Below are 230,686 nucleotides of genomic sequence, written 5' to 3' on the forward strand. Positions count from 1 at the left end.
GACGGTTGCGGTCCTCGGCCGCCATCCGGGGTTCCCAGCGCTTGTCCTCGGCCCAGTTCGCGCGGATCTCGTCCTCGGATTCCCAGTAGCCGACGGCCAGACCTGCCGCGTAGGCGGCGCCGAGTGCCGTGGTCTCGTTGACCACCGGTCGCACCACCGGCACGTCGAGGATGTCGGCCTGGAACTGCATGAGCAGGTCGTTGACGACCATACCGCCGTCCACCTTGAGTGTGGACAGCTCGACGCCCGAGTCTGCTTGCATCGCCTCGATCACCTCGCGGGTCTGAAAGGCGCTGGCCTCCAGGGCGGCTCGCGCGAGGTGCCCTTTGTTGACGAAGCGCGTCAGGCCGACGATGACCCCTCGGGCATCGGGTCGCCACCGTGGCGCGAACAGTCCGGAGAACGCCGGGACGAAGTAGGCGCCACCGTTGTCCTCCACCGACGCGGCCAACGATTCGATCTCGCGGGCATTGTCGAAGAGGCCGAGGTTGTCGCGCAACCACTGCACCAGTGATCCCGTGACAGCGATCGAACCCTCGAGTGCATAGCGCGCGTCCTGATCACCGATTCGGTAGCAGACCGTGGTGAGCAGGCCGTGGTCACTGAACACCGGCTCGGTCCCGGTGTTGAGGAGGAGGAAATTGCCGGTGCCGTAGGTGTTCTTGGCCTCGCCCGGATTCAGGCATGCCTGCCCGAACGTGGCGGCCTGTTGATCGCCCAGGATGCCGGCCAACGGTACGCCGGGTAGTGAACCGTGCTCGCGCAGCGGCCCGTAGACCTCGGATGAGCTGCGGATCTCGGGAAGCAAAGACATCGGCACGCCCATCTCGGCGCAGATCTCCTCGTCCCAGGCCAGGGTGCGCAGGTCCATCAGCATCGTCCGCGATGCGTTGGTGACGTCGGTGATGTGCAACCCGCCGTCGCGCCCACCGGTCATGTTCCACGTGATCCACGAATCCATTGTGCCGAAACACAGTTCGCCTGCCTCGGCGCGTTGTCGAGCGCCGTCGACGTGGTCGAGCAGCCATCGCACCTTGGGGCCGGCGAAGTACGTCGACAGTGGCAGACCCGTGCGGTCCCGGTATCGATCGACCCCGACGTCACCGGCGAGCATGCCGCAGAGGTCGTTGGTGCGGGTGTCCTGCCAAACGATCGCGTGGTGGATCGGCTCACCGGTCTCGCGGTCCCAGATGAGAGTTGTCTCACGTTGGTTCGTGAGGCCACAGGCGGCGATGTCGCCATGTTTCAGATCGGCGGACGCCAGTGCGGCGGCCGCCACCCGACGGGTGTTGCGCCAGATCTCCGATGCGTCGTGCTCCACCCAGCCTGCCTGCGGGAACACCTGCTCATGTTCGATCTGCTCGGAACTGACGACGCGGCCGTGCCGGTCGAAGATCATCGCCCGTGTGGACGTGGTGCCCTGGTCGATCGCGGCGACATATGTGCTTGCACTACCCACGACCGACAGTGTCGCACGCGGTGGCATCGGAGGAGATCAATTAGGCTCGGCAAGCATGAACACCGAGTTCAACCCAGACCGACCAGCGGATATGGGTCCGCTCTACCGAGCCGAGGCATGGCGCCGGCTGGGTAGTGAGCAGTTCGATCTCGTCGTCATCGGGGGCGGGGTCGTCGGTGTGGGAGCCGCTCTCGACGCCGCCACCCGCGGTCTGCGAGTCGCCCTGGTCGAGGCTCGCGACATCGCCTCGGGTACGTCGAGCCGGTCGTCGAAGATGTTCCACGGCGGACTCCGTTATCTCGAGCAACTCGAGTTCGGCCTTGTGCGTGAAGCACTTCGGGAACGGGAACTCTCCCTGCGTTTCCTCGCGCCCCATCTGGTCAAACCCCTGCCGTTCCTCTACCCGCTGACCCGCCGGGTGTGGGAACGCCCGTATGTGGGCGCCGGGCTGTTCCTCTACGACCAGATGGGCGGATCGAAATCTGTTCCCGGACAGAGTCATGTCACTCGGTCCGGCGCGTTGCGCGTCGCGCCTGCGCTGAAGAGGAACTCGTTGATCGGTGGGATCCGCTACTACGACACGGTGGTCGACGACGCCCGGCACAGCCTCACGGTCGCACGTACCGCGGCGAACTACGGCGCCGTGATCCGGACGTCCACCCAGGTGGTCGGATTCCTGCGGGAGGCCGATCGGGTCCTCGGCGTTCGGGTGCGTGATTCGGAGACCGGCGAGATCGGGGAGGTGCGCGCCCATTGCGTGATCAACGCCGCAGGGGTGTGGACCGACGAGGTCCAGGCACTCTCGAAACAGCGGGGCCACTTCAAGGTTCGTGCCTCCAAGGGCGTGCACATCGTGGTTCCCCGGGATCGCATCGTGAGCGAGACCGCGATCATCCTCCGTGCAGCCAACTCGGTGCTGTTCGTGATCCCGTGGGAGACACACTGGATCATCGGAACCACCGACACCGACTGGAATCTCGATCTCGCCCATCCGGCCGCCACCCGTGCCGACATCGACTACATCCTCGAGCGCGTCAACGAGGTGCTGGTCACCAAGCTCACCCATGGTGACATCGAGGGCGTGTACGCCGGGCTGCGACCGTTGCTCGCCGGTGAGGACGACGAGACCTCCAAGCTCTCGCGCGAACATGCTGTGGCGACGGTCGCGCCCGGGCTGGTGTCGATCGCGGGCGGAAAGTACACCACGTATCGGGTGATGGCCTCCGATGCCGTGGACGCGTGTACCGACTTCATCCCCACGCGGGTCGCGCCGTCCATCACCGAGCGGGTTCCGCTTCTCGGCGCCGACGGCTACTTCGCGCTCATCAATCAATGCGAGCATCTCGGTCGTCGATTCGGATTGCATCCCTATCGGATTCGACGTCTCCTCAACCGCTATGGATCGTTGATCGACGACGTCCTCTACTACGCCGACGCCGAACCGTCTTTGTTGCAGCCGCTCGCCGCGGCACCTCAGTACCTGCGCGTGGAGGTCGTCTACGCGGCGATCGACGAGGCGGCGCTGCACCTGGAGGACGTCTTGGCGCGGCGCACGCGGATCGCGATCGAATATCCGCACCGCGGAGTCGATTGCGCGCAGGAGGTCGCCGATCTGCTCGCACCGATCCTCGGGTGGTCGGAGGAGGAGACGGCTTTCGAGGTCGCCACCTACATCGCCCGGGTGGAGGCGGAGGTCGCATCGCAGCGACAACCTGACGACGATTCGGCCGACGCCCTGCGGGCCGCGGCGCCGGAAGCGCGGCCGGAGATCCTGGAGCCGGTCCCGGTACCAGACTGAATCCGTGATGTGTGATCGCCGAAGTCGGGACCTTTGGCACTGTCGGCCCACCTGTTCCGGAGGAACAATGGATTATGACAGAAGGACGGATCATGGTCGACAACGTCGTGCAGGTGCTCACCGACGACGAGGCCTGGGAACTTCTCGCAACCGTCGCGCTCGGACGAATCGCGTTGAGCGTCAACGGTCAGCCGGACATCTTCCCGGTCAATTTCCACGCCGGTGAGGGACGGATCGTCTTCCGCACGGGTGAGGGCACCAAGCTCTCCGAGATCGCGGTCAACGAGAACGTCGCCTTCGAAGCCGACGACCACACCGCACTGAGGGGTTGGAGCATCGTCGCAAAAGGTGCTGCACGCGTGTTGGTGTCGACCCATGACATCGCCGCCGCCGACGAATTGCCCTTGCGTCCGTGGACTCCCACGATCAAGTACAACTACGTCGAGATCTCGGTCGACGAGATCAGCGGCCGGCGCTTTCTGTTCGGTCCTGAGCCGGAACGGTATCCGGTCTGAATCGGGGGCGGGTACCGCACGTCACAGGACCGCCGTCGCGATCTCGTCAGGTCTGACAGCCTGGGCAGAAGTAGATCACGCGATCATCGCCGATCGAGCCGAGTTGACCTCGCTCGATCGGCGTTCTGCATCGTCGGCACAGTTGCCCTCGTCGGCCGTAGACCCACAGCCGCGCATTCGCCGCCGTCTGTCCGGTGGTGGTGCGGGCGGTGCGTGATCGGTTGGCCCACAACAAGCGTCTGCTCAGATCGACCGTCGCGGGCACATCGACATCTCGCACAGCCCGCGCGGGCAACATCCCGCGCAGGAAACAGATCTCGCTGCGGTAGACGTTGCCGATACCGGCCAGGAGACGTTGGTTCAGCAGTGCGGTGCCGATCGGATCGTCGGGACATCCTTCGATGCGGCGGACAGCTTCGTCGCGATCCCAGTCGACGGCGAGCAGATCTGGACCGAGGTGGCCGAGCGCCGCTTCCGGATCGTCGGACACCTCGAGGATGCCGAGGTCGAATCCCACGGCCTCGGCATCCTCGGTTCGCAGGACGACGCGCGCCTGGAAACCCGGTCGTCGCCAGCGGCGGCCGACCGGGTGCACGTGCCAAGCGCCCTCCATCTTCAGGTGTGAATGGATGCTCATCGCGCCGACATCCGGTCGGCTCTCGTCGGGGCCCGCGACATCGATCAGCAGATGCTTTCCCCTCGATCGCACCGCGACGACGATGCGGCCGGACAGATCGGTGGTCGCGAGCCGAGGAACACGGAACTGCGTATACGACAACCGCTTGCCCGCCAGCGCCGTTCGAAGCCGAGCGGCGGTCGCGAAGACGGTGTCACCCTCAGGCATGCTGCCCGTAGCGCATCCGGAGACCGCGTGGCGCCGTCGCGAAACCTGCGGCCACCAGGATGCGCGCGAAGTCGGACCGTAACGCCGGCTGCGAATCGACCTGGTCGATCATCAAGCGGGACACGCGCCCTGATCGTACGAGGGCGGCCAGGGCGCCTGCGGCCGACTCCAGGGCGGACGTCGATTCGCTGAAGGTCAGGAGGGTCTTGCCGCCGCGCTCGACGAACACGACGAGCGCGCCGTCGACCAGCACCACGAGGGCGCCGGGCTTGCGACCAGGTCGGTGGCCGACGTCCTCGGAGGTCGACGTCGGCCATTCCAGCGCGGCGCCGAACGGATTCGCCGGGTCGTTCGACGCCAGCACGATGGCGGAGTTCTCGTTGCCACGGTCGACGAGTGCGTGCCGTCGCAGGTCGTCGACCGTGGCGGGCGATGCGAACTGTGCCCCACCGAGGCCGTCGACGTAGTAACCGCGCCGGACCTGACCGTTGTCCTCGAACACGGTGAGAGCCTTGTAGATCCGGGCGAATCCTCCGGTGACACCCTCACTCGCGACACTGCCCCGGGTGATGACGCCGTACCGGGCCAGGAGCTGCTCGCACGTGGCCTGAGTGGCCACGGTGGGGTCGGGCTCGTGCCGTTCGAGTGCGAACCACCGCCCACTCGCCGTCGGGGGAACCGCGCGTCCGGTCGAATGCTCCGCGAGATAGCGCGTGGACAGGCGCTGGGCCCGTAGGCGTGGGGCGCGACCGCGTGAGCGGTGTGCAGGTGTCGATCTCGACGCCGACGCGGTGCGTCTCGGTTGGATCAATGCACGAACCGGCGCGAACGAGTCGTTGCTGATCCGGCCTGACCAGACGAGGTCCCACAGCACGGTCTCCACCTCGGCAGCGGGTACGGGTGAGGTGGATTCGGTGGTGCTCACGGTGTCGGCCACCTGAGCGAACCGGAGGGCACCGCCGGGCTCGAGAGCGTGGGCGACCCGGGCCATCAGTGCGGTGGTGTCGATCTCGTCGGGCGGTGGCAACGTCAGCGGCGCCACGTCGGCGGGGTGCAGTGCGACCCAACCGTCCGAATTGCCGATGCGGCCATGCCCGGACCAGATCACCTCACCCGCGCTGAGCAGCTCGTCGAGCATTGCGGGCTGGTAGTCCCGGATCCGCGCCGGCAGGACCAGGGATTCCCATGCAGACGCCGGGAGTGGAAAGCCGGCCAGCTGGTCGATGACCGTCGCCACGCCGTCGACACCGCCGAGCTGATCGTCGGCTGTGGCGTGCTGCCAGGACGCCAGGAACCGTGCCAGGACCTCGGTGTCGACGGGGGCCACCTCGGCCCGGCTCGCCGCCAGGGAACCACGCCGGATCTGACCGAGTACGTCGGCGTGGCACCACTGCGTGACCCGCTGACCGCCCGACGGTTCGCCGTCCGGGAGGAAGTCCCCCTCGACGACCCGCCGGTCGGCGGCCAGCCGGATCAGCGTGTCCCGGACCACTCCGATAGCCATACCCAACGTCTGCGCGGCCTCGGCGACGGTGAACGGTCCGTGGGTGCGGGCGTATCGGCCGACCAGGTCGCCGACGGGGTCCGGCACGGGCTCGAGGTAGGCGGCCGGGATGCCCATCGGTGCCGGTACGCCGAGGGCGTCGCGAAGTCGTGCGGTGTCGTCTATCGCCGCCCACAATGGCCGGCCACCGTGATTGACGGAGATGATCTGCCCGGTCCGATGCAGGTCGGTGAGATGGTCGAGGGCCGGATCCTCGCCCCGGTAGCGGTCGGTGACCTCCTCTGTGCTCAGCGGGCCGAGCCAGCGCAGGAGGTCGACGATGTCCTCGGCGTCGCGGGCCTGCCGGTCGGGGGACAGGCGCTGCAGCCGCGCGGTGACCTCGGCGATGACCGCGGGGTCGAGGAGTTCACGGAGATCGACCCGCCCGAGCAGTTGCGCCAGCAGGCTGGTGTCCAGCGAGAGGGCTGCCGCGCGCCGCTCGGCCAGCGGGGCATCGTCGGCGTACATGAACGCACCCACGTAGCCGAACAGCATCGAGGCGGCGAAGGGCGACGGACTGGCGGTCTCCGTCTCGACGATCCGGATCCGACGCTGTCGGATCCGCGTGAGCAGGTCGACGAGGGCTGGGAGGTCGTAGACGTCCTGGAGGCATTCGCGCACCGCTTCCAGGACAATCGGGAAGTCAGGGAACTTTGATGCGACGGAGAGCAATTGGGCGCTGCGCTGACGTTGCTGCCACAGCGGGGCGCGCCGTCCGGGGTCTCGCCGAGGGAGTAGCAGCGCCCGCGCCGCGCATTCGCGGAAGCGGGAGGCGAACATCGACGAGTCGGCGAGGGCATCGGTGACGAGCTGCTCGATGTCGTCCGGGTCGACGACGAAGACACCGGTCCCTGGCGGGTCGTCGTCGGTGTCGGGCAGGCGCACGATGATGCCGTCGTCGGATGCCGTCGTCGCACCTTCGATACCGAGCGTGTTCTGCAGGCGTGCGGAGATCGCGCTCGCCCACGGTGCGTGGACGCGTAACCCGTAGGGGGAGTGCAGGATCAGGCGCCAGTCGCCGAGCTCGTCGCGGAATCGCTCGACGACCAGGGTGCGATCGGTGGGCAGGTGGCCGGTGGCTTCTTTCTGTTCGCCGATCAGCGCGGCGAGGTTGTCGCGTGCGAAGTCGGTGAGCCCGAGGCGTGCGGCATGCTCGGCGAGGGTGTCGGGATCGGCCACGGCTCCGGTGAACTTGCCGATGGCGGCACCGAGTTCGGCAGGCCGGCCGACGGTGTCGCCGATCCAGAACGGGAGACGGCCCGGCTGACCGTAGGCCGGGGAGACGAGAACGCGATCGTGGGTGATGTCCTCGATCCGCCAACTCGTCGCACCGAGTGCGAAGACGTCGCCGACGCGCGACTCATAGACCATCTCCTCGTCGAGTTCGCCCACGCGGGTGGATTTCTCGCCAACCATGAACACACCGAACAGCCCCCGGTCCGGGATCGAACCACCGGAGGTCACGGCGAGTCGCTGAGCGCCTCGCCGTCCCACCAGGGTGCCGGCCTCACGATCCCATGTGACGCGGGGCCGCAGCTCGGCGAACTCGTCCGACGGGAACCTCCCGGCGATGAGGTCGAGCGTGGCGTCGAAGACCTGGCGACCGAGTTCGCGATAGGGCGCAGCGCGGCGGACCACCTCGAACCAATGGTCGACGTCGAGATCGTCGATCGCCGCGGCCGCGGCCGCAATCGTCTGCTGCGCCAGGATGTCGAGCGGATTCTGCGGGACCCTGAGTTCTTCGATCGCACCGTCGAGCATCCGCTCCACGGTGACGGTGCAGTGGATGAGATCGGTGCGGTGCTTGGGAAACAGAACCCCCTGCGAGATCTCACCGACCTGATGCCCCGCGCGGCCGATGCGCTGCAGCCCGTTGGCGACCGACGGTGGCGCCTCGACCTGGATGACGAGATCGACGGCGCCCATGTCGATACCGAGTTCGAGCGAACTGGTGGCCACCACGCACGCGAGTCGCCCGGCTTTGAGGTCGTCCTCGATCAGCGCTCGCTGTTCCTTGCTGACGGAACCGTGATGTGCCCGGGCGAGCGTCGGCTCGGATCCGGCGCTCGCGCCGCTGGCCATGATGAACGCCGGGGCACCGCCCGCGACGCGCGCATTCGGGGGTGGTGGACCGTCGGTGGTGCCGGTGCGCTCGGCGTGGATCTCGTTGAGGCGGGCGGTGAGGCGTTCGGCGAGTCGTCGCGAGTTGGCGAACACGATCGTGGCCCGATTCTTCTCGATCAGATCGACGATCGACGTCTCCACATAGGGCCACAGCGAACCGGCCGTGGGTGAGAACGCGTCGTCGAGCTCGTCTGCGGTCTCGGGTGCGGGGATGTTCGCCATGTCCTCGACCGGGACGTCGACACGCAGGTCGAAGGTCTTGGTGGCGGCGGGCTTGACCACTCGGCACGGTGCCGCACCACTGAGGAATCCGGCGACCACCTCGGGCGGACGGACCGTCGCCGACAGCCCGATGCGCTGCGCGGGTTTCTCGAGGAGCTCGTCGAGACGCTCGAGGGTCAGTGCGAGGTGGGTGCCGCGTTTGGTTGCCGCGACGGCATGGATCTCGTCGACGATCACCGCGTCGACATCCGTCAATGTCTCGCGAGCGGCCGACGTCAGCATCAGGTAGAGCGATTCGGGCGTGGTGATCAGGATGTCCGGCGGCGTCTTGACCAGCGAGCGGCGTTGGGCGGGAGAGGTGTCACCCGAGCGCACCCCGACGGTGATGGCGGGTTCGGGCAGATCGAGTTCCTGGGCGGCTCGGGTCATCCCGGTGAGCGGTGCCCGCAGATTGCGCTCGACGTCGACCGCGAGCGCCTTGAGCGGCGAGATGTACACGACCCGCGTGCCGTGTCGGCGGTCCGGGTCCGCGGCCAGCCGATCGAGAGCCCAGAGGAAGGCGGAAAGCGTCTTGCCGGACCCGGTCGGTGCGATGACCAGTGTGTTGTCGCCGTCGGCGATGGACGACCACGCACCCGACTGGGCCGCCGTCGGCGCGTCGAAGGCGCCCGTGAACCACCGCCGGGTCGGGGCGGTGAAGCGATCGAGGACGGGGGCCTTGCGGGGCACAATGCCATCATCCCTCACGGCACCGACAGGACCGGGTATACAGTCTTCTCACACCAGTGCGTGGGGAATCCGGTGGGAATCCGGAGCGGTCGCGCCGCTGTGATCCCGGCTCGCCAGACGTGCCGGGAGAGCCAGAATGCCGGGCATCGGTGGAGTTCGTTTCGACAACCCGATCGGGACAACCCGTTTGGGACAGTACCGTTTGGGACAACACGAAGTGGGACGCGAAATCCCCGGGAAAGGACCACCCGTATGACTGCCTCGACGCAGACGACAACGAAGGCCCGGTCGCTGGCCGTTCCGGATCTCTCGGTGGCGAGCGCCGCGATGTGGCTCAGCCTGACCGTGCTGCTCGCCGGTCTCGCCTATTACTTCTTGGGTTACGACCAGGGCGCGGTGTCGGTGTTCGGGTCCGACACCCACGTCCACGAGTTCGTGCACGACGCCCGGCACTTCCTCGGCTTCCCCTGCCACTGAGCGACACCGGACAGGGGAGACAACCACACATGGAGAAGAAGTTCATCGGCGCGGGCCTGCTGTCGGGCCTGATCGCCGGAATCGTCGCGTATGTGTTCGCCCGGCTGTTCATCGAGCCGCAGGTTGCCGCGGCGATCGACTACGAAGAAGGGCGCTCGCACGCCGAGGAGATGCTCGCGGGTGATCACGGTGCACACGAGCACGGAGAGGTCTTCACCCGTTCGATCCAGGAGAACATCGGTGCCGGGGTCGGCACAGTGGTCTTCGCGGTCTGCATGGGTGCGTTCTTCGCGGTCGCGTTCACGATCCTGTGGGCCTACATAGGACGCCACTTCCCGGCGACCGATCCTCGGATGGTGGCGGCCGCGCTCGGCGTGATCGGGTTCGTCGCCGTATTCGGGGTGCCGTTCTTCGCCTACCCGGCCAATCCGCCGGCCGTCGGCAACGACGACACGATCGGCGCGCGCAGCGGTGCGTTCCTCACGATCACCCTGCTGTCACTGGCGTTCGCGATCGCCGCGGTGGTGCTCGCGTTGTGGCTGCGTCCGCGACTGGGCGGGCTCCTGTCGGGAGTCGCCGCCACCGTCGGCTATCTCGTGGCGGTCACGATCACCGTCGCCGTGCTGCCCGAGTTCGACGAGGTGCCGGGCCCGGTCGCCAACGATTCGGGACAGATCATGTTCCCCGGCTTCCCGGGCGACGTGATCGGCGATTTCCGGGTCTACACGATCGCCAACCAGGTCGTCCTCTGGACCGTGCTGACGGTTGTGTTCGCGGTGATCCTCGGACGTCTCGCTCGCCCCGCAGTGACCCCGGATGCGACGACCGGCGACAAGATCGTCGCCGAGCAGGGCTGACACCGGACATTGCTCGTCATCACCGCCGGCCGCACCGGTCCCAACCGATCGGTGCGGTTCGGCGGCGATCTGTCTCTGGACGAGCGGGGTCGCAGCGATGTGACCGCGCTCGCCGCCTCGGCCCGCGCCGACGACGTGGTGATCGGCGGCCCGGAGCGGGCGACGCGTGAATCGTGTGAGCTGCTGGCCGCCGCCCACGCCGTCGACCGCAGACTGGCGACGCTGGACGTCTGTGATTGGTCGGGGCTGACCCCCGAAGAGATCGATCCCGCCGACCTGCGAGCGTGGTTCACCGACCCGTCGGCACGTCCCCACGGTGGCGAGGCGATCACCGAGTTCGTCGAACGTATCCACCGATGGCGCTCCGACGCCGACCCGACGCCTGGACTGTGCGTGGTCGCGATGCCGGTGGCCCAGGCGTTGCTGGCCCCTGATGCCGCCCATTACTTCGCGGTCGAGGTCCGCCCGTCGACGATCTACGAGGTCTCCCTCGACCGATGAAACAGGATCGTCAGAGTGTCCCTTTACTTCCGCAATGACTCCTGACACAGTGTTCAGAAAGTAACTGAAACATGTTCTGATCTTGGGGAGTGTGCGGCGATGTTCGAGTGGTCCGAAGAAGACCTGATGGTCCGAGATGCGTTGCGTGCGTTCATCGACAAGGAGATCCGTCCGAACGTTGAGGAGTTGGAGACCGGCGCGCTGCCGCCCTATGACATCACCCGAAAGCTGCTCTCCGCCTTCGGCGTGGACGCCATGGCAAAAGAAGGACTGGAGAAGGAACTCGCCGCCGAGGCCGCCGGCGAGAAGAGTTCCGGTGGGGGCGGCGGGATGGCCAACTCCATGTTCCTCATCCTCAACATGGAGTTGGCCGGCGTCAGTCTGGGCCTCGTCGCGTCGATGGGTGTCAGCATGGGCCTCACCGTCTCGACCATCCGGGGCAAGGGCACGCTGGCCCAGAAGAAACGTTGGCTGCCCGAGCTCGTGACCATGGAGAAGGTGGGCGCCTGGGCGATCACCGAGCCCGATTCCGGCTCGGATGCCCTCGGCGGCATGAAGACCACCGTGAAGCGTGACGGCGACGACTACATCCTCAAGGGACAGAAGACCTTCATCACCAACGGTCCGTACGCCGACACGATCGTCGTCTTCGCCAAACTCGACGAGGGCGACGACACCCCGATCCGGGATCGCAAGGTCCTGTCCTTCGTACTGGACAAGGGTATGCCGGGTCTCACGCAGGGCAAGTCGTTCAAGAAGATGGGTATGATGAGTTCGCCGACCGGTGAACTGTTCTTCGACGACGTCCGGGTCGGCAAGGACCGTCTGCTCGGGGAAACCGAGGACACCGGCTCGGACAGCCGGGGCTCCGAGGGTGCGAAGGCCGGTTTCACCGCCGAGCGGGTCGGCATCGCAGCGTTGTCGCTGGGCATCATCAACGAAGCGCAGCGGTTGTCGATCGACTACGCCAGGTCCCGCACGTTGTGGGGCCAGGAGATCGGGCAGTTCCAGCTCATCCAGCTCAAGCTGGCCGAGATGGAGATCGCCCGGATCAATGTGCAGAACATGCTCTTCAGCGCCATCGAACGGACCAAGGCCGGAAAGCCGCTGTCGTTGCCCGAGGCGTCGGCGATGAAGCTCTATTCCTCGCGTGCGGCCACCGAGGTGGCGATGGAGGCGGTGCAGCTGTTCGGCGGCAACGGCTACATGGCCGAATATCGGGTGGAACAGCTTGCGCGCGATGCCAAGTCGCTGATGATCTACGCCGGCAGCAACGAGATCCAGGTGACTCACGTCGCCAAGGGGTTGTTGCGCGCCTGACCGCGTCGGGACGGTGGCTCGGCGCTCAGTCCTGCAGCAGTCGCCACACGCGATCGCGTGACATCGGCAACTCGTGCGGGCGGACGCCGATCGCCCGTCGGACCGCGTTCGCCAGTGCCGGTGCCACCGGGTTGTAGGGGGATTCGCTCATCGACTTCGCGCCGAAAGGCCCGAGGTCGTCGGAGGTCTCGGCGAAATAGACTTCCGTGGTGGGGATGTCGGCCATCTGCGGAACGCGATAGTTCCGAAAGACCGGGGTCAGCGGAACGCCGTGACCGTCGAGCATGATCTCCTCGTACAGCGACGACCCGATGGCCTGCGCGACACCGCCTTCCACCTGGCCGATGCACTGCTGAGGATTCATCACGGTGCCCGCATCGGCGGACTGTATCGACTGCAGGATCACGACGGCGCCGGTCTCGGTGTTCACCGCGACCCGAAAGGCGTGCACGTTGAACGCGATCGAGCGGAGGTCGCCGTTCTCCACCCCGGTCGCGACGATCCGGTCGGCGACGCGTGACTCGCCGTCGACGGCGTCGAACATCTCATGGAAAGAGATCAGGCGTTCGCCGACCATTGCCCCGTCGGGGGTCAGGACCACGCGGTCCGGTTCACTGGCGGCGACCTCGGCGGCTGCACCGATCAGCTTCTCGCGCAGCGAGATGCACGCTGCGTGGAGTGCCTTTCCCGCGACGGTGATGCCGGCCGAGGCGAACGCACCAGTGTCGTATTCGGCGGCGTCGGTGTCACCGTGGCTCAACCGGATCCGGTCGGGCGTGGTGTTCAGCGCGGTCGCCGCGATCTGGGTGTGCACGGTGGTGGTGCCGTTGCCGAACTCGGATGTACCGATCCCGACGTGGTAATCGCCCTCGGCGTCCACGCCGATCCGCACCCGCGAGATGTGGCCGCGCGGGGCCATGGTGGCGATGGCGGCCAACGCCATCCCTTCTCCGACACGCCAGTGCGGTCCCGGCGGTGGTGCGATGCCGTTGCCACGGTCCAACGCCGACTGCGCGAGGTCGAGACACTGGTCGAGACCGTAACTGCCGTACACCAGGTCGGGTTCGGGCTCGGGATGGGTGATGAGGAGCGGATCGCCGTCGGCCACGGCGTTGCGGCGGCGCAGCTCGAAGGGGTCGATGTCGAGGGAGATCGCGAGTTCGTCGAGCGCGCTCTCCACCGCGAAGTTCACCTGCCCGAGCCCGTAGCCGCGGAAGGCTCCCGACGGTGGGTTGTTGGTGTACACCACCTCTGCGTCGACCCGCTTGACCGGGCAGTTGTAGACCGAGATCGACTCGGCGCATGCATGGAACATGACTCCGACCGCATGATTGCCGTAGGCGCCGGTGTCGGAGAGGACATCGATCTTCAGCGCGGTCAGTCGGCCGTCGGTGTCGGCCCCCAGGTCGACCGCGACGCGGAACGGGTGTCGGTAGGTGGTACGAGTCATCTCGTCGGTGCGGCTCATCTCGTAGCCGCAGGGTCGGCCGGTGCGCAGCACGGCGAGCGCGACCAGGTCCTCGGTGAGCAGTTCCTGTTTGCCGCCGAACCCGCCCCCGACACGGGCCGTGAAGACCCGGATCCGGTCGACGTCGAGATCGAGGAGGTGGGCCAGTTCGTCGCGCACGAGGAACGGGACCTGGCTACTGGTGCGGATCACCAGACGTCCGTCGTTGTCGAGCCGGCCGATGCTGCCGTGTGTCTCCAGTTGCGCATGTGAGACCCGGGCCGTCGACCAGCTGCCGGAGACGGTCACTGCCGACCGGGCAAGGGCCGCATCGATATCGCCGCCGAAGCCGTGATGGAAATCGGCGATGGTGTTTCGATCGGCATGGTTGACGCGATCGAGTGCGGTGCGATCGGGATGGATGCGCGGCGCACCCGGTCGTCGGGCTTCTTCTGGGTCGAAGACGGCGGGCAGTTCCTCGTAGGTCACATCGATCAGTCGGCAGGCCTGCTCGGCGGCGGCCGCGGAGTCGGCGACGACCGCGGCGACCCGCTGACCGACGAACCGGACCACCGGATCGAGGATCAGTGTGTCGTCGGGGTCGTCCTCACGGTGCTCGTGTCGGGCCGTGGAGAACCGCCTGCCGGGTACGTTCTCGTGGGTGAGGATGAGTGCGACACCCTCCACTCGCTCGGCTGCCGAGATGTCGATCGACACGATGCGGGCATGGGGGACAGGCGATCCGAGCACGCGAAGGTAGGTCATCCCGGGAACCGCGACGTCGAAGGTGTAGGGCTCGGTACCGGTGACCACGCGGCGGGCGGCCGGCGGGTTGACGGACCGGCCGATGCTGCCGGTCGCGGATATCGGAGTGCTGTCGGCGGGATTCGTGTTGCTGTCGGCGGGGGTTCGGTTGCCGTCGGCAAGGCCTTCGGTGATGGCGTCGCGGATGGCGCGGTAGCCGGTACAGCGGCACAGGTTGCCCTTCATCTTCCGGGGCAGGTCGGCGAGGTCGTCGGGGCGCAGTGTGGATGCCGTGACGACCATTCCCGCCGTGCAGAAGCCGCATTGGAAGCCGAAGTTGTCGATGAAGGACTGCTGCATCGGATGCAGATCGTCGGGTGTGCCGAGGCCGGAAGCCGTGGTGACCGAACAGTTCTCGACCCGCTGCGCCGGATAGATGCAGGAATGGACCGGGGTGTCGTCGACGAGCACCGAGCAGGCTCCGCAGTCGCCTGCGTCGCAGCCCTTCTTCACCTCGAAATGCGCGGTGTCACGCAGTAGGGTGCGCAGACACTGGCCCGGACGCGGCTGCGCCTGGTGCTCGGCCCCGTTCACCGAGAACCTCATCGGGTGACCCCGTCCGCGAGTTCGGCCCGGATCTCCTCTGCCAGAACAACGGACACGGCTCGTCGCCAGTCGGCCGCGCCGAGCGGATCGGTGTAGTAGCCGTCGACGGCGGAGACGTCGCGACGTAACCGGGCCGCCGACGGTGGTGACGGATAGCGCAGGATCACCGGCCGAGTGGTGGCCGCGGTGATCCCGATGACCACCGAGTCGTCTTGGTCGAGGCGACCGGTGACCACCGCGCCCGACCGTCCGAGTTCGGCCAGGGCGATCTTGCGGAATGCGGTGGTCGCGCACATCGAGGATCCCGGGATGTCGACGGCGCGAAGTACCTCACCGTCGGCGAGCAGGGTGGTGCCGTTGCCGGTGACGAACTCGGCCACCGGGATTCGGCGATCGGCGCGGTCGGGACACCAGATCTCGGCGACGCCGTCGAGTCCGGCGGTGAGCGAGACCATCGCAGCCGCGGCATAGGCGCGGCAGATGTTGCCTCCGACGGTGGCCACGTTCCAGATCTTGAACGACGCCAGCAGTGCGTTCGCGCATGCGCCGAACAGCGGTTGCGCCCGCCATCCCGAACGTGCGGGCAGTGCGGCCAGTTCGGCGATCGTGCAGGTGGCTCCGATCCGGAGTCCACCGTCGGGAAGGTCTTCCAGCGCGGGCCATTCCATCTCCGACAGGTCCACGATGCCCGAGGCGTCCGTCTGTGGTTCGGAGAAGAACCAGGTACCACCGGCCACCAGTCTCTCGCCGGGGGCGAGGTTCAGGTCGTCGCGTGAACGGGCGTGGCGATAACCGGTGATCGTGTTGAGATCCATCAGGACGCCTTGTCGATCAGGCGACGATGCTCCCTGGCCACCTCGGCGGCGACGGTGTCGGTGTCGACGGTGAGCATGGTGCCGTCGCCGACGATCCGTCGTCCGTTCACCCAGGTCCCGACGATCGGCGGGATTGCGCCGAGGACCAGCGCGGCCACCGGGTCGTCGATGCCGCTGTGCGCCACCGACGACAGATCCCACAGCACGACATCTGCCAGCTTGCCGACCTCGATCGAGCCGGTGTCGGCGGCCCGGCCGAGCACCCGTGCACCTCCGATGGTCGCCAGCTCGATGGCGGTCCGGGTGGTGAGTGCGGTGGGGCCGCCCCGCGCCCGTGCCATGAGGACGGCCTGGTGGGCCTCTTCGAGGAGTCGGCAGGACTCGTTGGACGCCGCTCCGTCGACGCCGAGGCCGACCGGGACGCCGGCATCGACGAGGTCGCGCGTGCGACAGATGCGATTGCCCAGACGGGCATTGGAGGTGGGGCAGTGGGCGACTCCGGTGGACGTCGCGGCCAGACGCCCTATCTCGTCGTCGTCGAATTCGACACCGTGCGCGAACCACACATCGTTCCCCACCCAGCCCACCGACTCCATGTATTGCAAAGGAGTGCAACCGAAGTGATCGTCGCAGTAGGTGTTCTCGTCCAGCGACTCGGCGAGATGGGTGTGCATCCGGACGCCGAGTTCGCGGGCCAGCACCGCCGATTCGCGCAGCAGGTCCGTGGTCACCGAGAACGGCGAACACGGCGCGAGCGCGATACGCAGCATGGCATCGGGGGACGGGTCATGCCACCGGGACACCGCATCGGCGCTGTCCGAAAGGATGTCGTCGAGGCCCTGCACCACCGAATCCGGCGGCAGTCCGCCGTCCTTCTCCGACAGGTCCATCGACCCACGGGTGGGATGGAACCGCAGCCCGATGGTCTGCGCCGCGTCGATCTCGGCGCCCAGCAGATCACCGCCTTCGGCGGGGAACACGTAGTGGTGGTCGGTCGTGGTCGTGCAGCCGGACAGCGCGAGCGAGGTGAGGCCCCCGAGGGCCGCGGTGCGCACCGCGTTCTCGTCGATACCGGCCCAGATCGGGTACAGCGTGGTCAGCCACTCGAACAGGGTGTGGTCGGCGGCGAGACCGCGGGTGATCCATTGATAGAGATGGTGATGTGTGTTGACCAGCCCCGGCGTGAGAACGTGTCCGCGCCCGTCGATCCGGACGGTGTCGTCGGGCAGCGACGGCGGAGGCTCGCCGACCGAGACGATGCGCTCGCCGTCGATCAGCACCGACGCCTGCGGCAGTTCACGCCGTGCGCCGTCGACGGTGATGACATGCGCGTTCTCGATCAGGGTCATCGGCTGCCGGGAACGAGGTGCGCGGGGCGAGCCGCTGCTGGGGGACACTCGCGACACGCTACGACGCTTGTGTCACAGGCGCATGTCGAGTGAACCCCACGGTCAGACCTCCTCGACGAACAGCGGGCGGCTGGGCGGGATGGCCAGTGCCAGTGCGGTGGCCAGCCCGCAGGCGCCGAGCGAGATAGCCGACGCCCAGAGATAGCCGCCCTCTGCGGGCACGGTGACGGAGCCGCCGTCCGGACCGGCCACGGTGACCATCGACCACGTCAGGATCATGCCGACCACGGCTGCCGAGGTCGAGGTCCCGACCACGCGCATGAGTGCGTTCACCCCGTTCGCCTCGCCGGTCTGTTCGACGCGGACGGCGCGCATGATCAGGGCGGGCATCGCCGAGTACGCGATTCCGAGACCCGCGCCGATCAGGCAGGCGACGATCAGCATGACCCACCACGCCAGCGTCCACGAACCGGCGATGGCGACGATGAACACCACATAACCGACCCCGATGACCGCTCCGCCGGTTGCCAGTGAGACCCGTGGGCCGAACGCGCGGGTGAGGTGGGCGCTGACGTGTGAGAACACGAACATCAGCAGGCCGCTGGGCGCCAGCACCAGACTCGCCGTGAGCATGTCGAGCCCCAGGCCATTCGGGCTCGACGACGGCGCCATCAACAACTGGATGGGGATCAGCTGCATCGAATAGAACGCGAACCCGGTCGCCACCGAAGCGATGTTGGTCAGCAGCACGGGTCGTTCGATGGCGAGGGACAGGTCGATGAGCGGATTCGCACGGCGGCGTTCGACGAACCACCATCCGATGGCCACCACGACGAACGCGGCGAAGAGCCCGACGGTGAGCGGATCGGCCCATCCCCACACCGAACCCTTCGACAACGGGAGGAGTAGACAGCTGAGTATCGTGGCGAGGCCGAGAGCGCCGAAGAGATCGAAGCGTCCGCCGGTGCGCGAGCGGGATTGTGGGACGGTGAACGCGATACCCACCCCGCCGGCGACAGCGGCGGCGGCGCACGCCCAGAACAGTGCGTGCCAGCTGACGTGCTGGGCGATGGCCGCAGCGAACGGCAGGCCGAGGGCGCCCCCGACACCGAGTGAGGCGCTCATGGTGCCGACCGACGATCCGAGATGTCGTGGCGGCACGATGTCGCGCATGACGCTGATGCCCAGGGCGATGGTGCCGAAGCCCAGGCCCTGCAACGCGCGTCCGACGAGGAAGGGGAGCAGGGAGGCCGACAGCGCGCACACGACCGATCCGAGCGCCACACAGCCCATGCTTGCCAGGAGCATGAGGCGTTTTCCGTACATGTCGCCGAGCCGGCCACCGATCGGCGTGATCACCGCGCCGACGAGCAGTGTGATGGTCAGTGCCCACGAGGTGTCGGACGGGGCGGCGTCCAGCAGGACCGGCAGTTGCGGGATCAACGGCACGATGATCGTCTGCATCAGGGCGACCACGATCCCGGCGGCACACAGGACGGTCACGGCGAGCCGCGGATGGGCCTCCGGGACGGCGGGCGGCGAGCCGGTCTGTTCATCCACCGGTCTGCTCATCGCACTCACGCTTCACGCACCTCCGATGGCTACGCTATCGACCCGCACCCAATCGGAGAAATCGGATATGTCACCCAGTGACAGCGTGGCCGAGGTGGCCGTGGTCGGCGCGTCGCGTCGCAGAACGGGGTGGGTGTCGAGCGGACACCGACGTCCGCGGCTCTCCGTGCGGTCGATGACCGAGCGATTACTCGGTGATGTTTCCGGGAACGCACAGGTCAACGCCACTATTGTGAGAAGGTCTCGCGGTGCGCGAATTCGGCGCTGTTTCTGTCTCCCGATGCTTCGGGGCGGACGTCGGCCCAGTACTCTGGGCCACCCCAGCGTGTAATGGATGCGGTCAGCGAGTGCGTTCGACAGCGACATCAACGGACGTACTCCCTCGCACTGACGAGAGAGAGCCAAGTGTTCGACAAAGTCCTGGTGGCCAACCGCGGTGAGATCGCGATCCGAGCCTTCCGAGCCTCCTACGAACTCGGGGCGAGAACGGTCGCGATCTTTCCTTATGAGGACCGGAATTCGGTTCACCGGCTGAAGGCCGACGAGTCCTATCAGATCGGCGTTCCCGGCCATCCTGTTCGGGCCTACCTGTCGGTCGATGAGGTCGTCGGTGCGGCCGTTCGGTGCGGCGCCGACGCCATCTACCCGGGTTATGGGTTCCTCTCCGAGAACCAGGGACTCGCGGCGGCGTGTGCTGAGGCGGGCATCACGTTCGTCGGGCCGTCTGCCGATGTGTTGGAGCTGACGGGCAACAAGGCGACGGCGGTGGCCGCGGCGAAGGCCGCCGGCCTGCCGGTGCTCGCGTCGTCGGAGCCGTCGGCCGATGTCGACGAGTTGGTGCGTGCTGCGGCGGACATGCAGTTCCCGGTGTTCGTCAAGGCGGTGGCCGGTGGCGGTGGCCGCGGGATGCGTCGGGTGGCCGAGCCCGACGACCTCGCCGATGCGATCGCGGCGGCCTCACGGGAGGCGGACGCGGCGTTCGGGGACCCGACGGTGTTCCTGGAGCAGGCAGTGGTCAATCCTCGCCACATCGAGGTGCAGATCCTGGCCGACACCCACGGCAACGTGATCCATCTGTTCGAGCGGGACTGCAGCGTGCAGCGTCGCCATCAGAAGGTGGTGGAGTTGGCTCCGGCGCCGAACCTCGATCCGGCGTTGCGCGAGAAGATCTGTGCGGATGCGGTCGCGTTCGCCCGCCATATCGGCTACACCTGCGCCGGGACGGTCGAGTTCCTGCTCGACGAACAGGGTCGGCATGTGTTCATCGAGATGAATCCGCGGATTCAGGTCGAGCACACGGTCACCGAGGAGATCACCGACGTCGATCTGGTCGGTTCGCAATTGCGGATCGCGGCGGGGGAGTCGTTGCCCGATCTGGGGCTGACCCAGGATCAGATCAGCATCCGCGGTGCGGCGATGCAGTGTCGTATCACCACCGAGGACCCGGCCAACGGATTCCGGCCCGACGTCGGCCGCATCACCGCCTACCGCAGTCCCGGCGGTGCCGGGGTGCGATTGGACGGTGGCGCGGTCCTGGGTGCCGAGGTGAGTGGCCATTTCGACTCGATGCTGGTCAAACTGACTTGCCGCGGAAGGGATTTCGCGACGGCGGCACGCCGGGCGCGGCGGGCGGTCGCGGAGTTCCGCATTCGCGGTGTGGCGACCAACATCCCGTTCCTGCAGGCGGTCCTCGACGATCCGGACTTCCGGGAAGGCCGGGTCACGACGTCGTTCATCGAGGAGCGGCCGTCGTTGCTGACGTCGCGGTCCTCGGCTGATCGTGGCACCAAGATCTTGTCCTATCTGGCGGATGTGACCGTCAACAAGCCGCACGGCGAGCGGCCGACGAAGGCGTACCCGCGAGACAAGCTGCCCACCTTGGATCGGACCACGCTCACCTCGCCGCCGGACGGGTCCCGTCAGCGTCTGCTGGCGCTCGGTCCCGACGGGTTCGCCGCGGATCTGCGTGATTCGAAGCGGTTGGGTGTCACCGACACCACGTTCCGCGACGCTCATCAGTCGCTCTTGGCCACCCGGGTGCGCACCAGCGGACTCATGATGGTGGCGCCGTATGTGGCGGCGTTGACGCCGCAGCTGCTGTCGGTCGAATGCTGGGGCGGGGCGACCTATGACGTCGCGTTGCGGTTCCTCAAGGAGGATCCCTGGGATCGGCTGGCGCAGCTTCGTGAGGCCATCCCCAACATCTGTCTGCAGATGCTGCTGCGCGGGGCCAACACGGTCGGTTACACGCCGTACCCGACGAAGGTGACGACGGCATTCGTCGCCGAGGCGACCGAGGTCGGGATCGACATCTTCCGGATCTTCGACGCGCTCAACAATGTCGACCAGATGCGTCCGGCGATCGATGCGGTCCGGGAGACCGGGACCGCGGTGGCCGAGGTGGCGATGAGCTACACCGGCGACCTCGCCAACCCGGACGAGGACCTCTACACCCTCGACTACTACCTGCGCCTGGCGGAGCGGATCGTGGAGGCCGGTGCCCACGTGATCGCGATCAAGGACATGGCCGGCCTGCTCCGGGCGCCGGCCGCGACCACGCTGGTCTCGGCGCTGCGTAGCAATTTCGATCTCCCCGTGCACGTGCACACCCACGACACCCCCGGTGGCCAGCTCGCGACCTACCTCGCGGCGTGGCAGGCGGGTGCGAGCGCGGTCGATGGTGCGAGCGCGGCGCTGGCAGGCACGACCAGCCAGCCGGCGTTGTCGGCGATCGTCGCGGCGGCAGCACACACCGACCGGGACACCGGGCTCGATCTCAAGGCGGTGTGCGATCTGGAACCGTACTGGGAGGCGCTGCGAAAGGTGTACGCGCCCTTCGAGTCCGGGATTCCGGCGCCGACCGGTCGGGTGTACACCCACGAGATCCCCGGCGGGCAGTTGTCGAATCTGCGTCAGCAGGCGATCGCGTTGGGGCTGGGCAACCGGTTCGAGGCGGTCGAGGAGGCCTACGCTGCCGCCGACCGGATGCTCGGCAGGCTGATCAAGGTGACCCCGTCGTCGAAGGTGGTCGGCGACCTCGCCCTGGCGCTGGTCGGACGTGGCATCACCGCCACCGAGTTCGCGTCCGATCCGTCGGCCTACGACATCCCGGATTCGGTGATCGGTTTCCTGCGTGGCGAACTCGGTGACCCGGCAGGCGGATGGCCCGAGCCGCTGCGCAGCATCGCGCTCAAGGGACGTGGTGAGGCCCCGCCGCCGGAGACGCTCACCGACGACGATTCCGGCGCGCTCGACGTGCCAGGGCGCAAGCGGCAGGAGACGTTGAACCGCTTGCTGTTCCCGGGGCCCACGAAGGAGTTCGAGAAGCACTACGAGGAGTACGGCGACACGTCGCGGCTCTCGGCGAATCAGTTCTTCTACGGTCTGCGCTACGGCGAGGAACACCGCGTCGAACTCGAACCCGGCGTCGAGCTGCTGATCGGGCTCGAAGCGATCAGCGAGCCCGACGAGCGTGGTATGCGCACCGTGATGTGCGTGCTCAACGGTCAGCTGCGTCCGGTGTCGGTGCGCGACGGTTCGGTCGACTCCGCGGTCGAGGCGGCCGAACGGGCCGATCGCTCCAACCCGCACCACATCGGCGCCCCGTTCGCCGGAGTGGTGTCGCTGAGCGTGGACGTCGGCGACGAGATCGCCGCCGGTGCCGCGATCGGCACCATCGAGGCGATGAAGATGGAGGCCACCATCACCGCACCGCTCGGGGGCAAGGTCGCCCGCGTCGCCGTCGGCGCGGTGACCCAGGTCGCGCCGGGGGATCTACTGATCGAGATCGGGTAGACGCACCACGCAACAACAACCAGAACTCCCGGATACACCCGAAGTCCCGTGTGTATCCGGGAGTTCTGCGTGTGCGGGCGGTCAGGCGAACGTGACAGTGCCGTCGATGACGAGGTCCGCGCGATCCCGGGTGCCTGCGACGAGTGCGGCATTCGGCTCGTCCACGTTCTCGACCCATGCCCGCGCGGCTTGCGGTGACTTGCCCGCGGCGACATGGCGGGGGAGCAGCCGATCGCGGCGTAGGTCCGCGGGGGCATCCACGTAGTACAGCCGGGTGAGCATTCCGGCGACCGGCGACCAGCTCCCGTCGTCGAGGGCGAGGTAGTTCCCCTCGGTGATGATCAGAGCCGACGTCGCCGGGAGTACGAGCGCCGCGGCGATCGGCTCGCCCGCGGTGTGGTCGAAGTCGGGGGCGTAGACGTCGCGGTCGGCGCCGATCGCTCGGCCCAGCAACGCGACGTAGCCGTCGACGTCGAAGGTGTCGGGTGCACCCTTGCGATCCGATCTGTTCAGTTGCGCCAGAACGGTGTTCGCGAGATGAAAACCGTCCATGGGCAGGTACCCGACGAAACTGTCACCGCGCAGCCGGCGGTAGTGCTCGGTGAGTGTTCGTGCGAGCGTGGTCTTTCCCGAACCCGGAGGTCCGGTCACCCCGACGACGATGCGCTCGCCGGTATGGGCGGCGAGCGCATCGTCGAGATCGGTCAGGACGGACACAGGGGAACCCTAGACGGTTCCCTCAGTTCCCCGCACCGAAGTAGCTGACGTCGTCGTTGCCAATGAGGTCAGGTACGGTCCACCCGTCGAGGTCGTACTCGGCCAGGCATTGTTCGGCGAGGCCCTTCATTGACTCGACGCCACCACGGTTCTGCGCGGCGAACAGCAGCTCGGCCTTGACGTTCTCGTGATTGCCTGAGTAGTTGCGCTCATAGAGCTCGTGCCGGCCACCGAACTCGGAGCCGACCGCGTCCCACAGTGCCTTCATCACCTTCACTCGATCGACGGCGGTGATGCCGTCGGAGCCGCGGACGTACTTGTCCAGATAGGGCCGGACATCGGGGCTCTTGAAATCGGCGGCACTCGACGGCAGATAGATGAGGCCCGAAGCGACGTCCTGCTCGATGATCTCCTTGATGCGGGGGTAGCCCTGCATCATGAACATGCGGTAGGTCAGGCCGTACTCGAGTCGCGGGATCACAGTGTCGCCGATCCACGGTTCGGGATTGTGGGCCATCGCATCACTCAGCGTCCAGAACAGATTGCGCCAGCCGATCACCTCTCCGACACGGGTCTGCACACCGCGGAATCCGCCGGATCCAGTGCAGTCCAACGCCTTCATCAACAAGCCGGCGATGAAATCGAGCTTGACGGCCAGTCGGGTGCAGCCCTGGAAGGTGAAGCGAGGGAGGAAGCCGGACTGCGGGAAGAAGGAATTGATCCGATCCACGTCGCCGTACATGAAGATGTTCTCCCACGGAACGAGCACCTTGTCGAAGACGAAGATGGTGTCGTTCTCGTCCATCCGGCTCGACAGCGGATAGTCGAACGGGCTGCCCATCACCGCGGCCTGCTCGGTGTAGGACGTGCGGCAGATCAGCTTGATACCCGGCGAGTCCATCGGCACCGTGCAGATCAGCGCGAACTGCTTCTTCTTGATCGGCAGGCCGTAGTGGGCGATGAAGTTGTAGTTGGTGATCGCCGAGCCGGTCGCGACGACCTTCGCGCCGGAGACGATCAGGCCCGCATCGGTTTCCTTCTCGACCTTCATGAACACGTCGCCGACCTCGTCGGGAGGTAGCTGGCGGTCCACCGGCGGGTTGATGATCGCGTGGTTCCAGTAGAGGACTTTTTCCTGTGATTCGCGATACCAGCGTTCGGCATTGGCCTCGAAGGGTGCGTAAAGGTCCTTGTTGGCGTGGAGTGTGCCGAGGAAACTCGCCTTGTAGTCGGGCGAGCGGCCCATCCAGCCGTAGGTCATCCGCGCCCACTCGGCGATCGCATCACGCTCCTTGAGCAGATCTGCAGAGCTGGTGGGAGCCTTGAAGAACGGCATCGTGACGCCGCCGTTGCCGGTGTCGGTCGGCGTGGTGACCTTGTCCTTGCTGTCGGGATCGTGCATCGAGTCGTACAGGCGGGCGGTCATCCGGATCGGGTTGCGGAACGCCGGGTGGGTGGTGACATCCTCGACGCGGTCACCGTGCAGCCAGATCTCGCGACCGTCTCGCAACGATTCGATGTACTCGTCGCCGGTCATGGGGCGCGACGCGAAATTACGAGTCTGGTTGGCCGCACTGTCGGCAGCCGGATTCACCTGCGGCGCATCGGTCTCCGGGCGTTCGACGGTCGTCATGATTGATACCTCTTTCTGATGGTTTGATCGATGATGTTGATGAACGGCGTGAGCGGACGTGGCGGTATCGTCACGCCGGCCGCGCGGAACTCGTGAGATGGAACGGTGTGAACGTGGTGGTCGAGTCGAACCATCCGGAATGCGGATCGTCGGCCGACAGCGTCCACAGCGAATCGACACTGGGATCCCCGAGATCGTGAAAGGTGCTGCGATAGTAGAGAAGTGGCGGCTTTCCGCTGGCCTGTGCATCGACGATCTCGCCGATGAAGATGATGTGGTCGCCGCCGTCGTAGCTGCGCCACGGGGTGCAGCTGAGCGTCGCCGCCGAACCGCACAGGACCGGTGCCGTCGGACCGTCAGCCCAGACCGGACCGGGCTGCGCGGGCCGGCCTGCGAAATGCATTGCGATGTCGAGCTGGTCGGCGGCCAGGATGTTGACCGCGAAGGGCGCCTGGTCGAGGTATCCACACGCCTTGGATTTCCGGGTCATCGTCACCTGACACAGTCGCGGTTCCAGTGACACGGCGGTGAACGCGGTGACCGTCGCGCCGTGGGGTTCACCGTCGGCGTTCGCGCAGGTGATCACCGTGACACCGCTCGCGAACTGACCGAACACGTTCTGCAAGGCCTTTCGTTCCATCTCGTCCTCCTTTCTCCTGGGGCAGAATGTGATGTAGAACATAAATCGACTGCAGCCACCTGACGATCCGTCGAACGCGACGGTGAGCCGGATAGCGCGGCGAACTCCTGCGGAGTCACCGGCGGTCGTGAGGAGACACTGATGAGCCAGCTCGAACGGCTGCGAATCCCGGGTGATCCCGACTGGGATGCGGCCTCGGAAGCAGTGTCGGACGCCTACTTTCCACACGACTTGAGCCCGCGGGAGTCGGGGAGTACCGCGGCTGATGTCGACGTCGCGGTGACCGTGGTCGGCGCCCTGCGTATCGCGCGGATCGGCTGGGGCGCGGAGGTCGCGGTCCACTCCGATCACCCGGGCGCATACGGCATCAACGTCCCGCTCGGTGGTGTGCTGGAGACGCGTGTCGGTGGTCATTCGGTGGTGTCGACCAACGGCCTGGCGACGGTGAATCCGCCGGATACGCCAGCCGACATCATTCGCTGGTCGAGCACGTGCACCATCGTCGGGGTGAAGATCGACCGCGACTTCCTGCACCACGAAGTCGGCCGGGTGACCGGGCTACCGGATGCACACATCCCGGACCAGCTCGATCTACGGTCACCGGCGGGTGCGAGCTGGTTCCGGCTGGTGCGATCGATCGCCGCGCAGCCGGCCGACGATCCATTGCTGGCCAACCCGCTGGTTTCCGAGCATTTGGCGGCCTCGCTGACCGACGCGTTTCTTCTTGCCGCGTTACCGGACGATCCAGCTGATCACCTAGCGCCGCGCCCCCGGATAGTCACCCGCGTGCTCGACGCATTGCGCGCCGATCCGGCACGTCCCTGGACGGCGTCGGACATGGCGCAGGCGGCCGGGGTGAGTGTGCGCCGACTTCAGGAAGGCTTCCGCGAGTACGTCGGCAAGACCCCCCGCGAGTGCCTCACCGAGATCCGGCTCGCGGCCGTGCATGATGAACTGACGAGGGATCGCGCGATCAGCGTCACCGATTCGGCGATGAAGTGGGGATTCACCCATACCGGGCGGTTCGCTGCTGCGTTCCGCCAGCGCTATGGCGTGTCGCCGTCGCAGGTGGTACGGGGCTGAGAAGTATTGCGGGGTGAGCGGTCTCGATTTCGTCACGCTCGATCCGGCGGATACGCCGGATCGCTACGCTCGCGCGGCGTGGTCCGCCGCCCTGCAGGGCAGTCAAGCGAGCGGGCATCGATGATCCGGATCCCCCGACATCGCAACCTCACCGGTTCGACCTGCGCCCAGTCCACGAGGCGGCGAGCCATCGGACGCGGCGCGTCCGGTACACCTGGCAGGTCTTCGGGCTCGTCGGCGTGCCTGCCCAGCGAGTGCTGGGCGGGGCATTCCTACTGACCGTCGCTTCTCGGACCACGGGTCCAGTGCATCTGACGGCGGTCGTTCCGACATACCGCTGCGGGACAGCTCCGGATTTTCACCGGATTCCCTGTTCATCGGTGTCCCTCCGGGACGCCGATGTCGACGCCACCGAGGGAGGTTGGGGACCCACATGTCCCTCGAATGGCGAACCAACTGCGTGATCCACCGCGGCGAGGATGGCCGTGGAGACGACACATGGGAGGCCGTCAAACGGGTTCACCTTCGCCACGGTTATCTCAAAAGTCACAAAGTGTGCGATGATGGTGTCGCGAGTGCCACATGGCTCTCGTGTGCAAAATAGAGAGAAGTACCAGCATCATGGCTCAAGGAACCGTCAAGTGGTTCAACAGCGAAAAAGGCTTCGGCTTCATCGCTCCCGACGACAGCACCGATGGTGACGTTTTCGTTCACTACTCGGCCATTCAGGGCGGCGGATACCGCAGCCTCGAAGAGCAGCAGCGCGTCCAGTTCGAGGTCGAGCAGGGCCCCAAGGGCCCGCAGGCGACCACTGTGACCGCTATCTGACCACAGTCTTCACCAACGAACGCCGCTCGGGTTTTCCCGGGCGGCGTTTGTGGTTGTCTCACAAGTTGTTGTGTCACAAGGTATCTGGCTCGCCTTGAGAGCGGGGACGGTCAGCCGACCGGATTCGAGTCGGTGGCGCCGCACTGCAGCGCGGCGCGGCGGAGGATTCGCTGGGCGTCCCGGTACAGGTGGCTGTGCTCCGAGCCCGGCGAGCTCGTGCATTGACCCGCCTGCCGCAACAGCGTGGCGGCAAGCGCCGACTGCGTCCTGGGCGGAATGACGAGCAAGGTCACCTCGGCGCGATCCGCGGTGATCGACATCAGCGGCAGCATGTCGGGCGAATTCTCGGAGTCGAATCCGGGATAGCGCGCGAAATTGCGCCAATTCACGTCGATGCGGGTGATGGTCCCGAGCCTGCTACGGCCGGCCGCCTGCAGGGCGGGAAGTTCCTGCGAGATCTGCGATGTGTAGGGCAGCCATGCCCCGGCGATCGGGAGTGTGAGGTCGGGTGCGAGTTGGAGACGGGTCGGACCGAGTGCGAGTGGCACGGTCTCGCCGCCGCTCAGTCTCGCCCGGCGGAGTAGGGGTTGTCCTGTGCGTCGGAGAACTGGAGCTCCGAGGTGGCCGTGGTCGCCTGCACGGCCGCATGAGTGGTGTCGGTGCAGTGCGAAAAAAGGTTGGAATCGTTGGACATCGGATATCCGTTCGGAGAGGTGATCGGTGGAGTCCGGCCCAAGAGCGTCGATCCACCGCCGACTCGGTCCGCGCGATTGCGTAGACGCGACATGACGTCGGCTTCATTTCGACTCTACCCCCTGCCCTGTGGTGTCCGTCGCATTCGGGGCACCGATGGCCGGGTCGGCAGGGAGCGGGTGCGCCACCGATCCGCTCGGTCAGCTACCCCGGTAGGTCGTGTAGGAATACGGACTGAGCAGCACCGGGACGTGGTAATGGCGAGCGGGGTCGTCGACCGCGAAACAGATGTCGATCTCCGGATAGAAGCCGGCGATCCCGTGCGTGTCGAACCACTGTCCCGTATCGAACACGAGGTGATAAGTGCCAGGAATGAGGGGTGCGATGTTGACCTGTCCGATCCGGCCGTCATCGTCGGTGAGGCCCGCGGCCAGTTCGGTTCCGGTCGAGTCCCTCAAAGCGATCGAGACACCCCGGGCCGGGGAGCCGGACACCGCATCTAGCACGTGGGTGGACAGGCCCGTCATGTCGTCGCTCCGTCGTCGAGGTAGATGCTCGCGGGGGTCAGCATCCTGGTCAGCCTACTGCGATTGATCTTCGCCAATTCCATTCGCATCACACGTCGTTCGGTGTCGGCGTCGTTGTACATCCGTTGCTTGAGGATGTCGAGGAGCTCATCGGCCGGCCGGCCGTTGGCGAACACGAGATACACGTGGCCGAACTTCTCCTCGTAGGCGGCGTTGAGCTTCTTGAGGTCGGTCAGCACCGCTGAGTCGGCATCGGCCAGGCCCGATTGCTCACGCTCCGACGACGGGTTGTCGGGTCGGTCCCCGATCCGGGGGTGTCCGGCCAGCGCCTCGTCGAGATCGGTGTCGGTGAGTTCGGCCAGGATGAGATCCGCATACTCGAGCAACGCCTCGTCGTCGGAGAAGGGGCGGGCCTTGGCGACCCGCAGAGCCCAGATCGACGAGCTGCAGCATTCATAGAGCTGATGGATGGCCTGGCGTTCGGAGAGTTCGTTGAAACTCGACAATCCGCGCCAATCGACACGCCTCATACGGCCAGCCTAGGAGAGTTCGGGCTGTCGGCTGAACCGGGCCGACGTGATCGGATTGGCATCGGCGACCAGATCGTCGAACCGGTAGTTGGCGATCTTTGCGATCTCGATGAGGGCAAAGGACTTCTCACTGGTGTCGGCGTTGTCCATCCGCGCCCAGCCGCTGCGCAACACCCGGTCGTATCGTTCGGTCTCCCGGGCACAGATGACGAGCGGGAAGCCGAAATGCTCCCGGTACGCCGACGCCAGGTTGACCACGTTCTCGTGTTCGGTCTCCTCCAGATGCGACAGGCCCTTGTGATCGACGGCGATCAGTTCGCCGGTGTCCTCGTCCTCGGCGCCGAGGTCGGGAAAGGCGCGGATCAGGTCCAGCTGCTCGGTGTCGCTACCGGTGAGCATCGCCTCCTGGAACGCGCTGCGGAGATCGTGGACGTCCTCGAAGGGTTTCTGATCCCACGCGCGGTCGAGGACCCAGTCCACGTTCTGCACAACGCCACCGAACGTCGCGCGGAACTGCTCCTTGGACATGGTGTTGACCTCGTCGAGGGTGATCGCGCCACCGCCCGCGACGGCGGGGCCGCGGCTGCCGAGGTGGAAGAACAGCAGGTTGAGCAGGATCGCGGTGATCGCACCCATCGTGATGCCGGTCGAGAAGGGGATCTGCAGGAAGATGTTGGGCATCGCCTGATCGACGCCCGGGAGGGCGGGCACCTCGACCTGCTGACCGGACTTCTCGATGACGGTGGTCGGTGTCGCCGACTGCGAGAACTGCACATACAGCGCGACGGCGAGCGAGGTCGCCGAGATGATCAGGTTGCGGTGATCGGTGAAGTCGACGGACGTCAGGGTCTGGATGCCGACGATGGCCACCGTGGCGAACATGATCAGGGCCGCGCCGCCGAGCACGGGTGCGGGGATGCACTCGACGACCTTGGCCAGCTTCGGGAACAGCCCGAGGACGATCATGATGCCGCCGGCGGCGGCGACCACCCATCGGCTCTTGACGCCGGTGAGTCGGACCAGGCCGACGTTCTCCGAGAAGGCCGTGTAGGGGAAGGAGTTGAACGAGCCGCCGATGACGGTGGCCAGACCGTCGGCTCGGACCGTCGCGGCGACGTCCTCCTTCTTGATGCGCTTGCCGACGATCTCGCCGGTCGCGAACACCGATCCGGTCGATTCGACGGCGACCACCAGCAGCACCACGATCAGCGAGACGATCGCGACGATGTCGAAACGCGGCCAGCCGAAGGCGAACGGCGGGGTGAAGCCGAGCCAGTCGGCCTGACCCACGGCTGCAAAGTTCGCGTCTCCGCACAGCCAGGCCACGAACGTTCCGACGACGAGGCCGAGCAGCACCGCGATCGTGGCCATGAAGCCGCGGAAGAAGCGTTGCATCAGCACGATCAGCAGGATCGTGCCCAGTACGTAGAGAACCCACCGCCAGTTGGCCGAATCGTGCAGATGGGTCGCCGGGTCGCTGACCGCATCGCCTGCGCCGACCGGGATCAGGCAGATGCCGATGATCGTGATCAGCGTGCCGGTGACCACCGGTGGCAGGAAGCGGATCAACCTGGCGAAGAACGGTGCGATCAAGAAGGTGAACACGCCTGCCGCGATGACCGCGCCGTACACGGTCTGCAGGCCGACACGCCCACCGCCGTGGTTGTTCGCGATCTGGATCACCGGCGCCAGCGTGGCGAACGTGATGCCCTGCAGCAGTGGCAGGCGGACGCCGATTTTCCAGATGCCGACCGCCTGGAGCAGGGAGGCAATGCCGCACGTGAACAGATCCGCGGTGATGAGCATGGTCAGGGCCTCGGAGTCGAGGTTGATCGACCGTGCGATCAGGAGCGGGACGAGCACCGCTCCGGCGTAGAACGCGACGACATGCTGTGCACCCAGGGTGAGCAGTTTGCCTGCGGGTGGCACCTGATCGACAGGGGCAACCCTCTTCTTGCGCTTGGCTCCGTCGATGGGAGTGGTGGAATCCGTGGTCATGCTCGCTCACCTCTATGTCGGCCGTTGACCGCTACATCTTGGACCCGGGTGACCGTTCCTGCTCGGCGGGCGATCGTATATTTCCTTCTGGTAAATCGGACAAAGGGCTTGTGCCGCACTAGTATCGACCGTCGTCATGGGTATCGAGCCGAGTGTTCCGGATCGGCGGCGCGAACCGGGCCGCCTGGTCGGGGTGGTGCTGGCGGCGGGCGCCGGGAGTCGCTTCGGTGCGCCCAAAATCGTTGCTGACGACGGTGATTGGCTTCGTCGATCGGTCGATGCGCTGGCCCGCGGCGGCTGCTCCGAGGTGTTCGTCGCGATGGGCGCCCGGATCGTCGACCCACCGGACGGGGCATCGGCGATCATCGTGCCCGGCTGGCGGAGCGGCCTCGGGGACACCGTCCGGGTGGCGGCGACATCGGCGCGGGATGCCGATGCGGACGGCATGGTTTTACATGTTGTTGACACACCGGACGTCGGTCCGGATGTGACCATCCGACTTCTCGCCGCGGTCGGTCGCAGGCGAGATGGCATCGCCCGGGCGGTCTTCGACGGTCGACCAGGACATCCGGTGTACTTCGGGGCCGATCACCTCGACGGCGTGATCGCGACGGTCACCGGTGATGTGGGTGCACAGCCGTACCTCGCCGCTCACCGCGCCGACCTGCTCCTGGTCGAATGTGGCGATCTGGCCACCGGCCGGGATCGGGACACCCCTGGCTGAGTGCGGGGCTCAGCGGTGCAGGGTCGCGACGATCGATTCGAGGGTCTGGTCGCGTGAGGGCAGGCCGAGGGAATGGCCGACCAGCATCGGCTGCGCGTGCCGGAGGAAGACCGACGCGATCAGGAGATGGGCGGTCACATCTGCGTCCACCGCCGGATCGACCACGCCGGCGTCTTGCGCGGATCTCAGGTACCCGCTGATCGCGGTCACCCCACGCTGAGGTCCGTAATCGTTCTCCAGGATCACGCCACCCCAATTCCGCACGGAGTTCGCTGTCGGCCTGGGCGGCCATCAGGACGTCGAGTCCGGCCTCGAGGAATTCTTCGAGGCGTGCGATGAAGACGGTGAGGACCTCGCGCAGCTCGGCGACGTCGTGCGGCGCAGGCGGCATCGTCGGCCCGAACTCCCACAGCGGTCGTAGCGACTCGGTGAAAACGGCACCCACCAGGCCTTTTCGGTCTCCGAAATGGTAAAAAATGCTGCCCTCGGAGATGTCGAGCCGATCGGCGATCTCGCGGGTGGTCAGACGGGCGATGCCCCGGTCGCGCAGGACCGCCAGGGTGGCCGTGACGATCTCGTCTCGCCCGGTCTTCGGTGGCCGTCCACGTCGCGTCACGTCTGGCACTCTACGCGGGAACAGAAACTTATTGAGTAACCGCTCAGAATGTGTGACGATTAACTGAGTCAAAACTCAAATAAGGAGGGGCGCGATGCCTCGGAAATGGTTGACCCTGGCTGCGGTGTGCACCGGGGTGTTCATGTTGCTGCTCGACGTGACGATCGTGAACGTCGCGCTACCCGACATCCAGCGGGACCTGGGATCGTCGTTGGCCGGTCTCCAATGGGTGATCGACGCGTACGCGCTGACCCTCGCGGCGCTGCTGCTGACGGCGGGGACCATCGCCGACATCATCGGCCGCAAGCTGGTGTTCGCGTCCGGCATCGTCGTGTTCACGATCGGTTCGCTGGCGTGCGGTCTGGCGCCCACCATCGAATTCCTGGTCGCCGCCAGGGCTTTGCAGGGTGTCGGTGGGGCGATCATGTTCGCCACGTCGCTCGCGCTGTTGGCGCAGGCGTTTGCGCCCAAGGAGAGAGGCGTCGCGTTCGGCGTGTTCGGCGCGGTGACGGGCGTCTCGGTGGCTGTTGGGCCGGTTCTCGGTGGGGTGCTCACGACAGGACTGTCGTGGCACTGGATCTTCTACGTCAACATCCCGGTGGGCATCGCGGCCCTGGCGGTCACCTACGTCGGAGTCGACGAGTCGAAGGCCCCCGGGTCACGGCGCATCGACTGGCTGGGTTGTGTGAGTTTCAGTGCGGCCCTGGCGTTCCTGGTCTTCGGTCTCATCCGCAGCCACGCCGACGGATGGGGGTCGTCGACGGTCGCCGGTTCGCTCATCGCCGCCGCGGTGCTCCTGGTGGCCTTCGTCGTCGTGGAAAGGATGGTCGCGGACCCGATGATCGACGGCGCACTGCTCCGGGTGCCGACCTTCAACGGTGGTCTGATCGCGGCGTGGGCGGTGTCGGCGTCGATCTTCTCGGCACTGACCTACCTGGTCATCTACCTGCAGACCATCATGGGGTACTCGGCGCTGGAGGCCGGATTGCGCTTCCTGCCGTTCTCTGCGGTCGTGTTCGTCGCGGCCGCCGTCGCAGGCCGGCTCTCGGATCTGGTGCCGGTGAGATGGCTCATCGGTCCCGGATTCGTGTTCGTGGCGGCGGGACTCTGGCTGATGCGCGGCACGGACCCGACGGGCAGCTGGACTCAGCTGGTGCCGGGGTTCGTCGTCGCCGGCGTCGGGACCGGTCTGATCAATCCGCCGCTGGCATCGACGGCCGTCGGTGTGGTCGAGCAGGAGCGGGCGGGGATGGCGTCGGGGATCAACTCCACCTTCCGGCAGATCGGCATCGCCACCGGGGTGGCGGTGCTCGGCAGTGTGCTCGCATCGCATTTCGCCGACACGGTGGCGTCGGCGTTGACCGGCGGGCCGCTGTCGGCACGCGCACAGGAGATCGGCGATGCGGTGGCCGACGGCAACATGGCAGGCGTTCTGGGGACGGTGCCCGGCCCGCTCCGCGCCGGGGTCGCCCGGGTGGCGGCGCAGGGTTATGCCGACGCGCTGGATCGGGTCCTCCTCATCGCCGCGGTGGTGGCGCTGGTTGCCGGCCTGATCGCGGCGGCACTGATCCGTAGTCGTGACTTCCATGACCCAGACGCTTCGCCGGATACGGACATCGCCGCGGACGCGGACGCGGCGCGCGCGGGGCAGGACGCCGGAGCTGCCCTGGACGTGCCGATCGTGAGGACGGTGAAGTGAGGCGGCGATCGGCCGATTCGGTGACCGCCATCTGGTGAAACATCCACGCCGCTGCGGTTTCGTTGCCTTCTCGTCGCCATTCCGATGCACGCGGACGCCTCGCCGCCGTGGCCGACCTGCCTAGTGTGCAGGTGAGCCGACAGCCCGGGAACCAATGGGTGAAGAGGTGATCGTCGTGAAGCGAGCACATCGCGGACCTGTTGCGGCGCTGGCGGCGGCCGGCATCGCCATGGTGGTGATATGTGGCTGCGGCGGGAGCCCCGCGGTGACCGGCGAGGCGGCGCCCCGCGTGAACGAACACGTACCGGCCGACCTCGACATCACTTTCCGCTGGCTGCCCGGTCCGGTTCTCGATCTGTTCGGTCCCGAGGGCACCTTTGTCCGGGCCTACATCGAATCGTTCGAACTGGCCGACGCCGGCCGGTCGACGACGTGGGGTTACCACGGCTTCGTCGCGGCGTCGCCGTCGAACATCGACAGCATGATCGCCGCCTACCCGCCCGACGTGTCGCCGGATCAGCCCGGCGTCGGCACCGCGATCTTCACCGGTCTGCGGCGTGTCGACGACGGGGACTGGACACGGATCGTGCTGTGTCGCCACGGGTTTCGATCCGTTCGTGATGATGCGGGAAATGGGTCGTCATGGACGTCGCGCACCGACGCGCCGCGGCCCGTCGAGGTCGACTTCCGCAGAGTCGGCGCCGGACCGCCCAACGTCAAGAGCGGCACGCAGCGCACACCCGACGGGGCGGTGTTCGGCGACTGGCGTGCCACCAGGGTCGATTTCGCCGCCATCTACCCGACGCCGACCGCCGATCAGAACGCGTGCGCGGCGATGGTGTCGTCGGGCGTCCCGCAGCGCGCACCCACCCATGGCGGCCAGCCGTGGCCGAGCCTGGCACCCAGCCCGGGGTGGTCGGCGACCTCGCTGCTCTGAGTGCGCGGATCAGCCGCCCGGGGTCGAGTCGATCGGGCCGACCGCGAGTCCGAGAGCGCCTTCGGCAAAACGTGTCACGGGCGCCACCGCAGCCTCCAGGGCCTCGTCGTGGCCGACGCGGGCACGCCCCCAGAGATGACCGTCGTCGCCGTCGCGCCGGACACCGATCAGCGCGATGAGTTCGCCGGTGGTGGGTATGCAGACGGCCCAGACGTAGCCCGTCTCGTCCGACCACGCGGCGTTCGCGGCAGCGACGTATGCGCCCGGATCGTCGATGCCCAGATCCGACAACGCCGGGACGTCGGTCATCCGCTCGTCAGCGCGCAGCGCTCGCAGATACCACGTCCCGGCGTTGATCTCGACCGGATTCATGAATGCGGTTGGAGTCCTACTTCAACTCGAGGAGCATGGTGCCCTGGGTGACCGCGGCGCCCGCCTCGACGGCCAGGCCGGTGACCACGCCGTCCTTGTGCGCGGTGACCGGGTTCTCCATCTTCATCGCCTCGAGCACCACCACGAGCTCGCCTGCGGAGACCTCCTGGCCCTCCTCGACGGCGACCTTGACGACGGTGCCCTGCATCGGGGCCTGCACGGCGTCGCCGGACGCGGCCGCGCCGCCACCCTTCTTGCGTGCACGCGCCTTCGGCTTCTTGCGGACCACGCCGTTGGCGCTGCCGCCACCGCCGCCGAGCGCGAGGTCGCCGGGCAGGGAGACCTCGACGCGACGGCCGCCGACCTCGACCACCACGTTCTGGCGCGGCAGCGAGTCGTCTTCTTCGATGGGCTCACCGCCGGTGAACGGCTCGATCGGGTTCTCCCAATCGGTCTCGATCCACTTGGTGTAGATGTCGAACTTCTCGTCGCCGTTCTCGTCCACGTGACCGTGGAAGGCCGGGTTCTCGACGATGTGTCGGTGGAACGGGATGACCGTCGCCAGGCCCTCGACCTGGAACTCGGCGAGAGCACGACGTGAACGCTCCAGCGCCTGCTCGCGGTTCTCGCCGGTGACGATCAGCTTGGCGAGCATCGAGTCGAACTGGCCACCGATGACGTCGCCTGCGACGACGCCCGAGTCGACGCGCACGCCGGGGCCGGTCGGCTCCTTGTAGACCGTGACCGGGCCCGGTGCGGGCAGGAAGTTGCGGCCGGCGTCCTCACCGTTGATACGGAACTCGAAGGAGTGTCCGCGCGGTGTCGGATCCTCGGAGATCTCCAGCTTGTCGCCGTTGGCGATCCGGAACTGCTGGCGGACGAGGTCGATGCCCGCGGTTTCCTCGGTGACCGGGTGCTCGACCTGAAGCCGGGTGTTGACCTCGAGGAAGGAGACCAGCCCGTCGGCGCCCACGAGGAACTCGACCGTGCCGGCGCCGTAGTACCCGGCCTCCCGGCAGATGGCCTTGGCGGACGAGTGGATGCGCTCGCGCTGCTCGGTGGTCAGGAAGGGGGCGGGAGCCTCCTCGACCAGCTTCTGGAACCGACGCTGCAGCGAGCAGTCGCGGGTGCCCGCGACGATGACGTTGCCGTGCTGGTCGGCGATGACCTGCGCCTCGACGTGGCGGGCCTTGTCGAGGTAACGCTCGACGAAGCACTCGCCGCGGCCGAAGGCGGAGACCGCCTCGCGGGTGGCCGACTCGAACAGGTGGGGGATCTCGTCGATGGTGTAAGCGACCTTCATGCCGCGACCACCGCCGCCGAACGCCGCCTTGATCGCGACCGGCACACCGTGCTCCTCGGCGAAGGCGACGACCTCGTCGGCGTCCTTCACCGGGTCCTTGGTGCCCGGGGCCATCGGGGCGTTGGCCTTGAGGGCGATGTGGCGAGCGGTGACCTTGTCACCGAGGTCGCGGATCGACTGCGGGGACGGTCCGATCCAGATCAGACCCGCGTCGATGACGGCCTGGGCGAAGTCGCCGTTCTCGGAGAGGAATCCGTACCCGGGGTGGATGGCGTTCGCGCCCGACTTCGCGGCGGCGTCGAGGATCTTGTCGAACACCAGGTACGACTCTGCGGAGGTCTGACCACCCAGCGCGAACGCCTCGTCGGCGAGCTTCACGAACAATGCGTCGGCGTCCGGCTCGGCGTACACGGCGACGCTGGGGAGGCCGGCGTCGCGGGCTGCGCGGATCACGCGGACGGCGATCTCACCGCGATTGGCGATGAGCACCTTGGAAATGGTCGAGCTGTTCGCAGAGGGACTAGGCACTTGTTCTCCTGGGCGTCGTGTCGTCGTCGTTGGGCGACACCGGCTGGTGGTCGGGCATCACACTCGTTCTGAGTTCACCCCGTGACGGACATGGTGGTGGCCGACCAGGGTGACGCATGACACTTGGAGTCTAGGTGCCACGCGCTCAGGGCAACACACTAGCTCACCGATCAATTGCTCGGTTGGGCACCGGGTGGGTTCGTGACGCCGAAGGTGCTGCTGTCGCCGATGGCCTGGACGAGCTCGGTGAAACGGCCCAGGTAGGCGCGTACGGCATCGGGCGTGTCGAGGTCGGTGGCGTCGTCGATCCCGGCCGAGGTGAGATTGTTCACTTCTGTCGTCGAGTCAACAGTGGGGCCGACGGTGACGGCCGCCCTGGCGGGGAATCGGGCGGAAACGCGCATTCCGGACGGCGTCCGGTTGATCCAGATGAAGACCTCGTCGGTGGCGTAGCTGTGACTGCGGAGCACCTTGGCGCGGCCTTCGTCGGCCGCCGCGGCGCCGGGCGCGTACCTGGTGTCGATGAACGAGATGACGAAGTGGGGCTCGCCCTCGTACCCGATGAGTTCGGCGACGCGCAGGAACGGCAGAGATGCGCCCTGCCGGGACCGTTTCAGCTCGGCGGTGGCGCGCGTGACCGCCTGATCGAAGGTGGGGGAGTCGGAGACGTCGAGGCAGAACGGCGCGACGGCGACGAACCAGCCGAGCGCAGTGAGCCACCGCGTGTGGTCGCGGGTGTGGCGGGGCAGGACGCAGCGGAACTCGGGGTCGCCGGTCCGTTCGTGATAGACGATGGCGAACGCCGCGAGCACCCCGGCGGTCAGTGTCCCGCCTGCCTGCGAGCACACCGCCGTGAACCGGTTGGCCGCGTCGTCGTCGAGGACGACGCCGGTGATGGAATTCTGCGGACCGGGACCGTCGTCGGTCTCGGCCGACGCCGTGTCCTCGGCGGTTGGGTTGTCGGCGGTTGGGTCGGTGGCGGAATCCGGGTCGCCGTCGGTGCCTGCGGGTCGGTAGTCGAAGCCGGGCAGGCTGCCGCGGCCGCTGCGCAGGAACGACGACCACGTCGACACCGCGGGATGGTCGGCACCGGTCTGATCGGCCTGCCGACGCTCCTCGGCACTGAAATCGACGTAACTGCCGACCGCCGGCAGATCGGGCTCGGTGTGATCACGTGCCGACCGGTAGAGCGTCACCAGTTCCTGCTGGGCCATGATCAGCGAGTATCCGTCCACCAGCGAGTGGTCGGCGGCGAACAGCAACGTGAAGGAGTCCTCGCGGCCGACCGTGGCGAACATGTACGCGGGCCAGTGCAGGGGCGCGGTTGCCCGGTCGAACGCGCCGGCGATCTGCTCGACGAGGGGGCCCGACTGGGTGTACCAGCCGATCCGGCCCATCTTGAGCTTGACCGTGCCCACGTCCGTGCTGAGTCGTTGCAGGCCGTCGCCCTTGATGACGACATGGCTGCGGAGGACCTCGTGCCGATCGATCCATGTCATCAGGGTGCTGCGGATCGCCGGGATCGACAGGGGCTCGTCGAACTCGATGGAGAGCCCGAGCCACGATTCCCGGCCACCTTCCCGGCGGGTGCGCAGGCGATATTCGAAGGCCGAGCGCAGATGCTGTTCGTGATTGTGGGAGGTCAACCGTGAGTCGTGACTCCAGTTGCCGAGCCCACCCGGGACGTAGGGCATCCACTCGACGAGTCCGCCTGGCTCGATCGGCTCCTCGAGGATCTGGATGAATTTCATGGCGCGGTCGGCGGCCCGCCGGACCCGGCCGTCTGCGCACGGACCTGACCCTTGATCCGGGCGAGCATGCCCGCCATGCCGCGCAGGCGCAGCGGGCTCACCGCGGAACCGAGACCGAGATCGTGATAGAAATCGGCAGGCACCGCGAGGATGTCGTCGGCGGATGCGCCGTCGAGGCCCTGGTGCAGGATCGACGCGAATCCACGGGTGGTCGGTGCCTCGGGCGGGGCGCTGAAATGCAGTCGCACCGACGTCGGGTCAGACGCGTCCACCGCGAGGAACACCGGGGACTGGCATTCCGGCACCGGCTCCATCGCGTCCTCGAGCAAGTGCTCGGGAAGGTCCGGAAGCTCCCGCGAGAACTCCAGCAGCAGCGTCACCTTGTCGGAATCGCCCAGTGCACCGAAATCGTCGACGATCTCGGCCATGGCGTCCGGGAGGCTCATGTCGAGGCGGGCGCCGAGCCGGGTTCGGTGCCGACGGCGATCGGTACCCGCACCGCGTTGCCCCACTCGGTCCACGAGCCGTCGTAGTTGCGCACGTTGCCGAAGCCCAGCAGGTGGGTCAGCACGAACCAGGTGTGGCTCGAGCGCTCGCCGATCCGGCAGTACGCGATGGTCGGTGTCGACGCATCGAGGTCGCCGTAGATCTCGTCGAGTTCGGCCTTGGCCCGGAACCGGCCGTCGGGAGCGGCCGCCTTCGCCCACGGGATTGAGATGGCGGTGGGGATGTGTCCACCCCGCAGCGCGCCCTCCTCCGGGTAGTCGGGCATGTGAGTGCGTTCGCCGCTGTACTCCTGCGGCGAGCGGACGTCGACGAGCGGCTCGGAGCCGAGCGCACCGAGCACCTCGGGTGCGAACGCACGGATCACCGTGTCGTCGCGCTCGACGACCGGGTAGTCCGAGCGGGGATACTCGGGGACGTCGAAGGAGGTCTCCCGGTCTTCGGACATCCAGGCATCCCGGCCGCCGTCGAGCAGTCGGACGTCCTCGTGACCGAAGAGGGTGAACACCCAGAGTGCGTACGCCGCCCACCAGTTGCTCTTGTCGCCGTAGACGACGATGGTGTCGTCGCGCTCGATGCCCTTGCTGCGCATCAGTTCGGCGAACTGTTCGCCGTCGATGTAGTCGCGGGTCACCGGGTCGTTCAGGTGCAGATGCCAATCCACCTTCTGGGCGGTCGGGATGTGACCGATGTCGAAGAGGAGGACGTCCTCGTCGGACTCGATGATCTTGAGTCCCTTGGCGCCGAGGTGCGCCGAGAGCCACTGCGTCGTGACGAGGCGCTCCGGGTGGGCGTAGTCGGCGAACGCCGGATTCGGATCGGTCTCAACGCTCAACTGCGGTCCCTTCGTGATTGTCGTCGGTCCGCGACGGGCTGGCTGACACACGGACCCGCCGACGTGCGGTATCTCGCACTGAGCCTACCCATTGTTCACGCCGCACGGTCGGCGGCGTACCGCAGCGTGGATCCGGTTGCCCGGCGTGCGCGCTTCGCCGACGTCGCGGGTCACCCGGCACGTCGCTCACCCGGCACGGTGGCGCAGCCCGCCCGACCAGACATCGCGCAGCCGGTCGTCCACCGCGTCGAGCACGCCGGTCATCGTGCGGTGGGCGAGTGCGGTCTCCGGGTACCGGGCGCGCAGGTGGACACCGTCGGCGTCCCGCCAGAACCAGAACTGCGCGGTGTCGGTCCGGCGTGAGCTCGAGATCTGCCGGGTGGTCACCGACGCAGGCAGGCCGAGCTTGCGGTAGTCGACATAGGACACCATGAAGACGTCGCTGCGGTTGGTCCGGATCAGGTCGCCGAAGGTCAGGTACACCGGGGTGAGACCGATCCGCGCCAGCGGAAGTGCCTCCCCGAGCCGCGCGGTGTTGGCGCGCAGGGTGGTTCCGCGATCTCCTCCGGCGCTCAACCGGATGGGTGCGTTGCCGACCAGCCATCCGACCGCCTTGCGATCGGTGGCGTCGTAGCGGGTGTGGACCGGCAGGATGGCGGGCAGCTCAGCGGGCCCGCCGACATCGTGAACCGCATCCGCAAGCGCCGTCAGCAGTGCCGGGTACGTGCGCGCGTCGAGTGCGTGGACGTTCTTCTCGAAGCGGTGCGCGGACTCGGCGCACATCAGTGTGCGCACCTCGGTACACACCGGGGCGGTGTCGTCGCGTGCCAGACCGAGGTCGAGAGGGAATTCGGGGACCGTCCAGTCGTTGGCGGCGAGGAACTCCCCCCAGCCGCGCAGACGCGGGTCGTCGGGGGCCACCGTCGGAGCGGCGTCCTCGATCATCCGGATGTCCAGAAAGCTCACCGGCTGTGTGACTTTCGTGCCGGAGAGGTCGTCCACGAGGTCGGATGCGATCACCGCGAGCGAATAGGCGTCGACGTAGCAGTGGTCGAACGCGAGGATCACGGTCGTCGACGACGGCCGCCGTACGGCGGCGAGGTAGTGCCGTAGCGGCGCGAACGGCGAACAGACCGTTGCGATGTCGTCGACCAGGCGGTCGGCGAGTGGGGGATCCCCGATGCCCGCGACGGCCGGATCCGTGGTACCCGCCGGACCCGGGTGGGCCGGGAGAACGGTTCCGGTGACGGGTCGCACACGCAGGCCGCCGACCGGCAGTCGGTGGCGGACATGCTCGTCGTCGGAGGAGACGAAATGACACCGCAGCACCTCGTGCCGGTCCACCAGCCCCCGAAGGCTGCGGGTGATGTCGTCGACCGCCACGGCCTCCGCGAACTCGACGGTCAGCGCGAGCCAACCGGCGGTGCCGTTGCGGCGAACCGCATCGAGGTGGAACTTCTCGTTCTCCGACGGCGGCACATCGACAGGGAGGGAGTCGGCGGTCGCGGCCAACTCCCAGCGGATGACTGCGCCGGGCTCGATCTCGACCGAATCGTCGCCACAGAGCTTCACGACCGGACCTCCGTTGCGGAATGCGCGCCGACGACGGGATCGGCACCTGCTGCGTAGTCGGTGAGCCATCGACCGACGGCGATGGCGTAGGTGTCGAAAGCGCTTTGCGCCGTGGGATTGTCGGGAATGTGGGCGAGGAGCGTCAGCGCATGCTCATAGCGGGTGAACCACATGTTCGCATTCCGGGTGCGGCCCACCGCGGGAAAACAGGTCGCCGGCGCCACGGCAGGATCGTCACTGCCGGGAATCCTGCGGAAGTCGATGTAGGACACCATCTGTGGCGAACCGGAGTCTGGGAGGTAGGTGCCCTCGGCGGCCAGAACCGCGAGAGCGGCATGGACGGGCAGGGTGGCGAGGTCGCGCGCCACGGCCACCGCGTCGGTGGCGATGTGTACCAGGTCGGTGAAGTTCGTTCCCGGCGACACCGGAAACGCGACCGGTGCGAAGTTGCACAACCAGCCCTGGGTGGTGGCGTGGTCGGCGGTGCGGGTCGAGAGCACCGTGGACGTGAAATAGCTTTCGGTTCCCAGCAATTCGTGTTGCGCCGCGGCGAGCCCTGCGTAGATCAGCCCGACGAGAGAACTGGCGTCGTCGCGCCGCTGTTCGCAGGAGTCGAGTTGTCCGGCGGTCAGCAGGGTGCGCTGGACGGGAAGTGCCGGACCGAGCTCTCCGTCGGCGAGGCCGAGGTCGAACGGGAAGCGGGGAACCCGACCATCGTTCGCGGACAAGATCTCTCGCCAGGTCGCGATCCGGGGGTCGTCGGGATCCGCGGACGCGGCGAGCGACTTCTCGGAGGATATGTAATCGGTGAACCGTCCCGCGCGCTCCGGCTGCGGGATCTCACCGTCGCGGTGGGCCCGGTAGAGACGGGCGATCTCGTGGAGACCGATGTACTGCGAGAACCCGTCCGTGTGCGAGTGATCCGATCCGATGTAGAAGGTGAATCCGTCGCCGTGGTCGAACGCCCCGTAGACGAGGCCGGGCATGCGGTCGTAGACCGCTTCGGATTCGATGCGGTCGACGATGTGACCGATCACGTCGTCGGCGGCGACGTCGGCCCCGGATCCGCCGGGGCGGAACTCGATGCTCTCCGCCGGTGCCACCAGGCGGATCGGGCCGGCGTCGTCGAGTCGGTAGACGGCACGCAGTTCGTCGTGCCGGCGGACGAAGGTCGTCAGCGCGGCAGCCATGGCCGCGCGGTCGAGGGGACCGTCGAGGACGGTGATGGTGCCCGCCGTCCCGGTGTGCGGCCCGCCGTCGGCCCGTTTGGCCGCCGCGGCGGACACATGATCGGTCTGCAGGAAGGTCAGGCCGTCGGCTGTCGGTTCGGCAGCGGCGAGTGCGCGGTCCGGATCGGCCAGCCGCCACTCGACGCTCGCGCCACCGGCGGGGCGCGAGCGTAGGGGAGGAGTGTGGCTCATCAGGTCCTAGGACGCCTTCGTCGCGTCGAGCACGCCGTGGTCATAGGCGAGGTCGCCCTCGGCGATCACGGTCGTCAGGATCTGATGGAATGTCGAGATGAACCGATGGACCATGTCGGCCCGCGGACCCGTCGGGAACCTCGACGAGATGTTGGTCCCGGTGGGTACCCGGTTGATCCAGAAGTAGACCTCGTCGGCGTTGCGCGTGGAGCTGCGCAGCACGCGGGCGCGCCGCGCATCCCACAGATCGGCACCGTCAGCGTGCCGCAGGTCGATGTAGGAGACCACGAGCCCGGGTGGCGTCGTGTCGCCGCCGATCAGGTCGGCGATCGGGGCGAAGGGAGCGGCGCCGACCCCCTTGTAGTCCGAGGCGCTCACTGCGACCGACGTGATCGCCTCGCGGAAGGTCGTGGCGTCCTGCGGACGCAGGTGCACCGGGATGATGCCGACGAACCATCCGGCGGCCTCGCCCCATTTCATCTCGCTGCGGGTGTGAATCGGATTGATGAATCGCAACTCGCCGGACCCGCTCAGCTTGGCCGCCGCCATCGACAGCGCCGTGTAGATGCCCGCCTGCATGTTGGCGCCTGCGTCTTTGCACAGCGCGTTGAAGGCCGCGGTCTGATCGGCGTCGAGGAGCCAGGACGACAGGGTCGCCTGGAATCCGCGGTCGGGTGTGCGTTCGGCGATGATCGTCGGTGCCTCGTCGGACTCCGACGGCCGCACGACCGGGAAGGTGGGCATCGGCGCCGGCTGCGGCGAATCGGGGTCGGCAGCGGCGAAGAATCGGCTCCAGCCCGCGACGGCGTCGTCCGTGTCGCGGATCTGGTCGCCGATCGCCCGCTCCGCATCGGAGAAGTCGACGTAGCTCCCGAATTCGGCGAGGCCGTCGGGGGTTCCGGTGACCACGGATTCGTAGAGGGCGGTCAGTTCCTTGATCGCGAACACCTGCGTATACGCATCCATCACCGTGTGGTCGGCGGCGAAGACGACGAGAAACGCGTCGTCGCGGTCGTCGAGCTCGACGGTCACCGCGACGCAGTGCGGCCAGCTCAACGGGCTGACGGCGGTGTTGAAGTACTCGTTGATCCGCTCGAAGACCTCGGTGCTGCTGAGGTGATCACCCATCGGGCGTCGACTGATCGAGATCGACTCGGTCGGCAACGTGATGCGCTGGGGGGCCTCGGTGTCACCGCCGGTCACCGAGGTCCGGAACGCCTCGTGACGGGCGTACCAGCGGTTCATGGTCTCGCCCATGACGTCACCGTCGAGAGGGCGCTCGATGAGGAATGCGGTCCCGATCCATTGGCTGTACCAGTCGTCACCCTCGGCCGCTGCGCGATTGGCATGCTCGACGTGCATGTACGACAGCCGACGTGGATCGAGGGACCACGCATCCGGCGCGGCCTCGGGAACCCACGCTGTCAGCGAGCCTCCCGGCAACGGATAGTCGGCCAACTCGGTGTATTCCATGAAACCTCCTTCGTCGGTACTGCGGTCTCTTCTATTGGGGTCTTCTGCTGGGTTCCTGCGTGGATCTCCGCCGGCCGTCAGGCCGTGTGCAGATGCGGCGTCAGACGCCGAGTCCGGCGGCGATGAACGGCCAGCTCCGGTGCAGCTGATCGACCCAGTACGGCCACGAGTGGGTGCCGGGGTCGACGTAGTGGAAGGACGCGGGGATGTGTTGTGCGGCCAACTGGGCCTGCAGATTTCGGGTGCACCACATCGAGCCCATCTCGATCGCCCCGCCGACGATCTGACGGTTCGCCGGATCGTCGTTGCCCGGGTATCCCGGCGCGTCGTAGCGGCCCGCGCGGCCGGTCCCGGTGGACACGTAGATCGCGCTGCCGCGCAGCCCCGCCGAATGGCGAAGGACGTCGTGGGCCGACCAGGCGGGATCACCCGGCGGACCCCACATGTTGTCGGCGTTGCCGCCGAACGCGGACACGATGCCGCGCGGATATGCCTCACCGGCGGGACCGGTGGTGGTGTAGCAACCGCTGTAGGCGGCGACGGCGCGGTAGAAGCCGGGATTGCGGGCGGCCAGCATGAGGCTCGATCCGGCTCCCATCGAGAGGCCGCCGATCCCGCGGCGTCCGTTGCCGTCGAACCGGGCGTCGAGCAGCGGTGGGAGCTCCTTCTTGAGGAAGGTCTCCCACTTGTAGCGGCCCAATGTGGGATCGTCGCGCTGCCAGTCGGTGTAGAAGCTGCCGTTGCCCGCCAGCGGCAGCGCGACGGTGACGTTCTTGTCGGCGAAGAACTTCACCGCGTCGGACTTGATCAGCCAGATGCTCTTGTGCGGGTCCTCTTCGCCGAGACCGCTCAGCATGTAGAGCGTCGGGCGTGGACCGCTCTGGGTCCGGGGGACGAGCACCTGGACCTTGATGGTCTTGCGCATGGCCGCGGAGTGGACGTACACGCCGTACTGGGTCGGTCCTTCGCGCACCACACGTTCGATCGACGGTGCAGACGGTGCCGCGGTCGCCACCGAGACGGTGCCGGCCAAGGAGGCCACCGCGGCGCACACGATGGCCGCGATTGCTGCCGTGCGCGCCAGACGGTGTCGGGCGCGCACGGCGCCGGGAGGTCGGGCGGTCCGCGTCCGCAAGGTCGTCATCGAGCGTGGTTCTCCTCGTCGTGGGCAGCCCGCGACGGGCTGTTGCTGCTGGAGGTCAGGTAAACCAAAACAAAGAACATTTGCAAGCGAAACTAATGATTTGGGGCTCAGATTGCCCCGAGGGTGACAAGTGTCACCATGGAATGGTGGTCAACCCCCAACGGGCACATTCTTTTTGAACACTCGCGCACAGCTCGGCAGAGGTCGGGAAAGCGGCCGGATCGAGCCCGGAGACGGCGAGCGTGGTGGTCTCGCCGGTGTCATGAAACCATGCCGCGAGCCCTCCACGAAGTCGGACAAGTCGCTCACGGCTGACGCCCTGAGTGGTCGCGCGCGAGGCGAAGGTGCCGATCCGGGACGGATCACCGAGTCCGGCGAACAGGGGATCGACCACACCGCCGTTTGAGGCGAGGGCGAGTGGCGTGGCGGCGTTCTTGCTGAGAGTGGCCACCGCAGCGTCCGGTAGTGCCTGGATGAGCGGCTGCAGTCGCGGAGGCCGACCCGCGCCGGTGCCGGCGCGCCGATAGGTCTCCTTGGCCGCCTGCCGGATCGCCGAGAGGTCTCGTGAGCGACTCCACTCGGCGGGGATGTCCAGCGTGAGCCCGGTGGTCGAGTTCGCGCGGGTGTCCTCCTCCGGGCGCACCGACATCGGGATCGACAATCTGACCGTGTCCTCCCAGGACGCGCGGCCTGCGCCGACGATGAGCCCGGTGACGATCGCGAGGAAGAGCGCGTTGCTGGTGCCGCCTGATGCCGAGAAGGTGGATCGCCAGTCGTCGCCCGGGATGGAGACGATGGCGAGCGGGGTCCGGATCGTCGTCTCGCGGGCCACCTCGTCGTCGGTCGGTGCGGGTGGCGGGGGAGTCGACTGCGACGTCACCGGTCGCTTCTCGGACGACTGCCCCGTCGCACCGGCGTCGCCCCGTGTCGACCACGAGTCCCGCAGGAGACCGACGAGACCGGCGCCGACCGTTCCCAGCTGGGTGGCGGACTCGCGGATCTGATCGGGCAACGACGGCGTGGCCGGTGCGTAATGCGCGTCCACTGAGTCGTCGTCGCCGGTCGCGTGCAGGATTGCCCGCCCGCCCAGCCAGCCGTCACCGACGGCATGCGACGAGCACAGGGTGACGATGCCCCCGCCCGATGCCAGGGGGGCTGCCCGCAGATCCCAGACGGGACCGAGCGCGAGGTCGAAACGGACGTCGGCGGCACGTTCGATCCAGTCGAGGACCTCGTCGTCGGCGAGCTCCGGATCGAGGTGGGTCCGACCGGCGGTGGCGGCCGCGGCGGTCCAGTGATCGCGGACGAAGGGAATCCGGCTGCGGCGCAGCCGGCGGCTGATCGGGGTGTCGAGCAGCCGCCTGCCGATCCGGTCGAGTTCCTCGGCCGCCAGGGGTTCGGTGAGGCGCCAGATCGCCTGACTCAGCACCGGGACACCGAATGCACGGTCCATGCGGACGAACAGATCGTCGTCGTGTGTGGTGCGCTCGACGTGGGAAGTCATTACGCCGACCCTAGACATCTCGTTTGGATCTCGCTTGTGCAACAGGTTAATAGCTGATGAAGGGGCGTGGCGCAGCGTCAGCGCAGTCCGGTCAGCGATCTGGGGTCATCGCCACAGGCTCGTGACGTCGACTCCGACTTCGGCGAGGAGTCGGCGAACGGTCGGCAGACCGATTCCGATCACCGAGGACGGATCGCCGTCGATGGCCTCGACGAACCAGCCGCCGAGGCCATCGAGAGTGAACGCACCGGCGACCGCGAGGGGCTCGCCGGTGGTGGCATAGGCGTCCACGGTCGCGTCGTCGATATCGGCGAAGCGGATCGTCGTGGCCGCGGACGCCTGAGCCGTCCCGACGAGCCGGGAATCCCGGATGCGTGAGACCCGGTGCCCGGTCAGCAGTTCCGCCGACCGTCCGCGCATCCTGCGCCACTGGGCACGCGCGACGTCGACGGTGTGCGGCTTCCCGCTGAGCTCGCCGTCGAAGAGCAGCATCGAGTCGCAGGTCAGCACCACGGTGTCGGTTGCGTGATCGTCGTCGGCGAGGATCGTGGCGACCACGGCGTCGGCCTTCGCGCCGGCGAGGGCCACCACCACCTCCGCCGGAGGTGCACCGGGGAGCGCGTTGAGCACGGCGTCCTCGTCGACGTCGGAGACGATCACCCGGGGGTTGAGCCCGGCGGCCCGCAGAACCCGCAGCCGGGCGGGCGATGCGGATCCGAGGACCACCGAGACCGTCGTCACGCCCTCAGGTTGGTGAAGCTTGTCGGCGCTCCCCAGATGGGACGGAGCCGGTCCTCGGGTCGACCCCAGTCGTCGCGGGGACCGGTCTCGACCGGGCCGCTGTTCGACGAACCGGCGGCCGCGGCGACCAGCGACGTGAGGACCGCGACCTCTTCGTCACTGGGGTTGCCGCGGACGATGCGCAGCAATGGCTCGGCGGCCGGGGTGTCGGCGGTGTCGCTCATAGCGGGATGTTCCCATGCTTCTTCGGCGGCAGGGTGACCATCTTGCGCTCGAGCAGTCGCAAGGCGGTGGCGACCTGTCCGCGGGTGTGGCTGGGCGGGATGACGGCGTCGACATAACCGCGCTCGGCGGCCACGTACGGGTTCACCAGAGTGTCCTCGTACTCCTGCTGCAGCTGGAGCCGCAGCGCGTCGACGTCGTCGCCGTTGGCCTGGGCCTCCTTGAGCTGGCCGCGGTAGACGAAGCCCACCGCGCCCGACGCTCCCATGACCGCGATCTGGGCGGTGGGCCATGCGAGGTTCACGTCGGCACCCATGTGCTTGGAACCCATGACGTCGTACGCGCCGCCGTAGGCCTTGCGGGTGATGATCGTGATCTTGCCGACCGTGGCCTCGCCGTACGCGTAGAGCAGCTTGGCGCCGCGTCGGATGATGCCGTTGTATTCCTGGTCGGTGCCGGGCAGGAAGCCGGGGACGTCGACCAGGGTGACGATCGGGATGTTGAAGGCATCGCAGGTGCGGACGAACCGGGCGGCCTTCTCCGAGCCCTTGATGTCGAGGCAGCCGGCGAACTGCGTCGGCTGGTTGGCGACGATGCCGACGCTGCGGCCGTCGACGCGACCGAAGCCGACGACCACGTTGGTGGCGTACTCGGCCTGGACCTCGAGGAACTCGTCGTCGTCGAGGATGCGGCGGATCACCTCGTGCATGTCGTACGGCTGGTTCGGCGAATCTGGGATCAGGGTGTCGAGTTCGAGGTCCTCGTCGGTGAGGGTGTCCTCGATCGATCCGGCGGCCGGGTCGGCGACCGGCAGTCGGGGCGCCTCGGCGCGGTTGTTGCTGGGGAGGTAGCCCAGCAGATCCTTGACGTACTCGAGCGCGTCCTCTTCGTCCTGCGCGACGTAGTGCGCGGTGCCCGACTTCGACATGTGGGTGTGGGCGCCGCCGAGGTCCTCCATCGTGACGTCCTCGCCCGTGACCGTCTTGATCACGTCGGGGCCGGTGATGAACATCTGGCTGGTCTGGTCGACCATCACCACGAAGTCGGTGAGTGCGGGCGAGTAGACGTGTCCGCCTGCGGCCGCACCCATGATCAGCGAGATCTGCGGGATCACGCCGGAAGCGCGGACGTTGCGGTGGAAGATCTCGCCGTACAGGCCGAGCGAGACGACGCCTTCCTGGATGCGGGCGCCTGCGCCGTCGTTGATGCCGATCAACGGGCGGCCGGTCTTGATGGCCAGGTCCATCACCTTGACGATCTTCTCGCCGTAGACCTCGCCGAGGCTGCCGCCGAACACGGTGGCGTCCTGGGAGAAGATGCACACCTCGCGACCGTCGATGGTGCCGTAGCCGGTGACCACGCCGTCGCCGAGCGGGCGACGCTCGGCGAGTCCGAAGTTGGTGCTGCGGTGACGGGCGAGAGCGTCGAGTTCGACGAACGACCCCTCGTCGAGCAGGTGCGTGATGCGCTCGCGCGCGGTCAGCTTGCCCTTGTCGTGGATCTTGTCGACCGCGGCCTCGCCCACCGGGTGCTTGGTCTCTTCGAGGCGATTACGCAGATCGGCGAGCTTTCCCGCCGTCGTGTGGATGTCGGGAGCGGCGCCGTCATCGCGCGAAGCAGTCGTCATGAACAACGATGCTAACTACCCGACTGTGAGCCACGTCAACCGGATCAACGTGAGATTCACCTCATGTTCCCGAGTGTTCGGTCGGCGCTGCCGCGAGTGCGTGGGCCGCAGCGGCCCCGGCCCACATCTGTGCCTGCCCCCATGCCCGTGAGCGGCGCAGTAGCGTCTGGGTATGACCCTGGATGGCGCTGCGCTCCTCGAGACTCTCGCTGACACCTGCTGGCACACGATCGAGGTCGTGGAGTCGACGGGTTCGACCAATGCCGACCTGATCGCCCGGGCGGCGACCGAGGAGGTCGGCGGGACGGTTCGCATCACGACCGACCAGACGACCGGTCGGGGTCGTCATACCCGCGTCTGGTCGGCTCCGGCGGGTGGACAACTCGCCATGTCATCGGCGGTGGCGGTCGGCGACGACCCAGAGCACCTCGGGTGGTTGTCGCTGATCGCGGGTCTGGCGGTCACCCGGGCCGTGGAGGAAGTCGTGGGTGAACGGCCCACTCTCAAGTGGCCCAACGACGTGCTGATCGACGACCTGAAGGTCGCAGGCATCCTGTCCGAGTACACGCACGTGCCCACCGGCGGGGTGGCCGTCATCGGGGTCGGGCTCAACACGGCCATGACCGAACAGCAGCTGCCCGTACCCACTGCGACCTCATTGCTGATCGTCACCGGGGACGAGGTTCCGCCGGAAGATCTCGCACGACAGTTCCTACGTGCGCTGTCCGAGTTGCTCACGTTGTGGCCGACCGACATCGACCAGCTGGCCGCAATGTATCGCGAGCGCAGCGACACGCTGGGCCGACGCGTCCGATTGGTGTTGCCCGGTGACAAGGAGCTGGTTGGTACGGCGGTCGGGATCGATCGGACCGGCCGGATCGTCATCGACGTCGACGGCCGCGAAGTGGTGGCGGCCGCCGGCGATGTCACCCACCTGCGGCCGGTCGACTGATCCGGCCGCCCCGGACGCGGGCTCGGCCGTCTGGTGGTCTAGCCCTGCTGGATGCTTTTGTGCCCCATGGCGGGGACCAGGGCCAGGATCGGTAGTCCGATGATCAGATGGAGTACCGCCGTGGCGATCCCCACGGACACCTCGGACGACAGGACCAGCGGGATGATCACGGCGCCTGCGATGAGCAGCCCCACGATCCAGCGGAAGAACTGATTGGGCGAGGGCGTGACCATCTGGAGGACGTACCACAGTGCGCCGGCCGCCAAGGCGCAGAGGAAGCCGACCACGGCGAACCAGATCTCGTCGCGGGCCAAGGGATTCCACACGCCGAACTTGCCTGCCTCGTTGACCCTCTCGACGATTGCGCGGATCACCCAGGCCGCCAGCCATGCGGCGAGTCCGGTGACGACGCCGGTCATCACGACGCCGCCGACGAACATGGTCGGGTTCACGTTGGGGCCCAGGCGGGGTTTCTGGCGTGGTGTCGGCTGCGGGTAGGCCTCGGAGTACTCGGCCGGACCGGGCTGTGCGTGCGGGTCCGACCGGCTGTACGCCTGCGACTCGGGCGGATATCCGCTCTCGTACCTGGCGGTTCGTGGGTCGTACGGGTCACGTGGGTCGCGATAACTCATGGTTTCTCCTTGACCTTCTCGGCGGTCGGACCGGTACGCGTCTGTTCGCAGTGTACTTGTGTGCACCAGCGGTCTCCGGCGGCATGCTGGTGCCACGATCGCTATGTGGTCGTGGTCGCGGTGGGTCGAGCCGCGCCGTTGTGGGCGAGCCGCGGATTAAGCTGGCTGCCATGTCCTACCCACGCGAGAACCTCGCCCCCGGCGAGGAGATCGTCCTGCACCGGCATCCGCATTGGAAATGCCTGCTCGGGCCGTTCCTGGTGTTCCTTCTGGTGACTGCTGTCGCGGGGGTGCTCGCGGGGATGGTCAGCGGGTCGACCCTGGACTCGACGGTCTCGACCGTGCTGCTGATCATCATCGGTGTGCTGTGGCTGCTCGGATTCGTGTGGTACTTCGTCCGGCCGTTGGTCTCGTGGAAGACAACGCATTTCGTCCTCACCGATCGCCGGGTGATCTACCGCAACGGTGTGCTGACGCGATCCGGGATCGACATCCCGATCCGTCGGATCAACACCGTCGAGTTCCGGCACGGGCCGATCGACCGGATGCTCCGGACGGGCACGCTGATCATCGAGTCGGCGTCCGACGAGCCGTTGTCGTTCGACGACATCCCCCACGTGGAACGGGTGCACGCGATGCTTTATCACGAGGTCCTCGACACGCATGAGGACGCCGCGCCCGACGAGTTCGGGCTGACGGACGACGATCGGTCCGATCGTCGTCACGACGAGGGGGTCGGACGGTGACCGATGTACTGCTGGCCGAGGACGATATCGCCATCGCCGAGCCGCTGGCGCGCGCCCTGACCCGCGAGGGGTACGGCTGCGAGGTGGTCACCGACGGCGCCGAGGCGCTCGACCAGGCGCTCGACACCCGCTTCGAACTGCTCATCCTCGATCTCGGGCTGCCCGAGATCGACGGCCTGGAGGTGTGCCGCCGAATCCGGACGGCGCGACCACAGCTCGCCGTGCTGATGCTCACCGCGCGCACCGACGAGGTGGACTTCGTGGTGGGTCTCGACGCGGGCGCCGACGATTACGTGGGCAAGCCGTTCCGGCTGGCCGAGCTGCTGGCCCGGGTCCGGGCGTTGCTCCGCCGCCAGCAGAGCGCCGACGTGGTCCTCGACGGCGGCGACATCCAGCTCGACACCCGCGGCCGCCGCGTGCTCGTGGACGGTGCCGATCTGGTGCTGGCCAACCGGGAGTTCGATCTGCTGCGATTCCTGATGGAACGCCCGGGGCAGGTGGTGAGCCGGGACGAGATCCTCACCGAGGTGTGGGGATCGGCAGACCTGCGCTCGTCGAAGACGCTCGACATGCACATCTCGTGGCTGCGCCGGAAGATCGGCGACGATCAGCACGACCGTCCCCGGCACATCGTCACCGTGCGTGGCGTCGGATTCCGATTCGACCCCTGATCGACTGGTCGGGGACACCGCATGCGGCGCCGGATCCTGAACACGATGATCGCCATGATCGTGGCGGTCGGTCTTCTGCTGGGCATCCCGTTGAGCGTGATCGCCTGGTGGTGGGTGTCGGACAACGCTCACCAGAACCTGGACTCGCGGCTCAAGCTGATCTCGGCGCAGCTGATCCGTCAGGAGGGTGCCGAAGGGCGGGTGTCCGCGGGCTCTCTCGACACCGAGGCATTCCGGCTGCTGTTGCCCGAGGACGGCAGGTTGACCGTCCGCTACCCGGTGGGCTCCGACGCCGAGGCCGAGACGGTGATCGGCGAGCCGATCGACGGCGCCACCATGACCGATTCCATCGCTCTGGGCAACGCCGGGTCGATACTCCTGGAGATCCCCCTCAGCCAGGTGCGCGACGACCAGCTCGCGGCCATCGGGATCGTGGCGCTCGTGGTCGCGAGTTCGATCGCCGCGGGCACGACCGTGGCCGCGGTGACCGCTGGTCGCGTCGCCGATCCGCTGATCGACCTGGCAGGCCGGGCCGCCGCGATGGCGAAGGGGGACTTCCGTTCCGAGTGGAGGTCGTACGGGATCAGCGAGCTGGACCGGGTGTCCCGGGCGCTCGGGGACGCGAACTCGGAGATCGCCCTGCGACTCGAGCGGGAGGGCGAGATCGTCGGCGACGTGTCACATCAGCTGCGCAGCCGGTTGACGGCGATCCAACTGCGCCTCGACGAACTGTCGCTGCACGAGGATCCGGCCGTCGTCGGGGAGGCCGAGGCGGCACTCGAACAGGTGGAACGACTCTCTCGCGAGCTCGACGAGATGGTGGCGGCATCACGGAACGATCCCGCGGTGCCGAACCAGATCGACGTCGAGGAGATGGTCCGAACGCTGATCGGCGACTTCCGCGCGGCATTCGGCGCGGCGGGGCGATCGATCGCGGCGACGTTCAACGGCCAGACCACGGCGGTCAGTGCCCGGCCGGGACGGTTGCGTGAGGCGTTGAGTGTGCTCGTCGACAACGCGCTCCAGCACGGTGCGGGGACGTGCCGGATCCATGTCGACGATCTGCCGTCGGCCGACATGCTCCGGATCACCGTCGCCGACGAGGGGACCGGCATCGACGACGATCTGGTCGGGTTGATCTTCCGCCGGGGATTCTCGGCCGGGCGGGGCAACGGGGTCGGTCTGTCGCTGGCACGCGCGCTCGTCGAGGCCGACGGCGGACGTCTCGAACTGACGATGCGCCGACCGGCGGTGTTCTCGATCGTGGTGCCCTCGGCGCACACCGGCGATCCCGACGACGGGGACGACACGGACGGCGACCGCCCTGATGGCGATGACCGCGGCGGTGATTCCGTCCGGGGCCGGCCGTCACCGGTCACGCGTGACCGAGTTCCTCATCGTTGAGTTCCTCGGCGGTCGGGTGCAGGTCGGTGGAGCCGGCGTCGCCGCCGCGGAGGAGTTCATCGGGGAACGCGAACTTGCGCAGCGCCCAGAACCGGAAGGCCATCTGCAGCAGATTGCCGATGAGGAACCCGAGGACGAAGTCGACGATGACCAACTCGGTGACACTCAGATTGCTGCGGAGGTCGAAGACGTTGTTGGCGACCCACAGTGGCGCGGCGGCCAGGATCACGCCGACACCGCTGATCACGAAGAAGATCAACGCCTCGTGATGGCGTTCGCGGCCGCCACGGTTCTTGAACGCCCACTCCCGGTTGAGGATGTAGTTGAGGATCGTCGCCAACGTGCCGGAGATGATGCGCGCGACGACGGGTTTCGGTTCCAGGACGGTAAACGTCAGCAGATAGAAGATGGCCAGGTCGAAGACGAATGTGGTGCCGCCGACGAGGGCGAACTTGATGAGTTCGTGATGGCGCATCGCGACCTGTCGAACCGGCGCGGGTAGTCGAGCGACCAGCTCGTCGATAAAGGGCACAAGATCCGAGTGTACGAAATGGAATCGAACAGTGACTTCGCCGGGCAATCATGCGCATGTCGTCGCCCTCGTGCCACGATGTTTCGCGTGACTTCCAGTGCCGGTGATCCCGCGAGGCCCGAGAGCTCCACGACCAGGTCGGAGACCGGCGTGCCGACCCGGTCGGAGACCGGCGTGCCGACCCGGTCGGAGACCGGCGTGCCGACCCGGTCGGAGACCGGCATGCCAACCGTGACGATGATCGGCGGCGGGCAGCTGGCGCGGATGACTCATCAGGCGGCGATCGCGCTCGGTCAGTGCCTCCGCGTGCTGGCTGTGAGCAGCAGCGATCCGGCCGCTCAGGTCAGTGCGGATGTGGTGCTCGGTTCCCACGACGATCTGGCGGACCTCCGGGAGGCCGCACGGGGTGCGGTTGCGCTGACGTTCGATCACGAGGGCGTGCCGTTGACGCACCTACAGGCATTGGAGGCCGACGGTGTCGCGGTGCGCCCGCCGTCGACGGCATTGCACTTCGCCCAGGACAAGCTCGCGATGCGGGTCCGGCTCGGCGAGCTCGGACTCCCGATTCCCGACTTCGCCGACCTGACCGGCGACCGCGACGCGGCGCGCGCCCGGTTCGTGGATTTCGGTGACCGCCACGCTTGGTCGGTGGTCCTCAAGGCGATCCGCGGCGGTTACGACGGCCGCGGGGTGTGGCTGGTCGACGATCGCGACGAGGCCCTCACGTTGTTCGACGAACAGTTCGACGCGGGGGTCGACCTCATCGCCGAGCAGAAGGTGTCGATGCGTCGTGAGCTCTCCGCGATGGTCGCGCGTTCGCCGTTCGGACAGGGTGGGGTCTGGCCCGTGGTGGAGACCGTCCAGCGCAAGGGACAGTGCGCCGTGGTCCTCGCTCCGGCGCCGGAGCTGGCGGAGGACGTTGCGGCCCGGGCACAGCAGATGTCGTTGCGGCTTGCCGCGGAGCTCGGTGTGGTCGGTGTGATGGCCATGGAGCTGTTCGAGACCACCGACGGCGAACTGCTGGTGAACGAGCTGGCGATGCGGCCGCACAACAGCGGGCACTGGACCATGGACGGCGCGGTGACCTCGCAATTCGAGCAGCATCTACGGGCGGTCCTCGACTATCCCCTCGGCGATACCGCCCCTCGGGCGCCGATCACGGTGATGGCGAACATCCTGGGCGCCGAGGAGGCGCCGTCGATGTCGATGGACGAACGCCTGCATCACCTGATGGCCCGTATGCCCGATGCCAAGGTGCATCTGTACGGTAAGGGCGAGCGTCCCGATCGAAAGATCGGTCACGTCAACATTGTTGGTACCGACAGCGATTCGGTTGCCGAGGTCCGGGAGCGCGCCGAGCGTGCCGCGCACTGGATGTCGACTGCCGAATGGACCGATGGATGGGATGTGCACTCATGACCGACCACACCGGGACGGACGACACCGAGGCGAGTACCAGCGAGGCGAGTAACAGCGAGACGGCCGGTACCGAGACCGACACCGTCGAGGCGGAGACCGCCGACACGGAACTCGCCGGAACTGACCCTGCCGACGCCGACACAGCCGACCCCGACGATGACGTCGTCGCCGAGGCCACCGCCGTCGATCCGACCCGTCCGCGCGTCGGGCTGATCATGGGTAGCGATTCCGACTGGCCGACGATGGAGGCGGCCGCCGAGGCGTTGGCGGAGTTCGGTGTCCCGTTCGAGGTCGGTGTCGTCTCGGCGCACCGCACTCCCCAGCGCATGCTCGACTACGCGGCCGGCGCTGCGGCGCGCGGTATCTCGGTCATCATCGCGGGCGCCGGAGGAGCCGCCCACCTGCCCGGCATGGTCGCTTCGGCGACGCCGCTGCCGGTGATCGGGGTCCCCGTCCAGCTGCGCACCCTCGACGGACTGGACTCGTTGCTGTCGATCGTGCAGATGCCCGCGGGTGTCCCGGTGGCGACGGTGTCGATCGGTGGGGCTCGCAATGCGGGTCTCCTGGCGATCCGGATCCTCGGGTCTGCGGATGCCGGGTTGCGTTCTCGCATGGAGGATTTCCAGAAGGGTCTGGAAGCCATGGTGCTCGAGAAGGATCAGGCGTTGCGCGACAAACTCCTCGGGGAGGGCTGAGTCCTCTCCTCCCGCTACCGATTCGACGCTGACTGCTACCGACCTGACGGAGATTGCGGCCAGTCGTCGGGGTAATGGTGTGCCCCTTCGTCGAACATGCGCTGGAGTCGCTTGCGCGCTCGTGTGGCGAGTCGATCGCCGAACACCATGCCGTTGATGTGATCGGTTTCGTGCTGGAGGCAGCGGCCGAGCGTTCCACCCGCGGTGACGACGATCGGCTCGCCGTATTGGTCGCGGCCCTCGCAGGTGGCGACGTCGGGTCGGTCGACGTCGGTGTAAGCACCCGGGAGCGACAGACACCCCTCGCCGTAGGACACGAGTCGGCGGGCACCCCCTTCGGGAAGCGTGATCGCCGGATTGCACACGACACCTGTGCGCCGAGCACCGGTGTCGTCGGTGCAGTCGTAGATGAAGACGGCGAGGTCGACGCCGATCTGCTGTGCGGCCAGGCCGGCGCCGTGCGCGGCGTCGTTGGTGGCGAACATGTCGGCGAGGAGCTGTTGTAGTTCCGTCCCGAAATCCGTGACCGGCCGTGCGGGAGTGTGCAGCACCGGATCACCCCACCGGACGATGGTCCGGGGTGTTCCCAGTCTCAGCAGTTCGGCGACGGGCATCTCGGTGGGCCTTTCTGTGTGGGTGGGTCATGTCTGTACGGGTGGCGTCATGTCGATGTCGTCACCAGCTTCTCGACAAAGAAATCGAGCACCTTCTCGCGGGTGTCGTAGGTGGGCTGTCCCGGTTCGTCGATCAGATCTTCGGTCAGCACCGAATGTGGTTTCGGCAGCATCGAATCGGGATTCGCCGCCGAATCGGGCAGTTCGACGGCGAGGAAGGCGTTGCCGAGTTGCTCTCGGAGGAAATCGAATCGGCCGCGCGGGGACAGCGGGTCACCGTCGAAACGCAGGCCCATCACCTGGAGTCCGGCGGCGCAGCGGGATTTCACCCGGGCGAGGTCGGCGTCGCTGATGTCGATCGACCGGTTGCGCGCGGGGATGACGCCGAAGGGGAGCGACGGCTGGGACAGCACCGGCGCGAGCAATCGGTCGTCGGTGGCCATGGCGAGAGCGAAACCGCCGGTGAAGCACATCCCGACGGCACCCACGCCGGGTCCGCCGCAGCGTTCGTGTTCCTCGGCTGCGAGGCCGCGCAGCCAATCGGTGATCGGCGAGGACTTACCCGTTGCCAGCACGGTGAATTCACGACTGATGCAGGCGCGCACCATCGTCCCGACCATGTTCCGGGCGGCGCCGACGGCACCGAGATTCGATGGTTGCGGGTCGCGGCCGTCCACCCCGAACAGCGACGGCATCACCGCGGTCAGCCCTCGGCTCGCGACCTTTCGGGCGAAATCGGCAACCTTGGGGCTGATCCCGGGCATCTCGGCGATCACGATCACCGCCGGTCCCGAACCCTGTGTGTACACGCGATGGGTCGTGCTCCCGACGGTGACGTCGCGAGCGGTGAAATCGTCGAGCGAATCGTCGGCCATGTGTCTCAGCCGTCGACGATCGTCCCGGTCAGGACGGAATCGAAAAACCGGGCGAACAGACGTGCGCCGCGCGCGACGTCGGGGGAGTCCGACGGGATGATCCGCGGCCTGACGACCTTGTGGTGCTGCGACTTCCGGGTGATCCCGAACCCACCCGCGGCCTGTACGTTGCGAACCCAATCGGTGTGGCGGCCGTAGGTCAGCACGATGGACACCCGGTCGTCATCGACCCATGCCAGCACCGGAATCGTGTATTCGGTACCGGACTTGCGTCCGACATGCTCGATCATGGCCCACGGCGCGAGGCGTGGCGCCCATTGACGCTGGATCGGATTGGTGACCACCTTGTTGAAACGGGCTACCGCACTGGGGATCTTCATGGCTACGAGCATGCCGCAACCGACGACGATTCGGAAAGACCGCGTCCGGATCAGCTCGATCCGAAGGACCCGCTGCCGGAGCCGACGGGGGGAGCGCCGTTGGTGTATCCCGAGATCACCCCGGCAACCGGGATCGACCCGTTGACCGCCGTCCGGAAATTCAGCATCGCGCGCTTCACATGGGTCGGGCTGCTGACCACCACCGCACCCGTTGCCCGACCGGCGGCGAGGATCCGAGCGGTGTACCTGGCATTCTCCACCGTTGTCCGCGATTGGTTCTCGGTGGCGATCCGGGCGGCCGGTACGCCATGGGCGATCAACCACGCCCGCATCGCCTGGGCCTCGGTCCGCCCACCCCGCGGCAGACCGCCCGTGGTGATGATGCCCGCAGGCGGGAAACCCCGCGCCAGTGACAGTCCCGCCTGCAGGCGGGTGACCAGCACGGGTTTCATCGACCCGTCCCGGTTCAGGCCCGCGCCGAGGATCACGATGCGTGTCCCGAACGGGTTGAGCTGGAGCATCATGGGCACCTCGGGCGTCAGGCGCTCGGTGTCGGTGCACCATTTGATCAGGTCTGGAATCGGCGTCTGGCAGCCACCGACGGTCGACATGATCCCGTTGAACATCGTGGTCGGTGACGCCGCCGCGGGGGCGGCGGCCATGGGCGCGGTCCCGACAATCGCGACACTCAGGACACTTGCGCCCAGCAAGTGAGCAACCCTCCCTTTGATACGCATGGGTAACACGGTAATTCTCTGATGTGCATTTCCGTTGCGATTCTGGATATCCCGCACACTCTGTCGGCGCGGGCGGGTCTCAGCGGAGGGTGAGTCCGGCTCGCTCGGTGTCGGCGAGCCCGGCGAGGCGTGCCTCGTCGGCATGGGAGACCGCGATCAGCGAGGCGCCGACGACCAGGGGCGCCAGCAGATTTCCGACGACCTGGTCGCGGGTGTGCCAGGGCCGCACGGTGAGGACCCGCGCCCCCGCGACGATTCCGTCGGCATCCGCCGCCGCCCGTGCCGCGGCGAGCACATCGTCGGCGGGTTCGCCGTCGAGTGCTGGCCCGGTGACCCGGCGGGACATGGAGTACTGGTCACCGTGCACGCGAACGGCGCTCGCGAAATCGGTGACCCCGACCGGGAGGTCGCGCACACCCATCGCGAACGGATCCAGCGAGGCGACGAGGACCTCTTCGGCGTCGTCGTATCCGCCGAGCCGGTCGGCTGATGTCACCACCGCACCGGACGTCGACCCGTCGACGTCGCTGCCGGGCAGCCGGACATGCGTGCCCGCCCACCAGGCGCCGAGCAGGATGGCCGCGGTCTGCCAATGCTCCGGAAGATCCACGAGGACCTCGTCGTCGGGCCCGAGACCCAGTTCGTCGACGAAGAAGTTGGCCGACTTGGCGGCCCAGTTGCCCAGGGTCGCCCCGGACAACTCGGTTCGTTCACCGCTCGCATGGTCGTAGTAGGTGAGCAGCGGCTGCGACCAGTCGGCGACCGCGTCGAAGACGGCGGAGGTGATCGTCGGTGCGCTCATCAGTTCACACACGTGGGGCCGTCGGAACCGGCCGTGATCGGCGGACGGTTGTTGCCGACCCGCTCGCTGGCCGGCACGTTGTCGGTCTGGGCGCCGGTGTCGCCGATGGACCCCGGGCCCCCGTAGGTGTTGGTCAAGACCGCCTTCATCCGCTTGTCGGGCATCGAGGAGTCGACGCGGACCTGGGCACCACCGAGATCCTTGGCGAGCTGCCGGGCACCCGCGTCGTCGGAGTGCGCGTACACCACCGAGTCCTTGTCGTTCGACGCGCCGGTACCGGTCTTGCCTGCCTGGAATCCCTTGGTCGTCAGGATGTTCGACACGTTGGAGGCCAGGCCGTCGATGGTTCCCGCATTGACCACGTCGACGGTGTAGTCGGCCCGGTCGGGCGCGTCCTCGTTCTTCTTGCTGCTGAGCAGATTGTCCGTGAAGCTGTGGACCTGCTTCGGGTCCACCTGCACCACACTCTGCTGTCCGTCGTCGCTCCAGCCCTGTTCGGTGACGACGGGGATGGTCGCGAACTTGACCCGGCCGCCGGTGAGATCCTTCAACTGCTCCGCGAACTTCAGGATGTCCCAGTTGTTGTCGATCACCACCGATCGCGACACCGCCCGCTGGAGTTCGTCCAGCTTGCCGGGATCGGTGAGCAGGTGGGCGGAGAGCATCTTCTGGGTCAGCGACGCCATGAAGACCTGCTGACGAGTGATCCGATCGAGGTCGCCGCGGGGCAGGCCGTGGCGCTGTCGGACGAAACTCAGTGCCTTGGGTCCGTTCAGGGTCTGCTTGCCCGCCGAGAAACGAGCCCCCGAGAACGGCTCGCGGACGGCATCGTTCAGGCAGACATCGACCCCGCCGACCGCATTCGTCAGCAGGACGAAGCCGAGCAGCCCGACCTCTGCATAGTGATCGACCTTGACGCCGGTGAGATTCGCGACCGTGTCGATCAAGGCCTTGCGACCGGCCTGGGTGCCTTCCTTCTCGGCTGCCGCCTCGCTGTCGCCTGCCTCGACCGCACGTCCCCGGACCCCCTCCTTGGTGGTGCCGTACGCCGCGTTGATCTTGGACATGCCGATACCGGGCACGTCGACGTAGGAGTCGCGCGGGATCGAGATCGCCGTCGCGGAGGATCCGTCGTTGGGGATCCTGATGAGCAGGATCGTGTCGGTGTTGGTGGCGACCTCCTCGCCGGAGCGCAGCATCTTGAGCTCCGACGGTGACAGCGGGTTGCCCTTGGCATCGGTCCGCGAGTCGGTGCCCACCAGCAGGATGTCGACCGCCCCGTCGTCGGCGCCGCCGAGTCCGAGGCCGGCCAGCTGGGTGATGTTCGAGTTCAGGTTGCTGACGCTGTTCCACGCGTAGCCGGTGCACAACAGCACCGCCACCGACAGCAAGGCAACCAGCCCGCGGCCGAGACCTGTGCGGGTGGTGCGGGATCGCCACGAGAACTGCTGTTTGACGCGCGCGGCCGCCGGTGTCCCCGCGGATTCGGACGCCGGCTCGGGGCGAGGCTTCGGGCCCGCGGGGCGGCGTCGCTCGGCGGCGGCCGCTCGGGAGGCCTCGACGGCCCACCGATCATCGCCGGGAGCGGCCGCGGGACGGCGACGTCGGGGTTGTCCGGGGGCGCCGGCGCGTTCGTCGGCGCGGGGCGGACGCGGCCTGCCTTCTGCGCGATCCCGTCGGGCCGAGGGAGCCGGTGCGTCGGCCGGACGAGGACGACGTCGGGGAGCGGCGTCGTCGGGCCGTCGCGGGCGTCGCGCCCCATCGGTCGCGACATCCTCGCGGGTGTGGATCTCGCCCGACCTACGACGGACCTGCTCGTTCACCGCACCGGGCGGCCGTCGTCGGCGAGGCTGATCCGGGCGGGCCTGGTCGGTCGGTGTGCGGCGCTCGGTCGGCGTCCGGCCGTCAGTGGGTGTGCGGTGCTCGGCGCGCGGGTCGCCGGGGTCGGGCCTGCGCCGCCGACGCGGCGGCGGATCGGACGGTTGGCCCTGCGCCGGATGCTGAGTGCGTCGTGCGCGTCCCTCGGCGGGGCCGCGGGACGCGACGGTGGGCTCGTCGGGACGTGCGCGACCGCCAGAACGTCGGCGTGCGCCATCGGGTCGAGAGTCCACGGGCGGGTCAGTCCCTTTCGTCGTCGGCGAACCCGGCGACGTCCGCTCGGGACGTGTTACGCAAGTGCGTGCCGTTGTTCGTGATGTTGACGTTTCGGATGGTGCTGTGCTGACGTCAGGCTACTGAAGTGAAGTAAGAATTCGAGGGTGCAACGCCGAGCGCTCGCGTCGAGACCCACATCACCGATCGGCGTCTGCGTGCTCGCGATCTCCGTACGGCACCATGTGTTCCATGAGTGCGACCACCTACATCGTCGGCGCCGGCGGGCAGCTCGGCAAGGCGCTGCGAGCGTCTGACAAGGCTTCCGGGCGGGTGCGTGCGCTCACCTCCGCCGACATCGACATCACCGACGAGGCGTCGGTGGCGAACGCCCTCGCGGAGCTCGCCGCCGGGGACGTGATCCTCAACTGCGCCGCCTACACCGACGTCGACGGTGCGGAGTCCGACGCCGGGCGTGCCTTCGCGATCAATCGCGACGGGCCGGGCCACCTCGCGCGGGTGTCCGCCGGGGCAGGCGCCCGGCTCGTCCACGTCTCCACCGACTACGTCTTCGCCGGGGCGGCGGCCACCGACGACGGGCCGCGCCGCCGAATCCCGTACGAACCCGGCGACGTGACGAGTGAGCCGGACACCGTCTACGGCGCGTCGAAGCTGGCCGGTGAGCGGACCGTGTTCGACACCGACCCGACGGCCATCGTCGTCCGGACCGCGTGGGTGTACACCGGCGGTCCGAACAGCTCCGACTTCGTCGGCACGATGCGGCGTCTGGAGTCCATCCGTCCCGACATCACCGTCGTCGACGATCAGACCGGTTCACCGACATATGCCGCCGATCTCGCCGATGGCCTGTGGGAACTGGTCTCGACCGAGCCGGACGGATCGACCGCAGGCGTCGTGTTGCACGCCACAAATGCGGGCAGCGTCAGCTGGTATCAGGTGGCGCGTGCCGTCTTCGAGGAGGTGGGTGCCGACCCTGAGCGGGTGCGGCCCTGCACCACCGACGAGTTCCCGCGTCCGGCGCCCAGACCTGCCTATTCGGTGCTGTCGGGGGCATCGTGGAGCGCAGCGGGCCTGACCCCGCTGCGGGACTGGCGGGCGGCTCTGCACGCCGCGGTGACCGGCGACCACACCGGGCGCGGCTGATCACATGGAGCCGAAGGGTGATCGTGGCTCGCACGAGGTTGGTTACCCTGACCCGGTGACTGCTGAGCTTGCCGTCGTGACGGTGACGTATTCGTCGGGGGATTACCTCGCGGCATTCCTGCGAAGCCTCGAGAAGGCCACCGCATCGTCGGTGCCCCGGGTCGTCATCGCCGACAACGGGTCGACCGACGGTGCACCCGAGGCCGCGGAGCAGGAGTTCGACAACGTGACGCTCGTGCGGACCGGCGGCAACATCGGCTACGGCGGCGGCATCAACCGTGCGGTCGCCGAGGTGGACCCCGCGGTCGAGTTCATCGCGGTGGCCAACCCGGATGTCGAGTGGGCGCCGGGTTCGCTCGACGAACTCCTCGCCGCGGCCCGACGCTGGCCGCGCGCCGGATCGCTGGGGCCGTTGATCCATGAGCCGGACGGCTCGATCTACCCGTCGGCGCGGCGCGTCCCGGATCTGGTCTCCGGCGCCGGACACGCGTTGTTCGGGTCGATCTGGAAGACCAACCCCTGGACGGCCGCCTACCGGGCCGACGACGCCGCGCCCAGCGAACGTCCGGTCGGATGGTTGTCGGGATCGTGTCTGCTCGTGCGCCGTGCCGCATTCGACTCCATCGACGGTTTCGACTCGCGGTACTTCATGTACATGGAAGACGTCGATCTCGGCGATCGGCTGGGCAAGGCCGGCTGGCTCAACGTCTACGTACCGGACGCGGAGATCGTCCACACCAAAGGCCATGCGGCCGGGCGCAATCCGGAGAAGATGTTGCCTGCCCATCACCGCAGCGCCTACCGGTTCCAGGCCGACCGCCATCCGGGCGTGTGGCAGGCGCCGCTGCGCCTGGCGCTCCGGATCGGCCTGGCCGTGCGTTCTCGGGTCGCGGTGCTCGCGGCCGGCCGGACCGTCGAACGAAACAGAGGAGGAACCGGTGACCAGTGAGAGCCACGTCGAGGCGGCGTCCGATCCGGACGTGACATCGTCGGTGCAGGCCGTGGTGCTCGTGGGCGGAAAGGGCACCCGGCTGCGGCCGCTGACCCTGTCGGCCCCCAAGCCGATGCTGCCCACCGCCGGTGTCCCGTTCCTCACCCATCTGTTGTCCCGCATCCAGGCAGCGGGGATCACCGACGTGGTGCTCGGCACCTCGTTCCAGGCCCACGTCTTCTCCGAGTACTACGGCGACGGTTCCAAACTGGGTGTGCGCCTGCAGTACGTCACCGAGACCGAACCACTCGGAACCGGCGGCGGCATCCGCAACGTGCTCGACGACCTCACGGCCGACAACATCCTCGTGTTCAACGGCGATGTGCTCGGTGGCACGGACGTCCGCGAGATCCTGACCACGCATCGGAACAGTGGTGCCGACGTCACGATGCACCTCGTGCCGGTCAGTGATCCGCGAGCCTTCGGCTGCGTGCCGACCGACGAGACCGGCCGGGTCACCGACTTCCTGGAGAAGACCCAGGATCCGCCGACCGACCAGATCAACGCAGGCACCTATGTCTTCCGGCGCTCGGTGATCGAGGAGATCCCACCCGGTCGGCCGGTCTCGGTCGAGCGTGAGGTCTTCCCCAAACTGCTCTCCGAGGGCCGGCACATCCAGGCCCACGTCGACCACGCCTACTGGCGGGACATGGGTACGCCGGAGGACTTCGTGCGCGGGTCGGCGGATCTGGTCCGCGGTATCGCGCCATCGCCCGCGCTCGGCGACCGGCGCGGCGAATCGATGGTCCACGACGGTGCAGGCGTGGCGCCGGGGGCGGTGCTCATCGGCGGGACCGTGGTGGGTCGCGGCGCCGAGATCGGGCCGCGGGCACGGCTCGACGGTGCCGTCGTCTTCGACGGTGCGGTCATCGAGGCCGGTGCCGTGGTGGAGCGGAGCATCGTCGGATTCGGCGCCCGAATCGGACCTCGGGCCCTGATCCGCGACACCGTGATCGGTGACGGGGCCGATGTCGGCGCGCGCTGTGAACTCCTGCGCGGTGCGCGGGTGTGGCCGGGCGTCCAGATCCCCGACGGCGGACTCCGCTTCTCCACGGACGTCTGAGCGGGGGAGCGGCTCAGCGGGCCTTGGCGGCCGCGAGCACTCCTGCGCCCAGCGGGATCACCACCGGCAGCAGCCGCTCGTCGTCGGCGATCAGCATCGCCGCCTCCCGGGCGGCCGCGGCGGGTGGGTCGGTGCGCGTCGGGTCGGCGACCGCGCCGTCGGCGGTGGCGTTGTGGACCACCACCACGCCGCCCGGGCGCAGGATCCGCACGGCCTCCACGACATGGCGTGGGTGATCGATGAGCGGACCGTCGACGAACACCAGGTCGTAGGTCTCGTCGGCGAGGCGGGGCAACACCTCGGTCGGTGTGCCGTTGATCAGGCGGGTCCGCCCCGGCACGATGTCGGCGCCCGCGAACGACTGCCGTGCGGCGCGATGATGTTCTGGTTCGGGATCGATGGTGGTGAGCACACCGTCGGCGGCCATTCCGTTGAGCAGCCAGAGACCGCTGACACCGGCACCGGTGCCGATCTCGACGACGGCGTGGGCGTCACACGAGCGGGCCAGCAGGGCCAGCAATGCGCCGACGGCGGGCGCGACCGCGGATGCGCCGAGTTCGTCGGCCCGGGTGCGGGCCGACGCCAGGGCGTCGTCTTCGACGATCGCCGATTCCGCGTAGTCGATGAGGGCGCTCGTGGACACCGAGCCCGCCTGTTCGGAGCCCCCAGATGAATCGGTCACCCCCTGAGGTTATGTCGCGTCGTCACGATTGCGTCGGCGGCGCGCCAACCTCGGTCGAAGTCGGAGGTCAGAGGATTTTCGGGCGGCCGCCGAAACCGCCGCCCACTTCCTCAGCGAAACCTCAGCACTCTCATACGGCGACCACACCACGATGGGAGAGGGTTCTACTAGCGCAGCCGATGCGCTCGCAGCCGACGATCCACCGAGGTTCCGACCGAGGAATAGATCGCAGGCAGACGTGGTTTACCATCGTGAACATCCGTCATCCGACGTGATGTCCGGGGAAGGGAACTGGCCACCAAACATGACTGATCCCCTGGGGTCTGCAGACGTCGTCCCGACCGGGACCGCTGGATTCGACGCCACCGGCGACGACACCTTGATGCCGTCCTGGGACGAGCTTGTCCGCGAGCATGCGGATCGGGTGTATCGCCTGGCCTACCGCTTGTCCGGCAACCAGCACGACGCCGAGGACCTCACGCAGGAGACATTCATCCGGGTCTTCCGTTCGCTGTCGAACTATCGGCCCGGCACCTTCGAGGGGTGGCTGCACCGCATCACCACCAATCTGTTCCTGGACATGGTCCGGCGTCGGAGCAAGATCCGCATGGAGGCATTGCCGGACGAATACGATCGGGTGCCCTCGGACACCCCCGATCCCGAGCAGATCTTCCACGACGCGAACCTCGACCCGGATCTGCAGGATGCGCTCGACGCACTGCCGCCGGACTTCCGTGCCGCGGTCGTCCTGTGTGACATCGAGGGCCTGTCCTACGAAGAGATCTCGGCGACCCTCGGCGTCAAGCTCGGCACCGTGCGCAGTCGCATTCATCGCGGTCGTCAGACGATCCGCGATCACCTGACCGCCCGAGGACACACCGGCAGCAGGTCGGTGGCAATCGGCGCGGTGCACTGACATCCACTCCACAGGCGCGATCTGCCGTCACCCGAATCGGATCGAGATTCCGGGAACCACGGTCGGTCCGTCACCGTTGTCCTCTTCGGATAGGGTGGGTTGCCGCGCCCGCAGGGCGGTGTGGCGGCACACTCGCCGACAGCGCAGTAGCGTGGAACGAACTGGACACGACGGCGGACTGGCCCGCAGCGGTGGAAGAGGTGAACGTCAGATGGAGATGAACCGAGGTCGATCCACCTCGGGGCAGCAGGGCGACAGCCAGCTACCCATGCCGAATCTCCGTCGTCGGCGGTCCGCGTGGAACCCGTCGACCTGGTCGCCCGTCACCGCGTCGTTCGCCCCCAATCGCACCTACCGCGCGCCCGGTACACCCGGTGGACGCCGGTTCGCCCCGACCGAACATCTCGCCGCGGAGGCGGTTGCCGCCTACGTCGACGGTGAGTTGGGGATGACCGCCCACCTTCGGGCCACCCAGCACGTCGCGCAATGTTCGGAGTGCATGTCGGCCGTCGATGCACAGGTCTCCGCCCGCTCTCGACTGCGGTCGGCCGGGGACGTGTCACTGCCCGCCGGGCTCCTCGGTCAGCTCAGTCAGATCCCCACCCGCGAGATCGACGTCACCGGCGTCTCCGGCGACGCCCGGACCGACCGCCACAGCCCGTTGTCCCCGTGGGGGCAGGATCGGCCTGCGAGCCCGATGGCCGCCCCGGGATTCCCGGTCACCGAGGCACCGCGCGACCCGATGCCCACCTCTGCCTCCGCGGACCGCCGCGGACGACCCGGCCAGGGCACCCGTGCCCGGATGAGCCGCTGGCGAGGCCGCTGACACGTGGACACCAGAGGGGAAAGCGAGCTCGACGGGTCGACCGAGTCCGCCGGGGAGGCAGCGGGCCCGGACACCGTGGGCTCCGACGACGTCCGTTCGGACGTGGACGGTTCGGAAGCAGTAGACGGTTCGGAATCAGCGGCCGCGGAGACGACGTCAGGCCACCGCACCGACGACAGGTCACGGCACGGCGCCGTGTCCCCACAGACCGCCGCGGTGTTCGGACGTCCGGCCGGTGTGCAGGGGTCCTTCGCGCAGTCCGAGGACACCACTGACAACCCTGATCCACAGATCGCCCCGCCGGATCCGGTGCTCGCCGAGGCGTTCGGCCGCCCGGCGGGCGTGATCGACACCCTTCAGCGGGACCCGTTGGCCACCTACGGGGCACCCGACGCACCGCCCGCCCAGGCCGATCCCTGGCGCGACCCGGAGAGCGTGGCCGGCCTGGATCGGCCGGCGCTCGGTGTCCCTACCGCCCCCGAGCCCACCGACCCGGGCCCGAAGCTGGGCATCCAGGACGTCTTGTTCGGCAAGCGGATCAGCTGGCACGCGCTGGCGACCCTCGCCGTGCTCGCGGTGGTGGTCGGACTCGTCGGCGGGCTGATCGGCCGATGGACCGCTGAGGTGGTCTCGCCGCTCAACTCCGATTCGGTCCAGCTGTCCACCGACGATGCCGACAACGGCGCCACTCCTCGTTCCCCGGTCGCCAATGTGGCTCGCGCGGTGGAGAAATCGGTGGTCGCGCTCGATGTGCGGACCAGCAGCGCAGTGGGCACCGGGTCGGGCTTCATCATCGACAAGAGCGGTTACATCGTCACCAACAACCATGTCATCGCGATGGCGGCGAACGACCGCAATGCCAAGCTCGAGGCCGTCTTCTTCGACCGCAAGCGCGTGCCCGCGCGGATCGTCGGTCGCGACACCAAGACCGACCTCGCGGTCGTCAAGGTCGACAACGTCGACAATCTCACCGTCTCGAAGCTCGGCAACTCCGACGATCTCCAGATCGGTGAAGAGGTCATCGCCTTCGGGTCGCCGCTCGGCCTGGACCGGACCGTCACCAGTGGCATCGTCAGTGCCCTGCATCGTCCGGTGCCGTTGCGACCCGACGCCGAATCCGACACCGACGCGGTGATCGACGCGATCCAGACCGACGCGGCGATCAACCCCGGCAACTCGGGTGGGCCGCTGGTCAGCGACAAGGCCGAGGTGGTCGGCATCAACACCGCAGGTCTCGTCCCCGGCGGCGGTTCGATCGGACTGGGATTCGCGATCCCGATCGATCAGGTCGTCCCGATCGCCCAGACGCTCATCCGTCAGGGTTCGGTCGATCACCCGCAGATCGGGGTCAACGCGAGTTCGGTCCGCAACGACCGGGTGCTCGGCGCGCAGGTCCGCAATGTGGTCGCCGGCGGCCCGGCAGACCAGGCCGGAGTGCGCGAGAACGACGTGATCACCTCGTTCAACGGTCGTACCATCGAGAGCGCCGACGAATTGACGGTCGCGGTACGGACGGCGAAGATCGATCAGAAGGTCCCGTTCAGCTACTGGCGCGACGGCCGGACCTTCAACGGCACGATCACGCCGGCCGGCGACTGATCGCAGACCGGGCTCGAGCAAATGGGGATGACGGATGTTCAGCAGTATCGGTTGGGGTGAGATCCTCGTCCTGTTGGCCGCGGGTCTGATCATCCTGGGACCCGACCGCCTTCCCGGTGCGATCTCCTGGACCATGAAGTCCATCCGCCAGGTGCGCGATTACGCGACCGGCGCGACCGATCAGCTCAAGGACGAACTTGGTCCGGAGTTCGACGAACTCCGCAAACCTCTCTCCGAACTCAACGAGCTGCGCGGGATGACGCCGCGCGCGATGGTCACGAAACATCTGCTCGACGGCGACGACTCCGTGTTCACACTCGGTCTCGGTCCGACCACCGTCGACCGGGACATCACCGATTCCCCGGACATCAAGCCGGTGTCGGCGCCGATGCCGAATCCGTCCGCCGCCGATCCGGCGAAGCCGACCGGGCAGGGCCCGACCACGGGATCATCCCGGTCACCGTCGGTCGGCGACTGGGACGCCACCTAGGATCGATCCGGCCACCGCCGAGCGGGTGTCAGTCGTGACGGGTGGTGTCGATCCCCAGGCTCATCCCGGCCAGCCCGCGCCGCCGCACGGCCAATTTATCGGCAATCGCCCGCAGTGCGGATCCGGACGCCGAATCGGGTGCGGAAGTGACCACCGGCACGCCGTTGTCGCCACCTTCCCGCAGAGACGTCTCCAAGGGGACCTGACCGAGGAGTTCCACGGGCGCGCCGACCGCTTTGGTCAGTCGCTCGGCGACCTTCTCGCCGCCGCCGGAACCGAACGGTTCCATCCGTGATCCGTCCGGGAGTTCCATCCACGACATGTTCTCGACGACGCCGAGGATCTTCTGACGTGTCTGCAGTGCGATGGCACCGGCTCGCTCGGCGACCTCGGCAGCCGCCTGCTGCGGCGTGGTGACGACGAGGATCTCGGCGCCGGGGATGAGCTGGGCGATGGAGATCGCCACATCGCCGGTCCCGGGCGGCAGGTCGAGCAGCAGCACGTCGAGATCGCCCCAGTAGACGTCGGCGAGGAACTGCTGGAGGGCTCGGTGCAGCATGGGCCCGCGCCACGTGACGGGTGTGTTCCCGTCGGTGAACTGCCCGATCGAGATGAACTTCACGCCGTGGCTCATCGGCGGCATGATCATACGTTCGACCTGGGTGGGCTTGGCGTCGCTGCCGAGCATCCGCGGCACAGAATGTCCGTAGATGTCGGCATCGAGGACACCGACCGTGAGGCCGCGCTCGGCCAGCGCCGTCGCGAGGTTCACGGTGACACTCGACTTGCCGACGCCGCCCTTTCCGGACGCGACCGCGTAGACGCGGGTCAGAGAGCCGGGCTGGGCGAACGGGATCACGGGGTCGGCCTTGTCGCCCCGCAGTTTCTTGCGCAGTTCGGTCCGTTGCTCGTCGTCCATCACGTCGAGCACCACCCGGACCGCGCCCACGCCGGGCACATCGGCCGCGGCGTTCTCCACGCGGCCCGAGATCTCGGTACGCATGGGACAACCCGACGTGGTCAGGTACACGACGACGTCCACGCTGGCGTCGTCGTTGACGTCGATCGACTTGACCATCCCCAGGTCGGTGATGGGTTTGCCGATCTCGGGATCGTTGACCTTGCTCAGGGCAGCGCGAACCGCGGATTCGGTGGGTACAACTCCTGTAGTCATCAACGCCAGCTTAACCGTCCGGTGCACAGTGCCGGTCGCACGGGAGACCTCGACGCCCCGCAGGGCTCCTCGAGATCACGGGTGAGTCAGCGTGCCGCGGGCGGTGGTGTGGTGGTCGTGGGGCCCGTGCGGGCGTTCGGGCCACGTTGCGGCGATCCCGAGACCGGCGGCTTCTTCTTCGGGGCCGTCTGCTCGGGAAGCGGCTTCGGCGGCGGCAGCAGTTGCGTCGGGACCAGATCGGGCGGCAGGCAGAGTGCTCCGATGCAGGTCGGCAGGGGCGGCGGTGGCGGCGTCGTCGTGCTCTCGGAGGTCGAGGGTGACGACGAACTCTCGCCGGGCTTGGAGGGTTTCGACGGCTTGCTCGTCGACGATTTGCTCGGCTTGCGCTTGGGCTCGGGGATCGGATTCGTCGGCATCACACCGGTCGCGTAGGCGGCGGCCCAGCTCAACACGTTCGCCGCGTACTCCATCGAGTGGTTGTAGCGCATCACCGCCGCGACCTTGTTCTTGGCGGCCATGATGTCGGATACCCCGGAACACAGGTAGCGGCCTGCCGAGTAGGTGGCGTCGAAGACGTTGTTCGGGTCGGCCTTCCCGTCACCGTTCGCGTCGGTCCCCCACGCGGCCCAGGTGCTCGGGATGAACTGCATGGGTCCCATCGCGCGGTCGTGCGAGGAGTCACCGTCGATCCGGCCGCCGTCGGTGTCGCGGATCACCGCGTTCCCGGCCAGCGTGCCGTTGAGCACCGGTCCGGCGATCGGGTTGATGGTGGTGCCGTACGCGTCGACGGAGCCGTTCGACGCGTGATTGGACTCGATGCGCCCGATCCCGGCCAGCAGGAACCACGGCAGCTTGCACTGTGGGGTGTCCGACCCGACGCGGTTGGCCGCCAGTTTGTAGGCCTGGAGCACCACTCCTGGGATCCCCATGGGACCGGTCGGCAGGGACCCGGTGATCCGGAACTGGGGCAGCACGGCGGCTTCCGGTTCGACGCGTTTGGGCGGCGGTGCGAATCCGAGCAACGACACCGGGCCACCGGGTGCGATCTCGACCGCCGACGACGGTATCGAGTTGGCGTCCTCGGCGACGGCGGTGGAGACGGTGCCACCGGAGGCGCTCGACGTCGCGGCGGCGAGCATCATCGCTCCCACCAGGAAGCCGCCGGTCCCGACCGCCAGTGCGCGTCGCGGCAGGCGGGGCCGCCGCGGACCGTGGGCGCGACGGAACACTGCGGGGCTCACCGGGCTCTCCTCGCCCGCGGCCCGGCGGTGACCGGTCCTGCGACCGTCGTCGACTGCCTGTCCACACTGACTCCGTTGCTCTCACACACGTGCATGCCCGCCCCTGAAGATCTTGCGGATTGCCGGACCCGCCGTGTCTGAGCTCCCCGGGCGTCCGACGTGTGACCCACCATACATATGGGTCTAATGCCCCAGTACAGGAACCCGACAATTCTTCACTACATGCATCTGATCGTTTGGTGAACCCACATGTTGTGGTCCGCGGCGTTCGCCGACCCATATGGGGGAGTGGGGCCGACCGTGTCGGCCCGCGGTCACCGGGGGGTCGCGGAGTCCCCGCCGCCCCCGCCGCCCCGGCTGCGTCGGGAGTCGTCCCCGCCGTCATCGGGTGTCGAGAGGTCGCGCGGGCCGTCGCCGAGGCGTTCGGTGAGCTCGTCGAGCAGGTCGTCGAGCTCCTTGCGGAGATAGTCGCGGGTCACGGTGTCGCCGACGGCCAGGCGCACGGCGGCGAGTTCGCGGGCCAGGAATTCGGTGTCCGCCTTGGTCTGCGCGGACCGGATCCGATCCTCGTCGAGGGCGACCTTGTCGCGGTTCTCCTGTCGATTCTGTGCGAGCAGGATTAGGGGCGCGGCGTAGGCCGCCTGGGTGGAGAACGCGAGATTGAGCAGGATGAACGGATACGGGTCCCACCGCCACGACACCGCGATCAGGTTCAGCGCCACCCACACGATCACGATGACGGTCTGGATGGCGAGGTAGCGTCCGGTCCCGAGAAAGCGTGCGATGCGTTCGGCGTAGACGCCGATGACGTCGGAATCGAGGTTGAACGACAGCCGACGGTTCTGCCGGGGCGTGTCGAGGCGACGGCCGGGTTGTTCCGTGCTCACGCACCCGCTCCTGCGGGCTTGATGCCGGACAGATCGCCGATCGGCCCGGTGTCCTCCGGCTCTGTCTCGCGCCAGTCGCGGGGCAGGAGCTGGTCGAGGAGGTCGTCGACGCTGACCGCGCCCAGCAGGTGCCCCTCCTCGTCGACCACCGGGCCGCAGACGAGGTTGTAAGTCGCGAAGTACCGCGTGACGGCCTCCAGTGAGTCCTCGGGCTGCATGTGTGCGAGATCGCTGTCGAGGATGCCGCCGACGATGTTGGCCGGCGGTTCCCGCAGCAGTGCTTGCAGATGGGCGCACCCGAGATACTTGCCGGTCGGTGTCGCGGTCGGGGGCCGCACCACGAACACGAGGCTCGCAGCCGCCGGTGTCACGTCTGGATTGCGCACGCGCGCAAGTGTTTCCGCGACCGTGGTGGATGCGGTGACAATGATCGGCTCGGAGGTCATCAGACCGCCTGCGGTGTCGGGGGAGTGGGTCAGCAGGCGCCGCACCGGTTCGGACTCTTCCGGATCCATACGTTCGAGCAACGACTCGGCCTCCGCGTCGGGGAGTTCGCCGAGGAGGTCGGCCGCGTCGTCGGGGTCCATCGCCTCGAGCACATCGACCGCCCGGCCGAGTTCGAGGTGGGCGAGCAGGTCGGTCTGGTCGTCGGGCGGCAGTTCCTGGAGGACGTCGGCGAGACGCTCGTCGTCGAGTGCGGCGGCGATCTCGTCTCGTCGCTTGGCCGGGAGTTCGCGCAGTGCGTTGGCGACGTCGGCCGCGCGCATGCCCTCGAACTGCATGAGCGCCTGTGCGACACCCTGACCCGGCAGGTTCAGCTCCGTCTGGGTGAGTCCGTGGACGTGATGCCACTCGACGACATTCGTCACGCTGCGGCGGCGGAATCCCTTGCGTCCGGGTCGGACGGCCACCCGTGACACCACCCAGTCCCGCGTGCGGGTTCGCTCGATCCCGAGGTCGACCACGTTCACGTCCACCCCGGCCAGGTCGGTCAGATCGGGATCATCCACGCGCACGCGGGAATCCAGGATCTGGCCGATCGCGAGCGCCTCGCCGGGTCGCAGATGCAGCCGGCGCAGACTCACGGTGCCGGTGTTGAGGGTGACGGCCTGGGGTTCGATCGCGGTCACACGCAGCATGGGGACAAAGATCCGGCGGCGGGTGGTGAGTTCCACGGCCAGGCCGAGGACGCGCGGTTGCTGGCCGGTCATGCGGATCGCGACGACCACGTCACGAACCCGGCCGATCGACTCCCCGTCGGGTCCGAGCACGGCCAAGCCCACCAACCTGGCCACAAAGACCTTGCTCACGGACGCCATGGGAGTAAGGGTAGTGGCTGCACGACCCGGCGCCGCGCACATCCGGGTGGTGCCGCCACGCCCGACCGCGTGCGCCGGCGCCGTTCACTGTGCATTCTGGAATGGCGAGGCCATGACACCCGCCACCGCCCACTGCGGCGACCGGACGGTGCCCTCAGCGTGAGACGACACTCGAGAGAGGATCCGAGATGACCAACCCGATGCGCCAGGGTCGCGAGACCCCCGGCCTGCCGACGCCGCCGAAAGGGTGGCCGATCGGGTCATACGGCACCTACGCCGAGGCGCAGCACGCTGTCGACTACCTGGCCGACCAGGATTTCACGGTCCAGGACGTGACCATCGTCGGTGTGGACCTGATGCAGGTGGAGCGCGTGATCGGCCGCCTCACGTGGGGAAAGGTGGTCGGCGGTGGCATCGTGTCGGGAGCGTGGCTCGGCCTGTTCTTCGGACTGCTCGTGACCCTGGTGGTCAGCGGTGCGGGTCTGGCGCCGTTGCTGTTCGGGCTCGTGGGCGGCATCGTCTTCGGGCTCATCTCGGCGACCATTCCATACGCCGCGACGCGCGGGCAGCGCGACTTCGCCTCGACGATGCAGTTGGTGGCGGGCCGCTACGACGTGTTGTGCGACCCCCGCAGCGCCGAGAAGGCCCGCGACATGTTGAGCCGCCTGACCTCCTGACCTCCCGACATCGTCGGCGATTCACGCAGGTGAAATCCCACTGCAGGTCGGCGGAGATCACGATTCCCGCATGTTCTGGCACGCCCATGCCGAATGTGTTGCATGTCACGAACCGCGACATATAACGTTACGCAGCAGACGCTGACCGGTGCAGCCTCGTTGTCTTGCACCGCGAACGACATCAAGGAGGCTGCGTGCGGTTCCGGGCTGGCAGTTCCGAATCGGGTCGACATCCCGTCGGTGGGCATCCCCACCGCGGATCCCGAAGTGGGGTAAGGCGAAAACTGGTGGTGGCCGCGGCGGCGTTGGTCGCCGCCCTGCCCATCGTGACGGCCTGTGGGTCGGGCTACACACCCAAGGTCCTCAACATCTATCCGCCGGCCGACGGCGCGTCCTTCATCGACGAGGTCGGTCAGAAGTGCTCCGCCGACTCCGGCGGTGCGTACAAGATCGTCACCACGCCGCTGCCGAAGTCGGCCGACGACCAGCGACTGCAGTTGGCGCGTCGCCTCGCAGGCAACGACCCAGGCCTGGATCTCATGGGTATGGACGTGGTGTGGACCGCGGAGTTCGCCGACGCCGGCTGGATCCAGCCGGTGCCGGAAGCGTTGGCCGCCAAGGTCGCCGCGACCAACCTGGGTGGACCGCGCGAAACGGCCATGTGGAAGACCGACGAGGACGCCCAGAAGCGTCTGTACGCGATCCCGACCTGGACCAACACCCAATTGCTCTGGTACCGGCCGGATCTGCTGCGCAAGTACCTCAACAAGTCAAAGGCGCCGGGTACCTGGGACGAGATGCTCGCCGACACCGAGGCGATCCGCCGCAAGGGCGGACCGAGCTACATCATGGTGCAGGGCAAGCAGTATGAGGGTCTGATGGTCTGGTTCAACTCGGTGCTCGCGAGTGCCGGTGGCTCGGTGGTCAGCCCCGACGACCCGAACCTGGTGACGCTCAACGACACTCCCGCACACCGCGCGGCGACAGTGAAGGCCCTGCAGGTCCTCAAGGCGATCGCGACTGCTCCCGGACACGATCCCTCGCTCACCAATGCCGACGAGTCCTCCGCGCGCCTGGGGATGGAGAACGGCAGTGCTGCCTTCGAGGTCAACTGGCCGTTCGTGTTCTCGTCGATGCGGTCCAACGCCGCGGCAGGCGACGTCCCGTTCTTCCCGGAGATGCAGCAGTACGCAGGCCTGCTCGCCGAGGACGCCGAGAACCCGCCCACGGACGCACAGCTCGGCCCGGTGAACAAGACGGTCCGCACCAAGTTCGATTTCGCGCGGTACCCGGGTGTCAGCAAGGACCTGCCTGCCCGGTCGACACTCGGTGGCGTGAACATCGCGGTGGCCAGCACGTCACAGCAGAAGGACCTGGCCTTCAAGGCGGCCGAGTGCCTGACGGACGAGACGGCGCAGAAGGTCTACTCGGTGGACGGTGGTACCCCGCCGACCATCGCGTCGATCTACGACGACCCGGACTTCAAGGCTGCGTACCCGATGGGGGATGACATCCGGACCCAGCTCGAGAGCCGCAATGCCGCAATTCGGCCGGCTTCGCCGGTCTACCAGGCCATCTCGACGCTGCTGACCGCGAAGTTGAGTCCGGTCGGCGCATGGAATCCCGAGACGCTGGTCGACGAGCTCGCCGACCAGGTCCGCAAGGCGATCGACGGGGAGGGCCTGATCCCATGACAACCGGCGACAACGGCGAGAACCGGTCGCGACCGGGCCGCCACAGCCTTCCGGAGAACGACACCCCGGCACGGGAACCGTCGGTGCGGCCGCCGTCGACCGGTGACACCGGCGCACAACCGGTGTACTCCGACGCATGGACCCCGCCCGCCGCGGGCGCGACTGCCTCGACGGGCGGCGCCGCTCCGGCGGCCGGGCCTGCCGGTGCGGTGGCCGTCGCCGAGCGGCCCACTGCCCCCGCGAAGGGCGGCAAGAAGAAGCTCAGTGAGGGCAAGGCTGCGGAGCGGCGACTCGCGCTCTGGCTCGTCGCACCCGCGGCGATCATGATGGCCCTCGTCACCGGTTATCCGATCGTGTACGCGATCTGGCTGTCGCTGAACAAGTCGAGCCTCTCTGCTCCGGGCGAGCGCAGCTTCGTCTGGTTCGAGAACTACGCCACCGTGCTCACCGACAACTACTGGTGGACGGCGTTCTCGGTGACTCTCGGCATCACTGTGGTGTCCGTGGCGATCGAGCTGGTACTCGGCATGGCGATCGCACTTGTCATGCACCGCACCATCTTCGGCAGGGGCACCATCCGCACGGTGGTGCTGATCCCCTACGGCATCGTGACCGTGGCGGCCGCATTCTCGTGGTACTACGCGTGGACACCGGAGACCGGCTACCTCGCCAACCTGCTGCCCGACGGCAGCGCGCCGCTCACCTCGCAATGGCCGTCGCTGGCGATCATCGTGCTCGCCGAGGTCTGGAAGACGACGCCGTTCATGGCCCTGTTGCTGCTCGCGGGTCTGGCACTCGTTCCCGACGACCTCCTCAAGGCCGCACAGGTGGACGGTGCCGGTGCGTGGACACGCCTGTGGCGCATCATCATCCCGCTGATGAAGCCGGCCATCCTGGTCGCGCTCCTGTTCCGCACCCTGGACGCGTTCCGCGTCTTCGACAACATCTACGTGTTGACGAAGGGCTCCAACAACACGTATTCGGTCTCGATGCTCGGTTACGACAACCTCTTCAAGGCGTTCAACCTCGGTGTCGGGTCGGCGATCAGCATCCTGATCTTCATCTGTGTCGCGATCATCGCGTTCATCTTCATCAAGGGCTTCGGTACCGCGGCGCCCGGTTCCGAGAACGAGGGGAGGTAGGGCCGCGTGAGATCCGGTATCGGAAACAAGGCCTGGTGGTCGATCGCCAACATCCTGGTGATCCTCTATGCGATCATCCCGCTGCTGTGGATCGTCAGCTTGTCGTTCAAGCCCCCGGGCAGTGTCAAGGACGGCAGCTTCATCCCCAAGGAATGGACCTGGGAGAACTACACCGGCATCTTCGAGACCAGCGCCTTCACCAGCGCGCTGCGCAACTCGATCGGCATCGGGCTGATCACCACCCTGATCGCGGTGATCCTGGGCACCATGGCCGCGTATGCCGTGGCGCGCCTGGATTTCCCGGGTAAGAAACTGCTGATCGGTGCCGCCCTGCTGATCGCGATGTTCCCGCAGATCTCGCTCGTCACACCGCTGTTCAACATCGAGCGCAACCTGGGCCTGTTCGACACCTGGCCGGGCCTGATCCTGCCGTACATCACCTTTGCCCTGCCGCTGGCGATCTACACCCTCTCCGCCTTCTTCCGTGAGATCCCCTGGGAGCTGGAGAAGGCGGCCAAGATGGACGGTGCCACTCCGTTCCAGGCCTTCCGCAAGGTGATCGCGCCACTGGCGGCCCCCGGCGTGGTGACCGCGGCCATCCTGGTGTTCATCTTCGCCTGGAACGATCTGCTGCTCGCCCTGTCGCTGACCTCCACCGAGCGAGCCATCACCGCACCGGTGGCGATCGCCAACTTCACCGGTGACAGTCAGTTCGAGGAACCCACCGGTTCGATCGCGGCGGCCGCCGTCGTCATCACCATTCCGATCATCATCTTCGTGCTCTTCTTCCAACGTCGAATCGTGGCCGGGCTGACCTCCGGCGCGGTGAAGGGATAACCCATGGCCGACATCGTTCTGGACAACGTCACCAAGCAGTACCCGGACGGGTCGACCGCGGTCCACGGGGTCGACGTCGAGATCGCCGACGGGGAGTTCATCATCCTGGTCGGCCCATCAGGGTGTGGGAAGTCGACCACCCTCAACATGATCGCCGGACTCGAGGACATCTCCTCAGGCGAACTCCGGATCGACGGGGAGCGGGTCAACGACCGCGCCCCCAAGGACCGTGACATCGCGATGGTGTTCCAGAGTTATGCGCTCTACCCGCACATGTCGGTACGCGAGAACATCGCATTCCCGCTCACCCTGGCGAAGCTGTCGAAATCGGAGATCACGGCGAAGGTCGACGAGGCGGCCAAGATCCTCGACCTCGGGCCGTACATGGACCGCAAGCCCGCGAACCTCTCCGGTGGTCAGCGGCAGCGTGTCGCGATGGGACGCGCGATCGTGCGCTCGCCCAAGGCCTTCCTGATGGACGAGCCGCTGTCGAATCTGGACGCCAAACTGCGTGTGCAGATGCGGACCGAGATCGCCCGCCTGCAGAACCGGTTGGGCACCACCACCGTCTACGTCACCCACGATCAGACCGAGGCGATGACACTCGGTGACCGGGTTGTGGTGCTGCGCAGCGGATACGTGCAGCAGATCGGTACGCCGCAGGAGCTCTACAACAACCCGACCAATCTGTTCGTGGCCGGGTTCATCGGGTCGCCCGCGATGAACTTCCTGCCGGGACGCCTGGGCAGTGACGGTATCGACACCCCGATCGGCCGGGTCGCCATACCCGACCATCAGCAGATCGTCACCAATGCGCAGCGCGCCAAGAGCAACGGTGACGTGCTGGTCGGTGTCCGACCCGAGCATCTCGAAGATGCGGCCCTCGTCGATCCGGCGGTCCGCTCGAACGGGTCGACGCTGACCGCCAGCGTCGACGTCATCGAATCGATGGGTTCGGACAACTACGTCTACTTCACCGTCGACTCGCCGGCCGCGTCCAGCGATGCTCTCGACGAGCTCGCCGCGGACTCGGGAGCGGAAATCGGTGGCGGGCAGATGATCGCGCGCGTGTCGCCGGAGTCCCGGATCACCCGTGGCGGCACCGCCGAACTGTTCTACGAGGCCTCGAAGGTCGCCGTGTTCGATCAGTCGTCGGGGGTCAACCTGCGTCTCGGATGACGCGGGCGTGATGGAGTTCACGCAGGGTCTCGGTGAACTCGTCGACGGGACCGTCGACCGGCACACCCGGCGCGACCTGCTGGATCGACAACCCCGCGACCGGTGCGGGCGCCGCGTCCCACTCGACGAGCCACGCGCCGAGTTGCGCGCCCGACCCGGCGTAGACGATGCGACCGAGGCCGACCCACGCGTGCGCCGCCGAGCACATCGGGCAGTGCTCACCTGACGTGTACACGGTGCACGACGCACGTTGTGCCGGTGACAGATTGGTGGCGGCCCAGCGGGCGATCGCGAACTCCGGGTGCCGGGTCGCATCGCCGCCGGACACCCGATTGCGGTCGGCGAACAGTTCGGTCCCGTCCGCGGCGACCAGCGTCGAACCGAACGGCTCGTCACCGGCGTCGAGCGCCGCGCGCGCCAGATCGACACAGCGGCGCAGATGTTCGACATCCGTGGGGGTGATGGACATGTTCGTGTGCTCCCTCGTCGTGCAGTACCGATGCGATACGCAGGAGGCCTGTTCAGCGGCGGCGCCGACGGCCCTGGTCGTGTAGTTCCCGCAGGATATCGTCATCCCAGATGTGTTTGCGCACCAAGCGATAGCGTTCACACGCCAGCCAGAGGTAGAGTTCGGCGTCACTCGTGAGGTCTGGTCTGATGTCGGCGCGTCTCGCCATCCGCACCACCGGCAGGAACTCCTCGCCGAACCACCGTCGGGCCACCTCCGGTCGGCTGAGGAACTCGCCGATCTCCTGTCCGAGCCGAAATCCCCAGGCCTCCACGTTCTCCGACAGCTCCGCGTAGTCGAACGGATCGGAGAATCGGATGGCGTCCGCCTGAGCGCCGGCGAGCGGGACCCGCGAGAGGAAGAGCCGGCGATGATCCTTCATGATCAGGTCGGACGCCGCGTTGATGCCCTCCGGCGAGATGCGCGTGTGGATCTCGGTGACGTAGGCGTCGATGGTGTGCAGGTGGCGGGCGATCGCGATCGACACCCGGTGGTGGCCGTCGAGCACGAAATGCATCGAGCCGATGCGGTAGAGGCGTACCGGTGGTACCGATTCGCCGCGGCGCTGGGCGGCCGCGAGCCGTTGCCACCGCTCCCGGATGCGGGATGAGGTCGGCCGGAAGTACCGGTCGAAATCCTTGGTGCGGTCGACACTTCCGACGATGGACTCCACCTCGACCTGCTGCAGCCCGAGGTAGGTGTCTCCGATCCGGCCGAGCGCGGCGACGACCTCGTCGAACGGCAGGACGGTGTTGACGTCGGCGGGTTGCCGCGTGAACCACGCCATGAGACGCGACATCTCGGCGTGCCGACGCATCCGCGTGAAGTCGTTCTCCGCGTCGGCATCCGGGAACCCGGTGTCACGAGCCATGACGTCGCCTCACGATCTGGAATTCGCGGCTACCGGGATCGATGTCGAACTGGCAGTAGCCCACCACGTTCATCGAGATCGTCGCGTCGCCGATCATCTTGTCGGCCGGCCGTGTCCCGAACGGATGGACGTGTCCGTGGACGAGCAGCGTGGGCTGCAGCGACCGCACCAGTCCGTGGTAACAGTCGAAGCCACGATGCGGCACGTCGTCGCCGTCGCCGATCCCGCGTGCCGGGCTGTGCGTCAGCAGGATGTCGGGGGTGGCGCGCGTGCAACTCAGGCGCCATGAGCGGATGCGCTGCTGCATGTCCGAGTACTGGTTGGGCCCGTCGTTGTAGCGCCGGCACCCGCCGAGCCCGCTGATCCGCAGACCGGCCACCGTGACGGTCCGTCGATCGGCGTTGATCGCACCGCGCGGTCCCGGATCCTCGGACGGCAGGCCGGCCCGGATCCACCCGGCGCGCCCGTGGCGGTAACCGGTGAGGTCCCGGTCGTGATTCCCGGGGACGTAGACACATGGTGCGTCACAGAGCGTGGAGAGCACCTCGAGATACTCGAACGGCAGGTCACCGGCACCCAGGATGATGTCGGGACGCCCTTCGATGCCGACCCCGAAGGTCAGGGAGTCGACGACCTCATCGGCCACCGCGAGGACACGTACCACGCCTTCAGGCTAGGCCATCGCGCCTACTACGGTGGATGCGTGAGCGATGCCGTCACCGACCGGATCAATGAGTACCTCGCCGAGCGACTCGATGCGCAACCGCAACGTGCGTCGGTGACTTTCCTCGGCGTGGAGCCGATCGACGTCCTGCGATCCGTGACCGGCGACGACCTCGTGTACGTCACCGTGGGGTGCGCACGCCATCCGATGTCGGAACCGACCGACATCCATGCTGACCCGGTACGCGGTCCGCGGGCCGAATTGGTGGTGAGGATGCACGCAGGTGCGCCGCTGCCGGGACTGCACCGGCGGATGGCGACCCTGGCAGCGGCGCCGGCCGTCGAAGGTCTGATCATCGGGGAGGATGCCCTGATCGACCTCTCCGAGCCGGTCTGGGACGGTGCGGCCTGCACCGCAGTCCTGCTGGAGGCCGATGACCTCGGCGAACTGGCCCTGGACGAGCCCATGGATCCGGTGCGGTTCCTGCGGGCCGTTCCGATCACCGCCAACGAAGCGGCGTGGGTGCGACTCAAGGGCGCGACCGCGCTACGCGATGCCTGGGCAGAGGCCGGGATCGACGTGCGCTCACCGGATCGAGCGGCCGCCAAACTCTAGCGGGCAATCCTCTGGCGGGTGATCTTCTGGTCGGTGATCACAGCCAGTTGTGGCGGCGGAAGACCACCCACAGGCCCGTGCACGCGACGATCAGCAGCACGATCACCGTCGGATAGGCCCAATGCTGATGCAGTTCGGGCATGTAGTCGAAGTTCATGCCGTAGATCCCCGCAACCATGGTGGGGACCGCCGCGATCGCGACCCACGACGAGATCTTGCGCATGTCGGTGTTCTGCTGGATCCCCACCTTTGCGGCCGCGGTGCCGATCAACGACGACAACACCTCGTCGTACTCGACGATCCGGTCGATCACCGTGGTCAGGTGATCGGCGACATCGCGGAAGTGGCGTCGGATCTCCTTGGGCACCAACGGGTTCTGTCCGGTGAGGCGGGCCAGCGGTCCGGTCAGCGGGGTCACCGCCCGGCGGAGTTCGAGGACTTCGCGCTTGAGCAGATAGACGGGATCGATGTTCAGTGAGCGTCGCGGACCGAAGACGGCCTCCTCGATGGCGAGGATGTCGCTCTCCATCTCGTCGGTGACCGCGAGATAGCTGTCAACGACGAGGTCGGCGATCGCATGCAGGACGGCGGTCGGGCCGAGAACGAGACGCTCCGGTCTGGCCTCGAGTCGTCGGCGCAGACCGGACAGGTGGGTGTGGTCGCCGTGGCGCACGGTGATCACGAAATCGGGCCCGACGAAGATCATGATCTCGCCGGTCTCGACCACCTCGCTGGCCTTCTCCATCGACTCGTGCTCGACGTACTTGACCGTCCGCAGCACCAGGAACTGGGTCTCGTCATAGACCTCGAGCTTTGGCCGCTGGTGCGCGTGGACCGCGTCCTCGACCACGAGCTCGTGGAGGCCGAACACCTCGGCGACGCCCTGCATCTGCTCGTCGTCGGGGGAGTGCAGACCGAGCCAGACGAATCCCTCGCCCGTCGAGCGCACCCGATCGAGTGCATCGGTGTAGGAGATGCGCCCGGGCTTGCGGTGCCCGTCGACGTAGACCGCGCAGTCGACGACGGCACGGGCCACCGGCACCGGGATTCGGGGCAGTGGCCTCTTCTCCCGGCGCGGGGGGACGAGTCCGCCGGCGCGCAGGTGTGGCATCGAGGGCACGACTCGGATGCTACTCGTAAGATCACCGCGTGCCCTTCGACGTGACGGTCTACACGACCACCCTGATCACGCTGGTCGTGATCATGGACCCGCCGGGGCAGATCCCGTTGTTCCTCAGCCTCGTGGGCCACCGATCGCCCGAATACCGCAAACGCGCCGCGTGGCAGGCGCCGCTGGTGAGTCTGCTGGTGATCAGTGTGTTCGCGATCGGTGGCAAGGCGATCCTGAGCTACCTGCACATCGGCATCCCGGCCCTGCAGGGGGCGGGCGGCCTGTTGCTGTTGCTGGTCGCGTTGCAGTTGCTGACCGGCCTGGGGAACGCGGGCAAACCGCAGGCCAGTGACGATGTCAACGTCGCGCTGGTCCCGCTGGGGACACCTCTGCTGGCCGGCCCCGGCGCGATCGCGGCGGTCATCGTCGAGGTCAGCAGCGTGTCCGGCGACGCAGGTGGATATCTCGCGATTGCCGCGGCCATCATCAGCGTCCACCTCATCGTGATGATCGTGCTCCGCTATTCCACCGTCCTCATCCGGGTGCTGGGTGTCGGTGGGATCACCCTGCTGGCCAAGATCGCCGGTCTCCTGCTCGCCGCCATCGCGGTTCAGCTGATCGCCGACTCCATTGCGGGCTTCATCGCGGCGTCCGGCTAACGTGGGTGCGTGATCAAGCGTGCCGCGACAGCGATCCTGATGGTCCTCGCCCTCGCCGCAGTGGCCGGGTGTTCCCAGGCCGATTCCTCCGACGACGGCCTGGTGATGGGAGCGCCCACATCTCCGTCCATGCAGGTGATGGCGCAGATCTATGCGGGCGCCTTGCGGCATTCAGGCACTCCGGTCTCGACGACCGTGCCCCGCGGGGATTACCGTTCCCTGCTCGACGACATGGATGCCACCACCGTGGACCTCTTCCCGGCGTTCAGTGGTCAGCTGCTGTCCGAACTTGCTCCGCAATTGACGCCGCCCACCGCCGACGACGTCTTCACCGACCTGAATCGTTCACTACCGCAAGGTGTTTCGGTTGGCGATGCGACGACGGTCTCGGCCACGCCGCAGGTCTTCGTCGCGGCCTCGGTCGCCGACCACGAGGTCACCGATCTCGCGCACTGTGCGCGACTGTCGCCCGGACTGCCGCTGGTGGTGGTCGGACACCCGGATGGACCGACGATCGATGCGCTCAGTGCCGCCGGCTGCCGATTCGGCCCGGTCGAATCGGTGCCGTCGTCGTCCGCGGTGGTCCGACGGGTCGCAGGTGGTGGCGCGGTCGGGCTCCTGACCCCGCTCGACGTCGCCGGCGACGATGCCGAGGGCTCGTCCGGCGACATCCGGGCGCTGACCGCGCCGAAGTCGGCGACGGAGAAAGGTGCAACGGGCACGACCGCGCCTGTCGAGTCGACCTCCGAGGATGCGCCGGGTGACCGGGCGGTGGTCGCGACGGGACCGCGCGCCGAGCAGCTGGTGCCGGTGTATCGGACGGCGGCGTTGTCCCGCGATCAGGTGAAGACGATCAACAAGGTCGCAGGCGAGATGACCACCGCGGACCTCGCGACACTGACGCGACGGGCTGTTGCGGGTGCGGCGCCCGCCGATCTCGCCAACGCGTGGCTGGCCGAACACGGTCTGTAGTCCGGCCTGCCACCCGTGGGCGGGCGACGATCACTTCGCCTTGCTCAGTGCCCATCCCGTGACCCGTGCCGTGATGCCCTGGTAGCCGGACGCGACGAGACGCACCCAGAGATCGAGGAGCTTCGCGTCCGTGCCCACCAATACCCTGGCCCGGTTCTTCTGCACACCGTTGATGATCACGTCGGCGGCATCCTCGGAGGTCATCCGGGCGAGGTAACGGTCGAAGAACTCCGCGGACTTCTTCTGGTCGTGGTCGCCGGATGAGGTGGCGTTGCGTGCGATCGCCGTCTTGATGCCGCCGGGGTGCACGCACGTGACCTTGACCGGGTACTTCGCCAGGATCATCTCCTGGTTGAGGGCCTCGGTGAAGCCGCGAACGGCGAACTTTGCCGAGTTGTACGCCGCCTGACCGGGTTCGGAGAGAAGCCCGAACAGTGACGACGTGTTGACGATATGGCCGTCACCGGACGCGATGATGTGCGGCAGGAACGCCTTGGTGCCGTTGACCACGCCCCAGTAGTCGACGTCCATGACGCGCTCGATGTCCTTGAACTCGGTCCGCTCGATCTCGCCGTGATGTGCGATGCCGGCGTTGTTGAAGATCACATTGACCTTGCCGTAGTGCGCCACAACGGTTTCCGCGTAGTCGAGAACGGCCTCGCGCTCGGCGACGTTCAGGATCTGCGCGTGGACCGGCGCACCGGTCTCGGCGACCAGTTTCTCGGTGCCCGCCAGGCCGTCGGGGTTCATGTCCGAGATGGCGAGCTTGGCGCCCTTGCGTGCCAGCTTGACCGCCAGGTCGCGGCCCATGCCCGATCCGGCGCCGGTGATGACGACGACCTTGTCGCGAAAGTCCTTCATGTGTACTCCTCGGTTGGTGTGGGTTGCGGCAGTCAGGCGGTGGCCGGTGCCGGCTGCGCGTCGGCGGATTCGGCCGGGAGTGTGCGCGTCCCACGGCGTTCCACATCGTAGGCGGCGATGTCGAACTGCCGGGTGATACGACGGAAGTTGAACGTGAATCCCGGCCACAGCGTGGTGATGTTGCCGTGGTGGTCCTTGTACCACGATGCGCATCCGCCGTTGACCCACACGCTGTTGCGCAGATCGTGCTGGACCTCTGCGTTGTAGCGCTGCTGGGCCGCCAGGGTGACGTCGGTGCGCGTGATGCCCTGTGCGCGAACCGTCTTCAGATAGTCGACGAGGTAGTTCAACTGGGACTCGATCATGTACACCATGGAGGTGTGACCGAGGCCGGTCGACGGTCCGACCATCAGCATCATGTTCGGGAAGCCATTGACGAACGAACCCTTGTAGCCCTGCATGCCGATCTCTTCCCACACATTGGCGAGGCTGCGGCCTGCGGCGCCGACGATCTTGTCGAAGACGGGGGAGTCGGTGACGTGGAAACCGGTGGCAACCACGATCACGTCGGCGTCGCGAACGGTGCCGTTCTTGTCGGCGATCCCGTTCTCGGTGATCGAGGCGATGCCATCGGTGACGAGATCGACGTTGGGACGTGCGATCGCGGGATACCACTCATTGGAGCGCAGGATGCGCTTGCAGCCGACCTGGAACGTCGGGGTCGCCTTCGTGCGGAGTTCTGGGTCGCGGATCGAGCGGGCGATGTTCGCGCGGCACACCAGTTCGACCGGCTTGAGCGACTTGGGCGAGTAGGTCAGACCGAATGCGGTGACCTCGTTCATCGCATAGATCGCGCCGCGGACGGCCGACTGGTAACCGGGAACCTTGGCGAAGGCCCACTTCTCGGTCGCCGAGTAGGCGCGTTCGGTGCGGGGCACGATCCAGGGTGCGGTGCGCTGGTAGACGTCGAGCCTGCCGGCGACCTTGGCGAGTTCGGGCACCAGCTGGATGGCCGAGGCCCCGGTGCCGATCACCGCGACACGCTTCCCGGTGAAGTCGACGTCGTCGTCCCAGCGGGCCGAGTGCACGATGGTGCCCTGGAAGTCGTCGAAGCCATCGATGTCGGGGAGGTTGGGCTCACAGAGTGGCCCTATCGCGCCGATCATGATCTGTGCGCGAACCTGCTCGCGCTGCCCGTCGCGCACCACGTCGAGGATCCAGCGACGCTCGTCTTCGTGCCACTCGGCATGTTCCACCTCGGTCTGGAACCGGGTGTGGGAGCGCACGGCGTGGCGCTCTGCGACATCGTTGATGTAGCGATGGATCTCCGGCTGGTGGGAGTACGAGCGTGACCACTCCGGATTGTGGGCGAACGAATACGAGTAGAGGTGCGATGGCACATCGCAGGCCGCGCCCGGATAGGTGTTGTCGCGCCAGGTGCCGCCGAAATCCGACCCACGGTCGATGACCATGAAGTCGTCGAAGCCGTTCTGCTTGAGCTTGATGGCTGCGCCGAGGCCGGAGAACCCCGCTCCGATGATGGCGATCTGTACATCGATCATTGTCATGGTCTCACCATAAACGTCTACTGAACGGCCGTCAATAGCTTATTGAATCTTGATCAATAAAGGCCTACGGTGGAGTCAACCAGCAACGACGGCGAACGAGAGGACATTCAGACCATGGCGGTGACCTCGGGTTCTGTGCCGGCGGCCAAGCGCACGCGGATGAGTCCGGAAGCCCGGCGCGACCAACTCGTCGAGCTCGGGCTCGACATGGTGCGCGATCGCCCGCTCGAGCAGGTGTCGATCGACGCCATCGCGGAGGCCGCGGGGGTGTCACGGGCACTGCTGTTCCACTACTTCGAGTCGAAGCAGGACTTTCACGTCGCCATCGCCCGGGCGCAGGCTGACGAGATGCTCGAGCGGACCGAGCCCGATCCGGCGCTCGGCGATCCACTTGTGATGCTCTCGGCCTCGATGTCGGCGTTCATCGATTACGTCACCGACAATCGGGAGGCGTACATGGCCTTCATGCGCGGGTCATCGAGCGCCGACCCGGCGATGCGCGAGGTGTTCGACCAGACCCGCGCCGTCATGGCGGCCCGCGTTCTCGACCACGCGCCGGCGCTGGGGATCGCGGTGACCCCGGTCGTCGAGCTGACCGTGCAGGGCTGGATCTCCTTCGTCGAGGACACCACGATCAGGTGGCTCACCGATCCGGTGATCGATCGTGATCAGTTGCTCGCGTTGATCAGTGCCGCGCTTCCGGCCCTCGCCGGCGTCGTCCCGCAGGACTGATTGCCCGCCGACAGCAACCCTTTTCCCGCCGGCGGCAACCCGTTTCCCGCCGACGGCAACCCGTTTCCCGCCGACAGCAACGGGAATCCTGCCGACAGCAACGTGGCCTTACGCGAGAGCAACCGGGATCTGGGCGAGGCTATCCACAGGCGCCTGACGATGACCGGCGGGGCGACGGTTTGTCCACAGATCGCGAGACGGGGAAGTCCTGTCCCCTGGCCGGCGCGTCCAATGATCATGATGAAAACCACTCCGGAATCCGACAGGCGCGTCGTCAGGCGGCAGCAGGCACTCGAACGCTCCGACATGACGCCCGAGGTCTTCGACGCCGCCTTCGCCCGACTGCACGGCAACGTGTATGTCGAGCGGACGGCGATCCTCTCGCCGCGAGAACGGATCGCCGCGACGAGTCGTTGCGCCCCCGACGACGTGATCGTCGGGGGGATCGCGGCGAAGATCATGCACGGGGGCCTCTGGCACGACGGCGATTTCACCGTCGAACTCGTTCGTGGTCCCGAGGCGGGAAACCGGCCCGGACGTGGGCGTACGGTGGCGCGTCGGGCCGGACTCGTCCCCGACGACGTCGTCGAGATCGATGGCATCGCCGTGACGTCGGTGGTCCGCACGGCTTTCGACCTCGGGCGAGTGGGCCCACCATGGCGCGCGCTCGGCCACCTCGACGATCTCGCGCGAGCCGGCGGCTTCGGGGCAGACGAGGTGCGACGTTACGCCGAACGATTCGCCGGGCACCGTGGGGTTCGGCAGTTGCGCGAGTTGCTTCCGCTGGTCGACGGCGATGCGGAGTCGCCACCCGAGAGTTGGGTGCGCCTGCTGATGCATCGATCGGAATTACCCACCCCGGAACTTCAGATCGAGGTGGTCGACGACGATGGGCGAATCTTCGCCCGCATCGACCTCGGATACGTCCGGCCGAAGGTCGCGATCGAATTCGACGGTGCGGATTTCCACACGTCGCCGGCGCAGCGGGCGCGGGACGAGGCTCGCGATGCGCGACTGCGCGACCTCGGCTGGATCATCATCCGCATCGACGCGGTCCGCCTCCGAACCGATCCGTGGGGAGTGGTGATGGAGATCGAGCGGGCCCTGCGCTCCCGTGGCGGCTACTTCTGAGGTGCGTGGGTTGCTGTCGGTGCAAATTGTGTTGCTGTCGGCGGGACTGATGTTGCTGTCGGCGGAGGGGGTGAGAGACACGTGTGGCGGGTGCCCTGGGGCACCCGCCACACGTCGATAGCGTCAGATCAGCCGAACGCCTCGTCGAGGATCTCCTGCTGCTCGACGGCGTGCACCTTGCTCGAGCCCGACGACGGCGCCGACATCGGGCGACGCGAAGCGCGGCGCAGACCCTTGAGCAGGTCCGGCAGCATCTCGGGCAGCCACAGGCCGAGGAACGGCCACGGACCCTGATTGGCCGGCTCCTCCTGCACCCACACGAAGTCGTCGGCGTTGCCGTACTGCTCGAGGGTGTTGCGGAGACGACGATGCGGCACCGGGTAGAGCTGCTCGATGCGGACGACCGCGATGTCGTCGCGCTTCTCCTTGTCGCGGCGCGCGGCGATCTCGTAGTAGAGCTTGCCGCTCACCAGCAGGACGCGCTTGACCTTGTCGCGATCGCCGTCGCCCGAGATGAACTTCGGGTCGTCGATGACCGAGCGGAACTTGTCGTCGGTGAACTCCTCGATCGGGCTGACCGCCTGCTTGTTGCGGAGCATCGACTTCGGCGTGAACACCACCAGCGGTCGGCTGATGCCGTCGAGCACGTGGCGACGCAGGAGGTGGAAGTAGCTCGCCGGGGTCGACGGCAGCGCGACGGTCATCGAGCCCTCGGCACATAGCTGCAGGAAGCGCTCGATACGACCGGACGTGTGGTCGGGTCCCTGACCTTCGTGACCGTGGGGGAGCAACAGCACGACGTCGGAGAGCTGTCCCCACTTCGCCTCACCGGACGAGATGAACTCGTCGATGATGGACTGGGCGCCGTTGACGAAGTCGCCGAACTGCGCCTCCCACATGACCAGCGCATCGGGATTGCCGACCGAATAGCCGTACTCGAAGCCGACCACCGCGAACTCCGACAGCGGCGAGTCGTACGCCATGAAGCGGCCGCCGTTGTCGTCGCTGTCCTCGCCGTTCACCGGCTTGAGGTGATTGAGCGGGGTGTACTCGGAGCCGCTGTCACGATCGATGAGCACCGAGTGGCGCTGGGTGAACGTGCCGCGGCGCGAGTCCTGTCCGGACAGTCGGACAGTGCGCCCCTCGAGGACGAGCGAGCCGAACGCCAGGAGCTCGGCGAAAGCCCAGTCGACACCGCCGTGGCGCGACATCTCGTGGCGACGCTCGAGCACCGGCTTCACCCGCGGGTGCGGCGTGAAGCCTTCCGGCACATTGAGGAATGCGTCGCCGATGCTAGCGAGCACCTCCTTGTCGACGGCCGTCACCAGCTTGGTCGGCAGCGTCTGGTCGGCCAGGATCGACGGACTCGGCTCGGCGTGATACTTCTCGAGCTCCTTGACCTCGTTGAACACCCGCTCCAGCTGGCCCTGGTAGTCGCGCAGGGCGTCCTCGGCCTCCTTGGTCGAGATGTCACCACGACCGATCAGGGCCTCGGTGTAGCTCTTGCGGACGCCGCGCTTGGTGTCGATCACCTCGTACATGGCCGGCTGGGTCATCGACGGGTCGTCACCCTCGTTGTGGCCGCGACGACGGAAGCAGACGAGGTCGATCACGACGTCCTTGCCGAAGGCCTGCCGGTAGTCGACGGCCAGCTTCCCGACCCACACGCACGCCTCGGGATCGTCGCCGTTGACGTGGAAGATCGGCGCGCCGATCATCTTCGCGACGTCGGTGCAGTACTCGGTCGATCGGGAATGCTCCGGGGCGGTGGTGAATCCGACCTGGTTGTTCACGACGATGTGGATGGTGCCGCCGGTGCGGTAGCCCGGGAGCATCGCCATGTTCAGCGTCTCGGCGACCACACCCTGGCCGGCGAAGGCCGCGTCACCGTGCAGCATCAGCGGCAGAATCGGGAACGACTCGTCGTCGCCGAGGAGGTCCTGCTTGGCGCGGACGAGGCCTTCCAGAACCGGGTCGACGGCCTCGAGGTGGCTGGGGTTGGCGGTCAGCGACACGTTGATCTCGTTGTCGCCGAACATCTGGTAGTACTTGCCCTCGGCGCCGAGGTGGTATTTCACGTCGCCGGAACCGTGTGCCTGCGACGGGTTCAGGTTGCCCTCGAACTCGGTGAAGATCTTCGAGTACGGCTTGCCGACGATGTTGGCGAGCACATTCAGGCGACCACGGTGGGGCATGCCGACCACGACCTCTTCGAGGCTGTGCTCGGCGCCCTGATCGATCACCGCATCCATCATCGGGATGACCGCTTCGGCACCTTCGAGCGAGAAGCGCTTCTGCCCGACGTACTTGGTCTGCAGGAAGGTCTCGAACGCCTCGGCCGCATTGAGCTTTGACAGGATGTATTTCTGCTCGGCGACCGGCGGCTTGACATGCTTGACCTCGACGCGCTCCTGCACCCAGCGCTGCTGCTCGGGCTCGAGGATGTGGGTGTACTCGACGCCGACATGTCGGCAGTACGCGTCGCGCAGGATCGACAGCACGTCGCGCAGCTTCATCTTCTCCTGGCCGTGGAACCCGCCGACGCTGAAGGAGCGGTCGAGATCCCAGAGGGTCAGGCCGTAGGTGAGCACGTTGAGGTCCGGATGGCTCGCCCGCGCGTCGCTGTCGAGCATCAGCGGGTCGATGTCGGCCATCAGATGGCCGCGACTGCGGTATGCAGCAATGAGTTCCAGCACGCGGGTGCTCTTGTCGACGAGCCCCGCGGGGATGTCGCGACGCCAGCGGACCGGCTCGTACGGGATGTGGAACGCGGTGAAGATCTCGTCGTAGAACGCGTCGTCGAGGAGCAGCTCGTGGATGGTCCGAAGGAAGTCGCCCGACTCCGCACCCTGGATGATCCGATGGTCATAGGTCGACGTCAGCGTCATCAGCTTGCCGACACCGAGTTCGGCGATCTGCTCGTCGCTGGCGCCCTGGAACTCCGCGGGGTACTCCATCGCGCCTGCGCCGATGATCGCGCCCTGCCCCTTCATCAGGCGGGGCACCGAGTGGACCGTGCCGATCGTCCCGGGGTTGGTCAGCGAGACGGTCACGCCCGCGAAATCGTCGCCGGTGAGCTTGCCGTCACGCGCACGGCGCACGATGTCCTGGTAGGCGCTGTAGAACTCGGCGAAACCCATGGTCTCGCAACCCTTGATGGCCGCGACCACCAGTGTGCGGTTACCGTCCTTGCCGACCAGATCGATGGCCAGACCGAGGTTGGTGTGGGCCGGCGTGACGACGTTGGGTTTGCCGTCGACCTCGGCGAAGTGGCGGTTCATGTTCGGGAACGCCTTGATCGCCTGGACGATCGCGTAGCCGAGGATGTGGGTGAAGCTGATCTTGCCGCCGCGGGTGCGGGCGAGGTGGTTGTTGATGACGATGCGGTTGTCGATCATCAGCTTCGCCGGGATGGCGCGCACGCTCGTGGCGGTCGGCACGTTGAGCGACGCGGCCATGTTCTTGGCGATCGCGGCCGCGGGGCCGCGCAGAACCTTGTTCTCGTCTTCCGATGGGGTCGTCGCGGACGCGTTCACCGGGCTCTTCGCCCGGTTGTGGGACCGGGACGAGCCGTCGCGGCTGGCGGTGCTCTGGCCGGATGCGGCCTTCGTCGCCGTCGATTCCCGTGCGGGTCCGGACTTGCGTGCCGGCGTGGAGGCCGTCGGCTGCTGGTCGAGCGTCACCTGCTTGTTCTGCGAGCTCGAGGTCTTGGTGGTGGTCGCGGGCGCCGAGGCCTTCGGTGAGGTGGCCGCGGCGGGGGCACTGCCATCAGGCGTCGCGGCACCGCTGTCGCGGGCGGCCGTGGTGCCGTTGCCCGCGGCGGTCGCGCTCGTCTCGGCGTCACCGTTCACGCTCGGGTCGTAATTGGCGAGGAACTCGTGCCAGCTCGGGTCAACTGACGTGGGGTCCTTCTTGTACTGCTGGTACATTTCCTCGACCAGCCACGTATTTTGTCCGAAATCTGAAATCGAACTGCTCACAGCGGTATCTCGCCTCAATTCCCTCTGGTGTCGGGTCGCTTGTCACCGAGAAAGTCCCTTGTGAAGACTATCGGCAAACCACCTGCCGATGGTACGCGTGCGCGATGCACGACGTGCGGTGGACCTCACTGTCCGACTCACCTGAGCTGCTGGTCACCAGCGGTGGCAATACCGTCTGCATCGGGAGCGACACCAGCATCCCAGAACGCGCGGTACCTCTGTCCCAACGCCAGCAGCTCGGTATGAGTTCCCCGCTCCACGATCCGGCCCTGATCGACCACTGCGATCGTGTCGGCGCGGGCCGCCGTGGCGAGCCGGTGCGCAACGATGACCGACGTCCGGCGGTGCGTGAGTGCCTCGCCTGCTGCGAGCACGAGCGCCTCGGTGGCCTGGTCCAGCGTCGCGGTCGCCTCGTCGAGCAGCAGCAGATCGGGTTCGACGAGTTCCGCGCGGGCCAGCGCGATCAGTTGCCGCTGTCCCGACGACAGGCCCTGGCCTCGCTCGCCGATCGGGTGGTTCATCCGACCGGGTAGTCCCGCGATCATCCCCGCGGCGCCGACGGCGTGAGCCGCCGCGGCGATCGCCCGGCGATCCGCGTCGGGCCGGCCGTAGGCGATGTTCTCCGCGACCGTCCCGGTGAACAGGTGCGGTTCCTGGGGGACCACGCCGAGACGACCGCGGTAGTCGGCGAGAGCGAAATCGCGGATGTCGGTTCCGTCCATCCGGACCGCTCCCGACGTCGGGTCGTAGTAACGGGCGAGGAGCTTGACGATGGTCGACTTCCCGGCGCCCGTCTTGCCGACGAGGGCCAGCGACGTCCCGGGCGGGATGGTCAGGTCGATGTCCGACAGCGCATCGCGATCCGCGCCGCTGTAGCGGAAACTCACGTCGTCGAGGACCGCGCGACCGTCGAACCCGCCGCTAGGCGTGGTCACGACGTCGTCGCGCCGGATCAGCGAGCTCGGGGTGCCCAGCAGATCGGAGATCCGCCGCAGACCGACCACTGCCTGCTGGTATCCGTCGAACACCTGGGACAGCTGTTGGACCGGCCCGAACAGCATGGACAGGTAGAGGACGAAGGCCACCAGGGTGCCGGCCGACAGGGAGCCGGTGGTGATCTGGTGGGCACCGACGGCGATGGCGACGGCCGATGCGAGGTCCGACATCAGCGTGATGAACGGGAAGTAGGTGGCGATCGCCTTCTGCGACACCATCCGGGCATGCACCCAGTCGAATGTCCGCCGGGTGAATCGGGACGTCGCGGCGGAGGTGTGGCGGTAGGTCTGCGTGGTCTTGATGCCGGCGATGTTCTCCTGGAAGTCGGCGTTCACGATGCTGACCAGCTCGCGGGACCGGGTGTAGGCGACCGACGAGATGCGCCGGAAGATGATCGTGGCGACGATCAGGACCGGGAAGACCGGGAGCATCAGGGCGCCGAGCAGGGGATCGGTGATCACCAATGCGACGGACACGCCGACAAGGGTGAACGCGGCCACGACGGCAGTCGACAAACCTGTCTGGAGAAAGGTCGAGAGCGCGTCGACATCGGTGGTCATCCGCGTCATGATCCGACCGGACAGCTCGCGCTCGTAGTAGTCGAGGCCGAGTCGCTGCAGGTGGGCGTAGCTGCGCACACGGAGACCGAACAGGACGCGTTCGCCTGCGCGGGTCGCGAAGACGATCTCCGCCGACGACCCGACCCACCCCACGGCGACCAGCACCACGCCGATCGCCGTGGCCCGCCACAGCGTGGATTCGTCGGCATGCGTGGCGGCGTCGATCACGGCTCGCGCGAGGGACGGGAATGCCAGCCCGACGAGGGTGTCCACCGCGATCGCGAGGATGGCCGCCACGATCAACCACTGCACCGGGCTCAGCAGCCCGCGCAGTGAGAACGAGCGGCTCTCGGCGCGCGCCGCATCGACATCCACACGGGGACTCTCGTCGGCGGGCGGCAGGGCGTCGACCGCGGCGAGCAGCTCGGGGGTGGCAGGCATCGAACCGAGGGCGCCGCCGATCCCGCCACCACCGCGGGCTCCGCCACCGCCGGGGCCCGTGGTCGCGACGATGGGTCGTCGGATCGTCGGATCGTCGACTTCCGGTGCGTCGTCGGGCCACAGCTGATCGAGTCCCAGTGCGGGCGGCGGCCGGTGGACGGCACGCCTGCCGGCCTGTTCCGGGTCTGCCGACGCCATCAGCGAGCCGAACAGGTCACACCGCTCGTCGAGCTCGGCGACGGTACCGACGTCCACGATGCGGCCGGCGTCGAGGACGGCGACGCGATCGGCGAGGGTCAGGGTGGAGCGGCGATGTGCCAGCAGGAGCATCGTGCGACGTTCGGCGCGTAAACCGTGCAGGATCTGTGACTCGGTGGTCGCGTCCACCGCGGACGTGGCGTCGTCGAGGACGAGAATCCGGGAGTCGGCGTAGAGCGCGCGAGCCAATGCCACGCGTTGGCGCTGCCCGCCGGACAGCGTGAGTCCGCGCTCGCCGACCACGGTGTCGAAGCCGTCCGGTAGTCCTTCGACGAACTCGTATGCGTCGGCCCGTCGGGCGGCCGAGAGCAGGCGTCGGCTGGGCGTGCCGTCGGTCGTTGCCGTCTCACCAGGACCGAGCGCGATGTTGGCGGCGATCGTGTCCGAGTAGAGGAACGGTTCGTCGAACACCACCGACACCGCGGCGTGCAGGGCGTCGGGTGCGAGGTCGTCGACGGGATGTGCGCCGTCGGCCGACAGCAGTTCGACGACGCCGGAGTCGGGCCGGTAGTAGCGCCCCGCGAGATCGGCGAGCGTCGACTTCCCGGAACCCGGCCCGCCCACCACCGCGACGCACTCACCCGGCGCGACGGTGAGGTCCACGTCGGAGAGGACGGGTCGGTCGCCGAAGGAGAACCCGACCCCGCGCAGCCGGAGTCCGAGCGGACCGTCGGGGAGGGTGTCGGTGTTCGACTCGGCCGGATCGTGCGGATGCTCGATCACGTCGTACACGCGGTCGACGGCGGCCCGCGCCAACTGGGCGCTGACGACCAGGTTGGTCAGCAGGCGGGCGAGCGCGGTCATCGAGGCCACGTAGGTCGCGAAGGCCAGGAACGTGCCCGCGGTGATGTGACCGTGCATCGTGAGGTACCCGCCGACGGCGATCACCGCGACCATCCCGAGCTGGGGGATGGCCGCCATCGTCGGAGTGAAGCGCGCGTTGATCTTCCCGGCCCGCAGGCGCAATGAATACAGCCGCGCGCCGAGGCCGACGAGTTCGTCGACCGCACGGCCCTCCTGGCCGAATCCCTTCACCACCCGTACACCGGTCACGGTCTCCTCGACGTGCTGCGCCACGTCGGCGGCGGCCTGCTGGGCCGACCAGGTCGCCGCGAAAAGCTTACGGCGCGTGCGGAACACGACGAACCCGACCAGCGGGAAGATCAGCAGGGCGACGCACGTGAGCAGGGGCGACAGGTACGCCATGATCCCGATCGCGAGAACCACCTGCACCGCCGCGCCTGCCGACAGCGGCACCATCGCGAGCAACCCCTGGACGATCTGCAGATCCGAGATCGACCGCGAGACGATCTGGCCGGTGCGGATCTGGTTCTGCGCGTTGCCGTCCAGGTGGAGCAGTGTGTCGAGAAGTCGCAGACGCAATGCGTTCTGCACGGAGATCGACAACCTGCCCGCAGTCAGCCTGCGGCCGAATTGGCATCCGTAGCGGATGACGGCGATGACCAGCAACGCCGCGACGATGACCTGGATCGAGAGACCGTCGTGCACGGCCCCGGTGGCATGGTCGATCGCAGCCTTGGCGAGCAGCGGCGCCACCAGATCCACGGCGACGGCGACCGCGGTCACCACCAGGGTGATGATCACCAGGTTCCGGAACTGCCAGCTCTCGGAGGCCAATCGGCGGATCCACGGACGCGACGTCGAGGAGTCAGGTGACGTGGACTCCGGTCCCGGTCGGGACGATCGCGGTTCGGTCTGAAGCGTCGGAGTCACCGATCCAGGTTGCGCCGGTCACCGGCGGCTGGGAGGCCCGGGTCCCCGACGATCTGGCCGTCGATGATCCAGGTGGTCGGGGGTGGGCCGAATGCCTGTCGGGAGTTGGTGATGACGCGCTTGCCCAGCGCGCGGTTGCCGATACCGCCGATCATCGCGCCGATGCCGGCAGGCATCAGCTTGCCGAACACCAGGGGAGCGCGCTTGATGGCGTACTTCTTGGTCAGCTTGTTGACGAGCGTCTTGTTGAGCTTGCCCAGACCGCCACCGGGGATGGCCGCTCCGCCGAGCCGGCGCAGCGCACCGCCCTGCGTGCCGACCAGCCGTCCCAGTGCGACCACGCCTTCTTCGCCCAGGGCCACCGCGAGTACCAGCGTCTTCCGGCGCTCCGAATCGTGCACCGGGATGCCGTGGACCTCGGCGATCGAGAGGGCGAGCAGTGCGGAGGCCTCGAGGAAGAATGCGGTCTCGCCGGTCATCGCACCGAGCGCCGTCATCGTGCCGACGCCTGGTACGGCCGCGGTGGCGCCGACGGCCCCACCCGAGCCGGTGACCGCGGTGAGGTAGATCTTCTCGAGCCTCGTGATGATCTGTGCGGGTGACTCCTCGGGATGCGCGGTACGGAGATTGCGCACGTACTTCGCGACGGCCGGGCCCTGCAGTCGCTGCGCGCGGTCGAGCAGACCGCCGGTGACCTCGACGGCCTTGCCCGGCGGCCGCTGACCGGGGCGGGGCCCGGCGGTTCCGGTGGTGCGTCTGCTGATGTCAGCCATGTGTGGGTACCAGACCTTCCGGAGGGACGACTTCGGTGGGCTTCGGCGGACCGGGTGGCGTGCCGTCGCCGAAGGGACGGCCACCGAGCTCGTCCCGATGATGCGGGGTGAGCCAGTTGGTGAGATCCGGCCCGTCGGGGACGACGCCCGTCGGGTTGATGTCGCGGTGCACCACGTAGTAATGACGCTTGATCTGTGCGAAGTCGGTGGTGTCACCGAAGCCGGGCGTCTGGAACAGATCCCGGGCATAGGCCCAGAGCACCGGCATCTCGGACAGCTTGCTCCGGTTGCACTTGAAGTGGCCGTGATAGACGGGATCGAAGCGGGCCAGGGTGGTGAACAGGCGGACATCGGCCTCGGTGATGGTGTCGCCCACCAGATACCGCCTGGTGCGAAGCCGGTCGGACAGTTCGTCGAGCTTGGTGAACAGGCGGTCGTAGGCCTTGTCGTAGGCGTCCTGGTTGCCGGCGAACCCGCACCGGTACACCCCGTTGTTGACCTCTGTGTAGACGCCGCGGTTCACCTCGTCGATCTCGTCGCGGAGGTGTTCGGGATACAGCTCCGGTGCACCCGCGCGATGGTGCTCGGCCCATTCGAGCTCGAAATCGATGGTGATCTGGGGGAAGTCGTTGGTGACCACCGCGCCGCTGCGGGTGTCGACGACCGCGGGCACGGTGATGCCCTTGGGATAACCGGGAAACCTCTTCTCGTAGGCGTCCTTGAGTCGTGGGATGCCGAGCACCGGGTCGACGCCACCGGGATCGAGATCGAAGGTCCACGAATCGGCGTCGTGAGTGGGGCCGCAGAGTCCCAGCGAGATCGCGTCCTCCAGGCCGAGGAGGCGTCGGACGATGAGTGTCCGGTTCGCCCAGGGGCACGCGCGGGCTGCGACGAGCCGATAACGCCCGGGCTCGACGGGATAGCCGTCCCGGCCGTCCCGGGTGATCCTGGTCTCGATGTATTGGGTGTCGCGGACGAACTCCTGGCCGGTGGTCACGTAGACGCCCTGCTCCTGCTCGCCAACGCTGTCGGTGCTCATGGTGACCACAGTAGTGATCGACACCGACGGTTGGCATGCAATGCTCGACCCGGTATATTCCACCTGGAATATTTGCTGCGGATCAATTCGGGAGGTGTGGTGGGAGCCAAGGCATGCGGTCCCCTGCCGCCATTGGCGGTACTGGTACTGGGTCTTGTCGCGGAACGGCCGATGCATCCGTACGAGATGTTCCAGACGACGGTCGAACGACGAGAAGATCGTCTGGCGAAGTTCCGGCCGGGCACGATGTACCACACGGTCGACCGGTTGGTCTCCCAGGAACTCATCGAGGTCCACGACGTCCAGCGTGAGGGGAACCGTCCCGAACGCACCGTCTATGCGATCACCGAGCTCGGTCGGCGCACCTTGTTCGAGAGCCTCGAAGAGATCGTCTCCCGCCATCCCGTCGAATACCCCGAGCTCTACCTCGCACTCTCCGAGGCGCACGGGCTGCCCCGGGCGCGGGTGGTCGAACTGCTGACCATGCGGCTCGAGGCGATGCGCGCGGAGCTGACCGAGCTGGACGGCGGTGTCGCCGCAGTCCGGGAGCGGGGGACACCCGAGATGTTCTACCTCGACATCGGCTGCCGCATCGCGACCCTGCGCACTCAGATCGACTGGGTCGAGGACCTCGTCGACCGACTCGAGAACTCCACCATCGAATGGCTCGACGACCCGGGTTCCCCCTATCGGGGCAGCTCTGTCATCGCGGGCGCCCTCCACCAGAAAGCGACAGACGAATGACCTCCACCCCGACCCCCGCCGCGCAGGTGACCACGCGACCCTGGGCCGCGATGCTGGCGCTGTGCGTCGGCTTCTTCATGATCCTGGTCGACATGACCATCGTGGCGGTTGCCCAGCCGCAGATCCAGACCGCGCTGGACACCGACGTGAACGGCATCGTCTGGGTGACGAGCGCCTACCTGCTGACCTACGCCGTGCCCTTGCTGATCACCGGACGCCTCGGCGACAAATTCGGCCCCAAACGCGTCTACCAGCTCGGTCTGCTGGTCTTCACCATCGCGAGCGTGTGGTGCGGACTGTCCGGGTCGATCGGCGAACTGATCGCCGCCCGCGCCCTGCAGGGTGTCGGTGCCGCGCTGATCACGCCGCAGACGATGGCGCTCATCACCCGCATATTCCCGCCCGAGAAGCGTGGCGCGGCAATGGGTGTCTGGGGCACCGTGGCCGGCGTGGCCACGCTCGTCGGCCCGTTGCTCGGCGGAGTCCTCACCGACAGCCTCGGCTGGGAGTGGATCTTCTTCGTCAACATCCCGGTCGGCATCGTCGGCCTGGTGCTGGCGTACGTGCTCGTTCCCGACGTCGAGACCCACGACCACCAATTCGACTGGATCGGCGTCGCCTTGTCGGCAATCGGTCTGTCGGCGTTGGTGTTCGGCATCCAGGACGGCGAGAAGTACAACTGGAACGGCTGGATCTGGACCCTCATCGTCGGTGGTCTGCTGGTGATGGCTCTCTTCATCTACTGGCAGTCGCGGATCAAGGGCGAACCGCTGGTGCCGCTCTCGTTGTTCCGGGACCGCAACTTCTCCCTGGCCAACATCGGTATCGCATCGATGGGATTCGCGATCTCCGGACTGATGATCCCGACGATGTTCTTCCTGCAGCTCGTCGGCGGGATGTCGCCGACCCGCTCGGCGGTGATGATGGTCCCGATGGCACTGCTCACCGGCGCCCTGGCGCCGATCGTCGGCCGTGTGCTCGACCGCGTCCATCCCCGCACGATCATCGCGACCTCGTTGCTGCTGAACGCAATTGCCGTCGGTTGGCTCGGCATGATCGCCCGGCCGGCGACCCCGGTGTGGCAGTTGATCATCCCGATGTGCCTGATGGGTGTCGCATCGGCGGGCATCTGGGCGCCGTTGGCCGCCACCGCGACCCGCAACCTGCCGTGGCATCAGGCCGGTGCCGGTGCCGGCGTCTACAACACCACGCGGATGATCGGGTCGGTGCTGGGCAGCGCCGCCGTGGGCGCACTGATGCAGACCCGGCTCGCCGCGCAGCTGCCGGGCGTCGACACCGAGCACCACAGTGCGGGCGGACAACTCCCCGAAATGGTGCGCGACGGATTCGCCACCGCGATGGGCCAGTCGCTCTACCTGCCGGCCGTGGTGCTCCTGTTCGGCGTCGTGGCCGCGCTGTTCTTCGTGAAGCCGAAGCATCAGACCCCGGGCGTGCCCCCGGTCGCGCCGGATCAGGTGGGCGAGGGTGCCGCCACGGGAGCGCAGGCCACCTGACCCCGCGCTTCGATCACCGTCAGCACCGATCTCGCCCCGAGTGGCGTGGTCGGTGCCGACGGGTGCGGCTTTGCCTCCCACAGTCTGTCGGGAGCCGCTCGTAGGGTGGGCGCATGCGCATCATCCACACCTCCGACTGGCACCTGGGTCGGACCTTCCACGGCGTCGAGCTGCTCGACGACCAGATGGCTGCGCTGTCGCACCTCGCCGCGGTCGTGGCCGAGGAGTCGGCCGATGTGGTGGTCGTCGCCGGCGACGTGTACGACCGGTCCGTCCCGTCGGCGGACGCGGTGCGCGTGTACGACCGCGGGCTCGCCGAGATCGCGGCTGCGGGTGCCCAGATCGTCATCACCTCGGGCAATCACGACTCGCCGACCCGTCTCGGATCCGGGTCCGGTTTCGCGTCGGCGGGTGGGCTGCACCTGCGGACCTCCCTCGAGGAGATCGACGAACCGGTCGTCCTGGGCGACGAGTTCGGTGAGGTGGCGATCTACGGCATCCCATATCTCGAACCGGAAACCGCGCGGCGGCACCTCGGTGTCGACGACGCCCGCACCCATACCGAGGTGCTCCGGGCGGCGATGGACCGGGTTCGCACAGATCTGGCCACCCGGTCCACGCGGTCGGTGGTGGCCGCACACGCCTTCGTGGTCGGCGCCCTCGCCTCTGGATCCGAACGATCCATCAGTGTCGGCGGTGTGGAAACCGTTGGTGCCGAGACCTTCTCCGGGATCGACTATGTGGCGCTCGGGCATCTGCACTCACCGCAGCAACTCGGCGAGGCGGTCCGGTACAGCGGGTCGTTGCTGCCGTACTCGTTCGGCGAGCGTTCCGACCACAAGTCGGTGTGGGTCGTCGACCTCGACGCGGACGGTGTCGCCGGGGTGCGCGCCAGGGAACTCCCGACCGTCCGCGGGCTGAGTTCCTTGGCGGGCACAATCGACGAACTCCTCACCGACGAGTCGCTGAACCAGGTGGAAGACCACTACGTCGAGGCCGTCTTGACCGATCCGGTGCGTCCGGTCGACGCGATGCGTCGACTGCGGGAACGTTTTCCGCACGCAGTGCATGTGCAATGGGATCGTCCTCACCTCGGCGACGGACTCGACTATCGGGCGCGGGTACACGGCCGCACCGATGCCGAGATCATCGCCGCCTTCGTCAGCGACGTGCGTGACGTCCCCACCGCGCGGGAACGTGCACTCATCGATCGGGCGGTCCGTGCGGTCGTCGGTGAGCCGGAATCCGATGGCGGATCAGGCGGGGAGCTGACCCTGTTCGACGTGGAGACCGGCGTGGCGGAGTCGGCATGAGGTTGCATCGGTTGCGGATGCGCGCATTCGGTTCGTTTGCCGACGAGGTGGTGGTGGACTTCGAATCACTCGCGGGCGACGGACTGTTCCTGTTGCACGGGCAGACCGGCGCGGGCAAGACCACAGTGCTCGACGGCGTCGCCTTCGCGCTCTTCGGCCGGGTGCCCGGCGCCCGGGACACCAACCGCCGCTTGCACTCCGATCATTCGTCGGCCGATCAGGTGCCCGAGGTCGAGCTCGAGGCGACGATCGGTGGACGTCGACTGCGCATCACCCGGTCACCCGATCACCTCCGGCCCAAGAAGCGCGGTACCGGCACCACCAAGGTCAATGCGCGGGGCACGCTGGTGTGGCTGGACGATTCGGGCCCGGACCTGACGCGACTGCCGGAGATCGGCGAGGTGGTCACCCGCCTGCTGGGGATGAGCGCCGACCAGTTCTTCCAGGTGGTGCTGCTGCCGCAGGGCGAGTTCGCACGGTTTCTGCGAGCGACCTCCGAAGACCGAGAAAGGCTGTTGGAGAGGCTGTTCGACACCGAGCGATTCGGCGACCTCGAGGAGTGGCTGCGCGAGCGGGCGCGGCAGAGTGCGAGTGCACTGACGGAGCGGACGTCGGCTGCCGATCGTATCGCAGGCCAGATCGTCGCTCTCGGCGGCACCGACGTCGCCGATCCCGACATGGAGTGGGCACAGAACTGCCTGGACGCCGCGCGTACGGATGCGGCCGAGTGCGAAGACGCGCTGACCGGGGCGCAGGCTGTGCTCGATCGAGCGCAGGCCGCCCACGATCACGGTGCACGGCTGGTGGATTGTCGGCGGCGCGGAGACGAGGCCGCACAGCGATTGGCGCGGCTGGCAGAGGAGGGAGCGGAACTGGCGACGATCACCGCGGCCCTCGAGGCCGGGCGTCGAGCCGCACCCATCGCGCCGATGGTCGAGGACCGGGACCGCGCCGCAGCGGCGTTGGCCACCGCCGAATCGGAGTGCGCCCGGCTCGATGCCGAACTGGCCGCGCTCGACGAAGGGGCTCCACTGTGTCGCAGCAGCACCGAAGGTGCCCTCGATGCCGCGATCGAGCGGTGGACCGCCGAGTCCGGGCGCTGGGAACCGTTGGGCGCCCGCGTCGACCGGCGCCCGGAGCTGGTCGCCGACATCGACCGGCTCCGGGACGAGATGGACGTCACCGAGCGCCGACTCGGCGAGATGGACTCATTTCTCCGGCAGGCGCCCGAGCGGCGGGAGAAAGCGTCCGCCGAACTGGCGCATGCGATCGCGGCACGAGCCCGGCTGCCGCGCCTGCACGCCGAGCGAGACCGCTTGGGCACCATCGCCCGGGCCGTTGCCGATCGCGAGGCGCTCGAGCCCGAGATCGCCCGCGCCGAAAAGCAGGTCCTCGATGCGCGTGAACACCACACGAGTGCGCGCGAGAGTCTCCTCGATGTCCGGGAACGGAGGCTGACCGGTATGGCGGCCGAGCTCGCGGGTCAGCTGATGGACGGATCGCCGTGTGCGGTCTGCGGATCGGTCGAGCATCCGCTGCCCGCCGTGAGCGATTCGGCGACGCCGATCGGCGAGGCGCAGGAAGCCGCAGCCGTCGCGGCCGCCCAGCGCGCCGCGGACAGACGCTCGGCCGCGGAGTCGGATCGTGCCGCACTCGTCGAACGGCGAACCCACCTCGACTCCACCATCGCCGGGGTCACCCGGGATCAGATCGACGCCGACCGCGCGCAGAACACCGCCGACCTCGGGGACGCAGAGCGCTCTGCGGCACGCTCCTCGTCGTTGGAGGCCGCATTGAAGGCCGTCGAGGCCGAAATCGAGTCGGTACGTGTCGAACGCAGCGATGCCGACACCGCGCAGGCCGGGCGGCGCGAACGGCTCACCGCGCTGCGCGACACCCTCGATGCCCTCGATGCCGACGTCGCCGAAGCCACCGGCGGGCGTACCGGTGTGGCCGAGCGACGTGCCGAACTGGCGGAACTATGTCGTCGTGCGGCGCGCCTGCGCGATGCACGGAACGAACTGGTCCGGGTCCGGCAGCGACGTGCGGACGCCGTCGACCGGCTCGTCGAGAAGTGTGCCGCCGCAGGCTTCGCGGACCCGTCGGAGGCCACCGCGGCGCTGACGTCGGAGGCCCGGCTGTCCGAGTGGGAGGCGATGGTGCTGCGGGCGTCGCGAATGCGGGCGGCAGCCGAATCGACCCTCGCCGACCCTGAGGTACGTGCTGCGATGGCCGCCGAGCCGGTCGACGCCGATGCCCTCGACTCGAGCCTGGCGTCCGCCCGGCAGATGCGCGACCAGGCCACGAGTCGTCGCGCAGTGGCGGTTCGGCGTCTGCGGGATCTGGACGATTACGTCAGCCAGTTCTGGGCGGCCGCCGACGTGCTCGCTCCGATGCGGGCGCGCCACGATGAGCTCCAAGGCCTCGCCGAGCTGGTGAGCGGACGCGGACAGAACTCACGGCGGATGTCGTTGCGGTCCTACGTGCTGGCTGCCCGGCTGACGGAGGTTCTGGTGGCGGCGTCCGCTCGGTTGCACCAGATGTCTTCGGGCCGTTACGAATTCGTGCATTCCGATGCCGTCGGGCCGCGCGGGCGCCGCGGTGGGCTGGGCATCGAGGTCCGCGATGAGTACACCGGAGCGATCAGGCCGACCACCACCTTGTCCGGCGGTGAGACCTTCTTCGCCTCACTGGCGCTCGCCCTCGGCCTCGCCGACGTGGTGGCCGCAGAATCCGGCGGTCACGTGCTCGACACGATCTTCATCGACGAGGGGTTCGGTGCTCTCGATCCCGAAGCGCTCGACCTGGTGATGGGCGTCCTCGACGACCTCCGCTCGGGCGGACGTGTCGTCGGTGTGGTGAGCCACGTCGACGAGCTGCGGGCACGGATTCCGGCCCAACTTCACGTCGTGCGTGGGGAGAGTGGTTCCCACATCCGCATGTCGGGAGCGCTCGGTGTGTCGTGACGACCCGATTGGGTTCGGGTGGCGCACGTGCGTTACGCTAACCCTCGCCCGTTGAGCCCCCGTAGCTCAGGGGATAGAGCGTCTGCCTCCGGAGCAGAAGGCCGCAGGTTCGAATCCTGCCGGGGGCACCGTGTAGTTCTTGCCGGCCTCCGGCACCACCTCACCGCAGACTGCGGCGCCGCGGTACCGGCTGACCCGCCTGATCTGAAAACCGTTGGGCATACGGCAAAGGCGTCAGGTCAGTCCCCTCGGAGCGGCAGAGTCCGCGCGAAGCCCCGCCACCGGCGTTGGCGGTACCGGAAGATCCCGGTGGCCACGACGCAGACGATCCGTGTCAGACGTCCGGCATCGATCTCGATGGTGTCGCGGTACCGGCTGCGGACATCCGACAGCGGCTCCACCTGGAGGGTGTGATTCCAGACGCGGAGCACACCGCCGTGCTCGTGGGTGCGGATCGTGCGGGACTGGGGGTCGACCTCGACGACCTCGATCGAGTGCCGATAGGCCGGGATCACATGGAAGGCGAACAGCCACCCGGTTCCCGAGTCCCCTTCCTGCATGGACTCGGTTCGGGAGCCCATCGCCGGGACGCTGAACAGGCCACGACAGACATGCTCGAAGGTCGACGGCAACAGCATCGCCGCCCAGACGGCGTCGGCGTCGGCGTCGAGGTCGGTATCGAGGGTGACGGTCTGCATCGGGGCGCTCCTGATGTCGGGGTGCTCGTGCTGTCCGACGACGATCCTGCCTCAACGTGCGTCATCTCCCCGCCGGATCCACCAGAATGCAGGGGTGAACAGTGATGTCGTAGCGGCGAAGGGCCCGACCCGATTCCTGTCGGCGACGCTCGAGAAGCAGTGTTGGGGATTCATGATCGGCTCTGCGCTGTTCGCACTGGGCTCCGCGCCCGGATTCATGGAGTGGGCGGGCGCTTCCGCGGCGAATCTGAGCTTCTTCGTCGGTGCCTGGTTCTTCACCGGAGCGGCCGCGATCCAATACGCGCTCAGTGGCGCGGCCACCACCGCGACCGCCGACGGTGGCAAACAGTTCCGCGGTGAGTGGCTCTCGGCCGCAACGCAGTTGGCCGGGACACTGCTGTTCAACGCGAGTACCGCGGCAGCTCTCCACGCCGCCACGGTCACCGAGGAGCGTCGTCGTGTGTGGTCGCCGGACGCCGCCGGTTCGGTCGCGTTCCTGGCGAGTGGAATCCTCGCGGTGATCGTGTTCGCCCAGGTCGTCCGGATCTGGGCCCCGCGCAGGCGCGACTGGTGGGCGACGCAGATCAACCTGCTGGGCTGCATCGCCTTCGGGTTGTCGGCGGTGGGCGCGTACGTGACCTCCGCAGGCCAGACGGTCAGTGACGAGGTGGCGAGCGCGGGCACGTTCGTCGGCGCTCTCTGTTTCCTGGTGTCCGCGGGGTTGAGCCTGCCCCGATGGTCCCGGGCATGACGGCGGCGACCGTCAGCTCATCGGCAGCGGCGCGGCGCCACGTTCCGCGAGCATCTGCTCGATGACCGCGATCTCCTTGTCCTGCGTCTGTTTCATCGCCGTCGCGAGACTGCGGACATAGTCCTCGGACACGTTGGCCGGGTCCGCCGCGTACTCCATCATGTGCAGGCCGCCCTCGTGATGGCGCAGCATCAGTTGCAGGAAGTACACATCGGCGGCCGCACCCCGCAGGCTCCGGAGCCGGTCCATCTCGGCGGTGGTGGCCATCCCCGGCATGGGCGGGGTGTCGGTGCCCGCCGCCGTCGATCCCGACGGCATGTCGCCCGAGGGCATCGCAGCAGGCGGCATCGAGCCCATGTCGTGCCCGTCGTGATCGCCGTGATCGCCGTGATCGTGGCCGGCAGGGGTCGAGGGGGCCGGGGTATCTGCCGCCATCTCGTGGCCCATCCACGCCATCGGGGGATTCGGGTTGATGAGCGGGTAGCCCCAGCGGGTCAGCCACGACTGCATCTGCCCGATCTCGTTGCTCTGCGCAGTGAGGATGTCGAACGCCATGCTGCGCACCTGCGGATCGGTGCCGTTCTCGAGTTCGATCGTGGCCATCTCCACACCCTGCTCGTGATGGCGGATCATGTCCTGCGCGAAACCCACCGCCGCGGAGTCCGCCGACGGCGTCTCCTCGGCCTGCACATCATCGCTGTGCAGCATCGCGGCGATCAGCAGACCCAGCGCCATTCCGATCAGCAATGCCGCCACCACCCCGAGGGTGGTGAGCAATGTGCGCCGGGAGCCGGTGGGGTCGGGCGCCCGGTGATCAGAGTCCGTGGCGCCCGCCTCGGCGGGTCGATCGCTCATCGCTTGCTCCTCAGCCCGCCGGCATCGGCGCGCCGGCGCCGGCGTTCTCGTCGGATGCCGGAGCTCCGCCGGAGCCGTCCATCTTCACCGCGTCCGGCCCGGGTGCGCCCTGGTCGGCGGGTGGCGGATCGCTCGGATCGAACGCTCCCGGGATCGCCGCGCATGCGGCCTGGGTCTCCGGATACGCGGCCTCCGACGGATTCTCGCGGTAGACACCGGGTGTGGCGTTCCGGCGCAGCGCGGTGATGAACTGGTCGACGCGCGGATCGCCCGCCGAATCGAGCTTCAGCTGGTGTCCCCAGCTCTGCAGCGACAACGGGTGGTCGAGACCGGGATAGGGCGACACGAACAGGAACTGCTCGCCGGACACCTTCTTCTCGAGCGTGTCGCGGTCGGCGGCGCTGATCGTGTCGGGGTTGTAGGTGATCCAGACGGCCCCGTGCTCCAGGGCGTGCACGGCGTTCTCCGAACGGAGCGGGTTCGGGTACACGATGCCGGTACAGGTCGCCCAGACCTCGTCGTGGGGGCCGCCGAACGGCGGCGACTGGTCGTAGGCGACGCGCTGGTCGGCACGCACGTGCTGGCCGGCGCGGTAATAGACCTTGGTCACGTCGGGGATCCGCGTGGACGGGTCCGGATCCTGCGCGGACGGCACGAACCCCGTGACGGTCTGTGGTTTGAGGCCGTCGGCCTCGCGGTCGTCGAGGAACTTGGGGAGGAGATACGCGAGAAGTCCCGCGATCAGCGCGATCACCAGCACGATCGCACCGACGACGAACCAGTCGATCTGCCTGCCCGACGCACTGGGGACAGATCCGGGTCGCTTACCGGACTTGGGTGTGTTCCCCCCGGGTTTGCCTGCCATCGACCTACTCTCTGATGTGGCCACGGCCGGTGTGAGGCGCAGCGACGGACAGTTTACTGGTCGACAAAACGGCTCGATCGGGCTCGCCCGACGACGGCGGGCGGAGGCGATTATCCCCTGTTGGGCTCGGGCCAATAGGATGGTGAGCCGTGACTCCTGCCGACCTCGCCGCGCTGCTCGCCGCCGCGACGCTGACCGTTGTCCGTGACCACGGGCTCGACGACTCGATCGTGCCCGACAGCGTCGTCGTGGAGCGCCCTCGTCACGCCGACCATGGCGACTACGCCACGAACATCGCGCTCCAACTCGGCAAGAAGTTGGGCGTCGCACCGCGCGAGCTGGCCGGCTGGCTGGCCGACGCTTTCACGGCGACCGACGGCATCGCGAAGGCCGAGGTCGCAGGCCCGGGGTTCGTCAACGTCTGGCTGGCGGCCGCCGCGCAGAACTCGGTGGTCGCGACCGTGCTGTCGGCCGGCGCCGACTATGGGCGTGGCGCCGAGCTCGACGACCGCAGGATCAACCTCGAGTTCGTCTCGGCGAATCCGACGGGACCGATTCACCTCGGAGGCACCCGCTGGGCAGCAGTCGGTGACGCACTCGGTCGGGTGCTCGCCGCGCGAGGTGCCGCGGTGACCCGCGAGTACTACTTCAACGACCACGGCACACAGATCGACCGCTTCGCGCAGTCGCTGCAGGCCGCGGCCGCAGGCGAACCGACCCCGGATGACGGTTACGCCGGTGACTACATCGGCGAGATCGCGGCGCAGGTCGTGGCGAAAGTCCCCGACGTGCTCGACCAGCCCGACGGCGAGCGTCTGGAGACCTTCCGGGCGGTCGGGGTTGACCTGATGTTCGATCACATCAAGGAGAGCCTGCACGAGTTCGGCACCGACTTCGACGTCTTCACCCACGAGAACAAGATGTTCACCTCGGGTCTCGTCGACGAATGCATCGCCGAGCTCAAGGCCAACGGCAACCTCTACGAGAACGACGGCGCCTGGTGGCTCCGGACGACGAACTTCGGCGACGACAAAGACCGCGTCGTGATCAAGAGCGACGGTAACGCCGCCTACATCGCAGGCGACATCGCCTACTACCGGGACAAGCGCAACCGCGGGTTCAACCTGTGCATCTACATGCTGGGTGCCGACCACCACGGCTACATCACCAGGCTGAAGGCATCGGCCGCCGCGCTCGGCGATGACCCACAGACCGTCGAGGTGCTGATCGGCCAGATGGTCAACCTCGTCCGCGACGGTGTGCCGGTGCGGATGAGCAAGCGGGCGGGCACCGTGATCACCCTCGACGACCTCGTCGACGCCGTCGGTGTTGACGCCGCCCGGTACGCCTTGATCAGGTCGTCGGTCGATGTGAACATCGACATCGACCTCGACCTGTTGCGCAGGCAGTCCAACGACAATCCGGTCTACTACGTGCAGTACGCGCACGCACGGCTGTCGGCGCTGTCGCGCAACGCTGCCGAGCTGCGCCTCGAGCCGTCGCAGGATCATCTCGATCTGCTCGACGATCCGGCCGAGGGCGAACTCATCCGTACGATCGGGGATTTCGACGAGGTGGTGGCGACCGCCGCCGAACTCCGCGAGCCGCACCGGATCTGCCGGTATCTGGAGACCCTGGCAGGTGCCTACCACCGTTTCTACGCACGTTGCCGCATCCTCCCGCAAGGGGACGAACCCGCCGGTGACATCCATGCGGCGCGGCTCGCCCTGTGTGGGGCGACGCGGCAGGTCCTGGCGAACGGCCTCGAGTTGGTCGGCGTGAGCGCACCGGAGCGGATGTGAACGCGCACCCGGCCGGACCCCGGCATGCCGAGCTGCTCGCCGCACCGCACCTTGCGGAGCGGCCGAACGATCCGGTCCAGCTGGCTGCGATACCGGCAAATGTATGGCCCCGCAATGCCGTTCGGGACTCCTCGGGTGAGGTCCGCCTCGCCGGGGTCGGCGTCGAGGAGCTCGCCGAGACCTACGGGACCCCGCTGTTCGTGGTGGACGAGTCCGACTTCCGATCGCGGTGTGCCGACATGGTGGCGGCATTCGGCCCCTACGGCCGGGTGCACTACGCCTCGAAAGCCTTCCTGAGTTCCGAGGTCGCGCGCTGGGTCGACCAGGAGGGTCTGTCCCTCGACGTGTGCTCCGGGGGCGAACTGACCGTCGCGCTGCGTGCGGGTTTCCCGCCGGAGCGGATCGCCCTGCACGGCAACAACAAGAGCGTCGACGAGCTGGCGATGGCGCTCGACGCCGGCATCGGCCACATCGTGCTCGACTCGATGGTCGAGATCGAGCGTCTCGATCAGCTGGCGGGCGATCGAGGTCTGGTCGCCGATGTCCTCGTGCGCGTCACCGTTGGAGTCGAGGCGCACACCCACGAGTTCATCTCGACCGCCCATGAGGACCAGAAATTCGGTTTCGCACTCGCAGGCGGCGTCGCCATGGATGCGGTCCGCCGGGTGTTCGCGACCGACAACCTGCGGCTCGTCGGTCTGCACAGCCACATCGGCTCCCAGATCTTCGACATGGACGGGTTCGAGCTCGCCGCGCATCGTGTGCTGGGCCTGCTCAAGGACGTGGTGGCCGAGTTCGGCGTGGACAAGACAGCGCAGCTGTCCATCGTGGATCTCGGTGGCGGACTGGGTATCTCGTATCTGCCGGAAGACGACCCGTTGCCCATCGGTGACGTCGCCGAGCGGCTGGCGGAAATCCTCCGCCACGAGTCCGCGGCCGTCGGTCTCCCGATGCCGACCCTCGCGGTGGAGCCCGGCCGCGCGATCGCGGGCCCCGGCACCGTCACCCTGTACCGGGTGGGCACCGTGAAAGACGTGACGATCGGCAAGAACCTGTCCCGGCGGTATGTGTCCGTCGACGGTGGCATGAGCGACAACATCCGGACCGTGCTGTATCAGGCCGAGTACGACATCCGGCTGGTCTCGCGCGTGTCCGAGGCGCAGGCGGTGGTCAGCCGAGTGGTCGGGAAGCACTGCGAGAGCGGCGACATCGTGATCAAGGACTGCTGGCTGCCCGCGGATCTGGCACCGGGCGACTTGGTCGCGGTCGCGGCCACCGGCGCATACTGCTACTCGATGTCGAGTCGATACAACATGGCCATGCGGCCGGCCGTGGTGACGGTGCAGGATTCGTCCGCACGACTGATGCTGCGACGCGAGACGATCGACGACATCTTGAGCCTGGAGGTTTCCGAATGAACCAGACCCCGAGCGACCCGACATCCGCCTCGGGTACCCGCCCCATCGGCGTGGCTGTGCTCGGCATGGGAAACGTCGGTGCCGAGGTGGTGCGGATCCTCGCGGAGAACGCCGGTGATCTGCGGGCGCGTGTCGGTGCGCCCGTCGAATTGCGCGGTGTCGCGGTCCGAGACCTCACCCGGCCGCGCAAGATCAGCCAGGAGTTGCTCACCGACGATGCAGCCGCACTGGTGGCCCGCGCCGACGTCGACATCGTGGTGGAACTGATGGGCGGCATCGATCCGGCACGCGAGCTGATCCGCGCGGCGCTCGAGAGCGGCAAGTCGGTGGTCACCGCGAACAAGGCGTTGCTCGCCGAGTACACCGGCGAGCTCGCCACCGCAGCCGCGGAGGCCAAGGTCGATCTCTATTTCGAGGCCGCCGTCGCCGGCGCCATCCCGGTGGTCCGGCCGCTGATGCAGTCGCTCGCCGGCGACACCGTCGAGCGGGTGGCCGGAATCGTCAACGGCACCACCAACTTCATCCTCTCGGCGATGGACGAGACCGGCGCCGCCTATGCCGACACGCTCGCGGAGGCGGGGCGGCTGGGCTATGCGGAAGCGGACCCGACGGCCGATGTGGAGGGCTACGACGCCGCTGCCAAGGCGGCCATCCTCGCGTCGATCGCCTTCCACACCCGGGTGACCGCGGCGGACGTGTTCCGGGAGGGGATCTCCACGGTGACCGCCGCCGACCTGGTGGCCGCGAAGAAGTTCGACTGCACGATCAAGTTGCTGTCCATCTGTGAGCGCGTGCACGATGCCGACGGGCGCCAGCGGGTGTCGGCTCGCGTCTATCCGGCGCTGATCCCGCTGAGCCATCCGCTCGCGACGGTGAACGGCGCCTTCAACGCGGTGGTGGTCGAAGCGGAGAACGCCGGGCGATTGATGTTCTACGGGCAGGGCGCGGGTGGATCACCCACGGCGTCGGCGGTGTTGGGGGACATGGTGATGGCCGCACGGAACAAGGTGCACGGTGGGCGCGGCCCGCTGGAGTCGACGTATGCGTCGCTGGCGATCGCGCCGATCGACGACGTGCCGACCCGCTACTACATCTCGATGAAGGTCGCCGACCGTCCTGGCGTGCTCGCCCAGGTCGCCGGCGAGTTCACCAAGCGCGCGGTCAGCATCGCCGCGGTGCGCCAGGAGGGCGCGGGCGAGGATGCCCGGCTCATCGTGGTGACCCACCGCGCGCCTGACCGTGCGCAGTCGGAATGCGTTGCGGCACTGGAAGACATGGATGCCGTTATCAAGGTGTCGAGCGTTCTGCGATTGGAAGGAACCGATGACTGACGCGACCCCGGTGCATCAGCGCTGGCCCGGATTGATCGAGGCGTATCGCGATCGCCTGCCGGTCGGTGACGACTGGCAGGTCGTCACCCTCCTCGAGGGTGGTACGCCACTGATCGCCGCGCCGCACCTCTCGGAGGTCACCGGCTGCGAGGTCTACCTCAAGGTCGAGGGGCTCAACCCGACGGGTTCGTTCAAGGACCGCGGCATGACCATGGCGGTCAGCACGGCCGTCAACAACGGCAAGACCGCGGTGCTGTGCGCGTCGACCGGGAACACGTCGGCATCGGCCGCCGCGTACGCCACCCGCGCGGGGATCACCTGTGCGGTCCTGATCCCCGAGGGGAAGATCGCGATGGGCAAGCTGGCCCAGGCGGTCATGCACGGCGCCAAGATCATCCAGGTCCAGGGCAATTTCGACGACTGCCTGGAACTCGCGCGGAAGGCAACCGCGGAGTTCACCGAGATCGAACTCGTGAACTCGGTGAACCCGTCGCGGATCGAGGGCCAGAAGACCGCCGCGTTCGAGATCGTCGACGTTCTGGGGCGGGCGCCGGATGTACACGCTCTGCCGGTCGGTAACGCCGGGAACATCACCGCGTACTGGAAGGGCTACACCGAGTACCACCGGGACGGGATCAGTTCGTCGGTGCCGCGGATGCTCGGCGTCCAGGCGGCGGGTGCCGCGCCGCTCGTCAACGGCGCTCCGGTGAAGAACCCGGAGACCGTTGCCACCGCGATTCGAATCGGCTCCCCGGCGAGCTGGAATCAGGCGGTCGCGGCAAAAGAGGAGTCAGGTGGCCAGTTCCGGGCAGCCACCGACGAGAAGCTGCTCGAAGCATATCGCCTCGTCGCCGGTCGGGAAGGTGTCTTCGTCGAGCCGGCTTCGGCCGCCAGCGTCGCCGGTCTGCTCGCGGCCCGGGCAGACGGGTGGATCGCCGCAGGCTCGACCGTCGTGTGTACGGTGACCGGTAACGGTCTGAAGGATCCGGACACGGCATTGTCCGGAATGCCCGAGGTCGAGGCGATTCCGGTGGATCCGGTCGCGGTGGCGGATGCTCTCGGCGTCCGCTGAATCGACGGGTACGACCACCGCGATGACCGATGACGCATTGGTGGGAGATGCGAAGGTGATTCTGCCGGAGGGCATTTCGGCTCGAGTCCGGGTTCCGGCGTCCAGCGCGAACCTCGGGCCCGGTTTCGACTGCCTGGGTATCGCCCTCGGGATCTACGACGAACTGATCGTGGAGACCACGTCGTCCGGTGTCGAGGTGGAGGTCAGCGGCGAGGGGACCGAGGACGTCCCCCGCGACGAGAGTCATCTGGTGGCCCGTGCCATCGCGCGGGGACTCGCGGTTGCCGGTGTGACCGCCTCAGGCCTGAAGTTGCGATGTGTCAACGCGATACCCCATTCCCGTGGACTCGGTTCGTCCGCCGCGGCGGCCGTGTCCGGCCTGGCGGCGGCTTCGGGGCTCCTCGTGGAGGCCGGCATCCGTGACGCCTTCGACGATGCCGAGCTCGTCCAGCTGTCCTCGGAGTTCGAGGGCCATCCGGACAATGCGGCGGCGAGCGTGCTCGGGTCGGCAGTGGTGACCTGGATGGAATCGGACAGGGTCGGGGGAGTGGGGGCGACGGACGCGGTCCGCGTCCGCTACCTCGCACGGCGTCTGGCCGTGCATCCCGACATCACCGCGACGGTCTTCGTCCCGTCCACCGAGTCGTCGACGTCGTACACCCGTGGCCTGCTGCCCGATGCGGTGCCACGTCGCGATGCCGTGTTCAACGTCAGCCGTTCGGCGCTCGCCGTGGTCGCTTTGACCGACGATCCCGCGGCCCTGTGTGCGGCCACCGCGGACCGGCTCCACCAGGACTACCGCGCCGAAGCCATGCCGCCGACCGCGGAATTGGTGGCTGCGCTGCGCAAACGCGGTCACGCGGCGACGGTCTCGGGGGCCGGGCCCACCGTCCTCGTACTCGGTGTCGGGCCGGTGCCGGCCGAGGATCGCGACGTCGCGATCGGGTTGGGCTTCGTGCCGTCGAGTGTCGCGATCGCCGGTGGCGTCGAGGTCACCCACGGGCGTTCCTGATCCGTGTGACGGCGGTCGCTCTCATCGATTCGCCGTGGAATGGCGGGAGCGGCGTGTTGCCCCTATCATGCGAACGAGTTACCATATACTGGTCTAGCCGCGCAGATAAGTCTTGCCGTGCTTCTCTCCCGATCTCGATCTTGCCCTCCGGTCGATTCCGGTCGCACGATCTCCTGTCAGGAGTTGCCGAGCAGCACCAGCGGACACACGCAGCGGACCATATTTCTTCTGACCGTCCACGGAGGAGAATCCCGAGCGGACACGCTCCGATGAGGACGAAGTCCCGCCTGAAGTGAGGCGGGGTGGCAATGACCCCTGACGCAGCTTCGGTCTGCGGGGGAACGAAAGGATATCCGTGACGGATACGGACCTGATCACTGAACCGACCCCCACGTCGAGCACGGACGCCCCGGCCTCCGGTGCCCGGACGTCGGCTCGATCGGCCAGTGGCTCCACGACCCGCGCCCGCACCGGGCTCTCCGCGATGGTGCTGACCGAGCTCCGCGCACTCGCCGGCGAGCTGGGCATCAAGGGGACGTCGGGGATGCGCAAGGGCGACCTGATCGCCGCGATCAAGGAACGCCAGGCGGGCTCGGCTCCGGCCGCCAAGAGCGCCGACGGCCAGATGGCCCTGTCGGACGGCGCCTCCGGTGACGATGCCGCCAAGAACGATGCACCCAAGAACGACGCCCCCAAGAATGCGGAGCCGCAGGCCCGCACACGGCGGCGTGCACGCGTCGAGTCGTCGGACAACGAGCAGGCAGAGGCCTCCAACGGCGCCGCCCCGGCAGCATCTGACGCCGACAGCAACACCAAGACCGCCGACAGCAACACCAAGTCTGCCGACAGCAACGCGGCCGACACGAAGTCGGCCGGCAATGACCGCCAGAGCGACTCCACCGGTGGCGGCGACCAGCGCAATCGCAACCAGAACCGCAATCGCAACCAGAACCGCGACGGCGGGCAGGGTCGTGACGGTGGTCAGAACCGCGACAACAACCAGAACCGCGACGGCAACCAGAACCGGGATGGTGGCCAGAACCGCGACAACCAGAATCGCGACGGCGGCCAGAACAACCAGGGCAACAACCAGAATCAGGGTGGCGGCCAGAACCGCGACGGTCGTCAGAACAACCGCGACGATGACGACGACGGCACCGGCCGCGGCCGGCGAGGTCGTCGCTTCCGCGAACGTCGCCGTGGGCGCGACCGTGACTCGTCGGGCTCCGGTGAACCCCAGGTCTCCGACGACGACGTGTTGCAGCCCGTGGCCGGCATCCTCGACGTCCTCGACAACTACGCATTCGTCCGGACCTCCGGGTACCTCGCGGGACCGAACGACGTGTACGTGTCGATGAACATGGTGCGCAAGAACGGTTTGCGTCGCGGCGACGCGATCACCGGCGCCGTCAAGGTGCCCCGTGAGGGTGAACAGCCCAACCAGCGCCAGAAGTTCAACCCGTTGGTGCGGCTCGACACGGTCAACGGGACCGATATCGAGACGGCGAAGAAGCGCCCCGAGTTCGGCAAGCTGACCCCGCTCTATCCGAATCAGCGCCTCCGTCTGGAGACGACCCCGGACCGGATCGACACCCGCGTGATCGACCTGATCATGCCGATCGGCAAGGGCCAGCGTGCCCTGATCGTGTCGCCGCCCAAGGCCGGTAAGACGACGATCCTGCAGGACATCGCCAACGCGATCACCGTCAACAACCCGGAATGTCACCTGATGGTCGTCCTCGTCGACGAGCGTCCGGAAGAGGTCACCGACATGACGCGTTCGGTGAACGGTGAGGTCATCGCCTCGACGTTCGACCGTCCGCCGTCAGACCACACGTCGGTCGCCGAGCTGGCGATCGAGCGGGCCAAGCGCCTCGTCGAGAACGGCCGGGACGTCATCGTGCTGCTGGATTCGATCACCCGACTCGGTCGCGCGTACAACAACGCGTCGCCCGCGTCCGGCCGAATCCTGTCCGGTGGTGTCGATTCCACCGCTCTCTATCCGCCGAAGCGCTTCCTCGGCGCGGCGCGCAACATCGAGAACGGCGGGTCGCTGACCATCATCGCCACGGCGATGGTGGAGACCGGATCGACCGGTGACACCGTCATCTTCGAGGAGTTCAAGGGCACCGGCAACGCCGAGCTCAAGCTCGACCGCAAGATCGCGGAGCGCCGGGTGTTCCCGGCGGTCGACGTGAATCCGTCGGGTACCCGCAAGGACGAATTGCTGTTGTCGCCCGAGGAATTCGCGATCGTGCACAAGTTGCGTCGGGTGCTGTCCGGGCTCGACTCGCAGCAGGCGATCGATCTGCTCATCAGCCAGCTCAAGAAGTCGAAGACCAACATCGAGTTCTTGATGCAGGTGCAGAAGACCGCGCCCGGAGCGATGAACGACGACTGATCCGTCGAGCGGGCCCGGTTTCGCGCCGAGCGTGCACAGATCTCCATCCAGCGAGCCCATCACCTTCGGGGGATGGGCTCGCTCGGTGTCTACGACCGGTGAGGCGCAGATGTCGTGTCGTTCGATCGGGCGCGTGCCATCAGGTACACCTCCGGATGCCGGTGGTCGGAGTCCGGCCGACGGATCATCCGGAAGATCTCCTCGAACCCGGTGTCGGCGAGTGTGATCGACAAGGTGTCCGGGTGCCACCGCCACGCCCGCGCGACCAAGTGGTCGAATTCGTGGATGCCGGTTTCGTCGGAGCCTTGCATCGCGATCAGTACACAGGTGCCCGGGCCGCCACGTCGGTGCCACGACGCCAGGATGCCCGGTATGCGTCGGGGCTCGACGTGGATGAGGCTGAACTGCGCGATCAGGCCGGCGCACTGTTCCACCGGCGCGGACACACAGGCGGCGTCGTCGTCGAGAAAGCGGATGCCCGGGTACTCGCGTCGGGCGAACCTCAACATCTCCGCGCTCGGATCGACTCCGAGAACCGACATCCCCCGGGCGTGTAGATGGGCAGCGATATGACCTTGACCACAACCGATATCGATCACGAACGGCGTGTCTCCGGTTTCGGACGCCAGCATGTCGGCGAAACAGTCGACGGCGTGGCGCTCCAGCTCGGACCGGAACGCCGACGGGAAGGCGGCTGCGTATTCGGCCGCGAGTGCGTCATAGCCCGGCTGCGTCATGAAGCGATGGTGGCCCCACTCGTCGAGTTCATCAACTCTGACACGGGTTCTCGTGCGACCTCACCCACTCCCCGAGCCACCCCGCGAGCCCGGTCGACGAAATCCGGCGCCCGCTCGGCGAGAATCCGCGCACCATCGGCGGGAGGTGTGGGCCCGGTCGCCGACGGGCGGTCAGCAGAGGCGGTGGTCAGTAGGCGGCCCTCAGCCGGCGACGTCGGCGACCAGTTGATTCCAGCCGTCGAAGGTCTCCGCCGACACCGAACCCGTCTGCGTCGCGATGAAACTGCAGCGGGCGTGCCGATCGTAGAGCTCGATGGAACCGGTCCGACCCCAGACGCCGTCGGTCCAGGTCACCCAGCACTCGGTGACGAGGTTGAAGTTGATCATCGCGCGGCAGGTGCCCGACGCGATCACCATGGATCCGCGATGTTCACGCGCACCGTCCAGCCGGTCGTGGCGCATCTGGATGCAGCCGGGTGCGGCGGTGGCGATGGTCATCGGCATCCCGAGCAGCGCGGCGTGCTCGAACGCGGCGACAGCCCGGCGGGACTCCACGCGGGCGAAACCGTCCCCGCTGCGGCCTGGCATGGACCGGAGTCGCTGTGTGCCACCGTCTTCGAGCACCGTATCGAACTGGGCGATCTGATCGTCGGCGGGCGGCGTGTCGCGACCCTCGGCGGTGTCGTCGTGACGTGCCACGGCGTCGGCGGTGCCGCCGATGACACGATGCGAGGCAGTTGTGCCGTCGAACCCGTCGGTCGCCAGCGACAGCGACTCGAACGCGAGCCGGTCCGACGTCTCGGTGAGATAGCTCGCGTGCGCGGTGTTTCCGAACGCATCGAAGATGCGAAGAGTCGGCGGCACGTGTGCGGCCGGATCGGTGACCAGCGCGGAGCCGAGCCGAGCAGGATTGAGGCGCAGCGAGATCCGCGATGGCCGGCACCGGATCGGTCCGCCGATACCCACCGGCAGTTCATGGGTTCCGACGTCGTTCATGAGGACGGGGCCGGCCACCGTCACCCCGACGACCCGCTCGAGCGACGGCAACTGGTCCGCAACCGCGGTCACGTCGGAGCCGAGCAGGGATCCCGAGAACCCGGGTGTGGCCAGCAACGTGTCGAGGTCGTTGGCCGATCCGTTCGGACGCGGACAGCTGCACCGCTCACCGCACTCCGGACGCGACCCGCGGCCGGTGTGCTCGGAGTCGGATGGTCGGGGTGATTCGGGCATCGTTGCCGTTCCTTTCCCGTGTCCTGTGCCAGGATCGGTGTGGGGTCCAGTCGGAAATGGTCAGTACACGTCGCGCAGATATCGTTTGGCGCGCTTGAGATCGTCGACGTAATCCTGGGCCCCCTCCGCAGACATCCCGCCGTGCTCGGCGATGATGTCGTGCAGCGCGGTGTCGACGTCGTGGGCCATCCGCGTGGCATCGCCGCATACGTAGAGGTGCGCGCCGTCGGACAGCCACGCGAAGAGATCGGCGCCCCGTTCGCGCATGCGGTCCTGGACGTAGATCTTGTGCTCCTGGTCGCGGGAGAACGCGAGGTCGAGGCGGTCGAGGACTCCGCTGGTGACGAAGCCGTCGATCTCCTCGGCGTAGATGTGGTCGTGGTCGCGATGCCGGTCGCCGAAGAACAGCCAGTTCCCGCCGCGCGCACCACGTGCGGCGCGCTCGTGCAGGAACGAGCGGAACGGTGCGATGCCGGTCCCCGGTCCGATCATGATGATCTTGGTGTCGTCGGCGGGCAGCCGGAACGATTTGTTGGCGGAGATGAACACCTCGACCTGGGTGCCCTCGGGGCGTCGGTCGGCGAGGTAGGTCGAACACACTCCGCCGCGCTGGCGTTCCCCTGACCGATAGCGCACCGTGGCCATGGTGATGTGCACGGTGCCGGCGTGCGCGACGGGGCTCGACGAGATCGAGTACACGCGATGCTGCAGCGGCCGCAATTCGGCGAGCAACTCCTCCGGGGTGACCGTCAGGGTGGGGTCGACGTCGAGCAGATCGAGAACGTCCTTGCCCCAGAGCCATGCATCGAGGGCCTCCCGGTCGCCGGTCGATGTCAGGTGCGTGAGTTCGGCGTCCTGGCTGCGTTGTGCGATGTAGTCGACGAGGTATTTTGACGGTGTGGAGATCTCCACGTGGCGGGTGAGGGTGTCCCGCAACGTGCGTTCGGTTTTCCGATCAGTGATCATCGTGTCCGGCGACACCCCGAGTCGGGTGATGATCCGCTCGACGAGTTCGGCGTCGTTGACCGGCGAGATGCTGATCCCGTCGCCGGGCTGGTACTCGATACCGCTGTCGCCCAGGGAGATCACCAGGTGGCGCACCTCCTTGTCGGACTCGGGGGCCGACAACAGGGAATTGGCGACGATGGCCGCGGGGTACGGGTTCTTCCGCGTCCATTTCGACTTGGCGCGTCGTGTGCCCGACGCCTGCTCGGACGACGTCGGCTCCGGCGACGGCTCGGGTGTGACGATCGCCTCGGGTTCGGACGCTCCGAGGGCCGCGACCCCGCTCGCCGGCGTGTCCGCGTCGACCGCCGCCAGTGCCGGAACCGCCTGCGTGATCCAGGCATCGGCGGGTTCCTCGAAGTCGACGTCGCAATCCACCCGATCGACGACGCGGGTGGCGCCGAGCTCGGCCAGGCGGGTGTCGATGTTCTTGCCGGCCTGGCAGAACCCGTCATAGATCGAATCGCCCAGCCCGAGGACGCCGTAGAAGAGTCCGTCCAGCCGCGGGGCGTCCGGGGCGGCGAGAGCCCGCCAGAACAGCTCGGCGTTGTCGGGCATGTCGCCCTCGCCGTAGGTGGACGTGATCACCAGCAGGCGGCGTGCCGCCGACAGTGCGGTGATGTCGAGTGAGTCCAGATCACACCGCACGGGATCGAATCCGTGTGTCCGGGCCAGGGTCTCGGTCTGCTCGGAGAGCCATTCGGCGGTGCCGGTCTGGCTGCCGAAGACGATCTGCAGAGGGATTCCGCCATCGGCCGCCCCGACCGACGCGACGGCAGCGGCGGCGGGTACTCCGGACTGGGACGGCATGGCGATGCGGGTGTTCAGACCGGCGAGGAATCCGGCCAGCCAGGCCTTCTGATCACCCGTGAACGGGACATCGGCGGGGATGTAAGGGAGCTGCATGTCATCCGACCTTTGCTGTGTCGATGCCTGCCGGTGATCGCAGGCCGTTCGCGACCTCGGGGACGGCCTGTACCGCGAAGAGTTCGTCGAAGCCGGGCAGGCCGCCGAGCGTCTCGCGATTCTTCTGGTCCTGCAACAGAATCCAGCCGTAGGTGCCGGGAGCGTCCATCGACCAGACGTTGCGCAGCGCGAGAGCCCGCTTGTAGTCGTCGATCCGCTTGGCCGCGATGAGTGCCGCGAGGTGCGCGCTGTCATAGTGCGCGAGGATGTCCCGCGCATAGCGCGCCACCCGCGAGACCAGATCGAAGTCCTCGGTCAGGACGAGGTTTCGGGCGCCGGTGGCGACGGCCTGATCGGTCCAGGCCGCCGACGGCCCGCCGCTCCGGACGCCCCCGGCGCGGGAGAGACGGGTGGTGGCGACCTGCCGGGCGATCTCGAACACGGTGAAGGCGTTGAGCAGCCGGTACATCTCGGCGTTGTCGGTCTGCCCGTACTCGGGAACCGCGCCGCCGGCCACCGGCTCGCCACTGCGGATGCTGGCCTTGAGAGCGTGAACCTGGTGACCGGCCAGCGAGGTCGCCAGCTCGGCGAGCAGATCGCGATGGGACATCGACGCCACCAGTGCGTCGCTGTCCTGGTAGGCCACCAACGCCCGGGGCATCGCGTAGGCGATGTAGTGACGTTCGGTCTCCCAGTTCTCCAGCAGGCGCGTTGCCAACGCCGAACCGGTTGCCGCGACGTGCATCTCGAGCATCTGCCGGACGGCGAGGTGGTGGATCGGGGCCAGCGGGTCGTCGACCCCGGTGATCGCGCCCACCACCACCGAATCGGAACTGATGCGGGTCGCGAGTTCGCACGCCGGATCGTACTGATAGAGAAAGCCGCCGCTCATCCCGTTGCCGAGGCCCTTGCCGTATCCGCCGAGGTTGAGGATCGCGCCGTTCGTCATGTACTCACAACCGAATTCACCGACCCCTTCCACCACTGCGGATGCACCGGAGTTGCGCACCGCGAAGCGATCGCCTGCCTCGCCTTCGACGAACAGCCGGCCTCCGGTGGCGCCGAACAACGCGAAATTGCCGATCAGCACGTTGCCGCCGATCGACGAGGATCCGCCACCGGGGGAGCGGACGATCACGGTGCCACCCGACATGGACTTGCCCACACCGTCATTGCAGGTCCCGGTGTGTTCGAGACGCATTCCGTCGTTGCAGAACGCGGCGTACGACAGACCGGCCGATCCGGTCGTCCCGACACGAACCGAGTCCGGTGCCAGGAAGCGGCGTCCACGGTCGTCGGTGTACACGCTCGGCAGGCCGCCGACTTCGGCGTCGGTGAACTGGTGATTGAGCATCCGCTCGATGTCGACGGCGAGCTGGGCGCCGACGCTCTTGTTGCGGTTGCCCAGCGTCGGGGTGTCGATCGTGACGTGGTGGGCACCACGATCGAACAGGGCGGTCCGCACGTCGTCGAACACCGAGTCATCGATCGCGAAATCCCGCTCCAGATAGACCGGGTCGGTGATCTCGACTGGATCGATCCGAGCCAGGAGTGCCTCTGGCCGCAGTGCGGTCACCACGGCCGGGTGGTTCACCATCGTGAGCAGATCGGTCCGGCCGCGGGCGGCCGCGAGGCTCGGCAGTCCGAGTCCGGCGAGGATCTCGCGTACCTCGTGAGCGATGTTGAGCAGGTACTGCGCCATCGAACGTGGGTCCCCGTCGAAGACCTCCGGGTTGGTGGTGAGACCCGCAGGGCATTTGATGTTGCAGTTCTTGGCCATCACGCAGCCGATCATCATCAACGCCGATGTGCCGAACTCGAAACTGTCGGCGCCCAGCAGCGCCGACGTCACGACGTCGTAGCCGGTCTGGTGCGCACCCGAGGTCCGCAACACGATCTTCTGACGGAGACCGTTGGCGCACAACGCCTGATGAACCTCGGCGAGACCGATCTCGGCCGCCCGGCCGGCGTATCGCAGGCTCGTGGCGGAGGCGGCGCCGGTGCCACCGGTGTTCCCCGCGACGTTGATGACATCGGCGCCGGCCTTGGCGACGCCGACCGCGATCGTCCCGATGCCCTCGGAGGAGACCAGCTTGACGATCACCCGCACGCGTGCGGCCTTGCAGTCGTGGATGAGTTGGGCGAGGTCCTCGATCGAGTAGGTGTCGTGGTGCGGCGGTGGTGACACCAGCTCGACGCCCGGCGTGCCGCCACGCGCGGCGGCAATCTCGACGGTCACCTTGGGGGCCGGGAGCTGTCCTCCCTCACCGGGTTTCGCCCCCTGTCCGATCTTGATCTCCAATTCGCGCAACATCGGATCGGCGAGGTATCCGGCCCAGATGCCGAAGCGCCCGGAGGCGAACTGCTTGATCGCCGAGGCGCGGATGGTGCCGTACCGCGACATGTGCTCGCCACCCTCACCGCTGTTGGAGAGAGCGCCGACCATGTTGGTGCCGTGAGCCACCGCCTCGTGGGCCGGGGCCACGAGGGCACCGTGGCTCATCGCACCAGAGGCGAAGGTGGAGGTGATCTCGTGCGCAGGTTGCACGTCGCTGAGCGCGATGGCCGCAGGTGCCGGGCGGAGGCGCGTCAGGTGCTCGGCGGCCGCTCCGGTCGCGACGACGATGAGGCCGCCCTCGCCACAGTCGAGGATCTGGACGGCGTCGCCGAGGTGGTGGGCAATCGCGTGGGCGAACGTCTGGAGCCGGTCCTCTCCGGCGACGCCGACGCCATCTCCCTCGAGGGTGATGTGGAATCCGTCCGGAACCCCGGCATCGTCGAGCGGGATCACCGATAGTCCGCGGACCGCGGCACCCGAGGTCGCGCCGGTGAACACCCGATCGAGCGCGGTGGCGAGATCGGCACCCGTGGCGGTGGCGAGATCGATGGGCAGAGAGAGGATGTCGCGCAGCGCGCTCGGTCGGGACGCGCGTTGCCTCCGTAGGTCGTCGGTGAACGACCGGTAGGCGTCGGTGATCGTGAAGGTGTCGATGTCGTTGTCCGACAGCCGGTCGTAGCTGCTGCCGGAGTAGGCGCGGGCGTCGAGCCCGAAGGCGTCGTCGAGCTTTCCGAGGGTGAGAAGCCGTAGCCCCCCGGAACGGTCCGTCTCGGTGGCATCGGGTGATTCGCGGTCGGCGGTGGCGAACGCGATCTTCTCCGCGGTCAGGTCCGCGTACTTGCGGACCGCGGTCGCGCCGAAGGAGTGGCCTGCGCCGTCGGAACGTTCCTTGAACAGGCCCAGCAGCGGCAGATCCTTGTCGGTCGTCGGGATGTCCGAGATCGCCGCGCGATGGGCGTGGGCGATGGTGGCGACGATGGCGGGCAGACCCACGCCGCCCGCCGGTGCACGTTGATCGGGAAACCACCGTCGGAGATCGGGGTCGTCGGTGTCGAGGAAGTTGGGCTCGAAGAACTCGCCGCCGATATAGCTCTCGACGGTACAGAGTCCCACTCGGCCCATGGTCTTCATCAGCGATTTCTCGGCGGCTCTGACCCATCGACCGAAGGCCTGCTCGCGCGCCTGCAGATCGTCGGCGACAGCGGCGGCACGTCGTGCGACCGAATGCGGGTGGACGGCGGCCGCGCCGAAGCCGAGCGTCGCCGCGAGATGGTGGGAGGATTCGACCTGCCCGGTGTCGGCCACCAGAGATACCCGCAGACGCAGGCCGGCCGCGATGAGTCGCTGATTGACCGACGAGACGGCGAAGATGATGGGCACCGCGGCACGATCGGTCGCGATCGCCCGATCGCTGAGCACCGCGATCCCGCCCAGGCGGCCCGCGAAGTCGACGATCTCGTCACCGAGGCGGTCGACCGCGGCAACCATCGCCGCATGGTCGGCTGCGACGTCGCCACCGTCCGGGCCGATCGGGTAGCAGGCGTCGAAGCTGCGGACAGGGCTCTCGGTCTGGCGGTGCAGGAGTTCGAGCTCGTCGGCCGTGAGAATCGGTGTCCGTAACACGATCTGGCGCGACCGGGGGCCGGAGGTCATCACCTCCGCGGTCACGGAGGTGCTCGGCCGCGTGCCCAGGGCGACCCGGAGGGTCATGCCGTCGGCTTCGCGGATGCTGTCCAGCGGGGGATTGGTGACCTGGGCGAAGCGCTGCGAGAAGAAGCGAGCGACGTTGGGCTCGATGGCGGTCAACGCGTTGATGGCGTTGCCGAAGCCCATCGCCGAGACACGTTCTGCGCCATCGGCGATCATCGGGTCGATGAAGTAGCGGAAGCTCTCCTGGTCGAGAAAGTACGCCCGGTAGCGCTGGTGGTCGGTCAGCGGCGCGGCGTCGGCGGTGGGGGTCGTCGGGGGAGCGTCCGTCGTCGTCGGTCCCTCGAGCGCCGCCACATCGACCCTGGCGGCCCGGAGCAGAGCGGGGTAGTCCCGCGCCGCGGCGAGCTTCTCGTACGCGTCGTGCGTCGTATAGGTGCGATGCTCCCGATGGTCGTAATAGATCATCCCGCCTGCCGATACCCGACCACGGGCGATGACCGACTCGGGCGGTACCGCGATCTGTCCGGCCTCGGAGAAGGCACAGAGGTAGTCGGTGGTCTCGAGGGTGCGCAGCGGGCGCAGGCCGAGACGGTCGAGTCGGGCCCCGATCACGGTCCCGTCGCCGAACACCACGGCTGCCGGGCCGTCGTTCTTCTCCTCGTAGAGCGAGAAGTACTCGAACATCGCACGGACCGGCTCGGAGAGCGAGGTGTCGTTCTCCCATGCCGGCGGCATCATCGAGACGATCGCGGTGATCAGATCGACGCGATCCTCGATGACGCGGGCCGCGACGGTCTGGTCCAGGCGGCTGCTGTCGGACTGCCCGGGTGGGCGGACGATGCTCCGGTGCTGTGCGGTGGCGGAGGTGACCTGGGCGATCCGGTTCTTCTTGTCGGTGTTCAGTTCACCGTTGTGCGCGAGGAACCGGAACGGCTGGGCCATCGTCGGATGCGGATCGGTGTTCGTCGAGAACCGTGTGTGGAAGTACAGCGTGTGGACGGCATGATCCTCGTCGAGCAGATCTGTGAAGTAGTCGATCACCTCGGGTGAGGACAGACGGCCCTTGAGCACCTGAGTCCTGGCCGACAGTGACAGCGGGTAGAGACCGGACAGTTCCGGCTCGGTGAAGGCGATCGCCTCGATGTGCAGCAGGGCCTGTTGCACCGTGTGGTCGAGTTCAGCGGGTTCCGGGCAGGGCTCGGGTGCCGAGAACACCCACTGACGGATGGGCAACTGGGATCCGACGGCCGCTTGCCGCAACACGGAGACATCGACGGGGACATCTCGGACCGTCAGGACCGAGAAGCCCCGCTCGGCCATGGTCCGCTCGATCAGCCTGCCGGCACGAGCGGCCGCGGCCTCCTCGGTGGGGAGGAAGAAGTTGCCGACGCAGAAACGGCCGAGCCGCAGGTCGGGTCGCCCGGTGATCTTGCGGAAGAAGCGCAGTGAGAGATCCATCGAGACCCCGCCACCGTCGCCGACACCGAGGGCCGAGATGCCGCCCCGGTGGGGGACCGCGCACAGCGCCTCACGGGCCCTGTCGATCACGGCGTGTTGCTGCACGCCGTCCTTGCGCGTGATGAAGCCCACGCCACAACTGCTGTACTCGTCGCTCGGGTCCCACAGGAGTGTCCGCGGGTGGTGATCAGGCCGCATTCGGTCCTCAGGTCTCGGGCCGTCCGCTCGTGGACGGCGCTGGCGGATGGGTCGGGGGATCGCTGCGACGATGAAGCGATGCCGACGGAGACGTCAGCCTACAACTTAGCTAAGCCTTACTATCCTAAGGTATGCCTAACTCGGGAATGAAACCCCACAGAGGGCTGTTCTGTGAGGTGGATCGTTCGTCAGCGGGCCTTCGAGATCGGGATTCCACGGATTTCCAGGTCGAACACCCCGCGTGGCATACTGATCGGTCGAGTCCGGTTCCGGTTCACACCGTCGATCCCCGACGGTGACCCGGCGACCACAGAAAGGGACAACCAGATGAAGCAGGGCATTCACCCCGAGTACGCGACGACCACGGTCGTCTGCGGCTGCGGCAACACCTTCGAGACCCGCAGCACCGCGGACAACGGACGTATCAACGTCGAGGTCTGCTCGCAGTGCCACCCGTTCTACACAGGCAAGCAGAAGATTCTCGACACCGGCGGCCGCGTGGCCCGGTTCGAGAAGCGCTACGGCAAGCGCGCCAAGAAGGCCGACGCACAGTAGCTCGACCGACGACGCCCTGCCGGCGCGCTCAGCGCGTCCGGTGGGGCGTCGTTTTTCGTTCTCCGAAACCCTGTCGGCCGTGAGCGATGCCGGACACGAGAGATGTCCTGAGAGGTGAGCACCAGGTGACCACGCAGAGCCCGTCGGCGATCGATGACATCCTCGCCGAACATGCCGGCCTCGAGGCGCAGCTGGCGGATCCGTCGTTGCACGACGATCCCGGTGCCGCCCGCCGGGTCGGCAAGCGGTTCGCCGAACTCGCTCCCATCATGGCGACCCATCGTCGTCTGGAGGCCGCGCGCGATGATCTGGCCGCCGCACGCGAACTGGCGGCCGACGACCCGGCGTTCGCCGACGAGATCCCGGCGCTCGAGACGACTGTCGCCGAACTCGATGCGGCGCTGACCGATCTGCTGGCGCCCCGCGACGCGCACGACGGTGACGACGTCGTCCTCGAGATCAAATCGGGGGCCGGTGGCGAGGAATCGGCATTGTTCGCCGCCGATCTCGCCCGGATGTACCTCAAGTACTGCGAGCGAAGTGGTTTCAAGGCGCAGATCCTCGGAGTCACGGAATCCGACCTCGGTGGGTACAAAGAGGCCACCCTCTCGATCAAGTCGAGAGAGCAACTGCGCGACGGTGTCTGGGCCCGCCTGAAATTCGAGGGTGGCGTCCATCGGGTGCAGCGGGTGCCGGTCACCGAATCGCAGGGGCGAATCCACACCTCGGCCGCCGGCGTACTGATCTATCCGGAACCCGAAGAGGTCGCCCAGGTCGAGATCGACGAGTCGGATCTGCGGGTCGACGTCTATCGGTCGTCCGGAAAGGGAGGTCAGGGTGTCAACACGACGGACTCCGCGGTCCGGCTGACCCACCTGCCCACCGGCATCGTCGTGACCTGTCAGAACGAACGTTCGCAGCTGCAGAACAAGGCCAGGGCCATGCAGGTGCTCGCGGCCCGCCTGCAGTCGGCTGCCGAAGAGGAAGCCGACGCCGCGGCTGCCGAAGGGCGGGCTGCGCAGATCCGCACCGTCGACCGCTCCGAGCGGATCCGGACCTACAACTTTCCGGAGAACCGGATCACCGATCACCGGATCGGCTACAAGTCGAACAATCTCGACGCCGTGCTCGACGGTGACATGGATGCGCTGCTCGATGCACTGGTGGCCGCCGACCGGCAGGCCCGCCTCGAAGCGCAATGACGCGATGACCGAGAACTCGTCGAACTCGGCGCGAGACGCGGCGCCGGCTCGCGTGGACTCGGAGTTGTCGCAAGCGGAACGGACCTTGCGCGACGCCGGGATCGACAGCGCGCGTGGTGATGCCGAGTGGTTGCTCGCCGCAGTCCTGGGGATCGATCGTGGTCGGCTGCTGGTCGTCGACGGACTCGACCAGGACACCCGCGACCGGTTCCGTGGTCTGGTGACCCGTCGCGCGAGGCGAATCCCCTTGCAGCACATCGTCGGGGCCACCGCATTCGGACCGGCCGAGCTCGCCGTCGGCCCCGGCGTCTTCGTTCCCCGTCCGGAGACCGAGTTCCTCGCGGAATGGGCGGTCGGGATCGCCGGCCGAGCCGGCATCGTCACGGTTGTCGACCTGTGCAGCGGCAGCGGTGCCCTCGCGGTCGCGGTCGCGACGATGTTGCCGAACGCACGGGTCTGGGCGGTCGAGCGGTCGCCGACAGCACTGGAGTGGTTGCGGCGCAACGTCGCGAGCGCGCCCCCTCAGGTGCGTGACCGGATCGCAGTGGTGGCGGCCGACGTGACCGATGCGGCGCAGATGCGCGCGATGCTGCCGTTCGGGTCGGTGGACGTCGTGGTGGCCAACCCGCCCTATGTCCCACAGGCGGCCCGCGTCGCGCCGGAGGTGGCCCACGATCCCGCCGACGCGGTGTTCGGTGGGGCCGACGGCATGTCGGTGATCACACCGATGATGCCGATCGTCGCCGAACTCTTGCGGCCCGGTGGCGTGGTGGGTGTCGAGCACGATGACACGACGTCGGCCGCGGTTCTGGACGTGGTCGGTGCGGTGGGCGCCTTCGACGATGTCCGTGCTCGCGACGACCTGGCGGGACGTCCGAGATTCGTCACAGCACGTCGAGTCTGAGTGGACCGCAGCGACCGTCCGGACGGCCGGCGTGGGAGGATGGCCGGGTGAGCACGGTATTCGACTGCAGTGACCCGGAAGGCCGGGCGGCGGGTATCCGCGCAGCCGTCGGAGCAGCGAAGGCGGGCAGGCTCGTGGTGCTGCCGACCGACACTCTCTACGGCATCGGCTGCGAGGCATTCGACAGCGAGGCGGTCGCCGCATTGCTGGCCGCAAAGGGGCGAGGACGCGACATGCCGGTCCCGGTGCTGGTCGGTTCGTGGCACACGATCGACGGCCTGGTGTTGTCGGTGTCGACCGCCGCACGTGACCTGGTCGAGGCGTTCTGGCCCGGCGGGCTGAGTCTCGTGGTGGAGCAGGCGCCGTCGCTGGCCTGGGATCTGGGAGACACCAACGGCTCCGTGATGCTGCGCATGCCTTTGCATCCGGTGGCGATCGAGCTCCTGCGCGAGGTGGGGCCGATGGCGGTCTCGAGCGCCAACGTGTCGGGGCAGCCGCCCTCGACCACCGTCGACGAGGCCCGCGACCAGCTCGGCGAGTCGGTGTCGGTCTACCTCGACGGAGGTACCGCCGCCCAGGCCCAGCCGTCGACGATCGTCGATCTGACGGGCCCGACGCCACGAATCCTGCGTGAAGGGGCGGTGTCGATCGATGACATCGCCGAGGTCCTCGATCTCGACGTCGACGTGCTGGCCGCGCGCTGACGATGTCGTTCGCCCACTCCGACCCCCAGGTCGCCGACCTCGTCGAGCGTGAGAGTCGTCGCCGCGCAACCACCGTGCAGTTGATCGCGTCGGAGACGCGCGCCAGCCCGGCGGTTCGTGCGGCACAGGCGTCGGATTTCGGCGCGAAATATGCCGAGGGCTATCCGGGGGCGCGCTTCCACGGCGGATGCGAGGTCGCCGACCGACTCGAGCAACTCGCCATCGACCGCGCGGCCGAACTGTTCGGCGCCGAGTATGTCAACGTCCAGCCCCTGTCGGGCAGTGCCGCGAATCTCGCCGTCTATGCCGCATTCGCGCAGCCGGGCGATCCGATCCTGGCGTTGCGACTCGACCAGGGCGGGCACCAGAGCCATGGGTCCCGGGCGAACTTCTCGGGTCGCTGGTTCTCGCCGATCCACTACGGCGTACGTCCATCCGACGAACGCATCGATTACGACGAGCTCCGCGATCTCGCGTTGCTGCACCGGCCGCGGATCATCGTCGCCGGTGGTGCCGCCTACTCGCGCTCGATCGATTTCGCGGCCCTGCGGACCATCGCCGACGAGGCCGAGTCGATCCTCTGGATCGACGCCGCGCATCTCGCGGGGCTGGTCGCCGGGGGAGTGCTGGCGTCTCCGGTGCCGTATGCCGACGTGGTCACCTTGTCCACGCACAAGGTGCTGCAGGGGCCGCGCGGCGGGATGATCCTGGCCCGCGGCGCCCACGCCGCGGTGCTGCAGAAGGCGGTCCACCCGTTCATACAGGGCGGACCGTCGATGGGATCGATCGCAGGCAAGGCAGTCTGCATGCGGGAGTCGGCGACCGACGAGTTCGCCTCGTATGCGGCGGAGACCGTCGCGGCGGCGCAGCGCCTCGGTGACGAACTCTCCGGGCACGGTCTCCGGATCGTGAGTGGCGGCACCGACACCCATCTCGCGGTGGCCGATGTCTCCGCGATCGGACTCACCGGGGCCGAGGCGCAGCGCCGTCTGGCCTCGGCCGGGATCGTGGTGGACCGGGCCGTTCTGCCGTTCGATCGTGAACCGGTCACAACCGGCTCGGCCATCCGTGTCGGCACGCCGACGGCCGTGCTCGACGGTCTCGGTGTCGAGGCGATGCCGACGATCGCCGGCTGGATCATCCGCGGGTTGCGGGATCCGGCGGGCAGCGACCAACACGCCGGGATCCGCGCCGAAATCGAACGAGAGCTCGGCGGGTAGCGTTGTGCGGGTGTTCGATCCCCAGGCCGGCAAGGACCTCGCTGACGGGGTCACCGGCCTGGCGTTCGGTGCCGGTGATCCCGGTGTCCACCTGACCGCGTTGTCGGTGGTCGGCAACGGCGGTGCGGGTGTCCCGCTCCGGGAGTTGGCGCTGGTGGGTCTGACCGCTGCGGCCGTCACCTACCTGCTGACCTCGCTCGTCCGCGTCTTCGCGATCCGGATCGGGGCCGTCGCGGTGCCCCGGGTGCGCGATGTCCACGTGATCCCGACGCCGCGTCTGGGCGGTCTGGGCATGTTCGCCGGCATGGTCGCCGCGATCGCGCTGGCGGCCAACCTGCCTGCGCTCACCCGAGGATTCGCCTACACCAGCGACATGAGCGCGGTGATCGTCGCGGGACTGGTGATCGTGCTGGTCGGCGTCATCGACGATCGGTGGGGGCTCGATGCCCTCACGAAGTTCGTCGGACAGCTGACCGCGGCTGGGGTCCTGGTGATCATGGGGGTCAGCTGGTACCTGCTCTACGTCCCGTTCGCCGACATCGGCACCGTGGTCCTCGATCCATTGCAGGCCGGCCTCCTGACGGTGGCGATCACGGTCGCGACGATCAACGCGATCAACTTCGTCGACGGACTGGACGGCCTCGCCGCCGGTCTTGGTCTGATCGCGGCGTCGGCGATCTGCATGTTCTCGCTCGGTCTACTCCACGACCAGGGCGGCGATGTCAGCTATTACCCGCCGGCGCTCATCTCCACCGCCCTCGCGGGCGCCTGCCTCGGATTTCTGCCCCACAACTTCTCGCCTGCGCGGATCTTCATGGGCGACTCCGGTGCCATGCTCATCGGACTCATGTTGTCCGCGGCGTCGACGAGCGCCTCCGGACGTATCGCGATCAACGCCTATGGGCCCGCCGACGTCTTCACTCTGCTGTCGCCTCTGATCCTCGTGGCGGCGGTCGTCTTCGTGCCGATGCTGGACATGCTGATGGCCGTGGTGCGACGCACGCGCGCCGGAGTGGGCTTCTACACCCCCGACAAGATGCACCTGCACCACCGTTTGCTGGAACTCGGACATTCGCAGCGACGGGTCGCGCTGATCATCTACCTGTGGGTGGGTGTGCTCGCATTCTCCGCGGCGGCCAGTACGCTCTTCCCGATGTCGGTGGTGGCACCGATGTTCGGTGCGGGCCTGATCGTCGCCCTGCTGGTCACGATGGCGCCCCGCCTGCAGCGGCGCTACGCCCAGATCCGGACACGTGGTCACGCCGACCACTCCGATCGACGCGATTCCGTGCCGGGCGGTACCTGATCCCAGGTGTCTGCGCGCCAGGGGAGCGTCCTCACCCCTTGGTAAGGCAATGGTAAAACGCCGTGTACTATCCTCTGTAGTAGCACGACCTCGGCGCGAGCGCGACGCCTCCGGGAACCGGAGGCCGCGACACGCACCGCATCGACGGCCGCTGCACTCCCCAAAGGGTGCATACCCCCCGGTGGGTGCAGGAACGGGTGTTGGTAGGGTCACAGAAAACCGCGAGCTTACGCCCGGTGACACGAGTCGCCGATCGCACGCTCGATGCTTCGTGCCAACGCACGGGAATGAGCAGAGGAGAGGCACATGACGACGTCTGCCCCGGACTCCGCTCCCGTTTATCCGGTGGCGCCCACCGGCATCCGTCGCCCGGCGATCATCGCGGGGGTGGTGACTGTCATAGTCGCGGCATTGGCGATCGTTCTCGGGCATCCGTGGTTCGCCGTCTTCTTCCTCGCCGGAGTTGTGCTGGTCTTCATCAACACCAAACTGGTCATCCGGGCGGTCGAGAACGTCGCCGCCGCGGAGGACCCCCGCAAGAAACTGCTCGCCCTCAATTCCGCATTCCGCCTCGGGGTCATCACGGTCCTCGCATTGGTGGCGGCCATTCTGGTCCGGCCCGACGGGCTGGGCGCGATGTTCGGACTCGCCGTCGGCCAGGTGATCCTGGTGCTCAACACGGTGATTCCGGTGATGAAAGGACTTCGTAAGCAGATATGACCGCAATGACTTACCTGGCCGAGTCAGAGTCGGCGATCGAGGTCGGCCACCACACCGAGGTGGAGTTGCTCGGTATGACCGTCAATCTCGACACGGTCATCGGCAGTGCCGTGGCCGCGGTCATCGTGATCGCGCTTGCGTTCTTCGTCCGGTTCAAGATGACGTCGAACAAGCCGAACAACGTGCAGCTGTACTTCGAGACGATCACCGTCCAGATGCGCAGCCAGATCGAGGGCGCGATCGGCATGAAGATCGCCGGCTTCGTGCTGCCGCTGGCGGTGACCCTGTTCACCTACATCCTGATCGCCAACTGGCTGTCGATCATCCCGGCTCAGTACGGAACGGCCGAGGGTTCGACGAGCGAGTGGCTCAAGCCACCTGCCAGCGACGTCAACTTCGTGTACGCCTTGGCGCTGTTCGTGTTCGTCTGGTACCACGCCGCAGGTGTCAAGCGCCGCGGCATCATCGGCCACCCGGTCCGGCTCGTGAAGGGCCACTCGGTCGCCATCGCGCCGGTCAACATCATCGAGGAGATCGCCAAGCCGATCTCGCTCTCCCTCCGTCTTTTCGGCAACATGTTCGCGGGCGGCATCATGGTCGCGCTCATCGCGCTGATGCCGATCTACGTGATGTGGGCGCCGAACGCCCTCTGGAAGTCCTTCGACCTGTTCGTCGGACTCATCCAGGCATTCATCTTCGCCCTGCTGACGGTCTTGTACTTCAGCCAGGCGATGGAGATGGACGACGACCACCACTAGCCAGTACGACCCTGGCCGGCACCGCTGGCCGGGCCCAAAGACCTGGCAACCCGATTGCCAGTTTCACCCGAAAGGAAAGTTCTAAATGGATCCCAATCTGATTGGTCTGGGTGCGTTGATCGGTGGCGGCCTCATCATGGGCGGCGGCGCGATCGGTGCCGGTATCGGCGACGGTCTGGCAGGTGCCCAGTTGATCGCGGGTATCGCGCGTCAGCCGGAGGCCCAGGGTCGACTCTTCACCCCGTTCTTCATCACCGTGGGTCTGGTCGAGGCTGCGTACTTCATCAACCTGGCGTTCATGGCGCTCTTCGTCTTCGCCACCCCGATCTCCGGCCAGTCCTGATCTCGGTCAACGACCGGGTCGCCCTAGGATTTAAGGGAACAACCCAACCATGAATCTCGCCGCAGAGAACTTCCTGCTCCCCAACGGCACATTCTTCGTGTGCCTGCTGATCTTCGTGATCGTGTTCCTGGTCATCAGGACGATGGTCGTGCCACCGATCCTCAAGGTGCTCGACGATCGCGACGCCATGATCGCCAAGACTGCAGAGGACAACCGGGCCGCCGCGGCGAGCTACGAGGATGCGGACACCGAGTACCGGGCAGCGCTCAAGGACGCCCGGGGGGACGCCACCGGTATTCGGGACGAGGCTCGTGCCAAGGGCAACGAGCAGTTGGCAGAGGCGAAGCGGCGGGCCACCGATGAAGCGGACGCCGTTCTCGCCGACACCACGAGACAATTGAAGGCCGAGGGGGATCAGGCGGCTTCGACCGCCCGTGACGATGTCGATGCACTGTCGTCGACATTGGCGAGTCGTGTACTCGGCGTCGACGTGTCGGCCAAGTCGACGGAGAAGGTGAACTAAGTGGATATCGTCATCGGTAACCTCATCGGTTTCGCGATCATCATCTTCCTGTTCTGGAAGTACCTGCGGCCGGCGCTGTCCAAGGCGGTCAACGCCCAGAAGGACACGATCGCGCAACACGTCTCCGAGAGCGAGGCCGCCAAGGCTCGCGTCGCCGACGCGAAGGCTGCACACGACCGCGCCGTCGCAGAGGCCAAGGCCGAGGCTGAGGAACTGCACAAGGGTGCCGTCCGGGATGCCGAGGCGATCTCGGGCGACCTCAAGGCGCAAGCGGATTCCGAGGTCAAGCGGATCACCGAGCACGGCAAGTCCCAGGTCGCCCTGAACCGTGCCAGCCTCGTTCGTGACCTGCGCACCGACCTCGGGCTCACCGCGGTCGACGGCGCCGGACAGCTCGTGCGTTCGCACCTGTCGGATCCGCAGGCGCAGTCCGACAGCGTTGACCGGGTCATCGACGAACTCGAATCGATGTCGGCGGGCGGACCCGGGGATCTCGTCGCACACAGCTCGGAACTGATCGGACTCCACTCCATGCGGGCGAGCAGCCGCGAGGCGGCGCGTTCGGTGGCCAAGGAGTTCGATTCTGCATCCGAGTCCGTGGACAGCGAGACCCTGGTCAAGGCGTCGGTGGAACTGACGGACGTGATCGGCCTGATCGACGCGAATCCGGTGCTGCGCAAGCGGTTGACGGAAGACGAGGACAACACCGACGGACAGGTGCAGCTGGCACAGGCGCTGTTCGGTGGCAAGGTCTCGCCGATCGTCGTCGAGATCGTGTCGGCCGCGGTCCGGCAGCGGTGGTCGTCGACGTCGGACTTCACCGCGGCGCTGCGGCGCCAGAACGCGCTGGTGGTGCTCACCGCCGCCGAGCGTGACGGGTCGATCGAGCAGGTCGAGAACGAGCTCTTCGGCGTGGCCCGGCTGCTGGAGCAGAACCCGCGGCTGGCATCGCTGCTGTCCGATCACACGCACGCGGCCGACAAGCGCGTGGATCTGCTGCGGTCGCTGGTGGGCGAGAAAGTCGGGTCGCACACCTGGTATCTGCTGTCCCACACCATCGCGTTACTGCACGGGCAGCCGGCCGACGTCGCCGTCGACCATCTCGCCGAGCTCGCGGCTGCACGCCGGGGCGAGTCGGTGGCGCACGTGGTGTCGGCAGCCGAACTCTCCGACGCACAGAAGGCGAGACTCTCGTCGGTGCTCGGCAGCATCTACGGCCGGACGATCTCGGTGCAGACCGAGATCGACACCGAATTGCTCGGCGGCCTGCGCATCGGTGTGGGCGACGAGGTGATCGAGGCCGATGTCGCCACCCGTTTGGCGAAGGCGGCCGAGAGTCTGCCGCGCTGACCTGACCAGACCAACACATCCAGCGAACATCCAAACCACCAGCCGGACTGAGTAAGAAAGACGAGTACCCATGGCGGAGTTGACGATCTCACCAGACGAGATTAAGGGAGCGATCGAGCAGTATGTCTCGTCGTTCGAAGCCGATGCCTCCCGTGACGAGGTGGGCATCGTCACCGACACATCGGACGGTATCGCGCACGTCAGCGGTCTGCCCGGCGCGATGGCCAACGAGCTGCTGCAGTTCGACGGCGGCGTGCTCGGCGTGGCCCTGAACCTCGACGAGGACCAGATCGGTTGCGTCATCCTCGGTGACTACGAGTCACTGGAAGAGGGCCAGCAGGTCAGCCGCACCGGTGAGGTGCTCTCGGTCCCGGTCGGTGACAAGTTCCTCGGTCGCGTCGTCGATCCGCTGGGCAAGCCGATCGACGGCCTGGGCGACATCGAGTCCGAGGCCGAGCGCGTGCTCGAGCTGCAGGCGGCCTCGGTGCTCGAGCGTCAGCCCGTCGAGGAGTCGCTCGCGACCGGCATCAAGGCCATCGATGCCATGACCGCCATCGGCCGCGGACAGCGTCAGCTGGTCATCGGCGACCGCAAGACCGGCAAGACCGCGGTCTGCATCGACGCCATCCTGAACCAGAAGGCCAACTGGGAGTCGGGCGACGAGAACAAGCAGGTCCGCTGCATCTACGTCGCGATCGGTCAGAAGGGCTCGACCATCGCAGGCGTCAAGACCGCTCTCGAAGAGGCCGGCGCGATGGAGTACACCACCATCGTCGCGGCACCCGCGTCCGACTCGGCCGGCTTCAAGTGGCTGGCGCCGTACACCGGCTCGGCCATCGGCCAGCACTGGATGTACGAGGGCAAGCACGTCCTCATCGTGTTCGACGACCTGACCAAGCAGGCCGAGGCCTACCGCGCCATCTCGCTGCTGCTGCGTCGCCCGCCGGGCCGCGAGGCTTACCCCGGTGACGTCTTCTACTTGCACTCCCGTCTCCTGGAGCGTTGTGCCAAGCTGTCCGACGAGCTGGGCGGCGGCTCGATGACCGGCCTGCCGATCATCGAGACCAAGGCCAACGACGTCTCGGCGTTCATCCCGACCAACGTCATCTCGATCACCGACGGCCAGGTCTTCCTGGAATCGGACCTCTTCAACAAGGGCGTCCGGCCGGCGATCAACGTCGGTACCTCGGTGTCGCGTGTCGGTGGTGCCGCACAGACCAAGGGCCTGAAGAAGGTGTCCGGCTCGCTGCGTCTGGAGCTTGCCCAGTTCCGTGAGCTCGAAGCGTTCTCCGCGTTCGCCTCCGACCTCGACGACGCGTCCAAGGCGCAGCTCGAGCGCGGTGCGCGCTGGGTCGAGATGCTCAAGCAGGGTCAGTACAGCCCGTTCTCCGTGGAGGACGAGATCGTCTCGATCTACCTCTGCGGTGAGGGCCACTACGACTCCGTTCCGGTCGACGACGTCCGTAACTTCGAGACCCAGCTGCTCAGCCATCTGCACCACGAGGCGAAGGGCGTCTACGACTCGATCGCCGGTGGCAAGGTGCTGTCCGACGACCAGGCCGAGGCGCTGGTCGACGAGACCAACAAGTTCAAGAACAGCTACCTGACGCACGACGGCAAGCGCGTGGTGAACGAGGCCGAGGCCAAGGCCATGGACTCCGAGGACGTCGAGCACGAGCAGATCACGGTTCGCAAGTCGTGATCGGGTCGTCCGACAGTCGTGCCAAGGAAGGGGTGAGGGCTCGTGGCCAGCATTCGTGAGCTGCGCTCACGCATCCGGTCGGTCAACTCGACCAGGAAGATCACGAAGGCGCAGGAGCTGATCGCGACCTCGCGCATCACCAAGGCCCAGGCTCGTGTCGCGGCGGCCAAGCCGTACGCGCATGAGATGACCGAGGTGTTGTCGGAGCTGGCGAGCAATGCCGGCTCGCTGGATCACCCACTGCTGGTCGAGCGCGAGAACCCCCGGCGCGCCGGGATCCTGGTGGTCACGAGCGACCGCGGGATGTGCGGCGGCTACAACTCCAACGTCCTGCGGGCGACTCGCGAGCTCATCTCGCTGGTGCGCGACGAGGGCAAGGAGCCGGTGCTGTTCGTCATGGGGCAGAAGGGGGTCGGCTACTTCACCTTCCGCGGTACCGAGGTGACCGATTCGTGGACGGGGTTCTCGCAGGCCCCGGATTACAGCGATGCGAGCATCGCGACCAACTTCCTGGTCCAGTTGTTCGAGGCCGGTTCCGGAGAACAGGTCGAGCGTCCCGACGGTGAGGGGACGCTGGAGGGCATCGATGAGTTGCATCTCGTGTACACGAGGTTCGTCTCCATGCTGACCCAGACTCCCGAGGTGCGCCGCGTGGCCCCGCTCGTCGTGTCCGAAGAGGACGACGAGATGGAAGCCGAGATCCACAAGTCGTCGCGCAATTACTCGTTCGAACCGGCGCCCGAGGCGTTGCTCGAAGCCTTGCTGCCGAAGTACGTCGCCACCCGCGTGTACGCGGCGCTGCTGGATTCCGCCGCATCGGAGTCGGCGGCACGTCGGACCGCGATGAAGGCGGCCACCGACAACGCCGACGAACTGGCGACCTCGCTCTCCCGCGAGGCCAACCAGCTCCGGCAGGCGCAGATCACGCAGGAGATCAGCGAGATCGTCGGCGGCTCCAGCGCCCTGGCCACCTGATCGAACCCTGGCGACCCATAGACCCAAAGAGGAAGTGACCCAACAACAATGACTGCAGCAGTATCCACACCCTCGGATGCCTCGACGGGTTCGGCCGAAGGCCGGGTCGTCCGCATCATCGGCCCCGTCGTCGACGTCGAGTTCCCCCGGGGCTCGATCCCAGAATTGTTCAACGCGCTGCACGCCGAGATCGCCCTCGAAGCTGTGGCCAAGACCCTGACGCTCGAGGTCGCGCAGCATCTCGGCGACAACCTGGTGCGCACGATCTCCATGCAGCCGACCGACGGCCTGGTGCGTGGTGCAACCGTGTCGGACACCGGCAAGTCCATCGTGGTGCCGGTCGGCGACGACGTGAAGGGTCACGTCTTCAACGCGCTCGGTGACTGCCTCGACACTCCGGGACTCGGCCGTGACGGCGAGCAGTGGAGCATCCACCGCAAGCCGCCGCCTTTCGACGAGCTCGAGGGCAAGACCGAGATCCTCGAGACCGGCATCAAGGTCATCGACCTGCTGACCCCGTATGTCAAGGGCGGCAAGATCGGTCTGTTCGGTGGTGCTGGTGTCGGCAAAACCGTTCTGATCCAGGAGATGATCACCCGTATCGCTCGCGAGTTCTCCGGCACGTCGGTGTTCGCCGGCGTCGGCGAGCGCACCCGTGAGGGCACCGACCTCCACCTCGAGATGGAGGAGATGGGCGTTCTCCAGGACACCGCCTTGGTGTTCGGTCAGATGGACGAGCCGCCGGGCACGCGTATGCGCGTCGCCTTGTCCGCGCTGACCATGGCGGAGTACTTCCGCGATGTGAAGCAGCAGGACGTGCTGCTGTTCATCGACAACATCTTCCGGTTCACCCAGGCCGGCTCGGAGGTCTCGACCCTCCTCGGCCGTATGCCGTCCGCGGTTGGCTACCAGCCAACCCTGGCCGACGAGATGGGCGAGCTGCAGGAGCGGATCACCTCGACCAAGGGGCGCTCGATCACCTCGCTGCAGGCGATCTACGTGCCTGCCGACGACTACACCGACCCGGCGCCTGCGACCACGTTCGCCCACCTCGATGCGACCACCGAGCTCTCGCGTCCGATCTCGCAGCTGGGTATCTACCCGGCTGTGGACCCGCTGACGTCGACCTCGCGCATCCTGGAGGCCTCGATCGTCGGTGACGAGCACTTCCGCGTCGCCAACGAGGTCAAGCGAATCCTGCAGAAGTACAAGGAACTCCAGGACATCATCGCCATTCTCGGTATGGACGAGCTGTCCGAAGAGGACAAGGTGACGGTGCAGCGCGCGCGTCGTATCCAGAAGTTCCTGGGTCAGAACTTCCTCGTCGCCGAGAAGTTCACCGGTCAGAAGGGTTCGGTCGTGCCGCTCGCCGACACCATCGAGGCGTTCGACCGGGTCGCGAAGGGTGAGTTCGATCACTTGCCCGAGCAGGCGTTCAACAGTTGCGGTGGACTCGACGACGTGGAGGCCGCCGCCGCCAAGATCGCCGGAAAGTAGCGGGTCGCCATGGCTGACAAGTCCTTCCACGTCGAGGTCGTCGCGGCCGACGAGAAGCTGTACTCGGGTGAAGCCACCTTCGTCATCGCCCAGACGACCTCGGGTGAGCTCGGTGTGCTGGCGAATCACGAACCTCTGCTGGGGCAGCTCGTCCCGGGCGGCTTCGTGGTGATCGCCGAGGAGAGTGGCAAGCGTCTGTCGGCGGCCGTGCAGGGCGGGTTTCTCTCGGTGACCGGTGAATCGGTGACCATACTCGCCGAGTCGGCGCAGTGGGCCGACGACATCGACGCCGCAGCCGAACGCTCGGCACTCGAGTCCGCCGAGCCGGGTACCGAGGAGTACAACCGTGCGCACTCCCGCCTCGCGGCGGCGGAGCACGCGGCCAAGTAATCTCGCAGATCGACGGCCGGTCATCGCTTTTGGGGCGACGGCCGGCCGTCGTCGTGTCCGAGCCCGCCAGGGCTGGTCACCGGTCGCGGCAGGCGTTGCCGACCCGGGGGAACTGCCGTGACGAGACATCGAACCCGGTCTGGCATGCTGGACGCAGAACGGTCGTGCACCGGAGTCTCTCGACTCATCTCGGTGCGTGAGTCCGGCGCACCGTGATCAGCCCCCGCGCGACCGTTGGCGGGAGGTGTGCGCCTGGTGTCGTGGATCGCGTTGGTACTGGGCGTCCTGTTGGCGGTCGCCGTGGTGGTCTGCGGACTCCTCGCGTATCGGCTGGGGCAGTTGCGCAGGACCGGAACCCCGGTGCTGCTCAGAGAGCTGCCCGCAGACGTCGATGAGGGCTGGCGCCACGGCACGGTCCATTACAGCGACGAGAATCTCCGCTATTTCCGGCTCAGTTCGTTGCGCCCCGGACCGACCCGCACGCTGGGCAGGCAGTCCATCGAGATCACCCGCAGACGGCGACCCGAGGGCACCGAGTCCGAGATCCTGCACGGCATGGTGATCCTGGAACTCGAACCCGGCGCCGACGATGCCGGCCGAGCCTACGAGCTCGCCATGGCGCCGGGTGCCGACACCGCGTTCCAGTCGTGGCTGGAGTCACGACAGTCGAATCGGTCGCAGCGTCGTCGTAGTGCCTGATCGGCATCGGGCCGACGACCGCAGGCCCGGTACCGGGCAGTAGATTCAGGTCATGGCGGTACATCTCACGCGCATCTACACACGCACCGGCGACGACGGCACCACCGGACTCAGCGACTTCTCCCGGGTGTCCAAGAACGATGTCCGGGTGGCGGCCTACGCCGACTGTGACGAGGCCAACGCGGTCATCGGGACGGCGTTGGCCCTCGGTGGTGACGTGCCTGCCGACATCGTCGAGGTGCTGCGCACCGTCCAGAACGATCTCTTCGACGCCGGTGCGGATCTGTCCACCCCGGTGGTGGCGGAACCCGACTACCCACCACTGCGCATCGAGCAGGACTACATCGACGCGCTGGAGTCGTGGTGTGACCACTACGCCGACGGACTGCCGACACTCGATTCGTTCATCCTGCCGGGTGGCACCCGACTGAGTGCGCTGCTGCACCACGCACGCACGGTGACCAGGCGTGCCGAACGATCGGCCTGGGCCGCCGTCGAGGCGGACCCGGACACCACTAGCGTGCTGCCGGCGAAGTATCTGAACCGGCTGTCGGACCTGTTGTTCATTCTCTCGCGCGTCGCCAATCGCGCACCGCACGGCGAAGGCGACGTGAAATGGTCGCCCGGCGGCGAGCGCAGGCGGCCTCCCGCGCGTGGTGGCCATCGCGGGCCGGACGGGGACGCCGCGCGTGACAGCTAAGGTGGCAGCGTGAGTGATCGTTTTCTGGTCTCCGGGGGAGGCCGCCTGTCCGGCGAGGTCTGGGTTGGCGGTGCCAAGAACAGTGTGCTGAAGCTGATGGCAGCAGCCCTGCTCGCAGAGGGCACCACGACGTTGACGAACTCACCTGAGATCGCCGACGTCCCCTTGATGGCCGATGTCCTGCGCGGCCTGGGCGCCGTGGTGACCATCGACGGCGACACGGTGCGGATCGACGCACCCGCCGAACCCAAGTACCACGCGGACTTCGATGCGGTGAAACAGTTCCGTGCATCGGTGTGTGTGCTCGGCCCCCTGATGGCCCGTTGCCGTCGTGCGGTCGTGGCACTCCCGGGCGGTGACGCCATCGGTTCTCGCCCGCTCGACATGCATCAGGCCGGTCTGCGCGCATTGGGCGCGCACAGTTCGATCGAACACGGATGTGTCGTGGCCGAGGCCGACGCTCTCATCGGCGCCCCGGTGGCTCTCGAGTTCCCGTCGGTGGGTGCGACCGAGAACATCCTGATGGCCGCGGTCCTCGCCGACGGCGTGACCACCATCGACAACGCCGCACGGGAACCCGAGATAGTCGACCTCTGCGTGATGCTCCAGCAGATGGGCGCGCTCATCGAGGGCGCGGGAACCTCGACCTTGACCGTGACCGGCGTCGACCGGTTGCATCCGACCACCCACCGCGTGGTCGGGGATCGGATCGTCGGCGCCACGTGGGGGATCGCGGCCGCGATGACGCGCGGTGACGTGACCGTGCGTGGCGTCTCGCCCGAGCATCTGCAGCTGGTCCTGAACAAGCTGGGGGACACCGGCGCGCACGTCGACCGGTTCGCCGACGGCTTCCGGGTTCGCCAGGACCGTCGCCCGATCGCCGTCAACGTGTCCACATTGCCGTTTCCCGGCTTTCCCACCGACCTGCAACCGATGGCGATCGGCATGGCCGCGATAGCCGAGGGGATGTCGGTGATCACCGAGAACGTCTTCGAGGCGCGATTCCGTTTCGTGGAGGAGATGGTTCGGCTGGGCGCCGACGCACGGACCGATGGTCATCATGCGGTACTCCGCGGGATCGAACGACTGTCGAGTGCACCGGTCTGGTGTTCGGACATCCGCGCAGGCGCAGGCCTCGTGCTGGCCGGTCTGGTAGCCGACGGGGTGACCGAGGTTCACGACGTCGAGCACATCGATCGCGGTTACCCGCGGTTCGTCGAGAACCTTCGCAGTCTCGGCGGCAAGATCGAGCGGGTCGGTGAGTGAGACATGGTGGCCGAGGGCGCGGAGGGCCCGGCGACCGGCGGTGGGCACGGTGAACGTGCCGATGTCGACATCGCGGAATGGTCCACGCGCTTCGATCTGCTGTCCGATCCGCACCGCCTCGAGATCCTGATCGTTCTGCACCGACGTCCCGGGATCATCGTCGGCGACCTCGCGACTGCCGTGGGGCGCACCGAAACCGCGGTCTCCCAGGCGCTTCGGGTACTGCGCCACCAGGGCTGGGTGAGTTCGACCCGCCTGGGCCGATCGGTCAGTTACCGACTCGACGACGACACCGTCCACGAACTGCTTCATTGGATGGGTGCAGGCCACGGCCACACGTAAAGGTGTGGTCGACACCTGACCCATCGGACAGTCTGTTCACTTAAACATCTGAATGAGTGGACAGATGACCGTGGCGGTTCTACGGTTCGTGCATGTCCACGCTGACGCCTTCGCCGGTCACGTCGACCGTCGCCATGCACATGAGTGACGGCATCATCAACGCGCCGGTCTCGGCTCTCTTCGGAATCATCGCCTTCGCGGGTCTCGCGTTCTGTGTGTGGCGCGCCCGCACCGATCTCGACGAGAAGACCGTCCCGATGGCCGGACTCGTCGCGGCGTTCATCTTCGCGGTGCAGATGATCAACTTCCCGATCCTGCCCGGGGTCAGCGGGCACCTCCTCGGCGGAGCCTTGGCCGCGATCCTGGTCGGCCCGTTCACCGGCGCATTGTGTATTGCGATCGTCCTGGTGGTGCAGGCGTTGCTCTTCGCCGACGGCGGGGTCACCGCGCTGGGTGCCAACATCACGAACATGGCATTGATCTCCACCTTCGTGGGCTATCTGGTCGCGGTGGCAGGTTATCGCCTGATCGGGCGGCGCGTGCCGTCACCAGGCCGGCTGGGGGTGGTCGCATTCGTGGCAGCGCTCTGCGGGACTGTCGCCGCCGCAACGGGTTTTGTCGTCGAGTACGCGCTGGGGGGTGCCGCGACAGAATCGCTTGGCACTGTCGCGGCGTACATGTGGGGCACCCACGCCCTCATCGGTATCGGCGAGGGCGTCATCACCGCCGTCACGGTGATGGCGGTGGTCCGAGCGCGGCCCGATCTCGTCTATCTGCTCCGAACGCGCGCCCCGAGCAGTTCCGAGTCGGTCGGAGTGGCGGTATGAGCACCACCGACGACAATCGACGGCGCGTGAGCCGACGGACCTTCCTCGCGGTGTTCGCCTGTGCGGCACTGATCATCGCCGGAGTCGTGTCGTATGCGGCGAGTTCCTCACCCGACGGACTGGACTCGGCCACCCTGCGCGGGTGCGAGACGGTGATGGTCGGTGGCCGCGAGCAACTCACCGGCGACTGCATCGCTCAGCACGCGACAGATCATGCGATGGCCTCGTCACCGCTGGCCGACTATTCGCTGCACGGGATCGGTGGTACCAACGGCGTCGCCGGTGTCATCGGGGTGGCCATCACGCTCGGGCTCGCGACGGGGCTGTTCTGGTTGCTCGCCGTCCGACGACGGGCCCGCGCCGACCACGAGGGCGCCGACGGCGGCGGGCGCTGATCGCGATGGGCGCCGGTCATGCCCATCCGCTCTATCGAGGGGGCGACTCGCCGGTCCATCGGGCACCCACCGAGGTCAAGCTGGTCTGTCTGATCGCCTTCGTCTTCGCCGTCGTGGCCACTCCCCGTGAGATGTTCTGGCCGTATCTGGCGTTCGCCGCGATCCTGGTCGTCGTGTGGCGGGTTGCGCGCGTGCCGGTCGGATGGATCGTGCCGCGCATGGTGATCGAGGCGCCGTTCGTCATCCTGGCGGTACTGTTGCCGTTCGCCGAAGGGGGGGAACGGGTCGACGTGGCCGGGCTGTCGCTGTCGGTCTCGGGGGTGTTCGCGGCGTGGGGGATCGTCGTCAAGGGGTCGCTCGGGGTGGCCGCATCGCTGACGTTCGCCGCGACCACACAGGCGAGAGAGCTGCCATTGGCGCTGACGCGGCTGGGTATGCCGGCCACGCTCACCCCGGTGATCGTGATGATGCTCCGCTACACCGATCTGCTCTCGGCGGAGATCCGTCGGATGCACATCGCTCGGCTGGCCCGTGGCGATTCACCGCGGATGTTGCACCAGGCCGGGGCGATCGCCAAGGGCGTCGGATCGCTCTTCCTGAGGTCATACGAACGCGGAGAGCGAGTTCATCTCGCGATGATGTCGCGGGGGTTCACCGGTTCGATACCGGAGATGCCGGGAGTCGCGACGGCGCCGCGGGCGACCCGCGTTCAGTGGGCGGTCGTGGCGTTGCCGGCGATCGCGGCGATCCTGATTTCCGTGATCGCTTGGGTGACAAGGTGATCGATGACCACGACAGCGAGGCTGGAGCGCCGGGCAAGGACGAGGTGGCGCGTGCGATGACAGACCAGAGCCGATCGGACGAGTGCCTCGCGATCGAGGCCCGCGGCGTCCGGTACACGTATCCGGACGGACATCCAGCCCTCGAGGGAGTGGATCTGATCGTCCGCCGCGGCGAGCGGGTGGCGCTGCTCGGACCCAACGGCGCCGGCAAGACCACGCTGATGTTGCAACTGAACGGTGTGCTGCTGCCGACCGGGGGAGAGGTCCGGATCAACGGCGTCCCGGTCGGCAAGAAGACGATGCGTGAGGTCAGACGACAGGTGGGGCTGGTCTTCCAGGACCCCGACGATCAGCTGTTCATGCCCACCCTGGCCGAAGACGTGGCGTTCGGGCCCGCGAACTTCGGCGACGCCGGCCTCGATCTCGGTGCACGCGTGACGGAGGCACTCGCCGCGGTCGGGATGACCGAGCACGCCGGTCGCAGTCCGCACCGACTGTCCGGCGGGCAGCGGCGACGTGGAGCGCTGGCCACCGTACTCGCTTGCCGCCCGGACATTCTGGTCCTCGACGAGCCGTCGGCGAATCTCGATCCGGTCGCCCGCCGCGAGCTCGCCGACACCCTGCTCGGGCTCGACACCACGATGCTCGTGGTGACCCACGACCTACCCTATGCGGCGCAACTGTGCGACCGGGCCGTGATCATCGACGACGGGCGAGTGGTCGCCGACGGCCCGACCCGTGACATTCTCGCCGATGCCGACACCCTGGCGCGGCATCGACTCGAATTGCCGTGGGGTTTCGATGTCGGTCTGATGGACCACCTGTCCGATCGGACAGGGCCCGGCCTGCCAACAGGGTGACGGTGCGGTCGTAACGGATGGTTCGGCCGCCGAGACCTGTCCACCGGCACTGTGACCTGCGTAACGTCGCCGTTGCTCCACTACCGACGTTGAGGATGCGCATCGTGCGCAGGAGGTCAGGTCATCATGCAGGTCGACGAACTACTGAAACCGTTTCCCATCAAGGAATTCCATCCGTTCCCGCGGGCCATGATGGGGCCCGGTGCGCACGAGATGATCGGTCCGGAGGCGCTCAAGCTCGGCTTCAAGCGCACGCTGGTGATGACCACCGGCCTGCGGGGCAGCGACACGGTCCACAAGATCGTCGAATCCTGTAAGTACCACGGCCTCGAGGTGGTCCTGTTCGATCAGGTCGAGTCGAATCCCAAGGACTACAACGTGATGGATGCGGTGTCGTTGTACAACACCGAGCAATGCGACTCGTTCATCTCCATCGGTGGCGGGTCTGCCCACGACGCCTGCAAGGGGGCACGGATCTCGGTTGCCCACGACGGTCGCAGCATCAACGAGTTCGAGGGATTCAACAAGAGCGAGAACCCGAAGAATCCGCCGCACATCGCGGTGTCGACCACTGCGGGTACCGGCTCGGAGACGTCGTGGGCCTACGTCATCACCGACACCACAACGGATCCCGACAAGCCGCACAAGTACGTCGCTTTCGACGATGCGTCCGTCACCACGCTCGCGATCGACGACCCGGTGCTCTATTACGACTGCCCGGTGGCCTTCACCGCGCAGTGCGGGTTCGATGTGCTGGCCCACGCGTCCGAGCCGTACGTGTCGCGGTTGAACTTCCCGCCGTCGATGGGTAACGCCCTGCACGCCGTTCGTCTCACCGCGCGACACCTCCGCGAGGCGACGTGGAACCCAACGGAACTGGCCGGCCGCGAAGGGATGATGTACGCGCAATACATTGCGGCGCAGGCATTCAACTCGGGCGGACTGGGGATCATCCACTCGATCAGCCACGCGGTGTCGGCGTTCTACGACACTCACCACGGACTCAACAACGCGGTCGCACTTCCACGCGTCTGGGCGTTCAACATGCCGGTCCTCTACGACCGATTCGCCGATCTCGCGGAGGCGATGGGGGTGGACACCCATGGGATGACGAAAGTGCAGGCCGCCGACCAGGCGTTGAATGCCGCGATCCGCCTGCTGCGTGATGTGGGTATCCCGGAGAAGTTCACCGACGTCACCCAGGACTCGCACATCAAGAACCGTCTCGGCACCGGCCCGACCAAGTTCTACGAGAACCGCAAGGAGATCTCCGGAGCTCCGGAATCGATCGATGCGATCACCAATCACGTCCTCGGTGACGCCTGCACGCCGGGCAACCCCAAGGAATGCACCTTCGAGACCGTTCGTCCTGTCGTCGATCACTGCTTCAACGGCGATCTCGACGACCTGATCTCGTAGAGGTCCACCTCTACGAGGGTGACGGATGGCGGACCCATCGCCCCCCGACCCGGGCCCGCCATCCGTCTTCCATCCCAAAGGATTACGCGACCACCGATGAACTCGACCCGCTGATGGATCAGCCCCGCAGAGAACCGGAGACACCGATGTCCGTGCACCTCGCCACCGAACCCGCCGAGGATCCCACCGAGTCCGGCGGCGACCCCCGTTCCCTGGGGAGTGAGTCCGGCGGCGATCCCCGTTCCCTGAGGAGCGAGTCCGGCGGCGACGAGCCCGACGAGGAGTTCGTCGATGTCGCCGACGTGATCGAGCGATTCGCGGCCGCCGGATATCTCGCTGATCAGCGACTGGCCACCACCGTGTTCCTGCAGAGCCGGCTGGGCAAACCGATCCTCCTCGAAGGCCCCGCAGGCGTGGGCAAGACCCAGCTGGCCAAGACCCTCGCCGAGGTGACCGGTCGTGAACTGCTACGCCTGCAGTGCTACGAGGGACAGGACGAGACCACCGCCCTTTACGAGTGGGACTATGGCAAACAACTGCTCTACACCCAGGTGTTGCGCGAGAAGATAGGTCAGGTCGTCGCCGACACGTCGACCATTGCCGAGGCAGTGGAACGGATCGGGGCCGAGGAGAGCGTGTTCTTCTCCGAACGGTTCCTCGCGCCACGCCCCCTCCTCGAGGCCGTGCGTTCGGAACGGCCCGTGGTACTGCTCGTCGACGAGGTCGATCGTGCCGACGAGGCGTTGGAAGCCGTGCTGCTCGAACTGCTCGCCGAGTATCAGGTCTCCGTGCCCGAGATCGGCACCTTCGTTGCGACCCACCAGCCGATGATCGTCTTGACCTCCAACAACACCCGAGATCTCTCGGCAGCTCTCAAACGGCGGTGCCTGCATCTCTCGCTGGATTATCCGGAGTCCGCCCGCGAACTCGCGATCATCAAGTCGAAGAACACCGGGCTGTCCGAGACGCTCGCGGCCAAGCTGGTCGAGATCGTCCGCGGTCTGCGAGAGCTCGACCTGCGGAAGGCGCCCAGCATCTCCGAGGCCATCGACTGGGCGCGGACACTCGCGGTGCTGGGTGCCGACGAACTGAACTCCGAGATCCTCGCGGACACCGCGAACGTCGTGGTCAAGTACGACCGAGATCTCACTCGCGCCATCGAGGCCCTGCCACGTCTCGTGGATCCGAATGCCGAGGTCCCCGATCATCTTCACTCCCATGGACATTCGCATGGGCACGGGCATTCGCACGGACCACCCGATCACGGTCATGACCATGGTCACGGCGACAGCGAGCACTCGGGTCAGGCCACACGGGCGGCGAAGGATCAACCGGGCAGACACGCGAACGACTACTACGGCTCGCCGGGCAGTCACAACGATGCCGGCACCCGGGGCGGAGTGAGCCCGGGACAGGGCAACCGGTCGTTCAAGCCGCGTGGCGGCTCCGGCAAGCGTCCGTTCTAGGTCGCGCCATGGAAGGGGCTGTCCACCGGTTCGTGCGTCTGCTGCGGCTGCACGGTATCCGCATCGGGGTCTCCGAGGCGATGGACGCGATGCGCGCCGTCGGCACCGCGGAGATCCTCGGCGATCGAGAGCTGCTCCGTTCGGCGCTCGCCGTGTGCCTGATCAAGGACCGCCGCGACGAGGCGACGTTCCACGAGGTGTTCGATCGGTTCTTCGGACTCCGTGCCGTGGTGGACGGAGATGACGGACAAGGGCATTCACACACCCACGACGACCTGAGCGACTCGGGCGAGCTCGAGGAGTACACGCTCTCCGGCGAGGTGGGTCAAACGCCCCAGCAAGGACACAGTCACGGACCGCCGTCGAACATCAGACAGTATTTCGACCCGGAAGACCTCGCCGAGCAGTACAACCTCCATCAGGAGGCCAACAAGCTCGACATGGCGTCGTTGACCGACGAGATCGTGCTGTCCGCCGACGAGGTGCCGAACTCCGAGGCGGCAGCACGGGTGCAGCTCACGGTCTCGCGGTTGCACAACCCCGGCAGACCGGGTGAGCTGGTGGCCGGCACATCGACCCAGCTCGACGCCGAACTGTCCGTGGCGCAGGAGATGGCGCTGCTCGACTGGCTCGACACCGACGGCGAGGGGACCGGCCCCCAGCCCGATGCAGAGGCACTCGCCGCGCTGCGCAGCGCCCTCGCCGGTCTCCTCGACGGTCTGCCCGAGAAGTTGCGTGATCACCTCGAGCAACTGATGGCGAGCGACCACGAACTCGAGAGTCGCGAGATCGAGGCCTCGGTCCGCGACGCCATCGGTGAGAACGAGCGGGCGAGCCTGGAGGATTCCATCCGACGGCTCATCCGAAGCCTGCACGGCGCACCGCGTGCCCGCCGGAAAACGGCTGCGCGCGGCACGGTCGATGCGGCCCGCACGATGCGGGCCAACCTCCGCTACGACGGTGTCCCGTTTCGTCCCGTCACCGTCGCGAAGGTGACGGATCGTCCCAGTCTCGTTCTCCTCACCGACGTTTCGCTCTCGGTGCGCTCGGCGGCCCGGTTCACGTTGCAGTTGGTGCACGGGTTGCAGAGCATGGTCGCCCATGTCCGGTCCTTCGCATTCGTCTCGGATCTCGTCGAGATCACCGACCTGTTCGCAGAACATCCGCCCGAGGAGGCGCTTTCGCTGGTCGTCTCGGGGTTGCCTGCGGGCGGCGTTCTCGACACCGACGCCGACTCGGACTACGGCTCTGCTCTGGGCGCGTTCCTGGAGGAGTTCGGCGGCGCGATCAACCGTCGCACGACGGTGATCGTGCTCGGAGACGGTCGCAGCAACGGTCGGGATCCGAATCTGGCTGCGTTCGAGGAGATCACCCGGCGCGCGCGGGAGACCATCTGGATCACTCCGGAGCCGAGCCACTCGTGGGGTCTGGGATCGTGCGACCTGCCTGCCTACGCGGCCCTGTGTGACCGGCTGCACGTGGTCCACGACCTGTCCGCATTGGAGCAGGTCTCCGTCGACACACGTGGCTCGTGAGGAGCCCGCATCCGCGTAGGATCGCGAGAAGAACGGATCCTGGGGCAGGTGAGGTGACGTGCGAACCGAGGCGAGCGAGACGATGACCCGCGCCGCGGTACGTATCGCCAAGTTCCACACCCCCGAGATCATCATCGGGCACGAGTCGTTGGCCGAGGTGCCGCGCGCGGCAGCAGGACTCGGGATTCAGAGACTGATGATCGTCTCCGACCTGCACATCATGGGTACGCCCTGGTATCCGGAGCTCGCGGATCGGCTGAGATCAACTGGCCTGCAAGTGTATTCGTTCACCGGTGTGTCACCGAACCCGCGCGCCCAGGAGATATCCGCGGCACTCGAGCACTACGAGTCCGCGGGCTGCGAGGGACTCGTCGCGCTGGGGGGCGGCTCGGTGATCGACGCGGCGAAGGGGATTGCGATCCTCGCGGCCAACGGCGGTCACATCCTGCAATACGAGGGCATCGACCGTGCGCGGCGTCCACTTCCGCCGCTGGTTGCGGCACCGACGACGGCAGGCAGCGGGTCCGACGTCTCCCAGTTCTGCATCATCAACGACGTCGATCGCCGGACCAAGGTCACCATCATCGGCCGCGGATTGGTTCCCGATGTGTCGGTGATCGACCCTCGCGTGTTGGCGACCATGCCACCCGCGGTCGTCGCCCAGTCCGGAATGGACGCGATCACCCATTGCATCGAGGCCTTCGCGTCGCTTGCGCACAGTCGGCTGACCGATACGGCCGCGCTGTCGGCCATCGCCACCGCGTGGCACAGCATCGAACGTCTGGTGGATGATCCGGGGGACAGTGCGGCGGGACTGGACATGGCCTATGCGGCACTCGAGGCCGGGATGGCGTTCACCAACGCGATTCTCGGTGCGACGCATGCCATGAGCCATCCGGTCGGTGGACTCTGCGACGCGCCGCATGGCGCGATCAATGCGGTGCTCCTCCCACACGTGATCCGGTTCAACGCCGATCGCGATCCGCGACCGTATGTCGATCTCGCGCGCGCGGTGGGTATCGGAGAGTCGGGGTCGGACCGTGCCACGGCCGACCGACTGGCCGAGCGAGTCGCCGGGCTGGCCGTCCGGGTGGGATTGCCCGGCTCGCTCGGGTCGCTCGGTGTGCGGCGAGAACATCTCGAGATCCTGACGTCGAACGCGATGGCCGACGCGTGTATGACGACCAATCCCCGCCAACCGACCGCCGACGACGTGGCGCGGATCTACCTCGAGGCCCTGTGACGATGGGCCGCACGACGCGCACGGGCAGGGGTACCGACCGGACGGACGTGGGCGGCGAGCGGTCGGTGACGCGTGCGGCGAGTCCCGTTGATGACGAGGTGCCCGGCCTCGATCGGTTGGACTCGCTGGTCGGCCTGCATTCGGTCAAGGGATCGCACTACGCGCAGTTCCGAGGGGTCGAACAGCGCCTGACCAGGGTGGTCGGCGCGCTGGACCGCATTTCGCGGGCGTTGGTGCAGACCGCGGAGGGACCCGAGACGCTCGTGCTCTCGGTGGTGCGGGCGGTGCAGGAGCACCTCGACGCGCAATGGGTGGTGTTCGCGCTCTGCGACGGGGAACTCGAACGAACGGGACCCCGCCACCTGATGCTGAGCCGCGACGGCACGATCTACGCGTTCGAGGGCGTGCAGATGGCCCGTGCGCCCAGTCATCTGCCCGACGTCGTGCTCAACAGACTCAACGACATCCTGCGTAACCAGATGGCTCAGTTGATGCGCCCGGTGGTCGACGACCACCACCTGTATGTCCCGCTCCATCTCGACGGGCGGGTCGTCGGCGGATTGTCGGCGTGGACTCCCGACCATCAGGTCGTCGATTCCGCGGATCTCGTGGTCATGCGGATTCTGGCGCGTCAGGCCGCCGTCGCCCTGTTGAACGCGGCCTTGCTGGAGGAGAGCCGTCATCAGCTCGCCCGGGCCGAGGATGCGTTCGCGCGTGCCACCAGACAGGCCGACGACCTCGCTGCCAGGAACGTGGAACTCGAACGCACGCAACGTGAGTTGTCGGCGGTGATGCGCCAGCGCCTCGTCTCCGAGGAGCGCGAACGCATTGCCCGGGAATTGCACGACTCGGTGACCCAGTCGGTGCTCTCGGCAGGGATGCAGATCGAGGTGTGCCGGATGGAGACCGATGCGGCGAGTGCGGATCGACTCGAGGTTGCGGGGCGTCTGACGCGCGACGCGATCGAACAGTTGCGTTCGGTCATCTACGCCCTCAACCAGTCGCCGTCGGTGAGCGAGCTGAGCCTGGTCGAAGTCCTCGACGGTCTGTGCTCGATGCACATGCCCGCGGACCTCGAGACCGAGGTCCGCGTGGTCGGGCGCGCCCGTGACCTGCCGGACGACATCCAGCACGCCATCCTCCGGATCGCGGGCGAGGCGCTGTTCAACACCGCGGTGCACGCCGAGGCGGCGCAAGCGCGGCTGACGCTCACCTACGGGGATGCCACGGTGCAGCTCAGTGTCGACGACGACGGGCTCGGCGATCCCGGGCATATGCGCAAGGTGTTGCGGGCGGCGACGCTCGGGGACCTCGCCGGTCGCCATCGGGGGCTGGCCAACATGTCGGTACGCGCCGACGAGCTCGGCGGGACGTTGCGTATCCGCCGGTCGCGCCTCGGTGGCGTGCGGATAGGTGTCGAGATCCCGGTCGGCGGCGACGACCGGGGATCGGGCGACCGGAGACAGGAGAACTGGCGATGACCACTGCAGAGGTGACCGGGGTTCGGACGATGCTGGTCGACGACCACGCGTTGCTCCGCGAGGGGATTCGCTCGCTCCTGGCCCGTGAGGGATCGATTTCCGTGGTCGGTGAGGCGGACTCCTACGACGCGGCTCTGGCGGAGGTCACCCGATGCCGGCCCGACGTCGTGGTCGTCGATCTCAAGCTCACGGCGGGCACCGAGTACGAGGGACTGCGCCTGATCAAGGAGATCGCCGATCGTCACCCGGGGGTGTCATCCCTGGTGTTGACCACGTTTCTCGACGACGATCTGGTCGTCCGGGCGGTGAAGGCCGGCGCCCGCGGGTACGTGGTGAAGGACGTCGACACCACAGAGCTGGTCCGTGCGATCCAGGCCGTCTCCGGTGGCGGCAGCGCGTTCGACCCACGGAGTGCGGCCATCGTGCTGCGGACCGTGTCAGGTGACGGCGGGGTACCCGAGGCTCTCACCGAAAGGGAACGCGAGGTGCTGCGGCTGCTGGCCGACGGCCTGTCGAACAAGCGCATCGGGCAGACGCTCTACATCTCCGAATCGACCGTGAAGTTCCACATCCGCAACATCATCCGCAAGCTCGGTGTCTCCAAGCGCACCGATGCGGTCTACATCGCAAGCAAGCGCGGGTTGATCTGACGGCTGCGCAGTGCTGGTCGGCTGGATCGAAAAGCGCTTGTCCACAATGTCTTTCGCGGATGGCGGGAAAGAACTCACCGGAGTGTGAGGATCAACCAGCCGCCGTGGTCCTCGAAGTACTGTGTGCCGGCATGGTCCAGCCCGGCGGTCCAGCGCCGCAGGTCCACTTCGGTGAGCCGAACGAGATGTCCGAAGTGTTCGCTCGGCCTGTCCTCGTAGGGGACGGCGACCACCACCCGACGCCGGGCGACCCGCAAGGCCTCGGACAGGGCAACCTGTGCGGCGGATTCGTCGAGGTGTTCGAGCAGGTGGATGAGGGTGACCGTGTCGACCGACGAGTCGTCGAAGGGTAAGGCGGTGGCATCGCCCACCGTGGCGTCGACCTCGGTGTGACGGCGCCGGGCCGCCAGGGTGAGCAGCCCGACCGCGCCGGCGGAGATGTCACAGGCCTGCACCCGGTAGCCGTCTTCCGCGCACTGCAGGGCAAGGAACCCGAAACAGGAGCCGACCTCGAGAAGGCTGTCGCCGGCGACGAGGGAGCGTGCCCGGCGATGGACCGGGCCGAACGGAGAGGTCCCGGTGCGCAGCTCGCGCAGCGAGTTGTCGTAGAACGCGGCCCATGCTCGTGCCTCGGTGGCGGCGCAGGTGCGGATGATTCCAACCGCTGCCTCCTCGAATGCGCGCTGACCTGTGATGATGCCGTCGTCGACGAGTCGGATCAGGCCGGTGAGCATTGCCGAGTCGCAGATGGTCGCCACGTCGAGCCGATGCACGATCTCGACGGCCTCCCCGTGTTCACGCCAGGCGAGGTCCCCGCATTGCCGGAATCCCGCGGGTACGCAGGTGGTGCGGCGAACGGCCGGCCGGCGGGCGACGGGTGCACTGATCTCGCAGATGCTCACACCTCACGACGCTACGAACCCTTTGCCTCCGCCGGAACTGACCAACAGGGCTCGTCGACTGTCCGAAAGGACGGGCACAATGGCGCAGATCACACTTGGGTACGAACGTCCCAAACCTGCGATCAGAGGCGAATGGTCGCGGTCGAAAGTCCCGCTACCAGCGAATATTCCGCGACCGAGCTCGGCTGAACAGGCGATTTGACCCTGGCCGCGCAGTTGCGTAACTTTCTTCAAGTCAGAGCGACACGGCGCCGCCCCGGACAGCCCCGAGAGGGGAAGACGGGGAAGGGAAACCGGTTTCTGCTCCGACCGCCCCGAGAAATCGAACAGGGTAGCTTCGTGCGCCCCGGACGAAATATCGGACTGCCAGACACTCCTGATCGAACTTCGACCAAGAGTTGCGGGACGCCGAGAGGGTCTGGTAGGCTGGAAGAGTTGCCCCGGAGACGGACAACAATTCCAAACAGAACGTCAAGCTCGCAGGTGAGCGCCTCGCAAGGGGTGGTGCCGGTGGGTGTGTGTTCTTTGAGAACTCGATAGTGTGTTGATGAATTGTCTGATGCCATTTGTTTGGCATCGTGTGTCCAAGTTCTTTGGATTTTGGATATGAGATGGATTGTTTTTGTGGCATCTGCCCGTGTGGGTGGGTGTTGCTAGTTTTTGTTATGGTCAGGTTTGTTTTTCTCTCTGGCTGAGATTGTGTTGAAAGATGCTGGCCTTTGTGTTGGTGTTTTTTGTATGATTTTCATGGAGAGTTTGATCCTGGCTCAGGACGAACGCTGGCGGCGTGCTTAACACATGCAAGTCGAACGGAAAGGCCCCTTCGGGGGTACTCGAGTGGCGAACGGGTGAGTAACACGTGGGTGATCTGCCCCCAACTTTGGGATAAGCCTGGGAAACTGGGTCTAATACCGGATATGACTGCACTTCGCATGGGGTGTGGTGGAAAGCTTTTGCGGTTGGGGATGGGCCCGCGGCCTATCAGCTTGTTGGTGGGGTAATGGCCTACCAAGGCGACGACGGGTAGCCGACCTGAGAGGGTGATCGGCCACACTGGGACTGAGACACGGCCCAGACTCCTACGGGAGGCAGCAGTGGGGAATATTGCACAATGGGCGGAAGCCTGATGCAGCGACGCCGCGTGAGGGATGACGGCCTTCGGGTTGTAAACCTCTTTCACCAGGGACGAAGCGTGAGTGACGGTACCTGGAGAAGAAGCACCGGCCAACTACGTGCCAGCAGCCGCGGTAATACGTAGGGTGCGAGCGTTGTCCGGAATTACTGGGCGTAAAGAGCTCGTAGGCGGTTTGTCGCGTCGTCTGTGAAATTCTGCAACTCAATTGTAGGCGTGCAGGCGATACGGGCAGACTTGAGTACTACAGGGGAGACTGGAATTCCTGGTGTAGCGGTGAAATGCGCAGATATCAGGAGGAACACCGGTGGCGAAGGCGGGTCTCTGGGTAGTAACTGACGCTGAGGAGCGAAAGCGTGGGTAGCGAACAGGATTAGATACCCTGGTAGTCCACGCCGTAAACGGTGGGTACTAGGTGTGGGTTCCTTTTCACGGGATCCGTGCCGTAGCTAACGCATTAAGTACCCCGCCTGGGGAGTACGGCCGCAAGGCTAAAACTCAAAGGAATTGACGGGGGCCCGCACAAGCGGCGGAGCATGTGGATTAATTCGATGCAACGCGAAGAACCTTACCTGGGTTTGACATACACCAGAAAGCTATAGAGATATAGCCCCCCTTGTGGTTGGTGTACAGGTGGTGCATGGCTGTCGTCAGCTCGTGTCGTGAGATGTTGGGTTAAGTCCCGCAACGAGCGCAACCCTTGTCCTGTATTGCCAGCGGGTTATGCCGGGGACTTGCAGGAGACTGCCGGGGTCAACTCGGAGGAAGGTGGGGATGACGTCAAGTCATCATGCCCCTTATGTCCAGGGCTTCACACATGCTACAATGGCCGGTACAGAGGGCTGCGATACCGTGAGGTGGAGCGAATCCCTTAAAGCCGGTCTCAGTTCGGATCGGGGTCTGCAACTCGACCCCGTGAAGTCGGAGTCGCTAGTAATCGCAGATCAGCAACGCTGCGGTGAATACGTTCCCGGGCCTTGTACACACCGCCCGTCACGTCATGAAAGTCGGTAACACCCGAAGCCGGTGGCCTAACCCTTGTGGAGGGAGCCGTCGAAGGTGGGATCGGCGATTGGGACGAAGTCGTAACAAGGTAGCCGTACCGGAAGGTGCGGCTGGATCACCTCCTTTCTAAGGAGCACACAACATCACCCATTTCTGCCGGCATGTGTCCGTGCGGTGGGTGTGTGTTCGAGGGTGAAACATCAGGCAGGCTCAGGTTGTCCGAGTGTTCGGGTGGCGTGGGTGGTTGCTCACTGTGAGGTGGGTGGCGTTGTCAGCACACTATCGGGGTTCTGAGGGAACACACATGTGTGTGTGTTGTCTTGGTGCCTGCATGGTCGGGTCGGATCGGTGACGGCTTCTGTGGTGGGAGTTCGAGGTTTGGTCGCGTGTGGGTGTGTGTTGTTTGAGAAGTGCATAGTGGATGCGAGCATCTTTATTTGTCATGAACACTTCGGTGTTTGTGGTTGAACGAGATAAAAGTTTTGTAGGTGATGTCTACATTCGATCCTCGCCGGCTGGCTGTCCTTGTGGGTGGTTGGTGGTGTGGGGGTGGTTTGTAGGTGTTGTTGTAAGTGTTTAAGGGCGTTCGGTGGATGCCTTGGCACCAGGAGCCGATGAAGGACGTGGTAGGCCGCGATAGTCCTCGGGGAGTTGTCAAACGAGCTGTGATCCGAGGGTGTCCGAATGGGGAAACCCAGCACGAGTGATGTCGTGTTACCCACCTGTGAATGTATAGCGGGTGTGGAGGGAACGTGGGGAAGTGAAACATCTCAGTACCCATAGGAAGAGAAAACAATTGTGATTCCGTGAGTAGTGGCGAGCGAAAGCGGAGGAGGCTAAACCATGCGCATGTGATACCTGGCAGGGGTTGTGTGTGTGGGGTTGTGGGGTTCATCTTCTCAGTGCTGCCGTGCTGGGGGCGAGTGATAAAACTGCGTGTTAGGTGAAGTGGCCTGGAATGGTCTGCCGTAGACGGTGAGAGTCCGGTAGCTGAAAACATGTGGTCTTGCTTGATGGATGCCCAAGTAGCAGCGGGCTCGTGGAATCTGCTGTGAATCTGCCGGGACCACCCGGTAAGCCTGAATACTTCCTGGTGACCGATAGCGGACAAGTACCGTGAGGGAAAGGTGAAAAGTACCCCGGGAGGGGAGTGAAATAGTACCTGAAACCGGACGCTTACAATCCGTCAAAGCCTGTGCCACTTCGGTGGGTGGGTGATGGCGTGCCTTTTGAAGAATGAGCCTGCGAGTTAGTGCTCGGTGGCAAGGTTAACCCGTGTGGGGTAGCCGTAGCGAAAGCGAGTCTGAATAGGGCGTGGAGTCGCCGGGTCTAGACCCGAAGCGGAGTGATCTACCCATGGCCAGGGTGAAGCGACGGTAAGACGTCGTGGAGGCCCGAACCCACTTCAGTTGAAAATGGAGGGGATGAGCTGTGGGTAGGGGTGAAAGGCCAATCAAACTCCGTGATAGCTGGTTCTCCCCGAAATGCATTTAGGTGCAGCGTTGCATGTTTCTTACCGGAGGTAGAGCTACTGGATGGCCGATGGGCCCTATCAGGTTACTGACGTCAGCCAAACTCCGAATGCCGGTAAGTGAGAGTGTGGCAGTGAGACTGCGGGCGATAAGGTTCGTAGTCGAGAGGGAAACAGCCCAGATCGCCGGCTAAGGCCCCTAAGCGTGTACTAAGTGGAAAAGGATGTGGGATCGCAGAGACAACCAGGAGGTTGGCTTAGAAGCAGCCACCCTTGAAAGAGTGCGTAATAGCTCACTGGTCAAGTGATCCTGCGCCGACAATGTAGCGGGGCTCAAGTACACCGCCGAAGCCGCGGCACTTCACCAATACATCCCTTCACCCTTACGGGGGTGGAGGTAGTGGGTGGGGTGGGTAGGGGAGCGTCCTGCATCCCTGGAAGCACCGGCGTGAGCTAGGTGTGGAGGGTGTGGGAGTGAGAATGCAGGCATGAGTAGCGAAAGCAGAGTGAGAAACTCTGCCGCCGGATGACCAAGGGTTCCTGGGCCAGGCTAATCCGCCCAGGGTGAGTCGGGACCTAAGGCGAGGCCGACAGGCGTAGTCGATGGACAACGGGTTGATATTCCCGTACCCGTGTATCCGCGTCCATGCTGAATCAGCTGTACTAACCATCCAAATGGTGATCGATTTCCTTCGGGAAACGTGAGCCGGCTGCATGGGACCTTGGCTGGTAGTAGGCAAGCGATGGGGTGACGCAGGAAGGTAGTGGGGCCAGTCAGTGGTAATACTGGTGTAAGCCTGTAGGACGAACGATAGGTAAATCCGTCGTTCATGTGTCTGAGAGGTGATGCGTAGCCGTTGAGGCGAATTCCATGATCCTATGCTGCCGAGAAAAGCCTCTAGCGAGTTGGTACACGGCCCGTACCCCAAACCAACACAGGTGGTCAGGTAGAGAATACTAAGGCGATCGAGAGAACTGTGGTTAAGGAACTCGGCAAAATGCCCCCGTAACTTCGGGAGAAGGGGGACCATGTCTGGTGATTGAGTTTTCCTCATGAGCTGGGTGTGGTCGCAGAGACCAGAGAGAAGCGACTGTTTACTAAAAACACAGGTCCGTGCGAAGTCGTAAGACGATGTATACGGACTGACGCCTGCCCGGTGCTGGAAGGTTAAGAGGACCGGTTAGTGCCCTTCGGGGTGCGAAGCTGAGAATTTAAGCCCCAGTAAACGGCGGTGGTAACTATAACCATCCTAAGGTAGCGAAATTCCTTGTCGGGTAAGTTCCGACCTGCACGAATGGCGTAACGACTTCTCTGCTGTCTCAACCACAGACTCGGCGAAATTGCAGTACGAGTAAAGATGCTCGTTACGCGCGGCAGGACGAAAAGACCCCGGGACCTTCACTATAGCTTGGTATTGGTGTTCGGTTCGGTTTGTGTAGGATAGGTGGGAGACTGTGAAGTGGGCACGCCAGTGTTCATGGAGTCGTTGTTGAAATACCACTCTGATCGTATTGGACTTCTAACCTCGGACCCTGATCGGGTTCAGGGACAGTGCCTGGTGGGTAGTTTAACTGGGGCGGTTGCCTCCCAAAATGTAACGGAGGCGCCCAAAGGTTCCCTCAGCCTGGTTGGCAATCAGGTGTTGAGTGTAAGTGCACAAGGGAGCTTGACTGTGAGACGTACATGTCGAGCAGGGACGAAAGTCGGGACTAGTGATCCGGCACCGGCAAGTGGAAGCGGTGTCGCTCAACGGATAAAAGGTACCCCGGGGATAACAGGCTGATCTTCCCCAAGAGTCCATATCGACGGGATGGTTTGGCACCTCGATGTCGGCTCGTCGCATCCTGGGGCTGGAGTAGGTCCCAAGGGTTGGGCTGTTCGCCCATTAAAGCGGCACGCGAGCTGGGTTTAGAACGTCGTGAGACAGTTCGGTCTCTATCCGCCGCGCGCGTCAGAAACTTGAGGAAACCTGTCCCTAGTACGAGAGGACCGGGACGGACGAACCTCTGGTGTGCCAGTTGTCCTACCAAGGGCACCGCTGGTTAGCTACGTTCGGAAGGGATAACCGCTGAAAGCATCTAAGCGGGAAGCCTGTTCCAAGATGAGGTTTCTCACCCCCTTCGAGGGGGTAAGGCCCCCCACAGACCATGGGGTTGATAGGCCAGAACTGGAAGTACAGCAATGTATGCAGGTGACTGGTACTAATCGGCCGAGGACTTACTAACAACACTCATTCATCTGCAATGAGTTCGCATCCACTATGACACTTCTGAAACAACACACAACAGTTGAAACAAACCCAATGTTGTGTGTGGGTTTCATAAAGTTACGGCGGCCATAGCGGAGGGGAAACGCCCGGTCCCATTCCGAACCCGGAAGCTAAGCCCTCCAGCGCCAATGGTACTGCACCCTAACCAGTGTGGGAGAGTAGGACACCGCCGAACACAACTCAGAACTGTGGCCCCCGAAGCAATTCGGGGGCCACAGTCATTTCTGCATTCTTTTCAGCTCTGACTTTCGTCATTCGGTTGTCTGCGACGACGTCCATCGGGTCAGTTCAGCGGACAGTTGAGTCGGCGCATCGAGTTGGATCAGGTGGCCGGCGTCGCGGATGAGCGTTGTCGACGCATGGGGGATCAATCTGCCCAATCGTTCGGCACGGTCCATCGGAATCCAGGTGTCCTCTGCGCCCCAGACGATATGTGTGGGTTCGTCGATGGATCCGTACAGTGGCTCCACCTCGTCGGTGTACTTCTCATTCGCCTGGGCGATCTGTCGGTAGAAGGCACGTTGTCCGTCCGAATCGGTCCACGGACGTACGAGCATCTCGAGCTCGTCGTCGCGGAGGCCCCGGTGACTTGCACCGCGGATGTAGGCCTCGACCGCGCCCCGATGGACGGCGGGCGGTAGCTGTTCGAAGACGTCCGCGTGCCGCTGGACGAGTGTGAAGAACGGCGAGCCCCACGGGCTGAGCGCGACGACGTCGACCAGACACACTGATGAGTATCGTCGGCTATGTAGCAGTCGTGCCCGAAGAGCGACGGCGCCGCCGAAGTCGTGGGCGATGACATGGGGATGTTCGAGCCCCCAGACGTCGAGGAGATGTGCGAAGAGCTCACCTTGAGTTCCGAGGTCGACGCGATGATCGGCTACTTTCGACGACAATCCGTACCCGGGCATGTCCCAGAGGTGGACGGTGAAGTTCGGCGAGAGTGCCTCCGCGTATGGCCGCCACAGTGCCGACGACCATGGCGTGCCGTGTAGGAACACCAGGTCGGGGCCCTCGCCGAAACGATCCCAGCGGATGGTGCGGCCGGCCCAGTCGATGGTGCGTCCCAGGTGATGCGTGATCATGTGACCAGTGTCCCAGCGTGTTCGTCCGAATGGTCCGCACCCTGGCTCTCAGCTGGTCATTTCTGGATGAGCGAGCTCTCGTCGACCAGTGCCGGGGTATCACGGCGGAGGGTGCGACCGGCGAAGAAGTCCGGTGAGCGCGTCCGCATCACGAACATCAGGACCAGGCCCAATGCCAGCAGTCCGAATCCCATGTAGAAAACGAGTCCGATTCCGAAGATCGAGGCGCCACTGCCGTTGTCGGGGTCCATGCTCTCGCGGACGGAGATCACGAACACCGCAGTGAGCATGATGCCCCCCAGGAGTGGGAACAAGAACTTGAACACGACGTTGCGGGCGCTGCTGAACAGCTCGTTGCGGAAGAACCAGACACATGCGAACGCGGTGATCCCGTAGTACCAGCAGATCATGATGCCGAGCGCAGCGATGGTGTCGAGAAGTGTGTGTTCGGAGAGCAGGCTGACGACCGTGTAGAAGATTCCGGTGATGGCCCCGGCGACGACGGTGCTGTACGTCGGCACCAGGAACCTCGGATGAACGGAGGCGAGCTTCTTGGGGAAGGCGCCGTAGGCGCCCATCGCGAGCATTGTTCGCGCCGCGGGCAGGAACGTCGTCTGCAGACTTGCCGCCGACGACGCGAGGATCGCGAGAAACAGCAGGGGCCCGGCCCAGCTGCCGAGGACCGGGTAGGCGAGTGCGCCGAAGACGTTCTCGGAGATCTCCTCGTTGCCCAGCCCGATGCCCGTGGTCCCGACGCCCGCGTACATCATCACGGCCACCGCGACGAGCAGGTAGGTGAGGAGGATCGAGATCACGCAGAGTAGACCGGCCCGTCCGGGCACCTTCGTCGGGTCCTTCGACTCCTCGCCGAGTGTCAGGCAGGTGTCCCAGCCCCAGAACGCGAAGATCGAACCGGTGACCCCGATGACGAACGCACCGAGCGCCATGCCGGTGAACGGGTTGAACCACTCCAGGCTGAACTGCAGGCCGGCAGGCGCGTTGCCGTTCACCGACTCGACGATGGCGGCGATGGCGAAGGCGACCAGGACGATCATCTGGAATCCGACGAGAATGTATTGGACACGTTCGCTCGTCGTGATTCCCCGCCCCGATATGTAGGTGGCCAGAGCGATGAAAGCGAGAGTGGTGAGAATGTTGACGGCTTTGTTGTCCGCGAGGTTTGCGACGTCGGGAGCATTGAAGACGCGGGCGATGAACAAATAGAAGAATTCGACCGCGATCGCAGCAAGGTTCGACAACACGATGATGGTGGCGAGGACCATGCCCCAGCCGCACATCCAACCGACGTAGGGACCGAATGCCTTGGTGGACCAGGTGAAGGAGGCCCCGCAGTCGGGTGCGCGTGAGTTGAGTTCTCGATACGCGTACGCGGTCAGGAACATCGGTATGAAGCCGGCGATGAAGATCGCGGGCATCTTGAGGCCCACTGCGGCGACGATCAGGCCGATACTGGCCGTGAGCGTGTACCCCGGGGCCACGCAGGAAATGCCGAGTATGGCACCGGCGAAGGTGCCGACCTTGCCGGAGGCGAGGCCTTTGTCCACCAGATCGGTCGAAGCCTCCCGAGGAGTGGACGGTTCGGACGGACCGGTCATTGCGGTGCCTGTCGGGGGACGACGATCATCGGCACCGCGAGCACCCGCAGCATCTTGGCCGCCGTAGAACCCAGGAAGAGCTTCCGCGGCGCAGCGAGTCGGCTCGACCCGACCATGATCACATCCCCGTCATGCCAGTCGACGGTGGCGACCGCATCTTCGACACTGCGCCCCTCAGCGATGGCGGAACTCAACGGCGTGCTCTCGGGTAGGCGCTGCTGTGCCGTGTCGAGTGCTCGCTGCGCGAGTTCGACGGCGTGGGCGGTGGCCTTCTCCTCGTCCTGCGGCGATCGGCGGGGCGGCATGTCGTCACGTGACACCAAGGAGAGCAGTCGCAATGGGAGATCCCCCTGCGCACTCAGTTCGAGTGCCGTGTCCAACAGGATCTCCGCCCCCGGCCGTCGCCCGATGGCCGCAGTGATCGCCCGGACGCGGGCCGACCCGGTATGGCTGAAGCCTCTGGGGGCCAACGCCACCGGGATCGAAGAACTGTGCAACAGATCGTTGACGACCGACCCGAGCGAATGCCGGCCGATGAGTCCACCTCCGGAGGCGCCGACGACGAGCAGGGTCGAGTTCAGCCGGACGGCCTCCTTGAGGATTCCGTCGGCGGAGTTCTCGTCGAATGCCACGTGAGTCGCGACGGTCACGTCGTCGGGTACCAGGGCCGCAGCCCCTGCCAGCCATTCCTTCGCCGCATCGTCGAGGACGTCGGCATAGCTGCCAGTGCTCGCGAACGCCTCCGGCCGGTCGGGCGGGATCACCAGAGTGATGTCGAGTGATGCGTTGAGGGTGCGGGCCAGGCACGCGCCGAGCGCGACGGCGTCCTCGCCTCCCGGCGTTGCCAGATACGCGACGAGCAACTTCATCGTGCACTCCGATCGTGAGCTCGAGAACGACGCAGGTTAACTCACTGTGCGCCGGTCATGATGTGAACGCATCTGACAAGATGTCGCGCCATGTGCGTCGGCGATGTACACGGTGGAGCGGAGAAGAGGCCGTCGCGGCCGGGAAGGTCGGGTGGTGGTCACCCTGCGTGACGACGTCGAACTCCGGGCGCCCCAAATGCAGGTCGAGGCGATCACCCGGGAGACGATCGGTGTCGCGGAATGCCCGGTCGGAGATCTGCCCGCAGAGAAGGTCGTGGAGGCCTGATCGTGGTTCCCGCTGACCGGACGACGTTGCCGGCCAGGGGTTTTCCTGACCGGTAACGCCTGTACACATCGGCTCAGCTGAGGTGATGGACGTCCTGCAATCCGTACACCGGCGTCGGGATGCCTTCGTACCGGGCCTTGAGTTGGAGTGCGAGATAGAGCGAGTAGTGACGGGACTGATGGAGGTTTCCGCCGTGGAACCACAGGCCGGGTTGCTGGGTGGGCTTCCACATGTTGCGTTGCTCGCCTTCCCAAGGACCCGGATCCTTGGTGGTCTCCGAGCCGAGCCCCCACACCTTGCCGACCCGGTCGGCCACGTCCTGACCCATCAGGTCGGCCGCCCAGCCGTTCATCGAGCCGTATCCGGTCGCATAGACCACGACATCCGCGTCGAGTTCCGTGCCGTCGGCAAGGACCACGGAGTGTTCGGTGAGGTGATCGACATCGCCGTGGGCGAGTTTGATGGTCCCGTCAGCGACGAGATCACATGCGCCGACGTCGATGTAGTAGCCGGAACCGCGTCGCAGGTACTTCATGAAGAGCCCGGAGTCATCGTCGCCGAAATCGAGATCGAATCCGGCCGCCTCGAGGCGATCGTAGAAGTCCTTGTCGCGCTCGCGGATCTGGTCATACAGCGGGATCTGGAACTCGTGCATGATCCGATACGGCAGCGAGGCGAAGGTGAGATCGGCCTTCTTGGTGGTCATCCCCGACTCGACGGCCTGCTCACTGTAGAGGGCGCCGAGGCCGATCTCCATGAGTGAGTCGGACCGCACGATGTGTGTGGACGACCGCTGCACCATCGTCGTGTCGATACCATTCTCCACCAATGCCTTACAGATGTCGTGCGCGGAGTTGTTGGCGCCGATCACGACGACCTTCTTGCCTGCGTAGCCATCCGGACCCGGATGCCGACTCGAGTGATGCTGCTCGCCGGTGAACTCATCCTGGCCGGGGAAGGACGGCACGTTGGCCTTGCCCGACATCCCGGTGGCCAGCACCAGTTGCGTGGGATGGAGGGTCATCGGCTCGCCGTCGCGCTCGATCTCGACAGTCCACTGCTGCGCCTGCTCGTCGTAGTCTGCCGACAGGCACGTCGTCTTGCTCCAGTACGGCACCTCCATGACCTTGGTGTAGAACTCCAGCCAGTCGCCGATCTTGTCCTTGGGGGCGAATACCGGCCAGTTCGCCGGGAAGGGCAGGTACGGCAGGTGGTCGTACCAGACCGGATCGTGCAGACAGAGCGACTTGTAGCGTTTGCGCCACTGGTCGCCCGGTCGGTCATGGCGGTCGACGACGATCGACGGCACGCCGAGTTGTCGTAGCCGGGCGCCGAGCGCGATCCCGCCCTGACCGCCGCCGATCACCAGCACGTATGGCGCACGCGTATTGCCCAGTGTCGCGTCCTCGTCCGCGCGCTTCTCCGCCCACGAACGCCGGTCGGGGTCGGACCCGTGTACGGCGCCCATCACGCGGGTGGCGCCGCTGGGCTCTTCGTGTCCCTTGAGTTCCTGCAACGTGGTGAGCAGCGTCCAGGCGACATCGTCGCCGGATGCCGCGTCTGGCCGGAGTCGCAGGTGACCGACGCCGCGACCGGTCGCGGTCTCGAACTCGATGAAAGCCGAGGCGACGTCATCTTCCACGGTGGCGGGTTCGGCGGAGCGGAATGCCCGCGGATCGGTGTCGGCGAGTCGGGTGGTCAGCATGTCGGCGATCTGTTCGCGACCCTCGACGGTCTTGAGGTTCCAGGTGAACGAGACCAGGTCGCGCCAGAAGCTGTCGGTGGCGAACATGCCGGTGACCTGGTCGATGTCGCGGGCGGCCAGAGCGCTCTCGAACGCGGCGAGCCAGGCGTCGATGCGCTGTTGCGGATCGGTCGTCCCCGCCTCGGCGGTGGTGGGCTCCAATGTCTGCGTCATGATGTGCCTTCCTCGGTGCTGCGATCATCGCTGTCTGTGATCCACAGCACACCGACAGGGCCGTCGCCGACAAGGGTTGCAGCGGGTTGCGGCCGGACGTCGGCGTGCCTGCAACCCGCTGCAGCCCCACCGATGTCTTTGCGGTTCGAGTGTGATGGGGAGCACAATCGGGGTGTGTCGGACCCAGATGTGCAGATCGGCCCGGAACCCGCGATGTCGGCGGGGGATGACCCACGGCACTACGCTCAGCTGCTGTCCGCCGTGTACGACGCCGCGATGGCGGGCGACAAGATGCCGGCTCGTCCCCGCTCGCTGATCAGCGAGTCCTGGGACCGCGTCCTGACCGCGGGAGTCGATCCCGAGGTCGGGCGGACCGATGACGGTCTCGACGTGAGCGAGCTCGAGGAACGTCGGGCCGGGTCCGGGCTGATCACGGTGCTCGACGACCTGACGCGGGGGCTTGATTCGGTGATCGCGGACGGGGACAACATCCTCGTCGTCGCGGACGCCGAAGGTCGCGTGCTCTGGCGTAGCGGCGCGTCGCGCGTTCTGCAACGGGCCGATCGACTCGGTTTCGTCGAGGGTGCGGGATGGGCGGAGGATGCTGTCGGGACCAACGCGATCGGTACCGCGCTGATGTCGGGTCGTGCCGTCCAGGTGTTCTCGGCGGAGCACTTTGTGCGCAGCCACCACTCCTGGACGTGCGCGGGGGCGCCGATCCGGGATCCGCGGACCGGCACACTGCTCGGCGTGGTCGACGTGAGTGGACCGGCCGCCACGATTCATCCGACCACCGTGGCGCTCGTCGACGTGGTCGCGAAGCTCGCGGAGTCGCAACTGCGTGATCATCATCGGCGTTCACTGGACCAGTTGCGGTCGGTCGCCGCGCCGATGCTCGCCAGATTCGGCGGGCCCGCATTGGCCGTGGACGACGATGGATGGGTGGCCGCGCTCGACGCCGTCGCCCCTCGCACCCGCCTGACCTTGCCGCGCCATGCCGGCCCCGGTCGGATGTGGTTGCGGAGTCTGGGGGAGTGTGACCTCGAACCGCTACCGGGTGGCTGGCTGGTACGGGTCGCCGAGCGCGAGTCGTCGTCGGACACGACAGTCGACCTCGACCTGCGGGATCCGCGCAAGCCATCGCTGACGGTGTCCGGCGGGACGGGCCAGTGGACCATGCAGCCCTCGCCCCGGCACACGGAGATCCTGACGCTGCTCGCGCAGCACCGGGCCGGCCGGAGCGCAGCGCAGATGTCACGGCATCTGTTCGGGGCCGATGACCGGACGATCACCGTGCGAGCCGAGATGTCGCGCCTGCGGAAGCATCTCGGTGGACTGCTCGCCGCAAATCCCTATCGCTTCGCCGACGGTGTGACCGTGCGGGTGGATCGCGTGGTCGCCGCCTCCTGACGCGCGGGACGAGTATGCGCCCGGGCCTCGTTGTGGGAGTGGTGATCTCGATACGCCTCGGGCTCGCTGCGCTCGCTCGTGGCTACTCGATCGGCGGAACCAGTGGCTGCTCGATCGGCGGCGGGGAACGGAGGCTACTCGGTCGGCGGGAAGCGGTGGCTAGTCGACCGGCGAGGAGGTGACGACGAGGTCGTCGAGGATGGCCGTCGCGGTGCGCCTGCCCATCCGGATCGCGCCGTCGACATGCTGGTAGCCCTCGGCGGCGATGTCGGAACAGGAGAAGTGGATCGGGCCGACCGGCGTCCGCTGGTCCTTGCCGTAGCGATGCAGACCGCCGAGGTCGAAGCTCGCTGCGTATGCGCCGCGCGTCCATTCTTCTGAGCCCCAGTCGGACTCGTAGTAGACAACCGGTTCGGTCGCCTTCGGCCCGAGGAACCGGGCGATCGAGGCCAGGATCGCTGCGCGACGTTCGTCGGCGGGCAGCGCGAACATCGCATCCGCCTTCTGATCCGACACGAATCCGACCAGGGTGCCACGTTCGTCGCCGTGATTGGTGTTGTCGTACACCTCCTGCACGAGCTCGGAGCCGCTGAAACCCGTGCCCGACAGACCGTCCTCGCGCCAGAACGGCGTCTCGTAGACGGCATGGACCTTGATCACCAAGCCCAACGACATGTGCTGATGCATCTGATGCTGCCGCCGTGGGAGGGGCGGGTCGAAAGAGATGCGGGGGTACAGGTTCGGGGGTACGGCAAGGACGACCCGCCGCGCGTGACATTCCAGGCCGTCGTCGGCATGGACGGTGACGCCGCCGTCGGGGTGGCGCCGGACCGAACGTGCGGGCGCGTTGAGGAAGATGTGGTCGCCCAGACGCTCCGCGAGCCGCTCGGACACCTGCTGCATCCCGCCGACGACACGTCGGTCGAGGATGAAGTCCTCGTCGACGAGATTGCTGAACGACCCCGCCGATGCCGCCATCAGCACCGCCTGCAGAGTGGAGAACGCGTGAGCGGGCTTGGTGAGCATGCCGCCGGCCACGAAGAGGCTGATGTTGTCGATGGCCTCGACGTCGTCGGTCAGGTCCTCCAGCCAGCGACGGAAAGAGATCGTGTCGAGTTCGGCCGCACGCGGATGGGCCCACGGCTCCTCGGCACCGACCTCCGCGACCAGATCGTCGATGATGCCGATGAGCCGGTTCATCTCGGCGACGGTCCGACTCGACGCCGGGAAATCGTTGCCGTCGTAAACGATTCGTTCACCTGCCGGTGTCACGTACACCGATCTGCCGTCGCGATGGCGCGGGTAGGTCTCCAGGCCGAGGACATCGAGCATCTCGTACAGGGCCGATTGATCCGGTGACACCCACTGCCCGCCGATCTCGAGCATGGCGCCGTCGATGGTGTCGGTCCACGTGCGACCGCCCACGCGGTCTCGAGCCTCGAAGACTGCCACGCTCAGTCCGGCCTCGGCCAGATGATGCGCCGCACTCAAGCCGGAGGGTCCGGCGCCGATGACGATCACGTCGCGGTTGATGCTGGTCATGATGACTCCTGTTCCATGGTGAGACCACCGGGCGGCATCGCCGTCCGGCCATTGGCCGAGTGGAGGTCAGATGGGGCGGGTTGCTACCGGCTCACGGCCGACGGCTCGTTCTGGGTGATGCAGTGGATTCCGCCGCCGCGCGCGAAGATGGGGCGCGCATCGACCGTGACGACCTCTCGACCCGGGTAGGCGGCACCGAGGATCTCGGCCGCCTCCGCGTCGTGCGGATCGGCGAAGGAGCAGGCGATCACCGCACCGTTGGCGACATAGTGGTTGAGATAGCTGTAGTCCACGAACCCCTCGGTGTCGGTCAGGGTCTTGGGTGCGGGCACCTCGACGATGTCGAGCTGTCGGCCTCCGGCGTCGTGGGCCTCCCGCAGCGTCGACAGGAGTTGCTGAGAGACAGCGTGATCGGGATGGTCGGGATCGCGCTGGACGTGGACGAGCGCGGTACCCGGCGAGGGCAGGGCCGCGCAGATGTCGACGTGGCCGCGCGTCCCGTAGAGATCGGAGTCGCGGGTCAACCCCCGCGGCAGCCAGATCACCCTGTCGACGCCGATGGCGCGCCGAAGCTCGGCCTCGACAGCATCTTTGGTCAGGCCCGGATTCCGTCCCGGATCCAGCTGGACGGTCTCGGTGACGAGCACGGTCCCGGCCCCGTCGACCTGGATTCCGCCGCCCTCGTTGACCATCGAGGAATCGATGACGGTGACGTCGGTCCCGTCGCCCGCCGACCCGCTGTGTGCGAGCACGAAGCGGCCGATCTCCTGGTCGTGTTCCCAGTTCGCCCACTCCTGGGCGCCCCAGCCGTTGAACACCCAGTCGACACCTCCGACCTGCCCATCGTCGTCGAGGACGAAGGTGGGGCCCATGTCGCGCATCCAGGCGTCGTCGAGTGGGGCCTCGAGGACGTCGACCGCGCGTCCTAGGTAGCGCTTGGCCGCAGCGATCTCTGCCGGGTCGACAACCACCACGACGGGTTCGAACTCGCTGACGGCATTCGCGACCGCCGCCCAAGCCGAGCGCGCTTCGTGGTGTTCTTCCGCGGTGTCGCCGAGCGAGTAGCCCTGGCTGGGGAAGGCCATCCAGGTCCGTCGATGCGGTTCGCGCTCGGCCGGCATCCGCCAGGCCATCAGGCCCGCCCGATCGGATGGTCGGGGTCGACCGGTGCGCTCAGCGCGGCGTAGGTGTCGGGCCGCCTGGTGGCCAGAAACGGGAACAGCGTCAGCCAGTCACGACGTTGGTCGAGGTCGAGGTCGGCGACCAGCACCGCGGACTCGTCGCGCGGGGCCTGTACCAGGATGCGGCCGTACGGATCCGAGATGAACGATGACCCGTAAAAAGTGATGACGCCCTCGTCGCCGTACCGGTTGGGCGCGATCATGAAGGTGCCGTTGGCGATCCCGTTGCCGACGATCACCTGTTGCCACAGCGGCTGCGTATCGAAGGCCGGGTGATCGGGTTCCGATCCGATGGCTGTGGGATAGACGATGATCTCGGCACCCGCCAGCGAGTACATCCGCGCGACCTCGGGGAACCATTCGTCCCAGCAGGTGGGCATGCCGATCTTCACGCCCCCCAGCGTGTCCGCGGTGTGCACAGTGTAGGCGTCGTCGGAGGCCGGACCGCCACGGAAGTAGGTGTCCTCGTAATAGCCGGCGGTCACCGGAATGTGGAGTTTGCGTGTGCGCCCGATCAGCCCGGCGGGGCCGACGAGGATGGCGGTGTTGAACCCGAGACCGTCGTCGTAGGCGACGCCGGCCTCCTCGGTGGCGTGCTCGTACAGCGACGCGTGCACGAGGATGTCGTGCCGCTTGGCGGCATCGGCCGCGAAGCGGAAGGTGGGCCCCGACAACAGATCCTCGGCACCGGAGCCGGGGTCGTCACCGCCACGGACGAAGGCCGGGTATCTGCTCAGGGTGAGTTCGGGCAGGAAGACGACCTGCGCGCCCTGCTCGGCAGCGACCGCGATGGCGTCGGTGAGTTCGGCCTCCAGAGCGGCAGCGTCCTCGTGCCAGCGGTGCTGGACGAGCGCGACGCGCACCGGCTCCCTGGTCGGGGCGTCGACGCGAGCGAGAGACTCCGGTGGGGTGAGGGCGGTGAGAACCTTCATGGAACCATTCTTTCTCGTATGGCGTGTCAGGACAGGGGAGTCGGTGCTTCGGTTGTGGTCGAGGCGGATTCGGGTGCCGGCGTCGACCGGGGCAAAGTCCGGCCCCGGAAGAAGTCCGGATGGGACGTGCGCAGGACGAGCATGACGACCGCGCCCAGCAACAGGAGTCCGAATCCGATGTAGAAGACCAGACCGATCCCGAAGATCGATGCGCCGCTGCCGTTGTCGGGATTCATGCTCTCGCCGACCGAGATCACGAACACGGCGAGCAGGGCCGCACCGCCGAGGACCGGGAACACCAACCGGAACACGAAATTGTGCACACTCGCGAACAGGGTCCGTCGGAAGTACCACACGCAGGCGAATGCGGTGATGCCGTAGTACCAGCAGATCATGATGCCCAGGGCCGCGATGGTGTCCAGCAGCGTGCGGTCGGACAGGATGGTCACCACGGTGTAGAAGACGCCGGTCACCACGCCTGCCGTGAGGGCTGCGAACGACGGCGCGAGGAAACGGGGGTGGATCTCGGCGAACTTCTTCGGGAAGGCGCCGTAGGTGCCCATCGCCAGCATCGTCCGTGCGACCGGCAGGAACGTCGTCTGCAGGCTGGCGATCGAGGACACGAGAATGGCCAGGAAGAGCAGGATGCCGCCCCACCGGCCGAGGATCGGTTCCGCGAGCGCGCCGAAGACGTTGTCGGCGTTGTCGGGGTTGCCCAGGCCCAGGCCGGCCTCTCCGACGCCGGCGTACATCATCGTCGCGACGGCGATGAGCAGGTAGGTGATCAGGATCGAGATGACGCACAGCAGACCCGAACGACCCGGCGTGCGCTTCGGGTCCTTGCACTCCTCACCGAGGGTCAGGCACGTGTCCCACCCCCAGAAGGCGAAGATCGACCCGGTGAGGCCGACGGCGAAGGCGGCGATGGTCAAGCCGGTGAACGGGTTGAACCAGTCGAGGTCGAAGTGCAGGTGTGCCGGGGCCTGGCCGTCGCCGACCTTCACGAACGCCACGACGGCGAAGGCGATCAGCACGACCATCTGGAATGCCACCAGCACATACTGGATGCGTTCGCTCGTGGTGATGCCGCGCATGGACACCCACGTGGCGATGGCGAGGAACAGGAGCGTGGTGACGATGTTGACGACCTTGTTGCCGCCCAGGTCCCCGAGCCACAAGGAGTCGAAGAGACGCCCGAGGATGAGATAGAAGAACTGGACACCGACCGCCGCGAGATTCGACAAGACGATGATGGTCGCGATCACCATCCCCCAACCGCACATCCACCCGACGTAGGGGCCGAATGCCTTGGTGGACCACGTGAACGAGGCCCCGCAGTCGGGGTTGTCGGAGTTGAGTTCGCGGTAGCCGTAGGCGGTGAGGAACATCGGGATGAACCCGGCGATCAGGATGGCAGGCATCTTGAGCCCGACGGCCGCAACGATCAGGCCGATGGATGCGGTGAGTGTGTATCCCGGTGCGACCGTCGAGATACCGAGCACGGCCCCCGAGATCACGCCGATCTTGTTGGTGGCCAGCCCCTTGGTGGAGACGGAGTCGTGGCCGCCATCCGGAGGTGGGGTGTTGCTGGTGGTCAGCTCGGCGGTCATGGTGGCTCCCCTCAGGCCTCGAGCGCGATGTATTTGGTGTTGAGGTATTCGGCGATCCCCTCGCTGCCGCCCTCGCTGCCGAGACCGGACTGCTTCACGCCGCCGAAAGGCGCGGCCGCATCGGAGATGACACCGCGGTTGACGCCGACCATGCCGACCTCGAGGGCGGCGGCGACCCGCATCGCCCGGCCGAGATCGCGGGTGAAGAAATAGCCTGCGAGCCCGTAGGGCGTATTGTTCGCCACGGCGATCGCCTGTTCTTCGGTGTCGAAGCCGGTGATCGCGGCGACGGGACCGAAGATCTCCTCGGTGGCGATGGCGGAGTCGGCCGGTATGTCGTCGAGAACCGTTGGTGCATAGAAGAATCCATCCCCGTCGAACATCTTGCCGCCCGTTCGCACCGTGGCCCCGGAGGCGACAGCGTCGTCGACGAGTGTGGCGATCCGGTCGAGCTGGCGACGGTTGATGATCGGTCCGAGGTCGACGTCGTCCTGCCACCCCGGACCGGCGCGCAGCGCGCCGACCCGCTCGGCGAGCGCCGACGTGAAGCGCTCGCGGACGGAGTTGTGGACGATGAAGCGGTTGGCGGCCGTGCAGGCCTCGCCGCCGTTGCGCATCTTCGCCGCCAGCGCGCCGTCGACCGCGGCGTCGAGGTCCGCATCGTCGAAGACGATGAACGGCGCGTTGCCACCCAGTTCCATCGACGTCCGCAACACCTGGTCGGCGGCCTGCCCGAGCAGCGCACGACCGACCTGGGTTGACCCGGTGAACGAGATCTTGCGCAGCCGCGCGTCCGACATCAGTGCGCCGACCACGCCGATCGCGTCGGTGGTCGGCAGCACGGACAGCACACCGTCGGGAAGGCCGGCCTCCGTGAGGAGCCGGGCGAGCAACAGCATCGTGAGGGGCGTGTCCTCGGCCGGCTTGACGATCATCGTGCAGCCTGCGGCGAGTGCAGGCCCGATCTTGCGGGTGCCCATCGCGAGGGGGAAGTTCCATGGCGTGACCGCCAGGCACGGGCCGACGGGCTCCCGCGTCACGAGGATCCGCCCGTTGCCCGCGGGGGCGTCCGCCGTACGCCCGCCGATGCGCACCGCCTCCTCGGAGAACCAGCGGAGGAACTCCGCACCGTAGGTCACCTCGCCACGGGCCTCGGCGAGCGGTTTACCCATCTCGAGCGTCATCAGCAGAGCGAGATCGTCGGTACGGTCGATGACGAGTTCCCATGCGCGCCGCAGGATCTCCGCCCGTTGTCGCGCGGGTGTGGCCGCCCAGTCGTCCTGCACGGCCATGGCGGAGTCGAGTGCTGCGCGCGCGTCGTCGACCCGTGCGTCGGCGACCCGGGTCAGCACCGTGCCGGTCGCCGGGTTGACGACGTCGAACTCCGCGGCGCCACGTGCGTCGGTGCGGCCGCCGTTGATCCAGAGGCTGGTCGGCACGCCTGCGGGTAGGTCGGGGAGGTGGGACATGGTCGAACTCCTCGGTCGGGATCGTCGGATCTCGGTCGGCATCAGTTGTCCGCGCCGGTGCGGATCGCTCGCGCGAGGACATCGAGTCCGTCGGCCAGCAGGCTGTCGTCGATCACCAGCGGCGGCAACAGGCGGATGACGTTGCCGTAGGTACCGCAGGTCAAGATGACCACCCCTTCGTCGAGGCACTGGGCGGCGATGCGCTTCGCCAGGTCTGCGTCGGGATCGGTGGAGCCGGGGCGCACCAATTCGATGGCGATCATGGCGCCGCGCCCGCGCACGTCGCCGATCACGTCGACCTCTTCCGCCAACGCACACAACCGCCGCGTCGCGGTGTCACCGATGGCGCGGGCCCGTGCCGGCAGATCATGCGTGCGCATCGTGTCCAGCGCCGCGAGCGCCGCGGCGCAGGCGACCGGGTTGCCTCCGTACGTGCCACCGAGGCCGCCGGTATGCACCTTGTCGAGGAGGTCACTTCGTCCGGTGATGGCGGCCAGGGGCATCCCGCCGGCGATTCCTTTGGCCATCGTGATGATGTCGGGCACGACGTTCTCGTCATCGCAGGCGAACCATGAGCCGGTGCGGGCGAATCCCGTCTGCACCTCATCGGCGATGAACACGACGCCGTGCTCGCGCGCCCAGACCGCGAGGGTCGGTAGGAAACCGGGGGCGGGCACGATGAACCCGCCCTCTCCCTGGATCGGCTCGATGATCACGGCCGCGAGCGCGTCGGCGCCGATCTGCTTCTCGATCTGCGAAATCGTGCGGCGCGCAGCCTGCTCACCGGTCAAGCCGTCGGTGTCGCGGTACGGGTAGCTCATCGGCATGCGGTAGATCTCGGGTGCGAACGGCCCGAAATTGTGCTTGTACGGCAGGGTTTTGGCGGTCAGGGCCATCGTGAGATTGGTGCGACCGTGGTAGGCGTGATCGAAGGCGACCACGGCGTTACGTCCCGTTGCGAGGCGAGCGACCTTGATCGCGTTCTCCACGGCCTCGGCCCCGGAGTTGAACAGCACGGTCCGCTTCTCGTGGTCCCCGGGGGTGAGCTCGGCGAGCTCTTCGGCGACGCGGATGTAACCCTCGTAGGGCGTGACCATGAAGCACGTGTGGGTGAAGTGCCCCGCTTGCTCTCGGACGGCTTCGACGACACCGGGGTCGGAAGCGCCGACGCTGGTGACCGCGATGCCCGAGCCGAGGTCGATCAACGAGTTGCCGTCGACGTCGACGATCACGCCGCCGTCCGCATCGGCCGCGTACACCGGCACCGACGATCCGACGCCTGCCGGAACGGCCTGTCGTCGCCGTGCGGTGAGGGCTTCCGATCTCGGGCCCGGCAGTGGGGTGATCAGGTGACGCTTCTGCGCGAGGCGGTAAGTGATGGCGGTCATGGTTTCTCCCCACATGTTGTCTGCATCGCTGCAATGAGTGTTTCGTCTGGACAGGTCGCGCGACAGCTCCATTTCGGCGAAGCCTGCCGCCACCGGATCGACATTTCGTCGTATTGACAGATCTCGGGCGTGCGGTCAGCCGTCGTGTCTGGGGACGACGACCATGGGCACGGCGAGGACCCGCAACATCTTGGCGGCGGTCGAGCCGAGGAACAGTCGACGTGGCTGGGCCAATCGACTCGACCCGACCATGATCAGGTCGCCATCGCGCCAGTCGAGCGAATCGACCGCACTCTCGACCGATGTGCCCTCCGCCACACAGGCGGTCACGGATGTCGCCGGGGGAAGGGCCGCGACCGCTTTGTCGAGCGTCTCCTGTGCGTGCGCGGTCGCCCGGACCCGGGAGGGGTCGTCGGACCGGTCGAGTCCGACCAGGGAGACGAGTCGCAACGGCAGGGAGCCGTCGGCGCTGACGCGGACCGCGGCGTCGAGGAGCTCGGTGGAACCGGGCAGAGTGCCGATGGCGCAGGTGATCTCGCGTACCCGGACTGCGGTGGAGTGGCGTGCTCCGCGAGGGGCCAGCACCACCGGCACCGACGACGCATGCAGGAGCTCGTTGACCACCGAGCCCAGCGAATGGCTGCCCGCCATTCCGCCGCCCGATCCACCGACCACCAGTGCGGCCGCGCCGAGCCGTTCCGCCTCGTCGAGCAGTCCTTGAGCAGCCGAATCGTGGAGAACGACGTGTGTGGTGACCTCGACGTCGGTCGGTACCAGGTCGACTGCCTCGGTCAGCCACTGCTCGGACTGCTCGACCAGGACCTCGTCGTAGTTGGCTGCGGGCAGCAGGGGTGCCGTGCGGTCGCGCGGCACCACCATGCAGACGTCCAGGCGGGCGCCCAGGGTGCGGGCCAGTCGGACCCCCACCGAGATGGCGTCGGCGCCACCGGTCGTGGCGAGGTAGGCGACGAGCAACCGCATGTCGAATCTCCATCTGTCCGAAGTGCCCGGCATCGATGCGGGGCAAGAGTCGGCAGCTTGCCTGCCGCGTCTCACTGTGCTCTTCTGCACAGAGGCGTGCATGCGCCGAAACGTCGGAGATTGCCGGTCGATCTTCGACAGAATGGAGTGATGACCGTGGGAGTGCCGGTGCGCTGGCTGCTCGGCCGCCGTGAACTCGGGCTGCAGCGGATCGCCGGCGGCGCAGGCGACGACGCCGAGATCACCTTTGTGGTGACCTCGGAACTTCAGCGACCAGGTGAATGGCTGTCCGGCGGCGAGGCGGTGCTGACCACGGGGATCGCGCTACCACCTGACCCCGGTGATCGGCGGCGGTATGTCGCCGAGCTCGCCGAGTGTGGTGCGGCAGCACTGGGATTCGGCCTCGGACTGAAACACGACGAGGTGCCTGCCGAGTTGATCGAAGCGGCCGACGAGCACGACCTGACGCTCTTTGCGGTACCGCTGCCCACACCGTTCGTCGCCGTCGCCAAGACCATCACCGATCGGCTCGCCGAGCTGCAGTACGAGGCGGTGATCGTGGCGTCCCGCGCGCAGCCGCGGATGACGAGGGCCGCCGTCAGCGGGGGCGCGTCTGCTCTGATCAAGGAATTGTCGGTGGCGTGCGCGGGGGCGGTGGTGCTGCTCGACACGCAGATCAGGGTCGTGGACACCTATCCGGCAGACCTCGCGGACGATGTCGTGGGTTCCGTGATCGATCTCGTGACGCGGGATGCGTCGAGTGCGGTGAGCAGCGTGTCGTCGGGGCCGTTCGGGATGGTTGTCACGCAGTCGATCCGGGTCGACAAGCGTGGCCACGGTCATCTCGGGGTGGTCTTCGCGCACGAGCCACGGGCGACCGATCAGGTCCTGATCGGCCACGCGAACTCGTTGCTGGCCCTCGATTTCGAGAAACCGCGGCGACTTCACGTCCAGCAGAACCGGATCCACGCCGCAGCGTTGCGGATCCTGTTGTCGGGGGAGGCCGACCTCGGGATGGCCCGCGACGTGGTGATCGCTGCGGGTGATCAGCGGGACGAGATCCGCGTGCTCACCGTCCTCGATCTGCCACCCGATTCCGACGCGATCGTGCGGATCGTCGACGACGCGCTGGCGGCCGCAACCCGACCTGTCTTCCTCGTCGAGGACGACGAGCGGCTACTGGTCCTGCTGCGTGGCAGTGACACGGTGGAGTTCGCGGATCGCCTGTTCGAGGGTGTGAGCCCGCCACAGCGCCGAGGGCTTCGGATCGGGCTCAGCGCGGCGCATCGCGTCGACGATCTCGCCATCGCCGTCGAACAATCCCGGATGGCCGCTGCGTCTGCGGAACGTCGGGGCCGCGCCGAGGAATCCACCGCGCTGGCGGGCCGCGCATTGCTGTCGTTTCCGGAATCGCGACGCGTACTCGATGGACTGGCCGAGATCCTGGTGGCTCCGGTCGTCGACCATGATGCCCGAAACGGCACGGAACTCCTGGCCTCGGTGCGCGCCTACCTCGAGGCGAACGGCCAGTGGGAGGCCGCGGCCGCCTCCCTGGGCGTGCATCGGCACACGCTGCGTGGCCGGATCGCACGAGCCGAGGAGATCCTCGGCTGCGACCTCTCGATCGCCAGGGTGCGGGCCGAACTCCTGCTCGCGATCATCGCTCGCAGCTAGGCGCGCGGCCGGTGCGCCCGATCAGCAGCCGCACCGCGTCGACCGCCACGAGAGCGCGTGTGCCGGTGATCGGTCCGTCGCGGTGCAGGCGCGCGAGGGTGTCCGCCAGTCGGTCCACCGTGATCGGATGTCGGCGTGCCCACCCGTCGACCACATCGGCCATCGGTTGATCGGCCGGTGCAGCTGCCAGGAGCAGGCGTACCAGGGCGTGGCGGTGTTCGGCGAGCTGATCGGTCACGATGGCCGACGAGATCGCCTCCCAGTGGTCCTGGGCGGGCCCGTCCGACAGTGTCCGATCCGACAACGAGTGCGCGAGGCGGTCGAGGTCGAAGCGTTCACCGACGCAGCGCCATGCCTGCGCCACCCGCGCCACCGGGACGGCCGAGCGAATGGCCTCGTCGGCGATCGCCAACGATTGGCCCAGCAGGTCGACGGTGCCGCGGTCGTCGGACGCATCGCCGGTCAGCGGCGGCAGCCCGGACCGCAGCTCGCCGACAGTCGGTGCCAGTCGGGCGATCTCGTCGGCGAGTGCGTTCGCGGCCGGCGACCCGTCGACTGCCGCGGTCTGTGCGGTGCGTTGTCGAAGGACCCAACCGGTGGCCTCCTCGATCACCGACTGGAGGGCCGTGAGCAGGGACATCCCGACGTCGGGAGCCAGATCGTCGCGATCGATGACCTGGCGCCACAACGCGGATACATCGAGTGATTCCGACACCAGCACGTAGGCGCGCACGATATCAGGCGTGCGCACGCCGAACCGCTCTTCGGCCCGGAAGACGAACCCCGGCCCGACATGGTCGATGAGGTCGTTGGCCAGGCTCACCGCCACGATCTCACGCGCGACCCGGTGGCCGGCCAGATCGCCTTCGAGACGTGCGCGAATGGCGGCGGGGAAGTAGCCGGCCAGCACGCCGGTCATCGCGGGATCGTCGGGTAACGGGGAGGCCAGCAGATCGTCGCGCACCAGGTTCTTCGACATCGCCAGCAACACCGCGATCTCCGGGCGGACCAGTCCGCCACCATCGCGGATGCGGGCGGCGAGTTGTCCGGCGGTGGGCAGGACCTCGGTGGTGCGATCGATCCCGACCGTCTCCTCCAGGTTGTCGATGAGTCGTGCGTGGCGGCCGAGCAGAAAGGATGAATTGTTCTCTGCCAACGACAGCGCGAGGGTCTGACGGTCACAGTCGGCGAGCACGGCCGCGGCGACCTCGTCGGTGACCCCGGCGAGGACCGCATCGCGGTCGGACGGGTCCACGGCACCGCTGCGGACCGCATCCTCGAGCGCGATCTTGAGGTTCACCTCCCGGTCCGAGGTGGCCACACCGGCGGCGTTGTCGATGAAGTCGCCGTTGATCCGACCGCCCGCCAGCGCATACTCCACCCGCGCGCGTTGGGTGAGCCCCAGGTTGCCGCCCTCGCCGATCGCGCGGGCGCGCACGGTGTCCGCATCCACACGCAACGCATCGTTGGCGGAGTCGGTTGCGTGGGCGTGCGACTCCGTCGACGCCTTGACATAGGTTCCGACGCCGCCGTTGAAGAGCAGGTCGACACGTGCCCGCAAGATGGCGGCGATCAGTTCGTGGGGTGACAATTCGCCGGCCTCGACGTCCAGGGCGCGTCGTGCCGGGTCGGAGAGCGGGATCGATTTCGCGGCCCGCGACCAGACCCCACCACCCGGCGAGATACGGGTGCGGTCGTAGTCGTCCCAGCTGCTCGTAGGGAGATGGAACAGGCGTTGGCGTTCGAAGTACGACGACGTGGCGTCGGGCGTCGGGTCGAGAAATATGTGCCGATGGTCGAAGGCGGCGATCAGCCTGATGGTGGTCGAGGCGAGCATGCCGTTCCCGAAGACATCACCGGACATGTCACCGATGCCCGCAGCGGTGAACTCATCGGTGTCCACATCGATTCCGACCTCGGACAGGTGACGTCGGACCGCCACCCAGGTACCCCGGGCGGTGATGCCCATCTTCTTGTGGTCGTACCCGGCCGATCCGCCGGAGGCGAATGCGTCGCCGAGCCAGAAGCCACGTCGCACCGCGATCCCGTTGGCGAGATCGGAGAAACGGGCAGTGCCCTTGTCGGCGGCGACCACCAGGTAGGGGTCCGGGCCGTCGGTCACCACGGTGTCATCGGGGTGGACCACGGTGTCGTCGACGAGGTTGTCGGTGACGTCGAGCATCGCCGAGACGAACTCGGCGTAGGCACTGCGCACCCGGTCGGGAGCCGGGTCGGCACCCCGCGCCACGAAGGCGCCTTTCGCGCCGACCGGGACGATCAGTGAGTTCTTGACGATCTGCGTGCGCAGCAGTCCCAGCACCTCGGTCCGGAAGTCGCTCGGCCGTTCCGAATGCCGGAGTCCGCCCCGGGCGATGGTCCCACCCCGGACGTGACTGCCCTCCACCGTCGCCGAGTGGACGAAGAGTTCGCGATGAGGGACGACCTCGGCGGGCAATTCCACTTGTGCGGGATCGAGTTTGAGCACCAACGCCCGTGTGTAGGGAATGCCCGGTCGAAAATAGTTGGTCCGCAACGTCGCCCGGACCACGGACCGCAGGGCGCGGAAGAGGCGATCCTCGTCGAGGGTCGTGGCCAGGGCGATCGAGCTGTCGAGTCGACGCTCGGTGTCGTCGATCACCCGTTCCCGGTCGTCACGTCCCGGTTCCAGGCGTGCGGTGAACAGATCGACGAGTTCGCTTGTCACGCAGGGACGGTCGGCGAGCATGTCCACCACGGCGTCGGCCCCGATCGCCAGGCCGCACTGGGCCGCGTACCGGGACAGTGCCCGGATCAGCACGACCTCGGGCATCCGTAGCCCGGCGGATGTGACCAGGCGGAGGAAGCCGTCGACCTCGATGCGATCGGAGCCCAGCATGGCGAACACCTCGGCGAGCCGCCGGCCGGTCTCGGCATCCCAGACACCATTGGCAGGCGCGGCCAGCACGAGGCGGTGTGCCTTGGCGGCGAACTCGGCCTCCTCGAGCTGGTGAGCCACCACGGTGAGACCGAAATGCCCGAAGGTCTCGACGAGGCCCGTCATGGTCGGCGAATCGTTCGGCCAGAAGAGTCGTGCACGCAACCGCGTGGCGGTGGCAGGCGCCGGTTCGAAGGCGAGCGATGGCGTGTCGACGTCGGGGGATGAGATCGAGGGAGCGGAGATGGTCACCGGGGGACTCCTTTGTCGTCGGCGGGGATCTCGACCAACTGTGCCGAGCCGGGCTGGGAGCGGCCACCGACGAAATGGTGCACGGGCATCCGGCGGGCTCACCACTTCGGAGGTTGTCGCGGGTGTGACGCGCGGCCGACTGATGCCCCGCCCACCCGCTTCTGGCCTACATTCGCAGTGTGACCTCCCTTGTCGACGGGTATCTCAGCCACATCACCTCCGCCTGCGCCGCCGATCTCTCCGGTGCGGTGGCCGACTACATCCCCGAACTCGCGCAGGTGGACCCGGAGGGATATGGGCTGTCGTTGTGTGTGCACGACGGCCATATCTATTCCCGCGGGGACAGCTCCGTCGAGTTCACCATCCAGTCCATCTCCAAGCCGCTCACGTACGCGATGGCACTCTCCCGCCTGGGTTACGTGCAGGTCGACACCAAGATCGGCGTAGAGCCCTCGGGTGAGGCGTTCAACGAGATCAGTGTCGACGACCGTCTGCGTCCCAAGAACCCGATGATCAACGCCGGCGCGATCCTGACCGCGTCGATGCTGCTGCCGCCGGTTCGTGACGTCGCCGCGCAGACCGTCGACGAGGTCTTCGACGAGTTGATGGCGTTCTATTCGGCGTGCGCCGGACGGCAGCTGTCCCTCGACCCCGCGGTCTACGGCTCCGAGGCGGCCACCGGTGCGCGTAACCGGGCGATCGCCTACATGCTCGACAGCTTCGGGGTCATCGACACCGATCCGGAGGCGGCGCTCGACCTCTACTACCGGCAATGCTCCCTGCGGGTGACCACCGACGATCTGGCGGTGATCGGGTGCACCATCGCCAACGGTGGGGTCAACCCGCGTACCGGTCGCCAGGTGCTGAACCAAGAGGTGGCCCAACGGGTGCTGTCGGTGATGACGACCTGTGGAATGTATGACGGCGCGGGCGACTGGGTGTCGTCGGTCGGGCTGCCGGCCAAGAGCGGGGTGGGCGGCGGAATCCTCGCGATCCTGCCGGGGCAGCTGGGGATCGGGGTGTACTCACCACGGCTCGATCGGCACGGCAACAGTGTGCGGGGCATCGACACGTGCCGCCATCTGTCGACCGACCTAGGTCTGCACATGTTCAACCTGACGCGGGAGAGCCGGGTGACCATCCGATCCATCCACGACATCGCCGATTTCGAGATCGGGGAGGACTGGGGCGAGATCGAACGCCTGTATCTGCGAACCTGCCGTGACCGGGTGAGGATCTACGAACTGCAGGGCGACCTGACCTTCGCGGGGGCCGAGAGCGCGATGCGGCGGTTCGAGGGGGATCTCGACGACGTCGATGTCCTGATCGTGGACATCTCCCGGATCGGGGTCATCGACCCGGTGGCCCGGACCATGATCCTCAACTTCAAACACGCCCTCGACGACCGTGGTCAACGCGCTATGCTGGTCGACCCCGACGGTGTGGTGCGGGCCAGCGTGGATCGCCACCGCAACGACAGCACGCTCCCAGATCTTGCTGCACCGCAAGCACTTCGGGGATTCGACCCGACGTTGCCGCACGTCCACGGCACCATCGCGGATGCGGTCATCGACGCGGAGGCGTTCCAACTGAAGCAACGGTACCCGGCGTGATCGTGCGTTTGGTGGGGAGTGCGCCGGCACCGAGGCGCGGTCGCTAAGCTGGCCACCGTGCGTCTGGTTATCGCGAGCTGCCAAGTGGACTATGTCGGGCGATTGACAGCACATCTGCCGATGGCGAAACGTCTACTGCTGATGAAATCGGACGGCTCGGTCAGCGTGCACGCCGACGACCGCGCCTACAAGCCGCTGAACTGGATGAGTCCGCCCTGCTGGATGGCCGAGCTGCCGGTTCCCGACGGCGTCGACGGCGAAGCGTATTGGGTCGTGACCAACAAGACCGGCGAGGAACTGCGGATCACCATCGCGTCGATCGAACATGATTCGGCCCATGAACTCGGTGTCGATCCGGGCTTGGTCAAGGACGGCGTCGAAGCGCATCTGCAGGAATTGTTGGCCGAACATGTCGAGACGCTGGGCACCGGTCACACACTGGTCCGGCGTGAGTACATGACCGCGATCGGTCCGGTCGATCTGCTGTGTCGCGACGCCGCCGGTGCGACGGTGGCCGTGGAGATCAAGCGACGCGGCGAGATCGACGGGGTGGAGCAGCTCACGCGCTACCTCGAACTGCTCAACCGCGATCCCATCCTGTCGCCGGTGTCCGGGGTCTTTGCCGCCCAGCAGATCAAGCCGCAGGCACGAACCCTCGCCGAGGACCGTGGAATCCGTTGTCTGATACTCGATTACGATGCACTGCGCGGCGCGGAGAGCACTGAGTTCCGGTTGTTCTGAACGCTCTCGCGCCGGTCAGCTCACAGGGGTCAACGCGACCACCGCGATCGTGCGGCTGACCTGGTCCTGATAGCCCTGAAAGTCGAAGACGTTCTCGTTGAGAGTCGTCCACATCTGCTCTCGTTCGGCACCGGTGATCTCCGCGCCCCGAACAGGCGTCACCGCGTCTCCGATCGCGATCTCCGCCGGGCTGCCCGCTTTCAGGTTCAGCCACCAGCCGGGCTCCCAGTCGCCCCCGCCGTTCGAGGCGACGACGATCCATCGATCGCCGTCGGGCATGTAGATCAGCGGAGTCGTGCGCCGCGCCCCGCTCTTGCGGCCGGTGGTGGTCAGCATCAGCAGATCGGCCCCGCGAAAGCGCCGAGGACGAATCCGTCCGATCACAGCGTTCATGGCACGGTTGACCAGGACGAAGGCACGCCTCTTCATGGCGAGATCGTAATCAGTTCGGCGGAGATCCGCCGGGTATCGGTCGCGGTGGGACTATTTGTTCGCAGTCTGGTTCTTCGCGGTCTGGTTCTTGGCGGTCTGGTTGTTCGCGGTCTGGTTCTTGGACTGGCCGCCGGCGACATTCGAGGTCGGCGCCGCTGACGATCCGTTGGTGCCGCCGGCGTTTGCCGCGCCCGGTCGCTTGATCTGGGACTGCGAGGAGAGTGCGCGATTGAGCAGTTCGAGATCGTCGGAATCGGTGAGTTCGGCGAGGTCCTTGTGGCGTTCGGCCAGTTGCTCGGGCACCTTGGCCAACTGCTCGCGGACCCGGTCGAGCTGCTCGACGACCTGCTTGCGGGCGAGGTCGGCCTTGTTCGCGAGTTCACGGGAACGGGCCAGGCGCTCGGTGGCGATCTCTTGTGCCGTGTCCTTCGTCCGCTGGGCCTCGTGGCGTGCGCGGTCACGCTGCGCGGCCAGTTCGGCGTCGTGGCGCTCGCGTTCGGCCTGGCGCGCACGCGTGCTCTGCAGCTCGAGTTCGGCGGCCTCGCCCTTGGCCTTGGTGACGATCCGGCGCGCCTCGTCGCGTGCCGCGCTCATCGTCTCCTTGTGCTCGGCCTCCATCGCCGCCGTGCGCTCGGTGATCAGGGTGCTGGCCTCTTCGGCCTCCTCGGCGGCCTGCGCGGCAAGGGCGTCGGCCTTCTCACGTGCCTGACGTGCGCGTTCCTCGGCTTCGTCGATCAGCTTCTTCGCTTTGTCCTCCGCGTCCTCGCGGATGCGCTCGGCGTCGGCGTGGGCATCGTCGCGCAGGCCGGCGGCCTCCTGCCGGGCGATCGAGGTCGTCTCGGCCGCCTCGGCGGCGGCATCGGCACGGATCTCCGACGCCTCGTCGGAGGCCAGCTGGAGCATCCGGCCGAGCCGCTCGCTCATCCCTTGGGCGGTGGTCGGGGGCACCGAGAGTTTGTCGACCTCGCGGCGCAACTCCTCGATCTCGTCGCGTGCTTCTTCGAGATGTGCGGCGAGTTCGTGGGCGTTGGCGGTGGCCGCATCCCGGTCCGCCGCGAGCACACGCAGCTCGGCGTCCATTCGCTGCAGATGCTCGGCAACCTGCTCGCGGTCGAAGCCGCGCATGACGATCGCGAACGGGAGTTGCCGCGGTGCGGGAGCTGACATGCGGCACAGTCTATCTCAGTGGGAAATGTCAGTGACCTGTGGAATCCGTCGCAGGCTCGACCAGCTCGAGGAGCACGCCGCCCGCATCCTTGGGGTGCACGAAGTTGATCCGCGAGTCGGCCGTGCCACGCCGTGGCTCGGGGTACAGGACACGCACTCCGGCGTCGGTCAGGCGTGCGCTCACCGCGTCGACATCGGTGACCCGGACGGCCAGCTGCTGCAGGCCCGGTCCGTTGCGGTCGAGGAACTTCGCGATGGTGGAGTCGTCGTTGAGCGGGGCCAGCAGCTGGATCACGGCACCGCCGGACTCGGCCGCGCTGTGTGGGCCGACCATCGCCTCGATCACGCCTTGGTCGGTGTTCGTCTCCTGGTGGAGGGTCTCGAATCCGAGGTGGGTCAGGTACCACTCCTTCGCGGCGTCGAGATCGGGGACCGCGATGCCGACGTGATCGATCGCGACGACGAGGTCCGAGATGAGCTCGGTGGCCGAGACGGTTGCGGGGTCTGTTGCAGAGGTGGTCATGCACCAACGGTAGCGTTGGATGTACAAGCGCACAGAGCGGGCGCTCGGTCTGCCCGCCGTCACCGGAGATCCTGGAGGTCCCATGTCCACGAACACCGAACAGTCCTCGACGGTCATCGTCGCGGGAGCACGGACGCCGTTCGGCCGCCTGATGGGGTCGTTGAAGGACTTCAGCGGAGTGGACCTGGGCGCCGTCGCCATCGAGGGCGCCCTGGCGAAGTCGGGCGTACCGGCCTCGGAGGTCGAGTACGTGATCATGGGGCAGGTGCTCACCGCGGGCGCCGGTCAGATGCCGGCGCGACAGGCCGCGATCAAGGCGGGCATCGGCTGGGATGTCCCGACGCTGACGATCAACAAGATGTGTCTCTCCGGGATCGACGCGATCGCGCTCGCCGATCAGATGATCCGCGCAGGCGAGTTCGACGTCGTGGTCGCCGGTGGCCAGGAGTCCATGACACAGGCACCGCACCTGCTGCCGGGTAGCCGCGGTGGCTTCAAATACGGCAACACGGAGTTGGTCGACCACATGGCCTTCGACGGCCTGTGGGATGCCTTCACCGATCAGCCGATGGGTGCCCTGACCGAGCAGGGCAACGATGTCGCAGCCGATGCGGCCGCCGACGTGACCCGCGGATTCTCGCGGGCGCAGCAGGACGAGTTCGCCGCGCAGAGCCACCAGCGTGCCGCGATCGCGTGGAAGAACGGCGTGTTCACCGATGAGGTGGTGCCGGTCAGTATCCCGCAGCGCAAGGGTGACCCGATCTCGTTCGCCGAGGACGAGGGCGTGCGCGCGGACACGACGGCCGATTCGCTCGCCGGTCTGCGCCCCGCGTTCCGCAAGGACGGCACCATCACCGCGGGCAACTCGTCGCAGATCTCCGACGGTGCGGCCGCCGTTGTCGTCATGAGCAAGGCCAAGGCGACCGAGCTCGGCGTCACGTGGCTCGCCGAGATCGGTCCGCACGGCGTGGTGGCGGGCCCAGACTCGTCGCTGCAGGCGCAACCCGCCAATGCCATCGAGAAGGCGTGTGCGCGCGCCGGGATCTCGCCGGCCGACCTCGACCTCGTCGAGATCAACGAGGCCTTCGCCGCGGTCGGGCTCGCCTCGACCGCGCAACTCGGGATCGATCCGTCGATCATCAATGTCAACGGCGGCGCGATCGCCGTCGGGCACCCGATCGGGACGTCCGGCGCTCGGATCACGCTGCATCTCGCTCTGGAGCTGCAGCGTCGTGGCGGTGGAATCGGCGCGGCCGCGCTGTGTGGCGCCGGCGGACAGGGTGACGCGCTGATCGTGCGGGTCCCGAAGAGCTGAGTCGAGCCGCACGAGGAGACTTCTACTACACCTGGTCGTAGAATTCTGTCCGATTCGGCACAATGGGGACCATGTCGCAATTCTTCGATCTCAGCACCCCGGCCAAGCGCTTCCGATTCGTCGCGGTCCTCGAGGCGATCACCTGGCTGGCGCTGTTGATCGCGATGTTCTTCAAGTGGGTGCTGGGGCACACCGAAGCGGTTGCGGTCCCGGGCATGGTGCACGGCATCGTCTTCGTTCTCTTCGTCATCGTCTCGCTGATCACCGCCGTGCAGCTGCGCTGGAGTGTCGGGGTCACCGTCCTGGCGCTCGTGTCCAGCATCCCGCCGTTCGGCACGCTGGTGTTCGAATGGTGGGCGCAGCGCAACGGCCACCTCGCGGAGCTCTCCGACGAGCCGGCCTCCGAGCAGCTGGCCGCCTGAGTACGGTGCTGTCATGATCGTCGCGTTCAGCCTGACGCCCTCGGGGGGCGGTGCCGTCGGCGACGACGGCGGGATGAGCAAGGCCGTCGCTGCGGCGGTGCGAGTCGTCCGTGAGTCGGGTCTGCCGCATCAGACGACGGCGATGTTCACCTACCTCGAGGGCGACTGGGATGACGTGATGGCCGTGGTCAAACAAGCCACCGACGCCGTCGCCGAACACGCCCCGCGCGTGGGCCTGGTCCTCAAGGCGGACATTCGGCCGGGCCACACCGGCGAACTGACCGGCAAGGTCGAGCGGGTCGACCGGCATCTCGCGTGACTGCTCCTCGTCGGGGGGCGCAGCGCGAGATCGAGGTCGCGGCCACCGAGCGACGGGCCCGCGGGTCCGTCGTCGCCGTCTTCTCGCTGAACGGTTTTCTCGCCGCGATGTGGGTGGCCCACATCCCGGTGATCACCGAACGCACCGGCGTCTCGCACGATCAACTCGGCGGCCTGCTCTTGCTCCTGGGGGCATCGGCGTTCGTCGGGATGCAGGTCTGCGGACCAATGATCGACAGATGGGGTTCGCGTCCGAGCACCGCCGTGGCGGCCGCTGTGCTGTCGGTCGTCATCCTCGCACCGGTGAGTGCTGTCAACGGCGCAACGCTGGCCGCGGCACTCGCCGGATTCGGATTCGCCAACGGTGCTCTCGACGTCTCGATGAATGCCCAGGCGGTCCAGGTCGAGCGCCGGTACGGCCGTCCGATCATGTCGTCGTTCCACGGCTTCTTCTCTGTCGGGAGCCTGATCGGTTCCGGTGTCGTCGCGGCGACCCTGTGGCTCGACGCAGGGGTCCTCGCCACCGTCGCCGCCGCGGGCGTGGTCGGCCTGGTGGTCGTCGCGTGTGCGGCCCCCGGACTGCTGCCGCGGGAACACCACGAGCCGGAACCTGTGCGGCACGCCGCAGAATCGGACGACGCTGATCGACGGCGGTGGTGGACCGGCGTCGACCTGCGACGGCTGGCGTTGCTGGCTGCGGTGGCGTTCGCACTGATGCTCGCCGAGGGCACCGCATACGACTGGAGTGCGCTGCACGTCGTCGAGACGTTCGGTACCCGCGAATCGATCGGTGCCATCGCCTTCGGCGCGTTCAGTGCGGCGATGACGGTGGCCCGATTCGGTGTCGACGCGGTCGCGGCGCGGGTCGGCCCGGTTGCGGTGATCCGCTGGGGTGCCCTGATCGGGATGACCGGCATGCTGCTCGCGGTCCTCGCGCCGTCGGCGGGCTGGGCGATCGCAGGGTGGACCGTCTTCGGCGTCGGCCTCGCCGGATTGATCCCGCAGATCTTCACCGCCGCCGGAAACCTCACGACGGCTTCGAGCGGACGGGCGATCTCCATGGTCGTCGGCTGCGGCTATCTGGGCATGCTGGCGGGACCGGCGGTCGTCGGGTTCATCAGCAGCCGGAGCAGTCTGTCCGTCGGATTGATCATCGCGATCGCAGCTCTCGTCTTCGCCGCCGCGGCGGCCGGGGTGGTACGCGCGCCGGCGGGTGACGGCGGAGGTCGGCGGTCGGGCGGCATGACACACTAGAGGGGTGAGCAGACCAACGAATCGGCAGCAGGCGGCCGCTGCGGCCGCACGGCAACAAGCTGCCGCGGTAGCGATGTCGGGTGCGGTCGACCTGTCGGCCCTCAAGGAACGCGCCGACGCGCAGCGGCAGCAGTCGGGACGGCCCTCACCGGCCTCCCGAACACCGGAAGCCCCGCAGGACGGACCGGGCGGCAACGCTCCGGACGGTAGCTCTCCGGACGGCGGCGGTCCCGACCTCTCCGGCGGCGCAGTCATCGACGTCACCGACGAGAACTTCGAGACCGAGGTACTCGGTCGGTCGCAGCACCAGCTGGTTCTCGTCGATCTGTGGGCCGAGTGGTGCGGGCCCTGCAAGCAGCTCTCGCCGGTGCTCGAGTCGCTGGCGGCGCGCGCACAGGGTTCCTGGGTACTCGCCAAGATCGACGTCGACGCAAACCCGCGCATCGCCCAGGCATTCCGGGTCCAATCGATCCCGATGGTCGTGGCGATCGCCCAGGGGCAGCCGGTGGCCGCGTTCAACGGAGTGCGATCCGAGGCAGAGATCTCGCAGTGGGTGGGGGAGATCCTCGATCAGCTCGGCGACGCACTGCCGGGCGGTGAGGCCGGTGAGGTCGAGCCGGAGCCCGACGACCCACGCATGGTGGCGGCGGAGGACAAATTGAACGCCGGTGATTTCGAGGGTGCCCTCGCTGATTATCGGGCGATCACCGAGGCCGAACCCGACAACATCGAGGCGGCGTCGGCTGCCCGGAACCTCGAGTTCGTGCTCCGCGCACAGGCCCACGATCCGACGATCGTCGACACGGCGGCACCGGCCGACGTCGATGCCCAGCTGGCCGCCGCCGATGTGTTGCTGCTCGCGCAGCGGCCCGAGGATGCCTTCGACCGGATCGTCGGTGTCATCCGGGTGACGTCGGGTGATGAGCGCACGCGAGCACGGACCCGTCTTCTCGAATTGTTCGAGCTCTTCGATCCCGCGGAACCGTTCGTGGTGGCCGCGCGCCGCAAGCTGGCCAGCGCACTCTTCTGATCGTCCGTCGAGCGGGCACAGATTTTCGTCGAGTGGGCACCGCGCAGCGTGTGTTGAGCACGCTCGCCGGGCATCTGCGCCCGATCGGCACGTTTCTGCGCCCGATCGGCGCGATTCTGTGCCCGCTCGGCGTCAGCTCGACGACGTGGCGGGAGCGAGGAAGACGGCGGAGTTGGCCGGGAGCATCACGGTCGCAGAGCTCTCGCGGCCGTGCCAGCCGGGCCCGTCGGCGACGACCTGCCCGAGATTGCCCTTGCCCCCGCCGCTGTAGGCCGCCGAGTCGGTGTTGAGGACCTCGTCCCAGGTCCCTTGCCGGGGCAGACCGACGCGGTAGCTCTCGCGATCGGAGCCGGAGAAGTTGAACAGGCAGGCCATGACCGAGCCGTCGGCGCCGTGGCGCAGGAAGCTGATGACATTGTTCGCGGTGTCGTTGGCATCGATCCACGAGTACCCGTCCGGAGTGGCATCCTGGCTGTAGAGCGCCGGGGTCTCCCGATAGACGCGATTGAGATCGGACACCAATGCCGATATCCCGGAGTGCAATTCACCTTCCCAGCCCTGGAGCTGGTGCCAGTCCAGACTTCGGTTGTCGGCCCACTCGCCGGTCTGCCCGAACTCCTGACCCATGAACAGCAGCTGCTTGCCGGGATGGGACCACATGTAGGCGAGCAGCACGCGGACTCCGCACGCCTTGGTGAATGAGTCGCCGGGCATCCGGCTCCACAACGTGCCCTTCCCGTGGACGACCTCGTCGTGCGAGATCGGCAGCACGAAGTTCTCACTCCACGCATACATCAACGAGAAGGTGATCTCGTGATGGTGGAAACTGCGGTGGATCTGATCGCGGGACAGGTAGCCGAGCGTGTCGTGCATCCAGCCCATGTTCCATTTGAAGGTGAATCCGAGACCGCCGAGCGTGGTCATCTGGGTCACGCCAGGCCAGGCCGTGGACTCCTCGGCGATGGTGACCACGCCGGGGAAGTGTTTGTGCACAGTCGCGTTCGTCTCCTGGAGGAACTGCACGGCCTCGAGGTTCTCGCGGCCGCCGTAGACGTTCGGGCGCCATTGCCCGGCGGGACGCGAGTAGTCCAGGTACAGCATGGAGGCGACCGCGTCGACGCGAAGTCCGTCGATGTGGAACTCCGCGAACCAGTACAGCGCGTTGGCCACCAGAAAGTTACGGACCTCGCGGCGCCCGAAGTCGAAGACCAGAGTGCCCCAGTCCAATTGCTCGCCGCGCATCGGATCGGCGTGCTCGTAGAGGGCAGTGCCGTCGAAGCGGGCCAGGGCCCAGTCGTCTTTGGGGAAGTGGGCGGGGACCCAGTCGACGATGACGCCGATGCCCAACGAGTGCAGATGGTCGACGAGGTATCGGAAGTCGTCGGGCGAACCGAAACGCGCGGTGGGTGCGTAATACGACGTGACCTGATACCCCCAGGACCCGCCGAACGGATGCTCGGCAACCGGGAGGAACTCGACGTGGGTGAACCCCTTCTCGACGAGGTAGTCGCCGAGCTCGGAGGCGAGTTCCCGATAGGAGAGATCGACTCGCCACGAGGCGATGTGTACCTCGTAGACGCTCATCGGCTCGTCGATGGGTGACCCTTGCGCACGACGGGCGATCCAGTCGCCGTCGGTCCACGAGTAGGTGGACTCGCTGACCACCGACACCGTCGACGGCGCCGTATGTGTCCGCCGGGCCATCGGGTCGGCCTTGTCACGGACCACGCCGTCCGCACCGTGGACCCGGAACTTGTACCGTTCGCCATCCGAGACGTCGGGGACGAACACCTCCCAGATCCCGCTGCTGCCGATTTGTCGCATCGGAGTCTGGCGCCCGGTCCAGTTGTCGAAGTCGCCGATGACGGCCACGCCATGGGCGTTAGGGGCCCACACCGAGAACGCCGTCCCGCGGACCTCGCCGTCCGGTGTCGTGTACGAGACCACCCGGGCGCCGAGCACGTCCCACAGGGATTCGTGCCGGCCCTCGGAGAAGAGGTGGACGTCGACCTCACCGAGACTGGGCAGGAAGCGATATCCATCGGCCACCAGATGCTCGTCGCCACCCGGGTACGAGACTCGATAGCGATAATCGATCAGTCCCGTGATCGGCACCGCGACGACCCAGAGGTCGTCACTCTGGCGCTGCATCGGGTGATCGGCCTGGCCGATCACCGCGACGACGGCGGTGGCGTCCGGTCTCAGGGTGCGCAGGATGGTCCAGCCGTCATCGGTCTCGTGCGCGCCGAGGAACGAGTGCGGGTCCGGATGCGTCAGGCTGAACAGCCTGCGCAGATCATGGTCGGAGGCATAGGGTTCGGGGCTCTTGGTCGTCTTGGTCACGGCAACCTCACTGCATCCGGTAGGCGAGTCGTCGGGCGGCGGACGGGTCGAGCGGGGGTAACGCGAGGATGTGCGCCACCGCCCGCCACGGCTCGAGCTGGATGTAATTGGCCTGTCCCCAATGGAATTCGTGGCCGGACACCTCGTCGCGGACGGTGAAACGGTCTTGCCAGTCGTATCCGAGAGCGGGGAGGTCGAGCCACAGCGTGGAGGTCTCGGTGCCGAACGGATTGAGGTTGATGACGACGATCACGCGGTCGCCGGACACGGGATCGAACTTCGAATAGGCGATCAGCGCGGGATTGTCGAGATGGTGGAAGGTGATGTTGCGCAACTGCTGCAGGGCCGGATGGCGCCGACGGATCTCGTTCAGCGTGGTGATCCAGGGTTCGAGTGATTCGCCCCGGCTGGAGGCGGCCTTGTAGTCGCGCGGCCTCAACTCGTACTTCTCCGAGTGGAGGTACTCCTCGCTGCCGTCGGTCACCGCGATGTGTTCGTAGAGTTCGTATCCGCTGTACACACCCCACGTCGGAGCCAGCGTGGCGGCCAGCGCGGCGCGCAGGGCGAACATCCCGGGGCCGCCGTGCTGCAGGCTCGCGTGCAGGATGTCGGGGGTGTTGACGAACAGGTTCGGGCGGGCCTCGTCGGCGTGGGCGGCGATCTCGCGGCCGAACTCCTCGAGTTCCCACTTCGCCGTCTTCCAGGTGAAGTACGTGTAGGACTGGGTGAACCCGATGCGGGCGAGGCCGTACAGCCGGGCCGGGCGGGTGAACGCCTCTGCCAGGAACAGGACGTCGGGGTCGCGCTTCTTCACCTCGTTGATCAGCCACTCCCAGAAGTTCGGTGGCTTGGTGTGCGGGTTGTCGACCCGAAAGATCTTGACGCCCAGTCCGACCCACTTCAAGGTCATCTTGAGGACCGCGCGATAGAGGCCGTTGCGGTCGTTGTCGAAGTTCAGAGGATAGATGTCCTGGTACTTCTTCGGCGGATTCTCCGCGTAGGCGATGGTGCCGTCGGGCAGGGTGGTGAACCACTCGGGGTGTTCGGCGGCCCATGGATGGTCCGGGGCGCATTGCAGAGCGAAATCGATGGCGACCTCGAGATCGAGTTCGCGGGCACGCGCCAGGAAGTAGGCGAAATCCTCCTCGGTGCCGAGCGCAGGATTGATCGCGTCGTGCCCACCCTCGACGGAGCCGATCGCCCACGGTGAGCCCACGTCATCGGGTCCCGCCACCAATGTGTTGTTGCGGCCCTTGCGATTGACCTTGCCGACCGGGTGGATCGGCGGGAGGTACACGACATCGAAACCCATCCCGGCGATCCGGGGCAGGTCGTCGACGGCCGTCAGAAAGGTGCCGTGGACGGGATTGCCGTCGCTGTCCCATCCGCCGGTGGAGCGGGGGAAGAACTCGTACCACGAGCCGAAGAGCGCGCGGCGACGATCGACCCAGACACGGTAGGACCGCGACTTGGTGACCAGTTCGCGGATCGGGTGCTCGGTGAGGAGTTCGGCGACCTCGTCGGAGATGGCGAGGATCACCCTGTTCTCGATGCGCCGTCGCCTCGCTTGCAGGAGCCGGATGGCGTCGTCGAGGGTGTCGTGGGCCTCGACCGGGACCACGTCGTGTGCCCGGGTGAGCAACTGCACGCCGCTCTCGAGATCATTCGCCAGATCGGCAGCGCCCTGGCCTGCGTCGATCTTCTTGATGATGGCCGACCGCCACGTGGTGTACGGGTCGCTCCAGGCCTCGATGCGAAACACCCAGTACCCGACGGCGTCGGGGACGAACGCGGCGTTGAACACGTCGGGTTCGCCTGCCGGTTGCATCCGGATGTCGAGGCCGGTCCGCTGCGGGCCGTCCACCCGCAACGTCACGCCGAGCGCGTCGTGTCCTTCGCGCCATGCGGTGGTGCTGACCGGGATGAGCTCACCGACAACGGCTTTCGCCGGCAGCTGCCCAGCAGACACCAGGGGTTGGATATCGTCGATCCCCATCCGCCCGATCACCAGCGGCCTCCTCTCGTCAGACCCCGCGATCTCTGGCGCACGCTCGGGTGCGGCGACGCCGGCATCGCTGCCGTTCTCAACCGTAGGGGATCGTGGCCAGTCTGCCCAACGCAGAACGCACCAGATCACCATCGGTCGTACGCCAGAACGGCGGCAACGACGCAAGCAGATACCCACCGTATCCGGCCGTCGCCAAACGGGAGTCCAGAACGGCGACGACACCGCGATCATCCGTGGAGCGCAGCAGTCGTCCCGCACCCTGGGCGAGCAGCAGAGCGGCGTGATTGGCCGCAACCGTGAGGAATCCGTTGCCTCCCCGGGCCTCCACGGCGCGTTGGCGTGCGGTGAGCAGCGGATCGTCGGGCCGGGGGAACGGGACGCGGTCGATGACCACCAGGCTGCACGACGGCCCGGGGACGTCGACACCCTGCCACAGCGACAGGGTCCCGAACAGGCACGTCTCGGGATCGTCGGCGAATCTGCGGACCAAGGCGGATGTGGTGTCCTCGCCCTGACAGAGCACCGGGTGATGGGTGCGTCCCCGGATGGCTTCCGCGGCCTCCCGGGCCGCGCGCATCGAGGAGAACAGCCCGAGGGTGCGTCCACCTGCCGCGTCGACGAGACCGGCGAGCTCGTCGAGCGTCACATCGGCGATCGCATCCCGGCCCGGTCGCGGCAGATGACGCGCGACGTAGAGAATGGCCGCTTTCCGGTAATCGAACGGTGAGCCCGCGTCGAGGCCGGTCCAGCGTGGCGGTGCGTCGTCGGCGGGTGCGGTCTTGCCGATCGCCATGGCGTCGATGTCGCCGGTCGGCACCTCGGTCGACGGGTCGGCGCCGTCGGTGTCACGGCGGCCGGCAGCGGGCAGACCCCAGGTCGCGGCGAGCGCATCGAAGTTGCCACCGACGGTCAGCGTCGCAGAAGTCAGGATGACCGTCGCCTTGGCGAACAGCGACGCCCGCAGCAGACCACCGACCGACAGTGGTGCGATACGGAGCACCGCACGGGTGTCCTGTCCGACCTTGTCGTGTGCCACCCACACCACGTCGCGCCGCTTCGCCTCGTCGGGCGAGTCGAACGCGCCGAGGAGACGTACCACGCTGTCGTGGGTGTCCTCGAGTGATGTGAGCGCGGCCGAGCGGGCGGCGGCCGAATCGTCGCTCGCGCCGGGCATCCGGACCGGTCCGATGGCATTGCGGGCCTGCCACAGACGATCACGCAACATGGCAAGGGCCTCGGCCATGCCCGATGGCAACCGGATCCACTCGCGGGCAGGCGACTCGGCGAGCAGGCCGTCGAGGTTCTCGCCTGCACCCAGCAATGCATCGGTGGTCTCGTCGTCGATGAGCTTGCCGCACCGTCGGGCGACCAGGGTGATCCCGGCGCCGGAGATCTCGGCGGTGGACACCGAGGTGATGCGGTCGACGAGCTCGTGTGCCTCGTCGATCACCACCACGTCGTGTTCGGGCAGAATGCTGGCCGGGCTCATCGCGTCGATGGCGAGCAGTGCGTGATTGGTGACGATGACGTCGACCTGACCGGCCGCGCGGCGGGATCGTTCTGCGAAACAGTCGTCGGCGTAGCTGCAGTTGGCGGCGCCGAGACATTCGCGCGCCGTCACACTCACCTGGCGCCACGAGCGATCGGACACACCGGGGGAGAGGTCGTCGCGGTCGCCCGTCTCGGTGTCCGACGTCCACTCGCGGAGCCGGGTGACCTCCCGGCCGGTGCGCGACAGTTCGAACGCGTCGAAGAGTTCGGTGGCCGGTTCCTCTGCGGTCCCGCTGTGGATCTTGTTGAGGCACAGATAGTTTCCTCGACCCTTGAGGATCGCGAAGGTCGGCTCCCGGTGCAGGGATCCGGTGAGTGCCGGTGCCAGGCGCGGCAGGTCCCGTTCGATGAGCTGGCGTTGCAGTGCGATCGTCGCGGTCGACACCACCACCGTGCGACCGGACTCGACGGCGTGTCGGATCGCCGGGACGAGATAGGCGAGCGACTTGCCCGTACCGGTGCCCGCCTGGACCGCCAGATGTTCCCCGGTGTCGATGGCGTGGGCGACTGCCGAGGCCATCCGGACCTGTCCGTCACGGCGGCTGCCGCCGAGGGCGGTGACCGCAGTGTCGAGCAGAGCGGTGACCGATGGAATGGAGCTCATTTGGTCGGTGCCATTGCGTCCGACGCCGTGTGGTGCGGAGTCATGAGGGACGGTGTCATTCGATGTGCGCGGAACCGTCGTACAGCAGATCGCCCGTGAGATCGATTCCCGCCGAACGCATCTCGGACAGCGCTTTCGACGCCGTGGTGGCGGCGACGGCGGCGGTGAAGTTCAACAGGACGCGCGTCTCGAACCCTTCTCTCACGGCATCGAGCGCCGTCGCACGTACGCAGTGATCGGTGGCGATCCCGACGATGTCGACGTGTGTGATCCCGTGATCGCGCAGCCAATCCGCCAGGGCGGTGCCGTCATCGGCGGACCCCTCGAATCCGGAGTACGCGGCGCTGTAGTGCCCCTTCGAGAAGACCTCCTGGGCGACCGATGCGTCGAAGGAGGGGTGGAACCAGACGCCGTCCGTGCCGACGCGGCAGTGCGGCGGCCACGAGTCGACGTAGTCGGGATCGTCGGAGAAATGATCGCCGGGGTCGATGTGATAGTCGCGTGTCGCGACGACGGTGCGGTAGTCGTGCACGATGGTTCCGAGTGCTGCGGCCACCGCGGCACCACCGTTGACGCCGAGCGCGCCACCCTCGCAGAAGTCGTTCTGCACGTCGACCACGATCAGCGCATGGTCCTTGGGTTCGTGATCGGACATCGCGACTCCTAATCGAGCAGGTAACGGGTGGGCACCGCCGGGTCGCCGTGCGACAGGCCGAGGCCCTCCCACGGGAGACTCACCAGTGCGTCGCCGAGATGGGTGCGGCCGTCGCCGAGTGCGGGTAGACCATCCAACCGATCGCCTCCCCGCACCAGCGGGATCTGCAGTGGCCGAACGGACAGGCCGTCGGTCGGCGGCGGATCGTCGGTCGCGCGATACACGATCTCCTCCACGATGGTGCCGCTGGGACGAGCCGCTCGCATCGCGGATTTGGCCCCGCCCTTGGACTCCTTGTGGCTCGAACGCTTGGCGACCGGAATCCCGTCGACCTCGACCAGCTTGTAGATCATGCCTGCGGTGGGGGCCCCGCTGCCGGTGACCAGCGAGGTGCCGACGCCGTAGGTGTCCACCGGCTCGGCGCGCAGCGACGCGATGGCGTACTCGTCGAGATCGCCCGACACGACGATCTTGGTGTCGGTCGCACCGAGGTCGTCGAGCTGTTCGCGGACCTGGCGGGCGAGAACACCGAGGTCGCCGGAGTCGATCCGGACGCCGCCGAGTTCGGGGCCTGCGACCTCGATCGCATTCCGGACGCCCTGGGTGATGTCGTAGGTGTCGACCAAGAGGGTGGTGCCGGTCCCGAGGACCGCGATCTGGGCAGCGAACGCGGCCTTCTCGTCGGGGCCGTCCGGTCCGGCGAAGCCGAGGGTGAAGGCATGTGCGGCGGTGCCGGCACTCGGCACCCCGTAGGTGCGGGCCGCCTCGAGATTGGAGGTCGCGGCGACACCGGCCAGATAGGCGGCGCGGGCGCTCGACACCGCGGCCCGCTCGTGCGTGCGGCGGGAACCCATCTCGATGATCGGGCGTGATGCGGCGGCGCTGACCATCCGGGCCGCCGCGGACGCGATCGCACTGTCATGGTTGAGGATCGAGAGGACCAGCGTCTCGAGCAGGACGCCCTCGGCGAAGCTCGCGCGGACGGTCAGGATCGGGGATCCCGGGAAATAGAGTTCGCCTTCGCGGTAGCCGTCGATGTCCCCGGAGAACCGGTAATCGCGTAGCCAGTCGACGGTGTCGGCGTCGAGGAACCGGCTCACCACCGCGAGCTCCTCGTCGCCGAAGCGGAATCCGGCGAGCTCGTCCATGAGCCGTCCCGTGCCTGCCACCACGCCGTAGCGGCGACCGTCGGGCAGCCGCCTGGCGAACACCTCGAACACGCACGGACGGTGCGCGACAGGGTGGTGCAACGCGGCCGAGACCATGGTCAGTTCGTACTGATCGGTCAGCAGCGCGGTGTTGTCGATGGTCACAATCGCTTACCCTTGGTCCTATGGCGCCTGACGAAACTCGTGCGCACGAGGCTACCCCGGGCGGGCGAAGCGACGGGAGAAGGCTCGGCGAGCGTAGCGACGGGAAATTCCTCGGCGAGCGTAGCGACGGGAAATTCCTCGGCGAGCGTAGCGACGGGAGATTCCTCGGCGAGCGTGGCGACGGGGAATCCACGCCCGGCGGTACCGCGGTTGCCGATCCCGGCGTCGCCGACGGCGCGACCGCCCTCGACCGGCCCTGGGTGACGATCGTCTGGGACGATCCGGTCAACCTCATGAGGTATGTCACCTTTGTGTTCCAGAAGATCTTCGGCTACTCCGAGTCCCGGGCCAACCAGCTCATGATGCAGGTCCACAACGAGGGCAAGGCCGTGGTGTCGGCCGGTGCGCGCGACAAGGTGGAGTCCGACGTCCGGAAGCTGCATGCGGCGGGCCTGTGGGCCACCATGCAGCGGGATGCCTGAACGGGGACCTGGCAACACGTGCGTACCTGGAAGCGCAAGGGCCGTGGCCCCTCGATGCGTATCTGCTCCAACCTCGACGTGCACGAGGTCGAACTGCTGGTGTCGATGGTGACCTCGCTGAGGGAGTTGCTCTCCGAACGCGAGTCCACCGCGCCTCGCGACGAGCTCTCCGATCTCACCGGTATCCGTACCGGACACTCCGCAGCACCCGGCGATGCCACCCTCGGCCGTCTGCTGCCCGACTTCCACCGGCCCGATCAAGATCGGGAACTCACCGCCGACGTCGTCAACGGGGACGTCAACAGTGCCCTCCGCAGCGTTCACGAGCCCCACATCATCGACGCGAAGATGGCGGCCGCACAGGTGGTGCTCGACACGCTGCCGAACGGCGGCGGCGACCTGGCCCTCACCGAGGATCAGGCGATGGAATGGCTGACTGCGCTCAACGACGTCCGGCTCGCGCTCGGTGCGATGCTCGGCATCTCCGAGGACACCCCGGACCAGCTGCCCCCGGACCATCCACATGCTGCGCATCTCGACGTCTACCACTGGCTCACGGTGATGCAGGAACTCCTCGTGGAATCGTTGCCGTGATCGCCCCGTCGGGTGACCGGATCACCGACGTCGCAGGCATCGAGGTGGGCCATCACCACCGGATCGATCCGGATGCGGTGCTCGCCGACCCCGACGCCGCCCGCGAGGGCAGCGGCTGGGCGACGGGCGTCACGGTCATCCGGATCTCCGGCCCGAACGCGATATGTGCGGTGGACGTGCGCGGCGGTGGACCGGGTACTCGGGAGACCGATCTGCTCGATCCCGTCAACACCGTTCAGACCGCACACGCCATCGTGCTCACCGGTGGCAGCGCGTACGGACTGGCGGCTGCCGACGGGGTGATGTCGGGTCTGGAGTCCGCGGGGGTCGGCCTGCGGATGGACGACCTCGGTCACGTGGTGCCGATTGTGCCGGGCGCGGTGATCTTCGACCTCCCGGTGGGCGCGTGGGAGAACCGACCGGACGCCGCGTTCGGTCGGGCTGCGTTGTCGTCGGCGACGACCGATCTCGAGGTGGGCAGCGTCGGTGCGGGGGCCGGGGCGCGGGCCGGGGCCCTCAAGGGCGGTGTGGGGACTGCGGCGATCCTGATCGAGAACGGGCCGGCCGCCGGGGTGACGGTCGGTGCTCTCATGGTGGTCAACCCGGTCGGTTCGGTGATCGACGAGAAAACCGGATTACCTTGGTCAGCAACAGATTCCGATCTCCAGCGGTTCGGTCTACGGCGACCGTCGGAGCGTCATGTCGCCGACCATGCCGACCTGGTCGCCAAGCAGACGGTGCTCAACACGACCATCGGGCTGGTGGCCACCGACGCGGTCCTTGATCCGGCGTCGACCCGGCGGGTCGCGATGGCCGGTCACGACGGCATCGCACGATCGATTGTGCCTGCACATTCACCGCTGGACGGGGACACCGTCTTCGCGGTGTCGACGGGCGCAGTCCTTCCCGATCAGCCGGACGTTCCGGTGGGCATGAACCCTGGTGTGGCGTTGCTCGCGGAGGTCTGCCGGGCTGCGGCGGACGTGGTGGCGCGGGCGATCGTCGGTGCGGTGCTGGCCGCGACCCCGGTGGCGGGGCTACCGACCTACCGCGAGGTGCTGCCATCCGCTTTTCGAGTGACCGACTGAGACCGATGCCGCCCCTCGACACCGATATTTGCGTTGGGCCGCGCGGTTCGTGTGATCTGGGTCAGGTGCGGGCCCGGAATAGCGACAGCCGGGCCGACGTTGTCGCCGAGCGTGATGAGAGGTGGGACGAAGTGCTGACGATCGGTCAGGGATTGGTCGATGCGATGGTGGCGCACGCTCGCGCCGATCACCCGGACGAGGCGTGCGGGATCATCGCCGGGCCCGAGGGGTCCGATCGCCCCGAGCGGTTCGTGGCGATGGTCAACGCCGAGCGCTCGCCGACCTTTTACCGTTTCGATTCGGGTGAGCAGCTGAAGGTGTGGCGGGAGATGGATCGCCTCGACGAGGAGCCGGTGGTGATCTATCACTCGCACACCGCGACCGAGGCCTACCCGAGCCGCACCGACATCTCGTATGCAAGCGAACCGAACGCCCATTACGTGCTGGTGTCCACCCGGGACGCCGACAACGCAGAGATCCGCAGCTATCGCATCGTCGATGGTGTGGTGACCGAAGAGCAGATAGAGATCAGGAGCTGACCCATGGCGGTAACCGTGTCCATCCCGACCATCCTGCGTACACACACGGGTGGTGAGAAGCGGGTCGAGGCGTCGGGGGCGACCCTCTCCGAGGTCATCGACAATCTGGAGTCGGCCAACCCCGGGATCAAGGAACGACTCGTCGCCGACGGCAAGTTGCACCGCTTCGTCAACATCTATGTCAACGACGAGGACGTGCGGTTCTCCGGCGGCCTCGACACGACGATCGGCGACGGCGACGATGTGACGATCCTGCCCGCCGTCGCGGGCGGATAGGTCTCGGTGGCTCGCTACACGTCGCTCATCGACTCGGTGGGGCACACGCCCCTGATCGGGCTGCAGCGACTGTCGCCACGCTGGGACGAGACGGCCGACGGTCCGCATGTGCGTTTGTGGGCCAAACTCGAGGACCGTAATCCGACCGGTTCCATCAAGGACCGTCCCGCGTTGCGGATGATCGAGCAGGCCGAGCGTGACGGGTTGTTGGCGCCCGGATCGATCATCCTCGAACCGACCAGCGGCAACACCGGGATCAGCTTGGCGATGGCTGCCAAGCTGAAGGGTTATCAGCTGATCTGCGTCATGCCCGAGAACACCTCGGAGGAACGCCGGTCGCTGTTGAAGATGTTTGGCGCGCAGGTCATCTCGTCGCCTGCGGCCGGTGGCTCCAATACCGCGGTCGCGATGGCGAAAGATCTCGCAGCCGAGCATCCCGACTGGGTGATGCTCTACCAGTACGGCAATGAGGCCAACATGCTCGCCCACTACGAGGGAACCGGGCCAGAGCTGTTCGCGGACTTGCCGGAGATCACCCACTTCGTGGCGGGGCTCGGCACCACGGGCACCCTCATGGGTGTCGGTCGCTACCTGCGTGAGCAGAACCCCGAGATCGAGATCGTCGCCGCCGAGCCGCGTTACGGCGACGAGGTCTACGGCCTGCGTAACATCGACGAGGGCTTTGTGCCCGAGCTCTATGACGACTCGGTGCTCACCCGGCGGTTCTCCGTCCAGGGCGTCGACGCCGTGGCCCGGGTACGCGAGCTCATCGACGCCGAGGGGATCTTCGCCGGTATCTCCACCGGAGCGATCCTGCAGGCCGCACGCGGAGTCGGCCGGGGTGCGATGAAGAACGGCCAACGCGCCGACATCGGCCTGGTCATCCCCGATGCGGGGTGGAAGTATCTGAGCACCGGAGCCTACGAAGGTAGCCTGGAGCAGGCAGAGCAGGCGCTTGAAGGCCAGCTCTGGGCATGACCCCGCAGGTCTGGAGACCACTGGCCTCACTGCTGGTCGAGTAGTCGGCGAGCGGAGCGAGCCGACGTATCGAGACCACCACCGACGAGGACGCAGATGACAGCCAATCCGGCACCCGCACGGCCCACACCGCGCCCCCTCTGGCAGCGTTCGGCGCTGATCATGGCCGCGATCGCCGTGCTGTTGTTCGTGATCGAGGCGATCGACGCGGCGACCGATTACCGGCTCGACGACGCGGGTATCGTGCCACGTCAGGTCGACGGCCTCGACGGCATCCTCTGGGCGCCGTTTCTGCACGTCGACTGGGCGCATCTCATCGGGAATCTCATCCCCGGGCTCATCCTCGGATTCCTCCTGTTGCTGACGAGGCGCTTCGTCCTCGTCACGCTGATCGTCTGGGTGGTGTCCGGGGTGGGCGTGTGGCTGTTCGGACCGGCGTACACGCCGACGGTTGGCGCATCCGGGATCATCTTCGGCTGGCTGACGTACCTGCTCATCCGTGGACTGTTCAACAGGGACCTGTGGCAGATACTCGCCGGAGCCGTCCTGTTCCTGGTCTACGGGTCGATCCTGTGGGGCGTGCTGCCGGGTAATCCGGGCGTCTCCTGGCAGGGGCACCTGTTCGGTGCGCTCGGAGGGGTGCTCGCGGCCTGGTTCCTGGCCGACCGGGACCGCCGTCGCAAGGTCAAGGCCGGCACGCCCCAGTTCCCGGGGGTGTCGTCATAGCGGCGAACAACAACGGCGACAGTCGCGCCCAGGTCGCAGCCGGGCTGGGGGATCCGACGGCCCCCATCGGCATCTTCGACTCCGGCGTGGGCGGATTGACGGTGGCGCGCGCGATCATCGATCTCCTCCCCGACGAGGACGTCATCTACATCGGTGACACCGCCAACGGCCCGTATGGCCCGCTCGCCATCCCCGATATCCGGCGACACGCCCTCACCATCGGCGACGATCTCGCCGAACGAGGCGTGAAAGCAATTGTGATCGCCTGCAATACGGCCTCGGCAGCGTGTCTGCGCGACGCCCGGGAGCGCTATGCGCCGATCCCGGTCGTCGAGGTGATCCTTCCCGCGGTCCGCCGCGCGGTGGTGGCGACCAAGACCGGACGCATCGGGGTGATCGGCACCGAGGCGACCATCGCCTCACGCGCCTACCAGGATTCGTTCGCGGCGGCCCGAGACGCGGAGATCACGGCGGTGGCCTGCCCGCGGTTCGTCGACTTCGTCGAACGGGGCATCACCAGCGGCAGGCAGATCCTCGGTCTCGCGCAGGGCTACCTCGAACCCCTGCAGGAGGCCGACGTCGACACGGTCGTCCTGGGGTGTACGCACTATCCGTTGCTGTCTGGCGTCATCCAGTTGGCGATGGGCGATCAGGTCACCCTGGTGTCCAGTGCGGAGGAGACGGCCAAGGATCTGTTCCGGGTGCTGACGGAGCGCGATCATCTGCACCCGCACTCCGACCGTGACGCCGTCCGGGAGTTCCGGTCCACTGGCGATCCCGAGTTCTTCGCCCGCCTGTCCAGCCGTTTCCTCGGTCCGGCGATCGGTCAGGTACAGCATCTCTGATCGCCGCATCGCTCTTCTGAACAGTCGTTGGCCAGTTGTGACCCGTACCTGGTCTCTATCCGACGACAGCGTGGCACAGTAGGGCATATGCGTCTGACGGTCCTCGGATGTTCCGGAAGTGTGGGCGGCCCTGGCGCCGCCTGCTCCGGATATCTGCTGTCGACCGAAGGCCGCCGTCCGGTGCTGATCGATTGCGGTCCCGGCGTCCTCGGCGAGCTCCAGAAGGTGGTCGATCCCGTCGATGTCGACGTCGTCCTCAGCCATCTGCACGCCGACCACTGCCTCGACCTGCCCGCGATGCTGGTGTGGCGGCGGTATGCACCGTGCCCGGCGCCCTGTCGCGCCCGGCTGTACGGCCCGCCCGGTACCGCGCTGCGGGTGGGCGCTGCGTCCGCGGAGATCCCCGGTGACATCGACGACATCTCGGACACCTTCGACATCGTCGAGTGGCAGGACGGTGTCCCGGAGTTGCTGGACGGTGTGGAGATCGTCCCGACAAAGGTCAACCATCCGCCCGAGACCTTCGGAATGCGCCTCACCGGCCCCGACGGGCAGGTGATCGCTTATAGCGGCGACACCGCGATGTGCGACGAGGTCGTCGACGTGGCCGCCGGCGCCGATATCTTCCTGTGCGAGGCGACCTGGACCCATGCACCGGACGAGCGACCGCCCAACCTGCATCTCTCGGGGTATGAGGCCGGTCAGATCGCCACCAAGGCCGGTGTGCGGTCGCTGGCATTGACGCATCTCGCGCCGTGGTTCGACGCGGAGGCCATCCTGAGCGAGGCACGCTCGACGTTCTCCGGACCGGTCGACCTGGTACGGCCCGGACAGGTTTTCGATCTCGTCCCCTGAGACCTTCCTCCGCCGGCAGGCCGATCGATCACCCGTCAGACGGATAGTTACAGTTGGGATCGTGACGACACGAGCTGACGGCAGGACCGACGACGAACTGCGACCGATCACCTTCACCCGCGGGTTCACGAGCCATCCGGCGGGCTCCGTGCTCGTCGAGTTCGGCCAGACCCGGGTGATGTGCACGGCCAGCGTGACCGAAGGCGTACCGCCCTGGCGTCGTGGTTCGGGTCTGGGCTGGCTGACCGCCGAGTACGCGATGCTCCCGTCGTCGACGCACGAGCGTTCGCGTCGCGAATCGGTCAAGGGCAAGATCGGCGGGCGGACCCACGAGATCAGCCGGCTCGTCGGACGCTCGTTGCGCGCGTGCATCGATCTGGCGGCGCTGGGCGAGAACACCATCGCCATCGACTGCGACGTCCTGCAGGCCGACGGGGGGACCCGGACAGCAGCGATCACCGGCGCCTACGTGGCACTTGCCGACGCCGTCACGTGGCTGGGTGCCGCCGAGCGGCTCAAGGACCCGCAACCGTTGTCGTGCATGATCGCGGCGGTCAGCGTGGGTGTCGTCGACGGTCGTGTCCGGCTCGACCTTCCCTACGAAGAGGATTCGCGGGCGGAGGTCGACATGAATGTGGTCGCCACCGACGCCGGCACCCTCGTGGAGGTGCAGGGGACGGGCGAGGGCGCGACGTTCCCGCGCGCCACCCTGGACAAGCTGCTCGACGTGGCGATGCTCGGGACCGAGCAGCTCTTCGCGGCGCAGCGCGACGTCTTGGCGCAGCCGTACCCGGGCGAGCTGCCCGGTTCGAAGCAATGACGACCGTCCTCGTCGCCAGCCGTAACGCCAAGAAGCTGGCCGAACTTCGGCGCGTGCTGGATGCCGCGGGGATCACCGGGATCGACGTTGTCGGCCTCGACGCCGTGCCCGAGTACCCGGAGGAGCCCGAAACCGGTGCGACCTTCGAGGAGAATGCGCTCATCAAGGCCGTGGCTGGTGCACGCGCAACCGGATTCGCTTGTCTTGCAGATGATTCCGGTCTGGCAGTGGACGCGTTGAACGGGATGCCGGGCGTCCTGTCGGCGCGCTGGTGCGGCCGCCACGGCGACGACCAGGCCAACAACGATCTCCTTCTGGCGCAGATCCACGACGTTCCCGACGATCGTCGTGGGGCGGCGTTCGTGTCGGCATGCGCACTGGTCGAGCCGTCGGGGGAGCAGACGGTCACGCGCGGTGAATGGCGGGGCAGGATGTTGCGAGCGCCGCGCGGGGACAACGGCTTCGGCTACGACCCGTTGTTCGTGCCGGACGACGACCTGGCAGGGGGGCGCTCATCGGGTGAGTTGTCGGGCGCGGACAAGGACGCGCTCAGCCATCGCGGTAAGGCCCTGGCACAGTTGGTTCCCGCACTCCGGGAGCTCGCCGCGCGCTGACAGAACGTCGGCCGTCAGCCTCGGTGGACGGCCAGCATGCGGGCGATCGAGTCGGGCCAGCGGTATCCGGAAGCCCGCCGCCGCGCAGCCGATTCGCGCTCTGGTCGTGGCAGAGTCAGCACCTGCTCGATGGCGTCGGCGAATGCGGCGGGCGAATTGGCCGCCAGCGCACCACAACTCGCGTCGACCATGCTTGCCACCGCCGACGACGTCGAGGCGACCACCGGCGTCCCCGATGCCAGGGACTCGAGCGCCGACAGGCAGAAGGTCTCGTGCGGGCCGGGCGCCAGGGAGATCTCGGTGGTGGCGAGCAACGCGGCGACCTGGCCACGATCGGCGACATGCCCCAGGAACGTGACCGGTAGATCGCGCGCCGCTCGTTGTAATGCGGGTCGTCGAGGTCCGTCGCCCGCGACGACGAGATGCACCTTGCGGCGTGCCTCGTGCAACCGTGCGATCGCCGCGATGCTGCGATCGGCCCGCTTCTCCGGCGACAGGCGCCCGCAGTGGGTGATCAACGTGGTCGTGTGGTCGGCGAACCGGGCGCCGACGGCGGGATCGGCGTGACGTGGGTCGAAGACGTCGAGGTCGACGCCGAGGGGAGCGTGTTCGACGTTGGTCGCGCCGATGCGGTCGAACTCGGCGGCCGCGAAGCCCGTGGTGCACACCACGGTGTCGAAGGAGCCGGCGGTTCTTCGGTTCGCCTCGTCGGCGAGTGCGCGCGCCAACGGGCCGGGCATGGTCATCGTGAGCAGTCGGTCGAGCCGCTCGTGCGACACCATCGTCGAGTGGATGTCGCGCCGGCGCGCCCATCGGCCGAAACCGCGAAGGGTGAGGCGATCCGACACCTCGAGTGCGTCGGGACGGAGATGGCCGAGGATGTCGGCCACCCGCCTGGCCGGTGCGACACGGTAGCCGCCCGATAACGGGAGGCGTGGCGCGCTCACCGAAATCCGCCGGACCCCGCTGGGAAGGGTCTCGGCGTGGTCGTCGACGCCGGGAACCACCAGGATCACCTCGTGACCGTCGGCCACGTACCCGGCGCCCCAGCGGTCGATCGCGGTGCGCAGTCCACCCGACCGGGCCCCGTAGAAGTTGGCGAGCTGCACGATGCGCACCCGTTCAATGTGGTCGGACCGGGGTGAACCCGTGCCGACGCTCGCACCACGAGCTGTCGATCAGCCCGTGAACACCTCGCCGATCGGGTACCGCCCCTCGTCGATCGGGCACAGGAGTTCGTCGATCGGGCACACCTTGCCCGCCGTGAGCGTCAGAGGCTGTACTGCGCCTTCACTTCCTTCGTGCGGATGTGCTCGAAGTAGAAGGACAGGAACGGAATGGTGCCCGCGATCGCGGTGACGACGATCTTGCCGAGGGGCCAGCGAACCTTGATCGCCAGATCGATGGTGACGATCAGGTAGACGAAGTAGACCCAGCCGTGCACGATCGGCACGAAGTCGAGCGCGTCGACACCGAATCCGTACTTGAGGATCAGCTCGGCGACCAGCAAGAGCAACCACAGGCCCGTGATCCAGGCGAGGACCCGGTAGCGCAGCAACGCGGGCCGGACCTTCTCCACGGGTGTGCCGGTTGTTGTACTGGTTGTTTCGGTCACCTGCGATGTTCCTCACTGCTCGACAGAGATTCGTCTGACCGCCCGAGTTCGGTCAGGTATGCGTTGTATTCGGCCAGCGCGGAATCGTCGTGCTCCGACGGAGCCGACGACAGCGACGACGCGCTCGGAGTGGTGGGCCGCTCGGGCAGAAGGCCGGCCGGGATCTCAGTCGCCCCTTTGGCTCCGGGAGCGATCTTGGCCTTCTCCTCCGGATCGCTTTCCAGGACGACGAAACGCCGATAGGCCCAGATGACGGCGACGGCGAACGCCGGCCACTGCAGGGCGTATCCGAGATTCTGGGCGGTGCCCGACGCGGACTCGTACCGGTCCCACTGCCACCACGCCAGCGCGAGACACGCCAGTGCCGCGACGATCACCAGGACGATGAGTGCCGGACGGTGCCGGCGCCTGGGGGTGGAGGAGCCCGATTCCATACCGTCGACGGTACCTGGCCAGCGATGATCGGTTCACGGGCGGTACTCTGACGCAGGCGCCGGTGTGGCCGGCGACACGCGCGAGTGGCGGAATTGGCAGACGCGCTGGATTTAGGTTCCAGTGTCTCAGGACGTGCGGGTTCAAGTCCCGCCTCGCGCACCATGTTTGGCTTGCAGATTCGCGGTGATCTTCCTCTGACCTGCAGATAATCACTCGCACGATGTGCGCCCCTGCGAGTCCATCGGAGCCTGTTCGAGTGGTGAATGTGGGCAGAATGTGGGCACGTACCAACGCGAAAACGCGCCCGCCCTCGATGTGAGGACGGGCGCGTTTCGCTGTGCGGAGTGGGTCAGACGGTGATCGGGTCGAGGTCGACGATTCCGTCGTCGGGCATGACGAGTGGCGGTATGTCCACGACGCCACCAGAGGCAGGCCCGTTGGGGGTGTGGAAGTAGTACAGGCGGGTGTAGGTGCCTGCGCTGACATGCAGTCGTGCCGAGCCGACGATCTGGTCGCCGTCGTGGCGGTAGGAGATTTGGGCGCGCTGACTGGGCTGCTCGGTGACGCCGACGTAGACGGGCCACACTCCGAGCTCGACCAGGCTCGCGCTGTCAAACGCGTCGAGTGCCATCAGACGATCGTCAGGGTCGGAGTGACGACGATCTGCCCGGCCGCGTTGAGGACGATGTTCGGGCTCAGGGCAGCGTTGTCGATCTGGTTGTTGCCGGTGGCCGCGGATGCGATGAAGCCGTGGGTGTACGTACCGGCGGCGGCGTTGATGATGACGGCTGTGCCGGTGCGTGAACCGGACGATGCGGCGCCCCACGTGGTGGCGACCCGGGCGTAGCTACCTCCGGTCGCCTCGTTGGCGGGTGTGGCCGATGTACCGGGGCTGCCGGTGGCGAGTCCGATGTGGGCGCCGAGGGCCGCGAAAGCGTCCACGAGGGTGTTCTTGGTGGCGGTCACGTTCATGGTGTCTCCTCTTTCTATTGCCGGGCCCGAAGCCAGGCTCTGCCGATGGAACCGGCGCCGCCGGTGTTGGTGCCGACGAAGACGCCGGAGTTTCCGCCACCACCACCTGCGCCTGGCGCGGTGGCGGGGTTGCCGTTGCCCGACGTTGTGGTGCCGCCGGTACCGCCGGGGTATGTGACCCCTTGGAAGGTGGTGCTGCCGGGGCTGGCACCCGCGGTTTGGGCGCCGTAGGGCGATGTGCCCGTGCCGCGCCCTCCGGGTCCACCAGTTGCGGTGACTGTGATGGAGGCTGCGGTCGCTGTGGTTGCACCGCCCGCGGTTCCGTTGTTGTTGCCGTTCCCGCCACTGCCTGCGGTGCCGACGGTGATGGTGATGGTCGTTGCGGTCCATGGGATGTCGACGCCACGTTCGAGGGTGATGGTTTGCCAGGCCCCAGCTTCGCCGCCTTGACCGCCGTAGATGCTGCCGAAGGCGTGGCCACCACCACCCCCGCCAGCACCGAGGAGTACGACGTCGATGTAGCGGCACCACCAGGGGATCGCGTAGTTGGTGGCGCCTGCGGTGGAGTAGGTGGTGGTGGCTGCTGCGGTGGTGGGGAATGCTGCGCCGAGGGCGAGTGCTCCGGTGGCGGCCAGCGGCAGGGTTGCGGGCATTCGGGCGAGCGCCCCCCAGGATAGGAGCGCCTGCGCGGTGATGGGTAGCGATGCGGGCCAGTACTTCTGCGCCGCGGGGAGCGCGACGGCGCCGCTCGCGGTGGGCTGGATCGTGGCGGCCATGCGCGCGGTCGCGGCGAGGTTGACGGCACCGGCACCTGCCGGGTTGAGGGTGGCGGGGATGCGCGCGTACGCCGGGAGGGTGAGCGCTCCGACGCCGGTCGGGTTGAGGGTGGCGGGCATCCGCGGGTATGCGGCGAGCGCGAGGTCGCCGTGGCCGACTGGGGCGAGTGCCACCTCGTAGGACACCCGCCATCCACCCGTCGGTTCCGGGGCAGGCGCATCGGGTCCGGCCGGTGACCATCCAGGCCGGACGGTATCGGCCGTGGTGGGGCCGTCAGGTGACCACATGGGCGGCGATGTGGTCGAGGGCCTGCTCGAAAGTGGTGCCGGGGCCGAGGACGGCCCACGGGGTGAGTCCGTCAAGGGGGTCGTCGTTGTCGTCGATCGCGGTGACGGTGAACGTTTCGCCGGTCTGCTCCTGGCGCATCCCGCCCCACCGGACGCCGTTGACGAGGAACGTGACCTCGGTGTCCGTCTGCTCGACGGTCAGCCTCTCGGCCGGCGGCTCTTGGCCTGGCCGGTCTGAAATCCACGACATGATCGGCGTACGCACCAAATCCGCACGGAACACCGAGGTAGGACCAGGCAGCGCGGGGATCGTGGTCGGCTTCTCGATTCCCTCGGGAATCCTGCGGGCCATCATTGCCTGGACGGAAGCTACATCGAGGCATTGAATGATGTAGTGCTGCAAGCCAACCCGATACAGTCGAGTGGTTGGCGCCCAGCCGTCCAGCGTGTTGATAATCAGTTCCATGTCCATCGTTAACTCGCTTCGATCAGCACGCCACCGTTAGCGGGTGCTCCCATCGCTCCAGGAGAACCGTTAGTCGTACTCACGTTGTTGTTGTAGGAGCCGCCAGTTGCGTACAGGCCTGGCGCGCCGCCTGGCCAACCACCCGGGCCGCCGTTGCCGCCGTTCTTCGGAGCCGTACCGTCTACGCCTCCGCCACCGCCGTTGCCACCAGCACCACCGCCTGCGTAGGCGCCATTCGTGTAGTCGGCTGTTTCCCCTGCGCCGCCATTGCCGCCGTCGCCCGTCTGGTTGGCCGGGCCACCGTTTCCCCCAGAAGCGATGTGGCTACCACCCCCGCTCGCACCCGAGGTCGCATCCGTATTGCCTGATCCGGTCAGGTATTTCTGACGGCCTTGCGCTTGCCCGCTACCACGGTTTCCGCCTGACGTCTGGTTCGTTGCCTGACGGTAGAGCCCATCACTGTCGATGATGAAGTTGCCGGTCCCGGTTGATAGCGCCCACGAGCTGCCGTAGTTGCCAAACCTGGACGTTTTCCTCGCGGGCAGATCGGTTGGTCCAGTGCTGATTGCCCCCGCGCCAACTACCACCGACACGGCCGACAGATCCACACCCAAGGCTTCCAACTGTGCCGCTGTGAATGCCCGAAACATGAACGCGCCGCCAGCGGACTGCCCTTGCGACGATGACTCCCACATCCACACCTTGAACTTGCCGAACGCAGATAGATCGAGGGTGGTGGAGGTGGCGCACGTGAACAGGGTGCCGCCACCCTCCAGAGCCGAGAGGCGGTTCTGGTAGTTAGCGATTACCTCACGGACAGCGGTGTCGCCATCGGAACCACCCGAGTGTCCGGAGATGATTGCGGCGTGGGTACCTACGGCCGTGTTGTTGAGACTGGTGACCTCATCTACCAGTTCCTGAAGGCGGTCGGCGATGTCACCCCCGACCATCGGCACCTTGCGGATGCCCTCGAGAACCGCGTTGATGACCGCGAGGGTCTGCGCGTGGGCGTTGCTCAACGCGGTCGACAGACCCGACACCAGGGACTGTGGCAAGGCGCCGATCACCGTCGACGGATTGGCCAGGAGGTTGCCGATCAGGTCATCGAGGTTCGCCGCCTGGTCCTCCGTCGAGTCCAGCCAGTCACCCAACTCGTCGGCGAGGTCGAGGATCTTGTCGAGGATGCTGCCGGTCGGGGTGATGCCGAGCGCGGTGAGTGCCTGGTTGACCAGGTTGGTGAGACCCGTCCACAGATCGCCCAACGAATCCGGTAGGTCGGTGATCCAGTCCTGCGGCAGCGACGTCGCCGTCTTCCGCAACGACACATCGTCGAACCACACCGTCCCCGCCGTCACCGCCGCCGCCACCGCCAACTGCACCTTCACCGAGTCGACACCGGCCGGAACCGTGAACGTGCCGTGAAGTTGCGACCAGCCACCCGACGCCGCAGGCGAGGAGATCGGATCGCCGATCGTGGTCGTCGACACCAGCGTCGGCCCGTTGAAGGCGCGCACCTGCAGCAGGAACGCGGTCCCCGTCGAGGCGATACCGGACCATTTCGCGTAGGCCTCGACGGCGAGTGCCTGCCCCTCCGACGCCGCGACAGCTTCCGAGTTCAGCACGTGCAGCGTGCCGTCCGCGGTGGTGCGTGTCGACCCGGGGGCCGTCCGCCCCTGCGAGGCATCCCACGTCCACACGGTGCCGCCGTCGACGATCGTTGCTGCCGAACCGAAGTCGCCGAACCCTGACAGCAGATTCGGCGACGACGCATTCGACAATTGCGACAGGAACAGTTGTGGGATACGTGACGGATCGATCAGACCGCCGGCCAGCGACCGCAGGGTGCCGACCGCGGACTGGATCGCGAGCAGCGCAGCATCGTCGCCGGTGTAGTCGCCCTCGAAGACGTTGACCAGTTCGCCGAAGTCGACATCGCCGCCGAACAGGTCGCCCCACGGGTTGAGGGCGGCCTCGATCTCCTCGATGGTGTCGAAGTCGGTCGGATCGAGCCCGAGTTTGGGTGCGATGAGCCGGGCCAGCGGCGCGACGATCATCGCGTTGATCATCTTCTCGCGAATCACGGCGAGTTTGTCTTCGCCGACGCCCGGCGAGCTACCTGGCCAGTGGAATGCCTCTGCCATCAGGCCACCTGCTCGATCATTCTCGCCAGCTTCACGGCATAGCCTCCGGTGACATAGTCGGTGGTGTGCTTGGTGCCGAGGTAGAAGGTGGCATCCCTGATCGCATTCTCGATGTCATGCCAGCGCCACGGCGCCCACCATGCCTGCGCCTTCTGCTTTGCCAGTTTCTCCACATTGTCGACAGCCCAACGTTTCCCCGCCTCGGGGGAGCGAATCGACATCCACTCGGTGAGATCGGCTACCGAGCGCAGCGGCGAGCCCATCGGCAAGTCGGCGATCGGATCGAACGGCGCGTACACCGAGAAGTACGGTCGCGGCACCGACAGCGGGCCCGCTATGCCTGCGCGGCCCGAGTGTGTGAGCTGGTGCGGGTTGCCGAGGGCGCCGACGGCGACTACCTCAAGATTCGTGCGTTGGGGCAGGATCTCGCGGGCGAACGCGACGGCCGCCATGGCGCCCTGCGAGTATCCGCCGACGGCGCACACGTTCGGCGACTCGGCGACCGCGAAGGTCAGCCCGACCATGCCTGCCGAGATCGATTCGGCGGGGGAGATGTCGCCGACACCGGTGGCCGGTCCGAACGTGGCGGGGTAGTCGACGTAGCGGAATCGGACCCGTGTGCTGTCGAGTGAGAGTCGCAACGCCTCGGAGGCGGCCGACCGTTTGCCAGGTGCCGACCAGGTGCCATCAAGCCAGAGGAGATCGATCATCGCGATGATGCCTTCCCGGCCCACTCGCGCAGAGTGTCAGCCCACAGTTGTCGTTGCGTCCGCCGGTCCCCCGCGGCCCGACGTGCTGCGCGCCCCTGCCGTTGGATGCGGACGAGTAGCACGATCAGCAGGGCGAGGGAGATGGCGCCGCCGATGTAGATGGACAGCCGATACCAGTGGCGGCCCGGGTAGTCGGAACTGGTGATGACCGAGAGCGACACCTGCAGCACGACGAGTGTCCAGATGACCGACTTCATCGCGTAGATGCGGCCGATCTCGGTGCGCCACCACGGTGACTGGGACACGTACTGCAGGGTGAACACGAGCTGCTCGACCGCCAACACGCAGAGCGCGATGTCGGCGACCATCTTGGCGGTCACTGAACGCCACCGAAGGCTGCGCGCAGGGCGTCGGCGAATCCGTTCCGTAGAAGTTCCTGGTTCAAGCTGTCCTCCAGCTCTCGGGCACGTCGGTCGACGCGTTCGGCTTCGTAGCGCCGAACTGTCGACTGGTGCTGTCTCAACTCGGCCGCGTCGGCCCGCTCTCGTGCGATCTGCAGTTCTCTGCGCCACCACAGCTTCATGGGCTGCGCTCCTCCGCCAGTTGGCGTATGGCTTTCACGATGGCTTGCTGCACTTCGGCAGCCGCCGTCGAGCGGGCGGCAGCATCAGCGAACTTGGCGATGCTGCTGCCGTCCTCGACTGACCGTTTCTCGGCGGCCTCGATCTCGCGGTCCTTCTGCGCCATGATTTCTCGGTGGTGGACGCCGAGGACGATCCAGCCGCGGATGAGGGCGATGACGAGTCCGGCCACGGCCACGATCAGGAACGACACAATGCCGACGCCGTTCCATGCGGCCGGGGTCAGGATGGTCACGCGCCGGGTTCGTCTCTACCCACCCCGTTGTCGAGTCCGTCGATCAGGGTCGCGTTCTTCACGAGGAACGCACCCGCGGTGGTTGCGGCACCAACAACGACGGTGATCCAGACAGCCACCGTGTCGGGGATGACGGACGCCGCGCTGGTGAGTGCCTGCGTGAGGATCAGCACGAGCGCGCCGAGCGCCACGATCAGGGTTTTGCGGATCTGGGAGGGCTTGTAGCCGAACAGCTTCATGGTCATGCCGCCTTTCCGGTGAGGTCGACCTTGACGCCCGTGGGCACGTAGGTCAGGGTTCCGTGCTCGAAGTGCTGCACGATGTTGTCGGTGCCGGGCACCGGGGTTTCGTCCGACGTGGGGTAGCCGACGGCCGATTCTTCCCAGCCCATCGCCTTGTACTGGTCGCCGATCGCGCCGTGGACGTAGAAGCCGCGCGAGGCCCCGTCCTGGCGCAGCAGTGTGCCGCCCTCGAATGCCTGCACCGCGCCGCCGTCGAGCTTCGTGAACGGCCGTGTCGGGTAGCCCAGTGGTCCGGTCTCCCACTGGTAGTCGGCACCCCACGTCTCAAACAGCCCGCCGTGAGGGATGACGTAGGCAGCCTTTGCGCCGCTGCGCCAGTAGATGTGCGCGTCGGCGAACTCGGCCCAGGCGCCGTCCTTGAGCTTGTTCTCGCCCTTGGTGATGCGAGCGCCCACCCACGGTGTCGCGGCGGCCGCGGCGTCGATGAGGTTCGGCACGACGGGCGCGACACCAGCCGACAGAGCTCGCTTGATGAGCTCGTCGAACGGGAATCCCATGCCGGGGTCGGTGTGTCCGCCGCCGCGCTGCCCGAAGTCCATGTGCCCGACGACGCCGGCCGCCTTGATCGGCCAGCCCGACCGGCCGCGGTCGCCTGCGTAGACGAGCGGGATGCCGTACTGCTGGTGCGCTGCGGCGAGCGCCTTGGCCGCCCGGGTGATGGCCAAGTCTTCGTTGAGTCCGTCGCCCGAGTCGTCGACCCCGTCGAGCCATTGGCCGCGCGACCATTCGGCGAACGATCCGGCGATGCAGATGTGGATGCCGAGATCGTTCGCGTCGGCGGCCGCCCACGGTCCCTCGTTGAGGGGGACGATCTCGACGGTGTCGCGGCCGTCGATCGACAGGTTGTAGGCAACCGGGTTGCCCGTCGTCGCGGTGCCGTTGCAGAAGTTGGCGAGCGCGACCGCGGTGCTCTTCGCCTGCTGCGTGTGGAACACCGCGAACGGGGTTCTGGCTCGCGGGCCGTTCGAGTTGCCGATACCGGCGCTGCTCGCGTTGTAGCCGTGCATGACCTTGGTGATGCCGTAGTCGGGCATGGTGGTACCTCCGGTGTTGAGTCGGTCGTAGAGTGCCGAGGCTTCGGTGAACCGCTGGTCGTAGCGGTCAGGGAAGGCGGACCCCTGCACGGCCTGCGCGTAACTGCCGGGCGAGCGGGTGCCGTTGTAGTCGAGCTTCGCGAGGCGTCCGAAGAACAGTGCCGCCGACTTGGCGACGTCCATGCAGGTGGCGCAGTCGGCCCACCACCACTGCCCGTTGCTGCCCTTGCGGATCTGCTGCTGGAACACGCCGACGCTGTAGCCGTCGGAGCCGACCTCATCGTGCGGGAGTTTCAGCGACTCGGGAACTTTCGCGTTGGCGTACATGAGGATCGGGCCGACCTGGCCCGGGGCGATCGGTCCGGCTTCCACGAGCGCGGTCGCCAGGCCGATCTTGATGCCGCGCGGGGTGATGCCCATCGAATGACCGGTGGCGATGATGGTGCGGGCGTAGTCGTCCGATGACATGGGTGACCTCCGGTCACAGTGACGAAATGGGTTGGCACTAAATGGCGTTGGCGAAACCGTGCAGCGAACCTTGGATGTCGCCGAGGCCGCCGAACAGCCGATCCCACGGACCTTTCGCGCGCTTGTCGCGGCCGATCGTCGGCGTTTCGACGACCCGCTCACCGGGGGCGTCCTCGATGGTCACCGACGACACGTACTGTTCGACGGTGTTGCCGCGGTCCCAGCAGGTGACGATGTCGCCCAACTGGTAGCGGCGCGGGGTGTTGTTGTCGACGCCGAAGCTGATGCCGCGGCCGTCCGGTGTGCCACCTTGGGCGGTGATGGTGAGTTCTTCCTTGCCGCCGTGCTCTTTGAGCCAGGTGTGCGCGGTCGAATATCCGTCGATCGACCAGGCCGCCGTGTTGTCGGCGAACCCTTCGGGGAGCGCGTCGGCGTGCCCGATCTCGTCGGCAACCTCCTGATCCCAATACACCTGGTAGGCGAAAAAGATGTTGTCGAACAGGTCACCGACGCCGACCGAGAGGCCTGCAACACCGCCGGCGCCGGGGATGGTGGCGATGGCGGCGACGATGGCGGCGATCGCAAGGTTGGCGCCGATCTCGATGATGTCGTTGAGAACCGACGGACTCTTACCGCCGACGATCGCCCGCCATGCGGTGGCATGCGTCTCGGAGTACTTGAACGACCTGATCTGCCCGCCGTCGGTGCGGAACTGCACGTGGCGGCGATCCCGCTTGAGTTGGGTGGTGAACACGTATCCGGCTTGGTCCATGTCGTAGGACCACAGGCCGTCGTTGACGGGCTTGAGGAGTTGGGTGAGGTCGAGGAATGTGTCGCTCGAGGGTCCGCCGCCGGACGCCGACCCGGGTGTAGACCCGGTACGCCGACGCCAGTAGGTCGGTCAGGTCTGAGGTTGTCAGCAGCCGTTGCGGTATTTGCCGATGCACCCAGTGCAGTTCGGCCATCAGTGATTCACGGTCATTCATGGGAGAAGCCATGCGGGCTACACCTCTATGGGATCGAGCGCCCGGGCTGGGGCGCAAACGGGCACGCGATAAGCGCTACGGATCGCCGTCGGTCCCAGTACCCTTGTGGGTGATGAGCGACGTCAGGCGACCGGATTACGGTTCGGAGATCCGCAAGCTACGGCTTGGGCGGGGTTGGGGTCGCGAGCGGTTGGCGGAAGAATCCGGCCTCACCGTTGCCGACGTCGATGAGGCCGAACAGGGTGACTTCGACAACGTGGCTGCCATTTTGACCGCGCTCGAAGCGGAACCGCTCACGTTGGTGTTGCCGCAAGCGATGGCCGACTATCTGCGGACGGTGCGGCCGATTGCTGATCGTGTCCCGGCGGAGCAGTTGCCGATCGCGCTGGCGGAGTGTCTGGGCATTCTGGCGCGCGCGGCGGCCGGTGTGGAGGCGTCGGCGACAGTGCGGCAGTACAACGTCGTCACTGGTGGCGAGGTCGACATCGATCAGGTCGTTCATTAGCTCTGTTCGTTCACTGTTTTCGTTCCGCTGTGCCACCCCGAGGGCCTTCCCGTTGTTGGTTCGGTCGAGCGTTTGTTCGTTCACTCGTACTCGGACCGGTGATCCACTTCTACCGCAGCGAGAATGTGGTGACCTGATCGTTATTTGAGGTCGCATGTCGGACATTCGCGAGAGCGCAGTTCGTGCAAGTGCCCAAAGTGGAACATGCCGGTAGGTATGGAAGTCGGGACTGTTCACGCTGCTAGGGGCCTAGATGTCCGGTTTACGATCCTGACATGGACTGCACCAGAATGTATCAACCGTCGTTGCAACGGTAGTGCAACCGGACTCTATAGTAGGCACCCGCTGACGCAATTCTGTTGCATCACATACGATCCCTCGCATGGGGGGACGATGAGGAGTAGATCATGAGTCAGCCATCGGGCTGGTATCCCGACCCGCAGCGGCAGACGTTGCAACGCTACTGGGACGGCGAGCAGTGGACCGACCAGGTGAAGTCGACGAAGAAGGGCCCGAACTGGCGCTACCTTCTAGCCATCGGGGTGATCGTCGTCGCGGTGATCGTGGTCGCGAGTATCGCGGGCGGGGGAGGCGATGACGGCGACAGCTCGGCGAGCCCGCCGCCGACCACGACGACCAACCTGGCCGCGGACCGGACATCGCAGGCGACGGTACTCGCGGCGGCCGAGAAGCTGTGCGCGGACATGATGCGCGAGAAGTTCGTCGACCCCGACGCCGACTTCGGCAACTGGAAGATCACCGCCGAGAATCCGGCAGGCACCACGCCGCCGTCGTGGCGGGTGTTCGGTCAGATGAGCACCGGGTCGACGCCGCGCGGCTTCTACTGTGACGTCGCGTGGCAGGCGGCGGCCGACAACTATCACGCCGAACTCGTGGGGTAGGTCATGGCGTCGATCAAGAAGTATTCGACGGCGGCCGGCGACCGCTACCGGGTGCGCTACCGCAAACCCGACGGCACGCAGACCGATCGGCGGGGCTTCGCGACGAAGAAGGCCGCCGAGGTGTGGGCGGCGGACAATACGGTGTCCCTCAACGCGGGCACCTGGGTTGATCCGCGGCACGGTAAGACGACGGTGGGGGAGCTGGGCGAGGAGTGGTTGGCGCGGCGCTCGAGGCTCAAGCGTTCGGCCCGCCAACGGCTGGTGACGACGTGGGAGGTGCGGGTGAAACCGCGCTGGGAGCACACGCCGATCGCCGACATCCGGCCGACGCAGGTGCAGGCGTGGTTGGACGGGCTGACGATCGTTCCGAAGCGCGACGATGCCGAGCCCCGGGCGTTGGGGGCCACCGGGGTGATCTACGCCCACCAGGTGCTCAACGGCATCCTCGCCGATGCGGTGCGGGATCGGATGCTGACGGCGAATCCGTGTAGCGGGATGACGCTGCCGCGTAAGGGGCAGAAGCGCAAGGTGTATTTGACGCATGAGACGTTGCATCGGTTTGTCGACGAGGTGGCGGCGGGGTCGGTGGATGCGCAGGCGCGGTCGGTGCTGGTGTTGACGCTCGGCTACACGGGCTTGCGGTGGGGTGAGGCGACGGGGCTGCGGGTGCGCGGGGTGAATGCGCTACGTCGGCGGCTGGTGATCCGCGACAACGCGGTGGAGGTGAACGGGGAGATCGAGGTGGGCACGACGAAGGGCCATCGTGAGCGTACGGTGCCGGTGCCTGAGTTCCTGATGGCGCGGATCGTGGAGCAGTGCGAGGGCAAGGGGCCTGACGATCTGGTGTGGGCGCATCCCGGTGGCGGGTATCTGCCGTTGCCGCCGTACACGCGCGGCTGGTGGCAGCAGGCGGTGAAGCGGGCGGAGATTCCGCGGATCACGCCGCACGATCTGCGGCACACGGCGGCCTCGTTGGCGGTGTCGGCGGGGGCGAATGTGAAGGCGCTGCAGAAGATGTTGGGGCATGTGTCGGCGGCGATGACGCTGGACGTGTATGCCGATCTGTTCGATGACGATCTCGATGATGTGTCGCGGCGGCTGGATGAAGCTGTGGGCAGGATGTGGGCAAACGGGGGTGTTTAGGCTGGTTGACCTGCCTGTTTGGGGTGGTTCAAGTCCCGCCTCGCGCACCACTCAGCGACGGTCCTGGCGCCTCATGTCGTCGGACGTCGTTTCCTGATGCTCGTCGTGCTTCTCATTGACGTCTCGCAGGCGGACCATGCGGCCCACGATGAGTGCCACGACGACGGCAATCGTCACCCAGACGGTGACCAGGATTGCGACGATCAACCACGTGGACATACCCCACGGTACGCACAGGGGGTGTCCGATCGACAAGTTCTCCTGCATACAGCGCTGCGGTGGGTGCCTGCGCACGATGGGCGGGAAACTGCGCACGATGGACGGGGAAGTGCGCCCGCTCGGCGACGACGGGCATGGCCCTCATTCGTCCGGGAACGCGATCCCGATCTCTGCACGAATGCGGTCCATCACCTCGAGGGTAGCGACCACGTCCGCGGACGGATGGATGGCGGAGTCGACGGCGCCGTCGACGATCCGTCGCGCCGCATCGGCGGCCGAGAAGTGCAGCCCGTCCTCATGGGATGCCGGCTCCTCCTCATGGACCAGCGGTTCACCGGTCCGCGGCACCAGCCGGAACGGCCCCGGCTGGTAGAACGGCCCGGGTAGCTCCAGGTACCCACCCTCACCTGCGACGGATGCGGTGGTCGGCGTGTCGGCCAGGATCGTCGTCGAGACGAGGGACTGGCTGCCGTCGCGATGGCCCAGGGTGGCCGAGATCTGGCCGTTGAGTTCGTGATTCGCGGCTACGCCGATCGCCGACACGGTATGCACCTCACCGAGGACCCACTGGGCGAAGGCCACCGGGTAGGTGCCCAGGTCCAGCATCGGGCCGCCCGCGAGCGTCGGATCGTAGATTCGGTGGTCGGTGGTGAAGTACTCGCCGTGATCGGCGGCCACGGTGCGCAGCGTCCCCAGTGTCCCGTCGTCCAGGAGTTGGCGGATCACATCGAACTTCGGTAGGAACCGCGTCCACATCGCCTCGCCCGCGAACACCCCGGCTGCGTGGGCGGTCGCGAAGACCTCGCGCGCCTGGGCGGCGTTGATCCCGGCAGGCTTCTCGATGAGGACGTGCCTGCCGGCCGCGATCGCCTCCAGCGCGCACCGATGATGCTGCGGATGGGGCGTGCTGACGTAGACGATGTCGACATCCGGATCGCCGAGGAGCGCTTCGTAACCGGCGTGTGCGGTGGGAACGCCCATACGCCTGGCGAACTCGTCGGCACGATCCGCCGATCGGGATCCGACCGCGACGACCCTCTGACCGGTGTGCTTGTGCAGCGCCCCGACGAAGCGCTGCGCGATCCAGCCCGGTCCCATGATTCCCCAGCGCAGTGAGGGCGCCGTCGATGGGTCGAGCGTTCGGGGTGCCGGCAGGTGCCCTGGCACGTCAGCTCCGGTACTTGTCGACGTAGTCGGTCATGGTCGCCAGCTGATACCGCGAGACGTCACTCGCGTTCTCGTTCTCGGCGAAGACACTGGACACCATGACCGTGTCGTCACGGTTGTAGAAGCCGATCTCGCCGAGCGTGCCGAAGAACTCCTCCCAGTTCACGTCGCCGTCACCGATCTTCAGGTGCTGGTGCACACGGACCGCGTTTCCGGGCGGGTTGGTGATGTACCGAAGACCATGTGACGCATGGTGATCCATTGTGTCGGCGACGTGGACCAACCGCAGCATGTCGCCGGCGGTGGTCATGATCTCGGCCATGTTGCCACCCATGTGGAAGGAGTGGCAGGCCACAAAAACCAGACCGACGTTCTTCGAGTTGATCCCGCGGATCATCCGGATGGCGGCCAGCCCATCCTCGACGAAATCGTCGGGGTGTGGGTCGATCCGGACGTCGACGCCCTCACGCTCGATGATCGGTACCAGTTCCTCCATCGAACGGAAGAAGGCCCGCTCGGATTCCTCCGGCTTCTCGGGGCGCCCGGAGAACTCGGTGTTCATCACGTTGACGCCCAGATCGATGGTGATCTGGATGGCCCGCTTCCAGTACCGGACGGCGGCTTCACGAGCATCCTCATCCGGGCCGGACCACCGCAAGACCGGTAGCACGGAAGCGATCCCGACGCCTGCATCCGAGCAGGCCTTGCGAAACCTCGCGACCAGGTCGTCGTCGGCCTTGGGATGGTTGAAGAACGGGATCATGTCCGCATGCGGCGTCAGCTGGAGGTACTCGTAGCCGAGATCGGCCACGACGCTGGGCAATTCGAGTAGCGAGTGGCTGTGGTGGAACGGGGTGGGGTCGAGCGCGACCTTCATGTCGGGACCTTCCTCGGTGAGGTGTCAGGTGTCAGCTGAAACGGACGGCCGCCACGCCACAGGAACCGAGGTAGCGCGCGGTGCGCTGGGCGATCGGCAGCGGGGCGTCGGGGGCGCACGGGTACATGTCCTGTTCGACGATCGCGAAGATGTCGATGTCCAGGTCGGCGACGGCGTCGAGCAGCGGCGGCATCTCCGGGATGCCGCGCGGAGGTTCGGTCATCGCGCCGAGACGGACCGCCTCACCGAACGGTAGGTCGTCGGCGGCGACCTTCGCGCGCACGGTCTCGTCGACCTGCTTGAGGTGTAGATAGCCGAGGCGCTCGGGGTGCTTGCGGATGATGGCGAGATTGTCGCCGCCACAGTAGCTCACGTGCCCGGTGTCGAGGCACAGGTTGACGAACTCGCCGTCGGTGTTCTCGAGGAACCGATAGATGTTCTCCTCGGTGTCCACGTGGCTGTCCGCGTGCGGGTGATATTGGGCGCGCACGCCGTACTTCTCGAACATGGCCTTGCCGAGCTCGTTCATGCCCCGGGTCTTGGCGAGCCATTGGTCGTCGGTGAGGTGGCGGTCCTCGAGGACCACACCGGTCGCCGGGTCACGCCACATCTCCGGGATCACCACCACATGCTTGCCGCCCACGGCTGCGGTGAGCTTGGCGACGTCCTCGATCTGAGACCACACGGCATCCCACGAGTCGTCTTGGTGGAGGTGCTCGAAGACGGTGCCCGCGGACAACTTCAGGCCGCGCTCGCCGAGTTCGTCGCGGAGCTGTTGCGGGTCGGTCGGCAGGTAGCCGAACGGTCCGAGTTCGATCCATTCGTAGCCGGATGCGGCGACCTCGTCGAGGAATCGGGTGTAGGTGGTCTGCTGGGGATCCTCGGGGAACCAGACGCCCCAGGAATCGGGGGCAGAACCGACGATGATGTTGCTCACTTGTGTTGTCCCTTCGGGTGTTTCAGATGGTGGTGGCAGACAGTGCCGGATACGTGATGGTCTCGGGAACGCCCGAGCGCAGAGACCTGGTGGCGGCCTCGGCGATCGCCTGGGCCGCGAGGGCTTCGGGCAGCGTCGGGCCGACGGGGGTGCCGGAATCGACCGCGGAGACGAAGTGGTCGAGCGCGCTGCGATACGTCGGGGCGACGCGCTCGAACCAGCCGGGATGCATGCCGTCGGTGACGAGACTCCCTGCCCGATAACGGGTGACCGACCCGACTCGCTGCCGTCCGGCCTCGATCATCCCGGTGGAGCCGAGGACCTCGATGCGTTCGTCGTATCCGTAGCCGATGCGGCGCGCACTGTCGATCTGGACCAGCGTCCCAGAGGGCATGCGGAGGATCACCGCCGACGTGTCGACGTCGCCGAGCTCGGTCATACGGGGATCGGTGAACACCGATCCAGCCGCGAACACCGACACGGGGTCCTCTCCGGTGATCCAGCGCGCGAGGTCGAAGAAGTGCACGGTCTGGTCCCGCATCTGACCGCCGGAGACCGCGACGTAGTCCAACGGTGGCAGGGCCGGACCTCGGGTGGTCATCTGGACGAGTTCGACGGTGCCGATCTCGCCCGCGCGCACCGCATGATGGAGTTCTGCGTAGTCGCGGTCGAAGCGCCGGTTGAAGTCGACCATCATCGGGCTCCCGGTGGTCCACACCTCGCCGACGACGTCGATCGCGAGGTGCAGATCGAGATCGATCGGCTTCTCGCAGAGAACAGCCAGTCCGGACGCGGCGGCGCGTCGGAGGTGATAGGCATGCGTGTCGGTCGACGAGGCGATCAACACCGCGTCGACTACCGACGAGTCGAAGGCCGCATCGAGATCGATTGCCCGAGTGAGGTTCCGGGTAGCAAGGTCGGCGGAGCGAGCGCTGTCGACGTCGTAGACGCCGACGAACTCGACACCCGGATGGGCGGCGAGGTTCTCGGCATGAACCGAGCCGATGAAACCTGCGCCGATCAACGCCATGCGGACCATTCGGGTGCGCTCCTTCTGTCGGAAACCGGCGAACTGTGGGACACTGGGACAACATGGGACCGGTCCCAGTCACCATACGTGGTGTAGATCACCAGGGCAATAGGATGAACGATTGTGAGTGTTGACGAAGTGAATCCCGATGGCGGTGCTGCCGCCGCCGGCGGTCGGCGAGCTGCGACGATCCGCGACGTTGCCGCTCACGCAGGCGTGTCGAAGTCCGTGGTCTCGCGGGTGGTGCGCGACGAGCCGAATGTCAGCGAGGAACGTCGGGAGCGGGTACGCGCGGCGATGGCCGAACTCGGCTACCGGCCGAACTCCATCGCGCGAGGTCTGTCGGAGGCCCGTAGCGGCACCGTCGGTGTGGTGATCAACGACCTGCGGAACCCGTGGTACGTCAGTCTGATCGAGGGCCTGGCGACGACATTGGACGCGGTCGACGTCGCGCCGATTCTGGTGGACAGTCGACTTGATCACCAGGTCGGTCGCGACACCGTGGAGACATTGCTGTCCCGGCAGGTGGACGGTCTGGTGGTGGTCGGAACGACGGACGCACGCGTGGAAGTCGAGCGGGCGGCCCAGTCGATTCCGGTGGTGCTCGCCGGCACCCTCGAGCCGGATCTGCCGACCGTGGACATCTCGGTCGACGACGATCTCGTCGGCGCGCGGCTGGCCACCGAACACCTTCTCGCGCTGGGACATCGACGACTTGCGCACATCCAGGGGCCGGGCTTGGTCGGGACTCTCCGTCGGCGGGGATTCGAGGAGACCATCGCTGAGTCGGGTGCGGCGGTCGAATCCGTGATGGTGGAGTACGGCGGCATGACCGAGGACGGGGGACATGCGGCGGCCGCGCGACTACTCGACTCCGCTGCGCCGCCCACCGCGATCTTCGGCTTCAACGACATGACGTGCCTGGGTGCGATGTCGGCGGCGGACGACCGAGGCATCTCGGTGCCTCGTGACCTGGCGCTCCTCGGCTACGACAACACGCAGTTGGCCGGCCTGCGCCACATCTCGCTGACCTCCATCGACAACGGGAACTTCACCGTCGGTGCGCAGGCGGCGAAGTTCCTCATCCAGCGCATGGACCGACTCACCGCCCCGCGGCGGGTCTATCGGCACGCGCCAGAACTGGTGGTCAGACGGACCACGGCGGCACCGCACTGACGTTAGAGCAGGGCGCCGCCGTGGGTCTCAGCCGCGGGCGTACAGGGCCAGGGCGACGAGCGCGGGCTGGCCGAACAGCCGGATGAGACGTTTGCGATCCGAGTCGAGACCGAACGCATCGATCTTGTTGCGGTACTGATGGATATTGCCAGGGAACACCGCGACGAAAAACGCCGCGGTCAGCGCGCCCAGCGTGCGCCGCTGTTTCGGCAGTCCGATGAGCCCGAGCCCGAGTCCGACCTCGGCGACACCGGAGGCGAGCACCGTGGCATCCGCGCCGAGCGGGACGAAGTCCGGCACCTGGGCCTGGAACTCCTTGCGCTGGAACGTCATGTGTCCGACGCCCGCGGTGGCGAGGATGACGCCCAGCGTCAGGCCGGCGACGCGGTGTGCGTCAGTCATCGGCGAGCGAGAGTGCGACGTCGATGTTGCCGCGTGTCGCATTGGAGTACGGGCACACCTCGTGGGCCTTGTCGACCAGCGACTTCGCTGTTGCGTCATCGACCGAGGGGAGTGACACCTCGAGCTCGACCGCGAGTCCGAAACCGCCGGATTCGGTGGAGCCGAGCGAAACCCGGGCGCCGACAGCAGAATCGGTCACGTCTGCGCCTGCCTGGCCGGCCACGAGTCGCAGGGCGCTGTGAAAGCAGGCGGCATACCCGGCCGCGAAGAGCTGCTCGGGGTTCGTGCCGACCCCGGAACCGCCGAGTTCCGTCGGCATGTCGAGGTCGACGTCGACCTTGCCATCGGAGGTCCGGGCATGTCCGTTACGACCGTCGCCGGTCGCCAGTGCCTCTGCCGTGTAGATCGCCTTCATGATTCGATTCCTTTCGGTGATGCGGGCGCGTCGAGGTGTCGACGCAACTCGTCGGTGAGTTCGTGCAGGGTGGTGCGGAGCGCGATGAGTGCCGCGGTGTCGAACGAGACGTCGGTGACCGATTCCGCTGGGCCCGATTCCGCTGGGCCCGAATCTCTTGCGCCGGAATCCTCCGCGGCGGCATCGGCGATCGCCGACGTGAGGGATTCGTAGACGCAATCCGCCTGTCCGCCCAAGGCGATCCCGTCGGGAGTGAGGGCAACGGTGACCGATCGCTCGTCGTCGTCGGATCTGCGACGGGTGAGGTAGCCGAGCGTCTCGAGTCGTCGGACGAGTGGTGACACGGTCCCGGAGTCGAGGTGGAGTCGCCGGCACAGCCGGCCGACCGAGATCTCGTCTTCTTCCCACAGCACGAGCATCGCGAGGTACTGCGGATATGTGAGTCCGAGTTCACGCAGACCGGGGCGCTGCGCCGCGATCACCGCACGGGATGCCGTGTAGAGGGCGAAGCAGAGCTGGTCGTCGAGTCGAACGGAGGTCACCCGTCCGACAGTAGCGCATTTAGATTGTGCACAACATGGTTGTGGGACATCTAACGTGCAATCATGCGTGTCAACCGGAGTTGACGAACCGCCGGACACTCGGCACTCTGGAGAGATGAAGACCGGAATCGACAGCGACGACGGCGATACGCCGATCGAGGAACTGACGCGGATCGCCGCGCTCCGCCGCGACATCGCCCGCGACGAAGAGGTCGCGGTGCGACGTGCGCGCCATGCGGGCCTGTCGTGGGCCGAGATCGGCACTTTGCTCGGGGTATCGAAGCAGGCGATGCACAAGAAGTATCGGAAGGTCGGATGAGCGCGGGGCAGCCGCTGACCGACGACGCGGTGGTCGGTGCGCTCGGTGTCGACCTGCGATCGGCGGGCTACAGCGCCGACGGTGTGGCCGATCTGCTGGGTGAGGAAGCGAACGAGGCGCTCGGCCGGGGGATCTGGTGGCCTGCGTTGCACGCCACCCGCCGGGCGCAGGAGGACTCGTCCCGACTCGCCACGGTGATCAGGCTCTTCCTCCTGGGTTCCGATGAAACAGAAACAGCGGTTGCACAAGCGTTTCCCACCGCCGGGATGGACGCGCTGATCGCCAACGGTGTGTTCGCCAGGTTCGGCGCCGGGATGATCCGCGCGACGCTCGACATCCGGCCCCACGCCGACGACGTCCGCGAGTACCTGGTCGTCTCGGACCAGGATGCGGTGATGAGGTCGGGACCGGTCGACCGTGAGCACGTGCTCGGCATCGGTGGCGCATCGGTGTCGTTGGCGCGCGCGGTGATCCGCACGCCGGTGCGTCGCGCGCTCGACATAGGGACCGGTTGCGGTATACAGGCATTGCATCTCGGCACCCATTGCGACGAGATCGTGGCGACCGACACCAATGAGCGGGCCCTCGCGCTCGCCGGTGCCACCGCACGACTCAACGGGATGCACTGGGAGCTACGGTCCGGCAGCCT

General features: G+C 67.0%; 205 protein-coding genes, 2 tRNA genes, 3 rRNA genes, 1 pseudogene and 2 riboswitches (2 of these 213 only partly in view). Of the genes and pseudogenes, 107 read left to right on the forward strand and 104 right to left on the reverse strand.

Going from position 1 to position 230,686, the window contains the following annotated elements; all coding sequences use genetic code 11:
* On the reverse strand, positions 1-1,459 hold the 5' portion of the coding sequence (glpK, locus tag OVA31_RS19440; protein ID WP_267628233.1) for a glycerol kinase GlpK. Its footprint begins 50 nt before the window's first position; 1,459 of the gene's 1,509 nt are visible here — the first part of the coding sequence; its start codon is at positions 1,457-1,459; its stop codon lies beyond the left edge, outside the window.
* 55 nt (positions 1,460-1,514) lie between these two features.
* On the opposite strand from glpK, the gene glpD reads away from it, so the two are divergent.
* Together glpD and OVA31_RS19450 are read left to right on the forward strand one after the other, a co-directional pair.
* Positions 1,515-3,257 (forward strand): glycerol-3-phosphate dehydrogenase, encoded by a 1,743-nt coding sequence (glpD, locus tag OVA31_RS19445; protein WP_267628234.1) that lies wholly within the window; start codon positions 1,515-1,517, stop codon positions 3,255-3,257.
* Between the two features lie 92 nt (positions 3,258-3,349).
* Positions 3,350-3,772: a pyridoxamine 5'-phosphate oxidase family protein gene (locus OVA31_RS19450; RefSeq protein ID WP_267628235.1), complete on the forward strand. Its 423-nt coding sequence runs from the start codon at positions 3,350-3,352 to the stop codon at positions 3,770-3,772.
* A gap of 46 nt (positions 3,773-3,818) precedes the next feature.
* On the opposite strand, the gene OVA31_RS19455 is transcribed toward OVA31_RS19450, so the two are convergent.
* Positions 3,819-4,616, reverse strand: a complete 798-nt coding sequence (locus OVA31_RS19455; protein WP_267628236.1) for a DNA-formamidopyrimidine glycosylase family protein — start codon at positions 4,614-4,616, stop codon at positions 3,819-3,821.
* Positions 4,609-9,234, reverse strand: coding sequence for an ATP-dependent helicase (locus OVA31_RS19460; protein WP_267628237.1), 4,626 nt, complete (start codon positions 9,232-9,234; stop codon positions 4,609-4,611). Before OVA31_RS19460 ends, OVA31_RS19455 begins: the two co-directional genes overlap by 8 nt.
* A gap of 63 nt (positions 9,235-9,297) precedes the next feature.
* Positions 9,298-9,375, forward strand: a riboswitch (cobalamin riboswitch).
* A gap of 111 nt (positions 9,376-9,486) precedes the next feature.
* On the opposite strand from OVA31_RS19460, the gene OVA31_RS19465 reads away from it, so the two are divergent.
* The 4 genes from OVA31_RS19465 to OVA31_RS19480 all read left to right on the forward strand — a co-directional run bounded on the left by OVA31_RS19465 (position 9,487) and on the right by OVA31_RS19480 (position 12,389).
* Complete coding sequence (locus OVA31_RS19465) at positions 9,487-9,711, forward strand: CbtB domain-containing protein (RefSeq protein WP_190267600.1); 225 nt, start codon at positions 9,487-9,489, stop codon at positions 9,709-9,711.
* A 29-nt stretch (positions 9,712-9,740) separates the two neighbouring features.
* Positions 9,741-10,568 (forward strand): CbtA family protein, encoded by an 828-nt coding sequence (locus OVA31_RS19470; RefSeq protein WP_267628238.1) that lies wholly within the window; start codon positions 9,741-9,743, stop codon positions 10,566-10,568.
* A gap of 9 nt (positions 10,569-10,577) precedes the next feature.
* Positions 10,578-11,069: a histidine phosphatase family protein gene (locus OVA31_RS19475; RefSeq protein ID WP_267628239.1), complete on the forward strand. Its 492-nt coding sequence runs from the start codon at positions 10,578-10,580 to the stop codon at positions 11,067-11,069.
* Positions 11,070-11,168: 99 nt separating this feature from the next.
* Positions 11,169-12,389, forward strand: a complete 1,221-nt coding sequence (locus OVA31_RS19480; protein WP_267628240.1) for an acyl-CoA dehydrogenase family protein — start codon at positions 11,169-11,171, stop codon at positions 12,387-12,389.
* A gap of 25 nt (positions 12,390-12,414) precedes the next feature.
* On the opposite strand, the gene OVA31_RS19485 is transcribed toward OVA31_RS19480, so the two are convergent.
* From OVA31_RS19485 to OVA31_RS19500, 4 genes are all read right to left on the reverse strand, one after another.
* Positions 12,415-15,186: a molybdopterin-dependent oxidoreductase gene (locus tag OVA31_RS19485; protein ID WP_267628241.1), complete on the reverse strand. Its 2,772-nt coding sequence runs from the start codon at positions 15,184-15,186 to the stop codon at positions 12,415-12,417.
* On the reverse strand, positions 15,183-16,001 hold the full coding sequence (locus OVA31_RS19490; RefSeq protein ID WP_267628242.1) for an FAD binding domain-containing protein: 819 nt from the start codon (positions 15,999-16,001) through the stop codon (positions 15,183-15,185). Before OVA31_RS19490 ends, OVA31_RS19485 begins: the two co-directional genes overlap by 4 nt.
* Positions 16,001-17,350 (reverse strand): 8-oxoguanine deaminase, encoded by a 1,350-nt coding sequence (locus OVA31_RS19495; protein WP_267631613.1) that lies wholly within the window; start codon positions 17,348-17,350, stop codon positions 16,001-16,003. Before OVA31_RS19495 ends, OVA31_RS19490 begins: the two co-directional genes overlap by 1 nt.
* Positions 17,351-17,452: 102 nt before the next feature.
* Positions 17,453-18,922: an MFS transporter gene (locus OVA31_RS19500; RefSeq protein ID WP_267628243.1), complete on the reverse strand. Its 1,470-nt coding sequence runs from the start codon at positions 18,920-18,922 to the stop codon at positions 17,453-17,455.
* A 405-nt stretch (positions 18,923-19,327) separates the two neighbouring features.
* On the opposite strand from OVA31_RS19500, the gene OVA31_RS19505 reads away from it, so the two are divergent.
* Positions 19,328-22,717, forward strand: coding sequence for a pyruvate carboxylase (locus OVA31_RS19505; protein WP_267628244.1), 3,390 nt, complete (start codon positions 19,328-19,330; stop codon positions 22,715-22,717).
* An 81-nt stretch (positions 22,718-22,798) separates the two neighbouring features.
* Here the strand turns inward: OVA31_RS19505 and OVA31_RS19510 are convergent, their stop codons facing one another.
* The 3 genes from OVA31_RS19510 to OVA31_RS19520 form a co-directional block, all read right to left on the reverse strand.
* On the reverse strand, positions 22,799-23,434 hold the full coding sequence (locus OVA31_RS19510; RefSeq protein WP_267628245.1) for a nucleoside/nucleotide kinase family protein: 636 nt from the start codon (positions 23,432-23,434) through the stop codon (positions 22,799-22,801).
* A 22-nt stretch (positions 23,435-23,456) separates the two neighbouring features.
* Positions 23,457-25,067, reverse strand: coding sequence for a 4-hydroxyphenylacetate 3-hydroxylase family protein (locus OVA31_RS19515; protein ID WP_267628246.1), 1,611 nt, complete (start codon positions 25,065-25,067; stop codon positions 23,457-23,459).
* A 70-nt stretch (positions 25,068-25,137) separates the two neighbouring features.
* Positions 25,138-25,707 (reverse strand): flavin reductase family protein, encoded by a 570-nt coding sequence (locus tag OVA31_RS19520; protein ID WP_267628247.1) that lies wholly within the window; start codon positions 25,705-25,707, stop codon positions 25,138-25,140.
* A gap of 141 nt (positions 25,708-25,848) precedes the next feature.
* Here OVA31_RS19520 and OVA31_RS19525 point away from each other — a divergent pair, with 141 nt between their 5' ends.
* The gene (locus tag OVA31_RS19525; RefSeq protein ID WP_267628249.1) at positions 25,849-26,790 is read left to right on the forward strand and encodes an AraC family transcriptional regulator; all 942 of its coding nucleotides are present in this window, start codon (positions 25,849-25,851) and stop codon (positions 26,788-26,790) included.
* A 198-nt stretch (positions 26,791-26,988) separates the two neighbouring features.
* Positions 26,989-27,218: riboswitch (cobalamin riboswitch) on the reverse strand.
* A gap of 193 nt (positions 27,219-27,411) precedes the next feature.
* Positions 27,412-27,618, forward strand: coding sequence for a cold-shock protein (locus OVA31_RS19530; RefSeq protein ID WP_161059604.1), 207 nt, complete (start codon positions 27,412-27,414; stop codon positions 27,616-27,618).
* 110 nt (positions 27,619-27,728) lie between these two features.
* Here the strand turns inward: OVA31_RS19530 and OVA31_RS19535 are convergent, their stop codons facing one another.
* The 5 genes from OVA31_RS19535 to uraD (OVA31_RS19555) form a co-directional block, all read right to left on the reverse strand.
* Positions 27,729-28,166 (reverse strand): DUF5994 family protein, encoded by a 438-nt coding sequence (locus OVA31_RS19535; protein WP_267628250.1) that lies wholly within the window; start codon positions 28,164-28,166, stop codon positions 27,729-27,731.
* Between the two features lie 14 nt (positions 28,167-28,180).
* Positions 28,181-28,312 carry a hypothetical protein gene (locus tag OVA31_RS19540; RefSeq protein WP_267628251.1) on the reverse strand — a complete coding sequence of 44 codons (132 nt, stop codon included), beginning with the start codon at positions 28,310-28,312 and terminating at the stop codon, positions 28,181-28,183.
* 199 nt (positions 28,313-28,511) lie between these two features.
* Positions 28,512-28,838: a hydroxyisourate hydrolase gene (gene uraH / locus OVA31_RS19545; protein ID WP_267628252.1), complete on the reverse strand. Its 327-nt coding sequence runs from the start codon at positions 28,836-28,838 to the stop codon at positions 28,512-28,514.
* Positions 28,835-29,368, reverse strand: coding sequence for a 2-oxo-4-hydroxy-4-carboxy-5-ureidoimidazoline decarboxylase (uraD, locus tag OVA31_RS19550; protein WP_267628253.1), 534 nt, complete (start codon positions 29,366-29,368; stop codon positions 28,835-28,837). Before uraD (OVA31_RS19550) ends, uraH begins: the two co-directional genes overlap by 4 nt.
* 9 nt (positions 29,369-29,377) lie before the next feature.
* Positions 29,378-31,366: a 2-oxo-4-hydroxy-4-carboxy-5-ureidoimidazoline decarboxylase gene (gene uraD / locus OVA31_RS19555; protein ID WP_267628254.1), complete on the reverse strand. Its 1,989-nt coding sequence runs from the start codon at positions 31,364-31,366 to the stop codon at positions 29,378-29,380.
* A 136-nt stretch (positions 31,367-31,502) separates the two neighbouring features.
* On the opposite strand from uraD (OVA31_RS19555), the gene OVA31_RS19560 reads away from it, so the two are divergent.
* Positions 31,503-32,090 (forward strand): nucleotidyltransferase family protein, encoded by a 588-nt coding sequence (locus tag OVA31_RS19560; protein ID WP_267628255.1) that lies wholly within the window; start codon positions 31,503-31,505, stop codon positions 32,088-32,090.
* A gap of 9 nt (positions 32,091-32,099) precedes the next feature.
* On the opposite strand, the gene OVA31_RS19565 is transcribed toward OVA31_RS19560, so the two are convergent.
* Positions 32,100-32,354 carry a TetR/AcrR family transcriptional regulator C-terminal domain-containing protein gene (locus OVA31_RS19565; protein WP_267628256.1) on the reverse strand — a complete coding sequence of 85 codons (255 nt, stop codon included), beginning with the start codon at positions 32,352-32,354 and terminating at the stop codon, positions 32,100-32,102.
* Between the two features lie 181 nt (positions 32,355-32,535).
* Positions 32,536-32,715: pseudogene (locus OVA31_RS24780) on the reverse strand (helix-turn-helix domain-containing protein); the annotation flags it as partial.
* An 85-nt stretch (positions 32,716-32,800) separates the two neighbouring features.
* On the opposite strand from OVA31_RS24780, the gene OVA31_RS19570 reads away from it, so the two are divergent.
* Positions 32,801-34,405, forward strand: coding sequence for an MFS transporter (locus tag OVA31_RS19570; RefSeq protein WP_267628257.1), 1,605 nt, complete (start codon positions 32,801-32,803; stop codon positions 34,403-34,405).
* Between the two features lie 175 nt (positions 34,406-34,580).
* A complete protein-coding gene (locus tag OVA31_RS19575) occupies positions 34,581-35,342 on the forward strand; it encodes a hypothetical protein (RefSeq protein ID WP_267628258.1) in 762 nt (253 codons plus the stop codon).
* 9 nt (positions 35,343-35,351) lie between these two features.
* Here the strand turns inward: OVA31_RS19575 and OVA31_RS19580 are convergent, their stop codons facing one another.
* The 13 genes from OVA31_RS19580 to OVA31_RS19640 all read right to left on the reverse strand — a co-directional run bounded on the left by OVA31_RS19580 (position 35,352) and on the right by OVA31_RS19640 (position 50,339).
* Complete coding sequence (locus tag OVA31_RS19580; RefSeq protein WP_267628259.1) at positions 35,352-35,714, reverse strand: hypothetical protein; 363 nt, start codon at positions 35,712-35,714, stop codon at positions 35,352-35,354.
* 16 nt (positions 35,715-35,730) lie between these two features.
* Positions 35,731-37,545 (reverse strand): acetyl/propionyl/methylcrotonyl-CoA carboxylase subunit alpha, encoded by a 1,815-nt coding sequence (locus tag OVA31_RS19585; RefSeq protein ID WP_267628260.1) that lies wholly within the window; start codon positions 37,543-37,545, stop codon positions 35,731-35,733.
* 170 nt (positions 37,546-37,715) lie between these two features.
* Entirely contained in the window at positions 37,716-39,296 is a 1,581-nt protein-coding gene (locus tag OVA31_RS19590) for a condensation domain-containing protein (protein ID WP_267628261.1), read from the reverse strand.
* Positions 39,293-39,742 carry a SufE family protein gene (locus OVA31_RS19595; RefSeq protein WP_267628262.1) on the reverse strand — a complete coding sequence of 150 codons (450 nt, stop codon included), beginning with the start codon at positions 39,740-39,742 and terminating at the stop codon, positions 39,293-39,295. Before OVA31_RS19595 ends, OVA31_RS19590 begins: the two co-directional genes overlap by 4 nt.
* Positions 39,739-40,635 (reverse strand): sulfurtransferase, encoded by an 897-nt coding sequence (locus OVA31_RS19600; RefSeq protein WP_267628263.1) that lies wholly within the window; start codon positions 40,633-40,635, stop codon positions 39,739-39,741. The genes OVA31_RS19595 and OVA31_RS19600 overlap by 4 nt, the downstream gene beginning before the upstream one ends.
* Positions 40,636-40,821: 186 nt before the next feature.
* The gene (locus OVA31_RS19605; RefSeq protein ID WP_267628264.1) at positions 40,822-42,207 is read right to left on the reverse strand and encodes a condensation protein; all 1,386 of its coding nucleotides are present in this window, start codon (positions 42,205-42,207) and stop codon (positions 40,822-40,824) included.
* Positions 42,204-43,628, reverse strand: a complete 1,425-nt coding sequence (locus tag OVA31_RS19610; RefSeq protein WP_267628265.1) for a condensation domain-containing protein — start codon at positions 43,626-43,628, stop codon at positions 42,204-42,206. Before OVA31_RS19610 ends, OVA31_RS19605 begins: the two co-directional genes overlap by 4 nt.
* 6 nt (positions 43,629-43,634) lie before the next feature.
* Positions 43,635-45,101, reverse strand: a complete 1,467-nt coding sequence (locus OVA31_RS19615) for a condensation domain-containing protein (protein ID WP_267628266.1) — start codon at positions 45,099-45,101, stop codon at positions 43,635-43,637.
* Between the two features lie 100 nt (positions 45,102-45,201).
* Positions 45,202-46,245, reverse strand: a complete 1,044-nt coding sequence (locus OVA31_RS19620) for an alpha/beta hydrolase (protein ID WP_420714086.1) — start codon at positions 46,243-46,245, stop codon at positions 45,202-45,204.
* Positions 46,246-46,378: 133 nt separating this feature from the next.
* Positions 46,379-47,749, reverse strand: a complete 1,371-nt coding sequence (locus OVA31_RS19625) for a hypothetical protein (RefSeq protein ID WP_267628267.1) — start codon at positions 47,747-47,749, stop codon at positions 46,379-46,381.
* A 105-nt stretch (positions 47,750-47,854) separates the two neighbouring features.
* Positions 47,855-48,490: a Maf family protein gene (locus OVA31_RS19630; protein WP_267628268.1), complete on the reverse strand. Its 636-nt coding sequence runs from the start codon at positions 48,488-48,490 to the stop codon at positions 47,855-47,857.
* Positions 48,487-48,714 carry an acyl-CoA carboxylase subunit epsilon gene (locus OVA31_RS19635; protein ID WP_267628269.1) on the reverse strand — a complete coding sequence of 76 codons (228 nt, stop codon included), beginning with the start codon at positions 48,712-48,714 and terminating at the stop codon, positions 48,487-48,489. Before OVA31_RS19635 ends, OVA31_RS19630 begins: the two co-directional genes overlap by 4 nt.
* Positions 48,711-50,339 carry an acyl-CoA carboxylase subunit beta gene (locus OVA31_RS19640; protein ID WP_267628270.1) on the reverse strand — a complete coding sequence of 543 codons (1,629 nt, stop codon included), beginning with the start codon at positions 50,337-50,339 and terminating at the stop codon, positions 48,711-48,713. Before OVA31_RS19640 ends, OVA31_RS19635 begins: the two co-directional genes overlap by 4 nt.
* Before the next feature lie 172 nt (positions 50,340-50,511).
* Here OVA31_RS19640 and OVA31_RS19645 point away from each other — a divergent pair, with 172 nt between their 5' ends.
* Positions 50,512-51,291: a biotin--[acetyl-CoA-carboxylase] ligase gene (locus OVA31_RS19645; protein WP_267628272.1), complete on the forward strand. Its 780-nt coding sequence runs from the start codon at positions 50,512-50,514 to the stop codon at positions 51,289-51,291.
* 38 nt (positions 51,292-51,329) lie between these two features.
* Here the strand turns inward: OVA31_RS19645 and OVA31_RS19650 are convergent, their stop codons facing one another.
* Complete coding sequence (locus tag OVA31_RS19650) at positions 51,330-51,923, reverse strand: hypothetical protein (RefSeq protein WP_267628273.1); 594 nt, start codon at positions 51,921-51,923, stop codon at positions 51,330-51,332.
* A 170-nt stretch (positions 51,924-52,093) separates the two neighbouring features.
* Between OVA31_RS19650 and OVA31_RS19655 the strand changes: the two genes are divergently transcribed.
* The 3 genes from OVA31_RS19655 to OVA31_RS19665 are packed head-to-tail and all read left to right on the forward strand — an operon-like array spanning position 52,094 to position 54,744.
* Positions 52,094-52,669, forward strand: coding sequence for a PH domain-containing protein (locus OVA31_RS19655; RefSeq protein ID WP_267628274.1), 576 nt, complete (start codon positions 52,094-52,096; stop codon positions 52,667-52,669).
* The gene (locus tag OVA31_RS19660; protein WP_164308486.1) at positions 52,666-53,340 is read left to right on the forward strand and encodes a response regulator transcription factor; all 675 of its coding nucleotides are present in this window, start codon (positions 52,666-52,668) and stop codon (positions 53,338-53,340) included. Before OVA31_RS19655 ends, OVA31_RS19660 begins: the two co-directional genes overlap by 4 nt.
* Positions 53,341-53,361: 21 nt before the next feature.
* Positions 53,362-54,744, forward strand: coding sequence for a sensor histidine kinase (locus OVA31_RS19665; RefSeq protein ID WP_267628275.1), 1,383 nt, complete (start codon positions 53,362-53,364; stop codon positions 54,742-54,744).
* On the opposite strand, the gene OVA31_RS19670 is transcribed toward OVA31_RS19665, so the two are convergent.
* Positions 54,716-55,276: a GtrA family protein gene (locus tag OVA31_RS19670; protein ID WP_267628276.1), complete on the reverse strand. Its 561-nt coding sequence runs from the start codon at positions 55,274-55,276 to the stop codon at positions 54,716-54,718. The genes OVA31_RS19665 and OVA31_RS19670 overlap by 29 nt on opposite strands.
* A 174-nt stretch (positions 55,277-55,450) precedes the next feature.
* Here OVA31_RS19670 and OVA31_RS19675 point away from each other — a divergent pair, with 174 nt between their 5' ends.
* Together OVA31_RS19675 and purE are read left to right on the forward strand one after the other, a co-directional pair.
* Positions 55,451-56,695, forward strand: coding sequence for a 5-(carboxyamino)imidazole ribonucleotide synthase (locus OVA31_RS19675; protein WP_420714223.1), 1,245 nt, complete (start codon positions 55,451-55,453; stop codon positions 56,693-56,695).
* A 209-nt stretch (positions 56,696-56,904) separates the two neighbouring features.
* Entirely contained in the window at positions 56,905-57,390 is a 486-nt protein-coding gene (purE, locus tag OVA31_RS19680) for a 5-(carboxyamino)imidazole ribonucleotide mutase (RefSeq protein ID WP_267631615.1), read from the forward strand.
* 35 nt (positions 57,391-57,425) lie between these two features.
* Here purE and def read toward each other — a convergent pair whose 3' ends face one another.
* The 6 genes from def to OVA31_RS19710 form a co-directional block, all read right to left on the reverse strand.
* Positions 57,426-58,004: a peptide deformylase gene (gene def / locus OVA31_RS19685; RefSeq protein WP_267628278.1), complete on the reverse strand. Its 579-nt coding sequence runs from the start codon at positions 58,002-58,004 to the stop codon at positions 57,426-57,428.
* Between the two features lie 47 nt (positions 58,005-58,051).
* Complete coding sequence (locus tag OVA31_RS19690; RefSeq protein WP_267628279.1) at positions 58,052-58,879, reverse strand: dienelactone hydrolase family protein; 828 nt, start codon at positions 58,877-58,879, stop codon at positions 58,052-58,054.
* 5 nt (positions 58,880-58,884) lie between these two features.
* Entirely contained in the window at positions 58,885-59,259 is a 375-nt protein-coding gene (locus OVA31_RS19695) for a nitroreductase family deazaflavin-dependent oxidoreductase (protein ID WP_267628280.1), read from the reverse strand.
* A gap of 50 nt (positions 59,260-59,309) precedes the next feature.
* The gene (locus OVA31_RS19700) at positions 59,310-59,921 is read right to left on the reverse strand and encodes a YdcF family protein (RefSeq protein WP_267628281.1); all 612 of its coding nucleotides are present in this window, start codon (positions 59,919-59,921) and stop codon (positions 59,310-59,312) included.
* A gap of 154 nt (positions 59,922-60,075) precedes the next feature.
* Positions 60,076-60,798 (reverse strand): TIGR03089 family protein, encoded by a 723-nt coding sequence (locus OVA31_RS19705; RefSeq protein WP_267628282.1) that lies wholly within the window; start codon positions 60,796-60,798, stop codon positions 60,076-60,078.
* Positions 60,798-62,909 (reverse strand): LCP family protein, encoded by a 2,112-nt coding sequence (locus OVA31_RS19710; protein ID WP_267628283.1) that lies wholly within the window; start codon positions 62,907-62,909, stop codon positions 60,798-60,800. The genes OVA31_RS19705 and OVA31_RS19710 overlap by 1 nt, the downstream gene beginning before the upstream one ends.
* Positions 62,910-63,141: 232 nt before the next feature.
* Between OVA31_RS19710 and rfbD the strand changes: the two genes are divergently transcribed.
* The 3 genes from rfbD to OVA31_RS19725 are packed head-to-tail and all read left to right on the forward strand — an operon-like array spanning position 63,142 to position 66,107.
* Entirely contained in the window at positions 63,142-64,053 is a 912-nt protein-coding gene (gene rfbD, locus OVA31_RS19715) for a dTDP-4-dehydrorhamnose reductase (protein ID WP_324290136.1), read from the forward strand.
* 55 nt (positions 64,054-64,108) lie between these two features.
* Positions 64,109-65,002: a glycosyltransferase family 2 protein gene (locus OVA31_RS19720; protein ID WP_267628285.1), complete on the forward strand. Its 894-nt coding sequence runs from the start codon at positions 64,109-64,111 to the stop codon at positions 65,000-65,002.
* Positions 64,992-66,107: an NDP-sugar synthase gene (locus OVA31_RS19725; protein WP_267628286.1), complete on the forward strand. Its 1,116-nt coding sequence runs from the start codon at positions 64,992-64,994 to the stop codon at positions 66,105-66,107. The genes OVA31_RS19720 and OVA31_RS19725 overlap by 11 nt, the downstream gene beginning before the upstream one ends.
* 13 nt (positions 66,108-66,120) lie before the next feature.
* On the opposite strand, the gene OVA31_RS19730 is transcribed toward OVA31_RS19725, so the two are convergent.
* A complete protein-coding gene (locus OVA31_RS19730) occupies positions 66,121-66,789 on the reverse strand; it encodes an O-methyltransferase (RefSeq protein WP_267628287.1) in 669 nt (222 codons plus the stop codon).
* 304 nt (positions 66,790-67,093) lie between these two features.
* On the opposite strand from OVA31_RS19730, the gene sigE reads away from it, so the two are divergent.
* The 4 genes from sigE (at position 67,094) to tatB (ending at position 70,620) form a co-directional block, all read left to right on the forward strand.
* Positions 67,094-67,705 carry an RNA polymerase sigma factor SigE gene (gene sigE / locus OVA31_RS19735; RefSeq protein WP_267628288.1) on the forward strand — a complete coding sequence of 204 codons (612 nt, stop codon included), beginning with the start codon at positions 67,094-67,096 and terminating at the stop codon, positions 67,703-67,705.
* A gap of 211 nt (positions 67,706-67,916) precedes the next feature.
* On the forward strand, positions 67,917-68,531 hold the full coding sequence (locus OVA31_RS19740; RefSeq protein ID WP_267628289.1) for a hypothetical protein: 615 nt from the start codon (positions 67,917-67,919) through the stop codon (positions 68,529-68,531).
* 3 nt (positions 68,532-68,534) lie between these two features.
* Complete coding sequence (locus OVA31_RS19745) at positions 68,535-70,130, forward strand: trypsin-like peptidase domain-containing protein (RefSeq protein ID WP_267628290.1); 1,596 nt, start codon at positions 68,535-68,537, stop codon at positions 70,128-70,130.
* Between the two features lie 34 nt (positions 70,131-70,164).
* A complete protein-coding gene (gene tatB / locus OVA31_RS19750; RefSeq protein ID WP_267628291.1) occupies positions 70,165-70,620 on the forward strand; it encodes a Sec-independent protein translocase protein TatB in 456 nt (151 codons plus the stop codon).
* A gap of 28 nt (positions 70,621-70,648) precedes the next feature.
* On the opposite strand, the gene OVA31_RS19755 is transcribed toward tatB, so the two are convergent.
* The 4 genes from OVA31_RS19755 to OVA31_RS19770 form a co-directional block, all read right to left on the reverse strand.
* The gene (locus OVA31_RS19755; RefSeq protein ID WP_267628292.1) at positions 70,649-71,794 is read right to left on the reverse strand and encodes an Mrp/NBP35 family ATP-binding protein; all 1,146 of its coding nucleotides are present in this window, start codon (positions 71,792-71,794) and stop codon (positions 70,649-70,651) included.
* A gap of 86 nt (positions 71,795-71,880) precedes the next feature.
* The gene (locus OVA31_RS19760; RefSeq protein ID WP_267628293.1) at positions 71,881-73,035 is read right to left on the reverse strand and encodes a lytic transglycosylase domain-containing protein; all 1,155 of its coding nucleotides are present in this window, start codon (positions 73,033-73,035) and stop codon (positions 71,881-71,883) included.
* A gap of 314 nt (positions 73,036-73,349) precedes the next feature.
* Entirely contained in the window at positions 73,350-73,922 is a 573-nt protein-coding gene (locus OVA31_RS19765; RefSeq protein WP_267628294.1) for a DUF1003 domain-containing protein, read from the reverse strand.
* Complete coding sequence (locus tag OVA31_RS19770) at positions 73,919-75,241, reverse strand: magnesium transporter MgtE N-terminal domain-containing protein (RefSeq protein ID WP_267628295.1); 1,323 nt, start codon at positions 75,239-75,241, stop codon at positions 73,919-73,921. Before OVA31_RS19770 ends, OVA31_RS19765 begins: the two co-directional genes overlap by 4 nt.
* Before the next feature lie 188 nt (positions 75,242-75,429).
* On the opposite strand from OVA31_RS19770, the gene OVA31_RS19775 reads away from it, so the two are divergent.
* From OVA31_RS19775 to OVA31_RS19795, 5 genes are all read left to right on the forward strand, one after another.
* Positions 75,430-75,918, forward strand: coding sequence for a general stress protein (locus OVA31_RS19775; protein WP_267628296.1), 489 nt, complete (start codon positions 75,430-75,432; stop codon positions 75,916-75,918).
* A gap of 287 nt (positions 75,919-76,205) precedes the next feature.
* A complete protein-coding gene (locus OVA31_RS19780) occupies positions 76,206-77,612 on the forward strand; it encodes an extracellular solute-binding protein (protein WP_267628297.1) in 1,407 nt (468 codons plus the stop codon).
* The gene (locus tag OVA31_RS19785) at positions 77,609-78,754 is read left to right on the forward strand and encodes a carbohydrate ABC transporter permease (RefSeq protein WP_267628298.1); all 1,146 of its coding nucleotides are present in this window, start codon (positions 77,609-77,611) and stop codon (positions 78,752-78,754) included. The genes OVA31_RS19780 and OVA31_RS19785 overlap by 4 nt, the downstream gene beginning before the upstream one ends.
* 6 nt (positions 78,755-78,760) lie before the next feature.
* Positions 78,761-79,591, forward strand: coding sequence for a carbohydrate ABC transporter permease (locus OVA31_RS19790; RefSeq protein ID WP_267628299.1), 831 nt, complete (start codon positions 78,761-78,763; stop codon positions 79,589-79,591).
* Positions 79,592-79,594: 3 nt separating this feature from the next.
* Positions 79,595-80,770 carry an ABC transporter ATP-binding protein gene (locus OVA31_RS19795; RefSeq protein WP_267628300.1) on the forward strand — a complete coding sequence of 392 codons (1,176 nt, stop codon included), beginning with the start codon at positions 79,595-79,597 and terminating at the stop codon, positions 80,768-80,770.
* On the opposite strand, the gene OVA31_RS19800 is transcribed toward OVA31_RS19795, so the two are convergent.
* From OVA31_RS19800 to OVA31_RS19810, 3 genes are read right to left on the reverse strand one after another with little or no spacing between them, the layout of a single operon-like run.
* On the reverse strand, positions 80,751-81,239 hold the full coding sequence (locus OVA31_RS19800; RefSeq protein WP_267628301.1) for a nucleoside deaminase: 489 nt from the start codon (positions 81,237-81,239) through the stop codon (positions 80,751-80,753). The two genes, OVA31_RS19795 and OVA31_RS19800, sit on opposite strands and share 20 nt — an antisense overlap.
* Positions 81,240-81,291: 52 nt before the next feature.
* Positions 81,292-82,149, reverse strand: coding sequence for a chromosome partitioning protein ParB (locus OVA31_RS19805; protein ID WP_164308511.1), 858 nt, complete (start codon positions 82,147-82,149; stop codon positions 81,292-81,294).
* Positions 82,139-82,813 (reverse strand): metallophosphoesterase family protein, encoded by a 675-nt coding sequence (locus OVA31_RS19810; protein WP_267628302.1) that lies wholly within the window; start codon positions 82,811-82,813, stop codon positions 82,139-82,141. The genes OVA31_RS19805 and OVA31_RS19810 overlap by 11 nt, the downstream gene beginning before the upstream one ends.
* 39 nt (positions 82,814-82,852) lie before the next feature.
* Between OVA31_RS19810 and OVA31_RS19815 the strand changes: the two genes are divergently transcribed.
* A complete protein-coding gene (locus tag OVA31_RS19815) occupies positions 82,853-83,428 on the forward strand; it encodes a suppressor of fused domain protein (protein WP_164308513.1) in 576 nt (191 codons plus the stop codon).
* A gap of 37 nt (positions 83,429-83,465) precedes the next feature.
* Here the strand turns inward: OVA31_RS19815 and OVA31_RS19820 are convergent, their stop codons facing one another.
* The gene (locus OVA31_RS19820) at positions 83,466-84,539 is read right to left on the reverse strand and encodes a magnesium and cobalt transport protein CorA (RefSeq protein WP_267631616.1); all 1,074 of its coding nucleotides are present in this window, start codon (positions 84,537-84,539) and stop codon (positions 83,466-83,468) included.
* A gap of 38 nt (positions 84,540-84,577) precedes the next feature.
* On the opposite strand from OVA31_RS19820, the gene OVA31_RS19825 reads away from it, so the two are divergent.
* The gene (locus OVA31_RS19825) at positions 84,578-85,198 is read left to right on the forward strand and encodes a MarC family protein (RefSeq protein WP_267628303.1); all 621 of its coding nucleotides are present in this window, start codon (positions 84,578-84,580) and stop codon (positions 85,196-85,198) included.
* A 9-nt stretch (positions 85,199-85,207) separates the two neighbouring features.
* Positions 85,208-86,170: a glycine/betaine ABC transporter substrate-binding protein gene (locus tag OVA31_RS19830; RefSeq protein WP_267628304.1), complete on the forward strand. Its 963-nt coding sequence runs from the start codon at positions 85,208-85,210 to the stop codon at positions 86,168-86,170.
* Positions 86,171-86,200: 30 nt separating this feature from the next.
* Here OVA31_RS19830 and OVA31_RS19835 read toward each other — a convergent pair whose 3' ends face one another.
* Both OVA31_RS19835 and OVA31_RS19840 read right to left on the reverse strand, forming a co-directional pair.
* Positions 86,201-87,031, reverse strand: a complete 831-nt coding sequence (locus tag OVA31_RS19835) for an SDR family NAD(P)-dependent oxidoreductase (protein WP_267628305.1) — start codon at positions 87,029-87,031, stop codon at positions 86,201-86,203.
* A 32-nt stretch (positions 87,032-87,063) separates the two neighbouring features.
* Entirely contained in the window at positions 87,064-88,599 is a 1,536-nt protein-coding gene (locus OVA31_RS19840; RefSeq protein ID WP_267628306.1) for a flavin-containing monooxygenase, read from the reverse strand.
* A gap of 114 nt (positions 88,600-88,713) precedes the next feature.
* Here OVA31_RS19840 and OVA31_RS19845 point away from each other — a divergent pair, with 114 nt between their 5' ends.
* Positions 88,714-89,331: a TetR/AcrR family transcriptional regulator gene (locus OVA31_RS19845; RefSeq protein WP_267631617.1), complete on the forward strand. Its 618-nt coding sequence runs from the start codon at positions 88,714-88,716 to the stop codon at positions 89,329-89,331.
* Between the two features lie 240 nt (positions 89,332-89,571).
* Positions 89,572-90,462 carry an endonuclease domain-containing protein gene (locus OVA31_RS19850; RefSeq protein ID WP_267628307.1) on the forward strand — a complete coding sequence of 297 codons (891 nt, stop codon included), beginning with the start codon at positions 89,572-89,574 and terminating at the stop codon, positions 90,460-90,462.
* A 128-nt stretch (positions 90,463-90,590) separates the two neighbouring features.
* On the opposite strand, the gene OVA31_RS19855 is transcribed toward OVA31_RS19850, so the two are convergent.
* The 4 genes from OVA31_RS19855 to OVA31_RS19870 all read right to left on the reverse strand — a co-directional run bounded on the left by OVA31_RS19855 (position 90,591) and on the right by OVA31_RS19870 (position 100,243).
* The gene (locus tag OVA31_RS19855; RefSeq protein ID WP_267628308.1) at positions 90,591-94,442 is read right to left on the reverse strand and encodes a multifunctional oxoglutarate decarboxylase/oxoglutarate dehydrogenase thiamine pyrophosphate-binding subunit/dihydrolipoyllysine-residue succinyltransferase subunit; all 3,852 of its coding nucleotides are present in this window, start codon (positions 94,440-94,442) and stop codon (positions 90,591-90,593) included.
* A 137-nt stretch (positions 94,443-94,579) separates the two neighbouring features.
* Entirely contained in the window at positions 94,580-98,431 is a 3,852-nt protein-coding gene (locus OVA31_RS19860) for an ABC transporter ATP-binding protein (RefSeq protein ID WP_420714089.1), read from the reverse strand.
* On the reverse strand, positions 98,428-99,204 hold the full coding sequence (locus OVA31_RS19865) for a hypothetical protein (RefSeq protein ID WP_267628310.1): 777 nt from the start codon (positions 99,202-99,204) through the stop codon (positions 98,428-98,430). The genes OVA31_RS19860 and OVA31_RS19865 overlap by 4 nt, the downstream gene beginning before the upstream one ends.
* Positions 99,197-100,243 (reverse strand): glutathione S-transferase family protein, encoded by a 1,047-nt coding sequence (locus OVA31_RS19870; RefSeq protein ID WP_267628312.1) that lies wholly within the window; start codon positions 100,241-100,243, stop codon positions 99,197-99,199. The genes OVA31_RS19865 and OVA31_RS19870 overlap by 8 nt, the downstream gene beginning before the upstream one ends.
* Before the next feature lie 99 nt (positions 100,244-100,342).
* Between OVA31_RS19870 and OVA31_RS19875 the strand changes: the two genes are divergently transcribed.
* From OVA31_RS19875 to OVA31_RS19895, 5 genes are all read left to right on the forward strand, one after another.
* A complete protein-coding gene (locus tag OVA31_RS19875) occupies positions 100,343-100,987 on the forward strand; it encodes a PadR family transcriptional regulator (protein WP_267628313.1) in 645 nt (214 codons plus the stop codon).
* Complete coding sequence (locus OVA31_RS19880; protein ID WP_267628314.1) at positions 100,984-102,501, forward strand: MFS transporter; 1,518 nt, start codon at positions 100,984-100,986, stop codon at positions 102,499-102,501. Before OVA31_RS19875 ends, OVA31_RS19880 begins: the two co-directional genes overlap by 4 nt.
* A gap of 113 nt (positions 102,502-102,614) precedes the next feature.
* Positions 102,615-103,814, forward strand: a complete 1,200-nt coding sequence (locus OVA31_RS19885) for an exonuclease SbcCD subunit D (RefSeq protein WP_267628315.1) — start codon at positions 102,615-102,617, stop codon at positions 103,812-103,814.
* Positions 103,811-106,780, forward strand: coding sequence for an AAA family ATPase (locus tag OVA31_RS19890; protein WP_267628316.1), 2,970 nt, complete (start codon positions 103,811-103,813; stop codon positions 106,778-106,780). The genes OVA31_RS19885 and OVA31_RS19890 overlap by 4 nt, the downstream gene beginning before the upstream one ends.
* Before the next feature lie 55 nt (positions 106,781-106,835).
* A tRNA-Arg gene (locus tag OVA31_RS19895) sits at positions 106,836-106,908 on the forward strand.
* A 111-nt stretch (positions 106,909-107,019) separates the two neighbouring features.
* On the opposite strand, the gene OVA31_RS19900 is transcribed toward OVA31_RS19895, so the two are convergent.
* Positions 107,020-107,478 (reverse strand): hypothetical protein, encoded by a 459-nt coding sequence (locus tag OVA31_RS19900; RefSeq protein WP_267628317.1) that lies wholly within the window; start codon positions 107,476-107,478, stop codon positions 107,020-107,022.
* Between the two features lie 94 nt (positions 107,479-107,572).
* Here OVA31_RS19900 and OVA31_RS19905 point away from each other — a divergent pair, with 94 nt between their 5' ends.
* Complete coding sequence (locus OVA31_RS19905) at positions 107,573-108,229, forward strand: hypothetical protein (RefSeq protein WP_267628318.1); 657 nt, start codon at positions 107,573-107,575, stop codon at positions 108,227-108,229.
* A gap of 12 nt (positions 108,230-108,241) precedes the next feature.
* Here OVA31_RS19905 and OVA31_RS19910 read toward each other — a convergent pair whose 3' ends face one another.
* Positions 108,242-109,084, reverse strand: a complete 843-nt coding sequence (locus tag OVA31_RS19910) for a DUF305 domain-containing protein (RefSeq protein WP_267628319.1) — start codon at positions 109,082-109,084, stop codon at positions 108,242-108,244.
* Positions 109,085-109,094: 10 nt separating this feature from the next.
* The gene (locus tag OVA31_RS19915; protein WP_267628320.1) at positions 109,095-109,949 is read right to left on the reverse strand and encodes a DUF3105 domain-containing protein; all 855 of its coding nucleotides are present in this window, start codon (positions 109,947-109,949) and stop codon (positions 109,095-109,097) included.
* Positions 109,950-110,098: 149 nt separating this feature from the next.
* Between OVA31_RS19915 and argS the strand changes: the two genes are divergently transcribed.
* The 6 genes from argS to rho all read left to right on the forward strand — a co-directional run bounded on the left by argS (position 110,099) and on the right by rho (position 118,985).
* A complete protein-coding gene (argS, locus tag OVA31_RS19920; protein WP_267628321.1) occupies positions 110,099-111,751 on the forward strand; it encodes an arginine--tRNA ligase in 1,653 nt (550 codons plus the stop codon).
* Entirely contained in the window at positions 111,748-113,169 is a 1,422-nt protein-coding gene (gene lysA / locus OVA31_RS19925; RefSeq protein ID WP_267628322.1) for a diaminopimelate decarboxylase, read from the forward strand. The genes argS and lysA overlap by 4 nt, the downstream gene beginning before the upstream one ends.
* Positions 113,166-114,500 carry a homoserine dehydrogenase gene (locus OVA31_RS19930; protein WP_267628323.1) on the forward strand — a complete coding sequence of 445 codons (1,335 nt, stop codon included), beginning with the start codon at positions 113,166-113,168 and terminating at the stop codon, positions 114,498-114,500. Before lysA ends, OVA31_RS19930 begins: the two co-directional genes overlap by 4 nt.
* Positions 114,493-115,572, forward strand: coding sequence for a threonine synthase (gene thrC, locus OVA31_RS19935; protein WP_267628324.1), 1,080 nt, complete (start codon positions 114,493-114,495; stop codon positions 115,570-115,572). The genes OVA31_RS19930 and thrC overlap by 8 nt, the downstream gene beginning before the upstream one ends.
* Positions 115,553-116,584, forward strand: a complete 1,032-nt coding sequence (thrB, locus tag OVA31_RS19940; RefSeq protein WP_420714090.1) for a homoserine kinase — start codon at positions 115,553-115,555, stop codon at positions 116,582-116,584. The genes thrC and thrB overlap by 20 nt, the downstream gene beginning before the upstream one ends.
* A 355-nt stretch (positions 116,585-116,939) precedes the next feature.
* Positions 116,940-118,985, forward strand: coding sequence for a transcription termination factor Rho (gene rho, locus OVA31_RS19945; protein WP_267628326.1), 2,046 nt, complete (start codon positions 116,940-116,942; stop codon positions 118,983-118,985).
* An 89-nt stretch (positions 118,986-119,074) separates the two neighbouring features.
* Here rho and OVA31_RS19950 read toward each other — a convergent pair whose 3' ends face one another.
* The 4 genes from OVA31_RS19950 to OVA31_RS19965 all read right to left on the reverse strand — a co-directional run bounded on the left by OVA31_RS19950 (position 119,075) and on the right by OVA31_RS19965 (position 128,507).
* Positions 119,075-119,722 (reverse strand): class I SAM-dependent methyltransferase, encoded by a 648-nt coding sequence (locus OVA31_RS19950; protein ID WP_267628327.1) that lies wholly within the window; start codon positions 119,720-119,722, stop codon positions 119,075-119,077.
* A gap of 201 nt (positions 119,723-119,923) precedes the next feature.
* Positions 119,924-120,952, reverse strand: coding sequence for a heme transporter (locus tag OVA31_RS19955; protein WP_267628328.1), 1,029 nt, complete (start codon positions 120,950-120,952; stop codon positions 119,924-119,926).
* Between the two features lie 60 nt (positions 120,953-121,012).
* On the reverse strand, positions 121,013-122,863 hold the full coding sequence (locus OVA31_RS19960) for a sulfite reductase subunit alpha (protein ID WP_267628329.1): 1,851 nt from the start codon (positions 122,861-122,863) through the stop codon (positions 121,013-121,015).
* Position 122,864: 1 nt separating this feature from the next.
* On the reverse strand, positions 122,865-128,507 hold the full coding sequence (locus tag OVA31_RS19965) for a glutamate synthase-related protein (RefSeq protein WP_267628330.1): 5,643 nt from the start codon (positions 128,505-128,507) through the stop codon (positions 122,865-122,867).
* Positions 128,508-128,834: 327 nt separating this feature from the next.
* On the opposite strand from OVA31_RS19965, the gene rpmE reads away from it, so the two are divergent.
* From rpmE to OVA31_RS20110, 29 genes are all read left to right on the forward strand, one after another.
* Complete coding sequence (gene rpmE, locus OVA31_RS19970) at positions 128,835-129,062, forward strand: 50S ribosomal protein L31 (protein WP_124707574.1); 228 nt, start codon at positions 128,835-128,837, stop codon at positions 129,060-129,062.
* Positions 129,063-129,187: 125 nt separating this feature from the next.
* Positions 129,188-130,264, forward strand: coding sequence for a peptide chain release factor 1 (prfA, locus tag OVA31_RS19975; RefSeq protein WP_267628331.1), 1,077 nt, complete (start codon positions 129,188-129,190; stop codon positions 130,262-130,264).
* Positions 130,265-130,268: 4 nt separating this feature from the next.
* A complete protein-coding gene (prmC, locus tag OVA31_RS19980) occupies positions 130,269-131,168 on the forward strand; it encodes a peptide chain release factor N(5)-glutamine methyltransferase (RefSeq protein WP_267628332.1) in 900 nt (299 codons plus the stop codon).
* Positions 131,169-131,215: 47 nt separating this feature from the next.
* On the forward strand, positions 131,216-131,872 hold the full coding sequence (locus OVA31_RS19985) for an L-threonylcarbamoyladenylate synthase (RefSeq protein WP_267628333.1): 657 nt from the start codon (positions 131,216-131,218) through the stop codon (positions 131,870-131,872).
* Positions 131,873-131,874: 2 nt separating this feature from the next.
* Positions 131,875-133,092 carry a serine hydroxymethyltransferase gene (glyA, locus tag OVA31_RS19990; RefSeq protein WP_267628334.1) on the forward strand — a complete coding sequence of 406 codons (1,218 nt, stop codon included), beginning with the start codon at positions 131,875-131,877 and terminating at the stop codon, positions 133,090-133,092.
* A gap of 58 nt (positions 133,093-133,150) precedes the next feature.
* On the forward strand, positions 133,151-134,398 hold the full coding sequence (locus OVA31_RS19995) for a glycosyltransferase family 4 protein (RefSeq protein WP_164308573.1): 1,248 nt from the start codon (positions 133,151-133,153) through the stop codon (positions 134,396-134,398).
* Between the two features lie 306 nt (positions 134,399-134,704).
* Complete coding sequence (locus tag OVA31_RS20000; RefSeq protein WP_267628335.1) at positions 134,705-135,118, forward strand: ATP synthase subunit I; 414 nt, start codon at positions 134,705-134,707, stop codon at positions 135,116-135,118.
* Entirely contained in the window at positions 135,115-135,876 is a 762-nt protein-coding gene (gene atpB / locus OVA31_RS20005; RefSeq protein WP_267628336.1) for a F0F1 ATP synthase subunit A, read from the forward strand. The genes OVA31_RS20000 and atpB overlap by 4 nt, the downstream gene beginning before the upstream one ends.
* A gap of 85 nt (positions 135,877-135,961) precedes the next feature.
* Complete coding sequence (locus tag OVA31_RS20010) at positions 135,962-136,219, forward strand: F0F1 ATP synthase subunit C (protein WP_161059527.1); 258 nt, start codon at positions 135,962-135,964, stop codon at positions 136,217-136,219.
* A gap of 49 nt (positions 136,220-136,268) precedes the next feature.
* Positions 136,269-136,742: a F0F1 ATP synthase subunit B gene (locus tag OVA31_RS20015; RefSeq protein WP_267628337.1), complete on the forward strand. Its 474-nt coding sequence runs from the start codon at positions 136,269-136,271 to the stop codon at positions 136,740-136,742.
* Positions 136,743-138,092 carry a F0F1 ATP synthase subunit B/delta gene (locus tag OVA31_RS20020; protein ID WP_267628338.1) on the forward strand — a complete coding sequence of 450 codons (1,350 nt, stop codon included), beginning with the start codon at positions 136,743-136,745 and terminating at the stop codon, positions 138,090-138,092.
* A gap of 70 nt (positions 138,093-138,162) precedes the next feature.
* Positions 138,163-139,794, forward strand: a complete 1,632-nt coding sequence (gene atpA / locus OVA31_RS20025; RefSeq protein WP_267628339.1) for a F0F1 ATP synthase subunit alpha — start codon at positions 138,163-138,165, stop codon at positions 139,792-139,794.
* A 42-nt stretch (positions 139,795-139,836) separates the two neighbouring features.
* Entirely contained in the window at positions 139,837-140,769 is a 933-nt protein-coding gene (locus OVA31_RS20030; RefSeq protein ID WP_267628341.1) for a F0F1 ATP synthase subunit gamma, read from the forward strand.
* A gap of 48 nt (positions 140,770-140,817) precedes the next feature.
* Positions 140,818-142,266 (forward strand): F0F1 ATP synthase subunit beta, encoded by a 1,449-nt coding sequence (gene atpD, locus OVA31_RS20035; protein ID WP_267628342.1) that lies wholly within the window; start codon positions 140,818-140,820, stop codon positions 142,264-142,266.
* 9 nt (positions 142,267-142,275) lie between these two features.
* Positions 142,276-142,656 (forward strand): F0F1 ATP synthase subunit epsilon, encoded by a 381-nt coding sequence (locus OVA31_RS20040; RefSeq protein ID WP_267628343.1) that lies wholly within the window; start codon positions 142,276-142,278, stop codon positions 142,654-142,656.
* 255 nt (positions 142,657-142,911) lie between these two features.
* Positions 142,912-143,355 (forward strand): DUF2550 domain-containing protein, encoded by a 444-nt coding sequence (locus OVA31_RS20045; protein WP_161059520.1) that lies wholly within the window; start codon positions 142,912-142,914, stop codon positions 143,353-143,355.
* A gap of 52 nt (positions 143,356-143,407) precedes the next feature.
* On the forward strand, positions 143,408-144,055 hold the full coding sequence (locus tag OVA31_RS20050; RefSeq protein ID WP_267628345.1) for a cob(I)yrinic acid a,c-diamide adenosyltransferase: 648 nt from the start codon (positions 143,408-143,410) through the stop codon (positions 144,053-144,055).
* A gap of 9 nt (positions 144,056-144,064) precedes the next feature.
* Positions 144,065-145,321, forward strand: coding sequence for a UDP-N-acetylglucosamine 1-carboxyvinyltransferase (gene murA / locus OVA31_RS20055; protein WP_267628346.1), 1,257 nt, complete (start codon positions 144,065-144,067; stop codon positions 145,319-145,321).
* Between the two features lie 3 nt (positions 145,322-145,324).
* A complete protein-coding gene (locus tag OVA31_RS20060) occupies positions 145,325-145,663 on the forward strand; it encodes an ArsR/SmtB family transcription factor (protein ID WP_267628347.1) in 339 nt (112 codons plus the stop codon).
* A gap of 92 nt (positions 145,664-145,755) precedes the next feature.
* Positions 145,756-146,490 carry an energy-coupling factor ABC transporter permease gene (locus OVA31_RS20065; protein WP_267628348.1) on the forward strand — a complete coding sequence of 245 codons (735 nt, stop codon included), beginning with the start codon at positions 145,756-145,758 and terminating at the stop codon, positions 146,488-146,490.
* The gene (locus OVA31_RS20070) at positions 146,487-146,885 is read left to right on the forward strand and encodes a PDGLE domain-containing protein (protein WP_267628349.1); all 399 of its coding nucleotides are present in this window, start codon (positions 146,487-146,489) and stop codon (positions 146,883-146,885) included. The genes OVA31_RS20065 and OVA31_RS20070 overlap by 4 nt, the downstream gene beginning before the upstream one ends.
* 5 nt (positions 146,886-146,890) lie before the next feature.
* Positions 146,891-147,667 (forward strand): cobalt ECF transporter T component CbiQ, encoded by a 777-nt coding sequence (gene cbiQ / locus OVA31_RS20075; protein ID WP_267628350.1) that lies wholly within the window; start codon positions 146,891-146,893, stop codon positions 147,665-147,667.
* Positions 147,668-147,723: 56 nt separating this feature from the next.
* Positions 147,724-148,527: an energy-coupling factor ABC transporter ATP-binding protein gene (locus OVA31_RS20080; protein WP_267631618.1), complete on the forward strand. Its 804-nt coding sequence runs from the start codon at positions 147,724-147,726 to the stop codon at positions 148,525-148,527.
* A gap of 126 nt (positions 148,528-148,653) precedes the next feature.
* A complete protein-coding gene (gene mdo, locus OVA31_RS20085; protein ID WP_164308557.1) occupies positions 148,654-149,946 on the forward strand; it encodes an NDMA-dependent methanol dehydrogenase in 1,293 nt (430 codons plus the stop codon).
* Positions 149,947-150,092: 146 nt separating this feature from the next.
* Positions 150,093-151,412 carry an AAA family ATPase gene (locus OVA31_RS20090; protein WP_267628351.1) on the forward strand — a complete coding sequence of 440 codons (1,320 nt, stop codon included), beginning with the start codon at positions 150,093-150,095 and terminating at the stop codon, positions 151,410-151,412.
* Positions 151,413-151,420: 8 nt separating this feature from the next.
* Entirely contained in the window at positions 151,421-152,947 is a 1,527-nt protein-coding gene (locus OVA31_RS20095; RefSeq protein ID WP_267628352.1) for a VWA domain-containing protein, read from the forward strand.
* Positions 152,948-153,029: 82 nt separating this feature from the next.
* Entirely contained in the window at positions 153,030-154,190 is a 1,161-nt protein-coding gene (locus tag OVA31_RS20100; protein ID WP_267631619.1) for an iron-containing alcohol dehydrogenase, read from the forward strand.
* 2 nt (positions 154,191-154,192) lie between these two features.
* Positions 154,193-155,671 (forward strand): MadS family sensor histidine kinase, encoded by a 1,479-nt coding sequence (locus tag OVA31_RS20105; protein ID WP_267628353.1) that lies wholly within the window; start codon positions 154,193-154,195, stop codon positions 155,669-155,671.
* Entirely contained in the window at positions 155,668-156,321 is a 654-nt protein-coding gene (locus tag OVA31_RS20110; protein WP_324290137.1) for a MadR family response regulator transcription factor, read from the forward strand. The genes OVA31_RS20105 and OVA31_RS20110 overlap by 4 nt, the downstream gene beginning before the upstream one ends.
* 74 nt (positions 156,322-156,395) lie before the next feature.
* On the opposite strand, the gene mftM is transcribed toward OVA31_RS20110, so the two are convergent.
* Positions 156,396-157,223, reverse strand: coding sequence for a mycofactocin oligosaccharide methyltransferase MftM (mftM, locus tag OVA31_RS20115; protein WP_420714091.1), 828 nt, complete (start codon positions 157,221-157,223; stop codon positions 156,396-156,398).
* Between the two features lie 744 nt (positions 157,224-157,967).
* On the opposite strand from mftM, the gene OVA31_RS20120 reads away from it, so the two are divergent.
* The 3 genes from OVA31_RS20120 (at position 157,968) to rrf (ending at position 163,276) form a co-directional block, all read left to right on the forward strand.
* Positions 157,968-159,486: ribosomal RNA gene (locus tag OVA31_RS20120) — 16S ribosomal RNA — on the forward strand.
* A 440-nt stretch (positions 159,487-159,926) separates the two neighbouring features.
* Positions 159,927-163,057: ribosomal RNA gene (locus OVA31_RS20125) — 23S ribosomal RNA — on the forward strand.
* 102 nt (positions 163,058-163,159) lie between these two features.
* Positions 163,160-163,276 (forward strand): 5S ribosomal RNA (gene rrf / locus OVA31_RS20130).
* The 16S, 23S and 5S rRNA genes sit together here, the layout of an rRNA operon.
* Before the next feature lie 76 nt (positions 163,277-163,352).
* Here rrf and OVA31_RS20135 read toward each other — a convergent pair.
* The 3 genes from OVA31_RS20135 to OVA31_RS20145 are packed head-to-tail and all read right to left on the reverse strand — an operon-like array spanning position 163,353 to position 166,671.
* Positions 163,353-164,186 carry an alpha/beta fold hydrolase gene (locus OVA31_RS20135; RefSeq protein ID WP_267628354.1) on the reverse strand — a complete coding sequence of 278 codons (834 nt, stop codon included), beginning with the start codon at positions 164,184-164,186 and terminating at the stop codon, positions 163,353-163,355.
* A 56-nt stretch (positions 164,187-164,242) separates the two neighbouring features.
* Positions 164,243-165,802 (reverse strand): APC family permease, encoded by a 1,560-nt coding sequence (locus tag OVA31_RS20140; RefSeq protein WP_267628355.1) that lies wholly within the window; start codon positions 165,800-165,802, stop codon positions 164,243-164,245.
* A complete protein-coding gene (locus OVA31_RS20145; RefSeq protein WP_267628357.1) occupies positions 165,799-166,671 on the reverse strand; it encodes a universal stress protein in 873 nt (290 codons plus the stop codon). The genes OVA31_RS20140 and OVA31_RS20145 overlap by 4 nt, the downstream gene beginning before the upstream one ends.
* 154 nt (positions 166,672-166,825) lie before the next feature.
* On the opposite strand from OVA31_RS20145, the gene OVA31_RS20150 reads away from it, so the two are divergent.
* Positions 166,826-166,957, forward strand: a complete 132-nt coding sequence (locus OVA31_RS20150) for a hypothetical protein (RefSeq protein ID WP_267631705.1) — start codon at positions 166,826-166,828, stop codon at positions 166,955-166,957.
* A 73-nt stretch (positions 166,958-167,030) separates the two neighbouring features.
* Here OVA31_RS20150 and OVA31_RS20155 read toward each other — a convergent pair whose 3' ends face one another.
* Complete coding sequence (locus OVA31_RS20155; protein ID WP_267628358.1) at positions 167,031-168,875, reverse strand: NAD(P)/FAD-dependent oxidoreductase; 1,845 nt, start codon at positions 168,873-168,875, stop codon at positions 167,031-167,033.
* A 213-nt stretch (positions 168,876-169,088) separates the two neighbouring features.
* On the opposite strand from OVA31_RS20155, the gene OVA31_RS20160 reads away from it, so the two are divergent.
* Positions 169,089-170,285 carry a GAF domain-containing protein gene (locus tag OVA31_RS20160; RefSeq protein ID WP_267631622.1) on the forward strand — a complete coding sequence of 399 codons (1,197 nt, stop codon included), beginning with the start codon at positions 169,089-169,091 and terminating at the stop codon, positions 170,283-170,285.
* Positions 170,286-170,444: 159 nt separating this feature from the next.
* Here OVA31_RS20160 and OVA31_RS20165 read toward each other — a convergent pair whose 3' ends face one another.
* From OVA31_RS20165 to OVA31_RS20195, 7 genes are all read right to left on the reverse strand, one after another.
* A complete protein-coding gene (locus tag OVA31_RS20165) occupies positions 170,445-171,827 on the reverse strand; it encodes a flavin monoamine oxidase family protein (protein WP_267628359.1) in 1,383 nt (460 codons plus the stop codon).
* An 83-nt stretch (positions 171,828-171,910) separates the two neighbouring features.
* A complete protein-coding gene (locus OVA31_RS20170; protein ID WP_267628360.1) occupies positions 171,911-172,960 on the reverse strand; it encodes an agmatine deiminase family protein in 1,050 nt (349 codons plus the stop codon).
* On the reverse strand, positions 172,960-173,940 hold the full coding sequence (locus OVA31_RS20175) for a nitrilase-related carbon-nitrogen hydrolase (protein WP_267628361.1): 981 nt from the start codon (positions 173,938-173,940) through the stop codon (positions 172,960-172,962). The genes OVA31_RS20170 and OVA31_RS20175 overlap by 1 nt, the downstream gene beginning before the upstream one ends.
* A 26-nt stretch (positions 173,941-173,966) precedes the next feature.
* Complete coding sequence (locus tag OVA31_RS20180) at positions 173,967-175,550, reverse strand: APC family permease (protein ID WP_267628362.1); 1,584 nt, start codon at positions 175,548-175,550, stop codon at positions 173,967-173,969.
* Between the two features lie 11 nt (positions 175,551-175,561).
* Positions 175,562-177,019: an NAD-dependent succinate-semialdehyde dehydrogenase gene (locus tag OVA31_RS20185; protein ID WP_267628363.1), complete on the reverse strand. Its 1,458-nt coding sequence runs from the start codon at positions 177,017-177,019 to the stop codon at positions 175,562-175,564.
* A 41-nt stretch (positions 177,020-177,060) separates the two neighbouring features.
* Positions 177,061-178,407, reverse strand: a complete 1,347-nt coding sequence (gabT, locus tag OVA31_RS20190; protein WP_267628364.1) for a 4-aminobutyrate--2-oxoglutarate transaminase — start codon at positions 178,405-178,407, stop codon at positions 177,061-177,063.
* Between the two features lie 135 nt (positions 178,408-178,542).
* A complete protein-coding gene (locus OVA31_RS20195) occupies positions 178,543-179,388 on the reverse strand; it encodes a universal stress protein (RefSeq protein WP_267628365.1) in 846 nt (281 codons plus the stop codon).
* A gap of 150 nt (positions 179,389-179,538) precedes the next feature.
* Between OVA31_RS20195 and OVA31_RS20200 the strand changes: the two genes are divergently transcribed.
* Positions 179,539-181,062 (forward strand): PucR family transcriptional regulator, encoded by a 1,524-nt coding sequence (locus OVA31_RS20200; protein ID WP_267628366.1) that lies wholly within the window; start codon positions 179,539-179,541, stop codon positions 181,060-181,062.
* Here OVA31_RS20200 and OVA31_RS20205 read toward each other — a convergent pair.
* A complete protein-coding gene (locus OVA31_RS20205; protein WP_267628367.1) occupies positions 181,046-184,228 on the reverse strand; it encodes an NAD-glutamate dehydrogenase domain-containing protein in 3,183 nt (1,060 codons plus the stop codon). The genes OVA31_RS20200 and OVA31_RS20205 overlap by 17 nt on opposite strands.
* Positions 184,229-184,407: 179 nt before the next feature.
* Here OVA31_RS20205 and glsA point away from each other — a divergent pair, with 179 nt between their 5' ends.
* Complete coding sequence (gene glsA / locus OVA31_RS20210; RefSeq protein WP_267628368.1) at positions 184,408-185,841, forward strand: glutaminase A; 1,434 nt, start codon at positions 184,408-184,410, stop codon at positions 185,839-185,841.
* Between the two features lie 57 nt (positions 185,842-185,898).
* On the forward strand, positions 185,899-186,582 hold the full coding sequence (nucS, locus tag OVA31_RS20215; RefSeq protein ID WP_267628369.1) for an endonuclease NucS: 684 nt from the start codon (positions 185,899-185,901) through the stop codon (positions 186,580-186,582).
* 15 nt (positions 186,583-186,597) lie between these two features.
* Here the strand turns inward: nucS and OVA31_RS20220 are convergent, their stop codons facing one another.
* From OVA31_RS20220 to mce, 3 genes are read right to left on the reverse strand one after another with little or no spacing between them, the layout of a single operon-like run.
* A complete protein-coding gene (locus OVA31_RS20220) occupies positions 186,598-187,011 on the reverse strand; it encodes a nitroreductase/quinone reductase family protein (RefSeq protein ID WP_267628370.1) in 414 nt (137 codons plus the stop codon).
* A 54-nt stretch (positions 187,012-187,065) separates the two neighbouring features.
* Positions 187,066-188,181 carry a hypothetical protein gene (locus OVA31_RS20225; RefSeq protein ID WP_267628372.1) on the reverse strand — a complete coding sequence of 372 codons (1,116 nt, stop codon included), beginning with the start codon at positions 188,179-188,181 and terminating at the stop codon, positions 187,066-187,068.
* A gap of 28 nt (positions 188,182-188,209) precedes the next feature.
* Positions 188,210-188,704: a methylmalonyl-CoA epimerase gene (gene mce / locus OVA31_RS20230; protein ID WP_267628373.1), complete on the reverse strand. Its 495-nt coding sequence runs from the start codon at positions 188,702-188,704 to the stop codon at positions 188,210-188,212.
* Between the two features lie 82 nt (positions 188,705-188,786).
* Between mce and OVA31_RS20235 the strand changes: the two genes are divergently transcribed.
* The 5 genes from OVA31_RS20235 to OVA31_RS20255 all read left to right on the forward strand — a co-directional run bounded on the left by OVA31_RS20235 (position 188,787) and on the right by OVA31_RS20255 (position 193,043).
* The gene (locus OVA31_RS20235; protein ID WP_267628375.1) at positions 188,787-190,019 is read left to right on the forward strand and encodes an acetyl-CoA C-acetyltransferase; all 1,233 of its coding nucleotides are present in this window, start codon (positions 188,787-188,789) and stop codon (positions 190,017-190,019) included.
* A 62-nt stretch (positions 190,020-190,081) separates the two neighbouring features.
* Positions 190,082-190,441: a DUF3817 domain-containing protein gene (locus OVA31_RS20240; RefSeq protein WP_267628376.1), complete on the forward strand. Its 360-nt coding sequence runs from the start codon at positions 190,082-190,084 to the stop codon at positions 190,439-190,441.
* Between the two features lie 13 nt (positions 190,442-190,454).
* Positions 190,455-190,760, forward strand: coding sequence for a thiamine-binding protein (locus OVA31_RS20245; protein ID WP_267628377.1), 306 nt, complete (start codon positions 190,455-190,457; stop codon positions 190,758-190,760).
* A 107-nt stretch (positions 190,761-190,867) separates the two neighbouring features.
* Positions 190,868-192,013: an MFS transporter gene (locus OVA31_RS20250; RefSeq protein WP_420714224.1), complete on the forward strand. Its 1,146-nt coding sequence runs from the start codon at positions 190,868-190,870 to the stop codon at positions 192,011-192,013.
* A gap of 4 nt (positions 192,014-192,017) precedes the next feature.
* Positions 192,018-193,043, forward strand: coding sequence for a tetratricopeptide repeat protein (locus tag OVA31_RS20255; RefSeq protein ID WP_420714092.1), 1,026 nt, complete (start codon positions 192,018-192,020; stop codon positions 193,041-193,043).
* A gap of 132 nt (positions 193,044-193,175) precedes the next feature.
* On the opposite strand, the gene glgB is transcribed toward OVA31_RS20255, so the two are convergent.
* The 5 genes from glgB to OVA31_RS20280 all read right to left on the reverse strand — a co-directional run bounded on the left by glgB (position 193,176) and on the right by OVA31_RS20280 (position 201,517).
* Positions 193,176-195,386: a 1,4-alpha-glucan branching protein GlgB gene (gene glgB, locus OVA31_RS20260; protein WP_267628379.1), complete on the reverse strand. Its 2,211-nt coding sequence runs from the start codon at positions 195,384-195,386 to the stop codon at positions 193,176-193,178.
* A 7-nt stretch (positions 195,387-195,393) separates the two neighbouring features.
* Positions 195,394-197,394 carry a maltotransferase domain-containing protein gene (locus OVA31_RS20265; protein ID WP_267628380.1) on the reverse strand — a complete coding sequence of 667 codons (2,001 nt, stop codon included), beginning with the start codon at positions 197,392-197,394 and terminating at the stop codon, positions 195,394-195,396.
* Between the two features lie 76 nt (positions 197,395-197,470).
* Entirely contained in the window at positions 197,471-199,549 is a 2,079-nt protein-coding gene (locus OVA31_RS20270; RefSeq protein WP_267628381.1) for an ATP-dependent DNA helicase, read from the reverse strand.
* Positions 199,550-199,604: 55 nt separating this feature from the next.
* Entirely contained in the window at positions 199,605-200,204 is a 600-nt protein-coding gene (locus OVA31_RS20275; RefSeq protein ID WP_267628382.1) for an isochorismatase family protein, read from the reverse strand.
* A gap of 8 nt (positions 200,205-200,212) precedes the next feature.
* Positions 200,213-201,517, reverse strand: coding sequence for a nicotinate phosphoribosyltransferase (locus OVA31_RS20280; protein WP_267628383.1), 1,305 nt, complete (start codon positions 201,515-201,517; stop codon positions 200,213-200,215).
* Positions 201,518-201,777: 260 nt separating this feature from the next.
* On the opposite strand from OVA31_RS20280, the gene clpS reads away from it, so the two are divergent.
* The 11 genes from clpS (at position 201,778) to rdgB (ending at position 209,334) form a co-directional block, all read left to right on the forward strand.
* Positions 201,778-201,999: an ATP-dependent Clp protease adapter ClpS gene (gene clpS / locus OVA31_RS20285; protein WP_267631624.1), complete on the forward strand. Its 222-nt coding sequence runs from the start codon at positions 201,778-201,780 to the stop codon at positions 201,997-201,999.
* A gap of 18 nt (positions 202,000-202,017) precedes the next feature.
* Positions 202,018-202,593, forward strand: a complete 576-nt coding sequence (locus OVA31_RS20290; RefSeq protein ID WP_267628384.1) for a DUF2017 domain-containing protein — start codon at positions 202,018-202,020, stop codon at positions 202,591-202,593.
* Positions 202,590-203,681: a P1 family peptidase gene (locus tag OVA31_RS20295; protein ID WP_267628385.1), complete on the forward strand. Its 1,092-nt coding sequence runs from the start codon at positions 202,590-202,592 to the stop codon at positions 203,679-203,681. Before OVA31_RS20290 ends, OVA31_RS20295 begins: the two co-directional genes overlap by 4 nt.
* A gap of 131 nt (positions 203,682-203,812) precedes the next feature.
* Positions 203,813-204,220 (forward strand): M67 family metallopeptidase, encoded by a 408-nt coding sequence (locus OVA31_RS20300; RefSeq protein WP_267628386.1) that lies wholly within the window; start codon positions 203,813-203,815, stop codon positions 204,218-204,220.
* Between the two features lie 3 nt (positions 204,221-204,223).
* Positions 204,224-204,496, forward strand: a complete 273-nt coding sequence (locus OVA31_RS20305) for a MoaD/ThiS family protein (protein ID WP_164306567.1) — start codon at positions 204,224-204,226, stop codon at positions 204,494-204,496.
* 6 nt (positions 204,497-204,502) lie between these two features.
* Positions 204,503-205,474 carry a PLP-dependent cysteine synthase family protein gene (locus OVA31_RS20310; protein WP_267628387.1) on the forward strand — a complete coding sequence of 324 codons (972 nt, stop codon included), beginning with the start codon at positions 204,503-204,505 and terminating at the stop codon, positions 205,472-205,474.
* Between the two features lie 96 nt (positions 205,475-205,570).
* Complete coding sequence (locus OVA31_RS20315) at positions 205,571-206,200, forward strand: rhomboid family intramembrane serine protease (RefSeq protein ID WP_164306569.1); 630 nt, start codon at positions 205,571-205,573, stop codon at positions 206,198-206,200.
* Positions 206,201-206,244: 44 nt separating this feature from the next.
* Positions 206,245-207,045: a glutamate racemase gene (murI, locus tag OVA31_RS20320; protein WP_267631625.1), complete on the forward strand. Its 801-nt coding sequence runs from the start codon at positions 206,245-206,247 to the stop codon at positions 207,043-207,045.
* 87 nt (positions 207,046-207,132) lie between these two features.
* Positions 207,133-207,900, forward strand: coding sequence for a cyclic nucleotide-degrading phosphodiesterase (locus tag OVA31_RS20325; protein WP_164306570.1), 768 nt, complete (start codon positions 207,133-207,135; stop codon positions 207,898-207,900).
* 61 nt (positions 207,901-207,961) lie between these two features.
* Positions 207,962-208,720 carry a ribonuclease PH gene (rph, locus tag OVA31_RS20330; RefSeq protein WP_267628388.1) on the forward strand — a complete coding sequence of 253 codons (759 nt, stop codon included), beginning with the start codon at positions 207,962-207,964 and terminating at the stop codon, positions 208,718-208,720.
* Complete coding sequence (rdgB, locus tag OVA31_RS20335) at positions 208,717-209,334, forward strand: RdgB/HAM1 family non-canonical purine NTP pyrophosphatase (protein ID WP_267628389.1); 618 nt, start codon at positions 208,717-208,719, stop codon at positions 209,332-209,334. Before rph ends, rdgB begins: the two co-directional genes overlap by 4 nt.
* Before the next feature lie 14 nt (positions 209,335-209,348).
* Here rdgB and OVA31_RS20340 read toward each other — a convergent pair whose 3' ends face one another.
* The 3 genes from OVA31_RS20340 to OVA31_RS20350 all read right to left on the reverse strand — a co-directional run bounded on the left by OVA31_RS20340 (position 209,349) and on the right by OVA31_RS20350 (position 211,383).
* Positions 209,349-210,452, reverse strand: coding sequence for a glycosyltransferase (locus OVA31_RS20340; protein WP_267628390.1), 1,104 nt, complete (start codon positions 210,450-210,452; stop codon positions 209,349-209,351).
* A 152-nt stretch (positions 210,453-210,604) separates the two neighbouring features.
* Positions 210,605-210,949 carry a DUF3817 domain-containing protein gene (locus OVA31_RS20345; RefSeq protein ID WP_267628391.1) on the reverse strand — a complete coding sequence of 115 codons (345 nt, stop codon included), beginning with the start codon at positions 210,947-210,949 and terminating at the stop codon, positions 210,605-210,607.
* Positions 210,946-211,383: a transcriptional regulator gene (locus OVA31_RS20350; protein WP_164306575.1), complete on the reverse strand. Its 438-nt coding sequence runs from the start codon at positions 211,381-211,383 to the stop codon at positions 210,946-210,948. The genes OVA31_RS20345 and OVA31_RS20350 overlap by 4 nt, the downstream gene beginning before the upstream one ends.
* Before the next feature lie 78 nt (positions 211,384-211,461).
* Between OVA31_RS20350 and OVA31_RS20355 the strand changes: the two genes are divergently transcribed.
* Positions 211,462-211,546 (forward strand) — tRNA-Leu (locus OVA31_RS20355).
* Positions 211,547-211,733: 187 nt separating this feature from the next.
* Here OVA31_RS20355 and OVA31_RS20360 read toward each other — a convergent pair.
* The 12 genes from OVA31_RS20360 to OVA31_RS20415 all read right to left on the reverse strand — a co-directional run bounded on the left by OVA31_RS20360 (position 211,734) and on the right by OVA31_RS20415 (position 220,189).
* Positions 211,734-212,015: a hypothetical protein gene (locus tag OVA31_RS20360; protein WP_267628392.1), complete on the reverse strand. Its 282-nt coding sequence runs from the start codon at positions 212,013-212,015 to the stop codon at positions 211,734-211,736.
* On the reverse strand, positions 212,015-212,356 hold the full coding sequence (locus OVA31_RS20365) for a phage tail fiber protein (RefSeq protein WP_267628393.1): 342 nt from the start codon (positions 212,354-212,356) through the stop codon (positions 212,015-212,017). The genes OVA31_RS20360 and OVA31_RS20365 overlap by 1 nt, the downstream gene beginning before the upstream one ends.
* 14 nt (positions 212,357-212,370) lie before the next feature.
* Positions 212,371-213,318 (reverse strand): glycine-rich domain-containing protein, encoded by a 948-nt coding sequence (locus tag OVA31_RS20370; protein WP_267628394.1) that lies wholly within the window; start codon positions 213,316-213,318, stop codon positions 212,371-212,373.
* An 88-nt stretch (positions 213,319-213,406) separates the two neighbouring features.
* Positions 213,407-213,892, reverse strand: a complete 486-nt coding sequence (locus OVA31_RS20375; protein WP_267628395.1) for a hypothetical protein — start codon at positions 213,890-213,892, stop codon at positions 213,407-213,409.
* Between the two features lie 2 nt (positions 213,893-213,894).
* On the reverse strand, positions 213,895-216,027 hold the full coding sequence (locus OVA31_RS20380) for a hypothetical protein (RefSeq protein ID WP_267628396.1): 2,133 nt from the start codon (positions 216,025-216,027) through the stop codon (positions 213,895-213,897).
* A complete protein-coding gene (locus tag OVA31_RS20385; RefSeq protein WP_267628397.1) occupies positions 216,027-216,761 on the reverse strand; it encodes a cutinase family protein in 735 nt (244 codons plus the stop codon). Before OVA31_RS20385 ends, OVA31_RS20380 begins: the two co-directional genes overlap by 1 nt.
* On the reverse strand, positions 216,734-217,117 hold the full coding sequence (locus OVA31_RS20390) for a hypothetical protein (RefSeq protein WP_267628398.1): 384 nt from the start codon (positions 217,115-217,117) through the stop codon (positions 216,734-216,736). The genes OVA31_RS20385 and OVA31_RS20390 overlap by 28 nt, the downstream gene beginning before the upstream one ends.
* On the reverse strand, positions 217,114-217,320 hold the full coding sequence (locus OVA31_RS20395) for a DUF7620 family protein (RefSeq protein ID WP_267628399.1): 207 nt from the start codon (positions 217,318-217,320) through the stop codon (positions 217,114-217,116). The genes OVA31_RS20390 and OVA31_RS20395 overlap by 4 nt, the downstream gene beginning before the upstream one ends.
* Positions 217,317-217,613, reverse strand: a complete 297-nt coding sequence (locus tag OVA31_RS20400; protein ID WP_267628400.1) for a hypothetical protein — start codon at positions 217,611-217,613, stop codon at positions 217,317-217,319. Before OVA31_RS20400 ends, OVA31_RS20395 begins: the two co-directional genes overlap by 4 nt.
* Entirely contained in the window at positions 217,610-217,858 is a 249-nt protein-coding gene (locus tag OVA31_RS20405; RefSeq protein ID WP_267628401.1) for a hypothetical protein, read from the reverse strand. Before OVA31_RS20405 ends, OVA31_RS20400 begins: the two co-directional genes overlap by 4 nt.
* A complete protein-coding gene (locus tag OVA31_RS20410) occupies positions 217,855-219,417 on the reverse strand; it encodes an N-acetylmuramoyl-L-alanine amidase (RefSeq protein WP_267628402.1) in 1,563 nt (520 codons plus the stop codon). The genes OVA31_RS20405 and OVA31_RS20410 overlap by 4 nt, the downstream gene beginning before the upstream one ends.
* A 37-nt stretch (positions 219,418-219,454) precedes the next feature.
* Complete coding sequence (locus OVA31_RS20415) at positions 219,455-220,189, reverse strand: hypothetical protein (protein ID WP_267628403.1); 735 nt, start codon at positions 220,187-220,189, stop codon at positions 219,455-219,457.
* A 326-nt stretch (positions 220,190-220,515) separates the two neighbouring features.
* Between OVA31_RS20415 and OVA31_RS20420 the strand changes: the two genes are divergently transcribed.
* The 3 genes from OVA31_RS20420 (at position 220,516) to OVA31_RS20430 (ending at position 222,953) form a co-directional block, all read left to right on the forward strand.
* Positions 220,516-220,908 (forward strand): helix-turn-helix domain-containing protein, encoded by a 393-nt coding sequence (locus OVA31_RS20420; RefSeq protein WP_267628404.1) that lies wholly within the window; start codon positions 220,516-220,518, stop codon positions 220,906-220,908.
* A gap of 407 nt (positions 220,909-221,315) precedes the next feature.
* Positions 221,316-221,810 (forward strand): DUF2510 domain-containing protein, encoded by a 495-nt coding sequence (locus tag OVA31_RS20425; RefSeq protein ID WP_267628405.1) that lies wholly within the window; start codon positions 221,316-221,318, stop codon positions 221,808-221,810.
* 3 nt (positions 221,811-221,813) lie between these two features.
* Positions 221,814-222,953 carry a tyrosine-type recombinase/integrase gene (locus tag OVA31_RS20430; protein ID WP_267628406.1) on the forward strand — a complete coding sequence of 380 codons (1,140 nt, stop codon included), beginning with the start codon at positions 221,814-221,816 and terminating at the stop codon, positions 222,951-222,953.
* Positions 222,954-223,004: 51 nt separating this feature from the next.
* Here the strand turns inward: OVA31_RS20430 and OVA31_RS20435 are convergent, their stop codons facing one another.
* From OVA31_RS20435 to OVA31_RS20455, 5 genes are all read right to left on the reverse strand, one after another.
* Positions 223,005-223,172, reverse strand: a complete 168-nt coding sequence (locus tag OVA31_RS20435) for a hypothetical protein (protein ID WP_267628407.1) — start codon at positions 223,170-223,172, stop codon at positions 223,005-223,007.
* Between the two features lie 141 nt (positions 223,173-223,313).
* Positions 223,314-224,339, reverse strand: coding sequence for a Gfo/Idh/MocA family protein (locus OVA31_RS20440; RefSeq protein ID WP_267628408.1), 1,026 nt, complete (start codon positions 224,337-224,339; stop codon positions 223,314-223,316).
* Between the two features lies 1 nt (position 224,340).
* Entirely contained in the window at positions 224,341-225,216 is an 876-nt protein-coding gene (locus OVA31_RS20445; RefSeq protein ID WP_267628409.1) for a sugar phosphate isomerase/epimerase family protein, read from the reverse strand.
* Between the two features lie 31 nt (positions 225,217-225,247).
* The gene (locus OVA31_RS20450) at positions 225,248-226,153 is read right to left on the reverse strand and encodes a sugar phosphate isomerase/epimerase family protein (protein WP_267628410.1); all 906 of its coding nucleotides are present in this window, start codon (positions 226,151-226,153) and stop codon (positions 225,248-225,250) included.
* A gap of 22 nt (positions 226,154-226,175) precedes the next feature.
* Complete coding sequence (locus tag OVA31_RS20455; protein WP_267628411.1) at positions 226,176-227,192, reverse strand: Gfo/Idh/MocA family oxidoreductase; 1,017 nt, start codon at positions 227,190-227,192, stop codon at positions 226,176-226,178.
* Positions 227,193-227,306: 114 nt separating this feature from the next.
* On the opposite strand from OVA31_RS20455, the gene OVA31_RS20460 reads away from it, so the two are divergent.
* Positions 227,307-228,359, forward strand: a complete 1,053-nt coding sequence (locus OVA31_RS20460) for a LacI family DNA-binding transcriptional regulator (protein ID WP_267628412.1) — start codon at positions 227,307-227,309, stop codon at positions 228,357-228,359.
* A gap of 27 nt (positions 228,360-228,386) precedes the next feature.
* Here OVA31_RS20460 and OVA31_RS20465 read toward each other — a convergent pair whose 3' ends face one another.
* The 3 genes from OVA31_RS20465 to OVA31_RS20475 are packed head-to-tail and all read right to left on the reverse strand — an operon-like array spanning position 228,387 to position 229,718.
* On the reverse strand, positions 228,387-228,761 hold the full coding sequence (locus tag OVA31_RS20465) for a hypothetical protein (RefSeq protein ID WP_267628413.1): 375 nt from the start codon (positions 228,759-228,761) through the stop codon (positions 228,387-228,389).
* Positions 228,754-229,176, reverse strand: coding sequence for an organic hydroperoxide resistance protein (locus OVA31_RS20470; protein WP_267628414.1), 423 nt, complete (start codon positions 229,174-229,176; stop codon positions 228,754-228,756). Before OVA31_RS20470 ends, OVA31_RS20465 begins: the two co-directional genes overlap by 8 nt.
* Complete coding sequence (locus OVA31_RS20475; RefSeq protein WP_267628415.1) at positions 229,173-229,718, reverse strand: MarR family winged helix-turn-helix transcriptional regulator; 546 nt, start codon at positions 229,716-229,718, stop codon at positions 229,173-229,175. Before OVA31_RS20475 ends, OVA31_RS20470 begins: the two co-directional genes overlap by 4 nt.
* Before the next feature lie 115 nt (positions 229,719-229,833).
* Between OVA31_RS20475 and OVA31_RS20480 the strand changes: the two genes are divergently transcribed.
* Positions 229,834-230,037, forward strand: a complete 204-nt coding sequence (locus OVA31_RS20480; protein ID WP_267628416.1) for a hypothetical protein — start codon at positions 229,834-229,836, stop codon at positions 230,035-230,037.
* A protein-coding gene (locus OVA31_RS20485; protein ID WP_267628417.1) for a class I SAM-dependent methyltransferase crosses the window boundary here: on the forward strand, positions 230,034-230,686 show its 5' end (the start). The gene runs 862 nt beyond the window's last position; 653 of the gene's 1,515 nt are visible here — the first part of the coding sequence; its start codon is at positions 230,034-230,036; its stop codon lies off the right edge, out of view. Before OVA31_RS20480 ends, OVA31_RS20485 begins: the two co-directional genes overlap by 4 nt.

It is taken from the genome of Gordonia sp. SL306 (genome assembly GCF_026625785.1).
GTDB lineage: Bacteria > Actinomycetota > Actinomycetes > Mycobacteriales > Mycobacteriaceae > Gordonia.

Coding starts and splice junctions, on each gene's coding strand:
- glpD (WP_267628234.1), top strand. CDS start 1,515: ATGAACACCGAGTTCAACCCAGACCGACCAGCGGATATGGGTCCGCTC.
- OVA31_RS19450 (WP_267628235.1), top strand. CDS start 3,350: ATGGTCGACAACGTCGTGCAGGTGCTCACCGACGACGAGGCCTGGGAA.
- OVA31_RS19455 (WP_267628236.1), bottom strand. CDS start 4,616: ATGCCTGAGGGTGACACCGTCTTCGCGACCGCCGCTCGGCTTCGAACG.
- OVA31_RS19465 (WP_190267600.1), top strand. CDS start 9,487: ATGACTGCCTCGACGCAGACGACAACGAAGGCCCGGTCGCTGGCCGTT.
- OVA31_RS19470 (WP_267628238.1), top strand. CDS start 9,741: ATGGAGAAGAAGTTCATCGGCGCGGGCCTGCTGTCGGGCCTGATCGCC.
- OVA31_RS19480 (WP_267628240.1), top strand. CDS start 11,169: ATGTTCGAGTGGTCCGAAGAAGACCTGATGGTCCGAGATGCGTTGCGT.
- OVA31_RS19485 (WP_267628241.1), bottom strand. CDS start 15,186: ATGAGGTTCTCGGTGAACGGGGCCGAGCACCAGGCGCAGCCGCGTCCG.
- OVA31_RS19490 (WP_267628242.1), bottom strand. CDS start 16,001: ATGGATCTCAACACGATCACCGGTTATCGCCACGCCCGTTCACGCGAC.
- OVA31_RS19495 (WP_267631613.1), bottom strand. CDS start 17,350: ATGACCCTGATCGAGAACGCGCATGTCATCACCGTCGACGGCGCACGG.
- OVA31_RS19500 (WP_267628243.1), bottom strand. CDS start 18,922: ATGAGCAGACCGGTGGATGAACAGACCGGCTCGCCGCCCGCCGTCCCG.
- OVA31_RS19515 (WP_267628246.1), bottom strand. CDS start 25,067: ATGACGACCGTCGAACGCCCGGAGACCGATGCGCCGCAGGTGAATCCG.
- OVA31_RS19520 (WP_267628247.1), bottom strand. CDS start 25,707: ATGGAACGAAAGGCCTTGCAGAACGTGTTCGGTCAGTTCGCGAGCGGT.
- OVA31_RS19525 (WP_267628249.1), top strand. CDS start 25,849: ATGAGCCAGCTCGAACGGCTGCGAATCCCGGGTGATCCCGACTGGGAT.
- OVA31_RS19530 (WP_161059604.1), top strand. CDS start 27,412: ATGGCTCAAGGAACCGTCAAGTGGTTCAACAGCGAAAAAGGCTTCGGC.
- OVA31_RS19540 (WP_267628251.1), bottom strand. CDS start 28,312: ATGTCCAACGATTCCAACCTTTTTTCGCACTGCACCGACACCACTCAT.
- uraH (WP_267628252.1), bottom strand. CDS start 28,838: ATGACGGGCCTGTCCACCCACGTGCTAGATGCGGTGTCCGGCTCCCCG.
- uraD (WP_267628253.1), bottom strand. CDS start 29,368: ATGAGGCGTGTCGATTGGCGCGGATTGTCGAGTTTCAACGAACTCTCC.
- uraD (WP_267628254.1), bottom strand. CDS start 31,366: ATGACCACGGATTCCACCACTCCCATCGACGGAGCCAAGCGCAAGAAG.
- OVA31_RS19560 (WP_267628255.1), top strand. CDS start 31,503: ATGGGTATCGAGCCGAGTGTTCCGGATCGGCGGCGCGAACCGGGCCGC.
- OVA31_RS19570 (WP_267628257.1), top strand. CDS start 32,801: ATGCCTCGGAAATGGTTGACCCTGGCTGCGGTGTGCACCGGGGTGTTC.
- OVA31_RS19580 (WP_267628259.1), bottom strand. CDS start 35,714: ATGAATCCGGTCGAGATCAACGCCGGGACGTGGTATCTGCGAGCGCTG.
- OVA31_RS19590 (WP_267628261.1), bottom strand. CDS start 39,296: ATGAAATTCATCCAGATCCTCGAGGAGCCGATCGAGCCAGGCGGACTC.
- OVA31_RS19595 (WP_267628262.1), bottom strand. CDS start 39,742: ATGAGCCTCCCGGACGCCATGGCCGAGATCGTCGACGATTTCGGTGCA.
- OVA31_RS19610 (WP_267628265.1), bottom strand. CDS start 43,628: ATGAGCCACACTCCTCCCCTACGCTCGCGCCCCGCCGGTGGCGCGAGC.
- OVA31_RS19615 (WP_267628266.1), bottom strand. CDS start 45,101: ATGGAATACACCGAGTTGGCCGACTATCCGTTGCCGGGAGGCTCGCTG.
- OVA31_RS19620 (WP_420714086.1), bottom strand. CDS start 46,245: ATGACGACCTTGCGGACGCGGACCGCCCGACCTCCCGGCGCCGTGCGC.
- OVA31_RS19625 (WP_267628267.1), bottom strand. CDS start 47,749: ATGACTTCCCACGTCGAGCGCACCACACACGACGACGATCTGTTCGTC.
- OVA31_RS19635 (WP_267628269.1), bottom strand. CDS start 48,714: ATGAGCGACACCGCCGACACCCCGGCCGCCGAGCCATTGCTGCGCATC.
- OVA31_RS19640 (WP_267628270.1), bottom strand. CDS start 50,339: ATGACGACTGCTTCGCGCGATGACGGCGCCGCTCCCGACATCCACACG.
- OVA31_RS19645 (WP_267628272.1), top strand. CDS start 50,512: ATGACCCTGGATGGCGCTGCGCTCCTCGAGACTCTCGCTGACACCTGC.
- OVA31_RS19650 (WP_267628273.1), bottom strand. CDS start 51,923: ATGAGTTATCGCGACCCACGTGACCCGTACGACCCACGAACCGCCAGG.
- OVA31_RS19655 (WP_267628274.1), top strand. CDS start 52,094: ATGTCCTACCCACGCGAGAACCTCGCCCCCGGCGAGGAGATCGTCCTG.
- OVA31_RS19665 (WP_267628275.1), top strand. CDS start 53,362: ATGCGGCGCCGGATCCTGAACACGATGATCGCCATGATCGTGGCGGTC.
- def (WP_267628278.1), bottom strand. CDS start 58,004: ATGCCCGTCGCCGAACTGCTGAGACTGGGAACACCCCGGACCATCGTC.
- OVA31_RS19690 (WP_267628279.1), bottom strand. CDS start 58,879: ATGGCCGACGATTCGCTCGACGATTTCACCGCTCGCGACGTCACCGTC.
- OVA31_RS19695 (WP_267628280.1), bottom strand. CDS start 59,259: ATGAAGATCCCCAGTGCGGTAGCCCGTTTCAACAAGGTGGTCACCAAT.
- OVA31_RS19700 (WP_267628281.1), bottom strand. CDS start 59,921: ATGGCCGCCGCCCCCGCGGCGGCGTCACCGACCACGATGTTCAACGGG.
- OVA31_RS19705 (WP_267628282.1), bottom strand. CDS start 60,798: ATGAGCGCACCGACGATCACCTCCGCCGTCTTCGACGCGGTCGCCGAC.
- rfbD (WP_324290136.1), top strand. CDS start 63,142: ATGAGTGCGACCACCTACATCGTCGGCGCCGGCGGGCAGCTCGGCAAG.
- sigE (WP_267628288.1), top strand. CDS start 67,094: ATGACTGATCCCCTGGGGTCTGCAGACGTCGTCCCGACCGGGACCGCT.
- OVA31_RS19740 (WP_267628289.1), top strand. CDS start 67,917: ATGGAGATGAACCGAGGTCGATCCACCTCGGGGCAGCAGGGCGACAGC.
- tatB (WP_267628291.1), top strand. CDS start 70,165: ATGTTCAGCAGTATCGGTTGGGGTGAGATCCTCGTCCTGTTGGCCGCG.
- OVA31_RS19755 (WP_267628292.1), bottom strand. CDS start 71,794: ATGACTACAGGAGTTGTACCCACCGAATCCGCGGTTCGCGCTGCCCTG.
- OVA31_RS19770 (WP_267628295.1), bottom strand. CDS start 75,241: ATGGCGTCCGTGAGCAAGGTCTTTGTGGCCAGGTTGGTGGGCTTGGCC.
- OVA31_RS19775 (WP_267628296.1), top strand. CDS start 75,430: ATGACCAACCCGATGCGCCAGGGTCGCGAGACCCCCGGCCTGCCGACG.
- OVA31_RS19785 (WP_267628298.1), top strand. CDS start 77,609: ATGACAACCGGCGACAACGGCGAGAACCGGTCGCGACCGGGCCGCCAC.
- OVA31_RS19795 (WP_267628300.1), top strand. CDS start 79,595: ATGGCCGACATCGTTCTGGACAACGTCACCAAGCAGTACCCGGACGGG.
- OVA31_RS19800 (WP_267628301.1), bottom strand. CDS start 81,239: ATGTCCATCACCCCCACGGATGTCGAACATCTGCGCCGCTGTGTCGAT.
- OVA31_RS19805 (WP_164308511.1), bottom strand. CDS start 82,149: ATGGCTCGTGACACCGGGTTCCCGGATGCCGACGCGGAGAACGACTTC.
- OVA31_RS19820 (WP_267631616.1), bottom strand. CDS start 84,539: ATGCCACACCTGCGCGCCGGCGGACTCGTCCCCCCGCGCCGGGAGAAG.
- OVA31_RS19835 (WP_267628305.1), bottom strand. CDS start 87,031: ATGAAGGACTTTCGCGACAAGGTCGTCGTCATCACCGGCGCCGGATCG.
- OVA31_RS19840 (WP_267628306.1), bottom strand. CDS start 88,599: ATGACAATGATCGATGTACAGATCGCCATCATCGGAGCGGGGTTCTCC.
- OVA31_RS19845 (WP_267631617.1), top strand. CDS start 88,714: ATGGCGGTGACCTCGGGTTCTGTGCCGGCGGCCAAGCGCACGCGGATG.
- OVA31_RS19850 (WP_267628307.1), top strand. CDS start 89,572: ATGAAAACCACTCCGGAATCCGACAGGCGCGTCGTCAGGCGGCAGCAG.
- OVA31_RS19865 (WP_267628310.1), bottom strand. CDS start 99,204: ATGGCTGACATCAGCAGACGCACCACCGGAACCGCCGGGCCCCGCCCC.
- OVA31_RS19870 (WP_267628312.1), bottom strand. CDS start 100,243: ATGAGCACCGACAGCGTTGGCGAGCAGGAGCAGGGCGTCTACGTGACC.
- OVA31_RS19880 (WP_267628314.1), top strand. CDS start 100,984: ATGACCTCCACCCCGACCCCCGCCGCGCAGGTGACCACGCGACCCTGG.
- OVA31_RS19885 (WP_267628315.1), top strand. CDS start 102,615: ATGCGCATCATCCACACCTCCGACTGGCACCTGGGTCGGACCTTCCAC.
- OVA31_RS19890 (WP_267628316.1), top strand. CDS start 103,811: ATGAGGTTGCATCGGTTGCGGATGCGCGCATTCGGTTCGTTTGCCGAC.
- OVA31_RS19900 (WP_267628317.1), bottom strand. CDS start 107,478: ATGCAGACCGTCACCCTCGATACCGACCTCGACGCCGACGCCGACGCC.
- OVA31_RS19910 (WP_267628319.1), bottom strand. CDS start 109,084: ATGAGCGATCGACCCGCCGAGGCGGGCGCCACGGACTCTGATCACCGG.
- OVA31_RS19915 (WP_267628320.1), bottom strand. CDS start 109,949: ATGGCAGGCAAACCCGGGGGGAACACACCCAAGTCCGGTAAGCGACCC.
- OVA31_RS19930 (WP_267628323.1), top strand. CDS start 113,166: ATGAACCAGACCCCGAGCGACCCGACATCCGCCTCGGGTACCCGCCCC.
- thrC (WP_267628324.1), top strand. CDS start 114,493: ATGACTGACGCGACCCCGGTGCATCAGCGCTGGCCCGGATTGATCGAG.
- thrB (WP_420714090.1), top strand. CDS start 115,553: ATGCTCTCGGCGTCCGCTGAATCGACGGGTACGACCACCGCGATGACC.
- OVA31_RS19950 (WP_267628327.1), bottom strand. CDS start 119,722: ATGACGCAGCCGGGCTATGACGCACTCGCGGCCGAATACGCAGCCGCC.
- OVA31_RS19955 (WP_267628328.1), bottom strand. CDS start 120,952: ATGCCCGAATCACCCCGACCATCCGACTCCGAGCACACCGGCCGCGGG.
- OVA31_RS19960 (WP_267628329.1), bottom strand. CDS start 122,863: ATGCAGCTCCCTTACATCCCCGCCGATGTCCCGTTCACGGGTGATCAG.
- OVA31_RS19965 (WP_267628330.1), bottom strand. CDS start 128,507: ATGCGGCCTGATCACCACCCGCGGACACTCCTGTGGGACCCGAGCGAC.
- rpmE (WP_124707574.1), top strand. CDS start 128,835: ATGAAGCAGGGCATTCACCCCGAGTACGCGACGACCACGGTCGTCTGC.
- prmC (WP_267628332.1), top strand. CDS start 130,269: ATGACCGAGAACTCGTCGAACTCGGCGCGAGACGCGGCGCCGGCTCGC.
- glyA (WP_267628334.1), top strand. CDS start 131,875: ATGTCGTTCGCCCACTCCGACCCCCAGGTCGCCGACCTCGTCGAGCGT.
- OVA31_RS20000 (WP_267628335.1), top strand. CDS start 134,705: ATGACGACGTCTGCCCCGGACTCCGCTCCCGTTTATCCGGTGGCGCCC.
- atpB (WP_267628336.1), top strand. CDS start 135,115: ATGACCGCAATGACTTACCTGGCCGAGTCAGAGTCGGCGATCGAGGTC.
- OVA31_RS20010 (WP_161059527.1), top strand. CDS start 135,962: ATGGATCCCAATCTGATTGGTCTGGGTGCGTTGATCGGTGGCGGCCTC.
- OVA31_RS20015 (WP_267628337.1), top strand. CDS start 136,269: ATGAATCTCGCCGCAGAGAACTTCCTGCTCCCCAACGGCACATTCTTC.
- atpA (WP_267628339.1), top strand. CDS start 138,163: ATGGCGGAGTTGACGATCTCACCAGACGAGATTAAGGGAGCGATCGAG.
- atpD (WP_267628342.1), top strand. CDS start 140,818: ATGACTGCAGCAGTATCCACACCCTCGGATGCCTCGACGGGTTCGGCC.
- OVA31_RS20040 (WP_267628343.1), top strand. CDS start 142,276: ATGGCTGACAAGTCCTTCCACGTCGAGGTCGTCGCGGCCGACGAGAAG.
- OVA31_RS20050 (WP_267628345.1), top strand. CDS start 143,408: ATGGCGGTACATCTCACGCGCATCTACACACGCACCGGCGACGACGGC.
- OVA31_RS20060 (WP_267628347.1), top strand. CDS start 145,325: ATGGTGGCCGAGGGCGCGGAGGGCCCGGCGACCGGCGGTGGGCACGGT.
- OVA31_RS20065 (WP_267628348.1), top strand. CDS start 145,756: ATGTCCACGCTGACGCCTTCGCCGGTCACGTCGACCGTCGCCATGCAC.
- OVA31_RS20070 (WP_267628349.1), top strand. CDS start 146,487: ATGAGCACCACCGACGACAATCGACGGCGCGTGAGCCGACGGACCTTC.
- cbiQ (WP_267628350.1), top strand. CDS start 146,891: ATGGGCGCCGGTCATGCCCATCCGCTCTATCGAGGGGGCGACTCGCCG.
- OVA31_RS20080 (WP_267631618.1), top strand. CDS start 147,724: ATGACAGACCAGAGCCGATCGGACGAGTGCCTCGCGATCGAGGCCCGC.
- mdo (WP_164308557.1), top strand. CDS start 148,654: ATGCAGGTCGACGAACTACTGAAACCGTTTCCCATCAAGGAATTCCAT.
- OVA31_RS20090 (WP_267628351.1), top strand. CDS start 150,093: ATGTCCGTGCACCTCGCCACCGAACCCGCCGAGGATCCCACCGAGTCC.
- OVA31_RS20095 (WP_267628352.1), top strand. CDS start 151,421: ATGGAAGGGGCTGTCCACCGGTTCGTGCGTCTGCTGCGGCTGCACGGT.
- OVA31_RS20100 (WP_267631619.1), top strand. CDS start 153,030: ATGACCCGCGCCGCGGTACGTATCGCCAAGTTCCACACCCCCGAGATC.
- OVA31_RS20105 (WP_267628353.1), top strand. CDS start 154,193: ATGGGCCGCACGACGCGCACGGGCAGGGGTACCGACCGGACGGACGTG.
- OVA31_RS20110 (WP_324290137.1), top strand. CDS start 155,668: ATGACCACTGCAGAGGTGACCGGGGTTCGGACGATGCTGGTCGACGAC.
- OVA31_RS20135 (WP_267628354.1), bottom strand. CDS start 164,186: ATGATCACGCATCACCTGGGACGCACCATCGACTGGGCCGGCCGCACC.
- OVA31_RS20140 (WP_267628355.1), bottom strand. CDS start 165,802: ATGACCGGTCCGTCCGAACCGTCCACTCCTCGGGAGGCTTCGACCGAT.
- OVA31_RS20145 (WP_267628357.1), bottom strand. CDS start 166,671: ATGAAGTTGCTCGTCGCGTATCTGGCAACGCCGGGAGGCGAGGACGCC.
- OVA31_RS20155 (WP_267628358.1), bottom strand. CDS start 168,875: ATGACGCAGACATTGGAGCCCACCACCGCCGAGGCGGGGACGACCGAT.
- OVA31_RS20160 (WP_267631622.1), top strand. CDS start 169,089: ATGTCGGCGGGGGATGACCCACGGCACTACGCTCAGCTGCTGTCCGCC.
- OVA31_RS20165 (WP_267628359.1), bottom strand. CDS start 171,827: ATGACCAGCATCAACCGCGACGTGATCGTCATCGGCGCCGGACCCTCC.
- OVA31_RS20170 (WP_267628360.1), bottom strand. CDS start 172,960: ATGGCCTGGCGGATGCCGGCCGAGCGCGAACCGCATCGACGGACCTGG.
- OVA31_RS20175 (WP_267628361.1), bottom strand. CDS start 173,940: ATGAAGGTTCTCACCGCCCTCACCCCACCGGAGTCTCTCGCTCGCGTC.
- OVA31_RS20180 (WP_267628362.1), bottom strand. CDS start 175,550: ATGACCGCCGAGCTGACCACCAGCAACACCCCACCTCCGGATGGCGGC.
- OVA31_RS20185 (WP_267628363.1), bottom strand. CDS start 177,019: ATGTCCCACCTCCCCGACCTACCCGCAGGCGTGCCGACCAGCCTCTGG.
- gabT (WP_267628364.1), bottom strand. CDS start 178,407: ATGACCGCCATCACTTACCGCCTCGCGCAGAAGCGTCACCTGATCACC.
- OVA31_RS20195 (WP_267628365.1), bottom strand. CDS start 179,388: ATGCGGTTGCTCGTCGCCTACCTCGCCACGACCGGTGGCGCCGACGCC.
- OVA31_RS20200 (WP_267628366.1), top strand. CDS start 179,539: ATGACCGTGGGAGTGCCGGTGCGCTGGCTGCTCGGCCGCCGTGAACTC.
- OVA31_RS20220 (WP_267628370.1), bottom strand. CDS start 187,011: ATGAAGAGGCGTGCCTTCGTCCTGGTCAACCGTGCCATGAACGCTGTG.
- OVA31_RS20225 (WP_267628372.1), bottom strand. CDS start 188,181: ATGTCAGCTCCCGCACCGCGGCAACTCCCGTTCGCGATCGTCATGCGC.
- mce (WP_267628373.1), bottom strand. CDS start 188,704: ATGACCACCTCTGCAACAGACCCCGCAACCGTCTCGGCCACCGAGCTC.
- OVA31_RS20235 (WP_267628375.1), top strand. CDS start 188,787: ATGTCCACGAACACCGAACAGTCCTCGACGGTCATCGTCGCGGGAGCA.
- OVA31_RS20240 (WP_267628376.1), top strand. CDS start 190,082: ATGGGGACCATGTCGCAATTCTTCGATCTCAGCACCCCGGCCAAGCGC.
- OVA31_RS20245 (WP_267628377.1), top strand. CDS start 190,455: ATGATCGTCGCGTTCAGCCTGACGCCCTCGGGGGGCGGTGCCGTCGGC.
- OVA31_RS20250 (WP_420714224.1), top strand. CDS start 190,868: ATGTGGGTGGCCCACATCCCGGTGATCACCGAACGCACCGGCGTCTCG.
- OVA31_RS20270 (WP_267628381.1), bottom strand. CDS start 199,549: ATGAGCTCCATTCCATCGGTCACCGCTCTGCTCGACACTGCGGTCACC.
- OVA31_RS20275 (WP_267628382.1), bottom strand. CDS start 200,204: ATGTCCGATCACGAACCCAAGGACCATGCGCTGATCGTGGTCGACGTG.
- OVA31_RS20305 (WP_164306567.1), top strand. CDS start 204,224: ATGGCGGTAACCGTGTCCATCCCGACCATCCTGCGTACACACACGGGT.
- OVA31_RS20315 (WP_164306569.1), top strand. CDS start 205,571: ATGACAGCCAATCCGGCACCCGCACGGCCCACACCGCGCCCCCTCTGG.
- OVA31_RS20325 (WP_164306570.1), top strand. CDS start 207,133: ATGCGTCTGACGGTCCTCGGATGTTCCGGAAGTGTGGGCGGCCCTGGC.
- rdgB (WP_267628389.1), top strand. CDS start 208,717: ATGACGACCGTCCTCGTCGCCAGCCGTAACGCCAAGAAGCTGGCCGAA.
- OVA31_RS20350 (WP_164306575.1), bottom strand. CDS start 211,383: ATGGAATCGGGCTCCTCCACCCCCAGGCGCCGGCACCGTCCGGCACTC.
- OVA31_RS20360 (WP_267628392.1), bottom strand. CDS start 212,015: ATGGCACTCGACGCGTTTGACAGCGCGAGCCTGGTCGAGCTCGGAGTG.
- OVA31_RS20365 (WP_267628393.1), bottom strand. CDS start 212,356: ATGAACGTGACCGCCACCAAGAACACCCTCGTGGACGCTTTCGCGGCC.
- OVA31_RS20375 (WP_267628395.1), bottom strand. CDS start 213,892: ATGGACATGGAACTGATTATCAACACGCTGGACGGCTGGGCGCCAACC.
- OVA31_RS20380 (WP_267628396.1), bottom strand. CDS start 216,027: ATGGCAGAGGCATTCCACTGGCCAGGTAGCTCGCCGGGCGTCGGCGAA.
- OVA31_RS20395 (WP_267628399.1), bottom strand. CDS start 217,320: ATGAAGCTGTGGTGGCGCAGAGAACTGCAGATCGCACGAGAGCGGGCC.
- OVA31_RS20405 (WP_267628401.1), bottom strand. CDS start 217,858: ATGACCATGAAGCTGTTCGGCTACAAGCCCTCCCAGATCCGCAAAACC.
- OVA31_RS20410 (WP_267628402.1), bottom strand. CDS start 219,417: ATGTCATCGGACGACTACGCCCGCACCATCATCGCCACCGGTCATTCG.
- OVA31_RS20415 (WP_267628403.1), bottom strand. CDS start 220,189: ATGGACCAAGCCGGATACGTGTTCACCACCCAACTCAAGCGGGATCGC.
- OVA31_RS20420 (WP_267628404.1), top strand. CDS start 220,516: ATGAGCGACGTCAGGCGACCGGATTACGGTTCGGAGATCCGCAAGCTA.
- OVA31_RS20425 (WP_267628405.1), top strand. CDS start 221,316: ATGAGTCAGCCATCGGGCTGGTATCCCGACCCGCAGCGGCAGACGTTG.
- OVA31_RS20430 (WP_267628406.1), top strand. CDS start 221,814: ATGGCGTCGATCAAGAAGTATTCGACGGCGGCCGGCGACCGCTACCGG.
- OVA31_RS20435 (WP_267628407.1), bottom strand. CDS start 223,172: ATGTCCACGTGGTTGATCGTCGCAATCCTGGTCACCGTCTGGGTGACG.
- OVA31_RS20445 (WP_267628409.1), bottom strand. CDS start 225,216: ATGAAGGTCGCGCTCGACCCCACCCCGTTCCACCACAGCCACTCGCTA.
- OVA31_RS20455 (WP_267628411.1), bottom strand. CDS start 227,192: ATGGTCCGCATGGCGTTGATCGGCGCAGGTTTCATCGGCTCGGTTCAT.
- OVA31_RS20465 (WP_267628413.1), bottom strand. CDS start 228,761: ATGACTGACGCACACCGCGTCGCCGGCCTGACGCTGGGCGTCATCCTC.
- OVA31_RS20470 (WP_267628414.1), bottom strand. CDS start 229,176: ATGAAGGCGATCTACACGGCAGAGGCACTGGCGACCGGCGACGGTCGT.
- OVA31_RS20480 (WP_267628416.1), top strand. CDS start 229,834: ATGAAGACCGGAATCGACAGCGACGACGGCGATACGCCGATCGAGGAA.